The organism is Pseudomonas chlororaphis subsp. chlororaphis (assembly GCF_003945765.1).
In the GTDB taxonomy this organism is placed as follows: domain Bacteria; phylum Pseudomonadota; class Gammaproteobacteria; order Pseudomonadales; family Pseudomonadaceae; genus Aquipseudomonas; species Aquipseudomonas chlororaphis.
The window spans coordinates 2,055,287-2,283,219 of sequence record NZ_CP027712.1; the positions used below are offsets into that span (position 1 = coordinate 2,055,287).

Genomic DNA, 227,933 nt, shown 5'->3' on the forward strand with positions numbered 1-227,933 from the left:
TGCGTGGCCCGCCTGCAAGCCGAGCAGGAATCGATTGCCGGGGTGATCGTCACTTCGGCGAAAAAGACCTTCTTCGCCGGCGGTGACCTCAATGAATTGATCAAGGTCGGCAAGCCCGAAGCCCAGGCCTTCTATGACATGGTGCTGACTCTCAAGGGCCAGCTGCGGGCCCTGGAGACCCTGGGCAAGCCCGTGGTAGCGGCGATCAACGGCGCGGCCCTGGGCGGTGGCTGGGAGATCTGCCTGGCCTGCCATCACCGAGTGGCGCTGGACGATTCGTCGCTGCAGGTCGGCCTGCCGGAAGTGACCCTCGGCCTGCTGCCGGGCGGTGGCGGGGTGGTGCGCATGGTGCGTTTGCTGGGGCTGGAAAAAGCCCTGCCGTATCTGCTGGAGGGCAAGAAGGTCCGACCGCAGCAGGCGCTGAAAGCCGGCCTGATCGACCAACTGGCCAGCGACCGCGACGACCTGCTGGCCAAGGCCAGGGCGTGGATTGTCGCCAACCCGGCGGCCAAACAGCGCTGGGACGTGGCTGGCTACCAGATCCCCGGGGGCACGCCGTCGCACCCGAAAGTCGCGCAGATGCTGGCCATCGCGCCGTCGATCCTGCGCAGCAAGACCCAGGGCTGCCTGCCGGCGCCGGAGAAAATTCTCTGTGCGGCAGTGGAGGGCGCCCAGGTCGATTTCGATACCGCGCAGTTGATCGAAGCCCGCTATTTCACCGAGCTGACCACCGGCCAGGTGGCGAAAAACATGATCGGCACGTTCTGGTTCCAGCTCAATGAGATCAATGCCGGTGGCTCCCGGCCCCAAGGCTACGCGCCCTATGTGACCAGGAAGGTCGGGGTGCTGGGTGCCGGGATGATGGGCGCCGGGATCGCCTATGTCAGTGCGGTGGCCGGCATCGAGGTGGTGCTCAAGGACATCAGCCTGGCGGCGGCCGAGAAGGGCAAGGCCCATTCGGCAGCGCTGCTGGAGAAGAAGGTCGCCCGTGGCCAATTGAGCGCCGAACAGCGTGACGCCACGCTGGCGCGGATCCGCACCACCGAGCAGGACGCCGACCTGGCCGGGTGCGACCTGATCATCGAGGCGGTGTTCGAGGATCGCGAGCTCAAGGCCAGGGTCTCGGCGGCGGCGCAGCAGGTGGTGGGGGCACAGGCGGTGATTGCGTCCAACACCTCGACCTTGCCGATCAGCGGCCTCGCCAGGGCCGTACCGGATCAAGGCAAGTTCATCGGCCTGCATTTCTTCAGCCCGGTGGAAAAAATGCCCCTGGTGGAAATCATCAAGGGCGAGCAGACCAGCGACGAAACCCTGGCGCGCGGTTTCGACTTCGTCCAGCAGATCAAGAAGACCCCGATCGTGGTCAACGACAGCCGCGGCTTTTTCACTTCGCGGGTGTTCGGTACCTTCACCAACGAAGGCATTGCCATGCTCGGTGAGGGTGTGGCCGCGCCGATGATCGAGACCGAGGCGCGCAAGGCGGGCATGCCGATCGGCCCGCTGGCGATCTGCGACGAGGTTTCCCTGAGCCTGCTGAGCCATATCCGCCAACAGACTGCCAAGGACCTGCAGGCCGAAGGCAAGCCGTTGCCGGAGCATCCGGCCTTCGCCGTGATCGACCTGCTGCTCAATGAGTACAGGCGCCCAGGCAAGGCGGCGGGCGGTGGTTTCTACGATTACCCGGCCGGGGGGCAGAAGCATTTGTGGCCGCAACTGAAAACCCGCTTCGAGAAAGCCGACGGGCAGATTTCGCCGCAGGACGTGCGCGACCGGTTGTTGTTCGTGCAGGCCATCGAAACCGTGCGTTGTGTGGAGGAGGGCGTGCTGCGCTCGACGGCCGATGCCAATATCGGTTCGATTTTCGGTATCGGCTTCGCAGCCTGGACCGGCGGGGCCTTGCAGTTCATCAACCAGTACGGCCTGAAGGACTTTATCGCCCGGGCCCAGTACCTGGCCGAGCAATATGGCGAGCGTTTCGCGCCGCCGGCGCTGCTGCTGGAGAAGGCCGCCAAGGGCCAGTTGTTCTGAGGCTGAAGGGATTGAAGTGATGCATCGCGGGGCTTGCCTTGATCGGGCGTTTCAAGGCAGGCTCTGGGGTGTTCATTATTCCCATCACGTGTCAGGTATTTTTTATGTCGCTACGCATCTGCATTCTGGAAACCGACATCCTGCGTCCAGAATTGGTCGATCAATATCAGGGTTACGGGCAGATGTTTCAGCGCCTGTTTTCACAGCAGCCCATCGCTGCCGAATTTACCGTCTACAACGTGATGCAGGGCCACTACCCGAGCGACGACCAAAGCTTCGACGCTTACCTGGTCACGGGTAGCAAGGCCGACTCCTTTGGTACCGACCCTTGGATTCAAACTCTCAAGACCTACCTGCTGGAGCGTTATAAGCGCGGCGACAAACTGCTGGGCATCTGCTTTGGCCATCAGTTGCTGGCGTTGCTGCTGGGCGGCAAGAGCGAACGTGCGACCCAGGGCTGGGGCGTGGGTACCCACAACTACAAGCTGGCGGCCAGGGCGCCGTGGATGAGCCCGGTGGTGGAAGAGCTGACGCTGTTGATCAGCCATCAGGACCAGGTGACTGCCTTGCCGGAAAACGCCACGGTCATCGCTTCCAGCGATTTCTGCCCGTTCGCGGCCTATCACATCAATGATCAGGTGCTGTGCTTCCAGGGCCACCCGGAGTTTATCCACGACTATTCGCGGGCCTTGCTGGACCTGCGCCAGCAGCACCTGGGCGAACAGATCTATCAAAAGGGCATCGCCAGCCTGGACCGGGATCATCACGGCAGCACCGTTGCCGAGTGGATGATGCGTTTTGTGGCGCACAAGCCGCAGACCGGATCGGTTTGAATCTTTAAGCGCATCGCGAGCAGCTCGCTTCTACAAAGACTTCAAAGCCCTTGTAGGCGAGCAGCTGCATTGCGTTCTGCGGAGGTGTTTTCAATCTTGGGGGGTGAGGTCTCGCAGACCTGCTAAAACCTCCGAGGTACTGCGCATGATCTCCCTCAGGGCCTCCACCAGGGCGGAAGCGGCCGGGGATAATCCGACGCCGGAAAGTCGAGAGACGCCAATCTGCTCCAATACCAGTGGTTCGAAAGCGGGCAGACGAACAATCTCAGTGCGGTATGCCGGATCAAATGCCACCGACTGCGGCAAAATGCCCAGAAGATCCGTCTGCCTGAGTAACCAAAGAATATTGAACATGGACACCGTTTCGATGGTGGCATGGGGCGGATCGATATTTTCCCGATAAAAAATATTATCGAATTGCTTGCGCAAGGTTGTTTCCGTATGTGGGAGCAGCCACGCCTCGCGAGCGAGTTGTTCAAGTTTGACGTCGGGTTGCTGGGCAAATGGGTGATCCCGTCTCGCAACAATAATGGCGTTTTCGCTGAATAGAGCCTCCTGAGCCACAACCGCGCTGGTATTAACGTCGGACAGCCTTCCAATCAGGAAATCAAGTTCGCCTGATATGAGCCGAGGGGTGAGTTCAGTACTCACCCCATCGACAATTTTGATCCGGATGTCAGGACGGGATGACCTGAGTCGTGCGATCGCCGCGGGTACGAGGTAACTCGATCCTGTGAGCACACAACCTATCGCGACCCGCCCGGCATAGCCTCTGCCCAGCGCGTCGATTGCGTGCGAAACATGGTCGATCTGGGTGAGGACCATCCGGCTGCGATCGACAAAGGCTTGCCCAAGCTCCGTAGGCATCACGCCTCGGCGGCCCCGGATAAAGAGCGGGGCGCCCACCGCTTCCTCCAGATCCTGCAACAGCTTGGTAGCCGTGGGCTGCGAAAGATGAAGTGCGCGCGCCGCATGCAAGATGCTGCCGTACTCAACCAGTGCAATCGCTAAGCGGAAATGCCTTACCGTCGCCCATCGTTCAAGCCTGTCGAGTTTCATTTGGTATTCCATTTTCTGATATCACACTAAATATAATGTGAATTTACGGATAGCAAAACCCTCCCTAGAATGAATTCGGACATGATCGTTCTGCCTTGGTCGACACTTTGATACGACGTTGTACGCGTGATTTATATATTGATCGCAAGTACTTCTCGGCACTTTGCTCAACCAGGGAATATTTAGGCTTTTAACCGTGAGAGGAGTTTGCCCAGTGAGCGCCAAAAAACTGGAAGTCGTAAAAAAGTATTTTCAATATTGCGTAGATGGCAAAGATGCTGAACGAGTACTTGAGTACTTCGATGCCGATGTCATTGTGCATAGGCCCGACTGCGACGCTCCCATTCGTGGTGTTAGCAACTTCAAGCGGGCCTTGCGTGAACATGTGCTGGAACGATATGAATCAATAACCACCACATTCAGCAAAGAGGTTGTTACTGATGATGTGGTCGTTGTTCATTTGACCCATCACGCTCGTGGGTCGAACACATGGCACGGTTTTGATGTGCGGGGTAAGGATGTAACCTGGACGGCATTGACTTATTTCCGTTTCAACGATTCAGGCAAGATCGTTGAAGAGATAGTAGAACGAAACGAATTGTTCATGGCCAGGCAACTTGGAATTGTTGAATACACTTAAGAAATGCATGCAGCCATGCAATTCAAAACTGACGGTATGGTGTTGGCTCGTCCTGCAAAAAAGATAACCCGGTTCATCTTAGCCTGATGGTGGGCGTGAGCCGAGCCGGGTTGTTGCGCCCAGCTCCAGCTTGTCGCTCTACGGTCGCTGCCCAAGGCGACTCTTGATTCACAGCCACCCCGAGCGCTTGAAGCTCGCCCACAACCCCGTACAGCCCAGCACCAGAAACGCCAGCACACCGAAGTAGCCGTAGTGCATCTTCAGCTCGGGCATGTTGTCGAAGTTCATTCCGTAGATCCCCGCCACTGCGGTCGGGAACGCCAGGATCGCCGCCCAGGCGGCGAACTTGCGTTGCACCACGCTTTGTCGCGACGCCTCCAGCAGGACGCCGATCTCGATGGTCTGGCTGGCGATGTCACGCAAGGTCGCCAGGTCTTCCATCTGCCGGGTGACATGGATCTGCACGTCGCGAAAGTACGGGCGCATGTTCTTGTCGATAAAGGGGAAGCTGAGCTTCTGCAGCTCTTCGCTGATCTCCACCATTGGCGCTACATAGCGGCGCAGGCGCAGCACATCGCGGCGCAGGCTGTGGAGGTGCTGGATATCCCGCTCGTTGAGCGAACTGCACAGCACGCTGTGCTCCAGTTCGTCGATCTCGGCATGGATCGCTTCGCTGACCGGCTGGTAGTTCTCGGTGACGAAATCCAGTAGCGCGTAGAGCACGAAGTCTTCGCCGTGCTCCAGCAGCAGCGGTCGTGCCTCGCAGCGCTGGCGCACGAAGCCATAGGATTTGGAGTGGCCATTGCGGGCAGTGATGATGTAGCCGTTGCCGGCAAAGATATGGGTTTCGATGAACTCCAGCTTGCCGGCTTCGCGCACTGGGGAGTAGGTGACGATAAACAGCGCGTCGCCGAAAGTTTCGAGTTTCGGCCGGCTGTGTTTTTCCAGGGCGTCCTCGATGGCCAGTTCGTGCAGGTTGAACTGGCGTTGCAGATTGGCCAGTTCCTGGGCGTTGGGTTCTTCGAGGCCGATCCAGACGAAGTGCCCGGGTTTGGCGGCCCAGGCCGCCCCTTCGTCGAGGGTGATGTCCGTGACTCTTTTACCCGCGCTGTAGACTGCGGCGGCAACAACTCTACCCATGGTTCCTGTTCGCTTCTTCTTATCGAAATGAGGAATGAGACTTCGTGCAGCTTAGCCCCATGACTGATCAGAGTCAGCCTGTTGGGTGGAGTTCGCCGGCAATAAACAAGCCCGCACGCGGCGGGCTGTTTTCAGACGGCCTGTAGCTGGCGGTCCATCGACTCGATGCATTCGCGCATCTGTTCGCGACACTGCTCGATCAGCCTCGGCATGTCGTCCAGGCTCAGCCCGGCGGTGGGGATCGCCGGCAGCGAGCGGATCAGGATCCTGCCACTGCGCCAGCGGTTGAGGCGCATATGGCGGATGTAGCTGCTGGCGCACACCGGGACGATCGGCACGCCGGCGGCGATGGCCATCTGGAAGGCGCCTTTCTTGAACGGCAGCAGGTCCTCGCCGAGGTTGCGGGTGCCTTCCGGGAAGACCCAGATCGAGGTGTCCTTGTGTTGCAGGGTGTGGGTGGTGGTCAACATCGAGCGGCGCGCCTTGTGCGCGTTGCCACGGTCGATCAACACATTGCCCGCCAGCCAGAACAACTGGCCGAACAGCGGCACCCATTTCAGGCTCTTTTTACCGATGCACACGGTGCGCCGGGGCACCACGTTGCCGAACACGAACAGGTCGTAGTTGGACTGGTGGTTGGCGATGATCACGCAGCTCTTGGGCTTGTCCATCAGCGGCCCGACTTCGGCCTTGACCCGCAGGCGCAGAATGCACATGGCCGGCAAGGCATACAGGCGCGCGCACAGGCGGCTGTTATCCGGGTTGAACGGGCGGCACAGCCCCAGCACCACGCCGAGAATCCCCGCTGCAACAAAATGCAGGCCCATCAATAACATACGAAACAGATACAGCATCTACAGGCCCACCGGGGACAAAAGGTGGCGCAGTGTACGGATGTGCACTGTTTTCGGCAATTACCTGTATAGAAGGAGAAGATGGCCGATGTTTAAGCGCATGTTTCCGACTCTTTGCTCAGCGGCGAACTAGAGCGTCGCACAGTCTTTCTCGTGGTGCGGGCATAAAAAAGCCCGACGCGCAGGTCGGGCTGGTGGGCGGCGGGCCCAGGCTTCAGCCCAGGTGTTCCTGATCGAGGATGATCGCGTTGTCCAGGGCTTCCAGTAGCGCCTTGCGCACTTTCAGCTTGGTGTTCTTGTGGGCGGTCATGTTGATCTTCTTCAACTGACGCGCGGCGGCCAGGGCGGCGCCTTGCAGTTCCTCGACGCTCACCACCTTATCGAGGAAGCCGGCATCCACCGCGCCTTGTGGGTCGAACATCTCGCCATTGATCACCGAGCGGTGCAGTGCGGATTTGCGCAGGCGGTCACGGGCCAGCTCGATGCCGGCGTGGTGCATGGTCATGCCGATCTGCACTTCGTTCAGGCCGATACTGAACGGGCCTTCGACGCCGATGCGGTAATCCGCGGACAGCAGCAGGAACGCGCCCTTGGCCACGGCGTGCCCAGAGCAGGCGACGATGACGGGGAAGGGGTGTGACAGCAGGCGGCGGGCCAGGGTCGATCCCGAGGTCACCAGGCTCACGGCTTCTTTAGGGCCGGCGGTCATCACTTTCAGGTCGTAGCCACCCGACAGAATGCCGGGCTGCCCGGTGATGATCACCACCGCGCGATCGGTGACGGCCTGGTCCAGCGCGGCATTGAAGGCGGCAATCACGTCCGGGGAAATGGCATTGACCTTGCCATTGCTCAAGGTCAGGGTCGCGATACCGTCTTCGAGGTGGTAAGAAATCAACTCACTCATGACGCAATTCCTTGTATTGAAGTGGGGCAGACGTTACCCACGGTCACAGGTCAGGTAAAGCGCTGTGACTGACTGGTGAGTCAGCCCTTTCTGGCCTGACAAGCGTAGCCGGCCACTTGGGGCGCGGATCGACCCTCCTATATAGCTGCCAGCCAGGCCAGAGATTGGCCGGTTTGCCATGGCGCTGATGCCAGCGCAGTACCGGAATCCGAAGAAATGTCTTAAGCGCATGAAAATTCTCAAAAAAACCTTTGCCATCAGAAAAGCTTTCGACTACATTAGCGCGCCTCGACAGACTGAATCGGTTTGACGAGACACGGTTGGGTGTCCGAGTGGCTTAAGGAGCACGCCTGGAAAGTGTGTATACAGGAAACTGTATCGAGGGTTCGAATCCCTCCTCAACCGCCATATTCGATCTACGCAAAACCCCTGGTTTCCTCGAGAAACCAGGGGTTTTGTGCTTTCTGGGGCTGCTTAATCGCGGCAGTGGGCGAGCGGCTTCTTTGCTGAACGCCGTTTCCCCGCGATGGTCAAAACCATTACGAGTTCGCAACAGCCAAGGTTGCTCCAGCAAGGTATCCGATCACGCTGGATACTTGAGTGGTCTTTGGCTTTGTTACCCCTGCGAAGCCTGGCGGTCAGGTCACCTTGAAGGTGAGGTTTTCCGCCGATATCAGACGGGCATCAGCGTGCGGTTTTCTGTGCCCCGTACTGGCTACGAGGAGACGCGCAATGGTCATTCACTTCAAGGTCGCCGGGCATCTGGCCTGCGGCCACAAGGGTTCCAATCTCATATCCAGCACCGAGCCGGCGCGGGTCAAATGCCGCAGTTGCCGCAATACCGAGGTGTTCAAGGAAGCCCGCAAGAATCAGCGCAATGCGGCACGTCGAGCGGCGCGCAAAGCCAAGGCAGAACACGCGGCAAGCGACTGGCGTGCAGCCTGGACCCAGCGGCTGACGGCCATGGCCGGGTTGCAGCGTCTGCCTCGGGGGTTTGGCGGGCAACCTTACGTTTAGCGTTTGTCGCAGGCGATCCACGCTTTCAGGTCTAGAATGGTCATGCGCATCGAGTGGGGCGATGCTGGTTGTCTGCGGGCGCGGGGTGATATTGCCGGCGTCGGCAGGCTTTGCAGCTACTCAATCGAGAACACCATCATGTCCACGCACGAACAGGTCACCGAGCATAAATCCTTCTCCGAACCGGATGAGACCCGCGAGTTTTCCAATGGCAAGGCAGAGATCCTGAAGATCGGTCAGTGTGAAGTGGGACGCTTCACGTTCAAGCCGGGCTGGCGCTGGTCGAACGACATTAAACCGCTGGCGCAGACACCGAGTTGCCAGGCACCGCATTTTCAGTATCACGTGGCCGGCAGGCTGGCGATCCTGATGGATGACGGCACCGAAATCATCGCCGGGCCGGGTGATATCACCTCCCTGCCTAAGGGACATGACGCCTGGGTGGTGGGGGATGAAACCGTGGTGGTGGTCGACTGGTTCGGGGCCAGCAACTACGCTCGTAAGGTCTAGGCGAAACACAGTCGCAAAGGAGCTGATGCACACCATCAGCTCCTTTTTCAACGACGATCCACACCCTTGGACGAAGAACTCCAGCTTGGGCCATTCGTCGGTCTTTTCTCTTTGTGAACTACAGGTCCTTAAATGACCGTCTAGTCTGAAACGCCGTGACGGTCGATATTTTCTAGGCAGTCAGGTGCTTGCCGGTATCGACCGGTTGTTGGAGGGAGCAGGGAGATGAGCGATCCTTATATCGAGGACAACGGGGATGAGTTCCCAATCAACAACCTGGTGCGCTGCGGTCAGGCAGCGTTTGACAGCGAGCCACCGGCCAAGGCGTCGGTTGGCAAGACCAGGGCCAGTGCATTACCCAGGGTGACCCAGACAAAGTTTTTCCCGAAAGCGGCGCTTCCTAAGAGAAGGTAGCCTTCATACCGAACGACCCCGCTTCCGGGCGGGGTTTTTGTTACCTGAACAATGGGCCGCCGCGATTGATTTGAATGAAGTTGGACCTTTCGTCTTATCCGTTGCACAGGGGAGCGGGGTTTTCACAATTTATTCACAAACGACTGCGTAGGCTCGACTCATCCGTTAAAGCAAATCCTATTAGCCCGTCTCCCCAGCGGGCTTTTTTTTGCCTGGATGAAAACTCTTTGCGCAAAAACGGTCCAACACTGTGACTAAAAGGATCACAGCGTTCTGCTGTCGCCGCTCAGCTTTAGTCAGACACCGCTATAGAATGACTCTCCAGCATCTTTTTCGAGGTTTACATCATGCGTTTAACACTGCCTGCTCTGGTTTTGGGGCTTCTGGCTGCTCAAGGTGCGATGGCCGCCGGTGATGGCACTGCTGCGGTCGGCGGCGGTTTGGGTGGCGCGCTGGGCAATGTGGTGGGACAACAGATTGGCGGCAGCACGGGCGCCGCGGTGGGTGCGGGCCTTGGCGGCGCTGCCGGCAGTGCAGTCGGTGCCCGTAAAGGCAGTCGGACCGAAGCGGCCATCGGTGGCGGCCTGGGTTCGGCCGGCGGTTCGGTGATCGGCAACAAGCTGGGCGGCAAAACCGGCTCGACCATCGGCGCAGGCCTGGGTGGCGCGGCCGGCGGTGCTTTGGGCAGCAGCATGGGTGACGATGACCATCACTCCGGCGGCAGAAAGCACAAGAATAAACACAAGCACGATTGATTCTGCAGCAGTGCGTAAAAAAGCCCGGCCTCGTGCCGGGCTTTTTTATGGGAACGAATAGCGCTCCAGCCCCTCGAATTCAATGACGGACACATTGTGTCGACGAGGTTTGCCATGACTCCGGAAACTGCTGGCAAGAAAGAAGACGACTCCTCGGGCGTGCCCCTGGTCAACGATCCGGGCAATGAAGACCCAGGCTCGCTGATGGATGACGCCCTGGTCCCGCTGAGCGATGACGATGAGGCAGACGAGTCGGAGGAAAAGGGCTCGTGAAGTCTGCTTCCAGCACGCCGGCATGACCGGTGTGAGGTGCCTATGAAGCATGATCCGAAACCTATCGACCGGGATGACACGCCCGAATATCCGCTGCCTTCCCCCACGGATGCGCTGACTCCCGAGCAGATCCTCCCGGATGCCAACGCCGAACAGGAGCTGTCTCGATCCGAGCCGCAGCGCAAGGCGGCCAGGGGCAAACGGCGCACCGCTCCGGGAGGCGCGTCGTGAGCCGCACAAAACTGCTGAGCCTGGTGCTGGTCGCCCTGGTGTCGATTTTCTGTTTCTCCAGCCTGGCAGAATCCGCTGACGGACGGGCCCCGGCCAATCCTTCGCTGCGGTCGTTCGAGGGCGGTTCCGGCAACGGTCTCATGCTGCGACCAGGAGCCCTGGGCGGGAATGGTGTAGGTGTCACGGACAGCCGTTCACGGGCCGACAAGTCGCGCGGCTCTTCCGGTCAGGGCGGCGGCATGGGCTCCACTGGCGTCAATGGTTCCATCATGGGCGGTGGCGGTGGCGGTGGCGGTGGCGGTGGCGGTGCCGGTGGTGGAACCGGCAGCGCGGGCGGTGGCACCGGCGGTCCCGGAGGCGGCAGCGGACGGGCAGGACGCTAGCGTGCTTTGTTCACTCATGATGTCGAGACCAGCGAGCCCGGCCTGTCCGGGCTTTTGTCTGCCTGCGCGCTGGCCTGAGGTTGCTCCCCGTCATCCGCCGCGGCTATGCTGCTGAACCCTTTAATCGGGCAAAAAACTGGCCGTACCTGAGCCGCTCCCCGGGATGTTTTTTGTTAACGGATCAGATGCGATGAATGCACAGTTGAATGATGTGGGCCCGATCAAGGCCGTGATTTTCGATATGGACGGTTTGCTGCTGGACACCGAAGGCATCTACACCGAGGTGACGCAGATCATCGCCGATCGTTATGGCCGCACCTTCGATTGGACGATCAAGCAGAACATCATTGGCCGTGGCGCCGCGGACCTGGCCCGCTATGTGGTGCAAGCCCTGGACCTGCCGATCACGCCCGAGGAGTTCCTGGTGATTCGCGAGCCGCTTATGCGCGAACGCTTTCCCCGGGCGCTGGCGATGCCGGGCGCGCAGGAACTGGTGCAGCACCTCAAGGCCAATAATGTGCCGATTGCCGTGGGCACCAGTTCTTCGCGCCAGTCTTTCGCCCAGAAAACCACCTTGCACGGCGACTGGTTCGCGCTGTTCGACACCATAGTCACCGCCGACGACCCGGAAGTGGGCGCGGCCAAGCCGGCGCCGGACATCTTCCTGACCGCCGCACGGCGCCTGGGCGTTGCCCCCGAGGATTGCCTGGTGTTCGAGGATTCGCCCTTTGGTGTCACCGCGGCGAAGGCGGCGGGGATGACCGCGATTGCCATTCCCGATCCGGCGATGGCAGACGCCAAGTACGCCCATGCCGATGCCATTCTGCGTTCGCTGAAGGGGTTCCAGCCGGCGGCCTGTGGTTTGCCTCAGTTGGCGTGGTCCTGAACCTGTAGCCGCTGCCGCAGGCTGCGATAAGCCCGGCAGGGCTTCAGCGCTCTCAAGTGCGGCGCCTTCTGTGGAGTCGATCGCAGCCTGCGGCAGCGGCTACAAAAACGCCGGGCCACCTGATGAGGGTGGCCCGGCGTTTTTCATGGGCGCAGGAATCAGGCGCTGAAGCCGCCGTCGATCGTCAGACTGGCGCCGGTGATGTAACCCGCTTCCGGGCCTGCCAGGTAAGCCACGAAGCTGGCGATTTCTTCCGCGTGACCATAGCGCCCGATGGCCATCAGCGGGATCAGGCTTTCGGCGAAGTCGCCGTGGGCCGGGTTCATGTCGGTGTCGACCGGGCCGGGTTGCACATTGTTGATGGTGATGCCTCGTGGGCCGAGGTCGCGGGACAGGCCTTTGGTCAGGCCGACCAGGGCTGACTTGCTCATGGCATAGGTACCGCCACCGGCAAAGGGCATGCGCTCGGCGTTGGTGCTGCCGATGTTGATGATGCGCGAGCCTTCGCCCATATGCCGGGCCGCTTCCTGGGTGGCGACGAACACGCTGCGGATGTTGATGGCCAGGGTCCGGTCGAAGTCTTCCAGCTTGAAGTCTTCCAGCGGGCCGATAGCCAGGACGCCGGCGTTGTTGACCAGGATGTCCAGGCGACCAAAGGTTTCGACCGTGCTCTCGACCGCCTGGCGGATGGCCGCGGCATCGGCGCTGTCGGCGAGGATCGCCAGGGCCTTGCCGCCAGCGGCGGTGATGCTGTCCTGCAAGGCTTCGGCCTTGCTGGTAGAGCTGACATAGGTGAAGGCGACGGCGGCGCCTTCGGCCGCCAGGCGTTGCACGATGGCCGCGCCGATGCCGCGGGAACCGCCTTGAACCAGGGCTACTTTGCCGCTGAGGGATTGAGTGGTCATGTCGTTCTCCAAAAAAGTCCAAGGCGGGCTGCCTTGTGGTTGGAGTCGAGTATCGACTTCGGATTAGGTGCTGTGTAGATAGGAATTGCTCTAGTCTGTGTAAACCAGAAGTTTATAGTGAGGCACCATGGAAACCTTCAGCAGCATCGAATGCTTTGTGCGCAGCGCCGAAGTCGGCAGTTTTGCCGAAGCCGCGCGACGCTTGAGCCTGACCCCTGCCGCGGTGGGTAAAAGCGTGGCCAAGCTCGAGGCCCGGCTCGGGGTCCGGCTGTTTCAGCGCAGCACCCGCAGCCTAACCCTGACCGAGGCCGGCAAGCTGTTTCTTGGCGAGGTCAGCGCCAGCCTGTATACCATCCAGAACGCGGTGGCCAACCTGGCCAGCGCCGAAGGGCGCCCGGCGGGCACCCTGAAAGTCAGCATGGGCACGGTGTTCGGACGCCTGTACATCGTGCCCATGCTCGGCGAATTCCTGCGGCGTTTCCCAGAGATCAGCCCGGACTGGCATTTCGATAATCGCCAGGTGGACCTGATCGGCCAGGGTTTCGACGCGGCGATCGGCGGCGGCTTTGAGCTGCCCCAGGGGGTGGTGGCGCGACGGCTGACCCCGGCCCACCGCATCCTGGTGGCCTCGCCGGACTATCTGGCGCGCTGCACGGCGGTCGAGCAGCCCGAGGATTTGCAATATTGCGAAGGCATCCTGATCCGCTCGCCACAGACCGGGCGGGTGCGCTCCTGGGCCCTGACCAGCCGCACCCGGCAGCAAAGCCCGTTGAGCCTGAAGGCGCGGATGACCATGAGCGATTCGGAAGCGGCCTGCGCCGCTGCCGCCCAGGGCCTGGGGGTGGCCCTGGTGAGCATGCCGTTCGCCGTCGGTTACTTGAACGCCGGCACCCTGGTGCGGGTATTGCCGGACTGGTACGTCGACGACGGCAACATCTCGATCTATTACGCCGAGCACAAACTGTTGCCGGGCAAGACCCGGGCCTTCGTCGACTTCGTGATCGAGCAGTTCGCCGAGCAGGGCCTGGAGCAACGCTTCAGCGCGGTTTGAAGAGGCGCGCAAACCCGCTTCCCTAATAGAGGCGGGCTTGCTCGCGACAGGCGAAGGCTCAGCGCCCGAAGCGCCCGGGCCAGCCGATGATGGTTTTTGGCCGTGGCGTGGCGTAGGTGCGTACCTTGGAGGTGGACAGCCCCAGGCGCACCAGGGATTCGGCGATGGTCACCGCCGCGGTCACGCCGTCCACCACCGGCACGCCGGTGCGCTGGCGTATCTGTTCGTCCAGGCCGGCCATGCCGCCACAGCCCAGGCAGATCACCTCGGCCTTGTCTTCGCTGACCGCCAGTTCGGCCTGGCGCACGATGGCTTCCACGGCACGCGTCGGGTCTTCTTCCAGCTCCAGCACCGCCAGCCCGCTGGCTCGAACCGAGGCGCAGCGGTCGTACAGGCCGGAGAGTTTCAGGCGGTCCTCGATCAGCGGTACGGTGCGATCCAGGGTCGTCACCACCGAATAGGCGTGGCCGAGGAACATCGCGGTGCTGGCGCCGGCGTCAGTGATGTCCACCACCGGCACGTTGAGCAGCTCCTGCAGGCCTTCGCGGCCGTGCTCGCCATAACCGGCCTGGATCACCGCGTCGTAGGGCTGGTCGTAGGACAACACGCGGTCCATGACGGCGATGGCGGCCAGGTAGCTTTCGAAGTTGCCTTCGATGGAGTCGGCGCCGAAGTGTGGGGTCAGGCCGATGATTTCGGTGCCGGGCGCGGCCACGGCCTGGGCCTGGCGGGCGATGGCCTGGGTGATGGAGTCGGTGGTGTTGACGTTGACCACGAGAATTCGCATGGGTTGTCCTTATCGTTGAGGCATTCGGGGCCCGCCGCAGACGGGCCGTTCAAGGTTAGTGGCTGACGTTATCGACGGCGATGGATTCACCGCTGACATCCGCATAGTAGGGCTGGCGTTTGGCGACGATCAGGTACAGCAGGCCGGCAATGCCGGCGCCGATCAGCCAGGAGAAGGGCGAGACGCTGGCAAACCCCGGCACCAGGGCCAGGACGATGGCGATCAGCGCCGACGGAATGAACGCCGCCACCGCCCGCAGGTTGACCCCATGGCTGTAGAAATACGCGCCTTGCGGGTGCTCGCTGTACAGCTCGGGCACGTTGATCCGGCCTTTGCGCAGCAGCCAATAGTCGACCATGATCACCCCGTACAGCGGCCCCAGCAGGGCACCGAGCCCGGACAGGAAGTACACGATCACCAGCGGGCTGTTGTAGAGGTTCCACGGCAGGATCAGCACCGCGAGGGTCGCGCTGATCAGCCCGGCGCGGCGGAAGGTCAGGTATTTCGGCGCCAGGTTGCTGAGCACGAAGGCCGGGGCGACGAAGTTGGCCATGATGTTCACCGCCACGGTGACGATCAGGAATGCCAGGCAACCGAGCACCAGAAAGAAGGTGTTGGGGATCGAGGCGATGATTTCGGTCGGGCTTTCGATGATCTTGCCGTTGATCTGGAACTGTGCACCGCAGAGCAACACGGTGATGGCCGCAAACACCAGGATGTTCACCGGCAGGCCCCAGAAGTTGCCGACCTTGATGGTCCGGCGGCAGGGCGAAGAGCGGGCGAAGTCGCAGAAATTGAGGATCAGCGTGCCGTAGATCGCCAGCCACAGCGCGCCGCCGGCGAAGATCTGGCGCCACATCTCGCCACCGCTCAGCGGCTCATGGATCGACCAGGCGATGCTGGCGTTGGCTTGGGTGTACATCCAGGCGGCGAGGGCGGCAACGGTCACCAGGATCACCGGGCCGGCAAAGGCCTCATAGCGCCGGACCATCTCCATGCCGTAGGCGAGGATCGCCAGCTGCACCAGCCAGATCGCCACGAAACACACCCAGCCCAGGCTCGACAGGCCGAGGATCGAGTTGTGGTCGTAGTCGGCGAAGCCGGGGTGGATGGCCGTGAGCAATACCCGGAACACCACCGAGGCCAGGTAGGTCTGGATACCGAACCAGGCGATGGCGATCACCGCGCGGATCAGCGCCGGAATCTGCGCGCCATGGATGCCGAAGCTGATACGGCTGATCACCGGGAAGGGCACGCCGGTCTTCTGGCCCATGTAGCCGGACAGGTTCATGAAGAAGTACACCAGCGCCGCGCCGATACCCAGGGACAGGAGGATCTGCCAGCCGCCCAGGCCCAGGGCGTACAGGCCGATGGCGAAGGAGTAATTGGCGATGTTGTGCACGTCATTGGTCCACAGGGCAAAGATGCTGTAGCCACCCCAGCGCCGGCCTTCGACCTTGGTCGGCGCCAGGTCGCGGTTGTGCAGGCGCGGGCTGAGGTCGACCGGCGAAGCGGTGCCTTGGGCGATGCTGGGGTCGAGGTTGGCGTGGGTATGGGAGGAGGGCAAATCCAGTGCGATGTTATTGGAAGGACTGGTACGCATTCCGGCAGGCTCCTGATCGCGGACCCGCGCTGACTGTGCTTGAGCGCAAGGCTCGGCAGTCTTCGGCGCAGTCCGGGAATCACTGGGTTCTGGGCATCTGCAGGCGGATTCGGGAACCCGGCTTGCGGATATAAAGTGTATGTATTTTTTATTTAAGTTGTATACAAGATGCGAATCGACCTAAGCCACTTCCGTGCCAGATCCCAATCTAAGCAAGCGACCGATAATTTCGGTTTGTTCTTAAGATTTTCTAAGTGACTGAAACTACGAAACTATAAATTGACCGATTGAACAGGTATTTATTTTTCGAGGGGGCAGGGTGTGAGCGCGGTGGAGAATGGCCCAGGGAGGAGGGTGTAACTTTTTGGGGCGTAGAGGCATAAAGTGCACACAAAAATGGCACCTGTGGTGACACTTGTGTGTACAAGATTTTTACCGGGAGGAGGGGCTTCTGCAGGAGCGAAGCTTGCTCGCGAAGCGGTGTGTCAGATACACCGTCTCGCGAGCAAGCTTCGTTCCTACAGAAGAAAGAGGAATTGGGGCTTTAGCCCTTGCTGATGATATTGCCGGCGTGCAGGCCACATTCCTTCTGCGTGGCTTCTTCCCACCACCAGCGGCCTTCGCGCTCATGCTGGTTCGGCAGCACAGGGCGGGTGCAAGGCTCGCAGCCGATGCTGATGAAGCCGCGTTCGTGCAGGCTGTTGTACGGCAGCTCGAGCATGCGGATGTACCCCCAGATCTCTTCGCTGGTCATCTGCGCCAGCGGGTTGAACTTGTACAGGGTGCGTTCCGGGGTGGAGAAGGCGCTGTCGATCTCCAGTACCGCCACCTGGCTGCGGGTACCCGGGCTCTGGTCGCGGCGCTGGCCGGTGGCCCAGGCGCTGACGGTGGACAGCTTGCGGCGCAGCGGTTCGATCTTGCGGATGCCGCAGCACTCGCCGTGGCCGTCCTTGTAGAAGCTGAACAGGCCTTTCTCCTTGACGAAGGGCTCGAGCTTGGCGTGGTCCGGCGAAACCACGTCGATGTCGATCTTGTAGTGCTCGCGTACCTGCTCGATGAAGCGGTAGGTTTCCGGGTGCAGGCGCCCGGTGTCGAGGCTGAACACCTTGACGTTCTTGTTCAGCTTCCAGGCCATGTCCACCAGCACCACATCCTCGGCACCACTGAAAGAGATCCACAGGTCATCGCCAAACTCGGCAAAGGCCAGTTTGAGAATGTCCTGGGCGGATTTTTGGGCATAGGTCGCGGCGAGTTCAGCGACATTGAACGATGGGCTCATCAGGGCGGTTTCCTACAGGTCGGTGGCGCTGAGCGCTCTAGATACTGGCGATGGTAACAAAATCCGCCCCCGGCTGGCGCGCTCCTCGCGTTGCGTGGGCCAGGTCGAATCGCTAGAGTTCGGCAGTCCTTTTGCTCGCTCGAATAACCAATACAAATGGGAGTGTCCTGTGGAAATTGCCTGTCTCGACCTGGAAGGTGTACTGGTCCCGGAAATCTGGATCGCCTTTGCCGAAAAAACCGGGATTGAATCCCTCAAGGCGACCACCCGGGATATCCCCGATTACGACGTGCTGATGAAGCAGCGCCTGCGGATTCTCGACGAGCACGGCCTGAAGCTGTCGGACATTCAGGAGGTGATCGCCACCCTCAAGCCGCTGGACGGTGCCATCGAGTTCGTCGACTGGCTGCGCGAGCGTTTCCAGGTGGTGATTCTGTCCGACACCTTCTATGAGTTTTCCCAGCCGCTGATGCGCCAGCTGGGCTTTCCCACGCTGCTGTGCCACCGCCTGGTCACCGACGACAGCGGCCGGGTGACCGGTTACCAGCTGCGCCAGAAAGACCCCAAGCGCCAGTCGGTGCTGGCCTTCAAGAGCCTGTATTACCGGGTGATCGCGGCGGGGGATTCGTACAACGACACCAGCATGCTCGGCGAGGCCGATGCCGGCATTCTGTTCCATGCCCCGGACAACGTGATTCGCGAGTTCCCGCAGTTCCCGGCGGTGCACAGCTTTGCCGAGCTGAAGCAGGAATTCCTCAAGGCGTCGAAGCGCGAATTGAGCTTGTAACGCTGTACCTGTAGCCGCTGCCGAAGGCTGCAATCGGCCGGTACGGCCGCGGCGTCTTCCCCAACGCTGAAGGGCCTGCGGCCCTATCGCAGCCTTCGGCAGCGGCTACAGGGGCATGATCAGAGGTTCTGCAAGGTCTCCAGCAGGACCTTCACCTTGGTGATGGACTCCTGGTACTCGGCCTGCCAGTCCGAGTCCGCGACAATCCCGCCACCGCCCCAGCAGCAGATTTGCCCATCCTTGACCAGCAGGCTGCGGATGGCGATCGAGCTGTCCATCTCGCCACGCACGTCCAGGTACAGCAACGAACCGCAATACAGCCCGCGCCGGGTCGGTTCCAGCTCGTCGATGATCTGCATCGCGCGGATCTTCGGCGCGCCGGTGATCGAGCCGCCGGGGAAGCTGCCGGCGATCAGGTCCAGGGCGTCCTTGTCGTCCGCCAGTTCGCCGGTGACGCTACTCACCAGGTGGTGCACGTTGGGGTAACTCTCCAGGCTGAACAGCTCCGGTACCCGCACCGAGCCGATGCGGCAGGTACGGCCCAGGTCGTTGCGCAGCAGGTCGACGATCATCAGGTTTTCCGCGCGGTCCTTGGGGCTGGCCAGCAGCTCGGCGGCGTTCGCCGCGTCTTCGGCGGCATCCTGGCCGCGCGGACGGGTGCCCTTGATCGGCCGGGTTTCCACCTGTCGCTCACTGATCCGCACGAAGCGCTCCGGCGACAGGCTCAGCACCGTGCCACCTTCCGGCAGGCTCTGGAACCCGGAAAAAGGCGTCGGGCAGGCCGCCCGCAGCGCGCAGTAGGCAACCCACGGATCGCCAGCGCAGGGCGCGCGAAAGCGCTGGGCGAAGTTGACCTGATAGCAGTCGCCGGCCTGGATGTACGCCTGGATGCGCTCGAACGCCTGTTGGTACTGCGCAGCGCTGAGGTCAGGCAGCATCGGCCCGCTGAGCTTGAAGCTGTCGTGGGTGCTGGCCGGCGCCTGGCCGAACAGGGCGATCAGGCGCTGGCGTTCGCTGGCGGCAAGCGCGGGGTGGAACACCAGTTGGCTGGTGCTCTGCTGATGGTCGCTGATCAGCGCCCAGTCGTAGAGGCCGAAGCGTGCATCGGGCAGTTGCAGGTCATCCAGGGCCTGGCTGGGCAGGCGTTCCAGATGGCGTCCGAAGTCGTAGCTGAGGTAGCCGATCAGTCCGCCGGCGAAAGGCAACTGGTAAGGCGCCGGGATCGCCGCCTGGCCCAATTGGTCCAGGTTGAGCCGCAGGCGTTGCAGGAAATCTTCGCCGCTTTCGTCCTTGAGGACGGCCAACTGCGTCCGTGGCCAGGCGCTGAGCAGGTCATAGCGGCCGCGCTCGGCACTGGGCCGGCCGCTGTCGAGCAGGACGGCGCCAGGGGCATGGCGGATCGCCGCGAAATACTCGGCGGGGTTGGTGCGATAGGGCAGCGGATGTACGGAACAGGTCGACATGCGGGGCGGATCAGCCATCGGAGGAGCGCGGCTGGCGATTGTAGTCCCCCCAGGGATTTGCTCCTAGTGGGGATGTCGGGGATTGCCCGGTTTACGACGCATTGCCCGCCTCGCCGCATACCCTGTAGCCGCTGCCGAAGGCTGCGAAAGGACCGAGGGCCCTCAGCGATGCCGAAAGCGGCGCCCGCTTCGCGGTCGGGCGCAGCCTGCGGCAGCGGCTACAGGGTTTTCCGTTGCTGTGGTTCAGCCTTCCACCGCCGGGATATGGCCGAACAGGTCCTGGGCAAACTGCACGCGCTGCTCGACGGTTTCGCTGATGCCGCGGGCTTTCAGTTCTGCCAGGTGGGCTTCGACCGCGTGGGTGCGCTGGGTCAGGCCGCAGTCGTTGGCGATCTGGATGTTCAGGCCGGGGCGGGCGTTGAGCTCGAGGATCAACGGGCCCTTTTCCTGGTCCAGCACCATGTCCACCCCGATGTAGCCCAGGCCGCACAGCTCGTAGCAGCCGGCCGCCAGCTTCATGAAACCGTCCCAGTAGGGCAGTTGCACGCCGTCCACCGCATTGGTGGTGTCCGGGTGCTTGGCGATGATGTTGTTCAGCCAGGTGCCGCGCAGGGTCAAGCCGGTAGCCAGGTCGACACCGACGCCGATGGCGCCCTGGTGCAGGTTGGCCTTGCCGCCGGACTGGCGGGTCGGCAGGCGCAGCATGGCCATCACCGGGTAGCCCATGAGCACGATGATGCGGATGTCCGGCACGCCTTCGTAGCTGATGCTCTTGAAGATCTGGTCCGGGGTCACCCGGTATTCGATCAGCGCCCGGTCACGGTGGCCGCCCAGGGAATAGAGGCCGGTGAGGATGCTGGAGATGTGGTGCTCGATTTCTTCATGACTGATGATCTTGCCCGATACCGTGCGGTAGCGACCCTCGAAACGGTCGGCGATCACGATGATGCCGTCGCCGCCGGCGCCTTGCGCCGGCTTGATCACGAAGTCGTTGCGCCCGCCGATGATCTCGTCGAGCTTGTCGATTTCCTTCTCGGTGGAGATCACGCCGTACAGTTCCGGCACATGGATGCCGGCCTTGATCGCGCGTTCCTTGGTGATGATCTTGTCGTCGACGATCGGGTACAGGCTGCGCTTGTTGTACTTGAGCACGTAGTCCGCGTTACGCCGATTGATCCCCATGATGCCCCGGGCTTCCAGGGCCTTCCAGGTCTTCCACAGGCCGAACATTACGAATCAGCCTTGACGAAGGCTTTGAAACGGATCAGCTCGGTCAGGCGGTAGCCGCGGTAGCGACCCATCGCCAGCATGAAGCCCACCAGGATCAGCAGCATCGCCGGGAAGGTGAAGACGAAGTAGACCAGCTCCGGCACGCTCATGATCAGGTGCGCCAGGGAGGCGGCGAACAGCGTGCCGATGGCGACTTTCATCGCATGGCCGGCGCCCCGTTCTTCCCAGGTGATCGATAGGCGTTCGATGGTCATGGTCAGGATCACCATCGGGAACAGGGCCACCGACAGGCCGCGTTCCAGGCCGAGCTTGTGGCTGAACAGGCTGATGGCGGCGATCAGCACCACGACGAAGGTCAGCACCACCGACAGCCGCGGCAGCATCTGCAGCTTCAGGTGTTCCAGGTAGGACCTGAGCGACAGCCCGAGCGCGGTGATCACCGTGAACAGCACGATGCCGAAGCCCAGCTGGGTTTCGCGGAAGGCCAGGGCGATCAGCACCGGGGTGAAGGTACCCAGGGTCTGCAGGCCGATCAGGTTGCGCAGCACCAGGATCACCAGCACGCCGATCGGGATCATCACCATGATCATGAAGGTCTGCTGGGTCTGCAGCGGCAGGCCGTACAGCGAGTATTCGAGGAAGTTGGCGTCGGTGTTCTCGTCGGTCAGCTTGGCCAGGCGAATGGCGTTCATTTCGCTGTTGTTCAGGCTGAAGGTGACGGTGGCTTTCTTGCCGCCATCGACGGTGATCAGGCTGTCGTCACCGATCCACCACAACAGGCGGTCGCTGGGCAGGCCTTGTTCGCCGGTTTCCGGGTTGAAGTACAGCCAGTCGGTACCGTTGAAGCTGCGCAGCCACAGTTCCGGGGCCTGCGGCTGGTCGGCCACCAGGCGAATGGTGTGGACCTTTTCCATCGGCACGTGGGCGATGGACAGCAGCAGGTCGACGATCTTGGCTTTGTTCGCCGGCGACGGATCGCCCGCCAGGAGCATCTTGGCGTTGTCGTCGCTGCTGTTGTTGACCCGCTTGATGGCTTCGCTGATGAAGGTCTCGACGTCGGCCGAGTGCTGGCGGATCGGCGCGAGCAGGGCTTCGGCGGCGATCTTTTCCGGGCCTTCGACGGCGATGCTGTCGCGGAAGGTCGGGCCCTTGATCTTGGCTTTTTCCGCGGTGTAGCGCTTGGTCAGCACCAGGCGGTAGTAGAGGGTCTGGTTGCCCTTGGCGCGGCGGGCCGACCAAGTCACCTTGCGGTTGCCGTCGACGCGGTTCACCGCCACCCCGTAATTATTGGAGATGAAGCTCTCGTTCAGGCTGACATAGTCGCGGCTCAGCGGCGGCACGAACATCTGGATCTTGATCGGGTCCTTGGCGTTGGCGACGAACTCGACCTTGGCGTCGATATTCCACAGGTCGTCGGTGGCGTCTTCGGTCACCGGGATGCCGAGCACGAAAATCTGATAGGCCGTGATCGAAATGCCCAGCACCACCAGGATGGCGATCAGGATTTTCAGATGGAGGGTAAGAGAGCGCATTGGAATTACTCTGCGGTATGAGCGTCGGTGGCGCAGGCAGGTTTGCCAGCAGCGTATTTAAGACTGGGGTCGACCAGTGCATCGAAGCGCTTGAGCGCTTCGGAACCGATCAAGAGCGGGTATTGGAATGCACTGCGGTCGGTCAAGTTCACTTCTATGCTGCGCAGGGCACCGCCCATGCAGATATCCAGCTCGATGACCGGGCGCGCGGTGTACTTCTTGTTGTTTTCCTCATCGGGGTCATAGTCGCCGGCGCGGCGCTTGATCTTGCTGACGCGGGCCAGCGGACGTTCGATGGGGTGGGAATGGGCGGCGTCGATGGCCAGGTAAAAGCGTACCCAGGACTCACCATTGCGCTTGAAGCGCTTGATATCGCGGGCGCTGAGGGAGGCGGTCTTGGCGCCGGTGTCGAGCTTGGCGGCGACTTCCAGGTCGATCCCGGACAGTCTGGCGTATTCATTCAGACCGTAAACGGTCTTGCCGGCGGCGGCACTCAGGCCCGGCAGGCCGAGCAGGCAGAACAGTATGGAGAAGGCCTTGAGTCTCATAGATCCTGGTGCGTTGCATGGGTTCTTCAGTTCAAGGCGACTGGCATTGCTGCGCAAGCTCCCTCGTGTGCTGCCTTATTAATGTGACAGGCAAATGCGGGCGGCATTCTAGCATGCTGGTTTTATGGCGCCAGCGGCGGGGCGGGGGCTTTTGTGCCGGTTTGGTGCAAAGGGTTATTAGACGATTGTCGACAATATCTATTTTTCCTTTGACTGTATCGGTTGTATTGGCTAGTTTTTGTCGCATTGATTTTCAAGGTGTCGACAATATGTTGGATCAGCTCGATCCCCCCGCCGTGACGCAGGACGATTCGGAAACCTTGTCCGAAAACGTCTTCAGACGCATTCAGGCGGCCATCGTCAAGGGCGAGATCGCCCCGGGCAGCAAGATTTCCGAGCCGGAACTGGCGCGCACCTACGGCATCAGCCGTGGCCCCTTGCGCGAGGCGATCCACCGTCTGGAAGGCCAGCGCCTGCTGGTGCGGGTGCCCCATGTCGGGGCGCGGGTGGTATCCCTGAGCCACGCCGAGCTGATCGAGCTCTATGAAATCCGCGAATCCCTGGAAGGCATGGCCTGCCGCCTGGCCGCCGAGCGCATGACCAACGAGGAAATCGACGAGCTGCGCCGGGTCCTCGATACCCACGAGCGCGACGCGGCGTTCCAGGCCGGGGTCGGCTACTACCAGCAGGAAGGCGATTTCGACTTCCATTACCGGATCATCCAGGGCGCGGGCAACCGCACCCTCACGCAGATGCTCTGCGGCGAGCTGTACCAACTGGTGCGCATGTACCGCATCCAGTTTTCCGCCACGCCCAATCGCCCGCACCAGGCGTTCGCCGAGCACCACCGGATTCTCGATGCCATTGCCGATCGCGACGGCGAACTGGCCGAGTTGTTGATGCGCCGTCACATCGGTGCTTCCAAACGCAACATTGCCCGTCACTTTCCAGAGTGCGCGCCCTAGAGAGGTGAGTCATGAGTTCCAACAACAAGAGCACTCCAGGCCAGCGCTTTCGCGATGCGGTCGCCAGCGAACGACCGTTGCAGGTGGTCGGCGCCATCAATGCCAACCATGCGCTGCTGGCCAAGCGCGCCGGGTTCAAGGCGATCTACCTGTCCGGTGGCGGGGTGGCGGCCGGCTCCCTCGGCGTGCCGGACCTGGGCATCACCGGGCTGGACGACGTGCTGACCGACGTGCGCCGCATCACCGACGTCTGCGACCTGCCGTTGCTGGTGGACGTGGACACCGGTTTCGGTTCGTCGGCGTTCAACGTGGCGCGCACCGTCAAGTCGATGATCAAGTTCGGCGCGGCGGCGATTCACATCGAGGACCAGGTCGGCGCCAAGCGCTGCGGCCACCGTCCGAACAAGGAGATCGTTTCCCAGCAGGAAATGGTCGACCGCATCAAGGCCGCGGTGGATGCCCGCACCGACGACAGCTTCGTGATCATGGCCCGCACCGACGCCCTGGCGGTGGAGGGGCTGGAGTCGGCCCTGGATCGCGCCGCCGCCTGCATCGAAGCCGGCGCCGACATGGTGTTCCCGGAAGCCATCACTGAGCTGGAGATGTACAAGATCTTCGCCAGCCGGGTGAAAGCGCCGATCCTGGCCAACATCACCGAGTTCGGCGCCACGCCGCTGTACACCACCGAGCAACTGAAATCCGTGGATGTTTCCCTGGTGCTGTACCCGCTGTCGGCGTTCCGCGCCATGAACAAGGCGGCGGAGAACGTCTACACCGCGATCCGTCGCGATGGCACCCAGCAGAACGTGATCGACACCATGCAGACCCGCATGGAACTGTACGACCGCATCGACTACCACACCTTCGAGCAGAAGCTCGATGCGCTGTTCGCCCAGAAGAAGGGTTGATGCCGAGCACGGCTCGACTACTGATGCAAAACCTGTAGCCGCTGCCGCAGGCTGCGATCGGCAGGCACGCCGCGGCGCTCTTCTCGACGCAGGAGGACCTTCGGTCCTGTCGCAGCCTGCGGCAGCGGCTACATAAAGCAGTATTGGTTTTGACGATTTGCCGATTCCCTAACAAATTCAAGATTGGAGAGAGCAATGGCCGAAGCAAAAGTATTGAGTGGCGCTGGCCTGCGTGGCCAGGTGGCCGGACAGACTGCCTTGTCGACCGTGGGCCAGGCCGGTGCCGGGCTGACCTACCGGGGTTACGACGTACGCGAACTGGCGGCCGACGCGCAGTTCGAGGAAGTGGCCTACCTGCTGCTGTACGGCGAGCTGCCGACCCAGGCGCAACTGGACGCCTACACCCGGAAGCTGAGCAAGCTGCGCGACCTGCCGCAGGCGCTGAAAGAAGTGCTGGAACGCATCCCGGCCGACGCCCATCCGATGGATGTGATGCGCACCGGTTGTTCGTTCCTCGGCAATATCGAGCCGGAACAGGACTTCTCCCGGCAACGTGACGTCACCGACCGCCTGCTGGCCGCGTTCCCGGCGATCATGTGTTACTGGTACCGCTTCAGCCACGACGGCAAACGCATCGATTGCGTGACCGACGAGCCGTGCATCGGCAGCCACTTCCTGCACTTGCTGCACGGCAAGAAGCCGAGCGAGCTGCACACCAAGGTGATGAACGTGTCGCTGATCCTCTACGCCGAGCACGAATTCAACGCCTCGACCTTCACTGCCCGGGTCTGTGCCTCGACCCTGTCGGACTTGTACTCCTGTGTCACCGCGGCCATTGGTTCCCTGCGTGGCCCGCTGCACGGCGGCGCCAACGAGGCGGCGATGGAGATGATCGAGCGCTTTGCTTCGCCGGAAGAGGCGATCAAGGGCACCCTCGGCATGCTCGAGCGTAAGGACAAGATCATGGGCTTCGGCCACGCGATCTACAAAGACAACGACCCGCGCAACGAGGTGATCAAGGGCTGGTCGAAAAAGCTCGCCATTGAGGTGGGCGACAAGGTGTTGTTCCCGGTTTCCGAAGCCATCGACAAGACCATGTGGGAGCAGAAGAAGCTGTTCCCCAACGCCGACTTCTACCATGCCTCGGCGTACCACTTCATGGGCATCCCGACCAAGCTGTTCACCCCGATCTTCGTCTGCTCGCGCCTGACCGGCTGGGCCGCCCACGTGTTCGAACAGCGCGCCAACAACCGCATCATCCGTCCAAGCGCCGAGTACGTCGGCGTTGAACAGCGCAAGTTCGTGCCAATCGAACGTCGCTGACCGGTGGCTGCCGTCACTGGCTGAACCCGAAGCCCCGCAGGAGGGCGGTTCAGTGCCGGTGCCAGCCCCACCTTTTGCAATCACCGTGACCGAGTCCTGACGATGAACACTGAATTTCGTAAACCGTTACCCGGTACCCGACTGGACTACTTCGACACCCGCACGGCTGTCGAGGCGATCCAGCCCGGCGCCTACGACAGCCTGCCGTACACCTCGCGCGTGCTCGCGGAAAACCTGGTGCGGCGCTGCGATCCGGCGACCCTGAGCGCTTCCCTGAAGCAACTGATCGAGCGCAAGCGCGACCTCGACTTCCCGTGGTTTCCGGCCCGCGTGGTGTGCCACGACATACTTGGCCAGACCGCCCTGGTGGACCTGGCCGGCCTGCGCGATGCCATCGCCGACCAGGGCGGCGACCCGGCCCAGGTCAACCCGGTGGTGCCGACCCAGTTGATCGTCGACCACTCGCTGGCGGTGGAGTGCGGCGGCTTCGACCCGGATGCGTTCGCCAAGAACCGCGCGGTGGAAGACCGGCGCAACGAAGACCGTTTCCACTTCATCAACTGGACCAAGAAGGCCTTCAAGAACGTCGACGTGATCCCGCCGGGCAACGGCATCATGCACCAGATCAACCTGGAGAAAATGTCCCCGGTGATCCAGGCGCGCGATGGCGTGGCCTTTCCCGATACCTGCGTCGGCACCGACAGCCACACCCCGCACGTGGATGCCCTGGGCGTGATCGCCATCGGCGTCGGCGGCCTGGAAGCCGAAAGCGTGATGCTCGGTCGGGCGTCCTGGATGCGCCTGCCGGAAATCGTCGGCGTCGAGCTGACCGGCAAGCTGCAACCGGGCATCACCGCCACCGATATGGTGCTGGCGCTGACCGAATTCCTGCGCAAGCAGAAGGTAGTGGGCGCCTACCTGGAGTTCTTCGGCGAGGGCGCCGCGGCGCTGACCCTGGGCGACCGCGCGACCATCTCCAACATGGCCCCGGAATACGGCGCCACCGCGGCGATGTTCTACATCGACCAGCAGACCATCGACTACCTCAAGCTCACTGGTCGTGAAGACGAGCAAGTACAACTGGTCGAGACCTATGCCAAACAGGCCGGCCTGTGGGCCGACAGCCTGAAGAACGCGCAGTACGAGCGCGGCTTGCAGTTCGACCTGTCCTCGGTGGTGCGCAACATGGCGGGCCCGAGCAACCCCCACGCCCGGGTGGCGACCAGCGACCTGGCGGCCAAGGGCATCGCCGGCCAGTGGGAAGAAGTGCCGGGGCAAATGCCCGATGGCGCGGTGATCATCGCGGCCATCACCAGTTGCACCAATACCAGCAACCCGCGCAACGTGATCGCCGCCGGCCTGCTGGCGCGCAACGCCAACAGGCTCGGCCTGACCCGCAAACCCTGGGTCAAGTCGTCGCTGGCGCCGGGTTCCAAGACCGTGGCCATGTACCTGGACGAAGCGGGCCTGACCAGTGAGCTGGAGCAATTGGGCTTTGGCGTCGTAGCCTTCGCCTGCACCACCTGTAACGGCATGTCCGGCGCGCTGGACCCGGTGATCCAGAAAGAGATCATCGACCGCGACCTGTATGCCACCGCGGTGCTTTCGGGCAACCGCAACTTCGACGGGCGCATCCATCCCTACGCCAAGCAGGCGTTCCTCGCATCGCCGCCGCTGGTGGTGGCCTATGCGATTGCCGGGACCATCCGTTTCGACATCGAGAAGGACGTGCTGGGCCTGGACGCCAACGGCAAGGAAATCCGCCTCAAGGACATCTGGCCGAGCGACGAAGAGATCGATGCGGTGGTCAAGGCTTCGGTGAAACCCGAGCAGTTCCGCAAGGTGTACATCCCGATGTTCGCCATTCACGAAGACACCGGGCCCAAGGTCGAGCCGTTGTACGACTGGCGTGAGATGAGCACTTACATCCGCCGTCCGCCGTACTGGGAAGGCGCCCTGGCCGGGGCGCGCAGCCTGACCGGGATGCGCCCGCTGGCGGTGCTGCCGGACAACATCACCACCGATCACCTGTCGCCGTCCAACGCCATCATGCTCGACAGCGCGGCCGGCGAGTACCTGGCGAAAATGGGCCTGCCGGAAGAGGACTTCAACTCTTACGCGACCCACCGGGGCGACCACCTGACCGCGCAACGCGCGACCTTCGCCAACCCGAAACTGTTCAACGAAATGGTCCAGGAAGGCGGCAAGGTCAAGCAGGGTTCGCTGGCGCGGATCGAGCCGGAAGGCCAGGTCACCCGGATGTGGGAAGCCATCGAGACCTATATGCAGCGCAAGCAGCCGCTGATCATCATCGCCGGCGCCGACTACGGCCAGGGTTCGTCCCGTGACTGGGCGGCCAAGGGCGTGCGCCTGGCCGGGGTGGAAGCCATCGCCGCCGAAGGCTTCGAGCGCATCCACCGCACCAACCTGGTGGGCATGGGCGTGCTGCCGCTGGAGTTCAAGCCGGGCACCGACCGCAAGACCCTGGGCATCGACGGCACCGAAACCTTCGACGTGGTGGGCGAGCGCAAGCCGCGCGCGACATTGACCCTGGTGATCCAGCGCAAGAACGGCGAGCGCATCGAGGTGCCGGTGACCTGCCGGCTCGACACCGCCGAAGAGGTGTCGATCTACGAAGCGGGCGGCGTGTTGCAGCGCTTTGCCCAGGACTTCCTCGAATCGGCTGTCGCCAGTTAAGTGACGTACCGGGGGCGGGCCGCAAGGCGCCGCCCTCGGTCTTTATCAGGACCGAGAACTCATGGCTTTCGTAGCGCAAATCAAGATTCCCGCCACCTACATGCGGGGTGGCACCAGCAAGGGTGTGTTCTTCAGCCTGCAGGACCTGCCCGAGGCGGCGCAGCTGCCGGGCGCGGCCCGCGATGCGTTGCTGTTGCGGGTGATCGGCAGCCCCGACCCGTACGACAAGCAGATCGACGGCATGGGCGGCGCCACGTCCAGCACCAGCAAGACGGTGATCCTGTCGAAAAGCATCAAGCCCGGCCACGACGTGGATTACCTGTTCGGCCAGGTGTCCATCGACAAACCTTTCGTCGACTGGAGCGGCAACTGCGGCAACCTGTCGGCGGCGGTCGGTTCCTTCGCCATCAGCAGCGGCCTGGTGGATGCCGAGCGCATTGCGCAGAACGGCGTGGCCGTGGTGCGCATCTGGCAGGCCAATATCGGCAAGACCATCATCGCCCATGTGCCGATGACCAACGGCGCGGTCCAGGAAACCGGCGATTTCGAGCTGGACGGGGTGACTTTCCCGGCGGCCGAAGTGCAGTTGGAGTTCCTTGACCCGGCGGCCGAGGAAGAGGGCGCCGGCGGTTCGATGTTCCCCACCGGCAACCTGGTGGACGACCTGGAGGTGCCGGGTGTCGGGACTTTCCAGGCCACCATGATCAATGCCGGGATCCCGACGATTTTCATCAACGCCCGCGACATCGGCTACAGCGGTACCGAGCTGCAGGGCGATATCAACGGCGATCCCAAGGCGCTGGCGATGTTCGAGACCATCCGCGCCCACGGCGCGCTGCGCATGGGGCTGATCCAGAATCTGGATGAAGCGGCCAAGCGTCAGCACACGCCCAAGGTCGCCTTTGTCGCGCCGCCCGCGGGCTACCAGGCTTCCAGTGGCAAGGCGGTGCAGGCCGCGGATGTCGATCTGCTGGTACGCGCGCTGTCCATGGGCAAGCTGCACCACGCGATGATGGGCACCGCCGCGGTGGCGATTGGCACGGCGGCGGCGATCCCCGGGACCCTGGTCAACCTGGCGGCCGGCGGCGGAGAGCGCAGCGCGGTGCGCTTCGGCCACCCGTCGGGAACCCTGCGCGTCGGTGCCGAAGCCGTGCAGGACAACGGCGAATGGAGCGTGACCAAGGCCATCATGAGTCGTAGCGCGCGGGTCTTGATGGAAGGCTGGGTACGTGTGCCCGGCGACGCGTTCTAAATCATAAACGGCCCCTGTAGGAGCGAGCTTGCTCGCGATAGCGATACCACGGTCGACATCGATGCCGACAGTCCATCCGTCATCGCGAGCAAGCTCGCTCCTACAATGGGGTGAATAAAAAAATAACCCGATCAGCCTGACCTTGAGGATGCAACCCAACCCTTGATGGAGTGAACTGCCCATGAGCGCCAACGTTGATCTGAACGAACGCCCCGATTACGACCAGGTCCTGCAGGACATCGCCGACTACGTTCTGAACTATCGGATCGAGTCCCGCGAGGCTCTGGATACCGCCCGCAACTGCCTGATGGACACCCTCGGCTGTGGCTTGCTGGCCCTGCGCTTTCCCGAGTGCACCAAGCACCTGGGGCCGATAGTGGAGGGCACGGTCGTGCCGTTTGGCGCGCGGGTGCCGGGCACCCGCTTGCGCCTGGACCCGGTCAAGGCGGCCTGGGATATCGGCTGCATTGTCCGTTGGCTGGATTACAACGACACCTGGCTCGCCGCCGAGTGGGGCCATCCTTCCGACAACCTCGGTGGCATCCTCGCCGTGGCCGATCACCTGTCGCAAAAGCGTGTGGCCAATGGCGAAGCGCCGCTGACCATGCGCGCGGTGCTCGAGGCCGTGATCATGGCCCATGAGATCCAGGGGGTGATTGCCCTGGAAAACTCCTTCAACCGGGTCGGCCTCGACCATGTGCTGCTGGTGAAAGTCGCCTCGACCGCGGTCACCGCCAAGTTGATGGGGGCCAACCGCGAGCAGTTGCTGGCGGCGCTGTCCCATGCCTTTGTCGATGGCCAGGCGCTGCGTACCTATCGCCATGCGCCGAACGCCGGTTCGCGCAAATCCTGGGCGGCGGGGGATGCCACCAGCCGTGGCGTGCGCCTGGCGGATATCGCCCTGCGTGGCGAGATGGGCATCCCGGGAGTGCTGAGCGCGCCGCAGTGGGGCTTCTACGACGTGCTGTTCAGCCACACCAACAAGGACCTGGCGCTCAAGCCCGAAGACCAGCGCCGTTTCAGCCTGTCGCAGCAGTACGGCAGCTATGTGATGGAAAACGTTCTGTTCAAGATCAGCTTCCCGGCCGAGTTCCATGCGCAGACCGCCTGCGAGGCGGCGGTGACCCTGCACCCGCTGGTGCGCAATCGCCTGCACGAGATCGACAGGATCGTCATCACCACCCACGAATCGGCGATCCGCATCATTTCCAAGGTGGGCCCACTGGCCAACGCCGCCGACCGCGACCACTGCATCCAGTACATGACCGCCGTGCCGCTGGCGTTCGGCAACCTGGTGGCCGAGCACTATGAAGACAGCTTCCATGCCGCCCACCCGATCATCGATCAGTTGCGCGAGAAGATGCAGATAGTCGAAGAACCGCGCTACACCCGCGAGTACCTGGAGGCCGACAAGCGCTCCATCGCCAATGCGCTACAAGTGTTTTTCAAGGATGGCTCGAGCACCGAGCAGGTGGTAGTGGAATACCCGATTGGCCATCGCCGGCGTCGCGCCGAAGGCATTGCGCTGCTGGAAGACAAGTTCAAGGCCAACCTGGCCACCCGCTTCACCGCCCAGCGTTCGGCGCAGATCTTTGCCCTGTGCAAGGACCAGGCACAGCTGGAAGCCACGGCGGTGCACCGGTTCGTGGACCTGTTGGTGATTTGAGAGCAGGGCGGACCGTTGGTCCGATCGCGAGCAAGCTCGCTCCTACAAGATCTTGTAAGCCATGTAGGAGCGGCCGGTCGACGCTCGATTGCTCGCGATAGCCTTCTATTGGTCAGATAACGCTACTTGAAGCGCCGCTCGACGCCTTTTTCCACGAGGATCTTCGCCGAGATCTCTTCCACCGAGAAATGGGTGGAATTGATGTGCGGAATGTTCTCGCGGCGGAACAGGTTTTCCACCTCGCGCACTTCGAACTCGCACTGGGCGTAGCTCGAATAACGGCTGTTGGGCTTGCGCTCGTTGCGGATGGCGGTAAGCCGGTCGGGGTCGATGGTCAGGCCGAACAGCTTGTGCTGGTGCGCGCGCAGGGCCGTCGGCAGCTGCAGGCGTTCCATGTCGTCTTCGGTCAGCGGGTAGTTGGCGGCGCGGATCCCGAACTGCATGGCCATGTACAGGCAGGTCGGGGTCTTGCCGCAGCGCGACACGCCGACCAGGATCAGGTCGGCCTTGTCGTAGTAGTGGGTGCGGGCGCCGTCGTCGTTGTCGAGGGCGAAGTTCACCGCCTCGATCCGCTCCATATAGTTGGAGTTGCCGCCAATGGAGTGGGACTTGCCGACCGAATACGACGAGTGCTCGCTCAACTCCAGCTCCAGGGGGGCGAGGAAGGTCGAGAAGATGTCGATCATGAAACCATTGGACGTCGCGAGGATCTCACGGATGTCCTGATTGACGATGGTGTCGAAGATAATCGGGCGAAATCCGTCCTTTTCGGCGGCGATGTTGATTTGTTGTACCATGGCCCGCGCTTTATCTACGCTGTCGATATACGGCCGCGTGATTTTGCTGAAGGTAATGTTTTCGAACTGCGCCAGGAGGCTCTGGCCGAGGGTTTCAGCGGTGATGCCGGTACCGTCGGAGATAAAGAAAGCAGATCGTTTCATTTGCACCTTGGGCCTTAAGCTAGTGACGAATCTTGGATATGATAGGCGCGATTTGCCGGCCTCCAATGGCCCGCATTCTCACTTATTTTCCAGGTCCAGGCCATACAGCTGGCAAGCGCTCCCCCGAGCAGCCGGCTTCTGAGCTTTTCCAACACAGTTAGTGGAGAGATCACCTTGGTAGAGTACGTAGTTTCCCTCGATAAGCTCGGCGTCCATGATGTAGAGCATGTGGGGGGCAAGAACGCATCCCTGGGCGAGATGATCAGTAACCTTGCAGGCGCCGGTGTATCCGTCCCTGGAGGCTTTGCCACGACGGCCCAGGCCTATCGTGATTTTCTCGAATTGAGCGGTCTTAACGACCAGATCCACGCCGCGCTCGACGCCCTGGACGTCGATGACGTGAATGCCCTGGCCAAGACCGGCGCGCAGATCCGTCAATGGATCATGGACGCCGAGTTCCCCGAGCAACTGAATAGCGAAATCCGCACCGCGTTCGCCAAGCTGTCCGCGGGCAACCCTGACATGGCCGTGGCCGTGCGCTCCTCGGCCACCGCCGAAGACCTGCCGGACGCTTCCTTCGCCGGCCAGCAGGAAACCTTCCTCAATATCCGTGGCGTCGAGAACGTCATTCGCGCTGCCAAGGAAGTCTTCGCTTCCCTGTTCAACGACCGCGCCATTTCCTACCGCGTACACCAGGGCTTCGACCACAAGCTGGTCGCCCTGTCTGCCGGCGTGCAGCGCATGGTGCGTTCGGAAACCGGTACCGCCGGCGTGATGTTCACCCTAGACACCGAGTCGGGCTTCCGTGACGTGGTGTTCATCACCGGCGCCTACGGCCTGGGTGAAACCGTCGTTCAAGGTGCGGTGAACCCGGACGAGTTCTACGTCCACAAGGGCACCCTGCAAGCCGGTCGCCCAGCCATCCTGCGCCGCAACCTGGGCAGCAAGGCGATCAAGATGATCTACGGCGACGAAGCCAAGGCCGGTCGCTCGGTCAAGACCGTCGACGTCGACAAGGCCGATCGCGCCCGTTTCTGCCTGACCGACGCCGAAGTCAGCGAGCTGGCCAAGCAGGCGATGATCATCGAGAAGCACTACAAGTGCCCGATGGACATCGAATGGGCCAAAGACGGCGACGACGGCAAGCTGTACATCGTCCAGGCCCGTCCGGAAACCGTGAAGAGCCGCACCCAGGCCAACGTCATGGAACGTTACCTGTTGAAGGAAACCGGCACCGTGCTGGTGGAAGGTCGCGCCATCGGCCAGCGCATCGGCGCCGGCAAGGTGCGGATCATCAAGGACGTGTCGGAGATGGATAAGGTCCAGGCCGGCGACGTGCTGGTATCCGACATGACCGACCCGGACTGGGAACCGGTGATGAAGCGCGCCAGCGCCATCGTCACCAACCGTGGCGGCCGTACCTGCCACGCCGCGATCATTGCGCGCGAGCTGGGGATTCCAGCGGTTGTCGGTTGCGGCAATGCCACCGAACTGTTGAAGGACGGCCAGGGCGTGACCGTGTCCTGCGCTGAAGGCGACACCGGTTTCATCTTCGAAGGCGAGCTGGGCTTCGACGTGAAGAAAAACTCCGTCGACGCCATGCCGGAGCTGCCGTTCAAGATCATGATGAACGTCGGCAACCCGGACCGCGCCTTCGACTTCGCCCAGTTGCCGAACGCCGGTGTGGGCCTGGCCCGCCTGGAGTTCATCATCAACCGCATGATCGGCGTGCACCCCAAGGCGCTGCTGAACTACGCCGGCCTGCCCCATGAAATCAAGGACAGCGTCGACAAGCGCATCGCTGGCTATAACGATCCGGTCGGTTTTTACGTCGACAAGCTGGTTGAAGGCATCAGCACCCTGGCTGCGGCGTTCTGGCCGAAAAAGGTCATCGTGCGCCTGTCGGACTTCAAGTCCAACGAATACGCCAACCTGATCGGCGGCAAGCTCTACGAGCCGGAAGAAGAAAACCCGATGCTGGGCTTCCGCGGTGCTTCGCGTTACATCAGCGAAGCCTTCCGTGACTGCTTCGAGCTCGAATGCCGCGCCCTCAAGCGCGTGCGTAACGACATGGGCCTGACCAACGTCGAGATCATGGTGCCGTTCGTCCGCACCCTGGGCGAAGCCAGCCAGGTGGTGGATCTGCTGGCTGAAAACGGCCTCAAGCGCGGTGAAAACGGCCTGCGCGTGATCATGATGTGCGAGCTACCTTCCAACGCGATCCTGGCCGAAGAGTTCCTCGAGTTCTTCGACGGCTTCTCCATCGGCTCCAATGACCTGACCCAGCTGACCCTGGGCCTAGACCGCGATTCGGGCATCATCGCGCACCTGTTCGACGAGCGTAATCCGGCGGTCAAGAAACTGCTGGCCAACGCCATCGCCGCCTGCAACAAGGCCGGCAAATACATCGGTATTTGCGGGCAGGGCCCGTCCGACCATCCGGACCTGGCCAAGTGGCTGATGGAACAGGGCATCGAGAGTGTCTCGCTGAACCCGGATTCCGTACTGGAAACCTGGTTCTTCCTGGCCGAGGGGCAGGGTGCGGTCTAAGCGGAATGAAGCCCCGGCCAGCCTTCGGGTTGGCCGGGGCTTTGAGATTCAAGTAGGGCGGGCTCCATCTGGAAGCCGCCCTTTTTTGTGCAAGAGTATTATGCAAAGCAGCAGCAACCTGTTTCCCGTCGCCTTGATCAGTGCCGAACGTCGAGGCGACCTGAGTGAAGACGTCTACCGCCTGAAGCCCGGCAACAGCCCGGACGCCACGGTCGAACTGGCTGTCACCCGCCTGGGGATGGCGGACGAGCCCGAATCCCGCGGTGTCCCGGTGATCCTGCTGCACGGCAGCTTCTCCAATCGGCGTTTCTGGTATTCGCCCAAGGGCATCGGCCTGGGCGCGTATCTGGCGCGCATGGGCTTCGATGTATGGATCCCCGAGATGCGCGGTCACGGCCTGTCGCGACGCAATGCCGACTACCGCAAGAATCGCGTCGCCGACTATGCGCAATACGATCTGCCCGCCATCGGCGCCTTCGTGCGGGAACAAAGCGGCCAGGTTCCGCACTGGATTGGGCATTCCCTGGGCGGCATTACCCTGGCGGCGGCCCTGGGCGGCCAGTACCTGGGAGAGCCGGCAGTGGCGTCGGCGGCGCTGTTCGGCTGTCAGGTCAGTCGCACCTATTGGCCATTGAAAATCCCGGCGGTGGAGTGGGGCGGTCGATTCATTCTCAAGCGTTTTGCCCAGTTGTCCGGCTCGCGACTCAAGCGCGGTCCCGAGGACGAGCCCATTGGCCTGGCCCTGGAAGGCATGCGCTGGTACGGGCTGTTCGGGCGTTTCGGCGATGGGCAGAAGGACTGGTGGGCCGGCTTGTCCGACGTTTCGCTGCCGGTATTGGCGGTGAGCGCGGCCGGGGATCATCAGGATCCGACCTGGGCTTGTCGCAAGCTGTTTGACCAGTTGAGTTCCGAGCATAAGCAGTTTGTCTGCCTGGGGCGCGAACAAGGGTTCAGCGGCAATTTCGGCCATGTGGAGATGCTGGTGAGCAAAGCGGCCCAGGCTGAAGTCTGGCCTTTGGTCGCGCGTTGGTTGAAGGATCAGCAGAGCCCGTTGTTGGCGTCGGGCACCGAACTGGCTGCCGCCAGCTGAGTTCAGAAGGCTCTGGCAAGAGCATTTCGTTTCGATGCGCTTGCGGCTAAGATATGACGCGTTGAGCGGTTCCGGTCACATTCGGTCGCCGGTCAAGCATTCTGTTCGTGCCGCCGAGCCTGCTGAAATTGGCGTATGGTGAGGGCTAGCTGAAATGTTAAACATTCTCCGTCTGCCCTCGTATCACTCAGCATGAACCCTGCGAATTCCGACACCGCGACGTGTTCTTTCCATTACAGGAGTTTCTCGATGAATCATTACCTCACTCCCGACCTGTGCGACGCCTACCCGGATCTGGTACAGGTGGTTGAACCGATGTTCAGCAATTTCGGTGGCCGCGACTCCTTTGGCGGCGAAATCGTGACCATCAAATGCTTCGAAGACAACTCGCTGGTCAAGGAACAGGTCGAGCTCAAGGGCCACGGCAAGGTGCTGGTGGTCGACGGTGGCGGCTCCCTGCGCCGTGCGCTGCTGGGCGATATGCTGGCCGAGAAGGCGGCGAAGAACGGTTGGGAAGGGCTGGTGATCTACGGTTGCATCCGTGATGTCGATGTCATCGCGCAAACCGACCTGGGCGTTCAGGCGCTGGCCAGTCACCCGATGAAAACCGACAAGCGCGGCATTGGCGATCTCAACGTGGTGGTGACTTTTGCCGGGGTGACTTTCCGTCCGGGCGAATATGTCTATGCCGACAACAATGGCGTGATCGTTTCGCCAAGCCCGCTGAAAATGCCCGAATAAGCAGTCGACCAGGCAAGGGATGAGGATGTTCGAGGAAGACAACGCGCAATGGGGGCTGGTTCATGCCCTGGTGCTGGACGGTAAAGGTGGTGCGCGTGCGATTGCCCGAACTGAACTGGACGACTTGCAGCTGCAAGCCCATGAGAGCCTCTGGCTGCATTGGGATCGCAGCCATCCGCAAACCCAGACCTGGCTGCGTAAATCCAGCGGTCTGAGTGAGTTCAGCTGTGACCTTTTACTCGAAGAAAATACCCGGCCGCGCCTGTTGGCGCTGCCGGATTCCGAGTTCTTGCTGTTTTTACGCGGCATCAACCTCAACCCCGGCGCCGAGCCGGAGGACATGGTTTCGGTACGCATCTTCGGTTCGGCCCAGCGAGTGATCTCCCTGCGCCTGCGGCCATTGCGCGCGACCGATGAGCTGCTGGTGCAGCTGGGCGAAGGCAAGGGACCGAAAACCGCCTCCGAACTCATCCTTTATATGGCTGAGTACCTGACCCATAAAGTGCAGGACCTGGTCAGCGACCTGTCGGAAGTGGTCGATGCTGAGGAGGAAAAACTGGATGCCGACGAACGGTATACCCCCGAGCACAGCAACATTCTGCAGATTCGTCGACGGGCTGCCGGACTCAAGCGTTTCCTCGCTCCGCAGCGGGATATTTTCGGTCAGCTCAGCCGCATCAGGCTGCCTTGGTTCGCCGATGACGATGGCGATTACTGGAACGAATTGAACAACAGCCTGACCCGCTACCTGGAAGAGCTCGAATTGACCCGAGAGCGCGTGGGGCTTGTGCTGGAGGCCGAAGACCGGCGCCTGAGCGTGCGCATGAACCGCATCATGTTTCGTTTCGGGATCATCACCGGGATCTTTCTGCCGATGAGTTTTCTGGCCGGCTTGCTGGGGATCAACGTCGGAGGCATTCCGCTTTCCAACAGCCCCTATGGGTTTCTGGTGGCCTGCCTGTTGATGGCGCTGGTCGCGCTGGGACAGTGGTGGCTATTCCGACGTTTGCGCTGGGTCTGATCATGAACTATGTGACCCAGGGAATTTTGATCGCGTCTTTCACTGACATATCGAGAGGTGCGTATGCACGATCCGTTTGAACAGTCGTTGCGTGACATGCTCAAGGCCACACCGTCCACCCGGGACGACGATGCGTGCCTGGGCCGCGTACTGAAAACCGCCAACCGGCAGGTGGGGGCGGGCGATCTGTTCAGCCTGCTCGGCCGCTGGTTGCCGGCGCTGATGATTGCTTTGAATAACGGATCGGCCCATATCTCGCCGGTTTCCCGTCGTAAACCTACTGCTCGCACTGCTGATAAGGCTGATTGAATATGGAACTTGATCTCTGGACTCAGAGCCTCGTCACTGCGATGACTGCGTTGTGGACCAAGGTAGCGAACTTCATTCCCAATCTGTTTGGCGCGCTGGTCGTGCTGCTGCTGGGTTTTGTGGTTGCCAAACTGCTTGATACCCTGCTTTCCAAATTGCTCGCCAAACTGGGCCTGGACCGTTTGATGGGCGGTACCGGTTTGACCAAACTGCTGTCCCGCGCGGGCTTGCAGGTACCGATTTCTACCTTGATCGGTAAAATCGTGTATTGGTTCGTATTACTGATTTTTCTGGTTTCTGCTGCAGAATCCCTTGGCCTGGAGCGGGTTTCGGCTACGCTCGACATGCTGGCGTTGTATTTACCGAAGGTTTTCGGGGCCGCGCTGGTGCTGTTGGTGGGGGTATTGCTGGCGCAATTGGCCAATGGGCTGGTGCGCGGAGCGGCCGAAGGGGTCGGTCTGGATTACGCCAGTGGCCTGGGACGAATCGCCCAGGGCCTGGTGATCATCATCAGTATTTCCGTTGCGATCAGTCAGTTGGAGGTCAAAACCGACCTGCTCAACCATGTGATCGTGATCGTTTTGATTACCGTTGGTCTGGCTGTTGCCTTGGCCATGGGGTTGGGAAGCCGGGATATTGCCGGTCAGATTCTTGCGGGAATCTATGTGCGTGAGTTGTATCAGGTTGGGCAACAAGTGCGAGTTGGCGAGGTCGAAGGGCAGATCGAGGAGATCGGCACGGTTAAGACTACACTGCTGACCGATGAGGGCGAGCTGGTCTCGCTCTCCAATCGGATCCTGCTGGAGCAGCATGTAAGTAGCCGCTAACCCGGCAAACCCTGCTAATGTATGCCGCCGCAAAATGCCCGTGTCTGGGCTGCGGTGGACATTGACCTGACTGTCGGCCCGACTCGTTTTGAATAAAGCCCAATCGCTATCCACGCGCTATGACCCCCGTGAGCTCTCTGACGAGGAGCTGGTTGCGCGCTCGCACACGGAGCTGTTTCACGTAACGCGTGCGTATGAAGAGTTGATGCGACGCTATCAGCGAACCCTCTTCAACGTTTGTGCTCGTTATTTAGGGAACGATCGTGATGCTGACGATGTCTGTCAGGAGGTGATGTTGAAGGTGCTGTATGGCCTCAAGAACTTCGAGGGGAAATCGAAGTTCAAGACATGGCTCTATAGCATCACGTACAACGAATGCATCACGCAGTATCGGAAAGAACGGCGGAAACGTCGCTTGATGGATGCGTTAAGTCTTGATCCCCTCGAGGAAGCGTCTGAAGATAAGGCGCCGAAACCTGAGGAAAAGGGCGGACTTGACCGCTGGTTGGTGCATGTGAACCCGATCGATCGGGAGATTCTGGTGCTACGATTCGTCGCAGAACTGGAGTTCCAGGAGATTGCAGACATCATGCACATGGGGTTGAGTGCTACGAAAATGCGGTACAAGCGTGCGCTTGATAAATTGCGTGAGAAATTTGCAGGCATTGCTGAAACTTAGTTCGGCGCAAATATCTCTTACGTCTAGGTAAGTTCTGATAGACTTACCGCCGAGTTGTCCCCCGGTATGTGGGACTGCTTTACAATCACCAGATGGGGATTTAACGGATGAAACTGAAAAACACCTTGGGCATTGCCATTGGTTCTATTGTTGCCGTGACTTCGTTCGGCGTTCTGGCGCAAGGCCAAGGCGCGGTCGAGGGTGAACTGTTTTACAAAAAACAGTACAACGACAGCGTTAAGCACATCGAAGACGGCTTCAACCCAGGCGCTCGTATCGGCTACTTCCTGACCGATGACCTGTCGTTGGACCTGAACTACGACAAAACCAACCACACCCGTTCGAACGACGGCACTGGCAACCAGAAGATCAAAGGTGACACCGGCAGCCTGCTGGCTACCTACCACTTCGGTCAAGCTGGCGTGGACTCCCTGCGTCCATACGTTTCCGGTGGTTTCGGTCACCAGAGCCGTACCAACGTCCTGGCTGACGGCCACAGCGGTCGCGACCAGTCGACCCTGGCTATCATCGGTACCGGTGTTAAGTACTACTTCACCGACAACCTGTTCGCTCGTGCCGGCGTTGAAGCCGACTACGCAATGGACAACGGCAAGTGGGACTACTCCGCTCTGGTTGGTCTGGGTGTGAACTTCGGCGGCAACGCTGGCAAGGTTGCTCCAGCTCCTGCTCCAGTTCCAGAGCCAACTCCAGAACCAGAAGCTCCGGTTGCTGAAGTTGTTCGTGTTGAGCTGGACGTGAAGTTCGACTTCGACAAGTCGGTCGTTAAGCCTAACAGCTACGCTGACATCAAGAACCTCGCTGACTTCATGAAGCAGTACCCACAAACCACCACCGTTGTTGAAGGTCACACTGACTCCGTCGGTCCTGACGCTTACAACCAGAAACTGTCTGAGCGTCGTGCAAACGCCGTTAAGCAAGTTCTGACCAGCCAGTACGGTGTTGAGTCGAGCCGCGTTCAATCCGTTGGTTACGGTGAGTCCCGCCCAGTTGCTGACAACGCAACTGAAGCTGGCCGCGCTGTAAACCGTCGCGTAGAAGCGCAGGTTGAAGCACAAGCTCAACAAGCTCAGTAATCTGTAGCTTGCAGCTTTGAAAAACCCGGCCTAGGCCGGGTTTTTCTTTGTCCGCGATTTGATGAAAGCGCCTGGAGTCAGGCCGAGAATGCCGCCGCCAGGGCCGCTTCGGAAAGGGCGGGCAGTTGTGCACCGCAAGCGGCCACTTCGCCGACGACCAGGATGGCCGGGCTTTTCAGCTGGAAGGCATGGGCATCGTCCGGCATGGCGTGCAGATCGCTCCGACACAGCCGTTGCTCGGGTAGGGATGCGTTTTCAATCATGGCCACCGGGGTATGCGGTGCCAGGCCGCCAGCGATCAGCTGTTCACGGATCTCGCCCAGTTTTGCCACCCCCATATAGATCACCAGCGTCGTACCGCTTTGCGCCAGGGCTTGCCAGTTCAGGCTGCTGTCGTCCTGGGTATGGGCCGTCAGCAGGGTGACGCCACGGGCGACACCGCGCAGGGTCAGCGGGATACCGCACTGGGTAGCGCCCGCCAGGCCGGCCGTGATGCCGTTCACCAGTTCCACCTCGACGCCACGTTCCTGCAGCCACTGCGCTTCTTCACCGCCACGGCCGAAGATGCACGGATCGCCGCCCTTGAGGCGTACCACGCACTTGCCATGCCGGGCGTAGCGCAGCATCAGCCGATGAATGAACGCCTGGGGCGTCGAACGACAGCCTCCGCGTTTACCCACGGCAATAACCCGTGCCCGGGGGCAGTGCTCCAGCACCGCCGGATTCACCAGATCGTCGATCAGCACCACATCCGCCTCGCCCAGGGCACGCGCGGCCTTGAGGGTCAGCAGTTCAGGATCGCCAGGGCCCGCACCCACCAGCCAGACTTTTGCGCTCATGTTTGTTTCCTCACAGGGGGATTGCGACGGGCTGTGCCGAGCTGGCCAGCAGACGTTTGATTTCGGGGACGCAGGAGCCGCATTGAGTGCCGCAGCCCAGCTCCTGTTTCAGGCCATCGAGGTCCAGGCCGCGGGAGATCCCGGCACAGACTGCGCTTTGGCTGACGTTCTTGCAGTTGCACAAGGTCTTGCCGTTCGACGTAATCAACCCGGCAGCCCCTGGCGGTGCGCTCATCGGCGCCAGCAGCCAGCGGCGCAGTTGCTCATCGGCCTTGCCTTCCAGCCACAGGTTCTGCAGCCAGTGCCGGGCCAGGGTTTCACCGGCCAGGCGAATGGCGGTGATCCGCCCCTGTTCGATGCGTACCCGCTTGCCGATGGAGCGCCGAGGATCGTCATAGGCCAGCACCGGGCCTTCGTTGAGCCCCAGCAACTGGTCGATGTCCTTGAGCAGTTGCGGCGCCGGCGCCTCGGCGTTGGCCACCCGCAGCAACAGGGCCGGGCGTTCGCGGCCGGCCAGGCTCAGGCTGACGTAGGCGAAACTTTCACAGAGCGGGCGCAGGGCTTCGAAATGCCGCTGCACGTCGCCTTCGATCAGGGCGAACAATTGCCACGGCAGTTGGACCGGCTCCAGGCGTACACCGCTGTGCTTGAGTTCCGGCTGTTTGGACAGTGGATCGAACGCCGGTTGAGTCACGGCGTTGACGCCGCCCTTGAGAAACCGATCGCCCCAGTGCATCGGCAGGAAAGCCTGGCCCGGGCGCACGCTGTCGTCATCCGCTACTGCGACTGTCACGCTGCCGCGACGGCTTTTCAGCGAGACCAGGTCACCCGCTTGCAGGTTCTGCCGGCGTAGTTCGTCCGGGTGCAGGCTGAGGACGGCCTCGCTGACGTGCCCGAACAGCTGGGCCGCGGTGCCGGTGCGGCTCATGCCGTGCCATTGATCCCGCAGGCGGCCGGTGATCAGGGTCAGGGGGAAGCGCGCATCCCGCTGTTCCTTGGCCGCGCGATACGGGTCGCTGACGAAGTGCGCCCGCCCGCTGGCGGTGGGGAAGCGGCCGTCGACGTACAGCCGCGGCGTCCCCTGTTCGGCGCCAGCGGGGAAGGGCCATTGCTGCGGGCCGATACGGTCGATCAGCGCGTGACTGATGCCGGAAAGGTCCAGGTCGCGGCCGCGGGTCAGCAGTTTGTACTCATCGAACAGCTGGGCAGGCGTATCCAGGGCGAACAGGCTGGGCTGTTGCGGACGCAGGCGCTGTTCCAGGCGCCGGGCGAAGTCCAGAGTGATGGCCCAATCCGGGCGTGCTTCGCCCGGCGCGGCCACGGCGCGGCGCACATGGGAGATGCGCCGTTCCGAGTTGGTCACGCTGCCTTCCTTCTCGCCCCAGCTGGCGGCGGGCAGCAGCAGGTCGGCAAAGGCCGCGGTCTCGGTGGTGCGAAAGGCTTCCTGCAGGACCACGAACGGGCAGGCCAGCAAGGCTTCTCGCACCGCGTTCTGGTCGGGCAGCGATTGCGCCGGGTTGGTGCAGGCGATCCACAGCGCCTTGATCTTGCCGCCGCGCAGCTGTTCGAACAGCTCGATCGCGGTCAGGCCGGGGTTGGCCGGCAATTGCTCGACGCCCCAGTAGGCCGCGACTTCAGCCCGGTGCTCCGGGTTGGCGGCGTCCCGGTGCCCCGGCAGCAGGTTCGACAGGCTGCCGGTTTCCCGGCCGCCCATGGCATTCGGCTGGCCGGTGAGGGAGAAAGGGCCGGCCCCGGGGCGCCCGATCTGCCCGGTGGCCAGGTGCAGGTTGATCAGTGCGCTGTTTTTCGCGCTGCCGGCAGTGGACTGGTTCAGCCCCATGCACCACAGCGACAGAAAGCTCGGCGAGGTGCCGACCCATTCGGCGCACTGGCGCAGTTGCTCGACGCTGATGCCGCACAGCTGCGCGACCATATGCGGGGTGTAGTCGTGGACCAGGTTCTTCAGCTCGGCCAGGCCTTCGGTATGCGCCTGGATGAAGTCGCGATCGATCCAGTCCTGCCACAGCAGCAGGTGCAGGATGCCGTGGAACAGCGCGACATCGGTGCCGGGCAGGATCGCCAGGTGCAAATCGGCCAGGTCGCAGGTGTCGGTGCGTCGCGGGTCGATGACGATCACTTTCATCTGCGGCCGCAGGCGCTTGGCCTGCTCCAGGCGGCGGAACAGCACCGGATGGGCGTAGGCCATGTTGCTGCCGACGATCATCACGCAATCGCTCAGTTCGAGGTCTTCGTAGCTGCAGGGCGGGGCGTCGGCGCCCAGGCTGCGTTTGTAGCCGACCACCGCCGAGGACATGCACAGCCGCGAATTGCTGTCGATGTTGTTGGTGCCCACCAGGGCCCGGGCCAGCTTGTTGAAGGCGTAGTAATCCTCGGTAAGCAATTGCCCGGAGATATAGAAGGCCACGCTGTCCGGGCCGTGTTCGGCGATGGTTTCGGCAAACAGGTTGGCCGCGTGTTCCAGTGCGCTGTCCCAGTCGGTGCGGCTGCGCGCCAGGGCCTTGCCCAGGCGCAATTCCGGATACAGGGCGCGGGCCGCGAGGTCGCCGGTCAGGTGCAGGGTGGAGCCTTTGCTGCACAGTTTGCCGTGGTTGGCCGGGTGGCTCGGGTCGCCACTGACGCCGAGGATGCGTTCGCCGTCGTGCTCGATCAGCACGCCACAGCCAACGCCGCAGTAACAGCAGGTCGAGGCGGTCGTCTGGCGGTTCATCAGCCGGCATCCCGCAGGGCCAGCAGCACGCGGCCGTTTTCCACCCGCGCCAGATGGTGATGGGCGCAGCCGATATCCGGTGCCTGTGCTTCGCCGGACTCCAGGTCGATCTGCCAGTTGTGCAACGGGCAGGCGACCGTCTTGCCGTAGATCAGCCCCTGGGACAGCGGCCCGCCCTTGTGCGGGCAACGGTCGTCGAGGGCGAAGACTTCGTCGTCGCTGGTGCGAAAGATCGCGATATCGCCCTTGGGGCCGTTGACGATGCGCGAGCCCAGGGCGTTGATCTCGTCCAGGGCGCAGATATCCAGCCAGTTCATGGCAGCACCTCCAGTTGCTTGACGCGGATCGGCTCGAACTCTTTTTTCAGCTGCGGTTGTTCCAGGCGTTCCTTCCACGGGTCCTGTTCGAAGGACAGGGAGAATTGCAGGCGCTCGTTGAGGGCCTTGCGCCGTTGCGGGTCTTCGATGATGGCCTGCTTGATGTGCGCCATGCCGACCCGCTGCAGGTAGTGCACGGTGCGCTCCAGGTAGAAGGCTTCCTCGCGGTACAGCTGCAGGAAAGCGCCGTTGTATTCGCGCACTTCGTCGGCGGTTTTCAGCTTGACGAAGAACTCCGCGACCTCGGTCTTGATCCCGCCGTTACCACCGATATACATCTCCCAGCCCGAGTCGACGCCGATGATGCCGACGTCCTTGATCCCGGCCTCGGCGCAGTTGCGTGGGCAGCCGGAGACCGCCAGCTTGACCTTGTGCGGCGACCACATGTTGAACAGGTCATGCTCCAGCTCGATGCCCAGCTGGGTGGAGTTCTGCGTGCCGAAGCGGCAGAACTCGCTGCCGACGCAGGTTTTCACGGTGCGGATGGACTTGCCGTAGGCGTGGCCGGAGGGCATGTCCAGGTCTTTCCAGACCCCGGGCAAATCCTGCTTCTTGATACCCAAAAGGTCGATGCGCTGGCCGCCGGTGACCTTGACCATCGGCACCTGGTATTTGTCCGCCACGTCGGCGATACGCCGCAGTTCGGAGGGGGTGGTGACGCCGCCCCACATCCGCGGCACCACCGAATAGGTGCCGTCTTTCTGGATATTGGCGTGGGCCCGTTCGTTGATCAGGCGCGATTGCGGGTCGTCCCTGGCCTCGCCCGGCCAGGTGGCAATCAGGTAGTAGTTCAGCGCCGGGCGGCAGGTGGCGCAGCCATTGGGCGTACGCCAGTTCAGGTAGCTCATGGTGCCGGCGATGGTCAGCAGGTGCTGTTCGCGGATCGCCTGGCGGATCTGTCCGTGGTTGAGGTCGCTGCAGCCGCAAATGGCTTTCTCGCTTTTCGGCTTGACGTCGGCCGCGCCGCCCACGGTGTTGATCAGGATCTGTTCCACCAGGCCGGCACAGGAGCCGCAGGAGCTGGCGGCCTTGGTGTGCTTCTTGACCTCGTCGACGCTGAACAGGCCGTGCTCCTGGATCGCCTTGACGATGGTGCCCTTGCACACGCCGTTGCAGCCGCAGACTTCGGCGCTGTCGGCCATGCTCATGGCCTTGTCCTGGCCCTGGTGGCCGACGTCGCCCAAAGCGTTCTCGCCGAACATCAGGTGGTCGCGGATCTCGCCGATGGCGTGGTTCTCGCGGATCTGCCGGAAGTACCAGCCGCCGTCGGCGGTGTCGCCATACAGGCAGGCGCCGACCAGGATGTCGTCCTTGATCACCAGCTTCTTGTACACGCCGCCGATGGGGTCGGAGAGGGTGATGGTCTCGGTGCCTTCGCCGCCCATGAAGTCGCCGGCGGAGAACAGGTCGATGCCGGTGACTTTCAGCTTGGTCGAGGTCACCGAGCCCTTGTAAGTGGCGAAGCCCAGTTGAGCGAGGTGGTTGGCGCAGACCTTGGCCTGTTCGAACAGCGGCGCCACCAGGCCGTAGGCGATGCCGCGATGGCTGGCGCATTCGCCGATGGCGTAGATGCGTGGGTCGTAGGTCTGCAGGGTGTCGTTGACCAGGATCCCGCGGCTGCACGGCAGCCCGGCTTTTTCCGCCAGCTCGGTATTGGGCCGGATGCCGGCGGCCATCACCACCAGGTCGGCGGGGATGATGTCGCCGTTCTTGAACTGCACCGAGCCGACCCGGCCATTGCCCGCGTCGTGCAGGGCCTGGGTCTGTTCGCTCAGGCGGAATTTCAGGCCGCGGCTTTCCAGGGCGCTTTGCAGCAGTTGGCCGCTGGTCTTGTCCAGCTGGCGCTCCAGCAGCCATTCGCCGATGTGCACCACGGTCACGTCCATGCCGCGCAGCATCAGGCCGTTGGCGGCTTCCAGGCCGAGCAGGCCGCCGCCGATGACCACTGCGTGCTTGTGGGTCTTGGCGGTGTCGATCATCGCCTGGGTGTCGGCGATGTCGCGGTAGCCGATCACACCCTGCAGGTCGTTGCCGGGAATCGGCAGGATGAACGGGGTCGAGCCGGTGGCGATCAGCAGGCGGTCGTACTCGGCTTCGCTGCCGTCTTCGGCGATCACCCGGCGCTTGACCCGGTCGATCTGCACCACCTTGCGGTTGAGCAGCAGCTTGATGTGGTTGTCCAGGTACCAGCTCAGGTCGTTGAGCACGATCTCTTCGAAGGTCTGTTCGCCGGCCAGTACCGGGGAGAGCAGGATGCGGTTGTAGTTGGTGTGGGGTTCCGCGCCGAAGACCGTGATGTCGTAGAGCTCATTGCTCAGCTTGAGCAGCTCTTCCAGGGTGCGTACCCCGGCCATGCCGTTGCCGATCATCACCAGCTTGAGTTTGTTCATTTCGCTCTCCGCGTAGACAGGCCGTCGGGCGTGCCGGGCCTGGCTCGATAAACGTTGCGCAAACAAAAAAGGCGCCCCGCCAGTTGCCTGGCAGGACGCCTTTGTCCGGTCCCGTTCTCTCGGGAAAACCCATCCTTCGTCGTTGAAGGCCGGGTCGTATGTGCTGTTGGGAGAATTAATGCAGCGGTTGTGCCAAGTCCCGCCAATGGCGGTTTCAGTAGGCCTGGAAACCTGTCTCAGGCCGGTAAGGTGGGTTTTCTGCACCGATTCAAAGCGTCTTGCCCACTTCTGGCGCACGCTGCGCGATCCCTGTAGCCGCTGCCGCAGGCTGCGATCGACGGCGTAGCCGGCGTAAGGCGGCATTCCCTACCTGCGGGTAAAACCGCGTCGTCAGGTTCTGCGGCCCCTGCGGTGCCGGTCGCAGCCTGCGGCAGCGGCTACAGGAAAACAGTGAGGTCAGTGATGCAGGAACAGGTACAGCAACAGCAGGTTGAGCAACAGCGAGACCAGCGCCAGGGTGCGCCAGACTTTCAAGGGCTCGCGTTCCAGCAGCGGTCTGGGGCGCACGCTGAGGCTGCGGCGCTCGCCCTGTTCCAGCACCAGCAACCACTCTTCGGCGGTTTCATAGCGCTGGGCCGGATCGGCCTGTACCGCGCGTTCCAGGCTCTGTTCGAGCCAGTCCGGCAGGTCCGGCCGATAGCGGCTGGCGCTGACCGGGGTGGTGAAGCGCGGGCGCTGGAAGGCTTCGATTTCGCCGTAGGGAAAATGCCCGGTCAGCAAGTGGTAGAGGGTCACGCCTACCGCGTACAGGTCCTGCCGCGGTGTCGGCGCCACGCCGTTGAAAGCTTCGGGGGCGATATAGCTCGGAGTGCCGGGCAGCAGGTGCGCCTGGTCCTCGGACAGGCCGGGGCAATAGGCCAGGCCGAAATCCAGCAGGCGCAGTTCGCCGTCGTCCCCGAGCAGCAGGTTTTCCGGCTTGATGTCGCGGTGCAGGATCTGCCGGCGGTGCAGCAGGCCCACGGCCCGCAGCAGGCGCTCGGCCAGGTCCTGCCACTGTGCCAGCGGCAAGGGGCCATGTTGTTGCAGATGCTCGGCCAGGGTCTGCCCCGGGTATTCGCGCATCACGTAATACAGATGCTGGCGGCTGGTCGCGGCATGCACTTCGGGAAAGTGCCGGCCGGCCACCCGGCGCAGGAACCACTCCTCTGACAGCAGCGATTGCCCGGCCTGATGATCGTCGTGCAGATGACCGGGCAGGGTTTTCAGCAGCCAGGGTTGTTGTTGCGCATCGAGCACGCGGTACAGCAGCGATTGCTGGCTGTGCCCGAGCACCTCGACGACCTGCCAGCCTTCGAAGTGCTGGTCCGGTTTGAGAGGCGGCGGCAGTGGCCATTGCTGCAAGTGAATCAGGGCGTCGCCGATGGAGCTTTCGCCCAGGGCTTCGACCCGCACCAGCAGGGCGCTGGCATTGTCCTGGCTACCGGCCAGGTGCGCGGCGCTGACCAGGGTCTGCACCGCGCTGTCGAGGTCGGGCTGGTCGCGCAGGATCGCGGCGATGGCGGTGTCGCCCAGGGTCGCCCAGACGCCATCGCTGAGCATCAGGAAACTTTCGTTTTCCCGCAGCTCGCCGTCGAGGAAGTCCACCACCAGGTGCTGGTCCAGGCCCAGGGCACGCTTGAGCACATGCTGCATGCCGGGTTGGTCCCAGACATGATCGTCGCTGATGCGTTGCAACTGATCGGCATGCCAGCGATAGACCCGGCAATCGCCGACATGGGCCAGGGTAAAGCGCCGGCCGCGCAGCACCAGGGCGCTGACGGTGGTCAGCAGCGGCTGGCCGCCGCCGTTGGCCTGCAACCAGCGATTCTGCGCCAGCAGCAGGCGTTCCAGGGCCTGGGCCACGGCCCAGGTTTCCGGGGTGGCGTAGTAGTCCAGCGCCAGCGCCTGCAAGGTCGAGCGCGCGGCCAGGCCGCCGTCGGCGCATTGGCTGACACCGTCGGCGATGGCGAACAGCAGGCCCTTGCTGGCGGCCAGGGTCGGCGCCGGGGTGACCAGGCGCAAGGCGTCCTGGTTCTCCGCGCGCGGACCGATGGCGCTGGCCTGGGCGTGGCTCAGTCGCAGGCTCATGGACGGCTCAGACCCGCGCCGCCGTGACGGCGGCGGAGCCCCAGGTGGTCCGCCAGCGGCGTTTCACCCCGTGCAGGCCGAACCAGGCCAGCACACCCAGGCTGGCGAACAGCCACAGGGCCAGTTGATAGCTGCCGGTGCTTTGCTTGATCGCGCCCATGCCCGCGGCCAGGGCGAAACCGCCGATGCCGCCGGCCATGCCGATCAGCCCGGTCATCACCCCGATCTCGCGGCGGAAACGTTGTGGCACCAACTGGAAGACCGCGCCGTTACCCGCACCCAGGCCGAGCATGGTGCACACGAACAGGGCCAGGGCCGCGTAGGAGCTGGGCAGGTTGAAACCGACCGCGGCGATGCACACCGCCGCGAAGCTGTACATCACCAGCAGGGTGCGAATGCCGCCGAAACGATCGGCCAGCGCGCCGCCCAGCGGGCGCATCAGGCTGCCGCCGAACACGCAGGCGGCGGTATAGTAGCCGGCGGTGACCGGGCTCAGGCCGTACTGGTCGTTGAAGTAGCCGGGCAGGGCGCTGGCCAGGCCGATGAAGCCGCCGAAGGTCACGCTGTAGAAGAACATGAACCACCAGCTGTCGCGGTCGCCGAGGGCCTTGAAGTAGTCGGCCATGGATTTGGCCTTGGGCCGTTCCGGAGCGTTCCTGGCCAGCCAGGCGAACAGCACCAGGGTCAGGATCAGAGGGATCAGGGCGAAGCCGAACACGTTGCTCCAGCCGAAGGCACCGGCCAGCAACGGCGCGAACAGCGCCGCGAATACCGTGCCGGAGTTGCCGGCCCCGGCGATGCCCATCGCCTTGCCCTGGTGCTGTGGTGGATACCATTGCGAGGCCAGCGGCAGGGCCACGGCGAACGAAGCGCCGGCCATGCCCAGGAACAGCCCCAGCAGCAGGGCCTGTTCATAGCTGTGGATGCCCAGCTTCCAGGCGCAGAACAGCGCGCCGATGACAATCACCTGGCCGATCAGCCCGGCGGTCTTGGGGGACAGGCGATCGGCCAGCAGGCCCATGGCGAACCGCAGCACGGCGCCGGCCAGGATCGGCGTGGCCACCATCAGCCCGCGCTGCTGGGTGGTCAGTTGCAGGTCGGCGGCGATCTGCACGGCCAGCGGGCCGAGCAGATACCAGACCATGAAGCTCAGGTCGAAGTAGAGGAAGGCCGCGAACAATGTCGGGGTGTGGCCGGATTTCCAGAAGCTTGAATTCATCGCGCACCTCAGCTGTTAAGAGTCTCGAAAGGAGTCATGAGCTTTTGCGTGGGGCGCCATTACGGCCGCTCCACCGGCCCCGGGCTGTGGGGCCAAAACGAAAAAACGCCGCAACCCGTTTCGCCTGGGGCGAGAAGGGTGTGCGACGTCTTTGTCGTAGGTGGGGCAACCGCCGTTGGTTACCTGTATCGATTACATAGCCAGATTTGTGCCAAGAGTTGCAGTCCTGGTGTTCCGGATCGCGGGCAAGCCTCGCGCCTACAGAAACTCACGGTTTTCTCCGTAGGAGCGAGGCTTGCCCGCGATGGGGCCCGCACCGGTACCGCAAGCTTTCAGCCCAGCAACTCGCTCATGGCGATGATCTGCTCGGCCACCTGGATTAGCTTCTGCTGGCGGCTCATGGCCTGGCGGCGCATCAGGGTGTAGGCCTGTTCTTCGTTGCAGTCTTTCATCTTCATCAACAGGCCCTTGGCCAGCTCGATGCGCTTGCGCTCGGCCAGTTGCTGGTCGCGGGCCTGCAGCTGCGCACGCAAGGCCTGGTCGCTCTCGAAGCGGGCCATGGCCACGTCGAGAATGGGCTGCAGGCGCTGGGCCTGGATGCCTTCGACTATGTAGGCACTGACCCCGGACTTGATGGCGTGGCGCATCACGTCGGGGTCGTGCTCGTCGGTGAACATCACGATCGGCCGTGGCTGGTCGCGGCTGACCAGCACCACTTGCTCCATCACATCGCGGCTCGGTGATTCGGTATCGATCAGGATCACGTCCGGACGCACCGTTTCGACGCGCGTCGGCAGGTCGATGGTCAGGCCCGACTCGTCGATCACCTCGAAACCGGCTTCCATCAGGGCCGCCTTGAGCCGACCGACCTTCTTGGCGGTGTCGTTGATCAGCAGGATACGCAACATGGTCTCGGGCTCCTGTCAGCGGCTGGCGAGAAGAGGGGAGCTGTCGCTCATGGCGTGCAGCTGGAAGCTGCGGGCATAGGCGGCCGGGTCCGAACCGTCCCATAGCTTGCCGTCGATCAACTGGCTGCTGCGCATGTCCTGGCCCCAGGACGCGACGCCGACGGCGGTGGCGGCTTCACGATAGAGCTCGAGTTGCTGCACCTGGCGCGCGATGCCCAGGTAATCCGGGTCTTCGCGCAGCAGGCCCCAGCGGCGGAACTGGGTCATGAACCACATGCCGTCGGACAGATACGGCAGGTTGACCGCGCCTTCATTATGAAAGCGTAGCGCGTGCAGGTCCTGCCAGCGGTGGCCGAGGCCGTCGGCATATTCGCCGAGCAGGCGCGGCTCGATGCAGTCCAGCGGCGCATCGAGGTACTCGCGGGCGCTCAGCAGTTGCGCGGTGCTCTGGCGGTTCTCGCGGCTCTGCTCGATGAAGCGGCTGGCCTCGAGGATCGCCATGACCAGGGCCCGCGCGGTGTTCGGGTACTGCTCGACGAAGGCGCGGGTACAGCCGAGGACTTTTTCCGGGTGGTCGGGCCAGATCGCCTGGCTGGTGGCCAGGGTGAAGCCCAGGTTCTGGCTCACCGCGCTGGCGCTCCAGGGTTCGCCTACACAGAAACCGTCGATGCGCCCGGCCTGCAGGTGCGCGACCATTTGCGGCGGCGGCACCACCACGCTATCGACGTCCTGCAACGGGTGGATGCCCTGGGCGGCCAGCCAGTAATACAGCCACATGGCGTGGGTGCCGGTGGGGAAGGTCTGGGCGAAGGTCAGCCTTGCCCGGCTTTGGTGCACGTGCCGGTGAAGCGCTTCAGGAGTGGTCACGTTCAGGGCTTGCAGCTCTCGCGAGAGGTTGATGCTCTGGCCGTTCTGGTTCAGGCCCATCAGCACCGCCATGTCGCTGGCGTTGACCCCGCCGATGCCCAGGTGCACGGCGTAGATCAGGCCGTACAGGCTGTGGGCGGCATCCAGCTCGCCGCTCACCAGTTTGTCCCGCAGGTTGGCCCAGGATGCCTGGCGCTTGAGGTTCAGGGTCAGGCCGTAAGGCTGGGCGAAGCCCTGGGTGGCGGCGACCACCACCGAGGCGCAGTCGCTCAAGGCCATGAAGCCGAGGTTGATCGCGGTCTTTTCCGGGGCATCGCTGCCGTTGACCCAGGCCAGCGGGCTGACGGGGAGTTCGTTCATGGGGTGGAGCCCTCCATAAAAAAGCGTCCATAAAAAAACGTCGCACCCGCGCGCCAGGCAGAGCCGGCGGGGTAACGACGCCTTTGTCTTTCGACCCACGCCGCCATTGGCCTGGGTGCTGATGCAGGTTGTGGTGCAAGGCATATGCCATTCACCGCTGATTTCGCCGCGTGCCTCGCCTGCGGCCCCCATGCCCGGCTATAATCGCCGCCTCATTTCGCCGCCACCGAGTCAAGCCCGCCCATGTATACCCTGGCCCGCCAGCTGTTGTTCAAACTCTCCCCGGAAACCTCCCACGATCTGTCCCTGGACCTGATCGGCGCGGGCGGGCGTTTGGGCCTCAATGGCTTGCTGTGCAAGGCGCCGGCGCAGATGCCGGTGAAGGTCATGGGCCTGGACTTCCCGAACCCGGTCGGCCTCGCGGCCGGCCTGGACAAGAACGGCGCGGCCATCGACGGCTTCGCCCAATTGGGTTTCGGCTTCGTCGAAATCGGCACCATCACTCCGCGTCCGCAGCCGGGCAACCCCAAGCCGCGGATCTTCCGCCTGCCGGAAGCCGAAGCGATCATCAACCGCATGGGCTTCAACAACCTGGGCGTCGATTACCTGCTGGCCCGGGTGGCAGCGGCCAAGTACAAGGGCGTGCTGGGGATCAACATTGGCAAGAACTTCGATACTCCGGTCGAGCGCGCGGTGGATGACTACCTGATCTGCCTGGACAAGGTGTATGCCCACGCCAGCTACGTGACGGTCAACGTCAGTTCGCCCAACACCCCGGGCCTGCGCAGCCTGCAGTTCGGCGAGTCGCTCAAGCAGCTGCTCGGCGCCCTCAGCCAGCGTCAGCAGGAGTTGGCGGTGCAGCATGGCAAGCGGGTACCGCTGGCGATCAAGATCGCCCCGGACATGACCGACGAAGAAACCGCCGAAGTGGCGCAAGCGCTGATCGAGACCGGGATGGACGCGGTCATCGCCACCAACACCACCCTGAGCCGCGTCGGCGTCGAAGGCATGGAGCATGGCGACGAGGCGGGCGGCCTGTCCGGTGCGCCGGTGCGCGACAAGAGCACCCACACCGTGAAGGTGCTGGCGGGCGAGCTGGCCGGGCGTTTGCCGATCATTGCGGTGGGCGGTATCACCGAAGGCAAGCATGCGGCGGAAAAGATCGCTGCCGGCGCCAGCCTGGTGCAGTTGTATTCGGGCTTCATCTACAAGGGCCCGGCGCTGATTCGCGAGTCGGTGGACGCGATCGCCGCGTTGCGCTGAGGACAGCGGCTTTTGCGCGGCCAATAAAAAGGGCTCCTTAAAGGAGCCCCTGGGCCGCAGCCCGCCGTCCGGATGGGACGTGCGTGGTTAAGTCGTTACGTATTCAGATTTTGGTGTCGGAATGTGTGCCCTGTTTTAGCCGACGGCGTGAAGTTCGTTGAGTCTGTGGATTCCCGCAGTGCCGGTCATACCGTCCCAGTTGTCGCCGCGTCCTTCGCGCCAGCCATTGATCCAGGCTTGGCGTACCGACGGTAGAGTAAAGGGGCAAAGCTCACGGGACTTGCCATGAACGCCATACTGATATCCGCGCAAAAATGCTCTTTCCAACGGATCACGCTTAAGTCTTCTCATAGGGTGTTTCCCTCACTTGTTGACTGTCTTATGTCCCGTCGGCCTCGTTTGAGGCCGGGCAGAATGCTTCTGCCGTTGGTGCTCGCTGCCGGCGTCGCGAGCGTGGCGTTGGCGTCATTGCGGCGCCAACCTGAGTTGATTTCTAACCAATGCGTCACAACGATGGAATGATCGTTTTGTCATAAGGACGTAACGATAATGATGTTGAAGCCATAAGAACGGCCGGCTTTACATCGGGTTGATCAGGCAAACCTCGCTCTGATCAGCCTCTTACTGGATGATGGGCTTAATGCTTTAGTGAGAATTCCATTCCGTTGCACTCAGGTATTATTCGATGAAAGGTCGAGTTATGACCTTTTGTTTCGCTGACTTTATTATCTGCCCCGGCATCTAAGCTCTTTTGACCCCAGTGGTCACCGCTAGCGGCGAGCTGAACAGCAGGGGCGGGACGGCACAGATTCGTGCCACGCGAGCGCTCTTCAAGAAAAGCGCTTGATTGAAAACCGGGCGGACGATGCGTTGTCCGTTCACTTATTGCTAAAGGCCCTGAACTCCCATGTCGGATCGCTACGAACTCTTCCTCACCTGTCCCAAAGGCCTTGAAGGCCTGCTCATCGAGGAAGCCGCCGGGCTTGGCCTTGAAGACGCGCGCGAACATACCTCGGCCGTGCGCGGCATGGCCGATATGGAGACCGCCTACCGCCTGTGCCTCTGGTCGCGCCTGGCCAACCGGGTACTGCTGGTGCTCAAGCGCTTCCCGATGAAGGACGCCGAAGACCTCTATCACGGCGTGCATGACGTCGACTGGCAGGACCACATGCTGGCGGACGGCACCCTGGCGGTGGAGTTCAGCGGCCACGGCTCGGGCATCGACAACACTCACTTCGGCGCCTTGAAGGTCAAGGACGCCATCGTCGACAGGCTGCGCACGCCGACCGGCGAGCGTCCCTCCATCGACAAGCTCAACCCGGACCTGCGCATTCACCTGCGCCTGGATCGCGGCGAAGCCATCCTCTCCCTCGACCTGTCCGGCCACAGCCTGCACCAGCGCGGCTATCGCCTGCAGCAGGGCGCGGCACCGCTGAAGGAAAACCTCGCGGCGGCGATCCTGATCCGTTCCGGCTGGCCGCGTATCGCGGCCAATGGTGGCGCCCTGGCCGACCCGATGTGCGGCGTGGGGACCTTCCTGGTGGAAGCAGCGATGATCGCCGCCGACATCGCCCCCAACCTCAAGCGCGAGCAATGGGGTTTCACTGCCTGGCTCGGTCACGTCCCGGCCCTGTGGCGCAAGCTGCATGAAGAGGCCCAGGCGCGGGCCCAGGCCGGCCTGGCCAAGCCGCCGCTGTGGATTCGCGGTTACGAAGCCGACCCGCGGCTGATCCAGCCAGGGCGCAACAACGTCGAGCGCGCCGGCCTCAGTGAGTGGATCAAGATCTACCAGGGCGAAGTGGCGACCTTCGAGCCGCGCCCGGACCAGAACCAGAAAGGCCTGGTGATCAGCAACCCGCCCTACGGCGAGCGCCTGGGTGACGAAGCCAGCCTGCTGTATCTCTACCAGAACCTCGGCGAGCGCCTGCGTCAGGCCTGCCTGGGCTGGGAAGCGGCGGTATTCACCGGCGCGCCGGACCTGGGCAAGCGCATGGGCATCCGCAGCCACAAGCAGTATTCGTTCTGGAACGGCGCCTTGCCGTGCAAGCTGCTGTTGATCAAGGTGCAGCCAGACCAGTTCGTCACTGGCGAGCGGCGTACCCCGGAACAACGGCAGATCGAACGCGAACAGGCCGAGGCCGACAAGGCGCCGCTGGTTCCGCAGGAGCGCCAGTACAACAAGAACGGCAACCCGATCAAACCGGCGCCGGCGCCAGCCCCCGTGGTCGAGCAGGCGCGCCTGAGCGAGGGCGGGCAGATGTTCGCCAACCGCCTGCAGAAGAACCTCAAGTTGCTGGGCAAGTGGGCCAAGCGTGAAGGCGTCGAGTGCTATCGCGTCTACGATGCCGACATGCCGGAATACTCCCTGGCCATCGACCTGTACCACGACTGGGTGCACGTGCAGGAATACGCCGCACCGAAATCCATCGACCCGGAAAAGGCCCAGGCCCGTCTGTTCGATGCCCTGGCGGCCATTCCGCAAGCGTTGAACGTCGACAAGAGCCGGGTGGTGATCAAGCGCCGCGAACGCCAGAGCGGCACCAAGCAGTACGAACGCCAGAGCGCCCAGGGCAAGTTCACCGAGGTCAGCGAAGGTGGCGTGAAGCTGCTGGTCAACCTCACCGACTATCTCGACACCGGGCTGTTCCTCGACCACCGGCCGATGCGCCTGCGGATCCAGAAAGAAGCTGCCGGCAAGCGATTCCTCAACCTGTTCTGCTACACCGCCACCGCCAGTGTGCACGCGGCCAAGGGCGGCGCGCGCAGCACCACCAGCGTCGACCTGTCGAAAACCTACCTGGACTGGGCGCGCCGCAACCTGTCGCTCAACGGTTTCTCCGACAAGAACCGTCTGGAGCAGGGCGATGTCATGGCCTGGCTGGAGACTTGCCGCGATGAGTTCGACCTGATCTTCATCGACCCGCCGACCTTCTCCAACTCCAAGCGCATGGAAGGGGTGTTCGACGTGCAGCGTGACCACGTGCAACTGCTCGACCTGGCCATGGCCCGGTTGGCCAGCGGTGGCGTGCTGTATTTCTCCAACAACTTCCGCAAGTTCCAGCTCGAGGAAAACCTGGCGGCACGTTATGCCGTCGAGGAGATCACCGCCAAGACCATCGACCCGGATTTCGCCCGTAACGGCAAGATCCACCGGGCCTGGAAAATCACCGCCCGCTGAGGTTGATTGGATCCACAGAGCCTTGATTTTCAAGGCTCTTTGCTCTAGCCAAATTAGTGGCGAATAGCTATAACTCAATGCAAGCCCATGTGACGCTCATGTTCGCTGGCGTTATGAGTTTTGCTTATGTCGTTGCACTCGGTACGCCCGAAAATCCTGGGCTTCATCAGCGAAGACGTGTCGGCCTGGCTGGTCGCGTTAGTGGTATTGCTGTTTGGCTGTGTATTGACCGGGCTGCTGGCCTGGTCGACCCTCAATCTGTATCAGCAGCAGTTGCGCCAACGCTTCCAGCTGCTGGCCAGCGAACGTTATAGCCGCATCGAAGAGCGCTTCGAAGATCAGGAGCAGCGCCTGGATGGTCTCAAGCGCTTCTTCATCAATTCCGGCGCGGTCTCGCGCCAGGATTTCGACGGCTACACCCAACCGCTCTTGCATCGCACCCAGGCCTACGCCTGGGCGCCGCGCGTCAGGGGTGCCGAGCGTGCGCTGTTCGAGCGCATGGCGCAGGAACAGGGGGCGCCGGATTATTTCATTGCCGACCTGAATGCCGAAGGCAAGCTGCAGCGAGCCGCCGAGCGCGATGAGTACATACCGGTGCTCTACAGCCAGACCCAAAGCCCGCTGGGCTCGCCCCTGGGGTTCGACCTGCTGGCCCAGCCAATGCGTCGCGACACTCTCGAGCGGGCGCGGCGGCGTGGCGGCGTGGCGGTTTCGCAGCCGGTGCGCTTGGTCGGAGTCGAGCCTTCCTACGCGCGCGGCATCATCCTGGCGACTCCCGTCAGCCTGCGCGCCGATGTGGCCATGTCGTCCCCCGAGCCTTACGGTTATGTGATCGCGGTGATCAGCATGCGCCAGTTGGTGGTCGATGGTCTGCCCGAGCAGCGTCAGGACAACCTGTTCGTGCAGATCATCGACCTGTCGACCGCCGAGTCGTACGGCAAACTCTATGAATCGAGCAACGGCCCGGGGGACAGCCCGCTGGCGGTGAGCCGGGTGCTGAGCCTGGCCGATCATGATTACCAGGTGAACATCCGCCCCAGCGCGGTGTTCCTCCAGGCCAACCATTCTTCGGTGTCCAGCCAGGTGGTCCTGGGCACGCTGCTGAGCCTGCTGCTCAGTGCCCTGCTGTATGTCCTGGTCAGCCAGCGGCAGCGCGCGCTGCGGTTGGTGGAGCAGCGCACCGGGGAGCTGCGGGTCAGGGAGCAGGAATTGCGCGGCACCCACGGGCAGCTGCGCAGCGTGCTCAATGCGGCGACCCAGGTGGCGATCATCGCCACCGACCTGCGGGGTGTGATCAGCACCTTCAATGCCGGCGCCGAACATATGCTCGGCTACAGCAGCGCCGAGGTGGTGGGCCACCTGACCCTGGAAAGCCTGCACCTGCCCGCGGAGCTGAATGAGCGCGCGCAAGCCCTGAGCCAGCGTTACGGCCGGCAGATCCCGATGTGCCAGGCGATGCTGGTGGACGGTTCCGAAGAGCGTGGCGAGGCAACCCGCGAGTGGACCCTGATGCGCCGCGATGGCAGTCATCTGGTGGTGAACATGCTGGCCACCCCGGTCCTGGACGATCATGGCTTATGGGTCGGGCACCTGGCGATTTGTATCGACATCACCGAACGCAAGCGGGTCCACGAGGCGCTAGCGGCCCGCGATCGCCTGCTGAAGAAACTCAGCGCCCATGTGCCGGGCGCTATCTACCAGTTTCAGGTGGATGCCGAAGGCCATTCCAGCTTCAGCTACGTCAGTGACGGCATCCGCGACATCTACGAGATCGATCCACAGCAGTTGCAGCGCGATGCCAACCCGGTGTTCGAGCGTATTCACCCGGACGATGTGGCCCGGGTGCGCGGCTCGATCTGGACCTCGGCGAAGAAACTCAGCCCCTGGCGCGAGGAATATCGGGTGCAGTTGCCACAGCGCGGCCTGCGCTGGATACGCGGCGAAGCGACCCCGGAAAAGCTGGCGGGGGGCGGGGTGCTGTGGCATGGCTATCTGTCGGACATCTCCGACCTCAAGCGGGTCGAGGAAGAGTTGCGGGCCCTGTCGGTCACCGACTCGCTGACCGGTATCCACAACCGCCGCTATTTCCAGGAGCGCCTGCAGACGGAAATGGCGCGGGTCGAGCGCGGGGTGGGCAGCCTGGCGGTGATCATGCTGGATATCGACCACTTCAAGCGGATCAACGACCAGTACGGGCATGCCATCGGCGACATGGTGCTGCGCGGTGTCTGTGAGCGCATCGGCCTTCGTCTGCGGCGCACGGATGTGTTTTGCCGGCTGGGCGGCGAAGAGTTCATGGTGCTGTGCCCGGACACCGATGGCCAGCAGGCCTATGTCCTGGCCGAGGAGCTGTGGCGCGGGCTGCGCAGCTCGCCAATCGATGGCGTGGGCATTGTCACGGCCAGTTTCGGCATCGCCAGCTGGCGGGAGCACGAAGGGGCCGACGGGCTGTTGCTGCGGGCGGATTCCGGGGTCTATGCGGCCAAGCAGGCTGGGCGCGACCGGGTCGAGGCCGAGATGGGGTAGGCAGGGGGCGCAGAAGTGGGGTGACGCGAGGTTGTCCTCGCGCCACCTGAGTGACGGCTTACAGGGTCGAAGCGGTGTCTGCCAGTTTCGGCTGGCGGTACAGATCCAGCAGCACCTGGTCGAGCACCGAGGACGCGCCCCAGGGCTTCGGATCGTTGAGAATCGCTACCACGGCCCAGGTGTTGCCGTTGCTGTCGCGGCTGTAGCCGGCGATGGCGCGGACGGTGTTCAGGGTCCCGGTCTTCACGTGGGCTTCACCGGACATCGCGGTGCGCTTCAGGCGCTTGCGCATGGTGCCGTCCATGCCGGCGATCGGCATCGAACTGATGAACTCCGCCGAGTACGGGCTTCTCCAGGCCGCTTGCAGCATGGCGGCCATTTCGCGGGCGCTGACCCGTTCGGCACGGGACAGGCCCGAACCGTTCTCCATCACCAGGTGCGGCGCGGTGATGCCTTTCTTCGCCAGCCACTGGCGCACCACCCGTTGCGCCGCCTTGGCATCGTCGCCATCGGCTTCGGTGCGGTATTGCGCGCCGAGGCTGAGGAACAGTTGCTGGGCCATGGTGTTGTTACTGTATTTGTTGATGTCGCGGATGATTTCCGCCAGGTCCGGCGAGAAGGCCCGGGCCAGCACCTTGGCGCTGGATGGCACGGCGGCCAGGCGGTCCTTGCCCTGGATGCTGCCGCCCAGTTCCTTCCAGATGGCGCGTACGGCGCCGGCGGTGTAGGTCGCGTGGTCGAGCAGCGACAGGTAGGTCTGCGAACTGCAACCGTCGCCCAGCTGGCCGTTGACGGTCACGGTGACGCTGCCGTCCGCCTGTGGGACCGGGTTGTAGCGCACGTTGCCGGTGCACTGTTTGCCGCCGATGGCCTTGACCTGGTTGTCGATGCGAATGCTGGCAATCGGCGGCTCGACGGAAATCAGCACCTTGCCCGAATCGTTGCGCGCCACGAAGCGCAGGGCCTTGAGGTTGACCAGCAGGGCATCGGGCTTGACCAGGAACGGCTTGTTCTCGTCGTTACCGTCATCGTTGAACTGCGGCAGCTGCGGCTGCACGAAGAAGTTGCGGTCCAGCACCAGGTCGCCGGTCACTTGCTGCACGCCGTTGGCCCGCAGGTCGCGCATCAGCAACCAGAGTTTTTCCATGTTCAGCTTGGGATCGCCGCCGCCCTTGAGGTACAGGTTGCCATTGAGGATGCCGCCGCTCAGGGTGCCGTCGGTGTAGAACTCGGTTTTCCACTGGTGGGTCGGGCCGAGCATTTCCAGGGCGGCGTAGGTGGTAACCAGTTTCATGGTCGAGGCCGGGTTGACCGACACGTCGGCGTTGTAAACGGTGGCCGTGCCCGGGCCGCTGAGCGGGATCATCACCAGCGACAGGGCGTTGTCTTGCAGTTTGCTGGCCTTGAGGGCCTGTTGGACCTTGGGCGAAAGGGTGGTGTTGACGGGGGCGGCGGAAACGGAAATGGCCAGGGGCAGAAGAAGACCGGCAAGAAAAAGTGGACGCAAAGATTTGATCATGTGAAGTAAAACCCTACAGCCGAGGGGAGAAAAGACGAGGGCATGACGATAAATTCCCTCAGTGGTCACGAAAGTGTCGGCATTATGCCCCAAGGTATAGCGGCTTGTGCCGTGCCGCGGCGGGCTAATCCGCTATTTTTTTCCCAATGGCAGGCCAAGGCCCTCATAGAGTCAGGCAATCGGTTGCTTAAACTGGTAAAGTGCCGCCCGTTATTACTTATGAGGATTGTTCCATGGCCACTAACCGTTCCCGCCGTCTGCGCAAAAAACTGTGCGTAGATGAATTTCAGGAGCTGGGTTTTGAGCTGAACCTGGATTTCAAAGAAGATCTGGCCGAAGAGGCTATTGACGCTTTCCTCGACGCGTTCCTCAAAGAAGCGATGGAAGCCAACGGCCTCGGCTATGTTGGTGGCGATGACTTCGGCCTGGTTTGCCTGAGCAAACGCGGTTCGGTCAGCGAAGAGCAACGTGCCAAGGTCGAAGCCTGGCTCAAGGCCCGCACCGAGCTGACCAGCGTTGAAGTCAGCCCGCTGCTGGACGTCTGGTACCCGGAAAACTCGATCAATCCGGTAGCCTGATGTGCTGAGTCGGTGGCCCGTCCGGGCCGCCGACTCACGGCTGTCGCGGTACAGCCTTCTCGATTTATTCCCCCCGCAGAACCTTTATATGCCTCGGGCCTGTTTCCCAGGATTTCGCGTGGGCGGGTTGTAGCCGCTGCCGTAGGCTGCGATCGCGACCGAAGGACGCGTAAGGTCTTGAGATCGCTGAAGCCTTCGGGCTTATCGCAGCCTGCGGCAGCGGCTACAGGCTTATTCGTTGTTCCAGTTCAGGATCGCCAGGGTCAGCACGCCGGCCACGATTCCCCAGAACGCCGAGCCGACGGAGAACAGGGTCAGGCCTGAGGCGGTCACCATAAAGGTGATCAGCGCCGCCTCGCGCTCCTTCACCTGGCTCATGGCGATACTCAGGCCGTTGATGATCGAGCCGAACAGCGCCAGCGCGGCGATCGACAGCACCAGCTCCTTGGGCAGGGCCGCGAACAGCGCCGCCAGCGTGGCGCCGAAGACCCCGGCGATGCCGTAGAAAATCCCGCACCAGACCGCCGCGGTGTAGCGCTTGTTGCGGTCCTCGTGGGCATGGGGGCCGGTGCAGATCGCCGCGCTGATGGCCGCCAGGTTGATGCCGTGGGAGCCGAACGGCGCCAGCAGCAGGGAGGCGATACCGGTGGTGGTGACCAGCGGCGAGGCCGGGACGTTGTAGCCGTCGGCGCGCAGCACGGCGACCCCGGGCATGTTCTGCGAGGTCATGGCCACCACGAACAGCGGGATGCCGATGCTGATGGTCGCCGCCAGGGAAAAGTGCGGGGTGGTCCACACCGGCGTGGCGACTTCCAGGTGGAATTGGCTGAAATCCAGCAGGCCCATCACCCCGGCCAATGCAGTGCCGATCAGCAGCGCGGCGAGCACCGCATAGCGTGGCGACAGGCGCTTGACCAGCAGGTAGCTGAAGAACATGCCCAGCACCAGGGCGGTGCGGTGCTGCGCGGCGACGAAGATCTCGCTGCCGATCTTGAACAGGATGCCCGCCAGCAGTGCCGCGGCGAGGGAGGCCGGGATGCGCTTGACCAGGCGTTCGAAGCTGCCGGTCAGGCCGCAGATGGTTACCAGCACCGCGCAGGTGATATAGGCACCGATGGCTTCGCCGTAGCTCACCCCGGACAGGCTGGTGATCAGCAGCGCGGCGCCGGGGGTCGACCAGGCGACGGTGATCGGGGTGCGGTAGCGCAAGGACAGGCTGATGCTGCAGAGGGCCATGCCGATGGAGATGGCCCAGATCCACGAGGAAATCTGCCCGCTGGTCAGCCCGGCGGCCTGTCCGGCCTGGAACATCAGCACCAGGGAGCTGGTGTAGCCGGTCATCATGGCGATGAAGCCGGCGACTACGGCCGAGGGCGAAGTATCGGCCAGGGGGCGTAATGGCGCGAGGGAGGCGTCGGACATGGAGCGCTGTTCCTTGTTCTGATAAAGATATCTGTCGCCCGAAAGCCCGGTGCAGGGGCGTTGGGTGACGAAAGCAGGGGCCAAGCCTAAACGTAAAAGTAACCATTCATTGCAATACAGCCAGGGCGGCAAATGGCCGTACAGTCGTTGCGACAGCCCGTGGACCATACAGTTATTGCGAATGGACCCCATGGGTTGTGTACAATGTGCCATTGTTTTTACGCGATACTTGTCAGCGACCCACTGTGCCGTATTACAGTCACGGTCAATTCGCCGCAGTTCTCCCGACTCGAGTGCCCATGAACGAACAGTTGCAACCCCTCAAGAAACAACCGCGAGCAGGCAAGGCCGGTCGCAGCGGGACCCAGGACGATATTGTCTACGCGCATATCTTCGAGGCCATCCTCGAACAGCGCCTGGCGCCCGGCACCAAGTTGAGCGAAGAGGCGCTGGGGGAAATTTTCGGGGTCAGCCGTACCATCATTCGTCGTGCGCTGTCGCGCCTGGCCCATGAAGGCGTGGTGCTGCTGCGGCCCAATCGCGGCGCGGTCGTGGCCAGCCCGAGTGTCGAGGAGGCCCGCCAGGTGTTCATGGCGCGCCGGCTGGTGGAGCGGGCGATCACCGAGCTGGCGGTGCAGCACGCCACGGCCGAACAGCTTGCCGAGCTGCGGCAGATGGTCAACGACGAGCGCGACAGCTTTTCCCGTGGCGATCGCGGCGCCGGTATCCGCTTGTCGGGCGAGTTCCACCTCAAACTTGCCGAGGCGGCGAAGAATGCTCCGCTGATCAGCTTCCAGCGCAGCCTGGTGTCGCAGACCTCGCTGATCATCGCCCAGTACGAAAGCGGCAACCGTTCGCACTGTTCCTACGATGAGCACACCCAGTTGATCGACGCCATCGAGGCCCGCGATGCGGAGCTGGCAGTGACCCTGATGATGCATCACATGGATCACATCGACAGCAAGCTCAACCTCGACGAAGAAAGCGCCTCGGACGACCTGCATGCGGTGTTCTCGCACCTGCTGCAAACCAAGAAGCCGGGCCGCTCTCCCGCCAAGCTCTGAGACATTGCCGCGGGCCCTTCGCGGGCAAGCCTCGCGCCTACGGATTGCGACGTTCGCGTAGGAGCGAGGCTTGCCCGCGATGACGGCCTGAAAGGCACAAAAAATCCCCCGGAATCCAGCGATCACGGGGGATTTTTTATGCCTGGAACAACTTAGCGCTGGTGCACCAGATTGCCCGCGGCATAGGTCTGCGCCACGGTGCGGTCATCGCCCAGGGTCATCAGCACGAACAGCGTCTCGGCGATGCTCTTGGATTGTTTCAGGCGATAGCTCAGCAGTGGCGTGGCGTTGTAGTCGAGCACCAGGAAGTCGGCGTCGGTGCCTGGCTGCAGGGTGCCGATCCGCTCTTCCAGGCGCAGTGCGCGTGCGCCGCCGAGGGTGGCCAGGTACAGCGACTTGAACGGACTCAGGCGCGCGCCCTGCAACTGCATGACCTTGTAGGCTTCGTTCAGGGTCTGCAGCAGCGAGAAGCTGGTGCCGCCGCCGACGTCGGTGCCCAGGCCGACATTCAGCTTGTGCTTCTCGGCCATCGGCAGGTTGAACAGGCCGCTGCCGAGAAACAGGTTCGAGGTCGGGCAGAAGGCCACGGCCGAACCGGTCTGCGCCAGGCGCGCGCATTCGTCGTCGCACAGGTGCACGCCGTGGGCGAACACCGAGCGCTCGCCCAGCAACTGGTAGTGGTCGTACACGTCCAGGTAGCCCTTGCGCTCGGGGAACAGTTCCTTGACCCATTCGACTTCCTGCAGGTTCTCGCTGATGTGGGTCTGCATGTACAGGTCGGGGTATTCGCCGAGCAATTGCCCGGCCAGGGTCAGTTGTTCCGGGGTGCTGGTCGGGGCGAAACGCGGTGTCACCGCGTAGTGCAGGCGGCCCTTGCCATGCCAGCGCTCGATCAGCGCCTTGCTTTCCAGGTAGCTGGATTCGGCAGTGTCGGTCAGGTAGTCGGGGGCGTTGCGGTCCATCATCACCTTGCCGGCGATCATCCGCAGGTCGAGCTTCTCGGCCGCTTCGAAAAAGGCATTCACCGATTGCGGATGCACGCTGCCGAAGACCAGGGCGGTGGTGGTGCCGTTGCGCAGCAGCTCCTTGATGAAAATCTCTGCCACTTCCTCGGCATGGGCCTGGTCGGCGAACTGGCTTTCGCAGGGGAAGGTATAGGTGTTGAGCCAGTCCAGCAATTGCTCGCCATAGGCACCGACCATGCCGGTCTGCGGCAGGTGGATATGGGTGTCGATGAAGCCTGGGGTGATCAGCGCATCCTGATAGTGAATGATCTCCATATCGGCGGGCAGGCTGGCGAGCAATTCGCTGGCGTGGCCGAGGGCGCTGATCTGGCCGTTGTCGACCACCAGCAGGCCATCCTCGAAATACTCGTAGGAGGCTTCGATGCCGACCTCGGCGGGGTCGGCGATGCTGTGCAGGATGGCGGCACGGTAGGCTTTGCGAGTCAGAGGCATGAGGCAGTCTCGGTTCGTGGCTTTTTAATGAGTGGCGTGGCTGCGGCGCGAGGCCGGCAGCAGTTTGGCAATGGGTTCGGCGCGGGCACTGTGCTGGCCGAAATTGGCGTTATAGGTGGCGATGATTTCGCCGGCGATGGAGATGGCGATTTCCACAGGCAACTTGCCTTTGACTTCGCCGAGCCCCATCGGGCAGCGCATGCGTTGCAGCACGCCGCTGTCGAAGCCGCGCTCGCGTAGGCGGTGTTCGAACTTCACCCGTTTGGTATTCGAGCCGATCAGGCCGAAGTAGGCAAAGTCGTTGCGCTTGAGGATCGCGGCGGTGAGCTCCAGGTCGAGCTGGTGATTGTGGGTCATGACGATGCAATAGCTGCCAGTGGGCAGGTCATCGATTTCATCGACGGGCTCTTCGCTGACGATCTTGCGCACGCCCTGGGGGATCTGCTCGGGGAATTCCTGTTCCCGCGAGTCGATCCAGCGCACCTTGCACGGCAGGCTGGCCAGCAGCGGCACCAGGGCGCGGCCGACATGGCCGGCGCCGAAGACCGCGATCTGCGCCTGGACCTGGCCCATGGGTTCGAACAGCAACACCGTCACCCCGCCGCAGCACTGGCCGAGGCTGGCGCCCAGGCTGAAGCGCTCCAGATGGGTGTCCTGCTTGCCGCTGGCGAGCATCTCGCGGGCGATCTGCATGGCCTTGTATTCCAGGTGGCCGCCGCCGATGGTGTCGAAGCTCTGGGTGGCGCTGATGACCATTTTCGAGCCGGCATTGCGTGGCGTCGAACCCAGCTCTTCGATGATGGTCACCAGCACGCAGGGTTCGCCGCGGGTTTGCAGGTCGGCGAGGGCGCTGATCCAGTTGTACATGTTTCACCTCAGCATTCGCTGTTGTCTGTTCGGCCCTCATCGCGGGCAAGCCTCGCTCCTACAGACCCGTGCAGATCGGTAGGCGCGAGGCTTGCCCGCGATAGGCGCACCTCGTTCTAGAGCGGAACCAGTTCAGACTCGGCCTCGACGGCCTTCGTCACCTTCAGCTGGCGCATCTGCTCGCAGCCCCACAACACCCGCTCCGGCGTGGCCGGCGCGTCGATCTTCGGCTGGTGCCGGTAATCGCCGAGGCTGGCCACGGCATCCTTGATAGCGCACCAGGCGGCGATGCCGAGCATGAACGGCGGCTCACCCACGGCCTTGGAGTGGAACACCGTGTCTTCCGGGTTCTTGCGGTTTTCCACCAGCTTCACGCGCAAATCCAAAGGCATGTCGGCAACGGCTGGAATCTTGTAACTGGCGGGGCCGCAGGTCTCTAGCTTGCCCTTGGCGTTCCACACCAATTCTTCCATGGTCAGCCAGCCCATGCCCTGGATAAAGCCACCTTCCACCTGGCCGATGTCGATGGCCGGGTTCAGCGAGGCACCGACGTCATGCAGGATATCGGTGCGCAGCATCTTGTACTCGCCGGTCAGGGTGTCGACTATCACCTCGGCGCAGGCGGCGCCGTAGGCGAAGTAGTAGAACGGCCGGCCACGGGCCTGGGCACGGTCGTAGTAGATTTTCGGGGTCTTGTAGAAGCCGGTGCTGGACAGCGAGACCTGGGCGAAATAAGCCTGCTGGATCAGTTCCTCGAAACTCAGGATCTGGTCGCGGACCCGTACGTGGCCGTTGTGGAATTCCACATCTTCCTCGCTGACCTTGTACTGCCGGGCGGCAAACTCCACCAGGCGTTTCTTGATGGTTTCCGCTGCGTTCTGCGCCGCCTTGCCATTCAGGTCGGCACCGCTGGAGGCGGCGGTCGGCGAGGTGTTGGGCACCTTGTCGGTGTTGGTCGCGGTGATCTGCACCCGGTCGATCTCCACCTGGAACACCTCGGCCACCACCTGCGCCACCTTGGTGTTCAGGCCCTGGCCCATTTCCGTGCCGCCGTGGTTGAGGTGGATGCTGCCGTCGGTATAGACGTGCACCAGCGCGCCGGCCTGGTTGAGGAAGCTGGCGGTGAAGGAAATGCCGAATTTCACCGGGGTCAGTGCCAGACCCTTTTTCAGGATCGGGCTGCCGGCGTTGTAGCGGCGGATCGCTTCGCGGCGCTCGGCGTACTGGCTGCTGGCTTCCAGTTCTGCGGTCATTTCTTCGAGCATGTTGTGCTCGACGGTCTGGTAGTAGTGGGTGACGTTGCGTTCGGTCTTGCCGTAGTAGTTGGCCTTGCGCACGGCCAGCGGGTCGAGGGCGAGATGGCGGGCGATGGCGTCCATCACTTCCTCGATGGCGACCATGCCTTGCGGGCCGCCGAAACCACGGTAGGCGGTGTTCGACGCGGTGTTGGTCTTGCAGCGATGGCCGTTGATGGTGGCGTCGCCCAGGTAGTACGAGTTGTCGGCGTGGAACATCGCCCGGTCGACGATCGAGGCCGACAGGTCCGGCGAGCAACCGCAGTTGCCGGCCAGCTCCAGCTGGATGCCATGCAGGCGCCCGGTGCTGTCGAAGCCGACGTCGTACTCGATATAGAAGGGGTGGCGCTTGCCGGTCATCAGCATGTCTTCGACCCGCGGCAGGCGCATCTTGGTTGGCTGGCCGGTGAGGTGCGCGATCACCGCGCACAGGCATGCCGGGCTGGCGGCCTGGGTTTCCTTGCCGCCGAAACCACCGCCCATGCGGCGCATGTCGACCACGATCTTGTTCATCGACACGTCCAGCACCTCGGCCACCAGTTTCTGCACCTCGGTGGGGTTCTGGGTCGAGCAGTAGACGATCATGCCGCCGTCTTCGGTGGGCATCACCGAGGAAATCTGGGTCTCCAGGTAGAAGTGTTCCTGGCCGCCGATGTGCAGCGTGCCCTGCAGGCGATGCTCGGCGCTGGCCAGGGCCTTGGCCGAGTCGCCGCGCTGGTGGGTGTGGCTGTCGAGGACGAAGTGGCGTTTGCGCAGGGCTTCGACCACGTCCAGGACTGGCTCCAGGTCCTCGTATTCGATGACCGCGGCCATGGCCGCTTGGCGCGCGGTTTCCAGGTCGCGGGCGGCCACGGCCAGCACCGGCTGACCGACGAACTGCACGTCGTCGATGGCCAGCAGCGGGTCGCCGGGCAGCAGCGGGCCGATGTCTTTCAGCCCCGGAATGTCCTTGTGGGTGATGACGATACGCACGCCGTCGAAGGCATGGCAGGGCGCGGTGTCGATGCTGAGGATCTTGGCGTGGGCACGGTCCGAGAGGCGCGCATACACATGCAGCTGGTTGGGGAATTCCAGCCGGTCATCGATGTACACCGCTTCGCCGGATACATGTTTGGCGGCACTGTCGTGCTTGACGCTGCGCCCGACGCCGGTGGCCAGGTCCTGTTGAAACAGGGCGCTCAGTTCGGCTTGAGTCTTCTCGACTTTGTGATGATTAGACATAAGCGGTCACCCGGGTTTCGATGTGCGGTGTTTGCAGTTCGATAAAGTATTTGCGCAGCAGGTTCTGGGCGCTGAGCAGGCGGTATTCCTTGCTGGCGCGGAAGTCCGAAAGCGGGGTGAAGTCTTCGCCCAGGGCGGCGCAGGCACGTTCGACGGTGGTCTCGCTCCACGGGGCGCCGAGCAGCGCGGCCTCGCAGTGCTTGGCGCGTTTCGGGGTGGCGGCCATGCCACCGAAGGCCACGCGAGCGTCGGCGATCACGCCGTTCTCGATACGCAGATTGAAGGCCGCGCAGACCGCGGAAATATCGTCGTCCAGGCGCTTGGACACCTTGTAGGCGCGGAACAGCTGCTGGGCGCTGGCCCGTGGCACGATGATCTTCTCGATGAACTCGCTTTCCTGGCGCGCGGTGACGCGGTAGTCGATGAAATAGTCTTCCAGGGCCAGGGTGCGGCGGGTGTTGCCCTTGCACAGGACGATCTGCGCGCCCAGGGCGATCAGCAAGGGCGGTGAGTCGCCGATGGGCGAAGCGTTGCCAATGTTGCCGCCCAGGGTGCCCTGGTTGCGGATCTGCAACGAGGCGAAGCGTTGCAGCAGCTCACCGAAGTCCGGGTACTCGGCCTTGAGGGCGTCGTAGCAATCGGAGAGGGCGGTGGCGGCGCCGATTTCCAGGCGGTCGTCGAAGCGTTCGATGCGTTTCATTTCGGCGACGTTGCCGACATAGATCATCACCGGCAGCGGGCGGTGGAACTGTGTGACCTCCAGCGCCAGGTCGGTGCCGCCGGCCAGCAGCCGGGCTTGCGGGTAGGCGTCATACAGGTCGGCCAGATCGGATACGGTCAGCGGTACCAGGCAACGTTTGTCGCCACTGTTCAGTTCGCCGGTGTCGCTGGGGGCGATGGCTTTCAGGCGGGCGATGGTCTCGGCTTCGCGGGCGTCGAACTGGTCCGGCTGCTTGCCGCAGCAGGCCTGCTCGGCGGCGGCGAGGATCGGGCGGTAGCCGGTGCAGCGGCACAGGTTGCCGGCCAGGGCTTCATGGGCCTTGTGCGAGTCGGGTTGCTCGGAGTTCTTCTGCAGGGCGAACAGTGACATGACGAAGCCCGGCGTACAGAAGCCGCACTGCGAGCCGTGGCATTCGACCATGGCTTTCTGCACGCTGTGCAACTGGCCCTGGTGCTTGAGGTCTTCGACGCTGATCAGCTGTTTGCCGTGCAGCGACGAGACGAAGGTCAGGCACGAGTTGAGGCTGCGATAACGGATGTGCTCCGCGCCCGTGTCGTCGGTCTGCAATTCGCCGACCACCACGGTGCAGGCGCCGCAGTCGCCACTGGCGCAGCCTTCCTTGGTGCCGGGCTTGCCCAGATGCTCGCGCAGATAATTGAGCACCGTCAGATTCGGGTCCAGGGTGTGCTCGCTACGGAGTTCCTGGTTGAGTAAAAACTGGATCACGGAAGGCCTCGCAGACTCATTATTGTTGGTAACCGACGTGGGCCGAATTTAGTCATGTCTGACTTTTCGGTCAATGATTTTCTGACTTAAAGGTCAGGAAATCGTTTTTTGCCGATCAACACGCGCTTTCAAACAGTATTGACCCTCCCGGGCCGCAGTGCCTTTTGCTTATTCCGTGCCAAATTCAGGCCCTTGGGCACTCCGCCATGAGGTAGCAATTGCGCTACACTGCGCCGCTTGTACCGATCTAAGAGTTTGAAGGAAAACCATGACGTTCAAGGCGCCGGACAGCCTCGCCGAGCAAATCGCTCACCACCTCGCCGAACGCATCATTCGCGGCGAGCTCAAGCCTGGGGAGCGCATTCAGGAACAGAAGGTCACGCTGGCCCTCAACGTCAGCCGCGGCTCGGTCCGCGAGGCCCTGCTGATCCTCGAACGCCGTCACCTGATCGCCATCCTGCCGCGTCGTGGCGCCCATGTGACCGAACTCACCCCGCACAAGGTGCAGAGCCTGTGCACCCTGATGAGCGAGCTGTACATCCTGCTGGGCAACTCGGTGGCCAACGGCTGGGAACTGCAGGCCGACATGGCGCCGTTCCTGCAGATCCAACAACGATTGATCGCCGCCTACGAGCGCCAGGACATCCGCAGTTTCGTCGAAGACAGCTTCAACGTGATGCGCGCCGCCTACCCGTTCGCCGACAACCCGTACCTGCAGGAAACCGTCGAGAACCTGCAGCCGGCGATGAGCCGTGCCTATTTCCTGGCCCTGGAGCAGCGCAAGGCGGAAATGAGCGAATTCCTCGACCTGTTCGAGCAACTGCTGGCCGCCGTGCTGGCCCGTGACCTGCCGACGATCCGCCTGGTGCTGACGGCCTATGCCCGGCGCAGTTGCGACCTGGTAGTCGCCGCCTTGACGGTTGCCTGAGCGTGCGGCTCAAGTGCATCAAGCTGGCGGGGTTCAAGTCCTTCGTCGACCCGACCACGGTGAACTTCCCCAGTAACATGGCGGCGGTGGTCGGGCCCAATGGTTGCGGCAAGTCGAACATCATCGACGCCGTGCGCTGGGTCATGGGCGAGAGCTCGGCCAAGAACCTGCGCGGCGAGTCGATGACCGACGTCATCTTCAACGGTTCCACCAGCCGCAAGCCGGTGAGCCAGGCCAGCATCGAGCTGGTCTTCGACAACTCCGACGGCACCCTGGTCGGCGAGTACGCGGCCTACGCGGAGATCTCCATCCGCCGCAAGGTCACCCGCGACAGTCAGAACAGCTATTTCCTCAACGGCGCCAAGTGCCGCCGTCGCGACATTACCGACATTTTCCTCGGCACCGGCCTGGGGCCACGCAGCTACTCGATCATCGAGCAGGGCATGATCTCCAAGCTGATCGAAGCCAAGCCGGAAGACCTGCGCAACTTCATCGAAGAAGCCGCCGGGATTTCCAAGTACAAGGAGCGCCGCCGGGAAACCGAAAACCGCATCCGCCGTACCCACGAAAACCTGGCGCGCCTGACCGACCTGCGCGAGGAGCTGGAACGCCAGCTCGAACGCCTGCACCGCCAGGCCCAGGCGGCCGAGAAGTACCAGGAATACAAGGGCGAGGAGCGTCAGCTCAAGGCCCAACTGTCGGCACTGCGCTGGCAGGAGCTTAACGAGCAGGTCGGCCAGCGCGAATCGATCATCGGCAACCAGGAAGTCGGCTTTGAAGCCCTGGTGGCGGAGCAACGCAATGCCGACGCCGCCATCGAGCGCCTGCGTGACGGTCACCATGAGCTGTCCGAGCGCTTCAATCTGGTGCAGGGGCGCTTCTATTCGGTCGGTGGCGATATCGCCCGGGTCGAGCAGAGCATCCAGCACGGCCAGCAGCGTTTGCGCCAGTTGCAGGACGACTTGCGCGAAGCCGAGCGTGCACGCCAGGAGACCGAATCCCACCTGGGCCACGACCGCACCTTGCTCGCCACCCTCGGTGAAGAGCTGGAAATGCTCGAGCCCGAGCAGGAAGTCACCAGCGCCGCCGCCGAAGAGGCCGCTGCGGCCCTGGAAGAAGCCGAAACCACCATGCACGGCTGGCAGGAGCAGTGGGACGGTTTCAACCTCAAATCCGCCGAGCCGCGACGCCAGGCCGAGGTGCAGCAGTCGCGTATCCAGCAGCTCGAAGGCAGCATGGAACGCCTGGGCGAGCGCCAGCGGCGCCTGGTGGAGGAGCGCGCGTTGCTCGCTGCCGACCCGGAAGACGCGGCGATCCTCGAACTCAATGAACAACTCGCGGCCAGCGAGGCGACCCTGGAAGATTTGCAGGCCAGCGAAGACGCTCAAGTCGAGCGCCTGGAGCAACTGCGCCAGGAGCTGCATCAGGCGACCCAGGCCCAACAGCAGGCCCAGGGCGAACTACAGCGCCTCAATGGGCGCCTGGCCTCGCTGGAGGCTTTGCAGCAGGCGGCGCTCAATCCGGGGACCGGCGCGGCGCAGTGGCTGCAGGAGCAACAGTTGGCCGAGCGTCCGCGGCTGGCCGAAGGCTTGAAGGTCGAGGCCGGTTGGGAGCTCGCGGTGGAAACCGTGCTCGGCGCCGACCTGCAAGCGGTACTGGTCGACGATTTTGCCGGCTTCGACCTGGCCGGCTTCGAGCAGGGCGACCTGCGCCTGCTCCAGCTGGCGGGCGAGGGTGCGCGGATGCCGGGCAGCCTGCTGGACAAGGTCGATGCCCAGGTCGATCTGGCGCCCTGGCTGGGCCAGGTCAAGCCGGTGGAAAGCCTTGAACAGGCCTTGGCCCTGCGTGGCCAACTGGCGGCCGGTGAGAGCCTGATCAGCCGTGACGGGTTCTGGGTCGGCCGGCATTTTCTGCGGGTGCGCCGCGCCAGCGAAGCGGAAAGCGGCATGCTCGCGCGCAACCAGGAAATCGAGCAGTTGAGTCTGGAACGCGACGAGCGCGAAGCCAGCGTGGAAGACCTGGAAACCCGGTTGCAGAACCTGCGTGCGCAACAGCGCCAGCAAGAGAACGGTCGCGAACACCTGCGCCGTCTGTTGCAGGACGAAGCCCGACAGCAGGGTGAATTGAAAGCCAGGCTTTCTGCCGGCAAGGCCAAGGCCGAGCAGTTGGCCCTGCGCCGTACCCGCCTGGATGAAGAAGTGGCGGAGCTGGGCGAGCAGCGCGCGGTGGAACACGAACAAGTGGGCGAAGCCCGTCTGCAGTTGCAGGAAGCCCTCGACAGCATGGCCCTGGACACCGAGCAGCGCGAATTGCTGCTGGCCCAGCGCGACAGTTTGCGCGAACGCCTGGACCGGGTGCGCCAGGAGGCGCGCCAGCACAAGGATCACGCTCATCAGTTGGCGGTGCGCCTGGGGTCGCTCAAGGCCCAGCACGATTCCACCCGCCAGGCCCTGGAGCGCCTGGAGCTGCAATCGGAGCGTCTGACGGAGAAGCGTGAACAGCTCAGCCTGAACCTGGAGGAGGGCGCCGCGCCGCTGGAAGAGCTGCGCCTGAAACTCGAGGAATTGCTGGAAAAACGCATGACCGTCGACGTCGAGCTCAAGAGCGCGCAGATCGCCATGGAAGATGCCGACCGCGAATTGCGCGACGCGGAAAAACGTCGGACCCAGGCCGAGCAGCAATCGCAGTTGATCCGTGGCCAGCTCGAACAGCAGCGCATGGAATGGCAGGCCCTGAGCGTGCGTCGCAAGACCTTGCAGGACCAGTTGCTGGAAGACGGCTACGACTTGCAGGGCGTGCTCGCCACGTTGACCGAGCAGGCCAGCGAGAAAGAGGCCGAGGAAGAACTCGAGCGGATTGCCGCGCGTATCCAGCGCCTGGGGGCGATCAACCTCGCGGCCATCGATGAGTACCAGCAGCAGTCCGAACGCAAACGTTATCTGGACGCCCAGGACGCCGATCTGGTGGAAGCCCTGGAAACCCTGGAAAACGTGATTCGCAAGATCGACAAGGAAACCCGTAATCGTTTCAAGGATACCTTTGATCAGATTAACGGCGGTTTACAGGCGCTCTTTCCAAAAGTTTTCGGTGGCGGCAGCGCTTATTTGGAACTGACGGGCGAAGATCTACTCGATACAGGGGTAACGATCATGGCGCGTCCGCCAGGGAAGAAGAACAGCACCATTCATTTGTTGTCCGGTGGTGAGAAAGCATTGACGGCCCTGGCGCTGGTATTTGCCATCTTCAAGTTGAACCCGGCGCCGTTCTGCATGCTCGACGAAGTTGACGCCCCGCTGGATGACGCTAACGTTGGACGCTACGCAAGGCTGGTTAAAGAGATGTCGCAGACGGTGCAGTTCATCTATATCACCCACAACAAGATCGCCATGGAAATGGCCGATCAATTGATGGGCGTGACGATGCACGAACCCGGCTGTTCGCGCCTGGTAGCAGTGGATGTCGAGGAGGCGATGGCGATGGTGGACGCCTGATATCCGGGCGACCAAAGCCGGTATGTAAGTGACAAGTAAGAGGTTTTTACCTGTGCCGAGTACTGGCTGATCGACATATTGAATGAAGCCGTTGCGACAGACGGTGTAAAGTTGTCTTTGGTCGTGCTAGTTTAATGTCAATTTTTCCTATACGTGGGCAAAAGGCCAGTCAGAACATAGAGTTGGCGCCACGTTTTAAAGCGGTTTGCAGTTTGCTAAACCTCTTATTTTTCAGCATTTTTCATAGAGGCACGGGATTACATGGAAATCGGTCTGCGCGAGTGGCTGATCGTCATCGGCATCATTGTCATTGCCGGTATTCTTTTTGATGGCTGGCGCCGTATGCGCGGCGGCAAAGGAAAGTTGAAATTCCGCCTGGATCGTAGCCTGTCCAACCTGCCGGACGACGACAGCAGTGCCGAACTGCTGGGTCCGCCCCGCGTGCTGGATACCCATAAGGAACCGCAACTCGACGAGCACGACCTGCCGTCGATGAGCGCGCCGGCGCGCGAACCGCGCGAATCCGGCTCCAAGCGTGGCAAGCGTGCCAGCGAGCCACAGCAGGGCGACCTGAACCTCAACCTGGATCTGGACGGCGGCCCGAGCTTCAGCAGCCGTGACGACGACTTCCCGGATGAAACCAAGGCTTCCGGTTACGCCGACAAGGACCAGCCGCAAGCCGAAGAAGTGTTGGTGATCAGCGTGATCTGCCGTGATGCCGGCGGCTTCAAGGGCCCGGCGCTGTTGCAGAACATCCTGGAAAGCGGCCTGCGTTTTGGCGAGATGGATATTTTCCACCGTCACGAAAGCATGGCTGGCAATGGCGAAGTGCTGTTCTCCATGGCCAATGCGGTCAAGCCGGGCGTATTCGACCTGGACGACATCGACCACTTCAGCACCCCGGCGGTGAGCTTCTTCCTCGGCCTGCCAGGCCCGCGTCATCCGAAGCAGGCTTTCGACGTGATGGTGGCCGCGGCGCGCAAGCTGTCCCAGGAACTCAATGGCGAGCTGAAGGATGACCAGCGCAGTGTGCTGACCGCCCAGACCATCGAGCACTACCGTCAGCGCATCGTCGAATTCGAACGTCGCGCCCTGACCCAGAAGCGCTGAGCGCTTCGCGAGCCAGCCGCTCCGGATAACCCTTGGCCTGCCGGAGCGGGCTCGCGACAGGGTCGCAAGACCCTCCAGACAAATATTGAGCAGCCTAGGCTGCTCTTTTGCTTTTTGAGAGAACATCATGACCGCCGTCGAAACCCGCATTCTTGAGCTGCGCGCTGAGCTGGATCAGCACAACTATCGCTACCACGTACTCGACGAACCGAGCATCCCCGACGCTGAATACGATCGCCTGTTCCATGAGCTCAAGGCACTGGAAGCCGAACACCCGGAACTGGTCAGCAGCGACTCGCCCACCCAGCGCGTCGGCAGCGCGGCGCTCTCGGCCTTCACTCAGGTGCGCCACGAAATCCCCATGCTCAGCCTGGGCAACGCCTTCGAAGAAACCGACATGCGCGAGTTCGATCGCCGGGTGACCGAGGGTCTCGACTTGCCGGTGGGCGATCTGTTCGGTGGCGGTGCGGCGGTGGAATACAGCTGCGAGCCGAAGCTCGATGGCCTGGCGGTCAGCTTGCTGTATCTGGACGGCGTGCTGGTGCGCGGCGCGACTCGCGGCGACGGCACCACTGGCGAAGACATCAGCGTCAATGTGCGCACCGTGCGCAACATCCCCCTCAAGCTGCACGGCAGCGGCTGGCCGGCGACCCTGGAGGTGCGCGGCGAGGTGTACATGTCCAAGGCCGGTTTCGAGCGGCTCAATGCCGCGCAGCTGGAAGTTGGCGGCAAGACCTTCGCCAACCCACGGAACGCCGCGGCCGGCAGCTTGCGCCAGCTGGACTCGAAGATCACCGCCAGTCGCCCGCTGGAATTCTGCTGCTACGGGATCGGTCAGGTCACTGCGGATATCGCCGACACCCATATCGGCAATCTGGAGCAGCTCAAGCACTGGGGTATGCCCGTCAGTCGCGAGCTGAAACTGGCCAAGGGGATCGACGAATGCCTGGATTACTACCGCGATATCGGCGAGCGCCGTAACGGCTTGCCTTATGAAATCGACGGCGTGGTGTTCAAGGTCAACAGCATTGCCTCGCAGCGCGAGCTGGGCTTCCGGGCTCGCGAGCCGCGCTGGGCGATCGCTCATAAATTCCCGGCGATGGAAGAGCTGACCGAGCTGCTGGACGTGGAATTCCAGGTTGGCCGCACCGGTGCGGTGACCCCAGTGGCCCGTCTGAAACCGGTCAAGGTGGCAGGTGTCACCGTCTCCAACGCGACCCTGCACAACATGGACGAAGTGGCGCGCCTGGGCCTGATGATCGGCGACACCGTGATCATCCGCCGTGCGGGCGATGTGATTCCGCAAGTGGTGCAGGTGGTCGTCGAGCGTCGTCCGGAAAATGCGCGCAAGGTGCATATCCCGCAGACCTGCCCGGTGTGCGGCTCCCATGTCGAGCGCACACAGTTGATCAAGCGCAGCAAGGGCAAGGAAACCATCAGCGAAGGCGCGGTGTACCGCTGTGTCGGTCGCCTGGCCTGTGGCGCGCAGCTCAAGCAGGCGATCATCCACTTCGTTTCCCGTCGGGCGATGGATATCGAAGGGTTGGGCGACAAGACCATCGAACAGCTGGTGGACGAAAAGCTCATTGGTTCGCCGGCCGACCTCTACAAGCTCAAGTACGAGCAGATCATCGATCTGGAAGGCTTCGCCGAGGTCTCCAGCAACAAGCTGCTCAAGGCCATCGAAGACAGCAAGAAGCCGGGCCTGGCGCGTTTCATCTACGCCCTGGGCATTCCCGATGTGGGCGAGGAGACGGCCAAGGTCCTGGCGCGCTCCCTGGCCTCTCTGGAGCGCGTGCAGCAGGCCTTGCCGGAAGTACTGACCTACCTGCCGGATATCGGCCTGGAAGTGGCTCACGAGATTCACAGCTTCTTCGAGGACAGCCATAACCAGCAGGTGATCGGTGCCCTGCTCGATCCGCAGCAGTGCGGGCTGCAGTTGCAGGATCAGGGTGATCTCGGCGCCGAGTTCGCTGCCAGCACCACCCTGGGCGGCATGCTCGACAAGCTGAACATTCCATCGGTGGGGCCGGGTGCGGCGCAGAAGCTGGCGGACAAGTTCGTCACCCTCGACGGTGTGGTCAAGGCGGACTGGCTGGACATGCGCCAGACCCTGCCGGAGAAGCAGGCCAAGGCCGTGCGTGAGTTCTTCGACATCGCGGAAAACGCCGAGCGGGCGCTGGCCATCGAGGCGCAGCTGCAAGCCTTCGGCATGCACTGGCAGAGCGAGAAGAAAGTGGTGGAAGGGCTGCCGCTGGCCGGCCAGACCTGGGTGCTCACCGGCTCGCTGGAGCTGATGAGCCGCGACGTGGCCAAGGACAAGCTGGAAAGCCTGGGCGCCAAGGTTGCTGGCTCGGTTTCGGCCAAGACCCACTGCGTGGTGGCCGGTCCCGGTGCCGGCTCCAAGCTGGCCAAGGCCAACGAGCTGGGCCTCAAGGTGCTGGACGAAGAAACCTTCGTGAGCTTCCTCGGCCAGCACGGCATAGCGGTCTGATCCCATAGCGGCTGCCGAAGGCTGCGATCGACTGCGCAGCGGGCGTTGCTCTGTCGGGCGCCAGAAGGTCCTGCGGACCTTGTCGCAGCCTGCGGCAGCGGCTACATGGAATGGCGTTCCCCCGGCAGGAACGCCCTGAAGGCGATGGAACGATCATCTCGTCCATATGATCTAGTCTTGGCACGCCCAGGGAGAGATCGCCATGTACCGCTTCTTCGAACAGCTCAGTTCCCGTATCGCCGCACCCTTTGTCCGCGAGGGCAGCCGCAACAGCAAGGTCTGGCCGTGTCGTTGCGGACAGTCGCTGTTCTTTCGTAACAGTCAGTGCCTGGCCTGTTCGGCGGCCTTGGGTTATCAGCCTGAGCAGAGTCGCTTGTCGTCGCTGCAGCCAGGGCCGGAGGCCGATACCTGGCGGCTGGACGTCGATCCGCAAGCGGGACTGTTCCGGCGCTGTGCCAACCTCGATACCCCGGCGGCCTGCAACTGGCTGCTGCCTGCGAATGGTGCCGGCACCTTGTGTGTGGCGTGCAGGTTGAACCGGACCATTCCCGATCTTGGCGTACCGGAAAACCCCGAGCGCTGGCGCATGGTGGAAATCGCCAAGCGCCGCCTGGTGGCGCAATTGGTGAGCCTGGGCTTGCCGCTGATCGCCAAGGCCGAGGATGAAGAGGCCGGCCTGGCTTTTGATTTTGTCGGCATCGATCTGCAGGGCAGGGTGCCGATGACCGGCCACGCCAACGGCCTGATCACCCTCGACATCAAGGAGGCCGACGATGCGTATCGCGAGCAGGTGCGGGTGCAGATGCGCGAACCCTATCGCACCTTGCTCGGTCACTTCCGGCATGAGGTGGGGCATTACTACTGGGATCGCCTGATCGCAGGCAGCCATTGGCTGGAACCCTGTCGCGCGCTGTTCGGCGACGAACGCGCGAGCTACGCCGAAGCCCTGGAGCGGCATTACCAACAGGGCGCGCCGAACGATTGGTCGCAGACCTGCGTCAGCGCCTACGCCACCATGCATCCCTGGGAAGACTGGGCGGAAACCTGGGCCCACTACCTGCACATGATGGACGCGGTCGACACTGCGCTGGGCTTCGGCATGAGCGCCCGGGAAATGGACTTCGACTACCAGCCGTTCCCACTCGATACCCTGTATGACCCGCATCACCCTGGCGGCCCGGCGTTCCTCTCTTTTGTTAACGCCTGGATCGAACTGGCGGGCATGCTCAACGAACTGTCACGCAGCATGGGCCAGCCGGATTTCTATCCCTTCATCCTGCTGCCGGCGGTGATTGCCAAGCTGCACTTCATCCACCTGGTGATCCAGCAAGCCGGCGGCAAGGCCGACGCAGCACTCGAACAAGCCTGACACTGCCGACTGCTTCTATGGGAGCGAAGCTTGCTCGCGATGGCATCCCCACGGTCTGCTTCCGGACCGCGTCGCCTGCATCGCAAGCAAGCCCCTGGATCGCGATCAGCGGCTGGTGCGCACGCCATCGAGCAAGGCATCGACCACCGCGCGAGCCATCTCCACGGAATGCACCATGGACCAGATCAGCCCGCGTTCGATGCCGCTGCCCTGTTCGGTGATTTCATCCGAGACTTCTTCGGCGCATTTGAGCAGCAGCGAGACATGCATCAAGGCTTCTTCGGCATTCACCCCGGCCTGCACCGCGAACAGCGGGTGTTGCTGGGCGTCGCGCAGGCCGAACGGCTGGCTGCGGGTTTCTTGCAGTTGTGCCAGCAGCGGTTGTTTCTGGTCATGGAGCGACAGGAGCAGGGAGGCATTCGCTGCATCCAGTTCTGGATCGCGTAGTCGGCGCGGGGCAGTGAAGGGTGGGTCGGGGACGAGCTTTTTCATGTGTGCGATTCCTTTAGCATTTAAGGAACTGCCAAATCTCACTTCCACATGAGGGGTGGCAGCCGTGCGTAGGTGTGGAAGACCGGAGCTAAAGGAATCCGGCGCACCCGAAGGTGCCCCACGCACAGCCGCCATAGAACAAGTTCACCAGTGCCATGAGGCGCCCGTGCTTGTTGATAGGGTTGTACGTCCTTAGCTCCAGACTTCCACATCCGGGTCGTTGAAACTGCAACGACCCCCGCAGACTGCCCGATCAAATTCAGGGGTACAACCCGCCCAAAGGCGTTCCAGAGTTTCTAGGAAACCCCTTACAAAACAAAGCGAAAAATCGACTGCCGGCTCGTCGCAAAACTGCCATCTCGCTCTTGCGCGGTCCCTGTAGCCGCTGCCGCAGGCTGCGATCGGTCGCGCAGCGGCCGCAATGGCGGACAACAGGGTATTTCGTTGCTGCTCGACACATGGTTGGCAACTGCTTCGCAGTCGAGCGCAGCCTGCGGCAGCGGCTACAGGAATCGGCAAACGAGCGGGGTAACGATCCAAGTACTTGAAGCCGCTCAGATTTTTTAATCACTACACAGCGGTTGTAACTTCGCCGCAGATAGGTACAATGGCGCGGCTCGCCGTCAGGTGAGCGTCGTTATGGTGACCCCATTGGTCCCCTCGCAACGATCAGCCGTGAACCCGGTCAGGCCTGGAAGGGAGCAGCCGCAGCGGTGACATTGTGTGCCGGGGTGTGGCTGGTGGGGTTGCCTCCATAACGCCTTCTGTCGGTCCTCGACGAATATTCTGAATTCTCCCCTCTGTTTTATCCTGATCTGGCCTCTCGCCGGTCGCTCGTTTCATTTCCCCAATCGTTCCTGCAACAACTGCGCAAACGCGTCCCGTGCGGTGTGGCGTTGTATTTCCTTGTTCCAGACAAAGCGAATGTCGATCGGCTGCAGGTCGGCGAAGCGGTAGCGTGCCAGCCCCGTGGACAGGGTGTAGCGGTCGAGCACGCCTTCCGGGGCCAGGGTCATGCCGGCGCCAGCACTGACGCAGTCGATGATGGTGCCCCAGCTGGCATAGCCGATGAGGGTCGCGGTCACGTCATGGGCGTTCAGCCAGTGCTCCAGGGCGCGGCGGTAAGGGCAGCCGCCGGGCCACATGAACAGGGTCTGGTCTTGCAGGTCTCGCGGGTTCAGCACGGGCGCGGCGTCTGCGCTGGTAACCAGCACCAGTGGCTCGTTGTAGAGGGCGGTGCGCTCCAGTTTCGGGGGGAGGGTGTCGACCGCGACCAGTGCGCCATCGATCCGGTGATGTTGCAGTTCCTCGAACAGCTGCGACCAGGTGCCGGTTACCAGCTCCAGAGTGACCTGTGGAAAGCGCTGATGGAATTCCGCCAGCAGGGGCGGCAAGCGCCCGCCGGCGCAGGATTCGATGGCGCCGATGCGCAGAATGCCGCTGGGTTCGGCCTTGCGGTCGACCGCCCGTTTGGCCTCATCCACCAGGGCCAGGATGCGCTCGCTGTAGCCGAGAAAAATTTCCCCGTCCGGACTGATTTTCAGCCCGCGGCCGGCACGGATAAACAGGCGGGTGCCCAGCTCGCCTTCCAGTTGCTTGAGGCGGTTGGTGATGTTGGAGGGCACGCAATGCAGTTGTTCGGCCGCTCGGGCAATGCTGCCGGTGCGGGCGACCGCTTTCACCATTTTCAGTTGGCTCAGTTCCATTGCTCATTTCCAGTGAGGTCTGGTCTCAGTATCCGTTAATTGTGGTGAGTTGTGGCGGGCGGGAGACTGAAGGCCTTTCTTGTGCTGCCGAGTGCCTGTGTCTTGAACATCTCTCCTGCGTTGAAGCTGGTCCTGGCGACCGCCGCGGTCATTCTGTGTTGGGCCTACTCCCCGGTGGGTATCCACATTGGGCTGGAAGGCTACGAGCCTGGCCATCTGGCGTTACTGCGCTTTCTGATTGCCTCGCTGTTCATGGGGGCAATCGCCCTGGTGAAAAGAATCTCCCTACCGCACTGGCGCGATCTGCCCTGGTTGCTGGTGCTGGGCTTTTTCGCCATCGCCCTGCATCACGTCAGCCTCAACTATGGCCAGCAGGGTTTGAGCGCGGGGGCATCCAGTGTGCTGGCGCAGTCGGCACCGATCTTCAGCACCCTGATTGCGTTTTTCTGGTTGAGAGAGCCGGTCAGCGGCTGGCGCTGGGGGTGTGTTGGGCTGGGGTTGCTGGGGGCGGTCGTGGTGGTCTGGGGCGACCAGGGCGTGGCGTCGATCGAGCCCCGCGGATTGCTGGTGCTGCTGGCGGCCTTCTCCTGGGGGCTGTACTTCGTTTTGCAGCGGCGCTATTCGGGGCGTTACGACCCGCTGACCACCGTGTGCTACATGGTCTGGGCCGGCACCTTGCTGTTGAGCCTGTATTGGCCGGGGCTGGCGGTCGCGGTGGTCCAGGCGCCGTGGCGGGTGAACCTGGCGGTATTGCTGCTGGGGCTGTTTCCCAGTGCGTTGGCTTACCTGGCGTGGGCCTATGTGCTGGCGCGGGTCGAAGTCAGCCGCGCATCCATCGCCATGTACCTGATACCGCCGATCGCCATGCTGCTGGCGGCGCTGGTCCTGCATGAACGGGTGCATGGCGCGGTGATCGTGGGGGCGGCGATCGTCCTCGGCAGCGTAATGGCGATGCAGCTGGAGGGGCGCTGGGCGCGGCGCCGCTCCGTACTGCCGGGCACTATCGGCATGGCTCCTGTTCACTCCGGGGTGAGGCAAAACACCCTGAGCCGATGCTCGTCCGGGTCCAGGGCGACGAAGGTGTAGCCGAAGTCCAGGGTGGTCGGGGCCTGGGCAATGTTCACGCCGGATTCGGCCCATTGGCCGTGCAGCAGGTCGACGGTCTGCTTATCGGCCACGGCCAGGGCCAGTTCGCCGCCACCACCGGTGACTTGGGTGGCTGGCTCGACATCCTGTCTGGACCAGAGGCCGAGCTTAAGCCCCGAATCAAGAATGAACAGGGCAAAGGTCGGCGACAGCTCGACCGGTGGCCTGTCCAGCAGGCGGCTGTAAAAGTTGGCGCTGGTGGCGGGGCTGTCGACGTAAAGCAGAAGGTAAGTGCCGGTAGCGATCATCTGGACTCCTGGAGAGGTTGGGCTGCGCACGCCAGCTTAAGGGGCGCCGCTGTCAGTTCCTGTCAGGAGTCATCTGGGGGAAATAAAGAGGAGGCAGGCTATCGGCTTCGATAGATCTGCCTCCTCTGCGTGTTGCTCGGCTCTAAGGCTTGGACAAGGCCAGGTCTACCGCTGCTATCAGCTTTCCCAGGTCCTTCGGGGTGGCTTTGTGAATGACACCGAACAGATACGCCCGCTGTTCGTCTTCGTCGCCCAGATCTGCGAAAAAGGCTTTCAGCTTCACCCCGAGTACATCGGCCAGCAGGAACAGGGCTTCCACACTGGGGGTGTAGGTGCCGGTTTCGAAGCGGCTGATGGTTTTAGGGTCAAAACCGGTTTTTTCGCCTAGTTCAGCCTGAGTAAGCCCCGCTACCTTGCGGTAACGCCTGATGGCTGGACCCAAACTTGAAATTTGCATCGCTCAATTCCCATTTAGAATCAAGAACTTAACGATAAATCTTTGCATTAGGCAACGCCATGATTCATCACCTTGCCTTGCAAAATGTGATGCAATTCGTAGAATCGACGCTTCGGACAGGCATTTGGTGATCTAGTTTCAGAAGATGAACTGATGAAACAAGAACTCATTGCATTTTCCTTGTTCACCAGAATCGAGGGTATGGCGCAGGCGCGAACGTCTCGCTGATGATTGCCAGTGTCCCACCCGCCAAATTCGGCTGATCCCTGACTGATTTTAGTTGATCTTCGTCGATTCGAAGGTCAATGACGGTGCCGATCGCTGTACGGTTGCAATTGCGTCAGGTGGGGCGAGACGGTGCGCCATTTTCCTCGGTCGGCCTCTTGCCGGCTTGTCTGGGCTGGCATTGTCGAATGCTGTCTATGGAGTTTTAACGTGCGTCTGAATGTGCCGGTCACCTCTGTTCAGCAGATACCTTCGGACCAGCAGCCTAAGCCTGCCTGGGTTTGCGAAGTGAGTGAGGATGAACGCCCAAACATCTCTTCCGGGCCTCGTGCCTTGGTCGAGCGGTTCAACCGCTAGCGACAGTGAGCCAGACTCATGGATGAGAAATACCGCAGGGCCGTGGACGCAGCCGCCATTTTTTCCGAGACCGACCTGACCGGCCGGATCACTTACGTCAACGACCAGTTCTGTTCGATTTCCGGCTACAGCCGTGAAGAGCTGCTGGGCGCCAATCACCGGATCCTCGGCTCCGGCCTGCACCCTCCCGAATTTTTCAGCAGCATGTGGCGCACCATTGCCCTGGGCCAGGTCTGGAAGGGCGAGATCTGCAACCGGGCCAAGGATGGGACCTTGTATTGGGTCGACAGCACTGTCGTGCCCTTGCTCGATGAGGCCACTGGTCGGGTCCAGCGTTATGTGGCGATCCGTTTCGATATCAGCGAAAAACGGCGCTTGTTGCACTCGCTGCAATGGCGGGTCGGGCACGATGTGCTGACCGGTTTGCCCAACCGTTCCTTTCTATCCGACCTGCTCAACCAGGCGCTGGACTACTCGCGTAAGGAGAACATTGCGCTGGCGGTGTGCATGCTCGATCTCGACGGCTTCAAGGCGGTCAACGATGGCTACGGGCATGCCAGTGGCGATCTGTTATTGGTGGAGGTAGCGGCACGCCTGCGCTCGATCATTCGCGGCGAAGATGTGGTGGCGCGGCTGGCCGGGGACGAGTTCGTGCTGATCCTGCGTCATGTGCGTGACATTCGCGAGTTGCGGGCGGCGCTGCACCGGGTGCTGGGGGTGATCGCCACGCCTTATCTGATCCAGGACAAGGAGATCAATGTCTGCGCCAGCATCGGCGTCACGCTGTTTCCCGCCGATAACGATGATGCCGACACCTTGCTGCGGCATGCCGACCAGGCGATGTACGTGGCCAAGCAGAGCGGGCGCAATCGCTTCCACTTGTTCGATGTGTCGCGGGACCGCGAGGTCAAGGCCACCCACCAGACAGTGGAGCGAGTCCGGCAGGCGCTGGCGGCCGGCGAGCTGTGCCTGCACTTTCAGCCCAAGGTCAACATGCGCAGCGGCGAGGTGGTGGGTTTCGAGGCGTTGCTGCGTTGGCAGCATCCGCAGCGGGGCATGGTTGCGCCTCGGGAGTTCCTGCCGCTGGTGGAGGAGACCGACCTGATCGTCGATATCGGCGAGTGGGTGATGGAGCAGGTCATGGCCCAGTTGCGGCAATGGCAGTTGGCCGGACAGCGTTGGCCGATCAGTGTCAATATCGCCGCGCGGCATTTCCAGCGGGGGGATTTCGTCGACCGGCTCAAGGCGGTGCTCGAGCGCCATCCGCAGATTGCCCCGCAGTTGCTGGACCTGGAAATCGTCGAGGCGGTGGCGGTGGAGAATCTCCAGCACGTCAGCGCTTGCCTCGAGGCCTGCCAGGCGCTGGGCGTGCAATTCTCCCTGGGGGATTTCGGCACCGGGCATTCGTCGCTGAGCTACCTCAAGCGCTTGCGCACCCAGACCATCAAGATCGACCGCATGTTCGTGCGCGACATGCTGCACGACAAGGGCGATCTGGCGCTGACCCAGGCCCTGATCGGCCTGGCCCGGGCGTTTGACCGGCAGGTAGTGGCCGAAGGCCTGGAAACCATGGAGCACGGCGAGTTGCTGATGTCGCTGGGCTGCGACGTGGCGCAAGGTTATTTCATCGCCCCGCCCATGCCGGCCAGCGAGGTGCCGGGCTGGGTGGCGACCTTCCTGCCGCCGCTGGAGTGGTGTCCGCAGGACGAAGCCGGCTGACAGCTACGGCGCCCCATAGCTTTGCGGGACGCTCTCGGTCGGCCTGCGGCCGGTGTACAGGCCGATGATGTCGTCGATTTCTCCTGACATCTTCATGCGCAACAAGGTGCGTAGCACTCGTTGCACCGGTAGCGCCGGATCGTTGCGGATGACGCAGCCGACCGCTTGTTCCTGGAGGATGGCCACGCCGTGCAACTGCTGGTCGGGTGGCAGGGTCTGATTGAACCAGTCCAGCGTCCATTGGTTGCTCACCGCGTAGCGGTAGCGGCCGGCCCAGAGTTTTTGCAGCACCTGTTCCTGGTTGCGCGCGTCGTCGCGGATCAACTGGCGGCTGTCGAACAAGGGTTGCAGGGAAGGGTAGGTGTAGCTGAGGACGGTGCCGATGGGCTGCGCCGGCAGGTCCCTGGGAATGACCGGGAGCGGGGGCTGCTCGCGGCTGATCAGCAGGTCGCGCTGGACGAACAGCGGGATGCTCCAGATGTAATCGCCGGACGGGTTGGACAGCCAGGACTGGGCGGCATAGCAGCGGATATCGATTTCCCCATGATCCATGGCTGCTTGTACGCGGGCCCGGGCCAGAACATGGAATTCGGCCGGGTTGCCAACCTGGGTGGCGAGGCTGGCCATCAGGTCGTGGAGAATGCCCTGGGTGGGCCGGCCACGTTCGATCTGTACCACGGGCATGGCCCAGCTGTCGGGGATCGAGAAGCGCAGGGCCGGTTCTGCGGCAAAACCATTCATGGCAACCAGCAGAAAGGCGCCCAAGGCTAAACGCATAGAGTCTCCACGCAGGAAAAGGTCACTGACGAGCCCGACAAAGAGCAGCTTAGCCAGATTAGACGAGCGCACCGGATGCAATTTCGCCCTTGCTCCGCTAGCATTACGGGCTTCCGCTTCCCAGTTGCGACGGTTTTCGATGAGTTATCAGGTTCTTGCACGTAAATGGCGTCCGCGCTCGTTCCGCGAAATGGTCGGCCAGACCCATGTGCTCAAGGCTCTGATCAATGCCTTGGACAGCCAGCGGCTGCACCATGCCTATCTGTTTACCGGCACCCGCGGGGTGGGCAAGACCACCATCGCGCGGATCATTGCCAAATGCCTGAACTGTGAAACAGGCATTACTTCCACGCCCTGCGGCACCTGTTCGGTATGCCGCGAGATCGACGAAGGGCGTTTCGTCGACCTGATCGAGATCGACGCCGCGAGCCGGACCAAGGTCGAGGACACGCGCGAGCTGCTGGACAACGTGCAATATGCCCCGAGCCGCGGGCGCTTCAAGGTCTACCTGATCGACGAAGTGCACATGCTGTCCAGCCACTCGTTCAACGCCTTGTTGAAGACCCTGGAAGAGCCGCCGCCCTACGTCAAATTCATTCTGGCGACCACCGACCCGCAGAAACTTCCGGCAACGATTCTTTCGCGCTGCCTGCAGTTCTCCCTGAAGAACATGACCCCGGAGCGAGTGGTCGAGCACCTGACTCACGTGCTGGGCGTCGAGAACGTGCCGTTCGAAGACGACGCGCTGTGGCTGTTGGGCCGCGCCGCCGACGGTTCGATGCGCGATGCCATGAGCCTCACCGACCAGGCCATCGCCTTCGGCGAAGGCAAGGTCATGGCCGCCGATGTGCGGGCGATGCTCGGCACCCTCGATCACGGTCAGGTCTACGATGTCCTGCATGCGCTGATCGACGGCGATGCCAAGGCCTTGCTGGAGGCCGTGCGCCACCTGGCTGAACAGGGCCCGGACTGGAACGGCGTGCTGTCGGAGATTCTCAATGTCCTGCACCGTGTGGCCATTGCCCAGGCCTTGCCGGACGGTGTCGACAACGGTCATGGCGACCGCGATCGGGTGCTGGCTTTGGCCCAGGCGTTGCCGGCCGAAGATGTGCAGTTCTATTACCAGATGGGCCTGATCGGCCGGCGCGACTTGCCGCTGGCGCCGGACCCGCGCGGTGGTTTCGAGATGGTCCTGCTGCGGATGCTGGCCTTCCGGCCAGCGGACTCGGCAGACGCGCCGAGACAGCCGCTAAAGCCAGTGGGGATCAGCCAGGCCACAGTTGATTCCGCCCAATCCGTGGCTGGCGCAGCCGTTGCTGCGCCGGTAGTTGCCGCCGCCGCGCCGGTTGTGGCGCCGGTGGTCGAGGCCACTCCCGTGGCCGTACCTGCCACAGCCCCGGTCGCAACGCCTGCACCTGTTTCTGCGGCGCCGGTGGCGCCTGCACCGCAACCTGTGGTCGAGACGCCGCCAGAGGCAGCGCCTGTCGTCGCCGAAGAGGTGGTCGACCTGCCGTGGAACGACCCGGTCGAACCGGTCGTCGCGCAGCAACCGGCCGTCGAGCCCGTGCTGGAGACCGCCGCGCAGCAGCCTGAGCTGACTCCGATGCCGACCCCGACCCCGGACAGCGTGGTGCCGGATGCGCCGGAATGGGTCAGCGCCCCGGTGCCGGAGCCCAGCGTTGCCGAGGTCGATGCCGCGACACCGGGGATAGACCTGGACGACGAGCCGCCGCTGGACGAAGACTACATCGAGCCGGACATGGATTCGGCCTACAGCTACCTGGACGAACTGGCCAGCGAGCACGCCGCCGATCCCGAGCCGGAACCCGAGCCGTTGCCAGCCGCCCAGCCGGCCACCGGCCTGGCGCTGGAGTGGCTGGAGCTGTTCCCGAAGCTGCCGATTTCCGGGATGACGGCGAGCATTGCCGCCAACTGCACCTTGATCGCCGCCGAGGGCGACAACTGGTTGCTGCACCTGGACCCGGCCCACAGCGCCCTGTTCAACGCCACCCAGCAGCGGCGCCTGAACGACGCCCTGAACCAGTACCACCAGCGCACGCTGACGGTGAGCATCGAGCTGATCAAGCCCGAGCAGGAGACCCCGGCCCAGGCCGCGTCGCGCCGCCGGGCCAATCGCCAGCGCGAGGCCGAGGAGTCGATCCACGGCGATCCGTTCATCCAGCAGATGGTGCGGGAGTTCGGCGCGGTGGTCCGTCACGATACTATTGAACCTGTCGAGGCCCTGGTCAGCCAGGGTTAATAACTGAAGGGCGCCGGGCCTTGAGGCCGGGCGCTGTTTTTATCCAAGTACTTTGAGGTGATTCCCATGATGAAAGGTGGCATGGCCGGCCTGATGAAGCAGGCGCAGCAGATGCAGGAAAAGATGGCCAAGATGCAGGAAGAGCTGGCCAACGCCGAAGTCACCGGCAAGGCGGGTGGCGATATGGTCACCGTGGTCATGACCGGTCGTCACGATATCAAGCGCGTGAGCATCGACCCAAGCCTGCTGGAAGGCGTCAGCGAAGATGACCGCGAAGTGCTGGAAGATCTGTTCGCCGCCGCCGTCAACGACGCCGTGCGCAAGATCGAAGCCAACAGCCAGGACAAGATGTCCGGCGTGACCGCTGGCATGCAACTGCCACCAGGTATGAAGCTGCCGTTCTGATTCGCACCCGCGCATCGGTTGGACTTGAAAATGCCAGGCATCGCGCCTGGCATTTTTGTTTGTGGCGCCTGTAGCCGCTGCCGCAGGTGAGGGTAGGAGAAACATCGAACGCCGATCGCAGTACGATGGTCTGCACTCTGTATGGCCCGATTCAATTCTCGATAAGGAGTTGCTCTGATGTCGCAAGCATTGACCCTCAACCAGCGCATTGTTCTGGCCTCCCGGCCCCAGGGCGCGCCCGTGCCGGAAAACTTCCGCCTGGAGCGGGTGGCGCTGCCGGACCTGGCGGATGGCCAGGTGCTGCTCAAGACCCTTTACCTGTCGCTGGACCCTTATATGCGCGGACGCATGAGTGATGCGCCGTCCTACGCCGCCCCGGTGCAAATCAACGAAGTGATGACCGGCGGCGCGGTGAGCCGGGTCGAGCGCTCGCTGAATCCGAAATTCCAGGAGGGCGACCTGGTGGTGGGCGCCACCGGATGGCAGAGCCACAGCATTTGCGACGGGCGTAACCTGATACCGATGCCGGCGGGTTTGCCCAGCCCTTCGATGGCCCTGGGCGTGCTGGGTATGCCGGGCATGACCGCCTACATGGGCCTGATGGACATCGGCCAGCCCAAGGCCGGGGAAACCCTGGTGGTGGCCGCGGCGTCGGGCGCCGTGGGCTCGGTGGTGGGGCAGGTGGCCAAGATCAAGGGGCTGCGGGCGGTCGGTGTGGCGGGCGGTGCCGACAAGTGCCGCTATGTGGTCGAGGAGCTGGGGTTCGATGCCTGTATCGACCACCACAGCCCGAATTTTGCCGACCAGCTGGCGCAGGCCTGCTCCGAGGGCGTGGACATCTACTTTGAAAACGTCGGCGGCAAAGTGTTCGATGCGGTGCTGCCGTTGCTCAACCCCAAGGCGCGGATTCCGCTGTGCGGGCTGATCGCCCAGTACAACGCTCAGGAGTTGCCGCCAGGACCTGATCGCTTGCCACTGTTGCAGCGTCAGCTGTTGACCAAGCGCGTGCGCATCCAGGGGTTTATCGTGTTCGACGACTACGGCGATCGGCAGCCGGAGTTTGTCAGCGCCATGGCGCCCTGGGTGCTGCAGGGCAAGGTCAAGTTCAAGGAGGATGTGGTAGACGGCCTGGAGCACGCGCCGCAAGCCTTCATCGGGCTGCTGGAAGGGCGCAACTTCGGCAAGCTGGTGGTGCGGGTCGCCCCGGACTGAGCATTTGACGCTAATCGGAGGCGCGGGTATAAACCGCGTCTCGTCGTTTTGTCGGACCTTTACCCATGAGCTTCAGCCCCCTGATTCGCCAACTGATCGATGCCCTGCGCACTTTGCCGGGCGTGGGTCAGAAAACCGCCCAGCGCATGGCCTTGCAGCTGCTGGAGCGCGACCGCAGCGGCGGTACGCGATTGGCCCAGGCGCTGAGTCAGGCCATGGAGGGCGTCGGCCACTGCCGCCTGTGCCGCACCCTGACCGAGGACGACCTGTGCCCGCAATGCGCCGATCCACGGCGCGACGACACGCTGTTGTGCGTGGTCGAAGGGCCGATGGATGTCTACGCGGTGGAGCAGACCGGTTATCGCGGTCGCTATTTCGTGCTCAAAGGCCACCTGTCGCCTCTCGACGGCCTGGGCCCGGAAGCCATCGGCATTCCCCAGCTGCTGGCGCGGATCGAAGAGCAAGGCAGTTTCACCGAGGTGATCCTGGCCACCAACCCGACGGTGGAAGGCGAGGCGACCGCCCATTACATTGCCCAGCTATTGACCAACAAAGGCCTGATCACCTCGCGTATCGCCCATGGCGTGCCCCTGGGTGGCGAGCTGGAACTGGTGGACGGCGGCACCCTGGCGCACTCGTTTGCCGGGCGCAAGCCGATCGCGCTGTAAGTGTTTCGGCTGTGAGCAAAAAACTACTGTAGGAGCGAGCTTGCTCGCGATGGCCGCCCGACCTGGCGCGCCGCGTCGCCTGCATCGCCAGCAAGCTGGCTCCTGCAGGGCGTTTCGTGCGGTCCTTCTTGAAAACCAAGCAAGCGCTAGGTAAGTTTCCTCAACCTTCAGAGGAGCTTGCCGATGTCTGCCTGCCAGGAATACTTCGACCCTAGCCATCAGTTGGTCCGCGACAGCGTTCGACGTTTCGTCGAGCGGGAAATCCTCCCGGACATCGATCAGTGGGAGGAGGCGCAAGGCTTCCCCCGCGAGCTGTACCTCAAGGCTGGCGCAGCCGGCATCCTCGGTATCGGCTATCCCGAGGCCCTGGGGGTAGTCACGAGGGCGACCTGTTCGCCAAGATCGCCGCCAGCGAGGAGCTGATGCGCTGTGGCTCCGGCGGCCTGGTGGCGGGCCTGGGTTCGCTGGACATCGGTTTGCCGCCGATCGTCAAATGGGCGCGGCCTGAGGTTCGCGAGCGGGTGGTGCCACAGGTACTGGCGGGGGAGAAGATCAGCGCCCTGGCGGTCACCGAGCCCGGCGGCGGTTCGGACGTGGCCAATCTGCAGACCCGGGCGCTGCGTGACGGCGACTTCTACCGTGTCAGCGGCAGCAAGACCTTTATCACCAGTGGCGTGCGCGCCGATTTCTACACCGTGGCGGTGCGTACCGGCGAGCCCGGTTTCGGCGGCATCAGCCTGCTGCTGATCGACAAGGGCACACCGGGATTCACCGTCGGCCGGCAACTGAAGAAGATGGGCTGGTGGGCGTCGGATACCGCCGAGCTGTTTTTCGACGATTGCCGAGTGCCGGCCAGTCATTTGATCGGGGTCGAGAACATGGGCTTCGCCTGCATCATGGGCAACTTCCAGAGCGAGCGCCTGGCGCTGGCGCTAATGGCCAACATGACCGCTCAGCTGGCGCTGGAAGAGAGCCTGAAGTGGGCCCGGGAGCGTGAGGCCTTCGGCAAGCCCATCGGCAAGTTCCAGGTGATCAAGCATCGCCTGGCGGAGATGGCGACCGCGCTGGAAGTGTCCCGCGAATTCACTTATCGCCAGGCGGCGAAGATGGCGGCGGGCCAGAGTGTGATTAAGGAGATTTCCATGGCCAAGAACTTCGCCACCGATACCGCCGACCGCATCACCCACGATGCCGTGCAGATTCTCGGCGGGCTGGGTTACATGCGCGAAAGCCTGGTGGAGCGGCTGTATCGCGACAACCGCATCCTGTCCATCGGCGGCGGCACCCGGGAAGTGATGAACGAAATCATCAGCAAGCAGATGGGGTTGTAGGCCAGCGGAAGGCGTGGGGCGCCATCTCTGTAGGAGCGAAGCTTGCTCGCGATAGCGCCGGCCCTGACAACCCAAGTGGCGGCGATTTAACGCTCGCTCAACGAGAACTGCGTCAGGCAGAAGGTTGGAATGTCCATGTCTCGCAGGCGTTGCGAGCCGCCCAGCTCAGGCAGGTCGATGATGGCGGCGGCCTCGTAGACTGTTGCCCCCATGCGGCGCACCAGGTTGGCTGCGGCTATCAAGGTACCGCCGGTGGCGATCAGGTCATCGAACATCAGCACTGAATCGCCTTCGCACAGGCTGTCGGCATGCACTTCCAGGAAGGCTTCGCCGTATTCGGTCTGGTATCCCTCGGCAAGCACATCGGCCGGCAGCTTGCCTTGCTTGCGGAACAGGATCAGCGGTTTGTTCAGCTGGTAGGCGATGATCGAGCCGATCAGGAAGCCGCGGGCATCCATGGCACCGACGTGAGTGAAGTCTTCTTCGACATAACGCTGGGCAAAGGTGTCGGCGACCAGGCGCAAGGCCTTGGGCGATTGGAACAGGGGAGTGATGTCACGGAAGATCACGCCCGGCTTGGGGAAGTCGATGACTGGGCGGATCAGGGATTTGATGTCGAAGGAGTCGAAGGCCATCGTGGCGGTGTCCTGGCGGGCATGAAGTGGAGCGCGCCAGTATAGCCCCGCCCGAGCCGCTTGGCTCGGGCGAGGGGCTCTGCCTCAGCCCTCCAGGGAACCGCCGGCGAGGGCGCACAGCTGGATAGGGTCGAGAATGTGCACCTCTTTGCCTTCGGCGGCGATCAGCGCGTTCTGCTGGAAGCGGGTGAACACCCGGGACACGGTTTCCACCGCCAGGCCCAGATAGTTGCCGATCTCGTTACGCGACATGCTCAAGCGGAACTGGTTGGCCGAGAAGCCACGGGCGCGGAAGCGTGCCGACAGGTTGACCAGGAAGGTGGCGATGCGCTCGTCGGCGGTCTTTTTCGACAGCAACAGCATCATCTGCTGGTCGTCGCGGATCTCGCGGCTCATCACCCGCATCAGCTGGCGGCGCAGTTGGGGCAACTGCAGGGCCAGTTCGTCGAGGCGTTCGAAGGGGATTTCACAGACCGACGTGGTTTCCAGGGCCTGGGCGGAAACCGGGTGGATCTCGGTGTCCATGCCGGACAGGCCGACCAGTTCGCTGGGCAGGTGGAAACCGGTGATCTGTTCTTCGCCGCCGTCGCTGAGGCTGAAGGTCTTCAGGGCACCGGAGCGCACTGCATAGACTGAGTCGAAGGCGTCGCCCTGGCGAAACAGGAACTCGCCTTTTTTCAGGGGGCGGCCGCGTTTAACGATTTCGTCCAGCGCATCCATGTCTTCCAGATTCAGAGAAAGTGGCAGGCAGAGGGGGGCCAGGCTGCAATCCTTGCAATGGGCCTGGTTATGAGCGCGCAGTTTTACTGGCTCGGACATTCAATAGAATCCTTGTGGGAAAACACACATAAGCCGTAAGGGTAACTCACGGGAGGAGGTTCCGGCCAGTCCGTGCCGTATTGGCGCTTAGTCGTAAAGCTGTCCGTTTGTAGCTTCCAGGCCACTGCGGGAAAATGCGCTCGTGCAGTCCATTCAGGGTATTTCCAGCGCTGACCGTCACTTGCAGCCGCCGATTATCCCAGCGTCAAGTATCAGGCTTGTTTGCGCCTTGTCTGTCCCGACAGTTTTTGCCCGCAGCCTGCGACAAGTTGCCGCACCGAGCGGTCAGCTCGCGGCTCATGACGCCCTAGATGACCCGGGAAAAACGCTGTCGATTCTGTTGCTCCAGATACGTGTCGAACACCATGCACACCGAACGCACCAGCAGGCGCCCGGCAGGCAGCACTTCAATGCCTTCGTTGCTCAGCTTGATCAGGCCGTCTTCGGCCATGGCTTGCAGTTGCGGCCAGAGGTCGCCGAAGTAACCGCGAAAGTCGATGTTGAACTGCTGCTCGATGGCCTCGAAGTCGAGGCTGAAATTGCAGATCAACTGCTGGATCACCGCGCGCCTGACGCGGTCGTCCTGATTGCACACCAGGCCGCGGCTGGTGGCCAGTTGCGCGCCACCCAGCAAATTCTGGTACTGGGTCAGGTCACTGCTGTTCTGGCAGTACAGGTCGCCGATCTGGCTGATGGCCGAGACGCCCAGGCCGATCAGGTCGCAGTGGCCATGGGTGGTGTAGCCCTGGAAATTGCGTTGCAGGGTCGACTCTTCCTGGGCGATCGCCAGTTCGTCGTCGGGCAGGGCGAAATGGTCCATGCCGATGTAGCGGTAGCCCGCAGCCGTCAGCTGTTCGATGGTGCGCTGCAGCATCTGCAGTTTTTCCGCCGGTTCCGGCAGCTCGTGGCTGTTGATCCGCCGTTGCGGCATGAAGCGCTCCGGCAGGTGGGCATAGTTGAACACCGACAGCCGGTCCGGCTGCAGGTTGATGACTTCCTCGACGGTGCGGGCGAAGTTGTCCGGTGTCTGTTTTGGCAGGCCGTAGATCAGGTCGATGTTGATCGAGCGAAATTGCAGGGTGCGCGCCGCTTCGATCACCGCCCGGGTTTCTTCCAGGCTCTGCAGGCGATTGACCGCGCGCTGTACCGCCGGGTCGAGGTCCTGCAGGCCGATGCTGACCCGGTTGAAGCCCAGCTCGCGCAGCAGGCCCATGGTCGACCAGTCGGCTTCGCGGGGGTCGATCTCGATGCCGTAGTCGCCCGAATCGTCGTCCAGCAGGTTGAAGTGCTGGCGCAGGTGGCTCATCAGTTGCCGCAGTTCGTCGTGGCTGAGAAAGGTCGGGGTGCCGCCGCCGAAGTGCAGTTGCTCGACCTTCTGCCCTGGGTCGAGATGGCAGGCGATCAGCTGGATTTCCTGTTCCAGGCGCTGCAGGTAGGGCAGGGCGCGCCCGCGATCCTTGGTGATGACCTTGTTGCAGGCGCAGTAGTAGCAGATGTTCGCGCAGAACGGCACGTGCACGTACAGCGACAGCGGGCGTAGCGCCTTGCGGCTCTCGCGCAGGGCGTGGAGCAGGTCGAAGGTGCCCACCTGGCTGTGGAATTGCACAGCGGTGGGGTAGGAGGTGTAGCGCGGTCCCGCCAGGTCGTAACGGCGGATCAGATCGGTGTCCCAACGAATGGCGTCGAGCATGCGGGAATTCCCCCGGTAGGCAGGCAGTGTTCGCGAGTCTAGGGGGTTAGCGCCCGGGCCATCTTGATTTGCATCAAGGCTGGCGGGGCGCGGAGCCTGTCATACGAGTCTTGTGTCGGCGCTGCCGAAGGGCGGAGGCAGCGGGAAGGGTTGCCTCAGTGCCCCATCAACCAATGCTGATGCGGACCGGGCAAGGTCCAGATGCCGAACAGGATCACCAGCAGGCCACCGGCCATGCGCACGCTGCGCCGACGCAGCAGCGCGGTGACCCGTTCCGCTGCGAGCCCGGTCGCCAGCAGCACCGGCCAGGTACCCAGGCCGAAGGCCAGCATCAGCAAGGCGCTGTCGAGGGCATTGCCCTGGCTGGCGGACCACAGCAGGGTGCTGTAGACCAGGCCGCACGGCAGCCAGCCCCAGAGCGCGCCCAGCAGCAAGGCGCGTGGCAGGCTCGACACCGGCAGCAGGCGGTTGGCCACCGGCTGTATATGGCGCCACAGGCCGCGTCCGAGGCTTTCGATGCGGGTCAGGCCGCTCCACCAGCCGGCCAGGTACAGGCCCATGGCAATCAGCAGCAGGCCGGCCAGCACGCGCATGGCCATGGCCGCCGGGCTGCTGGCCACGGCCCAGCCGGCCAGGCCGATCAGCAGGCCCGCGGTGGCATAGCTGAGGATGCGTCCCAGGTTGTAGGCCAGCAGCAGGCGAAAACGCCGGCTGCGCTGCTCCGGGGGAATGGCCAGGGTCAGGGCGCCCATCAGGCCGCCGCACATGCCCAGGCAGTGACCGCCGCCGAGCAGGCCGAGAATCACCGCGGAAACCAGCAGCGGTGCCAGCTCAAGCATGGGGCGGCGCCTGGTCTTTGTGTGGTGGCTGCTCGGCCGTCGGTGAGCCCTTGACCTCGTCGACCGCGGCGGTGTGCTTGGGGTCCTGGTCGTCGAACAGAATGCTGTGGGCGGGGCCGTCGAGGTCGTCGTACTGACCGCTGTCGACCGCCCAGAAGAAGATGTAGATGGCGATGGCCACGATCAGCAGCGCCGCCGGGATCATCACGTAGAGAGCTGGCATGGGTAGGCTCCATGCCCGCGCGGCTCAGGCCGGCAGCGGGCGGGTTTGGGTCGTGGCCTCGGCCTGGGGCTGGCCCGGCAGGCGAGTCAGGCGCAGGGCATTGAGCACCACGGTCAACGAACTGATGGACATGCCGATGGCGGCCCATACCGGAGTGATCCAGCCGAGGGCGGCGAACGGCAGCATGAGGCCATTGTACAGCCCGGCCCACAGCAGGTTCTCGATGATTATCCGACGCGTGCGGCGGGCCAGGCCGAAGGCCTGCACCAGCGCATCCAGGCGGTTGGACAGCAGCACCGCATCGGCGCTGGTCTTGGCCAGGTCGGTGGCCGAGCCCATGGCCACGCTGATATCGGCGGCGGCCAGCACCGGCACATCGTTGACCCCGTCGCCGAGCATCAGCACTTTGCGGCCCTGGCGATGCAGTTGTTGCAGCACCTGCAGCTTGTCGTCGGGACGCAGGCCGCCGCGGGCTTCGTCGATGCCCAGTTCGGCGGCGACGCTGGCGACCATCGGCGAGCTGTCGCCCGAGAGCAGCAGGGTGTTCCAGCCGCGCGCCTTGCAGGCGGCCAGCAGTGCCGGAGCATCGCTGCGCAGGCGATCGTCGAGGACCAGCCAGGCCAGCGGCCCTCGGCTATCGCCCAGCAGCAGCCATTGGCCGGCTTCGTCCGGCATCGCCGGGACCGCACAGGCGCTGAGCTCGCAGACGAAGGCGGGCTGGCCAATGCGCAGACGCTGTTCGCCCACCAGCCCTTCCAGGCCCAGCCCGGGCATGCTCAGCACTTCTTCCGCGGCCAGCGGCGCACGGCCGAAGGCCCGGGCAATCGGGTGTTCGGAGCGGTTTTCCAGGGCGGCGGCCAGGCCCAGGCACTGCTGGCTGTCGAGGTCGCCCACAGGAAGAATCGAGCGCAAGGCCAGGCGCCCCTCGGTGAGGGTGCCGGTCTTGTCGAAAATCACCGTGTCGATCTGGTTCAGGCCTTCGAGTACATGGCCGCGGGTCAGCAGCAGGCCGAGTTTGTGCAGGGTGCCGGTGGCGGCAGTGAGCGCGGTCGGGGTGGCCAGGGACAGCGCACAGGGGCAGGTGGCGACCAGCATGGCCAGGACGATCCAGAAGGCTCGGGAGGCGTCCAGCTGCCACCAGAGCAGGCCGATGGCGCCCGCGGCGATCAGGGAGAACAGCAGGAACCATTGGGCGGCGCGGTCGGCGATCTCCGCCAGGCGCGGTTTTTCCGCCTGGGCCCGGTCCAGCAGGCGGACGATGGCCGACAGGCGCGTGTCCTGCCCCAGGGCCAGGACCTCCACGGTCAGCGCGCCCTCGACGTTGAGGGTACCGGCGGTGACCGCATCGCCGATATTGCGCGGTTGCGGCAGGTATTCACCGGTGAGCAGGGATTCGTCGATGCTCGACTGGCCATCGAGGATCTTGCCGTCGGCCGGCAGGATGGCGCCGGGATGCACCAGCACCTGGTCGCCCAGGTGCAGTTCGCTGAGCAGGATGCGTTCGCTCTGGCCGTCGGCGCCCAGGCGCAGGCACGAGGCCGGCAGCAGGTTCACCAGTTGCGCGGTAGCGGCGGCGGTGCGTTCGCGGGCACGGCGTTCCAGGTAGCGCCCGGCCAACAGGAACAGGGCGAACATGCCCACGGCATCGAAGTACAGCTCGCCGACGCCAGTGATCGAGGTCCAGATCCCGGCGATGTAGGCGGCGCCAATCGCCAGCGATACGGAAACGTCCATGGTCAGGTGGCGGGTGCGCAGGTCGCGCAGGGCGCCCTTGAAAAACGGCGCGCAGCTGTAGAACACGATCGGCGTGGTGAGAAACAACGCGATCCAGCGCAGGATGGTGTGCAGCTCGGGGCTCAGGTCGATATTGAATTCCGGCCAGGTGGCCATGGTCGCCATCATCGCCTGGAACCACAGCAGCCCGGCCACGCCCAGCTGGCGCAGGGCCAGGCGGTTTTCACTGGCCAGTTGCTCGGAAGCACGGTCGGCCTGATAGGGGTGCGCGGCGTAGCCGATCAGGCGCAGCTCGCTGAGCACCTGGCTCAGTGGCAACTGGCTGTCGGCCCAGCGCACATGCAGGCGATGGTTGGACAGGTTCAGCCGCGCCTCGGCCACCGCCGGCAGGCTGCGCAGGTGTTTCTCGATCAGCCAGCCACAGGCGGCGCAGCTGATGCCTTCCATCAGCAGGGTGGTTTCGGCCAGCTCGCCCTCATGCCGGACGAAGGGTTGCTGCACGTCCGCCCGGTCGTACAGCGCCAGTTCGTCCACCAGTTGCACCGGCAGCGCCTCCGGGTTGGCCGAGGCTTCGCTGCGATGGCTGTAATAGCTCTCCAGGCCGCCGGCGACTATGGCTTCGGCCACCGCCTGGCAGCCCGGGCAGCAGAACTCGCGGGGAGCGCCGAGCACGACGGCGGTGAAGCGGCTGCCGGCGGGAACGGGCAGGGCGCAGTGGTAGCAGGGCAGTGGCGTGGTCATCGCGGGTCTTTGTTCCAGGGGCGGACCTCATCGCCGGCAGGCCGCTGCCTGGGAAGCAGCAGCCTGCCGGCGATGTTCGGAGGGCGCTTACTTGTCCAGGTGTTCCGCGCCTTGCAGCGGTTCGTCACCCAGCAGCAGGTCCTTGTCGTGGCTGACCTGTTCCTCTTCGAACATGCGCCAGGTCTTGTCGCCCTCGACACCCAGCAGTTCGACAAACCGGCGGCCATCGACCTTGTCGTTCAACTGGCCAATGTAGCGGCCTTGTTCGGTTTCGCTGCGGGCGAGGGTGATCTTGCGGTCTTTTTCCGGCTGGGTCGGCGAGATCAGGTTCAGCTCCAGGGTGGTGGGCGCGCTGTTGCCGCTCAGGCGCAGGTTGACTTCGCCGGTGAGGTCATCCAAGTGCACGCTGGCGCGCAGTTGCAGGGTCTGGGCCAGCAGCTCGCGGTCCAGGGAGCGGTTGATGCCTTTGCCGGCCTCGTAGTAGTTGTCGTTGACCAGGTTGTCCGGGTTGTTCACCGCGATGGTCACCATGGACAGGGTCAAGGTCACCGAGCAGGCCAGGATACCGATGATGATCCAGGGCCAGAGGTGCTTGTACCAGGGGCTTGTGGCGGTCGCTGCGGGCATGATGACTTCTCTTAACGAATTTGTGGGCCGATGAACCGGCTCTTGGCTTCAACGTGGACGCTTTCGTCGTCGGCGTCCTTGAGGATGAACTTCACCTCGTTGGTGCTCGACGGCAGTTGTTCCGGCGAGCTCGACAGCTCGACCGGCATGCTGACGATATCGCCGGCCGCCACCTTGATCTCGCGCCGGCCTTGCAGCTTGAGGTCCGGCAGGCCGGCGGCGTCCAGTACGTAGGTATGGTCGCGCTGGTCCTTGTTCATGATCTTCAGGCTGTAGACGTTCTCGATCCGGCCTTCGGCGTTCTCGCGATAGAGCACGCGGTCCTTGCTGACATCGAAGCCCACCAGCGAGCGCATGAAGAAGGCCGTGACCAGCAGGCTGATCATCGCCAGCAGCACCAGCGCATAACCGATCAGGCGTGGACGCAGTTTATGGGTTTTCTGTCCGGACAGGTTGTGTTCGGTGGTGTAGCTGATCAGGCCGCGCGGGTAGTCCATCTTGTCCATGATGTTGTCGCAGGCATCGATACAGGCGGCGCAGCCGATGCATTCGATCTGCAGGCCGTCACGGATGTCGATACCGGTCGGGCAGACCTGCACGCACATGGTGCAGTCGATGCAATCGCCCAGGCCCATGGCCTTGTAGTCGGCGCCTTTCTTGCGCGGGCCGCGACCTTCGCCGCGACGTGGGTCGTAGGAGACGATCAGGGTGTCTTTATCGAACATCACGCTCTGGAAGCGTGCGTAGGGGCACATGTAGATGCACACCTGTTCGCGCAGCCAGCCGGCGTTGCCATAGGTGGCGAGGGTGAAGAAGCCGACCCAGAAATACGACCAGCCATCGGCCTGGCCGGTGAAGAAGTCGATGACCAGCTCGCGGATCGGCGAGAAGTAACCGACGAAGGTCATGCCGGTAACGAAGCCGATCAGCAGCCAAAGGCTGTGTTTGCTGAACTTGCGCAGGAACTTGTTGGCGCTCATCGGCGCCTTGTCGAGCTTGATGCGCTGGTTGCGGTCGCCTTCGGTGACCTTCTCGCACCACATGAAGATCCAGGTCCAGACGCTTTGCGGGCAGGTATAGCCGCACCAGACGCGCCCGGCGTACACGGTGATGAAAAACAGGCCGAAGGCGGCGATGATCAAAAGCCCCGACAGCAGGATGAAATCCTGGGGCCAGAAGGTGGCACCGAAGATGAAGAACTTGCGTTCCGGCAGGTTCCACCAGACGGCCTGGTGGCCGCCCCAGTTGAGCCACACCGTACCGAAATACAGCAGGAACAGGGCCGCACCGCCAACCATCCGCAAGTTGCGGAAGAGGCCAGTGAAAGCGCGTGTGTAGATTTTTTCCCGAGAGGCGTAGAGATCTACGCTGTTGTTCGAATTCTTGGCAGGAGGGGTGACGTCATGTACCGGAATCTGGTTGCTCATCATTGCATCCCACGGCAGTGGAGAAATGCCCCGGTCAGTACGTGCCGACCGCGATCAAATAGGGTGTTGCAGTGGCGCAATGATACGCCTGTCGCTCTAGCTCAAGGGTGCGACCTTTGGTCGCGTTGGGGGAATTCAATTGATGGTGTAATGACTTGAATCAATTGACTTATGAATTATGGACGCTTTTCGCCGTGGCCGCGCCCCATTGCGTAGCGCGATGCGGGGGAAGGGGCGAAACAAAAAGGTCCCGCCAATTTCCATTGGCGGGGCCTTTTTTTGTTACCCGAAGGTGTCTGCCTTACTCGGCGTCCGCCGGCTTGTCACTGTGGGACAGGCTGTAGACGTAAGCGGCCAGCAGGTGAACCTTGTCGTTGCCTTGCAGCTGTTCCTGGGCAGGCATCTGGCCCTGACGGCCGTAACGGATGGTCTGCTGCAGTTGGGCGAAGCTCGAGCCGTAGATGAACGCGCCCGGGTGGGTCAGGTCAGGCGCGCCCATGGCTGGGGTGCCTTTACCGGCCGGACCGTGGCACGCCACGCAGTTGGCGGCGAAGATCTTCTGGCCGTTGGCCGGGTCGGCCTTGGCGCTTTCCGGCAGCTTGCGGCCATCGAGGTTGGTCAGCACGTAGGCGGCCACATCGCTGACGCCTTGTTCGCCGATGACTTCGGCCCAGGCCGGCATTACCGCGTGACGACCGCCCATGATGGTGGTCTTGATGGTCTCCGGCTCGCCGCCCCAGCGCCAGTCGGCGTCGGTCAGGTTCGGGAAGCCATAGGCGCCCTTGGCGTCGGAGCCGTGGCAGACCGAGCAGTTGGAGGCGAACAGGCGGCCACCCATCTTCAGGGCTTGCGGGTCCTTGGCGACTTCTTCGATCGGCATGGAGGCGAACTTGGCGAAGATCGGACCGAACTTGGCGTCCGACTTGGCCATTTCCTTTTCCCACTCATGCACGCCGGTCCAGCCGGTCTGGCCGTTGGCGAAGGGGGTCTGCTTTTCGGTGTCCAGGTAGTTGTAGCCTGGCAGCAGGCCTTTCCAGTTACCCAGGCCCGGGTAGAGCACCAGGTAACCCAGGGCGAAGACGATGGTGCCGACGAACAACATGAACCACCATTTCGGCAGCGGGTTGTCGTACTCCTCGATCCCGTCGAAGGAGTGGCCGACCGTCTCGTCGGTCTGCTCGGCGCGCTGGCCCTTGCGGGTCGACAGCAGCAGCCAGGTCAGGGCGAAAATGGTACCCAGACTGAGGACTGTGACGTACAGACTCCAGAACGTAGTCATTCTTTGTTACTCCTAGAAGCTTGCTCGACGTGCTTGATGGCTTCGGGATCATCCGCGAACGGCAGCAAGGTCGCGTCTTCGAACTCGGACTTGCGCTTGGGGCTGAATACCCACAGCGCCAGGCCGATGAAGGCCACCATCACCACTACGGTGCCCAGGCCACGAATCATCCCGATATCCATCTAAATCACCGTTTGCTTTTGATGATGGTGCCAAGGCCTTGCAGATAGGCCACCAGCGCGTCCATTTCGGTTTTGCCCTTCACGGCATCCTTGGCACCGGCGATGTCTTCGTCGGTGTAAGGGACGCCGAGGGTGCGCAAGACTTCCATTTTTTTCGCGGTGTCTTTGCCGTCGAGCTTGTTTTCTACGAGGAACGGGTAAGCCGGCATTTTCGACTCGGGTACAACGTTGCGCGGGTTGTACAAGTGCGCACGCTGCCAGTCATCGGAGTAACGACCACCGACGCGGGCCAGGTCCGGACCGGTACGCTTGGAACCCCACAGGAACGGGTGGTCCCAGACGCTTTCACCGGCGACCGAGTAGTGGCCGTAACGTTCGGTTTCAGCACGGAACGGACGGATCATCTGCGAGTGGCAGCCGACACAGCCGTTGGCGATATAGACGTCGCGGCCTTCCAGTTCCAGGGCGGTGCGCGGCTTCATGCCTTCCACCGGCTTGTTGGTGACGTCCTGGAAGAACAGCGGGACGATCTGGGTCAGGCCGCCGATGCTGACGGCGATGACCATGAAGAAGGCCAGCAGGCCGATATTCTTCTCTACTGCTTCATGCTTCATCAGTGAGCTCCAACTACAGAGATCTGAGCGGCGGCTTCAGCTTCAGCCGGGTTCGAGGCGCGAACGGTGCGGAACACGTTGTACGCCATGAACAGCATGCCGGCGGCAAAGAACGCACCGCCCAGGGCGCGCACGATGAAACCAGGGTGGCTGGCCTGCAAGGCTTCGACGAAGGAGTAGGTGAGGGTGCCGTCATCGTTGATTGCACGCCACATCAGGCCCTGGGTGATGCCGTTGACCCACATCGAGGCGATGTACAGCACGGTACCGATGGTTGCCAGCCAGAAGTGGGTGTTGATCAGGCCGATGCTGTGCATCTGCTGGCGACCGAAGACTTTCGGGATCATGTGGTACAGGGCGCCGATGGAGATCATTGCTACCCAGCCCAGAGCGCCGGCGTGGACGTGGCCGATGGTCCAGTCGGTGTAGTGCGACAGCGAGTTGACGGTCTTGATCGCCATCATCGGACCTTCGAAGGTCGACATGCCGTAGAACGCCAGGGACACCACCAGGAACCGCAGGATCGGGTCGGTGCGCAGCTTATGCCAGGCGCCCGAGAGGGTCATCATGCCGTTGATCATGCCGCCCCAGCTTGGCGCCAGCAGGATGATCGACATGGCCATGCCCAGGGATTGTGCCCAGTCCGGCAGCGCGGTGTAGTGCAGGTGGTGCGGACCGGCCCAGATGTACAGGGTGATCAGCGCCCAGAAGTGCACGATGGACAGGCGATAGGAGTAGATCGGACGCTCGGCCTGTTTCGGCACGAAGTAGTACATCATCCCCAGGAAGCCGGTGGTCAGGAAGAAGCCCACGGCGTTGTGGCCGTACCACCACTGGATCATGGCGTCGGTTGCGCCCGAGTAGGCCGAGTAGGACTTGAAGAAGCTGACCGGCAGGGAAGCGTGGTTGACGATATGCAGCATCGCGGTGACCACGATGAAGGCACCGTAGAACCAGTTACCCACATAGATGTGCTTGGTCTTGCGCTTGACGATGGTGCCGAAGAACACCAGACCGTAGGTGACCCAGACGATGGCCAGCAGGATAGCCAGGGGCCATTCCAGTTCCGCGTATTCCTTGGTGGTGGTGTAACCCAGCGGCAAGGTAACGATCGCGCCGACGATCACGGCTTGCCAACCCCAGAAGGTGAAGGCCGCCAGGCTGTCGGAAATCAGTCGCGTTTGGCAGGTTCGCTGCACGACGTAGTAAGAAGTGGCAAACAACGCACATCCACCGAAGGCGAAAATCACCAGGTTGGTGTGCAGCGGGCGCAGGCGTCCAAAGGTCGTCCATGGCAGACCGAAGTTCAACTCCGGCCAGACCAGTTGCGAGGCGATGAAGACACCGAGCCCCATGCCAAGGATCCCCCAGACCACCGTCATGATGGCGAACTGGCGGACTACCTTATAGTTATAAGCAGTCGGACTGATTGCTGTGCTCATTCTAAGGTTCCACGGTTTGGGTGTTTTATTAGGAGTAAAAATCGGCCGCAAGTATGGAGAAAGCAGGGGGTCATTGCAACGCGCCATGACCTGGGTCAATGCTTTCAAAAGCTGATTCTGCGGCCTTTCCATGCGCGGAGTAAGGACAAAATCGGCCCAGGACAAAATGTCGCAGCGGATGAAAAAGGCGAGGGGGTACAGGTCAGTTGTAACCGGGTGTGTGGAAAGCCATTGAGCGAGCGACAGACGGTAAGTGGCACGACAGCCGGTATACACCAGCCTTTGCGGCCTGTCCTCGAACGACGGCTTCGAATGGAGCGGCTACTTCTGGTCTGTGACCGGCCATTGCCAGTCCACTGCGAAGCAGCTTAGACCTGAATCCGGAGAGTGGAAAGGCAGAGGGTAGAGAGGGTGCGACACTTGGTCGCGCAGAGGCAGGGAACTGCCGCATCGAGCGATGCGGCAGTGGGTGGAGCGGTTATTGCTCGCTTGGGGTCTCGGTCTGCGGCTGGCTGGCCGCGTTGTGGGACAGGCTGTAGACGTAGGCCGCGAGCAGCTGCACCTTGTCGTTGCCCAGCAGTTCGCTCTGCGCCGGCATGTGGCCCTGGCGACCATGGCGAATGGTCTGTTGCAACTGGGTCAGGCTGGTGCCGTAGATGAAGCCCGCCGGTTGCGTCAGGTTCGGCGCGCCCATGATTTCCGTGCCCTGGCCGTTGGCGCCGTGACAGGCGACGCAGGTGGTGCTGAACGCCTGTTTGCCGGCGACCAGGTCGGCACTGCTGTCGGCGGGCAACGGCAGGCCGGCGAGTTCGTGACGCACATAGGCCGCGACGTTCTTCACCCCGTCCTCGCCCAGCACTTCACCCCAGGCCGGCATGGCCGCCATGCGACCGCCCATGATGGTGGCCTTGATGGTGTCGGCGTTGCCGCCCCAGCGCCAGTTGTTGTCGGCCAGGTTAGGGAAGCCGAAGGCGCCCTTGGCATCCGAGCCGTGGCACACCGAGCAGTTGGAAGCGAACAGGCGTCCGCCCATTTTCAGCGCCCGCGGATCCTTGGCCACTTCTTCCACGGGCATGGCGGCGAACTTGGCGAAGATCGGGCCGAACTTGGCGTCTGCCTTGTCCATTTCCTTTTCCCACTCGTGCACGCCGGTCCAGCCATTTTCATAGCCGGGCAGGATGCCTTTCCAGTTGCCCAGACCCGGGTAGAGGATCAGGTAGCCGACGGAAAACACCAGGGTGCCGGCGAACAGCATGAACCACCACTGCGGCAGCGGGTTGTCGTACTCCTCGATGCCGTCGAAGCTGTGGCCCATGGTCTGGTCGACGCTGCCCTTGGTCTCGCCCTTGCGCGTGCCGATCAACAGCCAGGTCAGGCCGATCAGGCTGCCGATGGTCAGTACGCAGATGTACGTACTCCAGAAGGTGGTCATGGCCGAATGCTCCTTGTCGCGTGCTCTTCGGATTGAGCGTCATCAGATGGATTGCCGTGCACTTGCGGCGAAGGTTCGTCGGCGAAGGGCAGCAGGCGCGCCTGGGCGAACTCCGGGTTGCGCTTGGCGTTGAAGACCCAGATCGACAGGCCGATGAAGGCAATCATCACCACCAGCGTGCCGAGCCCGCGGATCATGCCGCTATCGAGTTCAAGAACCATGGCTCACCTCTTGCTCTTGATCGCAGTGCCAAGCACTTGCAGGTAGGCGACCAGGGCATCCATCTCGGTCTTGCCCTTGAGGGAGGCGACGGCACCGGCGATATCGTCGTCGTTGTACGGCACGCCGAGGGTGCGCATGGCGCGCAGCTTGGTCTCGGTGTGGCTGCTGTCGACCTGTTGGGTGACCAGCCATGGGTAGGCCGGCATCTTCGACTCGGGCACCACGTTGCGCGGGTTGTACAGGTGCGCGCGGTGCCAGTCGTCGGAGTAGCGGGCGCCGACCCGGGCCAGGTCCGGACCGGTACGCTTGGAACCCCACAGGAACGGGTGGTCCCAGACGCTTTCACCGGCGACCGAGTAGTGGCCGTAGCGTTCGGTCTCGGCGCGGAACGGGCGGATCATCTGCGAGTGGCAACCGACGCAGCCTTCGCGGATGTAGATATCGCGGCCTTCCAGCTGCAGGGCGGTGTAGGGCTTCATGCCTTCCACCGGCTTGTTGGTGACGTCCTGGAAGAACAGCGGGACGATCTGGGTCAGACCGCCGATGCTCACGGCAAATACCATCAGCAGCATCAGCAGGCCGACGTTTTTCTCGATGACTTCGTGTTTCATGGCGGACTCCTCAGGCCATCTGCGCAGCGGCGGTGATTTCGGCAGGCTGGGCCGCGCGCACGGTGCGCCAGGTGTTGTAGGCCATCAGCAACATGCCGAAGAGGAAGATCGCGCCACCGACCAGCCGCACGATGAAGCCTGGGTGGCTGGCCACCAGGGTTTCGACGAAGGAGTAGGTCAGCGTCCCGTCTTCATTGACGGCGCGCCACATCAGGCCCTGGGCGATGCCGTTGACCCACATCGAGGCGATGTAGAGCACGGTGCCGATGGTGGCGAGCCAGAAGTGCGCGTTGATCAGGCCGATGCTGTGCATCTGCTGGCGACCGAAGACTTTCGGGATCATGTGATACAGCGCGCCGATGGAAATCATCGCCACCCAGCCCAGGGCGCCGGCGTGGACGTGGCCGATGGTCCAGTCGGTGTAGTGGGAGAGGGCGTTGACGGTCTTGATCGCCATCATCGGACCTTCGAAGGTCGACATGCCGTAGAACGCCAGGGACACCACCAGGAACCGCAGGATCGGGTCGCTGCGCAACTTATGCCAGGCACCCGACAGAGTCATCATGCCGTTGATCATGCCGCCCCAGCTCGGTGCCAGGAGGATCAGCGACATCACCATGCCCAGGGACTGCGCCCAGTCCGGCAGCGCGGTGTAATGCAGGTGGTGCGGGCCGGCCCAGATGTACAGGGTGATCAGCGCCCAGAAGTGCACGATGGACAGGCGATAGGAATACACCGGACGCTCGGCCTGCTTGGGTACGAAGTAGTACATCATCCCCAGGAAACCCGCGGTCAGGAAGAAGCCCACCGCGTTGTGGCCGTACCACCATTGCACCATGGCGTCGGTCGCACCGGCATACACCGAGTAGGACTTGGTCAGGCTGACGGGCAGTTCCAGGTTGTTGACGATGTGCAGGATGGCCACGGTGATGATGAAACCGCCGAAGAACCAGTTGCCGACGTAGATGTGCTTGGTGTTGCGCTTCATCACCGTGCCGAAGAACACGATGGCGTACGCCACCCAGACGATGGTGATGAGGATGTCGATCGGCCATTCCAGCTCGGCGTATTCCTTGGAGCTGGTGTAGCCCAGCGGCAGGCTGATGGCCGCCAGGAGGATTACCAGCTGCCAGCCCCAGAAGCAGAACGCGGCGATTCTCGGCGCGAACAGCTGGGTCTGGCAGGTGCGTTGCACCGAGTAGAAGGAGCTGGCGAACAAGGCGCAGCCGCCAAAGGCGAAGATCACCGCGTTGGTGTGCAACGGGCGCAGGCGACCGAAACTGGTCCAGGGCAGGTTGAAGTTGAGTTCGGGCCAGACCAACTGGGCAGCGAGAAAAACCCCGAGCCCCATGCCGACGATGCCCCACACCACCGTCATAATGGCGAATTGGCGGACCACCTTGTAGTTGTAGGCGGTACTGATAGAAGTGTTCATGGTTCCCCATCCACGGTTCAGCTGAAGTGAAAGCGACTGCGCACGGCAAGGCGCGCTCACTTCTTCTGGAGTTATAGGCAGACTAAAAGCGAGGTAAGCATGGGCAAACGGCAAGGGGCTGTTATTGACGGGGATCAATGGGCGCAGTGCGTGCGGGAACGGGGCTGGCTCTGGGATGTCGCGCAGCCGTCGCCGGCCGGCGAACCGCTGACCCTGATCCTGGCCCATGGCGCTGGCGCGCCGATGGACAGCGCTTTCATGAACGATATGGCCACACGCCTTGCGGCGCATGGGGTCAACGTCCTGCGCTTCGAGTTTCCCTATATGGCCCAGCGTCGCCTCGATGGTGGCAAACGGCCGCCTAATCCGGCGCCGAAGCTGCTGGAGTGCTGGCGCGAGGTCTATGCCCAGGTGCGACCTCATGTCGCTGGGCAGTTGGCCATCGGCGGCAAGTCCATGGGCGGGCGCATGGCCAGTTTGCTCGCCGACGAGCTGGGCGCCGATGCGCTGGTGTGCCTGGGGTATCCGTTTTATGCCGCCGGCAAGCCGGAGAAACCGCGGGTCGCCCACCTGGCCGAATTGCGCACCACGACCCTGATCGTCCAGGGCGAGCGCGACGCCCTCGGCAACCGGGCGGCGGTCGAAGCCTATGCGCTGGCGCCGGCTATCGAGCTGTTCTGGCTGGCGGCGGCCGACCATGACCTGAAACCGCTCAAGGCCTCAGGCTTCACCCATGAGCAGCACCTGGAAGCGGCGGCGCGGAAGGTCGCCGAGGTCTTGCGCCAGTTGAATGGCTGAACGCTTTTTGACTGTAGGAGCGAAGCTTGCTCGCGATTGTTTTTCAAGGCGACAACGGTGGCGGCTGCCAAGCTCCATCGCAAGCAAGCTTCGCTCCTACAGATACAGAAGACGCGCGTGGTGCTGGAAAACAGGCAATAAAAAACCCGGAAGGCGAACCTTCCGGGTTTTTTGTCTGGCTTCGGTTTAGCGGTTGAAGCGTTCGACCAACGAGTACTGCGTGTTGGCGGTGCGGGTCAGCTCTTCGCTGAGTTGTGCCGAATGCTGCGCCTGCTCCGAGGTCTGGTCGGCCAGTTGGGCGATGGTGCTGATGTTGCGGCTGATCTCCTCGGCCACGGCGCTTTGCTCTTCGGTGGCGGCGGCGATCTGGGTGGTCATGTCGGTGATGTTGGCCACCGCTTCGCTGATGCCCACCAGCGCCTGGTCGGCTTCCAGCACCCGGGCCACGCCTTCCTCGGCCTGACGGTGTCCGGCGTCCATGGTCTGCACCGCCGTGCTGGCGGTTTGCTGGAGCTTGGCGATCAGGGTGTGGATCTGCCCGGTGGATTCGCTGGTGCGTTGCGCCAGTTGGCGAACCTCATCGGCCACCACCGCGAAGCCGCGGCCCATTTCCCCGGCGCGAGCCGCTTCGATGGCCGCGTTCAGCGCCAGCAGGTTGGTCTGGTCGGCGATGCCCTTGATCACATCGACCACGCCACCGATTTCGTCGCTGTCCTTGGCCAGTTGGGTCACGGTCAGGCCGGTTTCGCCCACCACCACCGACAGGCGCTGGATCGCTTCGCGGGTTTCCCCGGCGATGTCGCGACCGCGTCCGGTGAGGCGGTTGGCTTCCTGGGTGGCATCGGCGGTGCGCTGCACGTGGCTGGCCACTTCCTGGGTGGTGGCGGCCATCTGGTTGACCGCGGTGGCCACCTGTTCGGTTTCCACGCGCTGGCGTTCCAGGCCGCTGGAGCTGTTGTGCGCCAGGGTGTCGGACTGCCGCGCCTGCTCGTTGAGGTGCTCGGCGGTATCCTGCAGGCGGGTAAGGCAGGTTTTCAGGCGGGCTTCCTGGCTGAGGATCGACATCTCCAGGCGCGCCTGGGCGCCACGGCTGTCGGTGTACATCTGGGCGATCAGCGGGTCGGAGGTGGTCTGCTCGGCCAGGCGCAGCAAACGCTTGAGGCCGCGCTGTTGCCAGCTCAGCCCGAGCAGGCCGAGCGGCACGCAAAGGCCGGCGGCGAGGGCAAAGCCCCAGGAAGAGTTGAGCCAGGCGCCAATCAGGAAGCTCAGCTGGCTGATCAGGATGAATGGCAGCCAGTCCTGAAGTATCGGCAGCCATTTGTCGCGTTTCGGAATGGCCGACTTGCCCTGGTTGATGCGTTGGTAAAGCGCTTCGGCGCGGCGGATCTGCTCGGCGGTGGGCTTGACCCGCACCGACTCGTAGCCGACCACTTGCTGGCCTTCGAAGACCGGTGTCACGTAGGCGTTGACCCAGTAATGGTCACCGGTCTTGCAGCGATTCTTGACAATGCCCATCCATGGCAAGCCTTGTTTCAGGGTGGCCCACATGTGCGCGAACACCGCGGCCGGGACGTCGGGGTGACGGACCAGATTGTGCGGTGCGCGGACCAGTTCCTCACGAGAAAACCCGCTGATTTCAACGAAGGCATCGTTGCAGTAGGTGATCACGCCTTTGGCATCGGTGGTGGAGATCAACCGTTGCTGAGTCGGAAAGGTACGTTCGCGCTGGGTGACGGGCTGGTTGTTACGCATGGTTTTTCTATCCGCAAGGCTTTGATAGGTTGTCGGCGGCCTTCGCCAATTATTGAGGTTTTTTTCAGTAATTTGAGAAGTGCCTCATTGACAGGGGCCTTATTTTGCAAGCAGGGGCGAGGGGGCGCGGCGAAGCCGAGGCCCGTCCAGGGAGCCCCGGCCTGGCCAGGGTCACCCCGCGAGCATCGGGTAGGTGAACAGCCCGAAGTGCAGCAGGTTCAAGCCGAAATGGGTGGCCACCGCGGCGCCCAGGCCGCCAAAGCGGTAGGCCAGGCCGTAGCCGACCCCGGCGATGCTCGCCAGCAGCCACCATTGCCAGCCGGCGCCCACATGCACCAGGCCGAACAGCAGGGCCGCGCACATCAGTGCCAGGTTTTCACCATAGGGCAGGTGCTTGAGGCGACGGCTCAGGCCGCCCTGGATGTAGCCACGGAACAGCGCTTCTTCCACCAGGGTGACCAGCAGCAGGTTGTTCAGCACCCACAGCCAGGCCTGGTCCGGCCATTTCGGCGCCCAACTGATGATGCCCAGCAACACCGCTCCGCCCAGGGCCGCCAGGGCGGTCAGGGTCAAGGCCAGGGCAGTGGTATAGAGGGACAGGCGCAGCGAGCGGCGCCCGATGATCCAGGGGCAGACCAGCAACAGCCAGAAGCCGATCAGCGGCTTGTCCTGGTTCAGGTACATGGAAAACGGCACGGCATCGGCGGTGAAGCGTTGCGGGCCGATCGCCCGGCCATTGTAGAAACCGGGGAGCCAGTGCATGGCCAGCGCCAGGGCCAGTACCACGAACAGGCCGTGTCCCAGGTAGCGCGCGTAAGGGCTTTTCTGCTGGCGCACGGCAAAGCCCGCGCACAGCAGCAAGGCGACGGAAACCGCCGCCAGCAGGCCCAGTTGGCCGTAGCTCAGGGCCAGGGCGTAACCAATGGAGAGAAGTGCCAGGTACATCCATGGCAGAACAGTCATGTGGAATCCTTGTTGCGAAAAGAATGGAATCAGCCGCTCGCGCAACCTGCGTCGGCGGTTACTGGATAGAACGAGCGGGCGGCCAGTATAACGAGGCGCGGGCGATGAATAAGTGAAACAAAAACACCGCCCGTAGGCGGTGTTGGTGTTGCAGCATGGCGTTACGCGGCGATCAGTTGCCGCAGGACGTAGTGCAGGATCCCGCCGGACTTGAAGTATTCCACTTCGTTCAGGGTGTCGATGCGGCACAGCACCTCGACCTTTTCCTGGCTGCCATCCTCGTGGGTGATCACCAGGGTCAGGTTCATCCGCGGTGTCAGCTCGATACCGGTCAGGCCCTGGATATCCAGGGTTTCCTTGCCAGTGAGGTTCAGGCTCTTGCGGTTCTGATCGAGCTTGAACTGCAGCGGCAGCACGCCCATGCCCACCAGGTTGGAGCGGTGGATGCGCTCGAAGCTCTCGGCGATCACCGCCTTGACCCCCAGCAGGTTGGTGCCCTTGGCGGCCCAGTCGCGGCTGGAGCCGGTGCCGTATTCCTGGCCGGCAATCACCACCAGCGGTGTAGCCGATTGCTGGTACAGCATGGCCGCGTCATAGATCGCCAGTTTCTCGCCGGTGGGGATGTAGATCGTGTTGCCGCCTTCTTCGCCGCCGAGCATTTCGTTGCGGATGCGGATGTTGGCGAAGGTGCCGCGCATCATCACCTGGTGGTTACCGCGACGCGAGCCGTAGGAGTTGAAGTCCCGCGGTTCCACGCCCTGCTCGCGCAGGTAGCGGCCGGCCGGGCTGTCGGCCTTGATGTTGCCGGCCGGGGAAATGTGGTCGGTGGTCACCGAGTCGCCCAGCAGCGCCAGGACCCGCGCGCCCTCGATATCCTTGATCACCGGCAGCGGGCCGGCGATGTCGTCGAAGAAGGGTGGATGCTGGATATAGGTGGAATCCGCCTGCCACACGTAGGTCGCGGCTTGCGGTACTTCGATGGCTTGCCACTGGGCGTCGCCGGCGAACACCTCGGCGTATTCCTTGTGGAACATCCGGGTGTTGACCTGGGTGACGGCCTCGGCGATTTCCTGGCTGCTCGGCCAGATGTCGCGCAGGTAGACCGGCTTGCCGTCCTTGCCTTCGCCCAGCGGCTCGCTGCTGATATCGATGCGCACGCTGCCGGCCAGGGCATAGGCCACCACCAGCGGCGGCGAGGCCAGCCAGTTGGTTTTCACCAGCGGGTGCACCCGGCCTTCGAAGTTGCGGTTGCCGGACAGCACCGAGGCGACGGTCAGGTCGGCTTTCTGGATGGCTTTCTCGATCGGTTCCGGCAAGGGGCCGGAGTTGCCGATGCAGGTGGTGCAGCCATAACCCACCAGGTCGAAGCCCAGGGCGTCGAGGTATTGGGTCAACCCGGCGGCCTTGTAGTAGTCGGTGACCACTTTCGAACCCGGGGCCAGCGAACTCTTCACCCAGGGCTTGCGCTTGAGACCCTTTTCCACAGCCTTTTTCGCCACCAGGCCGGCGGCCATCATCACGCTGGGGTTGGAGGTGTTGGTACAGGAGGTAATGGCGGCGATCACCACCGCACCGTTTTTCAGGCGGTAGGTCTGACCATTGTGGGCGTAATCGACTTCGCCTATCAGGTCGGCACTGCCCACGGCCACGCCGCCACCGCCTTCGCTTTCCAGGCGGCCTTCTTCCTTGCTGGTGGGCTTGAACTGCAGATCGAGAAAGTCGGTGAAGGCCTGGCCGACGTTGGGCAGGGAGACCCGGTCCTGCGGCCGCTTCGGCCCGGCCAGGCTGGCTTCCACCGTGCCCATGTCCAGCGCCAGGCTGTCGGTGAATACCGGCTCCTTGCCTGGCAGGCGCCACAGGCCCTGGATCTTGCTGTAGGCCTCCACCAGTTTCACCACAGCGTCCGGGCGGCCGGACAGGCGCAGGTATTCCAGGGTGACGTCATCCACTGGGAAGAAGCCGCAGGTGGCGCCGTATTCCGGGGCCATGTTGGCGATGGTGGCGCGGTCGGCCAGCGGCAAGTCGGCCAGGCCGTCGCCATAGAACTCGACGAATTTGCCGACCACGCCTTTCTTGCGCAGCATCTGGGTGACGGTCAGCACCAGGTCGGTGGCGGTGATGCCTTCCTTGAGCTTGCCGGTCAGTTTGAAACCTATGACTTCCGGGATCAGCATCGACACCGGCTGGCCGAGCATCGCCGCCTCGGCCTCGATGCCGCCGACGCCCCAGCCGAGTACGCCGAGGCCGTTGATCATGGTGGTGTGGGAGTCGGTGCCGACCAGGGTGTCGGGGAAGGCATAGGTGCGGCCGTCTTCGTCCTTGGTCCAGACCGTGCGGCCCAGGTATTCCAGGTTGACCTGGTGACAGATCCCGGTGCCCGGTGGCACCACGCTGAAGTTGTCGAAGGCGCTCTGGCCCCAGCGCAGGAAGGCATAACGCTCGCCGTTGCGCTGCATTTCAATGTCGACGTTCTGTTCGAAGGCGGTGTTGCTGCCGAACTTGTCGACCATCACCGAGTGGTCGATTACCAGGTCCACCGGTGACAGCGGGTTGATGCGTTGCGGGTCGCCGCCGGCCTTGGCCATGGCCGCGCGCATGGCCGCCAGGTCGACCACCGCCGGCACGCCGGTGAAGTCTTGCATCAGCACCCGCGCCGGGCGGTACTGGATCTCGCGATCCGAGCGGCGCTCCTTGAGCCAGGCGGCGAGGGCCTTGAGGTCGGCGCCGGTGACGGTCTTTTCGTCTTCCCAGCGCAGCAGGTTTTCCAGCAGGACTTTCAACGACATCGGCAGTTTGTCGAGATCGCCAAGGCGCTTGGCGGCTTCCGGCAGGCTGAAGTAGTGGTAGGTCTTGTCGTCGATTTTTAATGTTTTAAGGGTTTTCAGGCTATCGAGGGACGGCATTGAATCACTCCTTTTGGTCCGCACGGCTACGGACCTGACGGGACGGGCAGAGCTCTTAACCTAGCCCTGTTTTCAGTAGCTGGCTAATAACTGGACTCTATGGACAAGTCCAAGGTTCCGAACTCGGCTATCATGCGCCGGTTTTCGTGACAGGCTTTGCGCGCACTTCGGGCAGGTTTGCGCATGATTCATTGCCCATTGCCCAGGAGATTCGATGAACACCCTCTTTATGCACTGCCGGCCGGGCTTCGAAGGCGAAGTCTGTTCCGAGATCGCCGACCATGCCGCGCGCCTGAACGTGGCCGGGTACGCCAAGGCCAAGCCGAGCACCGCCTGTGCCGAGTTTGTGTGCAGCGAAGAAGACGGCGCCGAGCGCCTGATGCGCGAGCTGCGTTTCGCCGAGCTGATCTTCCCGCGGCAATGGGCGCGGGGCGTCTTCGTCGATCTGCCGGAAACCGACCGCATCAGCGTGATCCTGGCCCACCTGGCGAGCTTCCCGACCTGCGGCAGCCTGTGGCTGGAAGTGCTGGATACCAATGACGGCAAGGAGCTGTCGAACTTCTGCAAGAAATTCGAAGCACCGCTGCGCAAGGCCCTGACGGCGGCCGGCAAGCTGGTGGACGATGCCGGCAAGCCGCGCTTGCTGTTGACCTTCAAAAGCGGCCGCGAGGTATTTGTCGGCCTGGCGGCCGCAGGCAATTCGGCCATGTGGCCGATGGGCATTCCGCGCCTGAAGTTCCCCCGTGAGGCGCCTAGCCGCTCGACCCTGAAGTTGGAGGAGGCCTGGCACCATTTCATTCCTCGCGATCAGTGGGACGAGCGTCTGCACGGCGACATGACTGGCGTCGACCTGGGCGCGGCCCCGGGTGGCTGGACCTGGCAACTGGTCAACCGCGGCATGCTGGTCACTGCTGTCGATAACGGGCCAATGGCCGAAAGCCTTATGGACACTGGCCTGGTGCAGCACCTGATGGCCGATGGTTTCACCTTCAAGCCCAAGCAGCCGGTGGACTGGATGGTCTGCGACATCGTCGAAAAGCCGGCGCGCAACGCCGCCTTGCTGGAAACCTGGATCGGCGAGGGGCACTGCCGCGAAGCGGTGGTCAACCTGAAGCTGCCGATGAAGCAGCGTTACGCGGAAGTGAAGCGTTTGCTCGAGCGGATCGAGGACGGCTTCAAGGCCCGCGGCATTCGCGTGGCCATTGGCTGCAAGCAGCTGTACCACGACCGCGAAGAAGTGACCTGCCACCTGCGCCGGCTGGATGAAAAGAAGCCCAAGGCCCGTTGATCGTGGTTGCGGCGCAATGTCACAGATAGCGTCGATGCCGGCATTGCGCGACAATGCCGGCCAGTTTCAGGAGTGAGTTATGAGTCAAATCATCGATACGCCGGTCGACGGCACGCTGGATGCCACCGGGCTCAATTGCCCGGAGCCGGTCATGATGCTGCACCAGCATATTCGTGACCTGCAGCCCGGCGGCCTGCTCAAGGTGATCGCCACTGATCCCTCGACCCGCCGCGACATCCCCAAGTTCTGCGTGTTCCTCGACCATGAGCTGGTCGCCCAGCAGGAAGAGGCCGGCACCTATCTGTACTGGATTCGCAAGAAGTCCGGTTAAGCCACCGCCCGGCTGATGCGGATCCGCTTGCGCGCGCTGCGCGCCAGGCGGATCGACAGCATCAGCGCCGCGCAACTCAGGCCGGCGATCAAGCCTTCCCACAGCCCGCTCGGGCCGCTGGCAGGGCCGAACCAGTCGGTCAGCCCCAGCACATACCCCACCGGCAAACCGATGCCCCAATAGGCGAGCAGCGTCAGGACCATGGTCACCCGGGTGTCCTGGTAGCCACGCAGCGCGCCGGCGCAGATCACCTGGATCGCGTCGGAGAACTGGTAGAGCGCGGCATACACGATCAGCATCGCCGCCACCTGGATCACCGCGGTGTCCGGGGTGTAGATCGAGGCGATGGACTCACGCAGCAGCAGGATCAGGCTCGCGGAGAACAGGGCGAAGGCCAGCGCCGCACCCAGGCCGACGCCGGCGGCGAAGCGTGCCTGATGCGGGTTGCCTGCGCCCAGGGCCTGGCCGACCCGCACCGTGACCGCCATGCCCAGGGAATACGGAATCATGAACAGCAGGGAGCTGATGTTGAGGGCGATCTGGTGCCCGGCCACGACTGTGGCGCCGAGGCTGCCGATCAGCAGGGCGATCACCGCGAAGATGCTCGATTCGGCAAACACCGCGATGCCGATCGGCAGGCCGACGCTCAGCAAACGCTTGATCACCGCCCATTGCGGCCAGTCGAAACGCTTGAACAGCTGGCTGCTCTGGTAGGCCGGGGCCCAGCGGGTCCAGCCCGCCATGGCCAGCATCATCGCCCACATCACGATGGCCGTGGCCCAGCCGCAACCGACGCCGCCCATGGCCGGCACGCCGAGGTGGCCATAAATGAACACGTAGTTGATGGGGATGTTCAGGGCCAGGCCGAACAGGCCGATGACCATGCTTGGCCGGGTGCGGCCCAGGGCATCGCTGCAGCAACGCAGCACGTAATACAGCGCCACCGCCGGCAGGCCGCTGGCGATGCCGTGCAGGTATTCCATGCAGGGGCTGATCAGTGTCGGGTCGACCTTCATCAGGTGCAGCACCGGCTCGGCATTGACCAGAATCAGGCTGGCGCTCAGGCCGACCGCCAGAGCCAGCCACAGCGCCTGGCGCACGATCGGGCCGATCTCGCCATAGGTGCCGGCGCCGACCCGCTGGGCCACCTTGGGCGTGGTGGCCAGCAGGGTGCCAGTCATCAACAGGAACACCGGGATCCAGATCGAGTTGCCCAGCGCCACGGCCGCCAGGTCCCGTGGGCTGACCCGTCCGGCCATCACCGCATCGACGAAGCCCATGGCCGTGGTCGCCAGCTGCGCGATCATGATCGGCAAGGCCAGGGCCAGCAGGCTGCGCAGTTCAAGGCGCACCCGGGCCGGGCGGTTGAGGAAAGTGGCGGGAGTATTGGTCACGGAATTCACAGGCGAAGCGTCCACAGGGTTGATGCGCAGGGCGGCGTATTCTACGCATTGACGGATGAGTCAGGAAAAAACCTCTGTTGTCGATTTGTAAGTGCTGGCGGCGGTTGACGGAGTGGATTGCTCGCTGGCCGAAAATGGCCTTCTACGCCTAAACTGCGGCTCCGCGAAAGGAGCCTGCCATGCTGATTGTTGCCGACGAAAATATTCCCCTGCTCGATGCCTTTTTTGCCGGCTTCGGCGAGATCCGCCGTTTCCCGGGGCGGGCCATCGACCGCGCCGCCATCGAGGGCGCCGATGTGCTGCTGGTGCGTTCGGTGACCCAGGTCAGCCGCGCCTTGCTCGAAGGTAGCCAGGTGCGGTTTGTCGGTACCTGCACCATTGGCACCGACCATTTGGACCTCGAGTATTTCCGGGAGGCGGGCATTCGCTGGTCCAGCGCGCCAGGCTGTAATGCGCGCGGGGTGGTCGACTATGTGCTGGGCAGCCTGCTGACCCTGGCGGAAATCGAAGGCGCCGACCTGACGCAACGCACTTACGGCGTGGTGGGCGCGGGCGAGGTCGGTGGACGGCTGATCGAGGTGCTGCGCGGCCTGGGCTGGAAGGTCCTGGTCTGCGACCCGCCACGGCAGGTGGCGGAAGGTGGCGACTACGTCAGCCTGGAACAGATCCTCGCCCAGTGCGATGTCATCAGCCTGCACACCCCCTTGACCAAGGCCGGCGAGCTGCCGACCTGGCACCTGCTGGACAAGCAGCGCCTGCGGCAACTGCGCCCCGGTGCCTGGCTGATCAACGCCAGCCGTGGCGCGGTGGTGGATAACACTGCCCTGCGTGAAGTGCTGCTCGAGCGTGAAGACCTGCAGGCGGTGCTGGATGTCTGGGAGGGCGAGCCCCAGGTCGACGTGGCCCTGGCCGACCTGTGCGTACTGGCCACGCCGCACATCGCCGGTTACAGCCTCGATGGCCGGCAGCGTGGGACGGCGCAGATCTATCAGGCGCTGTGCGATTACCTTGGGCAGCCGCAAGCGATTCATTTGCGCGACCTGCTGCCCCGGCCATGGTTGTCGGAGGTGAGCCTCGATGCCCATAGCGACCCGGCCTGGTCCCTGGCGATGATCTGCCGAGCGGTCTACGACCCGCGGCGCGACGATGCGGATTTCCGCCGTAGCCTGGTGGGCAGCATGGCCGAGCAGCGCGCGGCCTTCGATGCGTTGCGCAAGGGTTATCCGCCGCGCCGTGAAATCGATGGGTTGGCCGTGCGCATCCAGGGCGAAGCGCCAGGCTTGCAGCAGATCGTCTCGGCCTTGGGCGCGGTGTCGGTTCGTTGATGGTTCGGGCCCGGTCGTTTGTGACGGGGCGACAAGGGTTCCGGCGGGCATAAAAAACCCGGCTTCAGGGCCGGGTCAAGAGGACGTGAGGCTATGTGTCAATCTTGCTGCGCAGGCTTGACCAGTCGCTTTTCCAGTTCGCGGCAGGCGTTCTGGATCATGTCTTCGGTGATCGGTACTTCGCGACCCTGAGCGTCGATGATGGCGCATCCCAGAGACTGGTCGGGGTGGGTACGAATCACTTCAATCTTGTCATTGCTGCTGTTTTGCAAGGACATGGCCTGTCTCCTCATCAGGTTGTGCGCTTACTTTAAAACCGCCAGGTGACCAAGCTGTGACAAGTCCCTGCAAGGTCCCACTACGGCGTTTTCTATCCGGGGAGTCCTCAGTCCAACAGAAATGTCTGTGGACTTCCACTCGGACCTTAGACCAATAGCATCTAGGCTCTAGTGTTGGCGGACATAATTAACCTGACTCATTTTGATTTACCCAAGTTCCAGGAAATGCAGGTTCCAAGAAACAGTTTCCAGGAAAATCGGTTCCGACAAACAGGGCTCAACCTCATCGCCTTGCTGGATCACGCGGCGGTGAATGGGGCGGGGCCGTTCCCAGGTGTGCTCCCGGATGAACTTCATGCTTTCTTCGCGTCAACGCCGGGCGATTCGCCTGGCCAGTCGTTTCATCGCGCCTTATCGCTGGCAGGCCCTGGGGGCGTTGCTGGCGCTGGTGGTGACCGCTGGCATCACCCTGTCCATGGGGCAGGGCATCCGCCTGTTGGTGGACCGGGGCTTCATGACCGGGTCGCCGGATTTGCTCAACCAGTCCATCGGTCTGTTTCTGTTATTGGTGCTGGGGCTGGCGGTGGGGACGTTCGTGCGTTTCTACCTCGTGTCGTGGATTGGCGAGCGTTGCGTGGCGGATATCCGTCGGCAAGTGTTCAATCATCTGATCTACCTGCACCCGGGCTTCTATGAGAACAATCGCAGCTCGGAGATCCAGTCGCGGCTGACCGCCGATACCACCTTGCTGCAATCGGTGATCGGCTCGTCGCTCTCGCTGTTTTTGCGTAATGCGCTGATGGTCATCGGCGGCATCGTGCTGCTGTTTGTCACCAATCCCAAGCTTACCAGCATCGTAGTGATCGCCTTGCCCCTGGTGCTGGCGCCGATCCTGATTTTCGGCCGCCGGGTGCGCAGCCTGTCGCGCTTGAGCCAGGACCGTATCGCCGATGTCGGCAGCTACGTGGCGGAAACCCTGGGCCAGATCAAGACCGTCCAGGCCTATAACCACCAGCCCCAGGATGAGCAACGCTTTGCCCAGACGGTGGAAGAGGCGTTCAACACCGCGCGCCGGCGTATTGTCCAGCGCGCCTGGCTGATCACCCTGGTGATCGTGCTGGTGCTGGGGGCGGTCGGGGTGATGCTCTGGGTCGGCGGCATGGATGTGATCGCCGGGCGTATTTCCAGTGGCGAGCTGGCGGCCTTTGTCTTCTACAGCCTGATCGTCGGCAGTGCCTTCGGCACCCTGAGCGAGGTGATCGGCGAGCTGCAACGGGCCGCCGGCGCAGCGGAGCGGATTGCCGAGTTGCTGCGTTCGGAAAACCTGATCCAGCCGCCGAGCGACGGCCCGGCCAGCTTGCCCGAGCGGGTGCGGGGCGAACTGGTGCTGGAGAACTTGCGCTTCTCTTATCCGTCGCGTCCGGACAGTTACGCCGTCGATGGCTTGAGCCTGACTATCCACGAGGGAGAAACCCTGGCGCTGGTCGGGCCGTCGGGGGCGGGCAAGTCGACCCTCTACGATCTGCTGCTGCGCTTCTACGACCCGGAGCAGGGGCGCATCCTGCTCGATGGCGTACCCCTGACCCAGCTCGACCCGCAGGATGTGCGTCGCTGTTTTGCCTTGGTGTCGCAAAGCCCGGCGCTGTTCTTCGGCAGCATCGAGGAGAACATTCGTTATGGCAAACCCTCGGCCACCCCGGAACAGGTCAGGGAGGCGGCAAGGATCGCCTACGCCCATGACTTCATCGAGAACATGCCCGAGGGTTACCGGACCCATCTCGGCGATGCGGGGCTGGGACTGTCCGGCGGCCAGCGCCAGCGCCTGGCGATTGCCCGGGCGCTGCTGGTGGATGCGCCGATCCTGTTGCTGGATGAAGCCACCAGCGCCCTGGATGCCCAGAGCGAGCATTTGATCCAGCAAGCCTTGCCGAGCCTGATGAAGAATCGCACCACCCTGGTGATCGCCCATCGCCTGGCCACGGTGAAAAACGCCGACCGCATCGCGGTGATGGATCAGGGCCGGTTGGTGGCGGTGGGCACCCATCAGGAGCTGATCGCCAGCAATCCACTGTATGCGCGCCTGGCGGCCTTGCAGTTCAGCGATGGCCAGTCTGTGTCCTGAACTTGCGCTGGAAACGAAAATGCCCGCATCGCTGCGGGCATTTTTTATGAGGCGTTATCGCTTACTGATCGTCGAAATACCGCTCATGCCAATCCACCAGTGGCTGTGGCGAATTGAGCTTCTGGCCGTAGATCACCGAATAGGACAGCACGTTCTGCACGTACTGGCGGGTTTCGTCGAACGGAATACTTTCCACCCAGACGTCGAAGCTCAGGTGGTCGGCGCCACGGAGCCATTGGCGCACGCGTCCGGGGCCGGCGTTGTAGGCGGCGGAGGCGAGCACTCGGTTGCCATTGAACTGGCTGTGCACCTGGCTCAGGTAGGCGGCGCCGAGCTGGATGTTTTTGTCCGGGTTCAGTACTTGCTGCGGCGAGGCCAGCGGGATGCTGAACTTGCGCGCGGTTTCCTTCGCGGTGCCGGGCATCAGTTGCATCAGGCCGGCCGCACCGACGCCCGAACGAGCGTCGTCCATGAACGCGCTTTCCTGGCGGGTGATCGCGAAGACCCAGCTCGAGTGCAGGCCACGGACCTTGGCTTCGCGCACCAGGGTGTCGCGATGGGCCATCGGGAAGCGGATGTCCAGGTCGTCCCAGTACTTCGCCTGGCTGATGGTGCGAATGGCTGGGAAGTACCATTTCAGGTCATAGGCCAGCTTGGCCTGGGCGACCATTTCGTCACGGTTGAAATGACGGCTGACGTGGTACCACTCACGCCGGCCATCGACGATCTGGCCACGGGCATGAAACTCCAGGGCGCGCCGCACGCCGGGCGTATTGCGCACCTTGTTGATCACTTGCTGGCTGAGCACCAGCGGTTTGTTGTTCAGCTGATAAGGCAGCTGGGTACGGTCGGCCGCGAGGAAACCATAGAAATCGCGCTCGTTGGCCAAGCCTTTGTAGAGGGTCTGGGCCTGGGGGTTCTGCGGTTCGGCCAGTTCCAGGCTGCGCGCTTGCCAGTAGCGCCAGCGGTTGGTAGTCGCCAGGTCCTGGGGCAGCTTGCGGGTCAGCTGGTAGGCGTCTTCCCAGCGAGCCAGACGCAACAGCAGGCGCAGGCGCCATTCGGAAACCGTGTTGTCGCGCAGCTCGGGATCGTATTTGGTCATCACTTCAAGGCCGCGGCTGTCGAAGCGCCGCGCCAGGGTCAGGCCGATTTCCCGGGCGATCGCCACTTTTTCGTCACGGGAGAAGTGCATGCTGCTGGCATAACCGTCGAGCAGGGCCATGGCCCTGTCCGGATCCTGGCGGGCCAGGCGGCGCAGACCCAGGCCGACCACGTCGGACATGGCTTCGCTGGCCGGAGTGAAGCGCGACGGCTGGCTGAGCAGTTCGGGCTTCTGGGCAACGTCTACTAGCAGCCGGCCCTGAGGGGCGAGGGTGGTCATGCTGTTGACCAGGCTATTGGCCAGCGGATAGTTGCGGGCCTCGGCGGCCAGCTTGGCGCGCTGCCAGCGCTTCTGTTCGGTCAACTGGCCTTCGGCGGCCCACTGGGCGAACAGCGCATCGCAGGTGGCCGGCAGGGATTTGCCGCTGAGCCAGAGCTTGTCGGTGGCGGCGTAACCTTCGGCCTTGAGGTTGTGGCCCAACTGGTATTGCGCATTCAGGCAGTCCAGCTCGGTGAAGTTGAGCTTGGGGTCGTAATACTTGACGAAGGTGGCCCAGTCGCCGCGTTCGGCCAGCCAGCGCAACCAGCGCAGTTTCATCCAGTTGGCCTGGGGCAGGTCGCCGTGTTCACGGAGAAACTTTTCGATCTCGGCGTTGCTGGCGGTCTTCAGCCGGGCGGTCAGTTCGTCATAGGCCAGATAGGGCTCGAGCGGGTAGTCGGCCAGGACCTGGCTGTAGCGGAAATACGGACCGGAGTCACCCTTGGCCAGGGCGCGCTTGGCTTCATCGTAATATTGACGCTGGAGTGAGAGGTCTGCGGCCTGAGCGGTGTGCACGGCAGAGGCAGAAAGAAGCAGGCAGGATAAAAGGCTGAAAAGGCGACTGCGCATGAGACATCCGGGCAGAGAAATCATGACAAGTGCCGACAATGCCAACACTGATTATTCCCTAGCTTAGCCTTTTGCCAGCAGCGGGTGAAAGCTTTGCCGGCCTCTTGTCGCCAGTTCGCTGCAAATGTTGTTCAGGGTGCTTCAGGAGTGAAAATGCCGGCCTTCTGAGGCCTCAACTCAGGTAGAATGCGCGCCCGGTTTTTGGAGAAGCTCATGACCCTGCTCAAATTCAGCGATGTGTCCCTTGCGTTCGGCGCTATGCCGTTGTTGGACAAGGTGTCCTGGCAGATCGCCCGTGGTGAGCGGGTGTGCATCATCGGCCGCAACGGCACTGGCAAATCCAGCATGCTGAAGCTGGTCAAGGGCGATCAGAAGCCCGACGACGGTTCCGTATGGCGCGCGCCCGGTCTGAAAATCGGCGAATTGCCGCAGGAATTGCCAGTGGCCGACGAGCGGACGGTGTTCGACGTCGTCGCCCAGGGCCTCGATGGCGTTGGCGAATTGCTGGCGCAGTATCACCACCTGAGCCAGAACATCGTCACCGATGCCGATCTGGAAAAGCTCATGCACGTCCAGCATGACCTCGAAGCCCGTGACGGCTGGCGCTTGCAGACCCTGGTGGACAGCACCCTGAGCCGCCTGCAGCTGCCGGCCGACAAGACCCTCGCCGAGTTGTCCGGTGGCTGGCGTCGTCGCGTCCTGCTGGCCCAGGCCCTGGTATCCGAACCGGACCTGCTGCTGCTCGACGAACCGACCAACCACCTGGATATCGGCGCCATCGCCTGGCTGGAAGAAGCCCTGAAGGACTTCCAGGGCGCCGTCCTCTTTATTACCCACGACCGTTCCTTCCTGCAGAACCTGGCGACCCGGATTCTCGAGCTGGACCGTGGTGGGCTGATCGACTGGAACGGCGACTACGCCAGCTTCCTGGTACACAAGGAGGCCGTGCTGGCGGCTGAAGAGACGGCCAACGCGCTGTTCGACAAGCGCCTGGCCCAGGAAGAAGTCTGGATTCGCCAGGGCATCAAGGCCCGCCGTACCCGTAACGAAGGCCGTGTGCGTGCCCTCAAGGCCCTGCGTGTCGAGCGCAGCGAGCGTCGCGAGCGTACCGGCAAGGCCAATATCCAGCTGGAAACCGCCGACAAGTCCGGCAAGCAGGTCATGGTGCTTGAAGACGTGAGCTTCGCTCATCCGGGCGGTCCATTCCTGGTCAAGAATTTCTCCATGGTCCTGCAGCGCGGCGACCGTATCGGCCTGCTCGGCGCCAACGGTACCGGCAAGACCACGCTGCTCAAACTGATGCTGGGCGGCCTGGTGCCGAGCAGCGGCAAGGTGGAGGAGGGTACACGTATCGACGTGGCCTACTTCGACCAACTGCGTCACCAGCTGGACCTGGAAAAGACCGTGATCGACAACGTCGCCGAAGGTCGCGACTTTATCGATATCGATGGCCAGAGCCGCCACGTGCTCAGCTACCTGGGGGATTTCCTGTTCAGCCCGCAGCGTGCCCGCACGCCGGTCAAGGCGCTGTCCGGTGGCGAGCGTGCTCGCTTGTTGCTGGCCAAGCTGTTCAGCAAACCGGCCAACCTGCTGGTGCTCGACGAACCGACCAACGACCTGGACGTGGAAACCCTCGAGCTGCTGGAAGAAGTGCTGCTGACCTTCCAGGGCACCGTGCTGATGGTCAGCCACGACCGGGCATTCCTCGATAACGTGGTCACCAGCACCCTGGTGTTCGAAGGTGAAGGCAAGGTTCGCGAATACGTCGGCGGTTATCAGGATTGGTTGCGTCAAGGCGGTTCGCCACGCCTGCTGGGCGTGACCGAGAACAAGTCGGGCAAGGCCGAGCTGAACTCGGCGGTGGTTGCGCCTGTGGCGGCGGCACCTGCCGCGGCACAGGAAGCGCCTGCGGCCAAGAAGAAGCTCAGCTACAAGTTGCAGCGCGAGCTCGAGGCGTTGCCTGGCCAGATCGAAGCCATGGAGCAGCAGATCGCCAGCGTGGAAGCGGAAATGGCCGACGCTGGCTTCTATCAGCGTCCTGCGGCCGAGACTACGGCGGTCATCGCCCAGTTGGAACAGCTCAATGCTGAACTGGATGTGATGGTCGAGCGTTGGGCCGAGCTGGATGCCTGAGTGACCTGGAGGCAATAAAAAAGCCCGACATTCATGTCGGGCTTTTTGCAGGGCCAGTGCGGGCGGAGAATTCCGCCAGCGGGCTCAGCGTTTGACCAGGTGCACGGCCAGCACGTCGCAAGGGGCGCCGTGCAGCACGTCGTTGGCGGTCGAGCCCAGCAGCAGCGCCAGGCCGTGCCGGCCATGGCTGCCGACCACGATCAGGTCGCATTCCTGTTCCTTGGCCAGATGATGGATTTCCTGGCGTGGCTGGCCATAGGTCAGGTGGCTGTATTCCTTGGACAGCTCAGGGTATTTGGTGATGAGGCGATCGAGACGTTCCTTGGCCTGGTCGAACTGCTGCTGTTGCAATTGGGACAGGTCCATCGGTACGTCGCCGCCGAACGCCATGGCCATCGGCTCGACGATATGCACCAGGGACAATTTGGCGCTGTTGCTGACCGACAGCTCGCGAGCCCGGTGGATAACAGGATCGCACTCTTCGGTTAGATCTACGGCGACCAGAATATGGTGGTAGGGCATGAGGTGCTCCTCCTGAGGATTGCAATAGCTTCAAGTATGGCTGGTTTCAAGCGGATTGGTTCCGACCTGGATCAATCGGCTCATCAAGAATCGGGAGTACAGATATGACGGTCTGGATAGTGGTGTCAATCCTCGCGGTGGTGTTGAGCCCGCTGGCATGGCTGCGCCCGTCGCGCCGCCAGAGCGGGCAGATCGCCCTGCGCATGGAGGCGCGCCGCATGGGCCTGGGCATGCAACTGGCGCCTCAGGAGTGGCCGCACTGGATGGATCCGCAGCCTCCAAGCCCCTGTGCGCAATACCATCGGCCGCGGCGCGGCACACAACTGGCCTGCTGGGCCTACTGGCAAAGTGCGCCGGGCGTGTGGGTCAACCAATGGCGGGAAGCCTGTGCGGACCCGGCCTTGCTCGAGCACTTTCGCACGCTGCCGGCCAACGTGTTCAAGGTCGAGGCCGACCGGCAGATGATCGTCTTGTATTGGGGCGAACGTGGCGAAGCCAGTGTTTTGCAAGACATTGCCGCAGTGCTCAAGGCGCTGGCGTGAAGCATGGCCTGCGCCGCAATGGCACGGGTTATTGAAAGGCAGGCAATAAAAAGCCCGACAAGGTCGGGCTGGGTTGGCCAGGCAGGCCGGTAAATCCTTTCTGATCCCCTGGTTCTGAGCGGCGGGGGATGAGGGTTGTCGCTGATCTTACGCCTGGTTTTCGGCCAGGCATCCATATTTTTGCTCCAGGATTGTGCCAGCGTAGCCGCGAATCGGTTATGGGGGCGACGTATTAGGGCGACTTTTCTAAAGATTGATTCTATGAATGTCCTGAGATGAGCAGGCTTGTTGATGGTGCGTGCCCGTCTGGAATGACTAAGAAGTCGCGTTTCAAACAACCTTTTGGGCGATTGACAATTGTCGGATTTTGCCTGAATGTGGCGTACCCAAATCAAACGGGCGTATGAATTGAGCGTTTGTATTACCAGACGGCTCTTCCAGAATCCCGACTATCGCGTTGGCGGGTGTGCCTGGCGGATTGGCGTAGCATCGATGGAAACGTCGCTGCCGAGTCAGAAGTTAGCGTCCGACGTGTACTGTTCAGCTTCCATATCGTGGAGATCAGTTGATGATTTACGAAGGTAAAGCCATCACGGTTAAGGCTCTTGAAAGTGGCATCGTCGAATTGAATTTCGACCTCAAGGGTGAGTCCGTCAACAAGTTCAACCGTCTTACCCTGAACGAATTGCGTTCGGCCGTGGACGCCATCAAGGCAGATGCGTCGGTCAAGGGTGTGATCGTCAGCAGTGGCAAGGACGTCTTCATCGTCGGCGCCGACATCACCGAATTTGTCGACAACTTCAAGCTGCCGGATGCAGAGCTTGTCGCAGGCAACCTCGAAGCCAACAAGATTTTCAGCGATTTCGAAGACCTCAACGTTCCGACCGTTGCCGCGATCAATGGCATCGCGCTGGGCGGCGGTCTGGAAATGTGCCTGGCAGCTGACTATCGCGTCATGTCCTCCAGCGCCAAGATCGGCCTGCCGGAAGTCAAGCTGGGCATCTACCCGGGCTTCGGCGGTACCGTTCGCCTGCCACGCATCATCGGTGCCGACAACGCCATCGAATGGATTGCCGCCGGCAAGGAAAACCGTGCTGAAGACGCACTGAAAGTCGGTGCGGTCGACGCTGTCGTCGCTCCGGAAAAACTGCATGAAGCGGCCCTGGCCACCGTCAAGCGCGCCATCTCCGGCGAGTTCGACTACAAGGCCAAGCGTCAGCCGAAGCTGGAAAAGCTCAAGCTCAACGCCATCGAACAGATGATGTCCTTCGAAACCGCCAAGGGTTTTGTCGCCGGCCAGGCTGGCCCGAACTACCCGGCGCCGGTCGAAGCCATCAAGACCATCCAGAAAGCCGCCAACTTCGGTCGTGACAAGGCGCTGGAAGTCGAGGCAACAGGCTTCGTCAAACTGGCCAAGACCTCTGCTGCGCAGAGCCTGATCGGCCTGTTCCTGAATGACCAGGAACTGAAGAAAAAGGCCAAGGCCTACGACGAAATCGCCCAGGACGTGAAGCAGGCCGCCGTACTCGGCGCCGGCATCATGGGTGGCGGTATCGCCTACCAGTCGGCGTCCAAGGGCACGCCGATCCTGATGAAAGACATCAACGAGCACGGTATCGAGCAAGGCCTGGCGGAAGCCGCCAAGCTGCTGGTCGGCCGTGTCGATAAAGGTCGCATGACCGCGGCGAAGATGGCCGAAGTGCTCAACGGCATTCGTCCAACGCTGTCCTACGGTGACTTCGGCCACGTCGACCTGGTGGTCGAAGCGGTCGTCGAGAACCCTAAGGTCAAGCAAGCGGTTCTGGCCGAAGTCGAAGACCAGGTCAAGGAGGACACCATCCTCGCTTCGAACACCTCGACCATTTCCATCAGCCTGCTGGCCAAGGCCCTCAAGCGTCCGGAAAACTTCGTCGGCATGCACTTCTTCAACCCGGTGCACATGATGCCGCTGGTCGAAGTCATCCGTGGCGAGAAGTCCAGCGAGCTGGCCGTGGCAACCACCGTTGCCTACGCCAAGAAAATGGGCAAGAACCCGATCGTGGTCAACGACTGCCCGGGCTTCCTGGTCAACCGCGTGCTGTTCCCGTACTTCGGCGGTTTCGCCAAGCTGGTCAGCGCCGGCGTGGACTTCGTGCGCATCGACAAGGTCATGGAAAAATTCGGCTGGCCGATGGGCCCGGCCTACCTGATGGACGTGGTCGGTATCGACACTGGCCACCACGGTCGTGACGTGATGGCCGAAGGTTTCCCGGATCGCATGAAAGACGATCGCCGTTCGGCTATCGATGTGCTCTACGAAGCCAAGCGCCTGGGCCAGAAGAACGGCAAGGGTTTCTACGCCTACGAGGCGGACAAGAAAGGCAAGCAGAAGAAAGTGGCCGACCCGTCGGTGCTGGAAGTGCTCAAGCCTATCGTGTACGAGCAGCGTGAAGTCACTGACGAGGATATCGTCAACTGGATGATGATCCCGCTGTGCCTGGAAACCGTTCGTTGCCTGGAAGACTGTATCGTCGAAACCGCGGCCGAAGCCGACATGGGCCTGGTGTACGGTATTGGTTTCCCTCCATTCCGTGGCGGTGCGCTGCGCTACATCGACTCGATCGGTGTTGCCCAGTTCGTTGCCCTGGCCGACCAGTACGCCGATCTGGGCGCGCTGTACCACCCGACCGCGAAGCTGCGTGAGATGGCCAAGAACGGCCAGAGCTTCTTCGGTTAAGCGCCCCCTACTAGAGCGAGAGTGAATATATGAGCTTGAATCCTAGAGACGTCGTGATTGTCGACTTCGGTCGTACTCCGATGGGCCGCTCCAAGGGCGGCATGCACCGCAATACCCGCGCCGAAGACATGTCGGCGCACCTGATCAGCAAATTGCTGGAACGCAACGCCAAGGTCGATCCGGCGGAAGTCGAAGACGTGATCTGGGGCTGTGTGAACCAGACCCTGGAGCAGGGCTGGAACATCGCGCGCATGGCGTCGCTGATGACCCAGATCCCGCACACCTCGGCTGGCCAGACCGTCAGCCGTCTGTGTGGCTCGTCGATGAGCGCGCTGCACACCGCCGCCCAGGCGATCATGACCGGCAACGGTGACGTATTCGTGGTTGGCGGCGTCGAGCATATGGGCCACGTGAGCATGATGCACGGCGTCGACCCGAACCCGCACATGTCCCTGTACGCGGCGAAAGCCTCGGGCATGATGGGCCTGACAGCCGAGATGCTCGGCAAGATGCACGGCATTACCCGTGAGCAACAGGATGCCTTCGGCCTGCGCTCCCACCAACTCGCCCACAAGGCGACGGTGGAAGGCAAGTTCAAGGACGAAATCATCCCGATGCAGGGTTACGACGAGAACGGTTTCCTGAAACTGTTCGACTACGACGAGACCATTCGTCCCGAGACCACCCTGGAAAGCCTGGCGGCCCTCAAGCCGGCCTTCAATCCAAAGGGCGGCACCGTGACGGCCGGTACTTCGTCGCAGATCACCGACGGTGCTTCGTGCATGATCGTGATGTCGGCGCAGCGTGCCCAGGACTTGGGTATCCAGCCGCTGGCGGTGATCCGCTCGATGGCGGTGGCGGGTGTGGATCCGGCGATCATGGGCTATGGTCCAGTACCGGCCACGCAGAAAGCACTGAAGCGCGCGGGCCTGGGAATCACCGATATCGACTTCTTCGAGCTCAACGAAGCTTTCGCGGCGCAGGCTCTGCCGGTGCTGAAAGATTTGAAAGTGCTCGACAAGATGAACGAGAAGGTTAACCTGCACGGCGGCGCGATCGCCCTGGGTCACCCATTCGGTTGTTCCGGTGCGCGTATCTCCGGCACCTTGCTCAATGTCATGAAGCAGAATGGCGGCACCTTTGGCGTGTCCACCATGTGCATTGGCCTTGGCCAGGGCATTGCCACTGTCTTCGAACGCGTTTAAGCGTTGCGTTGATGGAAGCCGGGGCCCAGTGCCCCGGTTTTTGTTTTTCTGAAGATTTATATTTTTTATTTTGCACGAGGGCCAGAACATGCAATTACAACCCGGGCTCTATCAGCATTACAAGGGACCGCAGTACCGCGTTTTCAGCGTGGCGCGGCATTCCGAGACGGAAGAGGAAGTAGTGTTCTATCAAGCCCTGTATGGCGATTACGGCTTTTGGGTGCGCCCCTTGAGCATGTTCCTGGAGTCGGTCGAGGTTGACGGCGAGCAGGTGCCACGCTTTGCTTTGGTGCAGGCCGAACCCAGTCTTTTTTCGCAGCCTTAAGCTGAGGTCGCGCAGAACCCTGCGCTTGACCTCACCTTGTTGCCACTATATATAGCGGTGCCGCGTCAGGCGCCAACCGCCTCTCACTTCTCGAATTCAGGAATTTTCCGATCCATGGGCAAATCGCTGGTCATTGTGGAATCCCCGGCTAAGGCCAAGACCATCAACAAGTACTTGGGTAACCAATACGTGGTGAAGTCGAGTATCGGCCATATCCGAGACCTGCCCACCAGTGGTTCGGCGAGCGCCGCCAAAGAGCCTGCCGCCAAGCGTGGCAAGGCGGCTGCTGGTGAAGCACCGGCGCTGTCGGCCAAGGAGAAGGCGCGCAAGCAGCTGGTCTCGCGCATGGGAGTCGATCCGGACCACGGCTGGAAAGCCAAGTACGAGATCCTTCCAGGCAAGGAAAAAGTCATCGAAGAGCTGCGCCGGCTCGCCAAGGATGCTGACACCATCTATCTCGCAACGGACTTGGACCGCGAAGGGGAGGCCATTGCCTGGCACCTGCGGGAAGCCATTGGTGGGGATGACAGCCGCTACAAGCGCGTGGTGTTCAACGAAATCACCAAGAAGGCGATCCAGGAAGCCTTCTCCCAGCCGGGCGAGCTGGATATCGATCGGGTCAACGCTCAGCAGGCGCGTCGTTTCCTCGACCGCGTGGTGGGTTACATGGTTTCGCCGTTGCTGTGGGCGAAAATCGCCCGTGGCCTGTCTGCCGGTCGCGTGCAATCGGTGGCGGTGAAGCTGGTGGTGGAGCGTGAGCGCGAAATTCGTGCCTTCATCCCTGAAGAGTACTGGGAAGTTCATGCCGACCTCGGCACCGCCAAGGGCGCCAATGTGCGCTTCGAAGTGGCCCGGGAAAACGGCGAGGCCTTCAAGCCGCTGAACGAAGCCCAGGCCATGGCGGCGCTGGAGAAGCTCAAGGCGTCGACCTACACCATCGCCAAGCGTGAAGACAAACCGACCAGCAGCAAACCGTCGGCCCCCTTCATTACTTCCACCCTGCAACAGGCCGCGAGCAACCGCCTGGGCTTCGGGGTGAAGAAAACCATGATGATGGCCCAGCGTCTGTATGAAGCCGGCTACATCACCTATATGCGTACCGACTCGACCAACCTCTCGGCTGATGCCCTGACGATGGCGCGGACCTATATCGAAGAAGAGTTCGGCAACAAATACCTGCCGTCCTCGCCGAACTTCTACAGCAGCAAGGAAGGGGCCCAGGAGGCGCACGAAGCGATTCGTCCGTCCGACGTGAACACCCATCCAAGCAAGCTGTCGGGCATGGAGCGTGACGCCGAGCGCCTCTACGAGCTGATCTGGCGCCAGTTCGTGGCCTGCCAGATGCTGCCGGCGCAATACCTGTCGACCACCGTCAGCGTCGCCGCTGGCGGCTTCGAGCTGCGTGCCAAGGGCCGCATCCTCAAGTTCGACGGTTACACCCGGGTCATGCCGCAGATGAGCAAGCCGGGCGACGACGATGTCCTGCCGGACATGGCGCAGGGCGATGTGCTGAAACTGATCAAGCTCGATCCGAGCCAGCACTTCACCAAGCCGCCGGCGCGTTACTCCGAAGCCAGCCTGGTCAAGGAAATGGAAAAACGTGGCATCGGTCGTCCTTCGACCTACGCGGCGATCATTTCCACCATCCAGGATCGCGGCTACGTGGCGTTGCACAATCGTCGTTTCTATTCGGAAAAGATGGGCGACATCGTCACCGAGCGTCTGTCCGAGAGCTTCTCCAACCTGATGGACTACGGCTTCACCGCCGGTATGGAAGAGCACCTCGATGACGTGGCCCAGGGCGAGCGCGACTGGAAAAACGTCCTCGACGAGTTCTACGGTGACTTCAAGAAGAAGCTCGAAGTGGCCGAAGGCAGCGACAGCGGCATGCGCGCCAACCAGCCGGTGATGACCGATATCCCGTGCCTCACCTGTGGTCGTCCGATGCAGATTCGTACCGCGTCCACCGGTGTATTCCTCGGTTGTTCGGGTTACAGCCTGCCGCCGAAAGAACGCTGCAAGGCTACCGTCAACCTGGTGCCGGGCGACGAGATCGCCGCGGACGACGAGGGTGAATCCGAGTCGCTGGTACTGCGCGGCAAGCACCGTTGCCCGATCTGCAGCACGGCGATGGACGCTTATCTGCTGGACGAGAAACGCAAGCTGCACATCTGCGGTAACAACCCGGATTGCGCGGGCTACGAGATCGAAGAGGGCAGCTATCGCATCAAGGGCTACGAAGGTCCGAGCCTGGAATGCGACAAGTGCGGCAGCGAGATGCAGCTCAAGACCGGACGTTTCGGCAAGTTCTTCGGGTGCACCAACCCGACCTGCAAGAACACCCGCAAGCTGCTCAAGAGCGGTGACGCGGCGCCACCGAAGATGGATCCGGTGAAGATGCCTGAGCTGAAATGCGAGAAGGTCAACGACACCTACATCCTGCGCGATGGGGCATCGGGTCTGTTCCTGGCGGCCAGCCAGTTCCCGAAAAACCGTGAAACCCGCGCACCGCTGGTGCTCGAGCTGATCCCGCACAAGGACGAGATCGATCCGAAGTATCACTTCCTCTGCGAAGCGCCGAAGAAGGACCCGGACGGTCGCCCGGCGGTGATCCGCTATAGCCGCAAGACCAAGGAGCAGTACGTGCAGACCGAAGTCGACGGCAAGCCGACTGGTTGGCGCGCGTTCTACGACGGTGGTAGCTGGAAGGTCGAAGACAAGCGTTAAGGTCCGCATCGGACGCTTCTGAAAAGGCCGCGTAAACCTCTCAAGGGTACGCGGCCTTTCTTTTGGGCTTGCGGTGGGCTGGAGTGTTCCATGACACTGTAAGGCCAGCCTGCTGTATCTATTCGTTGTGGAGATTGCCGTCATGGCCCACGAACTCTATACCCGTACCAACCAGAAAATTTATTTCGCCGGCCTGTCGCTGGAAGCCTTGGCGCGAGCCGAAGCGGGCGGGGCAATGAATGCTCAGGCGCTGGTGCAGGCGGGACGAGAGTCGGTGTTGTTTCACCTGTACGGTGCGCTGCTTGGCTTGTGCCATGAAATCGCCGGCTTCTATCGCCTCCCACAGGCCAATGCGCCCCGCGCGGAGCTGCTGTTGACCCGTGAGGTGCTGGAAAGCATCGCCATCCCCGAGCTGGCCGAGCTGGTGGAACTGGCCCATAACCCGGAGACCTGGCTGGCGAAGCTGCTGGCCGCCCATTCGGCGATGTTCCAGCCACCGCGGGTGCCGCATAAACCCAAGGGCGATGTCACCCAGCCGTTGATTGTCGCAGTGAACCTCGATGAAGAAGAGCAGGCACCGCAGCTGAGCCGGGAAGAGCTGGAGCAATGGCGTCAGAACCTCAAGGCTTTGGCGATTCGCTTCCGTGACGGCCTGAATGAGTGTTGAGCCGCCGCTAGCGGATATCTTCGAGTACGACCAATCATTCAAGGATGAGTAATGGCTTCAGCTACAGAGACGAATGCACTGCCTGCGCTGTTCGATCGTGTCGATCGTCTGGCGGACGCGGCCGCTTCGTCCCGGGATCTGCTCAAGGCGGTGGAGCAGATTCGCGATTTTCCCGAACCTATTGTCCTTAGTCGTTCAGATCCCAACTCAAAAAAACTGGCCTGGTGCCTGTGCATTGCCGGAATACTGGTCTGGCCGTTGCTGATTCCCGGGATCTACCTGATGCGCCGGCGCGGCGCCAACCACTTCATTCATCCGGATGTGGTGAAGGCGCTATCGCAGAAGATCATTCGCAAAGCGGCTCTGCTCAGCGCTGGCGTAGATGATGCGTCGGCTTCGGGGGGGGTCACTCTGGCTGTGATGATGAATGAGTTTGCGCACTATCGTCGGGGTAACTATTCCCGTGAGCTCAAGAACACGCTGCTGGGCGTTTATAACGGTGCGGTGCACGATCTGCCTTACGCTTTCCACCATCTGCATTACGTCGATATGGAAACCTACGAAGTATCGGTTTCCGATGGCAAGGGCGGTTCTCGAAGGGAAACCAGAACCCGCTATGTTGGATATGACCGCTATAGCCTGGTGTTCGACTTTCCCTGGGCGGCCGAGGTTGCCGTTCGTGGTGACAAGCATCGAGCCATGGATCGCGAGCATCTCTACAAGACCACGACCCGGGAATTCAATTCTGCCTTCACCCTGACTGGCGCGACGGAGATGGCCTGCGCGACTTTCGCCACGCCGGTCACCGTACTCAAGCTGCTGCAGATCGCCAAGGAGCTGAAAGACGTCAGTTTCGAGTTTTCCTCCCAGAGCCGCCTATGCGTGAGCTTCAACAATGATGATGTGGTCGGCATCGCTACCTCGGCGGTAAGCCTTGCGGAGCCGGTCGCCTTTCATGCCGGCTTGATGCAGGGGGCGACGATGCCGCGCCTGAGACTGGTGCTGGAGCTGTTGCACCAGTTTGCCGAGTTGCATGACGACAATTTCAATCTACCGAAGAAAAGAACGCAGGACATGGAGCAGTAAATGATCATCCTTCTTACAGCGATACTGGTGGCCTGGCTCCTCTGGTATTACTACAACAAGATTGTCGGCGCAGGGAACCGCGCTCAGCGCGCATGGGCCGATGTGCTTGTGTATGAGCGGCAGAAGATCAAGGTGCTGGATGCCCTGGAGGAACAGGCTTCCAGCTTCAAGATCTATGAAAGCAACGTGCTGGAGAAAGTGGTGGGCCTGCGTTCGGCCCTCGGAAGGTTGCCTGAGGCGGCCAGTGGGGAGGCGCTGAAGTCGACGCAGATGGCCACTAGGGAACTGGTGGGGGGGCTGAACATGGCCTTTGAGGCCTATCCGGAACTCAAGGCGGCGGGAATCGTCAGTGGGTTGATGAAGGAAATCGTCGAACAGCAGGCGAACATTGCAGCCGCCGTTACGGTCTTCAACCGGACCGTCGAGGAGTTCAATAACTGCATCCAGATGTTCCCCAGTTCGATGGTCAACGCGGTCATCAACAAGAAGCAGGCTATTACGCCGTTTTCCGATAAGGAAGCCGCCGCGAGTTTTGATTACAAGCCGAATTTCTGATGGCAAATGCCTGTTTGTAACGCCAGGCCAATAAAGAAAACCGTTTGGGCCCGCGCGAGGTCGGGGTGATGACTGATATAATCCCGGCCTTTCGTGGAGAACAGACCTTTATGCCAACGTCCTTTCTAGAAATTGTCGAATTGCCAGACGGTCGTATCGAGCTGCGCAGGGCCGAGGACGAGGGTTCTCTGGTCACTCTGGACTTTTCAGAGGATGCCAAAGCCTTCTTGCAAGGCCAGCATGTCGAGGTGGCCAAGGCCATGTTGAGCGTGGGTGTGCAGATGGCGGGTCGCCTGGTTGAAGGCGAATTGGAGAAAGAAGAGGGGCCACGGATTCTTCACTGAGTCCGTTTGTCGGTTTTTTTGCTGTCGTTCGTCGCCTCCTTCCGGCTTCTCAATCCTGGAGAAGCCTTGTGTCATTCAAGCGTGTCCATCGACGCTTCTAGCGGTCAGCCCAGACGAATATTCAGGCTTTGTGCGTCGCCCGTGCGGGCTGCGCTGATGAGCTGTTGACGGGCGCTGCTGTTCAACGGGTTGAGCCAGCTGACAACGGTGTGGCTGCGTCCCAGGCGCAGCGCCTCGCAAGCCAGTTGTTGCGCGCTTTGGGCGCCGCGCGGGTGCAGCAGCAGAATTCGTTCGCGGTTCAGGCCGGCATCGCGCAACCAGGCCTGGGTCAGGCTGGCCGGTGGGGCAATCAATGTCAGCCAGCGCGCATCCTGGTCCTGGCTCAGTTCCCTGAGGATGGGCGCCAGCAGGCTCAGGCAATTCCCGGCGGCACCGCGTAACGACAGTTCACTGAAGGCTTCCGGTTCGTTGCTCCAGGGCGATTCGACGACCTCTTTGAGGATAGGCGCCAGGGGTTGGGCCATGAACGCTTCGAACAGTGGCAGTTGTGCATGCTGTGGTGTGTGAGGGAACTGCATACAGCCTCCTTTAGCGGCGAATGACGCCGACACTCAAGCCTTCGATCACCAGGTCCTGATCTTTCAGGTTGACTTCGATAGGGGCGAACTCAGGGTTTTCGGCAATCAGCCAGACTTTGCTGCCTTCGCGCTTGAAGCGTTTCACGGTGACTTCGTCGCCAATGCGGGCGACGACGACCTGGCCGTTGCGGGCCTCGCGAGTGGTATGCACGGCCAGCAGGTCGCCGTCGAAGATGCCGATGTCCTTCATGCTCATGCCGTGAACTCGCAGCAGGTAGTCGGCACGTGGATGGAAGAAGGCCGGATTGATGTTGCAGGACTCTTCGATGTGCTGCTCGGCGAGAATTGGAGCACCGGCGGCAACCCGGCCGATGATGGGCAGGCTGGAGTCGTCGGGCTTGGCTTCGAACCCCGGGATGCGAATGCCGCGGGAGGCGCCTGGAGTCATTTCGATCGCGCCCTTGCGGGCCAGCGCCTTGAGGTGTTCTTCAGCGGCGTTGGGCGACTTGAAACCCAGTTCCTGGGCGATTTCCGCGCGGGTCGGTGGGTAGCCGTTGTCTTCGAGGCAACGTTTGATAAAAGCCAGAATCTCAGCTTGGCGTGGCGTCAGTTTTAGCATGTCGATCGCTCTGTCTTTTTATACAGTGACTGGAATTATATACAGTGAATGCCGCTTGGCAATCCTCCTTTTTCCAATCGCCGCTGGACGGTCGGGTCGCCGCTGCGCATGCCTGGTGTCGCGTGGCTGGCTACAGGAGGCGGCAGGTATGATTAAATAGCTGACTGACCGGCCGCAAAACGGACAGGCAGGCTTGACAAGGCTGGGGCTGAAACGTATGTTTCAAACAAGTGTTTGTCAGGCGGAGTAGCCATGGCCCAGTCGGAAACCGTTGAACGCATTCTCGATGCTGCCGAGCAGTTGTTCGCGGAAAAAGGTTTTGCCGAAACCTCATTGCGGCTGATCACCAGCAAGGCCGGGGTCAACCTGGCGGCGGTGAATTATCATTTCGGTTCCAAAAAGGCCCTGATCCAGGCGGTGTTCTCGCGCTTCCTCGGGCCGTTCTGCGTTAGCCTCGACCGTGAGCTGGAGCGGCGTTCGGCCAAGCCGGACAGCAAGCCAAGCCTCGAAGAGCTGCTGGAAATCCTCGTCGAGCAGGCCCTGGTGGTTCAGCCTCGCAGCGGCAACGACCTGTCCATTTTCATGCGCCTTCTGGGCCTGGCCTTCAGCCAGAGCCAGGGGCACCTGCGACGTTATCTGGAAGACATGTACGGCAAGGTGTTCCGCCGCTACATGCTGCTGGTCAATGAAGCCGCTCCACGTATTCCACCGATCGAACTGTTCTGGCGTGTGCACTTCATGCTGGGGGCGGCGGCGTTCAGCATGTCGGGGATCAAGGCCTTGCGTGCGATTGCCGAGACCGACTTCGGGGTCAATACCTCGATCGAGCAGGTAATGCGCCTGATGGTGCCATTCCTTGCGGCCGGCATGCGCGCCGAAACCGGTGTCACCGACGATGCCATGGCCACGGCGCAGCTCAAGCCGCGCAGCAAATCGACTCCGGCGGTCGCCAAGGCCTGACCGTCCGGGTGGGCGCGGCAGCTTACATCCGCTAAGCTAGCCGCCCATGCCAACTCTCGTTTCCTACCTCTCTTTACACCTTTCGCCGATCGTCGCTTGCCGGGCCTTGCCGCCGGCAATGGATTCGTGCGTCCGCGCCACGCCAGCACCCTTTGCGGTGCCGTGCGCGCACTTCGTTACTAAGGAATTGCTATGACCACAGGCCTGCAAGGCTCCTTGATGGTGGATGTCGCCGGTACCTGGCTGACGGCTGAAGATCGCCAACTCCTGCGCCAGCCCGAAGTGGGTGGGCTGATCATCTTTGCCCGCAATATCGAGCATCCGCGGCAGGTGCGTGAGTTGAGCGCGTCCATCCGGGCGATTCGCCCGGACCTGCTGCTGGCGGTGGACCAGGAGGGCGGTCGCGTGCAACGCCTGCGCCAGGGCTTCGCGCGGCTGCCGGCCATGCGCGCCATCGCCGACAATCCGAATGCCGAGTACCTGGCCGAGCAGTGCGGCTGGATCATGGCCACCGAAGTGCTGGCCGTCGGCCTGGACCTGAGCTTCGCGCCGGTGCTGGACCTCGATCATCAGCGCAGCGCCGTGGTGGGCACCCGTTCCTTCGAGGGCGACCCCGAGCGCGCCGCCTTGCTGGCAGGCGCCTTTATCCGTGGCATGAACAGCGCCGGCATGGCGGCCACGGGCAAGCATTTTCCCGGGCACGGCTGGGCCGAGGCGGACTCCCACGTGGCGATCCCCAATGACGAGCGCAGCCTCGACGAGATTCGCGCCAAGGACCTGGTGCCTTTCGCGCGCCTGAGCAAGCAGCTGGCGGCGGTGATGCCGGCCCACGTCATCTATCCTCAGGTCGATGCCCAGCCAGCCGGGTTCTCCCGCCGTTGGTTGCAGGAGATCCTGCGTGGTGAATTGCAGTTCGACGGTGTCATCTTCAGTGACGATCTGTCGATGGCCGGTGCCCATGTGGTGGGCGATGCCGCGAGCCGGATCGAAGCGGCGCTGTCGGCCGGTTGCGACATGGGCCTGGTGTGCAACGACCGGGCGGCGGCCGAGCTGGCCCTGAGCGCGGCCCAGCGTCTGAAAGTGACGCCGTCGGCGCGTATTGCGCGGATGCGTGGCCAGGCGTTTGCCTGCACCGACTATCGTCAGGATCCGCGTTGGCTGACGGCGCTCGGCGCGCTCAAAGATGCCCAACTGATCGATTAAGGGCTTTTGCGATGACGGTTTACGCGATTATCGGCGGTACCGGCCTGACCCGGCTCGAAGGCTTGAGCATTCACCAATCCTTGCCCCTGGATACGCCCTATGGCGCTCCGTCGGCGGATATCCAGAAGGGTGAATACGCCGGTCGCGAGGTGCTGTTTCTGGCGCGTCACGGTCATCCCCATCGCTTCCCGCCGCATCAGGTGAACTATCGGGCCAATCTCTGGGCGCTGAAGCAGGCTGGCGCCGAGGCGATTCTGGCGGTCAACGCGGTGGGTGGCATTCATCCGGCGATGGGCTCCGGGCATTTCTGCGTGCCGCATCAGCTGATCGACTACACCAGCGGTCGTGAGCACACCTATTTTGCCGACGACCTGGAGCAGGTCACCCACATCGACTTCAGCTATCCCTACAGCGAGTCGCTGCGCCAGCAATTGATTGCCGCGCTGGCCGCCGAAGGCTGCGAATTCAGCAGTCAGGGCGTGTACGCCTGCACCCAGGGGCCACGCCTGGAAACCGTGGCGGAGATCGCCCGCCTGGAGCGTGACGGCTGCGACATCGTCGGCATGACCGGCATGCCGGAAGCGGCGCTGGCCCGGGAGTTGGAGTTGGATTACGCCTGCCTGGCGCTGGTGGTGAACCCGGCGGCAGGCAAGTCCGCGACGGTGATTACCATGGCTGAGATCGAACAGGCATTGGAGGACGGCATGGGCAAGGTGCAGGCGACGCTGGCGCGGGTCCTCACGGCAAACCTGTAGCCGCTGCCGAAGGCTGCGGCCGAGTGCGTAGCGCTCGCAAAACCTGAATCCACGGTATTTACGTCTGCTGCACAGCCGATCGCAGGCTGCACCAGCGGCTCCAGATCAGCGTCCGCCTTTCTTGTCGGGCAGCGGGGCGAAGAGGGCTTCGATGTCTTCGCTCTGCAGCTTCCAATCCCCGGCCTTGCGCCCATCCAGCACGCCCGCGGCCAGGTCGGACTTCTCCTGCTGCAGGTGCTGGATTTTCTCTTCCACCGTGCCGCGGGCAATCAGCTTGTAGACGAACACCGGCTTCTCCTGGCCGATCCGATAGGCGCGGTCGGTGGCCTGGTTTTCCGTGGCCGGGTTCCACCAGGGGTCGTAATGGATCACGGTGTCGGCTTCGGTCAGGTTGAGGCCGACGCCGCCGGCTTTCAGGCTGATCAGGAAGATCTGCAACTTGCCGCCCTGGAAGTCCCTGACCGGCGTGCGGCGATCGCGAGTCTGTCCGGTCAGCAGGGCGTAGGCGACATTGCGGCGCTTCAGTTCGGCTTCGATCAGGCTCAGCATCGAGGTGAATTGCGAGAACAGCAGGATGCGCCGACCCTCGTCGAACAGTTCCTCGAGCATCTCCATCAGGCTGTCGAGCTTGCCGGAGGAACTGCCTCGCGCCGGCACCGCGTCTTCGTTGACCAGGCGCAGGTCGCAGCACACCTGGCGCAGTTTCAGCAACGCTTCAAGAATGATGATCTGGCTGCGGGCCACGCCCTTGCGGGTGATCTCGTCGCGGACTTTCTTGTCCATGGCCAGGCGCATGGTTTCGTACACATCGCGCTGGGCTTCATTGAGCTCCACCCAATGGATGATCTCGGTCTTGGGCGGCAGTTCGGTGGCCACCTGTTCCTTGGTGCGGCGCAGCAGGAAGGGCTTGATCCGCCCATTGAGGTGCTGCAGGCGCACTTCGCTGGCGTGCTTTTCAATCGGCACGCGGTAGTCGCGATTGAAGCTCTTCACGTCCCCCAGCCAGCCGGGCAACAGGAAATGGAACAGCGACCACAGCTCGCCCAGGTGATTCTCCAGCGGCGTGCCGCTCAGGCACAGGCGCTGCCGGGCATTGAGCGCACGCGCGGCCTGGGCCGCCTTGCTCGACGGGTTCTTGATGTATTGCGCCTCATCCAGCACCAGGACATGCAGGGGCAGGGCGGCGAGTTGCTCGACATCCTTGGGCAGCAACGCGTAGGTGGTCAGGATCAGGTCGTAGTCGTTCAGCCGGGCGAAGTGCTTATGGCGGCCGGCGCCATACAGGGCCAGGACCTTGAGTTGCGGCGTGAAGTGCGCCGCCTCGTCGAGCCAGTTGGGGATCAGGCTGGTGGGCATCACCACCATGCACGGCCGATCCAGGCGCCCGGCGTTCTTTTCGCTGAGCACATGGGCCAGGGTCTGCAGGGTTTTGCCCAGGCCCATGTCGTCGGCCAGGATGCCACCGACTTCCAGCTGGCGCAGGGACTGCATCCAGCTCAGGCCTTCGAGCTGATAGGGGCGCAGCGTGGCGTTCAGGCCCGCCGGCGCGGGGGCCGAGTAGTCCTTGATGTCGCGCAGCCGCTGGGCGAAGGAGCGGATGTGTTCGCCGCCTTCCCAGAGCAGGGGCAGGTCTTCCAGCGGATTGAGGCGGGTCGCGTCGGCACTGCTCAGGCGCAGTGTGGTTTCGCCGGGTTCCTGCAGATAGAACTCGCCCAGGGTGGCCAGCACCGGCTTCAGCCGGCCATAGGGCAGGGCCACTTGCAGGGGGCCGTTGGGCGAGTTGGGGCGCCCGGGAATGTTCACCAGGATCAGCTCGTCGTCGCGGCGTCTGGCCAGGCGCTCCGGGTTGAGGATCTCGGTGTGGGAGCGCATCAGGTTGAGCAGGATCGGCAACAGGCTCAGGCGCTCGCCGTTGACGATGATGCCCAGCTCCAGGTCGAACCAGTCGCGCCCCGGCGCTTCGTCCACCGTGGCGTACCAGTCGTCCACGGCGGTCAGGTCGAAGCCGAAGTCGTCGTCGATCTGCAGCTCCCAGCCCTGGGTGCGCAGCTTGGGCAGTTCGTTGAGGGTGAAGGTCAGCCAGGCGCTGTCATTGACCATTTCATACAGCTCGCCGGCGCTTTCCGGCAGGGCTTTGCTTTGCCGGGTGGCAATCTTGAAACCCAGCGCTCGCAGCTGTTCGCGATAGCGTTGTTCGACTTCCGGCTGGCGCTTGATGCGCAGGGTCTGGTGTTCCTGGCGAATCACCACGTCGGCGTTTTTCTGCCCGCTGACGTATTCCTCCAGGTAGCTGAACGACAGCGCGGCACGGTGCTGGATGTAGCGCTGCATCTTGCCGTTGCGCGGTTCGAAGGCGCTGAACTCGATACTGGCCAGCCACAACCGGGGCACCGGTTGCACATTGTCGACGATCTGTTGCGGCAGCGGGGCGGGGCTGCGGTTTTCCAGGACGGCCTGGAGTTTTTCCAGCAGCTCGGCGTCTTTCGCCGCCGCCGGGTAGGCCAGGGTCTCCTCGATTTTCAGCAGCACCGCGGCAATGTGTTTGCAATTACTGCGCACCGGGCAGGTGCAGGAGGCTTCGACCATCAGCAAGGTGTTCTTGGCCGACTCGCGCAGGCTGATGGTCTGTCGATAGACGTTGCCCCCCGAACCCTCGCAACTGGCGGTGATGACGCTGTCGCCGGCCTGGACGATCCTGACGCGGTTCTCCAGGGCGTAGCGGCGGCCACGCTCCAGGGCTTGTTCCTTGAATCGGCTGACCCAGGAAGGTGCCAGGGGTTTGGTCAGGGTCGGGGGCATAGGGACTTCTGTCAGTCCACGATTTCAGGCGGCGCCTCGCGCGGCGTGGGGGCCGACAGCGAGGTGATCTTGATCAGCAGGGCCAGGTGGCCGTTGTCGAGGTAGTTGAGCTGGCCGTTCTTGGTGTGGCTTTCCTGTTTCAGGCGTTCGCTGGCGGTCACCAGGCCGTTGCTGTCGATCCGGTTGACCCAGAACTGCGCATCCACATCGGTGAAGCGCCCGAGCTTGAGGGTCAGGGTGCCCTCGATCGGGAACTGGCCGAACTGTTCCTGGCCCTCGCTGACCGCGACTTTCACCGGGTTTTCGTCCAGCGCCTGTTGCCAGGCCTTGTGCATCAGCACGCTGTAGTCACCGCTGGCGGCGAGTTTCTCGACCACGCCACCCAGCGCCGGGGTGCGCTGGCTGTCGGCGCCCGGGCGTTGGGCGCCGGCGGCCCAGTCTTCGGGGGCGGCGCGGCTGACGATGGCGGGAACCGCGTTCTGCCGGACCAGAATCATTTCGACCTGATACATGTCGGCAAACGCCGAGGGAGCGACCAGGGTCAGAAGCAAGGTCAGTGAGCGAAACAGGCGCATGGGGCGTCCTTCAAGCAGTTTTCGGGGTGAGGCGCTCGAACAGCGCCTCCAATGTGTTGAAGCGTTCTTCCGGACGTTCCATCGGCACCATGAATTTGAACAGCGTGGCGCCTTCAAATTTGTAGCGATTGGGTTGGCCCTGGATGAGTTTGATCAGCGCCAGCGGGTCCACCGGGGTATCGGCGGCGAACTCGAGACGACCGCCCTGCGGGCCGCCGTCGACCTTCTTGATGCCCAGTTGCTCGGCCTGCAGTTTCAGCAGGGTCAGGCGTACCAGGTTCTTGGTCGGTTCTGGCAGCAGGCCGAAGCGGTCGATCATCTCCACCTGCAGGTCCTTCAGGCCGTCCTCGTCGGTGGCCGAGGCGATGCGCTTGTAGAGGATCAGTCGCGCGTGCACATCCGGCAGGTAGTCTTCGGGAATCAGCGCCGGCAGGCGCAGGTTGATTTCCGGACCACCACCCAGCGGCTGGTCGAGGTTCGGCTGCTCGCCCTTGCGGATGGCTTTCACCGCGCGCTCGAGCATTTCCATATAAAGGGTGAAGCCCACCGCCTGGATCTGCCCGCTTTGGCCATCCCCCAGCAGTTCGCCGGCGCCGCGGATCTCCAGGTCGTTGGTGGCGAGCACGAAGCCGGCGCCGAGGTCCTGGGTGTTGGCGATCGCCTCCAGGCGCTTTTCCGCGTCCGGGGTGATCTGCTGGCGCGGTGGCGTCAGCAGGTAGGCGTAGGCCTGGTGGTGACTGCGACCGACCCGGCCGCGCAACTGGTGCAGCTGGGCCAGGCCGAACTTGTCGGCGCGCTCGATGATGATGGTGTTGGCGCTCGGCACGTCGATGCCGGTCTCGATGATGGTCGAGGCGATCAGCACGTTGAAGCGCTTGTGGTAGAAGTCGCTCATCACCTGTTCGAGTTCGCGTTCGCGCATCTGCCCGTGGCCGATGCCGATGCGCGCTTCCGGCACCAGTTCGGCGAGGTCGGCGGCGCATTTCTCGATGGTCTTCACGTCGTTGTGCAGGTAGTAGACCTGGCCGCCACGCAGCAGCTCGCGCAGCAGGGCCTCTTTGACCGTGCTTTTGTTCTGCTCCATGACGAAGGTGCGCACCGACAGGCGTCGGGCCGGTGGCGTGGCGATGATCGACAGGTCGCGCATGCCCGACACCGCCATGTTCAGCGTGCGCGGAATCGGCGTGGCGGTCAGGGTCAGGATGTCGACTTCGCTGCGCAGGGCCTTGAGCTGTTCTTTCTGGCGCACGCCGAAGCGGTGCTCTTCGTCGATGATCACCAGTCCGAGGTTCTTGATCTTCACATCGTCCTGCAGCAGCTTGTGGGTGCCAATGACGATGTCGATCTTGCCTTCGGCCAGGTCGGCCACCGCGGCATTCACTTCCTTGGCGGACTTGAAGCGACTCATCACTTCCACGCTCACCGGCCAGTCGGCGAAGCGGTCGCGGAAGCTGTTGTAGTGCTGCTGGGCGAGCAGGGTGGTGGGCACCAGGATCGCCACTTGCTTGCCGCCGTGCACGGCGATGAAAGCGGCGCGCATCGCCACTTCGGTCTTGCCGAAGCCGACGTCGCCGCAGACCAGGCGGTCCATCGGCTTGGCCGCGAGCATGTCCTCGCGCACCGCTTCGATGGTGGTTTGCTGGTCGGGGGTTTCTTCGAACGGGAAGCCGGCGCTGAAGGTGGCGTAGTCGGCTTTCGGGTCGGCGAAGGCATAACCTTCGCGGGCCGCGCGGCGGGCGTAGATGTCCAGCAGTTCGGCGGCGACATCGCGCACCTGTTCGGCGGCCTTGCGCTTGGCTTTCTGCCAGGTTTCCGAACCCAGGCGGTGCAACGGCGCCAGGGCGTCGTCGCTACCGGTGTAGCGGGCGATCAGGTGCAGGTTGGCCACCGGCACATAGAGCTTGGCGCCCTCGGCGTATTCGAGGGTGAGGAATTCGGCGGCCTGGTTGTCGATTTCCAGGGTGGCCAGGCCCAGGTAGCGGCCCACGCCATGATCGATATGCACCACCGGCGCGCCTTCGCGCAGCTCGGTGAGGTTCTTGATCACTGCATCGTTGTTGGCGTCGGCGCGTTTCTCCCGGCGCCGGCGCTGCATCACGCGCTGACCGAACAGCGGGCTTTCGGCCACCAGCGCCAGGGCCGGATCGTCCAGCAGCAAGCCTTCGTCCAGCGGTGCGATGGTGATCGCCAGGCGATCCTTGCCCGCGACGAAGTCCGGCCAGCTGTCGACAGTCTTCGGCCGCAGCTTCAGGCGCTCCAGCAATTCCAGCAGCACCTCGCGGCGCCCGGCGGATTCGGCGGTGAACAGCACGCGTCCAGAGAATTCATTGAGGAAATTGGCCAGGGCCGCCAGCGGCTGGTTGGCCTTGGCTTCAATGGCGAGGTTGGGCAGGGGCTGCGCCGGGAAGCGCTCGCGGCCGCCACCGGCCTCGATGTCCTGCTGGCTGGCGACCACCCGCGGCCAGCTTTTCAGGCGGGCGAAGCAGTCTTCCACCGGCAGGAACAACTCGGCGGGCGGCAATAAAGGACGGGACGGATCGACGCGGCGTTCTTCGTAACGGTTGCGCACGTCGTTCCAGAAGTTTTCGGCCGCTTGCTCGATGCCCGGCAGGGAAAACACCTGGGTGTCCTGGGGTAGGTAGTCGAACAGGGTCGAAGTGTCTTCGAAGAACAGCGGCAGGTAATACTCGATACCGGCCGGAGTGATCCCGCTGCTCAGGTCCTGGAAGATCGGGCAGCGGCGGAAATCGACGTCGAAGCGTTCGCGGAAACGGGCCTTGAAGCGGGTGACGGCTTCTTTTTGCAGCGGGAATTCTTTCGCCGGCAGCAGGCGCACCGAATCGACCTTGTCGATGGAGCGCTGGTTTTCCGGATCGAAGGTGCGCAGGGTCTCGATTTCATCGTCGAACAGGTCGATGCGATAAGGCAGTTTGCTGCCCATCGGGAACAGGTCGATCAGGGCGCCGCGCACCGCGAACTCGCCGTGCTCGTAGACCGTGTCGACACAGCGATAGCCGCTGGCTTCCAGGCGAGTGCGCATCTGTTCGACATCCAGCTTCTGACCGATGTCCAGCACCAGGCTGCTGCCCAGCAGGAACTTGGTCGGCGCCAGGCGATGCAGGGCCGTGGTGATCGGCACCACCAGCACGCCATGCTCCAGCTCCGGCAGCCGGTACAGGCTGGCGATCCGCTGGGAGATGATGTCCTGGTGCGGCGAGAACAGGTCGTAGGGCAGGGTTTCCCAGTCCGGGAAATGCAGCACGGGCAAATCCGGGGCGAAGAAACTCAGCTCCTGCTCCAGCCGTTCGGCACTTTGGCTGTCGGCGGTCAGCAGCAGGGTGAAGCGCTTTGCGGCGCTGGCAGCCTCGGCAATGGCGAGGCTGAGGGCGGCACCGGGCAGATTGCCCCAGTGCTGTTTGCCGGCGGCGGCAGGGAGTTGCGGTAGACGCAGAACGGGCACGGAAGGTTGAGCTCCAGCGTTGCGACAAAGTCGGTAATTGTAGCGGTCCGGCGTACCGGCTGTCAGTTGCTGATGTGTCTATTACGCGGTTGCGGAAAATGTAGTGGTTATGACAAAAAAACGCGTTTCTTGGCGGGAAATGTAGTGCCGAATCGGGGCGGTGTTACGGAGGGTTACAGACAACGCTGGGATACCGCGCAAAATGAGGCCTTTCTGGAACCCGCGTATTTACTGGGCTGGAGCGGGGTGTGTTTTTTCCGGATGGGTTTTTGTTACGTTCCGCGCGACAGGCGCGCATTGCTACGCAGGGGACTCGGCTGCATAATGTAGCCCCTTTTTTCAGCCCCTACATGTGGAAGGTTCCCGTGACTCAGAAGCCCGACCAGTGTCTTGGTGAATGGATCGACCGTGAAGCGCTCGCAGAAGCGATGATTCCGCTTATCGGTCAGCTCTACCGCAATAACAATGTGGTGAGTTCGATCTATGGCCGCAGCCTGATCAACCAGTCTGTCATCGCGATTCTCAAAGCTCACCGCTTTGCTCGCCATCGCTCTTCCGACGATAGCGAACTCTCCGTCCACGAAACATTCCCACTGCTCAAGGCCATGAGCGAGCTCAAGCTCGGCGCGGCTTCGGTGGACCTGGGCAAGTTGGCGTTCAAATTCCGTAACGAAGGCAATGGCCGCACCGCCGAGCAATTCGTTCGCGAAGAACTGGCTGACGTGGTTGGCCAGCAAAACGCTTCGCCCCGCAAAGGCACCGACGTGGTCCTGTACGGCTTCGGTCGTATCGGCCGTCTGCTGGCGCGCATCCTGATCGAAAAAACCGGTGGCGGCGACGGCCTGCGCCTGCGTGCCATCGTGGTGCGCAAAGGCGCCGAAAACGACCTGACCAAGCGCGCCAGCCTGCTGCGTCGCGATTCGGTGCACGGTTCGTTCAACGGCACCATCACCATCGACGAAGCCAACAACACCATCACCGCCAACGGCAACCTGATCCAGGTTATCTACGCGAAGAACCCGACCGAGGTGGACTACACCCAGTACGGCATCAAAGACGCGCTGCTGGTGGACAACACCGGTGTATGGCGTGACGCCGACGGCCTGGGTCAGCACCTGGCCTGCCCGGGTATCGACCGCGTCGTTCTGACCGCGCCTGGCAAAGGCAAGCTGAAGAACATCGTTCACGGTATCAACCACGCCGAAATCACCGCTGACGACAAGATCGTTTCCGCCGCTTCCTGCACCACCAACGCCATCGTGCCGGTGCTCAAGGCTGTGAACGACAAGTTCGGCATCGTCAACGGTCACGTCGAAACCGTTCACTCGTACACCAACGACCAGAACCTGATCGACAACTTCCACAAGGGCGATCGTCGTGGCCGTAGTGCCGCGCTGAACATGGTAATCACCGAGACCGGTGCTGCCACCGCTGCCGCCAAGGCCCTGCCTGAGCTGGCCGGCAAGCTGACCGGTAACGCGATCCGCGTTCCGACGCCAAACGTGTCGATGGCCATTCTCAACCTGAACCTTGAGAAAGCCGCTACCCGTGAAGAGATGAACGAGTACCTGCGTTACATGGCGCTGCACTCCGATCTGCACAAGCAGATCGACTTCGTCAATTCCCAGGAAGTGGTTTCCACCGACTTCGTGGGCTCGCGCCACGCCGGTGTGGTGGACGCTGAAGCGACCATCACCCAGGATAACCGCGTTGTTCTGTACGTCTGGTACGACAACGAATTCGGTTACAGCTGCCAGGTGGTTCGCGTGATGGAAGACATGGCTGGTGTGAACCCGCCTGCGTTCCCGCGCTAAGCCTTAGCCGCACATGAAAACGCCCCGACTTGTCGGGGCGTTTTTGTTTGTGGCGTTTGACGGCTGGAGGAATGAGTTGATTGGACGGGCCTTTTCGCAGGCAAGCCTCGCTCCTACGGGGCGTATGCGATTTCAGAACTGACGCATAACCTGCAGGAGCGAGGCTTGTCCGCGAAGACGGTCGATCAGGCGCCACCCACTACTGCTGACTGCGCAGTGCGCAGTTCATGCTTGTTGCCGCGGAACAACACCAGGGTCGCGATCAAGCCCAGCACCGCCGCGCCGCTGAGCCAGATCCCCGGCGCCGCCTTGTTGTCCAGCGCATGGATCAGGTAGGTGCAGGCCGCCGGCGTGAAGCCGCCAAAGGTGGCGGTGGCCAGGCTGTAGGCCAGGGAGAAGCCGGTGGTGCGCACTTCAACCGGCATGATTTCGGTGAGAGCCACCACCATGGCGCCGTTGTACGAGCCATAGAGGAAGGACAGCCACAGCTCGACGATCAGCAGGTGGCTGAAACTCGGGTTGGCCACCAGCCAGGACAGGGCCGGGTAAGCCGTGAGGATCGCCAGGACGGTCGCCGCCAGCAGCAGCGGCTTGCGCCCGACCTTGTCCGATACGGCGCCCATCACCGGCAGCCAGAAGAAGTTCGACAGGCCGATGCACACGGTGACCAGCAGAGCGTCCAGGTCCGACAGTTGCAATTCGGCCTTGCCGAAGGTCGGGGTGTAGGCGGTGATCAGGTAGAAGGACACAGTGGTCATCACCACCAGTGCCATGCCGGCCAGGACGATGCCGAAGTTCTGGCCGATGGAACGGATGATTTCCTGCAGGGTAGGGCGGTGCTTGCGTGCCTGGAACTCCGGGGTTTCTTCCAGCGAACGACGGATCATGAAGATCGCCGGCACTATCATGCAGCCCACCAGGAACGGCATGCGCCAGCCCCAGTCGCCCATTTGTTCCGGGCTCAGCCAGTGGTTCAGGCCAACGCCCAGCAGGCCGGCGAAGACCACGGCGGCCTGTTGACTCGCCGATTGCCAGCTGACGAAGAAGCCCTTGCGGCCCGGGGTGGAGATTTCCGCCAGGTAAACCGAGACGCCACCCAGTTCCACACCGGCAGAGAATCCCTGCAGCAAGCGGCCGAGCAGCACCAGCAACGGCGCGGCGACGCCGAGGGTGGCATAACCCGGGACGCAGGCGATCAGCACGGTGCCCGCGGCCATGAGCAGCAGGGTGATGATCAGGCCCCGGCGCCGGCCATGACGGTCGATATAAGCGCCAAGAAAGATCGCGCCCAGCGGGCGCATCAGGAAGCCGGCGCCGAAGGTCGCCAGCGACAGCATCAATGACGCGAAAGCACTGTCGGCAGGGAAGAAGGTCTTGGCAATGGCCGTGGCGTAAAAGCCGTAGACCATGAAGTCGAACATCTCCAGAAAGTTGCCGCTGACAACGCGAAAGATCGCCTTGCCTTTGCCCGTGGTCGTGGACATTTTATTCACTCACTTTGGCTATTTTGTTAGCGATCCCTGGTCGTTATCCGTCCTGGCTGCACGGTCTGGGGCGGCTAAGCCGCAGGCCAGACAGTTTGTAACAATATGTGTATGAGTCTGCCGAGGCAACAAAAACTCTTAGCTTGCTTGCTAAGTAGATGGACGGCTTGGGATTTATTGCCAGCCAGTTCGCGGAATAAACCCGCAGGAGCGAGCTCGCGATGAGCCGGGTTCGGCCTGCATCAAATCCGCGCTGTCTGCCGCATAATGGCCCGCCCTGGTCGGACGAAGCCGAGAGGGAAATCGATTGTCGGGAGGCGAAGTCTTGCTGGGTGGATCTTGGGTGCGAGGGTGGCTTCCTGTCGTTCTGGCAATGGCCCTGGCCGGATGCGGCCGGGGCGATTCGCTGGAAAGCTTTGGCGGCCCGACCATGGGCAGCACCTACTCGGTCAAGTACGTGAGGCGGGCAGGGCTGGCTGCGCCGAGTGAGGTGCAGGCCCAGGTCGAGCGGATACTTGCGCAGGTCGACCGGCAGATGTCGACCTATCGCAGCGACTCGGACATCGAACGCTTCAACGACCTGCCGGCCAATAGCTGCCAGGCGATGCCGGCGGCGGTCCTGCGATTGATCGAGATTGGTCAGCAGCTGTCGCGGGACAGCCAGGGCTCCTTTGATCTGACGGTCGAGCCGTTGCTCAACCTCTGGGGCTTCGGTCCGCAGGGGCGCGGGGAGGTGGTGCCCAGCGACGAGGCGCTGGCGCAGGTGCGGCAGCGAGTCGGCTATACCCATCTGCGTATCGAGGGCGACCAGCTGTGCAAGGACGCCGCAGTCGAGGTGGATTTCAACAGCATCGCCGCCGGTCATGCAGTGGACCGGATTGCCGCCAGGCTCGCGGAAATGGGCATCGACAGTTACCTGGTCGAAGCCACCGGCGAACTCAAGGCGGTCGGCAGGAAACCCGACGGTTCGGCGTGGCGCATTGCCCTGGAGGAGCCGCGGGACGATCGACAGCTGGCCGAGCGGGTCATCGCCGTCGATGGTTATGGGGTTTCGACTTCCGGCGACTACCGCAATTATTTCCAGCGCGACGGACAGCGTTATTCCCACACCTTCGACGCCCGCACCGGCAGGCCTGTCGAGCATGGGCTGGCTTCGGTCACGGTGATTCATCCCGCTGCCGTGATGGCCGATGGTCTGTCGACCCTGCTGCTGATCCTCGGTCCCGAGCGCGGTTGGGATTACGCGGAAAAACACGATATCGCCGCATTTTTTGTGATTCGTGCCGATACAGGCTTCGTCACACGCAGCAACCGCGCGTTTGATCGCCTGTTTGCCGGACAAAAGCAGTAATCTTGCGCGGTGCCGCGGCGCGATGTCGCAGGCAAAAGTAGCCGGCGACGCGACCAAGGGTTAATGTGCGCGGCGTTGACGCTTCTATAGACTGTGCCCGGGTTCGTAACCGAGCCAAATTGATCCTTCATGCCGCTGGCCGCGACATGATTTAGCCGCAGGCACCATATCGGGTGCCGCGGCCTGTTCTGAGGAGTACGCATGGCTGTCTACAACTACGACGTAGTGGTGCTGGGTTCAGGCCCCGCTGGAGAAGGTGCGGCGATGAACGCCGCGAAAGCAGGGCGCAAAGTAGCGATGGTCGATAGCCGTCGCCAGGTCGGCGGTAACTGCACCCACCTGGGCACCATCCCGTCCAAGGCCTTGCGTCACTCGGTCCGGCAGATCATGCAGTTCAACACCAACCCGATGTTCCGGGCCATTGGCGAGCCGCGCTGGTTCTCCTTCCCTGATGTGTTGAAAAGCGCCGAGAAGGTCATCTCCAAACAGGTGGCCTCGCGCACCGGCTACTACGCGCGTAACCGGGTCGACGTGTTCTTCGGTACCGGCAGCTTCGCCGACGAGCAGACCATCGAAGTGGTCTGCGCCAACGGCGTGGTCGAGAAGCTGGTGGCCAAGCACATCATCATCGCCACCGGCTCGCGTCCCTATCGTCCGGCCGATATCGATTTCCACCACCCGCGTATCTACGATAGCGACACCATCCTCAGCCTCGGCCACACCCCGCGCAAACTCATCGTTTACGGCGCTGGCGTGATCGGTTGTGAATACGCCTCGATCTTCAGTGGCCTGGGGGTACTGGTCGAGCTGGTGGATAACCGCGGCCAGTTGCTGAGCTTCCTGGACTCCGAGATCTCCCAGGCGCTGAGCTACCACTTCAGCAACAACAACATCACCGTGCGCCACAACGAGGAATACGACCGCGTCGAAGGCCTCGACAATGGCGTGATCCTGCACCTCAAGTCGGGCAAGAAGATCAAGGCCGACGCCTTGCTCTGGTGCAATGGCCGGACCGGTAATACCGACCGGCTGGGCATGGAAAACATCGGGGTCAAGGTCAACAGCCGTGGCCAGATCGAGGTGGACGAGAACTACCGCACCTGCGTGCCGAACATCTACGGCGCCGGCGACGTGATCGGCTGGCCGAGCCTGGCCAGTGCCGCCCATGACCAGGGTCGTTCGGCCGCCGGCAGCATCGTCGACAACGGCAGCTGGCGCTTCGTCAACGACGTGCCGACCGGGATCTACACCATTCCGGAGATCAGTTCGATCGGCAAGAACGAGCAGGAACTGACCCAGGCCAAGGTACCGTACGAAGTGGGCAAGGCCTTCTTCAAGAGCATGGCCCGCGCGCAGATCGCCGGTGAGCCGCAAGGCATGCTGAAGATCCTGTTCCACCGCGAAACCCTGGAAGTCCTGGGCGTGCACTGCTTCGGTTACCAGGCTTCGGAGATCGTGCACATCGGCCAGGCGATCATGAACCAGCCGGGCGAACTCAATACCCTGAAGTACTTCGTCAACACCACGTTCAACTACCCGACCATGGCCGAAGCCTATCGGGTAGCCGCTTACGACGGCCTCAACCGGCTTTTTTGAGCGACTCCGGCCGGTGGCCTGAGCCGGCCGGGGAGACCGATTTCAGTAACTCTCGAGCGTGGCGCTGGCCAAACCGGGAAAGTCTGTAATCAGGCTGTCTACGCCGAAGTCGGCGAGTCTGCGCATCAGCGCAGGCTCGTTGACTGTCCACACCGATACATGCAAGCCCTGACGCTGCGCCCGTTGCAGCCGCTCCGGGGTGCAGAGTGTCCAGTTCAGCGCCAGAATCTCGCAGCCGTAGCTTTGCGCGACCTTCAACGGGTCGAGCCAGGCGTATTCGGCGACCAGCCCGCGCGACAGATCCGGGGTCAGCTCGACAGCCGCCTTGAGCACTTCCCGTGAGCTGGAGGTGACGGTGACCTTGTCCAGCAGGCCGAAACGCTGCGCCATCTCGCGAATCGCCAACACCGTGGTGGCGGCACGGGTGCGCGAAGCGCTCTTGACCTCCAGCTGCCAGTGCTCGAAGTCGCATTTTTCGAACAGTTCTTCCAGGCGCGGGATCGGGCAGGGTGTGACCCAGCCCGGGCCGCCCTTGCGAGCGTCATAGGACACCAGTTCTTCGGCGCTGTGTTCGACCACCTTGCCGCGGCGGTCGGTGGTGCGCTTGAGGGTCGGGTCGTGGATCACCATCAACTCGCCGTCCATGGACAGGTGCAGGTCCAGTTCGCAGCGGCGCACGCCATGCTTGAGGCACTGCTGGAAGCTGGTCAGGGTGTTTTCCGGTGCTTCGCCTTTAGCGCCGCGGTGGCCATAAATCAGGGTCACGATTGCTCCTTCACGGAAATTTTTCCATTAGATGGTCAGTGCTGCGCGGTGGGGCCGCAGATCAATCGGCTGCCGGGTCGTTCTGCTCTCGGGCCTGGCGACGTTCCTGGGCTTGCTTCTGCAGGATATAGCGCGCCAGCAACTGGCGTTGGGCGTCGGTCAATGCTTCGAACTCGGTACCGATTTCGAACGTGCCGAAACTGCGGGTTTCGCAATGGGTGACCTTGGCCCGCAACAACAGGCCCAAGGCCTGGGGCATCAGCAGCAGCTTGACCGCCAGGTGGGTGCCGGCCGGGTAGGACAGGTGATGTTCGAACTCGATGCCACCCTCGGAGAGAATCACCCGCTGCGGCTCGCCGAACTTGCCGAGCACGGTCTGCGCCACCACCTGGCTGAGCAGGTCGATGCGCTTGTTCATGGACTTGAGGTAGTTGGCCAGGGTCCGGTCGCGCTCGCTGACCTGGCGCAGCAGGTGCTGCGATTCGAATTCGCTCAGATGCAGCTCGCTGAGCAGGTTGAACAGCGGCGACGCATCCTGCAACACTTCCTTGCTCGCCGCTTCGTGGGCGGACAAGGGGCTAATTTCCAGTGCGATCGTGTCCTCGATACGGTAGTATTCGCGGCGATCTTCTTCATCTAATGTCGACATGGCGAACCCATGGTAGCGGCGGTGGTCTGAGTGTAAAGCTGCTTACCAGGACCCGCCACAAGGACGTCTTCTTTTCCTCCGAACAAGCCCCGACATGTTCAGACCTCTCTTCGTATTTATTGGCACGCGTTATACCCGTGCAAAGCGCCGCAATCATTTCGTGTCATTCATTTCCCTGACCTCGATGATCGGACTCGCCCTTGGCGTGGTCGTGATGATCGTCGTGCTGTCGGTGATGAACGGCTTCGACCATGAGATGCGCACCCGCGTGCTGGGCATGGTGCCCCACGCGACCATCGAATCCGGTGAGCCGATCAGCGACTGGCAGGGCCTGGCCGACAAGGTCAAGCAGAACCCCAAGGTGCTGGCGGTTGCGCCGTTCACCCAGATGCAGGGGTTGCTGACCAATAACGGCCAGGTGCAGAAAGTCCTGCTCAACGCCATCGATCCGGCCAAGGAACGCCAGGTCTCGATCATCGATAACTTCATGAAGCAGGGCAAGCTGGACGACCTGGCCCCCGGCAGCTTCGGCATCGTGATCGGCGACAAGGCCGCGACCAAGCTGGGGGTTGGCCTGGGCGACAAGCTGACCTTCGTCGCGCCCGAGGTCACGGTGACCCCGGCCGGGATGTTCCCGCGCATGAAGCGTTTTACCGTGGTCGGCATCTTCCATGTCGGCGCCGGCGAGCTGGACGGCTATCTGGGCCTGACCAACCTCGACGACCTGGGCCGCCTGCACCGCTGGAAACCGGACCAGGTGCAGGGCCTGCGCCTGAAGTTCGACGACCTGTTCCAGGCGCCACGCACCGCCTGGGAAATTGCCGAGCAGCTGGGCGAGAACCAGTACTACGCCCGTGACTGGACCCGTACCCACGGCAACCTGTACCAGGCCATCCGCATGGAAAAAGCCATGATCGGCCTGCTGTTGCTGCTGATCGTCGCCGTGGCTGCGTTCAACATCATCTCCACCCTGGTGATGGTGGTGAACGACAAGAAGGGCGATATCGCGATCCTCCGTACCCTGGGTGCGACGCCGGCCAGCATCATGGCGACTTTCATGGTCCAGGGCACGGTGATCGGCGTGATCGGTACCTTGATTGGCGCCGTGGTCGGGATGTTCGCGGCGTTGAACGTGAGCGCGGCGATCTCCGCCCTCGAAGGCTTGATCGGGCACAAATTCCTCAATGCCGACGTGTACTTCATCGACTACCTGCCATCGCAACTGATGGCCGAGGATGTGTTGATGGTCTGCGGCGCGGCACTGGTCCTGAGTTTCCTCGCCACCCTGTATCCAGCCTGGCGTGCCGCGCGCACCCAGCCGGCGGAGGCGCTACGTTATGAGTGAGTTGGGCATGAGTGAAAAAGCAATTCTGAGCTGCCGCGACCTGGGCAAGTCCTATGAGGAAGGTCCGGAATCGGTGGTGGTGTTGTCCGGCCTGCAACTGGAGTTGCACCCGGGCGAGCGGGTGGCGATCGTCGGTACCTCAGGTTCGGGCAAAAGTACCTTGCTCAACCTGCTGGGTGGCCTCGACACGCCGACCAAGGGCAGCGTCTGGCTCGACGGCGAGGAGCTTTCGGCGCTGAGCGAGAAGGGCCGCGGCCTGCTGCGCAACCGCGCCCTCGGCTTCGTCTACCAGTTCCACCACTTGCTGCCGGAATTCACCGCCCTGGAAAACGTCTGCATGCCGCTGCTGATCGGCAAGACCGCGATCCCGGAAGCCCGTCAGCGGGCCACCGCCTTGCTGGAGCGGGTAGGGCTGGCCCATCGCCTGGAGCACAAGCCGGCCGAACTGTCCGGTGGTGAGCGCCAGCGCGTGGCCATCGCCCGTGCCTTGGTCAACAAGCCAGGGCTGGTAATGCTCGACGAGCCGACCGGCAACCTCGACTCCCACACCGCGCAAGGCATCCAGGACTTGATGCTGGAACTCAGCACCTCGATGCGTACCGCGTTCCTGGTGGTGACCCACGACATGAATCTGGCTCGCCAGATGGACCGCGTCCTGCACCTGCAGGAAGGTTTCCTGACGCCCATCTGATTGGTCGCAGCCCGGCGCCTGAAACAGGCGCCGGGTCTTTAATTTCCATACGGTGCCCCAGCGAATGTTCAGACCGTTATCGATCTTTATCGGCACGCGCTATACCCGCGCCAAGCGCCGCAATCGCTTTGTTTCCTTCATCTCCATGACCTCGATGATCGGCCTCGCCCTGGGCGTGCTGGCGATGATCGTGGTGTTGTCGGTGATGAACGGTTTCCAGCGCGAAATGAGCTCGCGCATCCTCGGCATGGTGCCCCACGCCACCATCGTCGGCGTCAAACCGATCGACGACTGGCAGCCGGTGGCCGCCGCGGCGATGAAAAATCCCGAGGTGACGGCCGCGGTGCCGTTCACCGAGATGGAAGGCATGCTCTCCTACAAGGGCTCGATGCAGCCGATCCAGATCAGCGGCATCGACCCGGCCCAGGAAGGCAAGGTCTCCATCGTTGCCCAGCACATCGTGCAGGGCCGTCTGGATGCCTTGAAGCCGGGCGAGTTCGGGGTGGTGATCGGTGAGATCACGGCACGGCGCTTCCGCCTGAATGTCGGCGACAAGCTGACCCTGATCGTGCCGGAAATCAGCTCCGCGCCGGGCGGCATCACCCCGCGCATGCAGCGCTTGAACGTAGTCGGGGTATTCAAGGTCGGGGCCGAGCTCGACGGTTCCATGGGCCTGATCCATGTGGCCGATGCCGCCGAGATGCAGCACTGGCAGCCGAACCAGGTGCAGAGCGTGCGCCTGGCGGTCAAGGACCTGTACGCCGCGCCCAAGGTTTCCGGCGATATCGCGGCCAGCCTGGGCGCTGGCTTCAAGGCCGATGACTGGACCCACACCCAGGGCAGCCTGTTCAGTGCGATGAAGATGGAAAAGACCATGATCGGCCTGTTGCTGTTGATGATCGTGGCCGTGGCCGCGTTCAACATCATCGCCACGCTGATCATGGTGGTGAACGACAAAGGTGCGGACATCGCGATCCTGCGCACCATCGGCGCCACGCCACGGCAGATCATGGCGATTTTCATGGTCCAGGGGACGGTGATTGGTATCGTCGGTACCTTGATCGGTGGCGTGCTGGGGGTGATCGCGGCGTTGAACGTCAGTGCACTGGTGGGGTGGCTGGAGCGGGTCAGCGGCCAGCACATCTTCAGTTCCGACGTGTACTTCGTCAGCAACCTGCCTTCCGAGCTGCAGGGCGGCGATGTGGCCCTGATCTGTACCGCGGGTTTCGTTCTGAGCTTCCTGGCGACCCTGTATCCAGCCTGGCGCGCGGCGAAGGTCGAGCCGGCGACTGCATTGCGTTATTCGTAATCTCGCTATCGCGAGCAAGCTCACTCCTCCGGGGAGCTTGCTCGCAACCCCTGCGCTAGTCCTGCCTCGGCAACTCAATCACAAAGCTCGTCCGGCCCTGCGCCGATTCGCAACGAATCTGCCCGCCATGGGCGCGGATGATCGATTGAGTGATGGCCAGCCCCAAGCCTGCATGTTCACTGCTGCCTTCATGGCGCGCCGGGTCGGCGCGGTAGAAGCGGTCGAACAGCCGTGGCAAGCGTTCGGGCGCAATGCCTTCGCCGGTGTTTTCCACCCGCAGGTATGAACCCTTGGCGGTCTCGCCAAGTCGCACCCGCACTTCGCCGCCGGCCGGGGTGAAGCACAGGGCGTTGTCCAGCAGGTTGGCAAGGGCGCGGCGCAACATGCTGCGGTCGCCCTGGATCTTCGCGCTGCCTTCGCGCCCGAGGGCGATACCGGCGTCTTCGGCCAGCGGCGTATAGAACTCTAGCAGCATGTCGGTTTCCTCACCCAGCTCCAGGGCTTCGCGCTTTGGCGTCAGCAGGCCGTGGTCGGCCTTGGCCAGGTAGAGCATGTCGTTGACCAGTTGGGCCATCCATTGCAGCTCTTCGAGGTTGCTGTGCAGGGCTTCGCGATAGTCTTCCAGCGCCCGTGGGCGGGTGAGGGTGACCTGGGTGTGGGTCAGCAGGTTCGACAGCGGGGTGCGCAGCTCATGGGCGATGTCCGCCGAGAACGCGGAGAGGCGCTGGAAGGAGTCGTCCAGGCGCCCGAGCATGGCATTGAAGGCCTGGGCCAGTTCGGCCAGTTCGCCGGGCATCTGCTGCTCCGGCAGGCGCTGGGTCAGGGAGCTGGCGGACACGCCCGCGGCGACCTCGCTCATCCGCCGCAGCGGACGCAAGCCGCTGCGCGCGGCCCAGGCCCCGAGCAGCGCGGTGGCCAGCGCCGAGAGGCCGACGGTCAGCCAGATCAGGTGCTGCATACGCTGCAGAAAGTGCTGGTGGTGGGTGATGTCGAGCATCAGGGTCAGCTCTGGCGAGCCGGCCTGGCCAGGTTCCAGGGCCGCACTGTAGATGCGGTAGGCGGTACCGTCGTGTTGCAGGCTGTGCAGCCCGGTCGGCTGGGCCGGAGCGGCCGGCAACCCCTTGGCGCTGTCAAACCAGAGGGCGCCATCCGCGCCTGTGACCCGCAGCGTCAGGTCCGGTTGATGGCTGAGTTCATCCTGCAGCTGCGCCTTGCGTTCGGCAAAGCGTTGCGGGGTGTCGGCGCCCTGCAGCGCACTGCGCATGGCGATGAGCTTGCCTTCCAGCAGTTGCTGGTCGAGCTCAATGAAGTGCGCCTCGCTGGCGCGGCTGAACAGCACCCCGGCCAGCAGCGAAACCACCGCGGTGCAGCCGGCGAACAATAGGGCCAGGCGGCCACTCAGGGTCAAGCGGCGCATCAGGCCTGGCGCTCTTCGAGCACGTAGCCCATACCGCGCACGGTGTGGATCAGCTTGTTCGGGTAATCGTCATCGATCTTCAGGCGCAGGCGGCGGATCGCCACCTCGATGACGTTGGTATCGCTGTCGAAGTTCATGTCCCAGACCTGAGAGGCGATCAGCGTCTTGGGCAGCACTTCGCCCTGGCGCCGCAGGAGCATTTCCAGCAGCGAGAACTCCTTGGCGGTGAGGTCGATGCGCTGGCCGTTGCGTTCGACCCGTCGGCGAATCAGGTCCAGGCGCAGGTCCGCCAGTTGCAGGGTGGTTTCCTGGGGCGTGGAGCTGCCGCGGCGCAGCAGGCTGCGGACCCGGGCCAGCAATTCGGAGAAGGCGAAAGGCTTGACCAGGTAATCGTCGGCGCCCAGTTCCAGGCCGTGGACCCGGTCTTCCACCGCATCGCGCGCGGTCAGGAACAGCACCGGGATCTCCAGCCCGGCGCCGCGCACGGCTTGCAGGATCTGCCAGCCATCGCGGCCCGGCAGCATCACGTCGAGAATCAACAGGGAATAGTCGCCGGTCAACGCCAGGTGTTGCCCTGTGGTGCCATCGGCCACCAGCTCGGCGTTGAAGCCTGCCTCGCTCAGGCCCTGGCGCAGGTAGTGGCCGGTTTTCGGTTGGTCTTCGACGATCAGCAGTTTCATGGGCGGCTCATGGCAAATGGAACGCGGGCTTTATACCCTGGGTGACGGCCGCAGGACACAAGCTGACAAAGTTGTAATCTAGCAGTCAGCCAGCTGGCAGCGCTGCGGCCTTAGAGTTTCACACAAGCTGAACCTCATCTTATTGGAGTGCGATTATGTTTTTGCCCAAGGGTGTTTTACCTCGTTCGTTGACGCTGGCCGCGTGTTTGCTGGCATTGGGTGCGCCGGCCTGGGCATCGCCGACGCAGACCTACGATTTCGGTCAGGCGGCCCCGGCGGCCAAGGCCACGCGTACGGTGGAAGTGGTCATGAACGACATGTCCTACACCCCCAAGAGCCTGGACATCAAGGCTGGCGAAACCGTGCGTTTTGTCTTGATCAACAAGGGCCAGTTGCTGCATGAGCTCAATCTCGGTACCGCGACCATGCATGCCGAGCACCAGCAGGAAATGCTGAAGATGCAGCAGAGCGGCATGCTCACGCCCACCGCGATGAAGAACATGCCCGCCGGGGCCATGGATCACGCCGCCATGGGCCATGGCGCGATGCCCGGCATGACGCACGACGACCCGAACAGCGTGCTGGTAGAGCCAGGCAAGACCGCTGAGCTGACCTGGACCTTCAGCAAGGCCGGCAGCCTGGAGTTCGCCTGCAATATCCCGGGGCACTATCAGGCAGGCATGGTCGGCAAGCTGACGGTCAGCCAGTAAGCGCCTGGGACTCAAAGGCGGAGGCAAAGACTGATAGAATCGCCTGATTCTTCAGTCAGGTTTCCGCCATGCATCCCGCAGCCGAACATTCGCCGCTGGGCAAGTCCAGTGAATACGTCTCCACCTACACGCCATCCTTGCTGTTCCCAATCCCGCGGGCGGCAAAATGGGCCGAGCTGGGTCTGAGCGCCGACACCCTGCCTTATAAAGGCGTGGACTTCTGGAACTGCTTCGAGCTGTCCTGGCTGTTGCCCTCCGGCAAGCCGGTGGTGGCCATCGCTGAGTTCAGCATTCCGGCTGACTCACCGAACATCATCGAGTCGAAGTCGTTCAAGCTGTACCTCAACTCGCTGAACCAGACTCCTTTCGCGGATCGCCAGAGCCTGGAGGAAACCTTGCGTGCCGACCTCTCTGCGGCGGCCGGCAAGCCGGTGGGCGTGCGCATCCGCAGCCTGGGCGAAGTGGAGGCGGAAGGTGTGGTGGCCTTGCCGGGTGCCTGCATCGACGAGCTGGATATCAGCGTCAGCAGCTATGAACACCCGCGTCCGGAGTTGCTGCAGTGCGACAGGTCGCGGATCGTCGAGGAGAGCGTGCACAGCCATCTGCTCAAATCCAATTGCCCGGTCACCAGCCAGCCGGACTGGGGCAGCGTGGTGGTGGAGTACCGTGGTCCGGCGCTGGACCACGCCAGCCTGCTGGCCTACCTGGTGAGCTTCCGCCAGCACTCGGATTTCCATGAGCAATGCGTGGAGCGGATCTTCCTCGACCTGCAGCGTTTGCTGCAGCCGGAGAAGCTGACGGTGTACGCGCGTTATGTGCGTCGTGGTGGACTGGACATCAACCCGTATCGCAGCACCGAAACCGCGAGTTTCGCCAACTTTCGACTGGTTCGCCAGTAATGAAAAGCCCCGCTCTGGTAGCGGGGCTTTTTTGTCTGTAAGGGGTTAAATCCCCATGTTGCCGAGAGTTTGCACGATGTTGCGCAAGGTGCCGGCAATGGCGGGGTGTTCAAGCTCGAAGCGTTCGACGGCGAGGTTGACCCCGTCGGCCAGGCTGGTGTCCTGGGTGGCGTTTTCCAGTTTGAGCTCGAGCTCGATCTGTTGCATCAACTCCTGCAGATTGGCGCGTTCTGCTTCCGAAAGCGGTGGGTTCTGCTCCAATTGCTCGCGCAGGGTATTGAGCTGTTCTTGCAGTTCGCGGGCAGGCATGGCGTTCTCCCTTCATTGATAGGCACAGCCATGGACCGCGCCGATTCGCTAAAGGTCCATGTCTGAGGCTTAGCGTAATCCACTCGCGGGCAATGTGCATGATCTTGATCAAGTCAGGGTTTTTCACCTTTCTGGCGACGCTGGCCGATATCGGCCAGGCAGGTTGGCAGCTCGCCCAGATGGTCGATCACCGAGTGCACGCCGAGGCTGAATAGATGCAGGGTGACCTTGCCACGCTTGAGCTCGCGCTCCTGCTGGCTCAGTGCCTGCCATTGCGTCGGACTCATGCCGCAGAGCGAACCGCAGGATGCCAGGCCGATGGTCCACAGGCCGGCGTTGAGGCCAGATTGCAGCAGGCGCGGTTCGCCGCTAACCAGCACGCAGCCGTCCAGGCGGCTGACATTCAGGGCCATCAGAGCCTGCCAGCAGGCATCGGGAGCCGGCCAGCGGGAGCCTGTGTTGGGGGAGGGGGTGACCCAGTCGGGTAGTGAACTTGCCAGGTGCTGGCTGAGGGGGGCGGGCAACTCGTCGAGCCAGGCGCAGGGCACGCCCTGGTGCTGCAGGCTGTGCAGAATGTCCAGGGCGCCGTGAGTGGCATGGGCCTGTTCCAGAGGGTGGTCGGCGCTATGCAGGCGCATCCGCGCACCGAAATCCACCAGGCAACCGCTGAGGCCAAAGAGCACGGCGGTCAAGGTGGGGGCGGATACAGGCAAGGCTTCGGCGTGAGGCATCGTGACGTCCCTGAAATACCTCGCAAGAGTATCGACGACAGATGACCGTTGGATGACATCCCTGTGAACAGGCCATGCAAACGAGGGGGAGAGGGCGAAGCACTGCACCAGTGCTGCATAAATGGATATATCCGACTTATACTAGCGCGCTTACCGCCAGGGCATAGCGCCCGCGACAGTACAATCCAAGGAGTTTCTGCTATGCGCTGGAGCAATCGTCTCGCTCAGCTTATGTGTGCCGGCATGCTGCTGGTGCCGGTTATGACCCACGCTGCGGAAGACGATCCGTGGGAAAGCATCAACCGCCCGATCTTCACGTTCAACGACACCATCGACACCTATGCGCTGAAACCTCTGGCGCAAGGTTATCAGGCAGTAACGCCGCAGTTTCTCGAAGACGGCATTCACAACTTCTTCCGTAATATCGGTGATGTCGGCAACCTGGCCAACGATATCCTGCAAGCCAAGCCCCATGCCGCTGCCGTCGACACCGCGCGGCTGTTGATGAACACCACCATCGGTGTGGCGGGTTTCTTCGATGTGGGCACCAAGATGGGCTTGCAACGTAACGATGAAGACTTCGGCCAGACCCTGGGTTACTGGGGCGTCGGCAGTGGTCCTTACGTGATGCTGCCGTTCTTCGGTCCGAGCACCCTGCGCGATGCGCCGGCCAAGTATGTGGACAGCTTCACCGACGGTTACCGTTATGTGAACGACGTGCCGGTGCGTAACAGCGTGTTTGCCCTGGAGGTCGTCGACACCCGCGCGAGCCTGCTGTCGAGCGAGAAGCTGATCAGTGGCGACAAGTACACCTTCATTCGCAATGCGTACCTGCAGAACCGCGAATTCAAGGTCAAGGACGGCAAGGTCGAAGACGATTTTTAAGCGACCTGTCCATGAAAAAGGCGGCCCTTGGGGCCGCCTTTTTTGTTGATCTTAGAATCAGTTCATCTTCAGGATTGTAAGGCCAAGTTTCTGGCCGTTACCTTCCAGCTCGGTGATCCAGACCACTTCGGTGTCCGCTTCCAGTCCCCTGAGGGCGGCGTGCTCGGAATCGATACGCACGCTGAGCTGATCGCCGACCTTGAATGAGCGCGGAGCCTGAACCTGCATGCCACCGCTGGAAAGGTCGATGCAGACGGCCGCAATCACCTGGCCCTGGTGGATTAGCGTGACCTCTGCATCCACTCGCATGCGGATGTAATCGCGCTTTTCACTGTAGTCACGATCGTTTGGGCTCATAGGCTCCAACCTGCGTTTAAGTTGCGGATTTGCCTGTTCTTATAACTCCCGGTGATTTGAGGTGTAAAGACGTCCGGCGACCATCGGCATGAGCTTGAAACGCCCCGCGGATGGGAGTACCGTCTGCGCCTTAGAAGGGCACCTCTGATGGTCGAGCGTGCAGGGCTACGGGCCCTGACTCCATTTCCAGAGTGGCTAGAAAGCGAATCCAGTAGTGTGTGTCCAGGCCTCGTGCCCAGCCACCTACGCCAACCTAATTCTGGCGCCGTTTGCCCACATGCCAAAAACCAGTGCCACGCTGCTGATAATCGATGACGACGAAGTAGTGCGCGCGAGCCTCGCGGCCTATTTGGAAGACAGTGGCTTCAGCGTCCTGCAGGCCAGTAACGGTCAGCAGGGACTTCAGGTGTTCGAGCAGGAAAAGCCCGACTTGGTGATCTGCGATCTGCGCATGCCGCAGATGGGTGGCCTCGAACTTATCCGTCAGGTAACCGACATCGAACCGCAAACCCCGGTCATCGTGGTTTCCGGTGCCGGTGTGATGAACGATGCCGTCGAGGCCTTGCGCCTGGGCGCGGCGGACTACCTGATCAAGCCGCTGGAAGACCTCGCGGTGCTGGAGCACTCGGTGCGCCGGGCCCTGGATCGCGCGCGCCTGCTGCTGGAAAACCAGCGCTACCGGGAGAAGCTGGAAGCCGCCAACCGCGAGCTCGAAGCCAGCCTGAGCCTGCTGCAGGAAGATCAGAACGCCGGGCGCCAGGTGCAGATGAACATGCTGCCGGTGAGCCCATGGACCATTGATGAGTTCAAGTTCGCGCACCAGATCATTCCGTCGTTGTACCTGTCCGGCGATTTCGTCGACTACTTTCGTGTCGACGAGCGCCGCGTAGCCTTTTACCTGGCGGATGTTTCCGGGCATGGTGCGTCTTCGGCCTTTGTCACGGTGCTGCTCAAGTTCATGACCACGCGCTTGCTGTTCGAGTCCAAGCGCAACGGCACTTTGCCGGAATTCAAGCCGTCGGAAGTCCTGGGCCATATCAACCGTGGCCTGATCAGCTGTAAGCTGGGCAAACACGTGACAATGGTCGGTGGCGTCATCGACGAGGAGACGGGCTTGTTGACCTATAGCATTGGCGGACACCTGCCATTGCCTGTGTTGTACACGCCAGACAGTGTGCGTTACCTGGAAGGGCGGGGTCTGCCGGTAGGCTTGTTCAATGAAGCCACCTATGAAGACCACATTCTGGAACTGCCTCCGAGCTTCAGCTTGACGCTGATGTCTGATGGCATTCTGGACCTTTTGCCGGAACCCACACTCAAAGAGAAAGAGGCCGCCTTACCTGATCGGGTGAGAACGGCCAGCGGCAGCCTGGATGGTCTGCGGCAGGTTTTTGGATTGGCCACGCTAGGGGAGATGCCGGATGATATCGCCCTGTTGGTGTTGAGCAGGAATCTTTAATGAGTACCGGTAGAATCCAGTTCGCCGAGCAGGACGGCACCTTTGTCCTGAAGTTTATCGGTGAAGTGCGCCTGACCCTGTGTTCGGCGCTGGATGCGACTATTGAGCGAATCTTCACGGCGCTGAACTTCTCGGCGATCGTGATCGACCTGACCGAAACCCGCAGCATTGACAGCACCACCCTGGGCCTGCTGGCCAAGCTGTCGATCCTGTCGCGGCAGAAGGTCGGCCTGTTGCCGACCGTCGTCACCACCCACGAAGACATCACTCGACTACTGCAGTCCATGGGCTTCGATCAGGTGTTCAACATCGTTGATCGTCCGATCCCATGCCCGGAATGCCTGACCGACCTGCCATCCCAGGACCAGTCGGAAGAGGTGGTGCGGCTCAAGGTGCTGGAAGCGCACAAGATCCTCATGGGCTTGAACGACTCCAACCGCGAGGCTTTCCACGATCTGGTGAATGCCCTGGAACGCAACTGATCCTATAAAGCGGCAGCACATAAAAAAGGGCGAACCCGTGAAGGTCCGCCCTTTTTGCGTTGGCGCTCGCTCGATCAGAGCTTGGCGGCCAGCAGTGCCTCGAGTTTTTCCTGGTCGCGGGCGAACTGACGGATGCCTTCGGCCAGTTTTTCGGTGGCCATGGCGTCTTCGTTGGAGGCCCAGCGGAACTGCGCTTCGTTCAGGCTCTGGCGAGCTTCGCCAGCGTGGCCGGGCGCCAGTTTGCGCTCCAGCTTGCCGGTGTCGGCGGCCAGTTTCTCGATCAGGTCCGGGCTGATGGTCAGACGGTCGCAGCCGGCCAGTTGCTCGATCTGGTTCAGGTTGCGGAAGCTGGCACCCATGACCACAGTCTTGTAGTCATTGGCCTTGTAGTAGTTGTAGATGCGGGTTACCGACTGCACGCCCGGATCGTCGGCGCCGGTGTAGTCGTTGCCGCTGGCCTTCTTGTACCAGTCGTAGATACGCCCCACGAACGGCGAGATCAGGAACACCCCGGCCTCGGCGCAGGCGATCGCCTGGGCGAAGGAAAACAGCAGGGTGAGGTTGGTCTGGATGCCTTCGCGTTCCAGCTGCTCGGCGGCACGGATGCCTTCCCAGGTGGAGGCGATCTTGATCAGTACACGCTCGCGGCCGATGCCGGCCTTGTCGTACAGCTCGATCAGGCGATGGGCGCGCTTGAGCATGGCATCGGTGTCGAACGACAGGCGGGCATCCACTTCGGTGGAAATGCGGCCGGGGATCACTTTCAGGATTTCTTTGCCCACTGCGACGCCAAAACGGTCGCTGGCCAGGCCGACATCGCCCTTGACGTCACTGACGCAGGCGTTCAGCAGCTCGGCGTAACCCGGAATGGCCGCGGCCTTGAGCAACAGGGAAGGATTAGTGGTGGCGTCTACCGGTTTGACCCGGGCGATAGCGTCGAAGTCGCCGGTGTCGGCAACCACGGTGGTGAACTGCTTGAGTTGTTCCAGCTTGGAAGTCATGAGAGTGCTCTGTCCTGTGGGTCTGTTGACATTACCCGAGCGCTGACAGCCGCTCAAGGGTGCGAATGCGTAACCGGATGCCTAAACGAGCCCCAAGGGCGACAACCTGAAAAACAGGTGTTTGAATGCTGGGGCGCTATCCGTTTACTACGATGCCAAAACACCCATCAGGTTCAACCCGAGCGACTGTTAGCGACCTTCGAGCAACTGCCCGGCCTGATCCAGCAGCGCCAGCGGATCCTTGGCCTTGTGAATGTCCACCGAGAGCAACTGGCGGAACTTGCGCGCTCCCGGAAAACCGGTCCCCAGCCCCAACGCATGGCGAGTGATGTGGTGCATGGCGCCGCCCGTGGCCAGGTGCCTGGCGATATAAGGTCGCAACTGCGCCAGCGCCTCGGCCCGGGAAATCACCGGTGCGGTGCTGCCGAACAACTGCTGATCCACCTCCGCCAGCAGGTAAGGGTTGTGATAGGCCTCGCGGCCCAGCATCACCCCGTCGAAAGTCTGTAGATGCTCATGGCAGGCCTCCAGGGTCTTGATGCCGCCGTTGAGGACGATCTCCAGCTCGGGAAAATCCGCTTTCAAGCGTGCTGCCACGTCATAACGCAGGGGAGGAATGTCACGGTTTTCCTTCGGCGACAGCCCCTCAAGAATCGCGATCCGCGCATGCACGGTAAAGCTGGTGCACCCAGCCTCGCGCACCTGGCCGACGAAATCGCACAGTTGTTCATAACTGTCGCGGCCATTGATGCCGATCCGATGCTTGACCGTCACCGGAATGCTCACCGCATCGCGCATCGCCTTCACGCAATCGGCCACCAGGCCCGGATGCCCCATCAGGCAGGCGCCGATCATATTGTTCTGCACCCGATCGCTCGGGCAGCCAACGTTGAGGTTCACCTCGTCGTAACCATGCTCCTGCGCCATCCGCGCGCAAGCCGCCAGATCCGCCGGCGTACTGCCACCCAACTGCAACGCCAGGGGATGCTCGGACTCGTCGTGACGCAGAAAACGCTCATGGTCGCCATTGAGCAACGCACCGGTGGTGACCATCTCGGTGTAGAGCAGGGCCTGCTTGGACAGCAGGCGCAGGAAGAAGCGGCAGTGCCTGTCAGTCCAGTCCATCATCGGCGCCACGGAAAAGCGGCGGGAGAGGGCTGGCGAGGCAGTTGGAGCAGGAGATAAGAGCATTGGGCAATCTGGATGGGTGAGGCGAAGGAGGGGAAGTTTATCAGGAATGGAGTTCCGGGGTTGGAAGGGCGCGCATACCAGGAGGATGAATGGTCTTCGGTTCCTATATTCCGATCGGTTGCATGAACAACGGCAGGCTAATAAAAAGCGGGCGATCTTAAGGTCGCCCGCTTTTTTGTGTGATTCGATAGCCGCATGGCTAGGCGAATGTTCGCTGCATTTGAATCACTTGAAGCTGTCCGCCAGCTCCCTGGCCCGATTCCCGGCCTCTCGCCGCGCCACCTGATCCACCTCATGCCCCAGGATGGTCTTTTCCACGATCAGTGCATGCACCTGGGTGACGCCGACGAACTTCAACCAGGCTTCGACGTAGGGCTTCTGGAAGTCAAAGCGTTCCGCAGGCGTGTCGGATCGCGGCGAGAAGTCGAGGCCGCGGGCGTAGGCGACGACCGCAGTTTTGTTGTGCAGCAGGCCGCGCAGGCCGTGTTCGGCGGTGAAGCTGAAGAGGATGTCTTTCTGCGTGACCAGGTCGATGAAGTGCTTGAGCTTGTAGGGGATGCTGTAGTTCCACAGGGGTACGGAAAGTACCAGCAGATCGGCGTGGTGCAGGTGGGCGGCGAGAGTTTCGAGGGTGTTCCAGGCGTCTTGCTGGTCGGGGGACAGGGCCATGCCTTGCAGGCCAGCGTACTTGGCGTCCATGGCGTGCTGGTCGAATTCCGGCAGGTCCAGGCTCCACAGGTCCAGGGTGCTGACTTCGGTGTGTGGATGGTGGGTCTGATAGCGATCGATAAAACCTCGGGCGATTTGTTGCGAGGCGGAGCGCTCTTTGCGGGGGGAGCATTGGATATGCAGCAGGCGGGTCATGACGGCATCTCGGATGAGGAATGCCGACATTGCAACATAGCGCTTTACGGAATATAAATTGTAAATAAATGGCTGATTGATCACGTATCTTTATATGTTCGATGTTCTGTTGCTCAAGACCTTTGTAACGGTGGTGGACGAGGAAGGCTTCAGCCGTGCCGCTGAACGGCTGCACCTGACGCAGTCGGCGGTCAGCGGGCATCTGCGACGCCTGGAAGAGCAGGTCGGCAAGCCGCTGTTGACCCGTACCACGCGTTCCCAGCACTTGACTGCCGATGGCGAGCGCCTGATGGCCTATGCGCGAGCCATCCTCGCCTTGAACCGCGATGCCTGGGCTGAGCTGACGCGTTCGCCGTTTCACGGCCGGGTGCGGATCGGCATGTCCGAGGACTTTGTCGAGCCCCGCCTGCTGCGCCTTTTGCAGGAGTTCGCGGCGCAGTATCCGGGCATGGAAATCGATATACAGGTGAATATTCCCGGCACGCTGCTGGAGCGCATGCAGCAGGGCGGCCTTGAGGTGGTCATAGGTTCGCTGTGTGAAACCCGTGAGCCGGGCCTGCTGTTGTGGCAGGAGTCGCTGGTATGGGCCAGTTCCGCGTATCTGGTGGGTCGCTTGCCGACTCCGCTGCCACTGGCGCTGTTTCCCGAGCCATGCCCTTATCGGGCGGTAGCCCTGCAGCGTCTGGCACAAGCAGGAATCGCCCAGCGCACGGCAATGCTTTGCCCGAGCACCGCGGCGTTGCGCACGGCGGCCCTCTCCGGGTTCGCGGTGGCGCCGATAGCCACCAGCCAGCTGGGGCAAGGGCTTGCGGTATTGGGGGCTGAGCATGGCTTGCCGGTGCTGCCTGACGCGGAGTTTCGGCTGTTCACGGCCAAGGATGCCGATCAGGGCATAGTGGCTGCGTTGTCCCAGGTGATAGTGGCGTATTGTGCGGCGCGGCGGCTCTAGCCGTCGGCTTCAGCGGCGCGACTGCCCGAGGGGCAGTCGCTTGAGCGGGGTTCAGAGGTCCAGGCCTTCCTGGATCACGGACAACAAGGTGTCTTCGTTGAGTTCGAGCGGGTCCGGCCTGGATTTACCGGAGCCGGGAACCGTCTGGATCAGCCAGTGCCCCTCTCCATGTTCGCTGCCGTTGCGCAGCAGGTAGCGTTCAGGGCCTTTGCCGTGGATTTCGACACGCCCGGCGCCACCCGTGGTGAAGCGGGCGATAGGGTCGAGGAGGATGCTCTGGTGGTTGCCCTCGATCAGCAGTTGATCGATGGCATAGTTGAAGGTCGCACCAGAGGGGTGGCTCTCGAACACGCGAGTGGGGACGCGCCGGATATTCAGGCCGACCTCTGAAAGTGGAGTCAGCCAGGTCTCGACCTGGTGGTACATCTCATAGACCTGTGCAGGCCACAGCTCGATGGCCTTGTCTGCCGAGATGTCTTCCTTGGCCCAGCTGTCCTGTTTTTGTTTCAGCCTTGCGGCGAGTTCATCGACCTTACTCATTCCGACTTCCTATCGTGATGTGAGGGTAAGTGTAGTCTCGGAAGGTACTTTACCTTGGCGGAGGGTGGCCAGCGATTCATGACCCTCTGCTGGATGCCGATGTTTGTATTGTGACAGGGTGTTTTTTATATATCCCTGATGAGCATCAGAAAAATGCTCTACATTTTCAGACGTCGCCACCCTGAACTGTCCGCTATTACCTCTTAGGATTGGCCGGCCCGGCTGCATTGGATGCCTTACCCTGCCAGGATGATGCTTTGCCTATCCCGATTCACGATCCTCACCATGCCTCCGATCGAACCTTGAAACGGCTTCTGCTGCTCAAGGCCGCGGTGGTATTCATTTCGATGGTTTGCCTGTGCCTGTGCGGCCTGCTTTATCTGCAACTGGCGCAGTCCTATCACTACGATATGGCGCGGGCGCAGGTCGCCTCGTCGAACCTGACCCGGGCCATGGCGCAACAGGCCGAGGACACCTTCATCGAGGCCGACCTGGTGCTGGCCAGCCTGGCCGACTGGATTCAGAAGGATGGTTATGGCCCTGAGCAGAAGCCTTTCCTGCAGAAGATCTTTGCGCAGAGGGCGCAAGCGCTCAAACAGCTGCATGGCCTGTTCCTGTTCGACCGGGCGGGGCATTGGGTGGTCACCTCGTTCGAGCGCTTGCCACGCAGCGCAGGCGTGGCCCATCGCGACTACTTCCGCTTTCATCAGCAGAACGCTTCCTTGCTGGCCCACGTCGGGCCCGCGATCCGCAGTCGGGAAAACGGCGAGTGGATCATTCCGCTGACGCGGCGCCTGAACGACAAGCAGGGCAATTTCGAAGGCGTGCTGCTGGCCGGTATCCGGCTGGCCTATTTCGACCAGTTCTTCAAAAGCTTCGACATCGATGACAACGGCAGCATGTTCCTCGCCCTGTCCGATGGCACCCTGCTGGCGCGGCGTCCGCTGGAGGAGCGGCAGATCGGCGCATCCCTGGCGCGCGGGGAAATTTTCAGCAAGTACTTGCCTGAGTCTTCTTCGGGCACTGCGATGATTCGTTCGCTGGTCGACAGAAAGATGCGGCTCTACGGCTATCGGCAACTGGACGCCTACCCGCTGGTGGTGAGCGCGGCAAGTTCGAAGGATGCGGTCCTCAAGGACTGGTACGCCAGCGCCTACCAGTCCAGCGCCATTGTCGCCCTGGTGGTATTGGGGATCGGCTTGTTCGGCTGGGTCTTCGTGCACCAGGTACGCAACGGCGAGCGTATCGAGGCCGACCTGCGGACCGCACAGGCAGCGCTGGAGGTGATCGCGACCCATGACAGCCTGACCGGCCTGGCCAATCGCCGGCTGCTTGAGCGGGCGCTGGAAACCGAGTTCGGGCGCGGCGGGCGGCAGGCGAGCCCGCTGAGCCTGATCATGCTCGATATCGATTTCTTCAAGCGCTACAACGACACCTATGGCCATGTCGCCGGGGATCAGTGCCTGGCCGAGGTGGCGCAGGTGCTGAGGGATTGCTGTCAGCGCAAGGCCGACCTGGCGGTGCGGTATGGCGGGGAGGAATTCGTGATCCTGTTGCCCGATACCGAGATGCACGGGGCGCTGGCCATGGCCGAGCAGATTCGCTGCGGCGTCATGGAGAAAAACATCCCGCATACCGGCTCGCCCTTTGCACGAGTCACCCTCAGCCTGGGTTGCTACTGCTTCGTGCCGAACGGGCACGACAGCATCGAAGCGTTCCTCGAGCACGCCGATGCCGCGCTGTACCAGGCCAAGAAATCCGGACGCAATCAGGTGGCGATCGAGAGCGTCAGCCAACCGTTGGCCCGCTCGGATCGCTGATTGCTCGTTGCCTGTGCCTTTGGGCGCTCAGTCCTGATCCAGGTAGCCCAGCTTGTGTTCGAGATGTTGCCTCACGCCAGGCCATTCATCGTCGATGATGCTGAAACGCACCGAGTTGCGCTTGCGGCCATCGGGCATGATCCGTTCATGGCGCACGATGCCTTCCTGTTTTGCTCCCAGGCGCAGAATGGCGTTACGCGACTTTTCATTGATTTCGTCGGTGGTGAACTGCACCCGCACACAGTCGAGCCTCTCGAAGGCGTGGCGCAGCATCAGGTACTTGGCTTCGGTGTTGACGAAGGTTTTCTGCCAGCGCGTGGCGATCCAGGTGCTGCCGATTTCCAGCTTGCGGTTCTTGCGGTCGATCTTCCAGAAGCGGGTGCAGCCGATTACCTCGTTGCTGGCCTTAAGGACCGTGGCGAAGGGCAGGACAGTACCGGCGTCGCGACCGCTGAGGGCGATCTGCAGATAGTCGTCCACCGTCGCGCTGGACGGCACCACGGTGAACGGCAGGTTCCACAACTGGCCATCCTCGGCGGCCTTGACCAGGGCGTCGGCGTCGGAGAGTTGCAGCGGTCGCAGGAGGATTCGCGGGCCTTCCAGTATGTTCATGGCAGGTTTTTTCCAGCAGTGAAGGAGTGGGCTTCGGCCGTCTATTACAGGCAGACACCTAAGCCTTGGCAAGGTCCATTCATGGGCTGTTTCGAGCAGGGATATTGTCCAAATCAATTGTCGGTTCGGGGCTTTTATGGCTTATACATAGCGCCGATACGCGACACCTCATGCATAAGGACAACTCCATGAGTCAGCCCCACCTGATGAACTTCGCGCTTTACCTGCAACGGCTCGGCTACGACAGCGCGCCGCCGCCGAGCCTGGCGACCTTGCGCGAGTTGCAGTTGCGCCACACCAGCACCTTCGCTTTTGAAAGCCTGTCGACCCTGTTGCGCGTGCCGGTGCCGATCGACCTGGCTTCGGTGGAGCACAAGGTCCTGCATGAAGGCCGTGGCGGCTACTGCTACGAACTCAACCAGATGTACCAGGTGCTGTTGCAGCACCTGGGCTATGAGACGCGGGGCATTACCGGGCGAGTGGTGATGGGCGGGCCGGAAGATGCCTGGTCCGCGCGCGCTCACCGCCTGGTACTGCTGACCCTGGACGGCGTGCGTTATGTCTCGGATGTCGGCTTTGGCGGCATGGTGCCCACCGCGCCGCTGCTGCTCGATACCGAGGACGAGCAGGCCACGCCCCACGAGCCCTATCGCATCACCCAGCGTGATGGCAGTTACACCCTGCGCGCCAAGGTCGCCGGCGAGTGGCGGGCGATGTATGTATTTGACCTGCAGCGGCAGGAAACCGTGGATTACGAAATGGGTAACTGGTTCGTCTCGACCCACAAGAACTCGCCGTTTCTCGGTCAGCTGAAAGTCGCGCTGATGGGCGAAGGCCTGCGCCGGACCCTGAATAACGGCAGCTACGCCGTGCATCGCCTGGGCCAGGACAGCGAGCGCCGGCAGATCACCGACCCCGACGAGTTGATTGCCTTGTTGCAGAATGAGTTCGCCATTCGGGTGCCGCAGCACCCGCGGCTGCGAGAGGTCCTTGGCGAATTGCTCGCGCTGCCGCAACCGGCCTGATCGGTCCGGGCTTCAGGGTTCCTCGGTGTCGAGGTCGATAGTCAGATAGAAATAGTCGATATCCCCCCAGGCTTCGCGGCGATCGACGAAGGTTTCCGCCGACCCCATGAACAGGCTGTAGCCCAACTGGCTGCGCGGGTCACGGTAGAAGCCAGGCGGCGCATCCCAGACACAACAGGAGCGCCGCAGGGGCGGCATCCGGAACTGCTCGCCCAGGTAGCGTTCGGCAGCCTGGGCATCACGCCCCGCCAGGCGATAGGTGGCGCGCAGCGGCTTGGTCTGCAACTCGGGTTCGGAGTGACATTCGAGGAACTCGATAAAGGCGGGCTTGTTGCCGATCTGAGCCAGGAAGTCGCTGCAGACCGGCGCGGCCTGGGCGCCGGACGCCAGCATCAATAACGCAGGGCTGATCAGGATCGAGAGGCATCTGTTCGCGTGGCGATTCCTTCCAGGCTGAGCACTCTTTTGTTGAGCAAAGCCCCCAGGCAGCTCAGGGTCAGCGCCATAAAGGCGTCCGCTCATAACCATCCTTCAGATGGCGGCGATACGTCCAGTGAGTCAGCAGCGCAATCAACGCACTGTCCAGCAGCCAGAGCGGCATCAGCAGGCGCAAGGCCGGGTGAAGGCAAAGTACACCGGCGATCGACAGCCCCAGCAGCAGGCTGCTGAACCAATTGGCCAGGCCTTTGGCGCAGAGCAGGGCGTACAGCGGGGTAAACACCAGCGCCATGGGCAGAAAGCCAAACAGCAGGCCACCGCTGATGAACAAGGCGAATGCCCCAAGGGCAAACCAGAACCCTTGCCACAGGCTATCGGCGAAACACGCACTGAATACTGCAACTGCGAAGCCCTGTAGCACTATGACTGTGCGGAAGCTGCCATAGGCGAGGATAAAGGTTTGCCATAGATGATTCATTCAAGCGCTTCCATGCGTAGACGAAGGGCGGTGCCTGGGTAGGCGCCCTTTGGAGGCGGGGGATTCTATCAGGGTGTCTGGCGCAGTGTTCGGCAGGTGAAAGGCGGGGGCGGGTTATCGGGTATCGCGGTTTTATGAGGTTGGGCTGTGTCGAATAAAGTGTATACAACTCTATAGACATTTGTCCCGACTGTTGAATACAGTGTGCCCCATAACAAAAATCAGGGAACCCCCCAACCATGAAAACGCCCTCTGTTTCACCGCAACGGCCTGAAGATGAAAACCTGGGTCTTGGCGCGAATATGGCTTACGGCCTGCAACATGTCCTGACCATGTACGGCGGTATCGTTGCGGTGCCTTTGATCGTTGGCCAGGCCGCCGGCCTGGCGCCGGCGGACATCGGTCTGCTGATCGCGGCGTCGTTGTTCGCCGGCGGTCTGGCAACTCTCCTGCAAACCCTCGGCCTGCCGTTTTTCGGCTGTCAGCTGCCGCTGGTCCAGGGCGTGTCCTTCTCGGGCGTGGCGACCATGGTGGCGATTGTCAGCAGCGGTGGCGAAGGGGGCTTCCAGTCGATTCTCGGGGCGGTGATCGCCGCCTCGTTGATCGGTCTGCTGATCACTCCGGTGTTTTCACGCATCACCAAGTTCTTTCCACCGCTGGTCACGGGCATCGTGATCACCACCATCGGCCTGACCCTGATGCCAGTGGCGGCGCGCTGGGCCATGGGTGGCAACAGCCATGCGGAAAACTTCGGCAGCATGGCCAATATCGGCCTGGCGGCGATCACCCTGGTGTTGGTGTTGCTGCTGAGCAAGATCGGTAGCGCGACCATCTCCCGGCTGTCGATCCTGCTGGCCATGGTGGTGGGCACGATCATCGCGGTGTTCCTGGGCATGGCCGATTTCTCCATGGTCACCCAGGGGCCGATGTTCGGCTTCCCGACGCCGTTTCATTTCGGCATGCCGACTTTCCATTTCGCCGCCATCTTGTCGATGTGCATCGTGGTCATGGTGACCCTGGTGGAAACCTCGGCCGACATCCTCGCGGTGGGTGAGATCATCGACACCAAGGTCGACTCCAAGCGTCTGGGCAATGGCCTGCGCGCCGACATGCTGTCGAGCATGATCGCGCCGATCTTCGGTTCCTTCACCCAGAGCGCCTTCGCCCAGAACGTCGGGCTGGTGGCGGTGACCGGGATCAAGAGCCGTTATGTGGTGGCTACCGGCGGGGTGTTCCTGGTGATCCTCGGCCTGCTGCCGTTCATGGGGCGGGTGATTGCCGCCGTACCGACTTCGGTGCTCGGCGGGGCCGGTATCGTGCTGTTCGGCACCGTGGCGGCCAGCGGTATCCGGACCCTGTCCAAGGTCGACTACCGTAACAACGTCAACCTGATCATCGTTGCCACCTCGATCGGCTTCGGCATGATTCCCATCGCCGCGCCGAACTTCTACGACCATTTCCCAAGCTGGTTCGCCACCATCTTCCATTCCGGCATCAGCTCCTCGGCGATCATGGCCATTGTGCTGAACCTCACCTTCAACCACTTCACCCTGGGCAACTCGGACCAGCAATCGGTGTTTGCCGTGGCGTCCGAGCGTACCCTGCGCTACCAGGACCTGGCAGCGTTGCGTGAGGGCGATTATTTCAGCGGCGGCAAGCTGCACGATGCCGAGGGCAACGAGATTCCGGTGGTGGATACGTCCCATGGCGAGCATGCTCCGGCTGCTCATCAGGCGTCGTCCCATGCCTCGAGCGCGGTCGAAACCAGCAAGGTCTAGGGCCGGCTGAATCGCCAGGCTGGACGCAATCAGTCCAGTCCTGGCCGGCTAGCTACTCCGCGACCCGCTCCGGCAGCCCTTGCCGGACCAGCGCCAAGGCGAACAGCACCACCACGGCGGCTGCCGCCGACAGCGTCAAGGGCAGGCCGTGGGCGCCACCGCTCATGGCTGCACCGCTGAGCAGCGGCCCCAGCAGGCTGCCGATCCCCCACAACAAGCCCGCGCTGGCGTTGGCCGTGACCAGGTCGGGGCCGCTGAACTCCTGGCCGATCAGGATGATCGCCAGGGTGTACACCCCGCCGGCCGCCGCGCCGAGTATCACCAGGCTCGGCCAGAGCAGCGCCGGGTAGTTCATCAACAGTGGCAGCCCCAGGCCGATCACCAACGACACCACGCCGCAGCCCAGGTAGATGGCGGCGCGTCCGGCCTTGTCCGACAGCCAGCCCAGAGGAAACTGGAACGCCGCATCCCCCAGCAGAATGATGCTGACCATCAGCGCCGCGAGCTTGATGGCGTAGCCGTGGGTCGCGGCGTAGACCGGAAACAGCGAGAGAATCACCGTATCGAAGAAGGCGAAGAACAGGATGCCCACGCACAGTGCCGGCGCCACCCGGATAAAGCCCAGCACCGAGAAGCTTTTGTTTGTGGCGTGTCCGGCAACGGGGCGCTGGCGTGGCAGGGTCAGCCAGATCACCGCAATGGCCAGCAGGTAACCGGTGCTGACCGTGGCGATCACCGCCGGCCCCTCGGTGCCGAGCAGGGCCACCAGGCCGGGGCCGATCATCTGGAACACGGTGAAACAGGTGGTGTAGACCGCGATCACTCGGCCGCGCACGGCGTCCGCGGCCATCTCGTTGACCCAGGTTTCTCCCAGGATGATGATCAGCCCGGCGCCGAAGCCCATGACGATCCGCGACAGCCCCAGGCCGGTCAGGCTGATCCCGGGGAGCTCCAGGGCGCCGATGCTGAGGGCGCACAGGCTGAAACACAGCAGGTAGATCTGCCGGCGGCTGAGTCTCTGGCATAGCCCGTTCACCAGGAACGCCGACAGCATCATGCCGGCGGCGGGAAGGGCCGACATGATGCCGATCTGGGTGTTCGAGGCGCCGGCCTGATATAGGCGCAAGGCAATGACCGGTACGGTGGAGCCGATGCTCAGGCCGACAATCGAGATGCCGAGGATCAGCGCGGCCAACAGGGTTTTATTCATGGAATACACCTGCACCCGATGGGGCGGGTGCTTAAAAACGGTTTGTTGTGGCGCGGCGCTTTTGCTCGGGCAGGGTTGCGGTTCGGCATACGCGGGCGTAGGTCGGGCCGGGGTTCTGCGGTGCAAAGCGGCGGATGGGGCGGTGCGCGGCGAGCGAGAGCCGCAGCTGTATCAGGTCCGCGCCGGCTTCAGGCGCAACGGTGGGGTTCAGGCGTGAGGGGAGAAAGTGAAGGCGAACAGCACGCTGCGGCGGCGTCGATTGATCGCGCAGTCGGATTGCGACACCGCGAAGGTCTGCGATGGGCTCATCGAGAGAAAGCTGTGATGGGGCTGTGCGGGGAAAAACATGAGTCGTGACGGCTGGCGTGAGAAGGGGCACAGCCTACTTCAGGCGCTGGCGCCAGGCAATCGGAGACAGGCTGGAATCGGCTGCAGCGCAAACGTGTATCCGCATGCCGGTCTGGCATGCGCTGAATCGATCTTGGGGAGGGTGACGCTGAACTGATTCGCCGCAGGAGCAGGGCGCTCCTTGAAGTGTTGCTGGCCAATCAGTGTAGGAAGATGGCTCCACGACCTGGACTCGAACCAGGGACCCAGTGATTAACAGTCACTTGCTCTACCAACTGAGCTATCGCGGAATGCGGCGTATCTTACTGATTAAGAAGGAGAAGTCAAGTATCCCCAAATAATTTTTCGCTTGAGTGAGCCTGGTCGACCCTGGCCATTGTGCCAATCCGCGGCTATTTGGCCGTTGGCGGTTACCGGAATCGCGGCACAGGTCTACCATGGCGCCCCGGCAGTGGTTTCACGCGCTCCCGGCTTCCAGCCGAAAAGGTAACGCTCATGACCCTGTTCAAGTTTTTACCCGCCACGCTGCTTGCCCTGTCGCCTCTGCTTGAGGAGGTTTTATGAGCATCGAGCAGATCAGCCTGCCCAAAGGCGTCGGTCCCCAGGCCATGAAACTGTGGGATGCCATTACCCAGGCCGGATCGGCCGCTGAATTGAACCGCGCGGGTGGCAAGGCCGAAGGTTTTGTCCTCGGGCTGGAAAGCGCCAAGGCCATCAAGAGCCAGGTCGCCGAGTCGCTGTACGTGGCCTTCGATGATGCCGCCAGCCAGCGCAGCGCTGAACTGGCCGGTTGAGCGTTCTCAACCGCCGAAAGTGAAGGTGCCCAGCATGAATTTCGCGGCCAGCGATGTGGCCGCCAGTTGCACCAGCCACAGCGCCAGGCCACCGAGAAATACCCCCAGGGCAATTTGCAGGACCAGGTTCCTTTCGCGTTTCTGCGGGCGGGGGAAGTGGTCCAGTTCGTCGCGGTCGGCTCGCAGGTCGTCGTGTCTCATGGGGCGTTCTCGATAGGGAAGCGATAGGGAAGAAGGCAAGCTGAATTCAGTCTAGTGGGCATCGGGTCGGCGAGGGCGGCCCACAAAAAAGGGGGAAGCCCAAAGGCTTCCCCCTTTCACTCACCGCGGGTGGCTCAGATCACCTGGATGATGGCCTTGGTCACGACGTCGATGTTGTTCTGGTTCAGCGCGGCCACGCAGATGCGGCCGGTGTCCAGGGCGTAGATGCCGAACTCGTTGCGCAGGCGCGTCACTTGTTCGACGGTCAGGCCGGAGTAGGAGAACATGCCGCGCTGGCGGGCCACGAAGCTGAAGTCGCGCTGTGGCGCGCCCTTGGCCAGCAGGTCGACCATCTGCAGGCGCATGCCGCGGATCCGCAGGCGCATTTCGGCCAGTTCGGCTTCCCACTGGGCGCGCAGTTCCGGGCTGTTGAGCACGGCGGCGACGATGCTTGCACCGTGGGTCGGCGGGTTGGAGTAGTTGGTGCGGATCACGCGCTTGACCTGCGACAGCACGCGCGCGCTTTCTTCTTTCGATTCGCTGACGATCGACAGGGCGCCAACGCGCTCGCCGTACAGCGAGAACGACTTGGAGAACGAGCTGGAGACGAAGAAGGTCAGGCCCGACTCGGCGAACAGGCGCACGGCGGCGGCGTCTTCGGCGATGCCGTCACCGAAGCCCTGGTAGGCCATGTCGAGGAACGGCACCAGGTTTTTCGCCTTGATCACCTGCAGCACGTTTTTCCAGTCTTCCGGGCTCAGGTCGACGCCGGTCGGGTTGTGGCAGCAGGCGTGCAGGACCACGATCGACTGGGCTGGCAGGGCATTCAGGTCTTCCAGCAGGCCGACGCGGTTCACGTCGTGGGTGGCGGCGTCGTAGTAGCGGTAGTTCTGCACCGGGAAACCGGCGGTTTCGAACAGCGCGCGGTGGTTCTCCCAGCTTGGGTCGCTGATGGCCACGACCGCGTCAGGCAGCAGCTGCTTGAGGAAGTCGGCGCCGATCTTCAGCGCGCCGGTACCGCCGACGGCCTGGGTGGTGACCACGCGACCGGCGGCCAGCAGCGGCGAGTCGTTGCCGAACAGCAGCTTCTGCACGGCCTGGTCGTAGGCGGCGATACCGTCGATTGGCAGGTAGCCACGGGAGGCATGTTGAGCGGCGCGGATCGTCTCGGCTTCGACAACGGCGCGCAGGAGTGGAATTCGCCCCTCCTCGTTGCAGTAAACACCGACCCCCAGGTTGACCTTGTTGGTACGGGTATCGGCGTTGAATGCTTCGTTGAGGCCCAGGATAGGATCGCGTGGTGCCATTTCGACAGCGGAGAACAGGCTCATTATTACGGCGGCTCTGAATGGAGTGTGGAGGGACGTGTCGCGCTCCAGCCGAATGCACTAGAGCGGTGCACAAACGGGGAGCTAGTATAGAGGCACATCACTGCGCGCGGCGACAGCTGAAAGGGCTTTTCCGGCAAGTTTTTCGGTTTATTTTTCGACCGTTAGTCTTATTGCAACGTCAAAGTCGTACAGGGGCTTAGGAGCTTTACCTTGAAAGCTGTGGAATTTGCCTCCACATCCAGCACAATCCAGTATTTTCCCGGCGACACTCGTCGTTTGTGGTCTTTCTCGTTCCTGTGCGGCGGCGTCGTGCTGGAGTGAACCCAGAGGTACGTTATGTCTGAATTCCAGCTAGTCACCCGCTTCCAGCCCGCCGGCGACCAGCCGGAGGCCATCCGGCTGATGGTCGAGGGCATCGAGGCCGGGCTGGCGCACCAGACGCTGCTCGGTGTGACCGGCTCGGGCAAGACCTTCAGCATCGCCAACGTGATCGCCCAGGTACAGCGTCCGACCCTGGTGCTGGCGCCGAACAAGACCCTGGCCGCGCAGTTGTACGGCGAGTTCAAGGCGTTCTTCCCGAACAACGCGGTGGAGTACTTCGTTTCCTACTACGACTACTACCAGCCGGAAGCCTATGTACCTTCGTCCGACACCTTTATCGAGAAAGATGCCTCGATCAACGACCATATCGAGCAGATGCGCCTGTCGGCGACCAAGGCGCTGCTGGAGCGCAAGGACGCCATCATCGTCACCACGGTGTCGTGCATCTACGGCCTGGGCAGCCCGGAAACCTATCTGAAGATGGTGTTGCACGTCGATCGCGGCGACAAGCTCGACCAGCGCGCCTTGCTGCGCCGCCTGGCCGACCTGCAGTACACCCGTAATGACATGGATTTTGCCCGCGCCACCTTCCGGGTGCGCGGCGATGTGATCGATATCTACCCGGCGGAATCCGACCTGGAAGCAATCCGCATCGAGCTGTTCGATGACGAGGTGGAAAGCATCTCCGCTTTCGACCCGCTGACCGGCGAAGTGATCCGCAAGCTGCCGCGTTTCACCTTCTATCCCAAGAGCCACTACGTGACGCCGCGGGAAACCCTGCTGGATGCCATCGAGGGGATCAAGGTCGAGTTGCAGGAACGCCTGGAGTACCTGCGCAGCAACAACAAGTTGGTGGAAGCCCAGCGCCTGGAGCAGCGCACCCGTTTCGACCTGGAGATGATCCTCGAGCTGGGTTACTGCAACGGCATCGAAAACTACTCGCGCTACCTGTCCGGGCGGCCTGCCGGGGCGGCGCCGCCGACCCTGTATGACTATTTGCCGGCGGACGCCTTGCTGGTGATCGACGAGTCCCACGTCAGCGTGCCGCAGGTCGGCGCCATGTACAAAGGCGACCGCTCCCGCAAGGAAACCCTGGTGGAGTACGGTTTCCGCCTGCCCTCGGCATTGGACAACCGGCCGATGCGCTTCGACGAGTGGGAAGGGGTCAGCCCGCAGACCATCTTCGTCTCGGCCACGCCGGGCAACTATGAAGCCGAGCATGCCGGCCGGGTGGTCGAGCAGGTGGTGCGCCCGACCGGCCTGGTCGACCCGCAGGTGGAAGTACGTCCGGCGCTGACCCAGGTCGATGACCTGCTGTCGGAAATCACCAAGCGCGTGGCCGTGGAAGAGCGGGTCCTGGTGACCACCCTGACCAAGCGCATGGCTGAGGACCTGACCGATTACCTCGCCGATCACGGTGTGCGGGTGCGTTATCTGCACTCGGACATCGACACCGTGGAGCGGGTCGAGATCATCCGCGATCTGCGCCTGGGCACTTTCGATGTGCTGGTGGGGATCAACCTGCTGCGCGAAGGCCTGGACATGCCGGAAGTGTCGCTGGTGGCGATTCTCGATGCGGACAAGGAAGGTTTCCTGCGCTCCGAGCGCTCGCTGATCCAGACCATCGGCCGTGCCGCGCGTAACCTCAACGGCCGGGCGATTCTCTACGCCGACCGCATCACCGGCTCCATGGAGCGGGCGATCGGCGAGACCGAGCGCCGTCGCGACAAGCAGATCGCCTTCAACCTGGCCAATGGCATCACCCCCAAAGGCGTGTTCAAGGACGTCGCCGACATCATGGAAGGCGCCACCGTGCCCGGTTCGCGCAGCAAGAAGCGCAAAGGCATGGCCAAGGCCGCCGAGGAAAACGCCCGCTACGAAAACGAACTGCGCTCGCCCAGCGAGATCACCAAGCGCATTCGCCAGCTCGAAGAGAAGATGTACCAGTTGGCCCGCGATCTGGAGTTCGAAGCTGCGGCGCAGATGCGCGACGAAATCGGCAAGCTGCGCGAGCGTTTGCTGACGGTTTGAGCCTCACCTGTAGTCGCTGCCGCAGGCTGCGATCGGCCGGTACGGCCGTGGCGGTATCACTACCGCTGAAGGTCCTTCGGACCTATCGCAGCCTGCGGCAGCGGCTACAGCGGTTACCCTGGCAAGTCAGTGTGCTTCCCCGGCCTTGATCCCGGCCGGCAACGCCTTGGTCAGCAGAATCGCCAGCATGCTGACGCCCAGGGCGATCCCGACAAAATGGAAGGCGTCGTTGTAGGCCATGATCAGCGCCTGCTGGTGGGTGATTTCGCTGAGTTTGCCGAGGGCGGCGGTATCGCTGCCGAACTTCTCGGCCAGGGTCGCCAGGCGTTCGGCCACTTGCGGGTTGCTCGGCGCTATGGATTCGCGCAGGTAGTCGAAGTAAGTCTTGGTCCGCGCATCCAGCAGGGTCGCGAGCAGGGCGATGCCGATCGCGCCGCCTAAGTTGCGCAGGATGTTGAACAGGCTGGAGGCCGAACCGGCGTCCTGCGGCAGGATGTAAGCGGTGGCGATCAAAGAAATGGTGACCATGATCAACGGCTGCCCCAGGGCGCGGATGATCTGGATCTGGTTGAACTGCGGCCCGGCGAAGTCCGGGTTGAGCACCCCCGAAGAAAAACTCGCCAGGCCGAACAGGCCAAAGCCCAGGGTGCACAGCCATTTGGGCGAGATGAACTGCATCAGCTTCGGCACCAGCGGAATCAGGAACAGCTGCGGCACCCCCATCCACATGATCACTTCGCCGATCTGCAAGGCGTTGTAGTTCTGGATCTGCGCCAGGTACAGCGGCAACAGATAGATGGAACCGTACAGCCCGACGCCCATGCCCAGGCTGGAAATGCTCGACAGGCCGAAGTTGCGGTTGCGCAGGATGCCCAGGTTGATCAGCGGGTTGGGTTTGGACACCTGGACGATGACAAAGGTGATCAGGCTCAGCAGGGCGATGCTGCCCAGGTTGACGATCAGGTTCGATTCCAGCCAATCCTTGCGGTGACCTTCCTCGAGAAACACCTGCAGGCAACCGAGCCCGACACCCAGGGTGAGAATGCCGGCGTAGTCGGTGCTTTTCAGCAGCTCCCAATGGGCTTCCTTCTTCTCCAGGCCATAGAGCAGGCCGGCGATCATGATCAGGCCGGGCGGGATGTTGATATAGAAGATGTATTCCCAGCCCCAGTGCTCCGTGAGCCAGCCACCCAGGGTCGGGCCGATGGACGGGGCGAAGGTGGCGGTCATGGCGAACATGGCCATGCCCTTGGCGCGATGGTGCTCGGGGAGCTTGATCAGGGTCAGGGTGAACGCCAGCGGGATCAGCGCGCCGCCGGTAAAGCCCTGCAGGGCGCGGAACACGATCATGCTTTCCAGGCTCCAGGCCATGGAGCAGAGCAGGGAGGCGATCAGGAATCCCGCCGAGACCCAGACCGCCAGGCGCCGCGCCGACAGCAGCTGCACCAGCCAGGCGGTGAGGGGAATCATGATGATCTCCGCCACCAGGTAGGAAGTGGAGATCCACGAGCCTTCTTCGAGGGTCGCCGACAGCGCGCCCTGGATGTCCTTGAGCGAGGCGTTGGTGATCTGGATGTCCAGCACCGCCATGAAGGCGCCGAGCATCACGCTCATCACCGCGATCCAGTCGCGTCGGGTCGGTTCGCCGACCGGGCGCAACAGTTGGTCACCGGCCATCGTTCGAGGGGGCTGGGTTCAGGGGCTGGATATTCACTTTGACAGTGACTGACATGCCCGGGCGGATCTTGCCGTGCAGCGGGTTGTCGGCGGCAAAGGTCAGTTTCACCGGAATGCGCTGCACCACCTTGGTGAAGTTGCCGGTGGCGTTGTCCGGCGGCAGCAGGCTGAACTGCGCACCCGAGGCGGCGAACAGGCTGTCGACACGGGCTTCGATCGGCGTGTCGCCGTAGGCGTCGAACAGCAGCTCGGCCTTTTGCCCCGGTTGCATATGGCCGATCTGGGTTTCCTTGAAGTTGGCCTGAACCCAGATGTCCTGGTCCGGCACGATCGACAGCAGATAGGCGCCAGCCTGCACGTACTGGCCGTTACGCGCCGCGCGCTGGCCGATCAGGCCGCTGATGGGGGCGTGGATGTCGCTGCGGGTCAAGTTCAGCTCGGCCTGGGCCAGGTCGGTGCGGGCATTGGCGATCTGCGCGTCGAGGCGCTTGATCTCGGCACTCAGGGCATTGACCTGCTGGCGCTGGCCTTGCAGGTCGGCCTGGGCCTTGGCCACTTGCGAGCGGGCGATATGGTTGTCGGCGGACAGGGTGGTGACCCGCTCTTCGGAGACATAACCCGGCTTGCGCAGGGTTTGCGCGCGGGACAGGTCGATCTGCGAGCGCCCGAGGCTGGCCTGGCTGGAAGCCACCTGGGCTTCGCCGGCGGCGATCAGGCTGGCCTGTTGCGTGAGTCTGCTCTGGGCTTGCAGGCGTTCGGCCTCGCGGGTGGCCAGGGTGGCGTTGGCGCGATCCACGGCGAGGTGGAAATCATCGCCTTCGAGCCTGATCAGCAGCTGGCCTTTTTCGACGTGCTGGTTGTCCTGCACCAGCACCTCGTCGATACGCGCGCCAAGCTGGCTGGAAACGCGGGTGATTTCACCCTGGACATAGGCGTTATCGGTGCTTTCATAAAAGCGTCCATGGAAAAACCACTGCGCCAGAAAGCCCAGGGCAATCAGCAGGACCAGGAACAGGAAAATAAACAGGCGACGCTTGAGTTGAACTGGCATGGGGCGGCAGGCTGCGGTCAGGTAAATGTAAGGAAATTTGTCAGAGGGCGAATCTGGCATACGGCCGACCAGTGGTAAATGCCACGGGCGGACAATCGATGGTTCGGCGGCCCGGGCGACTCGAGTAGCCTCAACCTTGGCTTAAATGCCCTGCTCACTGGAGCGGGGCCGGCATCGCCTGTTACCATTCGCCTCTTGTTTGATCTTCGCTTTTCATATTCTTTCCGAGACATGCCATGACCACCGTCCGCACGCGCATCGCGCCATCGCCTACCGGGGATCCCCACGTAGGTACCGCTTACATCGCCTTGTTCAACTACTGCTTCGCCAAGCAGCATGGCGGTGAGTTCATCCTGCGCATCGAAGACACCGATCAACTGCGTTCGACCCGCGAGTCCGAGCAGCAGATTTTCGACGCCTTGCGCTGGTTGGGCATCAACTGGAGCGAAGGCCCGGACGTGGGTGGCCCGCACGGCCCTTACCGGCAGAGCGAACGTAGCGAGATCTACCAGAAGTACACCCAGCAGTTGGTCGACATGGGCCATGCCTTCCCGTGCTTCTGCACCGCCGAAGAACTGGACCAGATGCGCGCCGAGCAGATGGCCCGTGGCGAGACGCCGCGCTACGACGGCCGCGCGCTGCTGCTGTCCAAGGAAGAGGTCGCGCGTCGCCTGGCCGCTGGTGAACCGCATGTGATCCGCATGAAGGTGCCGAGCGAAGGCGTCTGCGTGGTGCCGGACATGCTGCGTGGCGATGTCGAGATCCCGTGGGATCGCATGGACATGCAGGTGCTGATGAAGACCGATGGCCTGCCGACCTACTTCCTGGCCAACGTGGTCGACGACCACCTGATGGGCATCACCCACGTATTGCGTGGCGAAGAATGGCTGCCTTCGGCGCCGAAACTGATTCTGCTCTACGAGTATTTCGGCTGGGAGCAGCCGCAGCTGTGCTACATGCCGCTGCTGCGTAACCCGGACAAGAGCAAGCTGTCCAAGCGCAAGAACCCGACCTCCGTGACCTTCTACGAGCGCATGGGCTTCATGCCGGAAGCCATGCTTAATTACCTGGGCCGCATGGGCTGGTCGATGCCGGACGAGCGCGAGAAGTTCTCGCTGCAGGAAATGGTCGACAACTTCGACCTGTCGCGGGTCTCCCTGGGTGGACCGATCTTCGATATCGAGAAGCTGTCCTGGCTCAATGGCCAGTGGTTGCGCGACCTGCCGGTGGAAGAGTTCGCCAGCCGCGTGCAGACCTGGGCGCTGAACCCCGAATACCTGATGAAGATCGCGCCGCACGTGCAAGGCCGGGTGGAAACCTTCAGCCAGATCGCGCCGTTGGCCGGGTTCTTCTTCGCCGGTGGCGTGACCCCGGATGCCAAGCTGTTCGAGTCGAAGAAGCTTTCGGGCGATCAGGTGCGGCAGTTGATGCAACTGATCCTGTGGAAGCTGGAAAGCCTGCGCCAGTGGGAAAAGGACAGCATCACCGCGACCATCCAGGCCGTGGTCGAATCCCTGGAGCTGAAGCTGCGTGATGCCATGCCGCTGATGTTCGCCGCGATCACCGGTCAGGCCAGCTCGGTCTCGGTGCTCGATGCCATGGAAATTCTGGGCCCGGACCTGACCCGTTTCCGCCTGCGCCAGGCCATCGACCTGCTGGGTGGCGTGTCGAAGAAAGAAAACAAAGAGTGGGAAAAGCTGCTGGGCGCGATCGCCTGATTCAGCCTGCTGATTCGCGGGAGCCGGCATGCTGGCTCCCGCGGACCTGCGCAAGAAGTGAGATCGCGACCGTTGCTGGAGGGCACAACAGTCGGAAAAAGCCCCGGATTTACGGGGGAGGGCGGTAAGTGATTGTTATGCCGGCAAATTTTTTTAAAAAAAGCTGAAAAAAAATTTGACAGCCTTCCGATACGCCCTTAAGATTCGCCCCGTCCTCACCGACGAGGGGCTATAGCTCAGCTGGGAGAGCGCTTGCATGGCATGCAAGAGGTCGACGGTTCGATCCCGTCTAGCTCCACCAATTTACATTCAAGGTCTGGCCACACCGGCCTTGAATCGATCAGTTCTCAGCGCTGATCAGTTGTTAGAAGGGTTTGCGTCCCCTTCGTCTAGTGGCCTAGGACACCGCCCTTTCACGGCGGTAACAGGGGTTCGAGTCCCCTAGGGGACGCCAGTTTTACAGAAGCGATGTTGCAAGATGTCGCTCCGCCGCGAGGCGAAAAATCTGGGGCTATAGCTCAGCTGGGAGAGCGCTTGCATGGCATGCAAGAGGTCGACGGTTCGATCCCGTCTAGCTCCACCAATTTTACAGTTCAAGGTCTGGCCACACCGGCCTTGAATCGATCAGCTCTCAGCACTGATCAGTTGTATAGAAGGGTTTGTGTCCCCTTCGTCTAGTGGCCTAGGACACCGCCCTTTCACGGCGGTAACAGGGGTTCGAGTCCCCTAGGGGACGCCACGTTTACCCGCTCTGCGGGATTTATAAGGGTCATTCAATTATTGAATGGCCCTTTTGTTTGTCTGGCGTTTGGCCAATTCTCCCTTTCTCCCCACACTGTTCTCCTGACCGACGGTCACACTAACGACTTGCGAAAATTTATTATGAGAATAATATTTTTATCGTAATATTCGGAGGCAACGATGAACGATAAAAAAGCTCAAACCCGCGAGCGCATTCTCCAGGCCGCCAGCACCGCGCTGGTGCAGCGTGGCCCGGCCGAGCCGAGCGTGGGCGAAGTGATGGGTGCTGCGGGCCTGACGGTCGGTGGCTTCTACGCGCATTTCGAAAGCAAGGACGCCCTGATGCTGGAAGCGTTCAGTCAATTGCTGGCCCAGCGCCGGGGCCTGATCGCCGATATGGACGCATCGTTGACCGGCGAGGAGCGGCGAGCGCTGGTGGCAGCGTTCTATCTGTCGCGCAAGCACCGCGATTCCACCGAGCAGGCCTGCCCGATCCCCGCGTCGGTCGGTGAAATGGGGCGCCTGCCGGACGATTTCCGCAAAGTCCTGAATGAACACATCGAGCTGATGCTGGCTCAGTTGGCGACCACCCCCGAAGACACCGACAAGGCCCTGGCCGATCTGGCCCTGATGGTGGGCGGCTTGTCCCTGGCCCGGGCGCTGGGAGCCGGTGAGCTGTCGGACCGTTTACTACGCGCTGCCAAGTCGGCGGTGCTATGACCTGAGGCGCTGGCCTGAGGAGAGAAGCGATGAGCACGTTAAGTTGGGTTCGTGGCGTTAACGGCACCTTGGGCTGGGTTGCACCGAAGCTGGTCGCCAGCAAGATGCGGCTGGCCTTCATGACGCCGCGCGAGCGGCTGCCGCGTGACTGGGAGCTGCCGCTGCTGGCGCGTTCGGAGCGCATCACCCTGCGCTTCGGGCTCTCGGCATTGCGCTGGGGCCAGGGGCCGGCGGTGCTGTTGATGCACGGTTGGGAAGGCCGCCCCACGCAATTTGCCAGCCTGATCGATGCGCTGGTGGGCGCCGGCTACAGCGTCGTGGCTCTGGACGGTCCCGCCCACGGGCGTTCTCCCGGTCGCGAGGCCAATGTGATGCTGTTTGCCCGGGCGATGCTCGAAGCCGCCGCGGAGTTACCGCCGCTGCGCGCGGTCATCGGCCATTCCATGGGGGGCGCCAGCGCCATGCTGGCGGTGCAGCTGGGCTTGCGTACCGAGACCCTGGTCAGCATCGCCGCCCCGGCGCGGATACTCGGCGTCCTGCGCGGCTTCGCCCGTTATGTGCGCCTGCCGCCCAAGGCGCGCTCGGCCTTTATCCGCCAGGTGGAGCAGGATGTCGGCATGCGCGCCGCGGCCCTGGATGTCGCGCACTACCAGCTGGATATGCCCGGGCTGATCGTGCATGCCGAAGACGATTGCTTTGTCCCGGTCAAGGAGTCCGAATTGATCCACGACGCCTGGTTCGACAGTCGCTTGTTGCGCCTGAAGGAGGGCGGGCATCAGCGCGTATTGGCCGATCCGCGGCTGATCGAGGGTGTGCTGACGCTGTTGGCCGGCCGCAGCCTGCAAGCGCGCCAATCCGCCTGAGCAATCCGTTACACTGCCCCGGTCGAATAATCTGACCGGGAGTGGGGCATGGGCTGGGATCTGGCAACGCCGTTTATCATCGATCTGCAGGTAGGTGCCGAAGACATCGACGGCTTGGGGCATGCCAACAACGCGGTGTACGTCACTTGGCTGGAGCGTTGCGCCTGGCGTCACTCCCAGCGCCTGGGCCTGGACCTGAGCGAATACCGCCGCCTGGATCGGGCCATGGCGGTGGTACGCCACGAGATCGACTACCTGGCGGCGGCCTATGAAGGCGACGAGCTGCAGCTGGCGACCTGGATCGTCGACTGGGACCAGCGCCTGAAGATGTCGCGACGCTTCCAACTGGTGCGTCCGAGCGATGGCACCACCTTGCTGCGGGCCCAGACCACCTTTGTCTGCATCGAGCTGTCCAGCGGCAAGCCCAAGCGCATGCCGGCGGAGTTTCTCGAGGGTTATGGGCCGGCGTTGCAAGGGGCGAGCTGAGACCAACCCGCAACCATCCACCCGTTGAAATACCTGCTTCCCAGCGAAACCCAGTAAACTGGCGCACGTTTTTTTACCGCGTTTTACGTTGAGTGTGATTCATGCAAATTGCTTTGGCGCCCATGGAAGGGTTGGTCGATGACATCCTGCGGGATGTGCTGACCCGGGTCGGTGGTATCGACTGGTGCGTGACCGAGTTCATCCGGGTCAACGATCAGTTGCTCACGCCGGCCTATTTCCACAAGTTCGGCCCCGAGTTGTTGAACGGCGCCCGGACCGCGTCCGGCGTGCCGCTGCGGGTGCAGCTGCTGGGTTCCGATCCGGTGTGCCTGGCGGAAAACGCCGCGCTGGCCTGTGAGCTCGGTTCCGAAGTCATCGACCTGAACTTCGGCTGCCCGGCCAAGACCGTCAACAAATCCCGTGGCGGTGCGGTGCTGCTCAAGGAGCCGGAGCTGCTCAACCAGATCGTCGAGCAGGTGCGGCGTGCTGTGCCTGCGCACATCCCGGTGACCGCCAAGATGCGCCTCGGCTTCGATAGCCCGGATGGCTCGCTGGTGTGCGCCACGGCGCTGGCCGAAGGCGGCGCGGAACATATCGTGGTGCATGCGCGGACCAAGGTCGACGGCTACAAGCCGCCGGCGCACTGGGAGTGGATTCCGCGGGTGCAGGACGTGGTCAAGGTGCCGGTGTTCGCCAACGGCGATATCTGGAGTGTCGAAGACTGGCGCCGCTGCCGCGAAATCAGCGGGGTGGAAGACATCATGCTCGGTCGTGGCCTGGTGTCGCGTCCGGACCTGGCCCGGCAAATCGCCGCCGCGCGGGCCGGGGAAGAGGTGGTCGAGATGACCTGGGCCGAGCTGATGCCGCTGATCCAGGACTTCTGGCTGCAAGCCAAGGCGCAGATGACGGCTCGCCAATCGCCGGGTCGCCTGAAGCAGTGGCTGGCGATGCTGACCCGCAATTATCCCGAGGCGGTGGAGCTGTTCACCGTCCTGCGTCGCGAAACCGAGCCGGATCAAGTCTCGCGTTTGCTGGGCTTGCCGGTGGCCGAGGCGGCCTGAAAAAATCTGCGAAAAGTCTCTTGAAATGCAATCGGCGGTCCCTATCTAAGGGTTACGCGATGCCGAATTCGGGTCGCGGAGACAAAAAAACTTGCTGATTGTTTTCAGGAGATTTGAACCATGAGTACTGCATTTTCCCTCGCACCACTGTTCCGTTCCTCGGTGGGTTTCGACCGTTTCAACGACCTGTTCGAAACCGCCCTGCGCAATGAGCCAGGCAGCACCTATCCGCCCTACAACGTCGAAAAGCACGGTGACGACCAGTACCGCATCGTCGTGGCCGCCGCCGGGTTCCAGGAAGAAGACCTGGAACTGCAAGTCGAGAAGGGCGTGCTGACCATCAGTGGCGGCAAACGTGACGCGAACGAAGGCGTCACCTTCCTGCACCAGGGCATCGCCCAGCGTGCGTTCAAGCTGTCCTTCCGCCTGGCCGATCACATCGAGATCAAGGCCGCCGGCCTGAGCAATGGTCTGTTGAGCATCGACCTGTTGCGGGTGATCCCGGAAGAGGCGAAAGCCAAACGCATCCCAATCAACGGGACGCAGCAAGCGGCTCTGCAGCATTGATCCATGCGCAGCAATGCAGGCGCTTGATCGAGCGCTGAGTCGCCAAATGAAGGCCCCGACTTGTCGGGGCCTTTTTTATGCCCGGCAGAATCATCGTTCACCTTTGCTGCCTGCGATGGTTTCTCTACAATCCGCCGCAGTTTTGCCGACCCCCCATTCCTCACTGGTCGGCTTGGAGCCTTTTTCATGGACGAGATACACCAGCGCTGGCTGTGGAGCCTCTCTGCGCCGATGGTTGCGCTCAACCCTCGCGCCGGATACGACAACCCCGCGTTCTACCCCGGCCCGGAATCCATCGACCTGCAAGGCAGTTGGGGCATCGGTGACCGACGGCAGTTGTTGGACATGCTGGAAAAGATGACTGACCACGGTCACGCCGCCCGCCTCGACGACGCCTATCGCGCCTGGCAGCGCTGCCTGCCGAGCGAGTGGCAGGCCCTGCTCGAGACCCTCGAGCCCCGTGAACGCATCCTGCATGAGTTCGCCAGCCGTACCTTTGGTGCTTGCGGCCCGGGCGGGATCCTGGCCTGGGATTACGGGCGCATGGGGTTTCTCTTGCGTTGTGGCGTGCGCAACCAGTGGATCGATCTGGCCGAGAGCCTGTGGCTGCACGGCCGGCTGGCGGTCAGGGCGCAATACCACTACGGCAGCTGGTTCGCCTATTTCAATGGTTTCCTGGTTGGCCGCGCGTTCTGGGGTTGCCTGGGCAATAGCGACGACGAACTGGCTTACGAGCTGGATCGACAGGGGGAGAACCCCAACAGCCTGATGATCGCCCAGGGGCTTGCGCAAAACATGGCGGACTGCCTGGCGGACCTGCCTTGGCATCTGGAACTGGATTTGCCGCAACGTCCGGCGTCGCTTGAGGAGTTCGACTGGTCATGAGTTGCTGGATAAAGCTGGGTATCGACCCTACCACCGATGAAACGCTGATTCGCAATGCCTATCGTGCCCGTCTGCCGGAGCATCACCCGGAGACCGATCCCGAAGGGTTCCAAGCACTGCGCCAGGCCTATGAGAGTGCCCTGCGGCTGGTGCGTGACAAGGCGCAGGAACTTGAAGCGGCGCAGGAGAGCGAGCCTGCGCCTGCGCAGGCCATCCTCGATTTTGATGCGCTGCTGAGTGATCCGGCGCGACGCTTCAATCCTGAGGCCTGGCAGGCCTTTATCAAGACACTGGATCAACTGCCGCTCGGCATGCTCGATGACCTGCGCTGGGAGTTGTTCGGGCGGACGGCCAACGCCGGGCCGCTGTCCCATCGTTGCGCGGGCCTGCTGGCCCAGCGCATGGGCTGGGAGCATCAGTTGCTGGAGCTGGGGTTCGATCAGGCCCGTCATGTCGAGGACTATCTGAACCGGATCAAGACCCCGGACCCTTTCGACACGGTGCTGATGGGGAATTGGTCGGAACCGGCGCAGACCGAAAGCCTGTGGTACGCGCGCAGTCTCGACTTCATCTTCGACCGGCGACCGCTCCACGAATACGAAGGCTTCGCCAGCCAACACACCTGCCTGCCGTTGCCGAATGATGCGCTCTTCATCAAGCGCTTGCTGGTGCAATTCACCCAGGCCGGCATCGGTGGCCAGGGGTTGCTGCAGTTGTGCATCGAGCAGCAGCGCGAAGCCCCGGATGATGTGGACTGGCTTTACCTGCTGGCGTGCCAGAACAGCCTGCTGGGGCTGGACGATCAGGCGTTGCCTTGCTGGGTCCGGCTTTGGCAGGAGCATCGTCATCCCAAGGCCGAGAGCCAATTGCTGGCGTTGTGCGCCAAACGTCAGCCGGACTTTTTGCCGCTGCTGATCCAGGCGTTTGATCGTCTGGAGAATTTCAGCGGCTGGTCCACCGATCTCGCCCATGTCACCCAGGAATACGGCAGCCCTTCACAACGCCCCGAGACGCTGATCCGCTGGCTCGGCGTTGGCCGGCTCGAGCTGCAGGGGTTGGCGCAGGCCTTTATCGACTGGCGGATGACCGGCGACGAGTTGCCCTTGCTGGCACAGTTGCTGGGCCAGAACACCGACACCCGGTTGTTGCGCCTGTACCGGCATGCCTGGGCCTTGCACCGTGGCGCAGCAGACCTGTTGCAACAGGTGCTGGACGAGCCGCAGCCGCTGGATGCCCTCGAAGGCCTGGTGCTGAGCGGGTTCAAGGACCAGGCCGGGCAGCACCTGCGCTGGTTGAACCAGGCACCGATTCCGTTGGCGATGAAGGCCTTCATCGATGAAGGGGCTGCTTCGGTGCAACTGGCCGCTGCGCTGACAACCGGTGAGCCGCATAAGATCTGCCGTGTGTGGCTGCGCCGATTGCGTCCTTACGGTCACGCTGCCCTGGAGCGTATCGCCGAGTTTTTCGAATTGAGCGATACGGATGCCGCTAGCGATTTGTCGGAACTGAACCTGCTGCTGCAACTGAGCCAGCATGGCGTAGTGTTGCCGCCGCCAGGGACGGGAGAGGCGGTCTGGCACTGGTACGCCCATACGCTGTTCCTGATGGCGTTGCTGGAGCAGCCGGAACGCTGGTGGCAATTGATCGACTCGCGGTGCCTGGAGCGCCTGGCGCTCAATCCGTCCCATCCGCTCAGCCGGCTGCAGCCGCAGCTTGCCCAGTTACAGCGCGAACAGGGCGACCTGAGCGCTTTGCTCGGCTGGCTGCAATTGGACGATCCGCTGCATGCCTTGCTCGACCGGCAATTGCTTGGCGTCCAGGAAGCGCTCGACAGTGCGCGGTTGTTGAGCGATGAGCGCTTGTTCGCATGTCTGCGCAGCGACCTGCACGCCTTCGCGGACGATTTGCTCGGGCGCATGCTCTTGAGTGGTGTGCTGTATCACGACCCGGTGATCGATGCGCAGCAGCGTCGATACCTGCTCGATCGGATTACCGAAATCACCAATCCCCAGGACTGGTTCGACGGCTTCCGCCACGGCTTGATCAAGGGCGAGCCGCCACGGCCGCCGCAGCAGATGCTGGTCGAAGACGAAGGGATCGACAGCGAGGCCTTTTACCTGGCCCTCGATGTGCTCAAGGGGCTGGTGCGTTACGGCGGTGCCGGTGTGCCTCGGCAGAAAGTGCTGCTGCGCATGCAGCGGGCCAAGGACAATCCGGAACACGGGCTCGGCCTGCGGTTTGCCTTCAGTGCGCTGCTGTCCTGGAGCGAGCGTCTGCTGCTGGCTAAGGGCGACAGCCGTCCGACGCCCGCCACGGCGTTCTGGCGCCTGGGCACACGGCTGGGACGCGGGGCGTTTTTCTGGCAGGTGCTGGGCGCTGTGCTGGTCACCCCGCTGGCCGCGTTGTTCAGCGGCACGTCGCTGTCCGCGATCGTTGTGTCATTGCTGGGCAGCCTGTTTTTACTCGGGGCGATTCTGCGCCGCCTGCATGACATGGGGCGTGGTATCCCGACCTTGCTGGTGCTGGGCGGTCTGTCGGTGTTCTTTCCATTTCTGTCGCTGATCCTGTTCGCCTTTCCCGGCGACAAGCTGCCCAACCGCTATGGCGTACCGCCCGACAGCGCGGGTGAAGACGCGCTGCCCGGTGGTTTGCAGGCCAGCTTGCGGCGGCTCAACGGCTAGAGACGCAGTTGATCCAGCGCCTTGTTCAGTTGGGTCCGATGGCTGGCAATCTCCGTCGGTTGCTGGCCACCGAGCACGGCGGTGAAGGTGCCCAGCCAGTCGGCGATGCGCTCGCGCTCGTCGCCCAGGCTTTGCGCCCACGCCCGTTCCAGGCGTGCCAGCAGGGTGCGGTTGGGCAGGGCGTCGCGAGGATGGATTTTCAGCGCGGTCAGCCGCTCATGGCTGGCCTGCCGGGATTGCGCATCGAGCCCGGTGGGGCTGCGGTCGATGCTGTGGCTATGGCGTTCGCCGCTGGCCAGCAGGGTGACGTCGACTTCGAGCAGGCCATTGATGTCATAGCTGAAGCGCACGTCCAGGGACTGGATCTGTTCGCTGGGCGTTAGGGGCACGTCGAAGGCGTCGATGAAAATATTGTCCCGTACCCAGGGCCGCTCGCCTTGGTACACCTCGATGCGGATAAACGCCTGATGCGGATGTGTGGTGTAGAACTGCTGCACCCGTGAGGTCGGGATTACCGTGTTGCGTTCGATGATTGGCGAAAAGGCCCCGCTGACCTGTTCGCCGCGACGGGTGGAAATCCCCAGGGTGTAGGGGCAGACGTCAGTCAGGATCAATTCTTCGATGGCCCCGTCCCGGGCCTTGCAGGCGGCCTGGGTGGCGGCGCCCAGCGCGACGATCGTATCCGGGTCGAGATGGCGGTAAGGCAGGCGGCCGAACAGGGTGGCGACCATCTGCTGCACCGCCGGCATCCGGGTGGCGCCGCCTACCAGCACCAGGCTGTCGAGGTCGCGAGGCTTGAGGCGGGCATCGCGCAGGGCCTGTTCGATGGGCGCCCGCAACCGGGCCAGCAGCGGTTCCCAGATCTTCAGTGCCAGCGCTTCGTCCAGCGTCCATTCATATGACGTGTCCCCATGGCGCCAGCTCAGTGACTGAGTGCCTTCGGCGAGTGCGCACTTGAGCTGCTCCAGGGCGTCGCCCAGGCTGGCCATGCCCTGGGCGTCGATCTGCGCCGGGGTGAGTTGCCAGTCCTTGAGGCAGGCCTGCAACAAGGCCTCGGTAAAGTCCTCGCCGCCCAGGAAGTTGTCGCCGGTGGAGGCATGCACCTCAATCAGCGGCAGTGCGTATTCCAGCACCGTGACGTCGAAGGTGCCGCCGCCCAGGTCGAAGATCAGCGTGCGTTCGAACTTCTGTTCGTGCAGCCCGTAGGCCATGGCGGCCGCGGTCGGCTCGTTGATCAGCCGCGACACCGTCAGGCCCGCCAGTTCGGCGGCGAACAGCGTGCGCTTGCGTTGTTCGTCGCTGAAGTAGGCGGGCACCGAAATCACCGCTTCCTGCACCGGATGGCCGAGAAAGGCTTCGGCATCCTGTTTGAGCGAACCGATCACCAGCGCCGAGAGTTCTTCCGGGCTGAACGGCCGGCCGCCCAGTTCGAGGCGCTTGTCGCTGCCCATGAAGCGCTTGAAGGCCGCGGCCGTGCGTTCCGGGTGGGTTGTCAGGCGGGCCCGCGCGGCCTTGCCCACCAGGATGCTGTCGTCTTCATCGAGGCTGACCACCGACGGGGTCAGGACATCGCCGAGGGCGTTGGGGATCAACTGGGCGCGGCCGTCCTGCCAGACGGCGATCAGGCTGTTGGTGGTGCCAAGGTCAATGCCCAGAAGGGCCGGGCGGGGGAGGGTTGCATCCTGCATGATCGATCTCGTGGGCGTCACAAAAAACGCGACCCTACAGGTTGTGCCAAACACTGGCAATTGCTGCCCCGTTGATCTGTCAGGCCGGCGATTGCATGTCGTCCGCTCAGACCAGCAGGGCTTTCAACCCCTCCAGCGGCAGCGGTCGGCTGTGCAGGTAACCCTGATACAAATGGCAGCCCAGGCCTTGCAGGAACTCGAGCTGCTCCGCGGTTTCCACGCCTTCGGCGATCACCTTCAGGTCCAGGCTGCGGGCCATGGCGACGATGGCGCGCACGATCTCCGCGTCGTTGGGGTCGTGGGTCGCATCGCGGACGAAGGACTGATCGATCTTCAGCGCATCCACCGGCAAGCGCTTGAGGTAGGTCAGCGACGAATAACCGGTGCCGAAGTCGTCCATGGCGAAACTCACGCCAAGTTTTTTCAGGCGCCGCATCTTGCCGATGGTGTCTTCCAGGTTCTGGATCACGATGCCTTCGGTGATCTCCAGCTTCAGCAGCGAAGGCGGCAGCTGGTAATGGCTCAGGCTGTGCTCTATACGCTCGACGAAGTCGTTCTGGCGGAACTGTCGCGGGCTGATGTTCACGCACAGGCTGAAGTCGAGCGGGTCCACCAGACCTTCGGCGATCAGCTGGCTGAAGGCCTGGCAGGCTTCGTCGAGAATCCAGGTGCCGACCTCGAGGATCAGGCCGCTGTCTTCCAGGACCTTGATGAACTCGGTGGGCGATTGCGCCCCCAGTTCGGGGTGGTGCCAGCGCACCAGGGCCTCGGCGCCGACGATGCGGTTGTCGCGGGCATCGACCTGGGGCTGGAAATGCAGGCTGAATTCGCCCCGGGACAGCGCCAGACGCAGGTCGGTCTCCATGCGCATGCGCTCGCTGGCAGCTTTCTGCATGGTGTTGTGGAACATCTGGGTGGTGTTGCGCCCGGAGTCCTTGGCCCGGTACAGCGCGATGTCGGCGCGCTTGAGCAGGTCGGTGGGGGTCGAGCCGTGATCGGGAATCAGCGCCACGCCGATGCTCGGGGTCACCTGCAGGCGCTGGCCGTCAAGGAACATCGGTTCGGACAGCAGCTCGCGCAGGGTATCGGCCAGTTCACGCACCTGCTCGCTGACTTCGCTGCGGCTGCCTTCCAGGCCGCTGAGCAGGACCACGAACTCATCGCCGCCCAGGCGTGCCACGGTGTCTTCCATGCGCACGCTGGCTTCGAGCCGCGCGGTGACGATCTTCAGCACGGTGTCGCCCACCGGATGGCCGAGGGAATCGTTGATGTGCTTGAAATGGTCCAGGTCGAGGAACAGCAGGGCGCCGCGCAGGTTGTGGCGCTTGAGCAGGGCGATCTGCTGGCTCAGGCGGTCCATCAACAGCGCGCGGTTGGGCAGGTTGGTCAGCGGGTCGTGGTAGGCCAGGTGGCGAATCTGTGCCTGGGCATTTTTCAGCAGGCTGACGTCCCGCGCGGTGAGCAGCAGGCAGGGGGTTTCATTGAGGGTAATGGGTTCGATCGAGACCTCGACTGTCAGGATATCGCCACGCTTGTTGCGGCCGAGCATTTCCAGGTGATTGACCCGACCTTTGAGCTGCAGCTCGGCGAGCAGGATCGAGCGCTGTTTTTCCTCGGCCCAGATACCGACCTGATACACGGTACGGCCGATCACTTCTTCGGCGCGGTAGCCGGTCAGCCGGCAGAAGCCGTCGTTGACCTCCAGGTAACGCCCGGTGTCGCGCTCGGTGATGGTGATAGCGTCGGGGCTGGAGTGGAATGCCTTGGCGAACTTCTCTTCGCTGGCCTTGAGCGCGGCCTCGGAGCGTTGTTGCTGGGTGATGTCGCGCAGCGTGGTGACAATGCACGGCTGTTTGTCGACGGTGATCTGCCGGCTGGAAATGATGCAGGCCAGGGGGTGCCCGTCCTTGTGCCGGACCACCACCGCGACGTTGTTCAGCGCCTGTTCGCGGATTACCTGCTCGACCCGTTGCAGGCGCTGGGCGGAGTCGTCCCAGAGACCGATTTCGTCGGCGCTGCGGTTGAGCACTTCGTCGGCGGTCCAGCCGAAGGTCTGGGTGAAGCTGGAGTTGATCTCGATGAGCTGCCCGGTTTCCTGGAGCGTGACGCAGATCGGGTCCGGGCTGACCTGGAACAGGCTGGCGAACTTTTCCTCGGACGTCACCAGGCGCTGCTCGCGCTCGACCTGTTCGGTAATGTCCAGCAAGGTCCCGGCCATGCGCAGCGGATGGCCCTGCTCATCGCGGTAGAGGCGGGCGCGGCTTTCCAGAAAGCGTGACGAGCCATCGGCCAGTTGCACGCGGTAGGTCAGTTGATAATTGCCGGCCGGGCCTTCGCGCAGGCTGCGGTAGGCATCGCGCATGCTGTTGCGCTCTTCGTCGGGCACGCCCTCGAAAAATGCATCGAAGGACTCATGGAACGGCATCGGCTCCAGGCCATGCAGCTGCGCGGCGCGGGCCGAGCCGTAGAGCATGCCGCTGGGAATGTGCCAGTCCCAGGTGCCGAGCTGGGCCGAGTCCAGCGCCAGGTCGAGGCGCTCCTGGCTGTCCTTGAGGGCCTGTTCGGCGAGCTTGCGTTCGCTGGTGTCGAGAAAGGTGCTGAGCAGGTAGGCCTGGCCTTCCAGCTCGACTTTCTGGGCACTGAGAATACCGTCGTGAATCTGCCCGTTGCTGGCGCGCAGTTGCACCTCGAGGGTGGCGGCCTGGCCGCGCTTTTGTACCGCCTTGACCATTTGCGCGCGTTGTTCCGGGTCGACCCACAGGCCCAGTTCGAGGGTGGTGCGGCCGATGACATGCTGCACCGGCCAGCCGAAGAGGCTTTCGAAGTACTGGTTGGCTTCGCTGATCAGGCCGTCTTCCAGGCGGGTCAGCAGCACCATGTTCGGGCACAGGTGAAACAGCGTGGCAAAACGTTTTTCCGAACTGCTGAGGGCTTGTTCCCGCTGGCGTTGGTGGGTGATTTCGCGAATCACCCCGATCATTCGGGGCTTGCCATGTTTGTCCGGCAGCACGCTGCCGTTGATTTCCAGCCAGTGCAGGCTGCCGTCGGGCCAGCGGATGCGGTGATGCATCGCCTGTTCCAGCGGCGCGCCGGCCAGCACCGAATGGAAGGCGCGAATGGTTTTGGCGCGGTCTTCCTCAGGCAGCAGGTCGAGGTATTCCAGGTCTTTGGGCAGCGGCTGGCGCGGATCGAAGCCAAACAGCGCCTGGGTGCCCCGCGACCAGCTGATTTGCCCGCTTTCGATGTCCCAGTACCAGGCGCCCAGCCGTGCGCCATTGAGTGCGGCAAGCAACTGCGGGGCGCTCTCCCAGCTTTGCTCCGACTGTTTCGGGTCGAGCGCGTGAACGCGCGGCATGGGCGGTAGACGGTCAGCGGGTTTTGGCATGAGCAGCGGGCCTTGGGCTGAAAAGAGCGTTAGGCGCAGGTTCAGGCAAGCAAAGAGGTGGCATAAGTCATGCCGGGACGCTTACGCCTTGGTCCCTGGCCAATCGACTTGTGCATCCAGTAAGGCCATGAAAGCCCGCGCAGCATTCGACAGCGTCCGTTCGGTATGCAGGATATAGCCTAGCTGGCGAGTGAGCTGTATGCCCGGTAAAGGAATGCGCGCCACCTGATCGTCGAGCATGGTGCGCGGCAAGACGCTCCAGGCCAGGCCGATGGACACCATCATCTTGATGGTTTCCAGATAGTTAGTGCTCATGGCGATGTTCGGCGTCAGGCCCTGGGCCTCGAACAGGCGCTGGACAATATGGTGAGTGAAGGTGTTGCCGCCGGGAAATACCGCCGGATGCAGGGCGATATCGGCCAGGCTGACCGTGCCGTTGCTCACTAGCGGATGCTCGGGGGCGGCGACGAAGTCCAGCGGGTCGTTCCACACCGGAGTGGCCTTGACCAGTGTATGGGGTTCGGGGGCCAGGGTGATCACCGCCAGCTCGGCGCGACCATGGAGGATCTCTTCATAGGCCACTTCCGAGTCGAGAAACTGGATGTCCAGGGCCACTTCCGGGTATCGGCGGGTAAAGGCGCGCAGCAGGGGCGGCAGGCGGTGCAGACCGATATGGTGGCTGGTCGCCAGGGTCAGGCGGCCGCTGACTTCGCCGGTCAGGTTGGTCAGCGCCCGGCGGGTGTCGTCCAGCACGTTGAGGATCTGATAAGCCCGCGGCAGCAGGGCGCGTCCGGCCTCGGTCAGGCCCACTTCGCGGCCCAGGCGATCGAACAGCCGGACATTGAGCTGTTGCTCAAGGCCGGCGATGCGCTTGCTGATGGCCGGCTGGGTCAGGTGCAGGCGCTCGCCGGCTCCGGAGAAGCTGCCGGTTTCGGCAATCGCGATAAAGGCATTGAGGTTGGCCAGGTCCATGGTCGTATTCCAGTCGGTTATCCAAAGTATAAAAAATATGAATTTGAGTTATTTAATGTAACGCCATAGCATCAGCCTCACAAGCCAAGGGGTTATTGACCGGTGTCAGAGACCCGCGGCATAGAAAATGATGAGGAACCGTCTGATGGCCGGCAAAACGCTCTACGACAAGCTCTGGGATTCGCATTTGGTCAAGCAGCGCGACGATGGCTCGGCGCTGATCTATATCGATCGTCACATCATCCACGAAGTGACCTCGCCGCAAGCCTTCGAAGGCCTGCGTCTGGCCGGGCGCAAGCCTTGGCGCATCGATGCCAACATCGCGACCCCGGACCACAACGTACCGACCACGCCGGAGCGCAAGGGCGGCATCAGCGCTATCGCCGACCAGGTCTCGCGTTTGCAGGTTCAGACCCTCGACGACAACTGTGACGAATACGGCATCGTCGAATTCAAGATGAACGACGTGCGTCAGGGCATCGTTCACGTCATCGGCCCGGAGCAGGGCGCCACCTTGCCCGGCATGACCGTGGTCTGCGGCGACTCCCACACCTCGACCCACGGTGCCTTTGGCGCCCTGGCGCACGGCATCGGCACCTCCGAGGTCGAGCACGTGCTCGCCACCCAGTGCCTGGTCGCCAAGAAAATGAAAAACATGCTGGTGCGGGTCGAGGGCAAGTTGCCATTTGGCGTGACCGCCAAGGACATCGTCCTGGCTGTGATCGGCAAGATCGGCACCGCTGGCGGTAACGGCCATGCCATCGAGTTCGCCGGCAGCGCGATTCGCGACCTGTCCGTCGAAGGCCGCATGACCATCTGCAACATGTCCATCGAAGCCGGCGCCCGTGTGGGCCTGGTGGCGGCGGACGAAAAGACCGTGGAATACGTCAAGGGTCGTCCATTCGCCCCCAAGGGCGCGGAATGGGACCTCGCCGTTGAAGCCTGGAAGGACCTGGTGTCCGACGCCGATGCCAAGTTCGACACCGTGGTGGAGCTGGATGCCGCGCAGATCAAGCCGCAAGTCAGCTGGGGCACTTCGCCCGAGATGGTGTTGGCGGTCGATCAGAACGTGCCGGACCCGGCCAAGGAAATGGACCTGGTCAAGCGCGACTCCATCGTCCGTGCCTTGAAATACATGGGTTTGACCGCCAACCAGGCGATCACCGACATCCAGCTGGACCGGGTATTCATCGGTTCCTGCACCAACTCGCGGATCGAAGACCTGCGCGCCGCGGCGGTTATCGCCAAGGGCCGCAAGGTGGCTTCGACCATCAAGCAGGCGATCGTGGTCCCGGGTTCGGGCCTGGTGAAGGCCCAGGCGGAGTCGGAAGGCCTGGATAAGATCTTCCTCGAAGCGGGCTTCGAATGGCGCGAGCCGGGCTGCTCGATGTGCCTGGCGATGAACCCGGACCGTTTGGAGTCCGGCGAGCATTGCGCTTCGACCTCGAACCGCAACTTCGAAGGTCGCCAGGGCGCCGGTGGCCGTACTCACCTGGTCAGCCCGGCCATGGCCGCGGCCGCCGCCGTCAACGGTCGTTTCGTCGACGTCCGTGAATTGATCTAAGGAGCGCAGCATGAAAGCTTTCACCCAGCACACCGGTCTTGTCGCGCCTTTGGATCGTGCCAACGTCGACACCGATCAGATCATTCCCAAGCAGTTCCTCAAGTCGATCAAGCGCACCGGCTTCGGCCCGAACCTGTTCGACGAGTGGCGCTACCTGGATGTCGGCCAGCCGTACCAGGACAACTCCAAGCGTCCGTTGAACAAGGATTTCGTGCTCAACGCCGAGCGCTACCAGGGCGCCAGTGTATTGCTGGCCCGGGAAAACTTCGGCTGCGGCTCCAGCCGTGAGCACGCGCCTTGGGCGTTGGAAGAATATGGTTTTCGCAGCATCATTGCCCCGAGCTACGCTGACATCTTCTTCAACAACAGCTTCAAGAACGGCTTGCTGCCGATCATCCTCAGCGATGCTGAAGTCGATGAATTGTTCCAGCAGGTCGAGGCCAATCCGGGCTACCAGTTGCAGATCGACCTGCAGGCCCAGACCGTGACCCGTCCCGATGGCAAGGTGTTGAAGTTCGAGATCGATGCGTTCCGCAAGCATTGCCTGCTCAACGGCCTGGACGATATCGGCCTGACCTTGCAGGACGGCGACGCGATTGCCGCCTTCGAGGCCAAGCATCGGGCCAGCCAGCCGTGGTTGTTTCGCGACGCCTGATCGGCGTTAAAGTGATGCATTGATGGCGAGCCAGCTCGCTCCGGCAGGAGAGGACACACAACCTGTAGGAGCGAGCTTTTTGCTCGCTGCAACCGCCCAAAAAAGCCATGACGGCTTGATATTCGGGCCAGCGCTTCGTTCTCTACGAGTGAGCGGACGCCGCAGGCCAGGCAACAGCATTTTTCCGGGCGTGCCAACCAGCACACCGACAGAGCAAATGAGGAAAACATGAGCAAGCAGATTCTGATTCTCCCAGGCGACGGTATCGGCCCGGAAATCATGGCCGAGGCGGTCAAGGTGCTGGAGCTGGCCAACGCCAAGTACAGCCTGGGCTTCGAGCTGAGCCATGACGTGATCGGTGGCGCGGCCATCGACAAGCATGGCGTGCCGCTGGCCGACGAGACCCTGGACCGTGCGCGGGCTGCCGACGCGGTCCTGCTGGGCGCCGTGGGCGGCCCGAAATGGGACAAGATCGAGCGTGATATCCGCCCTGAGCGCGGCCTGCTGAAAATTCGCGCGCAGTTGGGCCTGTTCGGCAACCTGCGTCCGGCGATCCTTTATCCGCAACTGGCCGATGCTTCCAGCCTCAAGCCGGAAATCGTGTCCGGCCTGGACATCCTCATCGTTCGCGAGCTGACCGGCGGCATCTACTTCGGCGCGCCACGTGGCACCCGCGAGCTGGAAAACGGCGAGCGTCAGTCCTACGACACCCTGCCGTACAGCGAGAGTGAAATCCGCCGCATCGCCCGGGTCGGCTTCGACATGGCCCGTGTGCGCGGCAAGAAGCTCTGCTCGGTGGACAAGGCCAACGTCCTGGCGTCCAGCCAGCTGTGGCGCGAAGTGGTCGAGCAGGTGGCCAAGGATTACCCGGATGTCGAACTGAGCCACATGTACGTCGACAACGCCGCCATGCAGTTGGTGCGTGCGCCGAAGCAGTTCGACGTGATGGTCACCGACAACATGTTTGGCGACATCCTTTCCGACGAAGCGTCGATGCTCACCGGTTCCATCGGCATGCTGCCGTCGGCGTCGCTGGATGCCAACAACAAGGGCATGTACGAGCCATGCCACGGTTCGGCGCCGGACATCGCCGGGCAGGGCATCGCCAACCCGCTGGCGACCATTCTGTCGGTGTCGATGATGCTGCGTTACAGCTTCAACCTGAACGACGCGGCGGATGCCATCGAGCAGGCCGTGAGCCTGGTACTGGACCAGGGATTGCGCACCGGCGACATCTGGTCGGCCGGTTGCACCAAGGTGGGTACGCAGGAAATGGGCGATGCAGTAGTCGCCGCGCTGCGGAATCTGTAATCTTTCGGGCCCACCGCTCAGACGGTGGCCCACTTTTGTATAGGTGTAGTTGCGATGAAACGTGTAGGTCTGATCGGTTGGCGCGGTATGGTCGGTTCCGTGCTCATGCAGCGGATGCTGGAAGAGCAAGACTTCGATCTTATCGAGCCGGTGTTTTTCACCACTTCCAATGTCGGTGGCCAAGGCCCGTCCGTGGGCAAGGACATTGCTCCGCTCAAGGACGCTTACAGCATTGAAGAGCTGAAGACCCTCGACGTGATTCTGACCTGCCAGGGTGGCGACTACACCAGCGAAGTCTTCCCCAAGCTGCGCGAAGCCGGCTGGCAGGGCTACTGGATCGATGCCGCTTCCAGCCTGCGCATGCAGGATGACGCGGTGATCATCCTCGACCCGGTGAACCGCAAGGTCATCGACCAGCAGCTGGACTCCGGCACCAAGAACTACATCGGCGGCAACTGCACCGTCAGCCTGATGCTGATGGGCCTGGGCGGCCTGTTCGAAGCCGGTCTGGTGGAGTGGATGAGCGCCATGACCTATCAGGCGGCCTCCGGTGCCGGCGCGCAGAACATGCGCGAACTGATCAAGCAGATGGGCGCGACCCACGCCGCCGTGGCGGATGACCTGGCCAATCCGGCCAGCGCCATTCTCGACATCGACCGCAAGGTCGCCGAAGCCATGCGCAGCGATGCCTACCCGACCGAGAACTTCGGTGTGCCGCTGGCCGGCAGCCTGATCCCGTGGATCGACAAGGAACTGCCAAACGGCCAGAGCCGCGAAGAGTGGAAGGCCCAGGCCGAGACCAACAAGATTCTCGGCCGCTTCAAGAGCCCGATCCCGGTCGACGGCATCTGCGTGCGGATCGGTGCCATGCGCTGCCACAGCCAGGCGCTGACCATCAAGCTGAACAAGGACGTGCCGATCGCCGATATCGAAGGGTTGATCAGCCAGCACAACCCTTGGGTCAAGCTGGTACCGAACCAGCGTGACATCAGCATGCAGGAGCTGAGCCCGACCAAGGTCACCGGCACCCTGAACATCCCGGTGGGCCGTCTGCGCAAGCTGAACATGGGCTCGCAGTTCCTCGGCGCGTTCACCGTCGGCGACCAGTTGCTGTGGGGTGCCGCCGAACCGCTGCGCCGCATGCTGCGGATCCTGCTCGAGCGTTGATGCTCTGATGCGTTGAAAGAGCCCGCGCCTTGCAAGAGGCGCGGGCTTTTTTCATATCGGAGCAGCTCTGATTGCTGGCTATGAGCATGTTTGCGAAAAGTCTGATGTGCCAGATCTGATAAATTGCCTCGCCCCCAAGCGCCGGGTAAAGTGCCGCTCCCCCCGTTTCGCCAGAGGTAGCACCATGAACCAGTCCTTCGATATCGCCGTGATCGGTGCCACCGGTACTGTCGGCGAAACCCTCGTCCAGATTCTCGAAGAGCGCGATTTTCCGATCGCCAACCTGCACCTGTTGGCCAGCAGCGAGTCGGCGGGGCACTCGGTGCCGTTTCGTGGAAAAAATGTGCGCGTGCGTGAGGTCGACGAGTTCGATTTCAGCAAGGTGCAGCTGGCGTTTTTCGCTGCCGGCCCGGCGGTGACCCTGAGCTTCGCCCCTCGGGCGACGGCGGCCAATTGCGCGGTGATCGACCTGTCGGGCGCATTGCCTTCGGCCCAGGCACCGAATCTGGTGCCGGAAGCCAACGAGCGGGTGCTGAGCGGCCTGGAAAAGCCCGTTCAACTGAGCAGCCCCAGCGCCGCAGCCACGTCGCTGGCGGTGGTCCTGGCGCCGTTGCAGGCCTTGTTCGAGATCCAGCGGGTCAACCTGACCGCCAGCCTCGCGGTGTCCACCCAGGGCCGTGAAGCGGTAACCGAGCTGGCGCGGCAGACCGCCGAACTGCTCAATGCGCGCCCGTTGGAGCCGCGATTCTTCGACCGGCAGATGGCATTCAACCTGTTGGCACAGGTCGGCACGCCCGATGAGCAAGGTCACACCTTGTTGGAAAAACGCCTGGTCCGGGAGTTGCGCGAGGTGCTGGCGCAGCCTTTATTAAAGATTTCTGTCACTTGTGTTCAAGCCCCGGTGTTTTTTGGCGATAGCTATAGCGTGACTCTGCAGTCAGCCACGGCGATCGACCTGGATGCGGTCAATACCGCGCTCGAAGCGGCGCCCGGCATCGAGTTGGTGGAGGCGGGCGACTACCCGACCGCGGTGGGCGATGCGGTGGGGCAGGATGTGGTCTACGTTGGTCGGGTGCGCGCGGGGATCGACGACCCGGCGGAACTTAATCTCTGGCTGACGTCAGATAACGTACGCAAAGGGGCTGCGCTCAACGCCGTGCAGCTGGCTGAGTTGTTGATAAAAGACCTTCTGTAAAAGATACTTGGCAACAATTTGCAGAATGATTCTAGCTGGGCGCTATGCTTGGCTGGTTGCTGGAGGTGAGCTGCTGTCGCGGGCTTCCAAGGCATGCAGACATATATCGCGCGAAGCGGCCCTTCAGGCCGCACGCAATGCCTTACGGCAGCGCTACAACACCTTCTCGCTGGCCGAGGAATGTTCAAACAAAGGATGAGGCTATGGTTCAAGTTCGCAAACTGGTGTTAGCAATAGCGGCCGCGTCGGCGCTGTCCTCCGGTATGGCGCAGGCGCTTGGGCTCGGGGAGCTGACCCTGAAGTCGACTCTGAACCAGCCACTGGTTGCAGAAATCGAGTTGCTGGACGTCAAGGATCTCACCGCCGCCGAGGTGGTGCCGAGCCTGGCCTCGCCTGAAGATTTCGCCAAGGCGGGCGTCGATCGCCAGGCCTTTCTCAATGACCTGAGCTTTACGCCGGTGCTCAATGCCAGCGGCAAGAGCGTGCTGCGGGTCACGTCGAGCCAGCCGCTCTCCGAGCCGATGGTCAAGTTCCTGGTGCAGGTGATGTGGCCCAATGGCCGTCTGCTGCGCGACTACAGCGTCCTGCTCGACCCTTCCAAGTTTTCCCCGCAAACCGCTGAAGCGGCCGTGCAATCCGCGGCACAAACTCCAGCGGTTGCCGCGCCGGTCACCGGTGCCGGCAAGCCTGCTCAATACACCACCTCGGCCCGCGATACCCTCTGGGAGATTGCGGCCAAGGCCCGCAATGGCGGTTCGGTCCAGCAAACCATGCTGGCCATCCAGGCGCTGAATCCGGATGCCTTTATCGACGGCAACATCAACCGGCTGAAGACCGGGCAGGTATTGCGCCTGCCCGATGCCGTGCAGAGCACCAGCCTGCCGCAGCCGCAAGCGATCGCCGAGGTCGCCGCGCAGAATACGGCGTGGCGTCAGGGGCGCCGCCTGGCGCCGCGTGGCGCTCAGCAGCAACTGGATGGCACCCGGCGCGCGGGCGCGGACAAGGCGCCTGCGCAAGGCGCGGCCAAGGATAATCTGAGCCTGGTGTCTGCCGAGTCGGGCAAGGCGCGAGGCAAGGGGGCGGCTGGCGACAGCCAGGCGCTGAGCAACAAGCTGGCGGTGACTCAGGAAAGCCTCGATACGGCCCGGCGTGACAACGCCGAGCTGAAAAGCCGTCTGACGGACCTGCAAAGCCAGCTGGACAAGCTGCAACGCCTTATCGAATTGAAGAACGACCAGTTGGCCAAATTGCAGGCGCAAGGGGCGGGTGCCGTGGCACCAGCACAACCGACCGCGGCCATGCCGGCACAACTGGCTGAGCAGCCTGCGACCCCGGCGGCGCCAGTGACCGATCCTGCGGCAACGTCGGGCGAGGCCTCGGCTGAAGCGGCACCGGCCCAGGCGCAAGCACCGGCGTCCGATGAGGACACATTCAACGACCTGCTGACCAATCCGATCCTCCTGGGGCTGGCGGGCGGCGGGGCAGTGCTGGTGCTGTTGCTGCTGCTGTTGCTGGCTCGCCGTCGCAAGGCTCAGCAGGAGGCAGAAAAGCATCTGCGCATGGCTCGCGCCCTGTCCGAAGAGTCTGATCTGTCCAAGGATCTGGATTTGCCGGAAAGCAGCTTCGAAGGCCTTGAAGTTCCACCGCCGAGCGTCAAGCTCGCTCCAGCTCCAGCTCCAGCTCCAGCTCCAGCTCCAGCTCCAGTCCCGGTCGTGGCGCCTGTGGTGGACGCGGCGCCGGTGGCTGCCGCAGTCGAGCACCCGGCCGATGTGCTGGATCAGGCCCAGTCCCATATCGATGGCGGTCGCCTGAACCAGGCGGCGGCGATCCTGGAGGAGGCCGTCAAGCTGGAGCCGCAGCGTAGCGAGGTGCGCTTGAAGCTGATGGAAGTCTACGGTCATCAGGGCGATCGCAGCGCCTTTGTGGCCCAGGAGCGTCAGTTGGTGGCCAATGGCAAGAATCACGCTGAAGTCGAACAGCTGAAAAGTCGCTTCCCGGCAATGGCTGCTGTGGCGGCCGCGGGTCTCGGCGCTGCGGCCGTGGCGGCGGCGCTGGATGCTCAATACGTCAAGGAGCTGTTGCTCGACGAGCCGCAGGAGCCAGCGCCGGCACCGGTTGTCGACGACCTGGATACCGACTTCGATCTGAGCCTGGACGATCTGGAGGCCGCCTCTTCGGCGTCGCCGGTTGCTCCGGCTGTTCCTGCTCAAGTTGAGCCCGAGCTGGACGACTTCCCGCTGGATGACGACCTGAGCTTCGAGTCGGTACTGCAGCAGCAAACCGAAGCCAAGGAAAGCCTGGACGATCTGTCGGATTTCGACCTGGATCTGGGTGAGGATCTTCCTGCCGCGGCGCAAGCCGATGAGGAATTCCTGCTCAGCCTGGATGACGACCTGAAGGATCTACCGGCTGCCGAAGTGCCTACGGTGACCGAAGCTGCGCTCGACGATCTTGAGCTGCCAGCGGACTTCGACTTGTCCCTGGCTGACGAGATGGATGCGCAGCCCGCTGCCAAGGATGCTTTCGCTTCCGAGCTGGACGATGTCAATGCCGAGCTGGATCGCTTGTCGCAAAGTCTCGAGCAGCCGGACCTGGCCGAGCCGACCTTTACCGCGGAAGATGCCGCGGGCAGTGCCGACGAAGGGGATTTCGATTTCCTTTCCGGCGCCGATGAAGTGGCGACCAAGCTCGATCTGGCCCAGGCCTACATCGACATGGGCGATAACGATGGCGCTCGGGATATTCTCGGCGAAGTCATCAGCGAAGGTAACGACGGTCAGAAAAGCGAAGCCAAGGAAATGCTCGCGCGTCTGGCCTGAGTCGACGCTAGCAGCAAAAAAACGGCAGCCATCGAGGCTGCCGTTTTTGTTTCTGGGCCCATGGCGGCGCTTGCGCGGTTAGGCCAGCAGGTCTTCGTAGAAGGCGCCGAACGGCCGGGTAGGATGGGCGATCTGGATTTCCAGAATCCACAGGCCAACGTTGGGGCATGCCTCGAAGTTGCCCAGGTCGCCCGCTCGATAAATGGCATGGGGGAAGTCGCTGACCCGGTGCCCCTTGATCTCCAGGTTCAGCATCCAGCCCATGGCGCTCGCCTGTTCTTCGGCATAGCGATACAGGGCGGGGCCGGCGACCTTGTGCTCGCTCCAGTGATCACGAACCCGTTCGAACAGGGTTTGGGCCGCCGTGGCACAGGCTTGCATCTCGGGATCGTTGCCGGTGACGAAGGTGGCGCCGCAATCGCCTTCGTGGCGGTCCCAGACCACCCCCAGGTCGATAAAGAAGATGTCGTTGTCGCCCAATATCGGATCGCCTTCGGAGCGTTGCTTGAAGGTCTTCAGGGTGTTTTCGCCAAAGCGCACCAGCGCCGGGTGCCAGATCCGGTCCATGCCCAATTCCGCAAGCACCTCTAGCCCCAAGGCGCGAGCCTGGGATTCGAGCATGCCTGGCTGGATACGCGCGGCTATCTGCGCGATGGCTTCCCAGGTCTTGCGTTTGGCGTGGAGCATGCCTTGCAGGCTGTAGGCGAGGCCCACGGCCTCCTTGTTGATGGCGGTCATTGGTCTCAGGTCCCGGTCGAGTGGATTTATGGTTTTCGCTATATATTCATCTATATAGCGTTTGTCCTGGTTTTCACGCAATCCTGTTTACGCTCGCTGGCGCTTAATGGGCAAACATCAACTAAAAGCGGGTCGCGCATGGCGTCTGCTTGCGCGCGCCTTATAATGGCTGCCTTTGCGCATATCAGCAGGCTGTAAGTTCTTGGCAAATATAGATAACGCGGCCGCCGAAATGGCGGCCGCAGGCTTTTTCAGAATTGCGTTGGGTGTCGAATACAAGGGCTCTCGTTATCGCGGCTGGCAGCGTCAGGCTTCCGGTGTCCCGAGTGTCCAGGAAACCCTCGAGAAGGCGTTGTCCCGGGTGGCGGACTCGCCGGTGCTGCTGTCTTGCGCCGGGCGTACCGACGCCGGCGTGCACGCCTGCGGGCAGGTGGTGCACTTCGATACCCAGGCCGAGCGGTCGATGAAGGCGTGGGTGATGGGGGCCAATATCAACCTGCCCCACGACATCAGCGTGAGCTGGGCCAAGGTCATGCCGGCGCATTTTCATGCGCGGTTCAAGGCGATTGCCCGCCGCTATCGCTACGTGATCTACAACGACCAGATCCGTCCGGCGCACTTGAACGAGGAGATCACCTGGAATCATCGCCCGCTGGATGTCGAGCGGATGGCCGAGGCTGCCCAGCATCTGGTGGGTACCCATGATTTCAGTGCATTCCGTGCAGGGCAGTGCCAGGCCAAGTCACCGATCAAGGAAATCCACCATCTGCGGGTCACCCGGCACGGCAAGATGATTGTCCTGGATATCCGCGCCAGCGCGTTCCTGCATCACATGGTGCGCAATATCGCCGGAGTGCTGATGACCATCGGCGCGGGCGAGCGTCCGGTCGAGTGGGCCAGGGAAGTGCTGGAGAGCCGGATTCGCCGCACGGGCGGGGTGACGGCGCATCCTTTCGGACTGTATCTGGTGCAGGTTGAGTATCACGATGAATTCGAGCTGCCCGAGCGATACATTGGGCCACATTTCCTCACCGGCTTCTCGGAACTTGACGGCTGACGCCCGGAAAAGCATTTGCTACCATCCGGGACTTTCCCCGGATTTGCCCTGAGGTTTAAACGACATGTCAGCCGTTCGCAGCAAAATTTGTGGGATTACCCGCATTGAGGATGCGTTGGCGGCGGTCGAGGCCGGGGCCGATGCCATCGGGCTGGTGTTCTACGCCAAGAGTCCGCGGGCGGTGAACGTCCAGCAGGCGCGGGCGATCGTTGCCGCGCTGCCGCCGTTCGTGACCACCGTGGGCCTGTTCGTCAATGCCAGCCGCTGCGAGCTGGGCGAGATCCTCGACGCGGTGCCGCTGGACCTGTTGCAGTTTCACGGCGATGAAACACCGGCGGACTGCGAGGGCTATCACCGGCCCTACATCAAGGCGCTGCGGGTAAAGGCCGGCGACGATATTGCCAGCCGTTGCGCGGTTTATGCGCGGGCCAGCGGCATCCTGCTCGATACCTACGTCGAGGGCGTGCCGGGTGGAACCGGCGAAGCCTTCGATTGGTCACTGGTACCGCAAGGCTTGAGCAAGCCGATTATCCTGGCCGGTGGCTTGACTGCCGAGAATGTCGGCCAGGCGATAGCGCAGGTTCGCCCGTACGCCGTGGATGTCAGCGGCGGGGTGGAGCAGAGCAAGGGCATCAAGGATCACGCAAAGATTCGCGCATTTATGCAGGCCGTTCGCGGCAGCTGTTAGTCGATGTGACGGCTGGCAGTCTGCCGCCGTCCATAACACCACTGTACAAAACAGGCCGGCACCGTCGCTGGGCGGGCCGTAAATCGAAGTGGCAGCCGCTCTATCCGGGGGTTGTCGGGATGGCTGAGGAGCCGTTCGGTACAGGCAGGTCAAGCTCGCGCTGACCGCGGTAGCGAACAGATCATCGCCGCACACATGAATTTAGCTCAAGGGCATACGCGGGGCCGCGAACCAGAGCGTTCGGGCCGCCGGTACTGGAGAAAGAAAGCATGAGCAACTGGTTAGTAGACAAACTGATCCCTTCGATCATGCGTTCCGAGGTGAAGAAAAGCTCGGTGCCTGAAGGTCTGTGGCACAAGTGCCCGTCCTGCGAGGCGGTGCTGTATCGTCCAGAGCTGGAAAAGACCCTGGACGTCTGCCCCAAATGCAACCACCACATGCGTATCGGCGCTCGCGCCCGTATCGACATTTTCCTCGACGCTGAAGGCCGTGCCGAGCTGGGCGCCGACCTGGAGCCGGTAGACCGTCTGAAATTCCGCGACGGCAAGAAGTACAAGGATCGCCTGACCGCGGCCCAGAAGCAGACCGGTGAAAAGGACGCGCTGATTTCCATGAGCGGTACCTTGCTGGGGATGCCGGTGGTGGTATCGGCGTTCGAGTTCTCCTTCATGGGCGGCTCCATGGGCGCCATCGTTGGCGAGCGTTTTGTACGTGCTGCCAACTACGCGCTGGAAAAGCGTTGCCCGATGGTCTGCTTCTCCGCTTCCGGCGGTGCGCGGATGCAGGAAGCGCTGATCTCCCTGATGCAGATGGCCAAGACTTCCGCAGTGCTGGCGCGCCTGCGTGAAGAAGGGCTGCCATTCATTTCCGTGTTGACCGACCCGGTCTACGGTGGCGTTTCCGCCAGCCTGGCGATGCTGGGTGACGTGATTGTCGCCGAACCCAAGGCCCTGGTCGGTTTCGCCGGTCCTCGCGTGATCGAGCAGACCGTGCGTGAAAAACTGCCGGAAGGTTTCCAGCGCAGCGAGTTCCTGCTGGAGCATGGCGCTATCGACATGATTATCCCGCGCCAGGAGCTGCGTCCGCGCCTGGGTAACCTGCTGGCTCAACTGATGGGCTTGCCGACGCCTGAGTTCGTGGCCGCGCCTGTCGAGGCGATCGTGGTGCCACCGGTGCCTGCAAACATATGACCGAGCGTACCCTTGGCGACTGGCTTGCCTACCTTGAGCAGTTGCATCCGTCAGCCATCGACATGGGGCTGGAGCGCTCGCAAGAAGTAGCGTCCCGCATGGGATTGGGCAGGCTGGCGCCTCGGGTCGTCACGGTGACCGGTACCAATGGCAAGGGTTCTACCTGTGCGTTCGTGGCGTCCTTGCTGCGGGCCCAGGGGCTGAAGGTCGGTGTCTACAATTCCCCCCATCTGTTGCGCTACAACGAGCGCGTGCAGATCGATGGCGTCGAAGCCAGCGATGCCGAGCTGTGCGAGGCCTTTGTCGCGGTCGAAGCCGGGCGCGGTGAAATTTCCCTGACCTATTTCGAGATGGGTACCCTGGCGGCCTTCTGGCTGTTCCAGCGTGCCGGTCTCGATGCCGTGGTGCTGGAAGTCGGCCTGGGTGGGCGCCTGGATGCGGTCAACCTGGTGGATGCGGATCTGGCGCTGGTCACCAGTATCGGCGTCGACCATGCCGATTACCTGGGTGACACCCGTGAGTCCGTGGCCTTCGAGAAGGCCGGGATTTTCCGTCAGGGCGCGCCTGCGCTCTGCGGTGACCTGAATCCCCCTCAGCCCCTGCTGGATAAGGCGCGTGAATTGAACTGCCCGTTCTTCCTGCGCGGTCGTGATTTCGACCTGGGGATCACCGAGGCGAACTGGCAGTGGCGGGGGCTCGATGCGCGGGGCATTGCTGTCGAGCTGCGGGACTTGCCGCTGCTCGATCTGCCCATGGAGAATGCCGCGCTGGCCTTGCAGGCCTATTTGTTGCTGGGGCTGCCTTGGCAGCCCGAACGCATCGCCGAAGCCTTGCAGCAGACGCGAGTGGTCGGGCGCCTGGATCGCCGTCAATTCGAATGGCAGGGCAAGCACCTGAATCTGTTGCTGGATGTCGGACACAACCCCCATGCCGCGGAGTATCTGGCCGAGCGCCTGATGCGCCGACCAGTGGCGGGCAAGCGCCTGGCGGTATTCGGCCTGTTGGCGGACAAGGATCTGGAGGGCGTGGTTGCCCGCCTGGATGCCTGTGTCGAGCATTGGGCGGTGGCGCCGCTGGATTCTGCCCGTGCGCGTCCCGTTGCGGACTTGCAGGCAGCACTGCAGAACCTTGGGGCTTCGGTAGCGTCTTATGAAAGTGTCGCCGCAGCCTTGGAAGGGCAGTGTGCGCAGGCTACGGCCGAAGACGAGATTCTGCTGTTCGGATCTTTTTATTGTGTTGCCGAGGCGCTCGAGTGGCTCGCTCGGCGCTCCACGGAGGAAGCTGCACATGGCTATGCTGGATAACGTCTACAAGCAGCGAATGGTTGGGGCCTTGGTTCTGGTGGCGTTGGCGGTGATTTTCCTGCCGATGCTGTTTTCCCGTGAAGATGAGCAGCGGCATATCAATGTCGAGGTACCAGCAGTGCCTCAGGCGCCTGCTGTAACCCAGGTGCAAGTCGAGCCTGTGGTGGTGCCAGAGCCGCAGGCGCTGCCACAGGAACCGGTACCCACCAATGAAGAAGTGGCCCAGCAGGCCGCGCCTTCGATGCCGATTGCGCCAAGCGCTCCGGTTGCTCCGGCTCCAGTCCCGGTGGCACCGCCAGTTGCCGCGAGCAAGCCCGTGGCTCCACCTCCGGCGCCAGCCCCCAAGCCGGCTCCGGCCCAGCCGATTGCCGCAGCGCCAGCCAAGCCCGATGCGACCTCAAGCCGTGTCGATGCAAACGGCCTGTCGGTCAGTTGGTCGGTGCAACTGGCCAGCCTGTCCAGTCGGGAAAGCGCCGAGAACCTGCAGAAAACCCTGCGCAGCCAGGGGTACAACGCTTATATCCGTTCCGCCGATGGCAAGAACCGGGTATTCGTCGGTCCATTGATCGAGCGGGCCGAGGCAGACCGCCTGCGCGATTTGCTGAGCCGTCAGCAGAACCTCAAGGGTTTTGTCGTGCGCTTCCAGCCTGAGCGCGGTTAAGGCTATCGCCTTGATTTGCAAAGCACAGTGAATCGCAGCTTACCGACGGCCATGCGCTCTGTTAAAATGCGCCGCCTTATCCGTCTGTAGGCTGCACTGTGCCATTTACCTGGGTTGACTGGGCGATCGTTGCAATCATCGCCATCTCCGCTTTGATCAGTTTGAGTCGCGGCTTCGTCAAAGAAGCGCTGTCGCTGCTTACCTGGATCGTCGCAGGAGTCGTTGCCTGGATGTTTGGTGGCTCTCTGTCCGAATACCTCAGCGGATACATCGAGACTCCCTCGGCTCGCGTGATCGCGGGCTGTGCCATCATGTTTGTCGCCACTTTAATCGTGGGCGCAATGATCAATTATCTTATCGGCGAATTGGTTCGCGTCACCGGGCTATCCGGGACCGATCGATTCCTCGGCATGGCCTTCGGCGCGGCGCGTGGCGCGTTGCTGGTGGTCGTGGCGGTCGGGCTGTTGAGCCTGGGGCCGGTACAACAGGATTCCTGGTGGCAGCAGTCGCGACTGGTGCCACAATTTCTATTGGTTGCAGACTGGTCAAAAAACCTCATATTGGGGTGGAGCAGTCAGTGGCTGGCCAGCGGTATCAGCGTACCCGCTGAAATACCGTTCAAGGAACAACTCTTACCGGCCAAAACGCCTCAGTAAGATGTGTTCAGTTCAGTTTCATTAAGTAGGGGTTGCGTCGCATGTGTGGCATCGTCGGTATCGTCGGTAAGTCGAACGTCAATCAGGCGCTGTATGACGCGCTAACCGTCCTCCAGCACCGCGGCCAGGACGCTGCCGGTATCGTGACCAGCCATGATGGCCGGTTATTCCTGCGCAAGGACAACGGCCTGGTCCGTGACGTTTTCCATCAACGGCACATGCAGCGCCTGGTCGGTCACATGGGTATCGGCCATGTGCGGTATCCGACCGCTGGCAGCTCGACTTCGGCCGAAGCTCAACCGTTTTACGTCAACTCGCCTTACGGCATCACCCTGGCGCATAACGGTAACCTGACCAATGTTGAACAACTGGCCAAGGAGATCTACGAATCTGACTTGCGCCACGTCAACACCAATTCCGATTCGGAAGTCCTGCTCAACGTCTTCGCTCACGAGCTGGCCCAGCGCGGCAAGCTGCAACCGACCGAAGAAGACGTGTTCGCCGCCGTGACCGACGTGCACAACCGTTGCGTTGGCGGTTATGCGGTAGTCGCCATGGTCACCGGTTATGGCATCGTTGGCTTCCGCGACCCTCACGGTATTCGCCCGATCGTTTTCGGTCAGCGTCACACCGACGAAGGCGTGGAATACATGATCGCCTCCGAAAGCGTGTCCCTGGATGTGCTGGGCTTCACCCTGATTCGCGACCTGGCGCCGGGCGAAGCGGTCTACATCACTGAAGACGGCAAGCTGCACACCCGTCAGTGCGCGACCAATCCGAAGCTGACTCCGTGCATTTTCGAACACGTCTACCTGGCGCGTCCGGACTCGATCATCGACGGCGTGTCGGTGTACAAGGCGCGCCTGCGCATGGGCGAGAAGCTCGCCGAGAAGATCCTGCGCGAGCGTCCGGATCACGATATCGATGTGGTCATCCCGATTCCGGATACCAGCCGTACCGCGGCGCTGGAGCTGGCGAACCACTTGGGTGTCAAGTTCCGCGAAGGTTTCGTGAAGAACCGCTACATCGGCCGGACCTTCATCATGCCGGGCCAGGCTGCGCGGAAAAAATCCGTGCGCCAGAAACTCAATGCCATCGAGCTGGAGTTCCGCGGCAAGAACGTGATGCTGGTAGATGACTCGATCGTTCGTGGCACCACTTGCAAGCAGATCATCCAGATGGCCCGTGAAGCCGGCGCGAAGAACGTCTACTTCTGCTCCGCGGCGCCTGCCGTGCGTTTCCCGAACGTGTACGGCATCGACATGCCGAGCGCTCACGAACTGATCGCGCACAATCGTTCGACTCAGGATGTGGCCGATCTGATTGGCGCCGACTGGCTGATCTACCAGGATCTGCCTGATCTGATCGAGGCGGTCGGTGGCGGCAAGATCAAGATCGAGAACTTCGACTGCGCGGTGTTCGACGGCAAATATGTCACTGGCGACGTCGACGAGGCCTACCTGAACAAGATCGAAAACGCACGTAACGATGCCTCCAAGGCCAAGACCCAGGCGGTCAGTGCGATCATCGATCTGTACAACAACTGATCTAGAGCATTAGAAGACATAAGGAGTAGGCGGCATGAGTCAGGATTGGGATGCCGGTCGGCTGGACAGCGACCTTGATGGCGTAGCTTTCGACACCCTGGCCGTGCGCGCCGGCCAACACCGTACCCCGGAAGGGGAGCACGGTGATCCGATGTTCTTCACCTCCAGCTACGTGTTCCGCACGGCCGCCGATGCGGCCGCGCGGTTCGCCGGCGAGGTGCCGGGCAATGTCTATTCCCGCTACACCAACCCGACCGTGCGGGCGTTCGAAGAGCGCATCGCCGCCCTGGAAGGCGCCGAGCAGGCGGTGGCCACGGCCACTGGCATGGCGGCGATTCTCTCGGTGGTCATGAGTTTGTGCAGCGCGGGCGACCATGTATTGGTTTCGCGCAGTGTGTTTGGCTCGACCATCAGCCTGTTCGAAAAGTATTTCAAGCGCTTCGGTATCGAGGTCGATTACGTGCCCCTGGCGGACCTGTCCGGTTGGGATGCGGCGATCAAGGCCAATACCAAGCTGCTGTTCGTTGAATCACCGTCCAACCCGCTCGCCGAACTGGTGGATATCGCCGCGTTGTCCGAAATCGCTCACGCCAAGGGCGCGATGCTGGTGGTCGACAACTGTTTCTGTACTCCGGCGTTGCAGCAGCCGCTGAAGCTGGGCGCGGACGTGGTGGTGCACTCGGCGACCAAGTTCATCGATGGCCAGGGGCGTTGCATGGGCGGTGTGGTGGCTGGCCGCAGCGAACAGATGAAAGAAGTGGTGGGTTTCCTGCGTACCGCGGGACCGACCCTGAGTCCGTTCAACGCCTGGATCTTCCTCAAGGGCCTCGAAACCCTCAACCTGCGGATGCGCGCCCATTGTGCCAATGCCCAGGCCCTGGCCGAATGGCTGGAGCAGCAGGACGGCATCGAGAAGGTGCACTACGCCGGTCTGCCAAGCCATCCGCAATACGAACTGGCCAAGCGTCAGCAACGTGGTTTCGGCGCGGTGGTGAGCTTTGAGGTCAAGGGCGGCAAGGACGGGGCCTGGCGTTTTATCGACGCCACTCGCCTGATTTCCATTACCGCTAACCTGGGCGATAGCAAGACCACCATCACTCATCCGAGCACCACCTCTCACGGCCGTCTGGCGCCGCAAGAGCGTGAAGCGGCGGGCATTCGTGACAGCCTGATTCGCATCGCTGTCGGCCTTGAGGATGTGGTGGACCTGCAAACCGACCTGGCGCGCGGGTTGGCAGCCTTGTGATCGAGTTGTCCGAACAGCAGAGCATTGCCAACGGCCGCGTCGCGCTGGTGACTGGCGCGGCACGCGGTATCGGCCTGGGCATCGCTGCCTGGCTGATCAGCGAAGGCTGGCAGGTGGTGCTGACCGATCTGGATCGGGTACGCGGCTCCCAGGTGGCCAAGGTCCTGGGTGACAGTGCCTGGTTCATTGGCATGGATGTGGCGGATGAAGCGCAGGTCGCCCTGGGTGTCGCCGAAGTGCTGGGGCAGTTCGGGCGCCTCGATGCGCTGGTGTGTAACGCAGCAGTCGCCGATCCGCGCAACATCACCCTGGAGAGCCTCGACCTGGCTTACTGGAATCGGGTGCTGGCGGTGAACCTCAGCGGTCCGATGCTCCTGGCCAAGCACTGTGCGCCGTATTTGCGTGCTCATGGCGGAGCCATCGTCAACCTGGCATCTACCCGTGCCCGGCAATCGGAACCGGACACTGAAGCCTATGCGGCGAGCAAGGGCGGTTTGCTGGCCTTGACTCATGCATTGGCCATGAGCCTGGGGCCGGAGATCCGGGTCAATGCGGTCAGCCCCGGCTGGATCGACGCTCGGGACCCGGCGGCGCGTCGGGCCGAGCCCCTGAGCGATGCCGATCATGCTCAGCATCCGGCGGGCAGGGTAGGGACGGTCGAGGATGTGGCGGCGATGGTGGCGTGGCTGTTGTCGAAGAACTCCGGTTTTGTCACTGGTCAGGAGTTCGTGGTCGACGGCGGTATGAGCAAAAAAATGATTTATCGCGACTGATGGCGTGTGGAGGGCGCAACGAGCACGGCTTTAGGTCGTCGGTGTTGTTGATCCCTTCTGCAGGCATTGTCGTGATTTTGTCTTTTTCAGAAAAACTTCAAGCAGGGTATTGACTTAGCATCGGTATCTGCGTAAATTTCGCGGCCTCAACGAAGCAAAGGGTGATTAGCTCAGCCGGGAGAGCATCTGCCTTACAAGCAGAGGGTCGGCGGTTCGATCCCGTCATCACCCACCACTTCTTGAGTGTCTTTCGAAAGAAAGGCGGAGGCTTCCACGGAAGCATCCAACCGACGCGCAGCGGTAGTTCAGTCGGTTAGAATACCGGCCTGTCACGCCGGGGGTCGCGGGTTCGAGTCCCGTCCGCTGCGCCATATTTTCCAGATCAGGGATTCCTGCTCTGAGATTGAAAAGCCTCGAAGCTCTCCAGTCAGACGATTTAAACGGTTCACATGGACGTAAGTCCAAGCGATACGCAGCGGTAGTTCAGTCGGTTAGAATACCGGCCTGTCACGCCGGGGGTCGCGGGTTCGAGTCCCGTCCGCTGCGCCATATCTACTTGAAGGAACACTGAACGCCTTCAAGTGACGAAGAAGCCGCAAGCTCTTCGGATCGATAGCAAAGACCCTGGTCGAAAGACCGGGGTTTTTTGTTTTCGGAATCCGGCTTTTTTGATGCTGCTCAGGCAGTCGATATTGCCTCTCTGCAAATAAAAAACCGCCTTATGGGCGGTTTTTTATTTGCAGAGAGGCAGGGTTATCAGAACCCCAGCTTGTCCCGCAGGCTGTAATACCAGGCGCCCATTGCGGTAAATGGGGTGCGCAACAGCTGGCCGCCAGGGAAGGGGTAGTGCGGCAGCTCGGCAAAGGCGTCAAAACGTTCTGCCTGGCCGCGCAGGGCCTCTGCCAGTACCTTGCCCGCCAGATGGGTGTAGGTGACGCCATGGCCGCTGCAGCCCTGGGAGTAGTAGATGTTGTCGCCCAGGCGTCCGACTTGCGGCAGACGCGACAGGGTCAGCAGGAAGTTGCCGGTCCAGGCGTAGTCGATCTTCACATCCTTGAGTTGCGGGAAGGCCTTGAGCATCTTCGGTCGGATGATGGCTTCGATATTTGCCGGGTCGCGAGCGCCGTAGACTACGCCGCCGCCAAATATAAGGCGCTTGTCGGCGGAAAGACGGTAGTAATCCAGCAGATAGTTGCAGTCCTCGACGCAGTAGTCCTGGGGAAGCAGACTTTTTGCTAGCTCATCGCTCAATGGTTCAGTGGTGATGACCTGGGTGCCGCATGGCATCGATTTGGCGGCCAGTTCCGGCACCAGATTGCCCAGGTAGGCGTTGCCCGCGACTATGACGAACTTGGCCCTGACCTTGCCTTGAGGGGTATGTATCACCGGATTGGCACTGCGTTCGATGCGTACCGCCGGGGACTGCTCGTAGATAACGCCACCCAGGGATTCCACGGCTGCCGCTTCACCCAGTGCCAGATTGAGTGGGTGGATATGCCCGCCGCTCATGTCGAGCATGCCGCCCTGGTACAGGTCACAAGCGACGACTTCGCGAATGCGGCGCTGATCCAGCAATTCCAGCTGGGTGTGGCCGTAGCGCTCCCACAGGCGCTTCTGCGACTCCAGGTGACCCATCTGCTTGCTGGTGATGGCGGCGAACACTCCGCCATCCTTCAGGTCGCACTGGATTTGATACTTGGCGACCCGCTCACGGATGATCCTGCCGCCTTCGAAGGCCATCTGGCCAAGCAGTTGAGCTTGCTTGGGGCCGACACTGCGTTCAATCACATCAATGTCGCGGCTATAGCTATTGACGATCTGTCCACCGTTGCGCCCGGAAGCGCCGAAGCCTACCTTGGCCGCTTCCAGGACAGTGACTTTAAAACCACTCTCAAGCAGGAACAGGGCGCTGGAGAGGCCGGTATAGCCGGCACCGATCACGCAGACATCGGTTTCCACATCATCTTGCAGCAGCGGGCGGGCTGGAGCAGCGTTGGCTGACGCCGCGTAATACGACTGTGGGTAAGGTGTGTTCGCCATCCTGCAACCTCTGTTTAATATTCTTGACAATTGCGTGGATCCTACCTGAGTTGAAAAACGCCTACCAGCCATCGAAAACTCTTCTTGGCAGGCTCAAAAAATAAAAATTCGCATATTCAGAGGGTTAGCTGCAAAAAAGGTGTTGACACCCCTCCGGAATTCCGTAGAATGCCGCCTCACAGCAGGCACGTAGCTCAGTTGGTTAGAGCACCACCTTGACATGGTGGGGGTCGTTGGTTCGAGTCCAATCGCGCCTACCAAACAAAATCCGCTCTGCTGGGCGGTCTAGAAGGGCTCACCGAAAGGTGGGCCCTTTTTTGTTGTCCGCGGTTTTCAAAACCTTTGCAAAGCCGCCACTCAAAAGGCCAAGTCGGCACCTGCCTCCAGGTACACGATCTCCTTTTGCGGCGTGCCCTTCCTGATAGTGTTCTTTCAAGGTCCACCGATGACTTCAAGCTGGCGATCTTCGCGGCGTTGGAGGCTGGCCTGGTCCAGGTGGATAGCACGCTTTAGTCAGGGGCGTCGTTGTGACTGCACTTTGCAACTGACCACCAAGAGCGGGCGCTTCGATGTAGAGACTGCTGGTCTTAAGAGAAAAATCTAATATTTTAGGAATCGTCCTACATTCTAAAGTTGTTCTAGTTGATAGAACCTTCCTTCTGATATTTACGAAGGAATGGAACGTGTCTAGATTGTTGGGTTGGGTGTTGCTGTGTTCGCAGCTATTTACATTCGTGTATGCCGCGCCTGCTAGTAATTACCTCAATATCCCTGATTGGCCGGGTGATCAGGAATCATGTCCTTCGCCGCGAGATATCAAGGGCATGATGGGCATTTTTAGCGCGCCAGCTAAAAGTGAGGGTGCTGAATGGGTAGGTGTGCTGGTTGACGGTGCCATGGAAGCTGTTACCAACTTCGAGAAAAGCTATTTTGTATTGACTCACCAAGGTGGCGATAAAGTTGGTTTTATAAATAGCTGTATCTATGTAACCTCCGGTGGCCGATATTTGAATATGCATCTTGATCTCGGCGGTCATTACAAACAGGTCATGTGGGTTGGAAGCTCGTTGTCATGGAAAGAGTCTCGAGACTTCTCCTCATCAACAATCCTGGAATGCACGGATACCTATAGAGATGCATGCAGTTTTTATTTGAAGTGAATGTCTACGTCTGTATGGGTGGGTTTTGTTCCAGGCTATGCCGTTGTCTTTTTGGCATCCTTAATGCTTATGTATTTCATGACATTTTTGTGACACTTTTAAGTCAGTTTTCGGTCTGTATGCACGTTCCCTGCGCAATACGGGCAGGATGTGGTCGGGTAGGGTGCAGGTATGAAGAGTAGAGCGACGGTAATTTGTGCGCACGGAGGGCAAATTCTTTTTGTCCGCAAGGATCGCGCAAAATGGTCTTTACCGGGCGGCAAGGTCGAGCCTGGGGAGTCTCCCGCTGCCGCCGCGATACGTGAGTTGCGGGAAGAGACAGGGCTGGATGCCAGTGAGCCTCTTTACATCCTGGAGTTCGACGCCGGCAATGTACGGCATCACGTATTCGAGGTTGCCGTGGCCAATGCCGAGGAGGCCCGGCCCTTGAATGAAATTGCGGCCATTGCTTGGCATGCCTATGGGGCTGCCCGTGAGCTGGATGCAACGGCTGCCACCAAGAGTATTGTGAGCTCGTTTTTACGCCGCCTTTAACCGAGGTGTTATCGATTCATGAAGAAGCCCGCCTTGCGCGGGTTTTTGTTTTTCCGGCCAGTGAGCGAAATGGTCTGCGAGTGGTTTTCTCGCAGCCGAGTGCCAATGGCTTGTCATGTGAGTGATACAGTCGCGTTTTTACGGCGAGGTAGCGTGATGCGGGTGTTGATGGCGGTAATGGTCGTGGCGTTGCTGGCGGGGTGTGCCGGCTCGGCGATGAATGAGGCGCGTTCGAAGAGCCCCTACAAGGTGCTCTCGTCGGCCAAGGCGGAGCAAATCGTGGCGCAGTGTGTGCAGTTTGCCTGGCAGGACGAAGCTGTGTTCGGTGTGGATGCGTCGGCCTATCTGGAATCTGCCAAGGTGGGTGGATACACGGTCTATACCCGTTCGGCGGAGTCCTTTGCCGATATTCGGGGGCAGGCTTCGGGTACCACCGTCAATTATTACGCGGTCCAGGACAACTGGGTCGCCAAGCGTAGACTGGCCGCATTGGCGACTTGCCTGTAATTCCTTTTTGAACGCTATCCAGTAAACGGATCATGAACCCGGCTCTTGCCGGGTTTATGGTTTATTGAAGATCTCCATTGTTTTTCCTGAAGGGTTGATTAACAAGAGGCTAGTTGAATATTCATTTATTGGCTTGTGTAAGTTATTTGCCTTTCTCTCTGTAGGTTTGTGCTGTAATTATTTGTTGATGTCCCGGCTTTGTTGAGGTGCAACAATTTGCTCGGCATTTTGTATGCGGGGATCAGTAGACAAAACACTGATTTGGACTAGTTTAAAAGTTCTCCTCAAGAAGGAGATTCATTTAATCAAAGGAGTGAAAGATAATGAATAAGCCATTAGTTCAACCGAAACACGGGCGTGTCGTATCCCCCTCCAGCCGTGGTGCTGTCGCCGTCGAGCTGGGGCTGCTCGGCACCTGGCAGGTCAATGAGATGGAAGGCGGTAAAAATTTCCCGGCCCTGGTGGGCGGACCTTTTCAGAAACCATACGAGAGCGACGTCGCCAGCGTTGTGCCACCGGCTGATGGGTATATCCTCAGCGGCGGCAAGACCGACGAGCGTGACTGCCTCAACTTCACCAATGAAGAAATGTCGAAGAAGCTTGGGCGTTCGTTCTCCTGGCCGTTGCTCAACGTCGATCCGGGGCAGGTGTTCCAGGTCAAGTGGGAGTACACCGCTCCTCATGTGACCCGCGGTTACAGCTGGTTCATCACCAAAGATGGCTGGGACCCGAAACAGCGTATCAGTCGTGCGCAACTGGAGCCGCAGGCTTTCTTCAAGGACTTCTACACACAAGTTCCGTATGACCAGCACGGCGATGAAATGAAGGCCAAGGTCGAACATCAGGTGACACTGCCCAAGAACAAGAAAGGCCATCACGTGATTGTGCTGGCGTGGATTGTCGCCGACACCGGCAATGCGTTCTATCAGGCGTTCGACGTCGACTTCAAATAGTCGACTTCGAATAACAGCAGAAGTTGTCATTCTCTTTAAATGGTTCTGAAGGATTAGAACGTGAACAAGATCGACTTTGCAGCGGTAAAGACTCAGGCGAATGATTCGGCATCGTTGATGCCGTCGATCGCAGGCAAGAAGATTCTCATGGGCTTCTGGCACAACTGGCCGGCTGGCCCCAGTGACGGCTACCAGCAGGGGCAGTTCGCCAACCTCGACCTGGTCGATGTACCCAAGGAATACAACGTGGTGGCGGTAGCCTTCATGAAGGGCAACGGCATTCCCACCTTCAAACCCTACAACCTGTCGGACGAGGAGTTCCGGCGCCAGGTTGGCGTGCTCAACAGCCAGGGGCGGGCGGTGTTGATTTCCCTTGGCGGTGCGGACGCTCATATCGAGTTGCACAAGGGCAACGAGCAAGCGCTGGCCCACGAAATCATCCGTCTGGTGGAAACCTATGGTTTCGACGGGCTGGACATCGACCTCGAGCAAAGCGCCATCGATTTTGCCGACAACAAGATCGTGCTGCCGGCGGCGCTCAAGCTGGTGAAGGATCACTACGCAGGCGAGGGCAAGCATTTCATCATCAGCATGGCGCCGGAGTTTCCCTACCTCGCCACCGGCGGCAAATACGTCGGTTATATCCAGGCGCTGGATGGCTACTACGATTTCATCGCGCCGCAATACTACAACCAGGGCGGCGACGGTCTGTGGGTCCAGGAAGCCAACGGCGGGCAGGGTGCCTGGATTGCCCAGAACAATGACGCGCTGAAGGAAGACTTTCTGTTTTATCTGACCGAGAGCCTGGTCACCGGTACGCGTGGCTATATCGCCATCCCTGCCGACAAGTTCGTGATCGGTCTGCCGGCCAACGTCGACGCGGCAGCGACCGGGTATGTCATCGACCCTGCGGCGGTGAGCAATGCCTTCAAGCGTCTGGATCATGTCGGATTGTCGATCAAGGGCCTGATGACCTGGTCGGTCAATTGGGATGACGGCCTCAACAAGTACGGCGTCCGTTACAACTGGGAGTTCCGTGATCGTTATGCGCCGCTGATCCATGGCGGCAGCGGCGAGGAGCGACCTTCGGCGCCGGGCAACCTGTTTTCCCCCGCGCAGACAGAGAACAGCGTGACCTTGAGCTGGAGTGCTGCCCACGGTGTTCGCCCGATCGAGTTCTACACCCTGTTTCGCGATGGCAAGCCGGTGGCCCAGACGGCCTCGCTGACCTTGAAGGACGAGGGGCTGAAAACCGATACGCTGTACAGCTACTTTGTCAGCGCTACGGACGCCCAGGGCAATCAGTCGCTGCCCAGTACCAGCCTGAACATCAAGACCGCTGGCGGGGTGCCTGACCCGCAATACCCGGAATGGCAGTTGAATCATCACTATCGCAAAGATGATGGTGTGACTTATCAGGGCAATCTGTATCTGTGCTTTCAAGAGCACACCTCGAATGCCGGCTGGACTCCGGATGTCGCCTTCACCCTTTGGGCCAAGGTGGCGGTTCAGCGTCGTGCGTGAGCGCGGCTAGGAGCAGTGCAGAGGCGCCCTGATGACGGGCGCCTTTTTTATTGGGTATCGGGCAAGGCAAAGCTGCGGGTTATGGGCTAATACTCACAGGCCGTTTTTTGTCATCCGTCAATGGAGAGTGGAGCGATGCTCATGCACTGGTTTCTCGCGGCCGTACACCTGTTGGCCTTTGCTGTC

194 protein-coding genes, 10 tRNA genes, 1 other RNA gene and 1 pseudogene (2 of these 206 running past the window's edge) are annotated in these 227,933 nt (G+C 62.4%); 119 read left to right on the forward strand and 87 right to left on the reverse strand.

The window, feature by feature from the left end:
- Positions 1–2,028 carry the 3' portion of a 3-hydroxyacyl-CoA dehydrogenase NAD-binding domain-containing protein gene (locus C4K27_RS09400; RefSeq protein ID WP_053260235.1) on the forward strand. It extends 117 nt beyond the left edge of the window, so only the last 2,028 of its 2,145 coding nucleotides appear in the window; the start codon falls outside the window, past its left edge; the stop codon is at positions 2,026–2,028.
- 104 nt (positions 2,029–2,132) lie between these two features.
- Complete coding sequence (locus tag C4K27_RS09405) at positions 2,133–2,861, forward strand: amidotransferase (RefSeq protein ID WP_053260236.1); 729 nt, start codon at positions 2,133–2,135, stop codon at positions 2,859–2,861.
- A 90-nt stretch (positions 2,862–2,951) separates the two neighbouring features.
- On the opposite strand, the gene C4K27_RS09410 is transcribed toward C4K27_RS09405, so the two are convergent.
- On the reverse strand, positions 2,952–3,920 hold the full coding sequence (locus tag C4K27_RS09410; RefSeq protein ID WP_053260237.1) for a LysR substrate-binding domain-containing protein: 969 nt from the start codon (positions 3,918–3,920) through the stop codon (positions 2,952–2,954).
- 214 nt (positions 3,921–4,134) lie between these two features.
- On the opposite strand from C4K27_RS09410, the gene C4K27_RS09415 reads away from it, so the two are divergent.
- Positions 4,135–4,560: an ester cyclase gene (locus C4K27_RS09415; protein WP_081002238.1), complete on the forward strand. Its 426-nt coding sequence runs from the start codon at positions 4,135–4,137 to the stop codon at positions 4,558–4,560.
- A 168-nt stretch (positions 4,561–4,728) separates the two neighbouring features.
- On the opposite strand, the gene C4K27_RS09420 is transcribed toward C4K27_RS09415, so the two are convergent.
- The 3 genes from C4K27_RS09420 to C4K27_RS09430 form a co-directional block, all read right to left on the reverse strand.
- A complete protein-coding gene (locus C4K27_RS09420; protein WP_053260239.1) occupies positions 4,729–5,700 on the reverse strand; it encodes a magnesium and cobalt transport protein CorA in 972 nt (323 codons plus the stop codon).
- Between the two features lie 131 nt (positions 5,701–5,831).
- The gene (locus C4K27_RS09425) at positions 5,832–6,554 is read right to left on the reverse strand and encodes a lysophospholipid acyltransferase family protein (RefSeq protein ID WP_053260240.1); all 723 of its coding nucleotides are present in this window, start codon (positions 6,552–6,554) and stop codon (positions 5,832–5,834) included.
- A 214-nt stretch (positions 6,555–6,768) separates the two neighbouring features.
- Positions 6,769–7,458: a crotonase/enoyl-CoA hydratase family protein gene (locus C4K27_RS09430; protein WP_053260241.1), complete on the reverse strand. Its 690-nt coding sequence runs from the start codon at positions 7,456–7,458 to the stop codon at positions 6,769–6,771.
- Between the two features lie 318 nt (positions 7,459–7,776).
- Here C4K27_RS09430 and C4K27_RS09435 point away from each other — a divergent pair.
- From C4K27_RS09435 to C4K27_RS09470, 9 genes are all read left to right on the forward strand, one after another.
- A tRNA-Ser gene (locus tag C4K27_RS09435) sits at positions 7,777–7,866 on the forward strand.
- A 324-nt stretch (positions 7,867–8,190) separates the two neighbouring features.
- Positions 8,191–8,475, forward strand: coding sequence for a hypothetical protein (locus tag C4K27_RS09440; RefSeq protein ID WP_053260242.1), 285 nt, complete (start codon positions 8,191–8,193; stop codon positions 8,473–8,475).
- Between the two features lie 42 nt (positions 8,476–8,517).
- Positions 8,518–8,985, forward strand: coding sequence for a cupin domain-containing protein (locus C4K27_RS09445; protein ID WP_223815873.1), 468 nt, complete (start codon positions 8,518–8,520; stop codon positions 8,983–8,985).
- 225 nt (positions 8,986–9,210) lie between these two features.
- Complete coding sequence (locus C4K27_RS09450) at positions 9,211–9,399, forward strand: hypothetical protein (protein WP_007922997.1); 189 nt, start codon at positions 9,211–9,213, stop codon at positions 9,397–9,399.
- Between the two features lie 347 nt (positions 9,400–9,746).
- Entirely contained in the window at positions 9,747–10,154 is a 408-nt protein-coding gene (locus tag C4K27_RS09455) for a hypothetical protein (protein ID WP_053260243.1), read from the forward strand.
- 114 nt (positions 10,155–10,268) lie between these two features.
- Positions 10,269–10,427 (forward strand): hypothetical protein, encoded by a 159-nt coding sequence (locus C4K27_RS31180; protein WP_164523761.1) that lies wholly within the window; start codon positions 10,269–10,271, stop codon positions 10,425–10,427.
- A 42-nt stretch (positions 10,428–10,469) separates the two neighbouring features.
- Positions 10,470–10,658 (forward strand): hypothetical protein, encoded by a 189-nt coding sequence (locus tag C4K27_RS09460; RefSeq protein WP_053260244.1) that lies wholly within the window; start codon positions 10,470–10,472, stop codon positions 10,656–10,658.
- Positions 10,655–11,041: a hypothetical protein gene (locus tag C4K27_RS09465; protein ID WP_053260245.1), complete on the forward strand. Its 387-nt coding sequence runs from the start codon at positions 10,655–10,657 to the stop codon at positions 11,039–11,041. The genes C4K27_RS09460 and C4K27_RS09465 overlap by 4 nt, the downstream gene beginning before the upstream one ends.
- 190 nt (positions 11,042–11,231) lie before the next feature.
- Positions 11,232–11,927: an HAD-IA family hydrolase gene (locus C4K27_RS09470; RefSeq protein WP_053260246.1), complete on the forward strand. Its 696-nt coding sequence runs from the start codon at positions 11,232–11,234 to the stop codon at positions 11,925–11,927.
- Between the two features lie 158 nt (positions 11,928–12,085).
- On the opposite strand, the gene C4K27_RS09475 is transcribed toward C4K27_RS09470, so the two are convergent.
- On the reverse strand, positions 12,086–12,832 hold the full coding sequence (locus tag C4K27_RS09475) for a 3-oxoacyl-ACP reductase family protein (protein ID WP_053260247.1): 747 nt from the start codon (positions 12,830–12,832) through the stop codon (positions 12,086–12,088).
- A gap of 127 nt (positions 12,833–12,959) precedes the next feature.
- Between C4K27_RS09475 and C4K27_RS09480 the strand changes: the two genes are divergently transcribed.
- Positions 12,960–13,883: a LysR family transcriptional regulator gene (locus C4K27_RS09480; RefSeq protein WP_053260248.1), complete on the forward strand. Its 924-nt coding sequence runs from the start codon at positions 12,960–12,962 to the stop codon at positions 13,881–13,883.
- 58 nt (positions 13,884–13,941) lie between these two features.
- Here C4K27_RS09480 and C4K27_RS09485 read toward each other — a convergent pair whose 3' ends face one another.
- The 3 genes from C4K27_RS09485 to C4K27_RS09495 all read right to left on the reverse strand — a co-directional run bounded on the left by C4K27_RS09485 (position 13,942) and on the right by C4K27_RS09495 (position 17,552).
- Positions 13,942–14,670, reverse strand: a complete 729-nt coding sequence (locus tag C4K27_RS09485; protein ID WP_053260249.1) for an aspartate/glutamate racemase family protein — start codon at positions 14,668–14,670, stop codon at positions 13,942–13,944.
- 55 nt (positions 14,671–14,725) lie between these two features.
- Positions 14,726–16,273: an NCS1 family nucleobase:cation symporter-1 gene (locus C4K27_RS09490; RefSeq protein WP_053260250.1), complete on the reverse strand. Its 1,548-nt coding sequence runs from the start codon at positions 16,271–16,273 to the stop codon at positions 14,726–14,728.
- Between the two features lie 544 nt (positions 16,274–16,817).
- On the reverse strand, positions 16,818–17,552 hold the full coding sequence (locus C4K27_RS09495) for a phosphoadenylyl-sulfate reductase (protein ID WP_053260251.1): 735 nt from the start codon (positions 17,550–17,552) through the stop codon (positions 16,818–16,820).
- Between the two features lie 169 nt (positions 17,553–17,721).
- Between C4K27_RS09495 and thrH the strand changes: the two genes are divergently transcribed.
- On the forward strand, positions 17,722–18,339 hold the full coding sequence (gene thrH / locus C4K27_RS09500; RefSeq protein WP_053260252.1) for a bifunctional phosphoserine phosphatase/homoserine phosphotransferase ThrH: 618 nt from the start codon (positions 17,722–17,724) through the stop codon (positions 18,337–18,339).
- Between the two features lie 119 nt (positions 18,340–18,458).
- On the opposite strand, the gene pabB is transcribed toward thrH, so the two are convergent.
- The 4 genes from pabB to rloA form a co-directional block, all read right to left on the reverse strand.
- The gene (gene pabB / locus C4K27_RS09505) at positions 18,459–19,802 is read right to left on the reverse strand and encodes an aminodeoxychorismate synthase component I (RefSeq protein WP_053260253.1); all 1,344 of its coding nucleotides are present in this window, start codon (positions 19,800–19,802) and stop codon (positions 18,459–18,461) included.
- Between the two features lie 243 nt (positions 19,803–20,045).
- Positions 20,046–21,032, reverse strand: coding sequence for an alpha-L-glutamate ligase-like protein (locus C4K27_RS09510; protein ID WP_007930638.1), 987 nt, complete (start codon positions 21,030–21,032; stop codon positions 20,046–20,048).
- Complete coding sequence (gene rloB, locus C4K27_RS09515; protein WP_007930639.1) at positions 21,032–22,564, reverse strand: osmotic stress tolerance membrane protein RloB; 1,533 nt, start codon at positions 22,562–22,564, stop codon at positions 21,032–21,034. Before rloB ends, C4K27_RS09510 begins: the two co-directional genes overlap by 1 nt.
- A gap of 5 nt (positions 22,565–22,569) precedes the next feature.
- Complete coding sequence (gene rloA / locus C4K27_RS09520; protein WP_007930640.1) at positions 22,570–23,112, reverse strand: retropepsin-like aspartic peptidase RloA; 543 nt, start codon at positions 23,110–23,112, stop codon at positions 22,570–22,572.
- A gap of 269 nt (positions 23,113–23,381) precedes the next feature.
- On the opposite strand from rloA, the gene C4K27_RS09525 reads away from it, so the two are divergent.
- From C4K27_RS09525 to prpD, 6 genes are all read left to right on the forward strand, one after another.
- Entirely contained in the window at positions 23,382–24,077 is a 696-nt protein-coding gene (locus C4K27_RS09525; protein ID WP_053260254.1) for a GntR family transcriptional regulator, read from the forward strand.
- Between the two features lie 11 nt (positions 24,078–24,088).
- On the forward strand, positions 24,089–24,985 hold the full coding sequence (gene prpB / locus C4K27_RS09530; RefSeq protein ID WP_009042912.1) for a methylisocitrate lyase: 897 nt from the start codon (positions 24,089–24,091) through the stop codon (positions 24,983–24,985).
- A 195-nt stretch (positions 24,986–25,180) separates the two neighbouring features.
- Positions 25,181–26,308, forward strand: coding sequence for a bifunctional 2-methylcitrate synthase/citrate synthase (gene prpC / locus C4K27_RS09535; RefSeq protein ID WP_053260255.1), 1,128 nt, complete (start codon positions 25,181–25,183; stop codon positions 26,306–26,308).
- 102 nt (positions 26,309–26,410) lie between these two features.
- Positions 26,411–29,005, forward strand: coding sequence for a Fe/S-dependent 2-methylisocitrate dehydratase AcnD (gene acnD, locus C4K27_RS09540; RefSeq protein WP_053260256.1), 2,595 nt, complete (start codon positions 26,411–26,413; stop codon positions 29,003–29,005).
- A gap of 61 nt (positions 29,006–29,066) precedes the next feature.
- The gene (gene prpF, locus C4K27_RS09545; RefSeq protein WP_053260257.1) at positions 29,067–30,257 is read left to right on the forward strand and encodes a 2-methylaconitate cis-trans isomerase PrpF; all 1,191 of its coding nucleotides are present in this window, start codon (positions 29,067–29,069) and stop codon (positions 30,255–30,257) included.
- Positions 30,258–30,438: 181 nt separating this feature from the next.
- Complete coding sequence (prpD, locus tag C4K27_RS09550; RefSeq protein ID WP_053260258.1) at positions 30,439–31,923, forward strand: 2-methylcitrate dehydratase; 1,485 nt, start codon at positions 30,439–30,441, stop codon at positions 31,921–31,923.
- Positions 31,924–32,045: 122 nt separating this feature from the next.
- On the opposite strand, the gene ppsR is transcribed toward prpD, so the two are convergent.
- Positions 32,046–32,864 (reverse strand): posphoenolpyruvate synthetase regulatory kinase/phosphorylase PpsR, encoded by an 819-nt coding sequence (gene ppsR, locus C4K27_RS09555; protein WP_007927505.1) that lies wholly within the window; start codon positions 32,862–32,864, stop codon positions 32,046–32,048.
- Between the two features lie 174 nt (positions 32,865–33,038).
- Here ppsR and ppsA point away from each other — a divergent pair, with 174 nt between their 5' ends.
- From ppsA to C4K27_RS09595, 8 genes are all read left to right on the forward strand, one after another.
- Complete coding sequence (ppsA, locus tag C4K27_RS09560) at positions 33,039–35,414, forward strand: phosphoenolpyruvate synthase (RefSeq protein ID WP_053260259.1); 2,376 nt, start codon at positions 33,039–33,041, stop codon at positions 35,412–35,414.
- A gap of 100 nt (positions 35,415–35,514) precedes the next feature.
- Positions 35,515–36,504, forward strand: coding sequence for an alpha/beta fold hydrolase (locus tag C4K27_RS09565; RefSeq protein ID WP_007927509.1), 990 nt, complete (start codon positions 35,515–35,517; stop codon positions 36,502–36,504).
- A gap of 249 nt (positions 36,505–36,753) precedes the next feature.
- Positions 36,754–37,245, forward strand: a complete 492-nt coding sequence (gene rraA / locus C4K27_RS09570; protein WP_007927511.1) for a ribonuclease E activity regulator RraA — start codon at positions 36,754–36,756, stop codon at positions 37,243–37,245.
- Positions 37,246–37,270: 25 nt separating this feature from the next.
- A complete protein-coding gene (locus C4K27_RS09575; RefSeq protein ID WP_009042920.1) occupies positions 37,271–38,266 on the forward strand; it encodes a divalent cation transporter CmaX in 996 nt (331 codons plus the stop codon).
- Between the two features lie 63 nt (positions 38,267–38,329).
- On the forward strand, positions 38,330–38,575 hold the full coding sequence (locus tag C4K27_RS09580) for a hypothetical protein (RefSeq protein ID WP_007927518.1): 246 nt from the start codon (positions 38,330–38,332) through the stop codon (positions 38,573–38,575).
- 2 nt (positions 38,576–38,577) lie between these two features.
- Positions 38,578–39,402: a mechanosensitive ion channel family protein gene (locus tag C4K27_RS09585; RefSeq protein ID WP_053260260.1), complete on the forward strand. Its 825-nt coding sequence runs from the start codon at positions 38,578–38,580 to the stop codon at positions 39,400–39,402.
- An 88-nt stretch (positions 39,403–39,490) separates the two neighbouring features.
- Positions 39,491–40,081: an RNA polymerase sigma factor SigX gene (gene sigX, locus C4K27_RS09590; RefSeq protein ID WP_009042922.1), complete on the forward strand. Its 591-nt coding sequence runs from the start codon at positions 39,491–39,493 to the stop codon at positions 40,079–40,081.
- A 107-nt stretch (positions 40,082–40,188) separates the two neighbouring features.
- Entirely contained in the window at positions 40,189–41,175 is a 987-nt protein-coding gene (locus C4K27_RS09595; protein ID WP_007927525.1) for an OmpA family protein, read from the forward strand.
- A 77-nt stretch (positions 41,176–41,252) separates the two neighbouring features.
- Here C4K27_RS09595 and cobA read toward each other — a convergent pair whose 3' ends face one another.
- The 8 genes from cobA to C4K27_RS09640 all read right to left on the reverse strand — a co-directional run bounded on the left by cobA (position 41,253) and on the right by C4K27_RS09640 (position 52,990).
- Positions 41,253–42,014: a uroporphyrinogen-III C-methyltransferase gene (gene cobA / locus C4K27_RS09600; RefSeq protein WP_053260261.1), complete on the reverse strand. Its 762-nt coding sequence runs from the start codon at positions 42,012–42,014 to the stop codon at positions 41,253–41,255.
- Between the two features lie 10 nt (positions 42,015–42,024).
- Positions 42,025–44,742: a nitrate reductase gene (locus C4K27_RS09605; protein WP_053260262.1), complete on the reverse strand. Its 2,718-nt coding sequence runs from the start codon at positions 44,740–44,742 to the stop codon at positions 42,025–42,027.
- Positions 44,742–45,059: a nitrite reductase small subunit NirD gene (nirD, locus tag C4K27_RS09610; RefSeq protein WP_009042925.1), complete on the reverse strand. Its 318-nt coding sequence runs from the start codon at positions 45,057–45,059 to the stop codon at positions 44,742–44,744. The genes C4K27_RS09605 and nirD overlap by 1 nt, the downstream gene beginning before the upstream one ends.
- The gene (gene nirB / locus C4K27_RS09615) at positions 45,056–47,509 is read right to left on the reverse strand and encodes a nitrite reductase large subunit NirB (RefSeq protein WP_053260263.1); all 2,454 of its coding nucleotides are present in this window, start codon (positions 47,507–47,509) and stop codon (positions 45,056–45,058) included. Before nirB ends, nirD begins: the two co-directional genes overlap by 4 nt.
- 456 nt (positions 47,510–47,965) lie before the next feature.
- Positions 47,966–49,636 carry a bifunctional protein-serine/threonine kinase/phosphatase gene (locus C4K27_RS09620; RefSeq protein WP_053260264.1) on the reverse strand — a complete coding sequence of 557 codons (1,671 nt, stop codon included), beginning with the start codon at positions 49,634–49,636 and terminating at the stop codon, positions 47,966–47,968.
- A 7-nt stretch (positions 49,637–49,643) separates the two neighbouring features.
- A complete protein-coding gene (locus tag C4K27_RS09625) occupies positions 49,644–50,855 on the reverse strand; it encodes a nitrate/nitrite transporter (protein ID WP_053260265.1) in 1,212 nt (403 codons plus the stop codon).
- A 332-nt stretch (positions 50,856–51,187) separates the two neighbouring features.
- A complete protein-coding gene (locus tag C4K27_RS09635; protein ID WP_007932173.1) occupies positions 51,188–51,763 on the reverse strand; it encodes an ANTAR domain-containing response regulator in 576 nt (191 codons plus the stop codon).
- Between the two features lie 15 nt (positions 51,764–51,778).
- Positions 51,779–52,990: a CmpA/NrtA family ABC transporter substrate-binding protein gene (locus C4K27_RS09640; protein WP_053260266.1), complete on the reverse strand. Its 1,212-nt coding sequence runs from the start codon at positions 52,988–52,990 to the stop codon at positions 51,779–51,781.
- Positions 52,991–53,233: 243 nt separating this feature from the next.
- Here C4K27_RS09640 and C4K27_RS09645 point away from each other — a divergent pair, with 243 nt between their 5' ends.
- Positions 53,234–54,253, forward strand: coding sequence for a quinone-dependent dihydroorotate dehydrogenase (locus C4K27_RS09645; protein WP_053260267.1), 1,020 nt, complete (start codon positions 53,234–53,236; stop codon positions 54,251–54,253).
- A 135-nt stretch (positions 54,254–54,388) separates the two neighbouring features.
- Here C4K27_RS09645 and rmf read toward each other — a convergent pair whose 3' ends face one another.
- On the reverse strand, positions 54,389–54,604 hold the full coding sequence (gene rmf / locus C4K27_RS09650) for a ribosome modulation factor (protein ID WP_002553055.1): 216 nt from the start codon (positions 54,602–54,604) through the stop codon (positions 54,389–54,391).
- Positions 54,605–55,160: 556 nt separating this feature from the next.
- On the opposite strand from rmf, the gene rlmKL reads away from it, so the two are divergent.
- Together rlmKL and C4K27_RS09660 are read left to right on the forward strand one after the other, a co-directional pair.
- Positions 55,161–57,431, forward strand: coding sequence for a bifunctional 23S rRNA (guanine(2069)-N(7))-methyltransferase RlmK/23S rRNA (guanine(2445)-N(2))-methyltransferase RlmL (gene rlmKL, locus C4K27_RS09655; RefSeq protein ID WP_007932188.1), 2,271 nt, complete (start codon positions 55,161–55,163; stop codon positions 57,429–57,431).
- Between the two features lie 126 nt (positions 57,432–57,557).
- Entirely contained in the window at positions 57,558–59,957 is a 2,400-nt protein-coding gene (locus tag C4K27_RS09660; protein WP_053260268.1) for a sensor domain-containing diguanylate cyclase, read from the forward strand.
- 58 nt (positions 59,958–60,015) lie between these two features.
- Here C4K27_RS09660 and dacB read toward each other — a convergent pair whose 3' ends face one another.
- A complete protein-coding gene (gene dacB / locus C4K27_RS09665; RefSeq protein ID WP_053260269.1) occupies positions 60,016–61,476 on the reverse strand; it encodes a D-alanyl-D-alanine carboxypeptidase/D-alanyl-D-alanine endopeptidase in 1,461 nt (486 codons plus the stop codon).
- Between the two features lie 233 nt (positions 61,477–61,709).
- Between dacB and C4K27_RS09670 the strand changes: the two genes are divergently transcribed.
- Positions 61,710–62,054 (forward strand): YggL family protein, encoded by a 345-nt coding sequence (locus tag C4K27_RS09670; RefSeq protein ID WP_007932191.1) that lies wholly within the window; start codon positions 61,710–61,712, stop codon positions 62,052–62,054.
- Between the two features lie 231 nt (positions 62,055–62,285).
- Here the strand turns inward: C4K27_RS09670 and C4K27_RS09675 are convergent, their stop codons facing one another.
- Complete coding sequence (locus C4K27_RS09675; RefSeq protein WP_053260270.1) at positions 62,286–63,476, reverse strand: benzoate/H(+) symporter BenE family transporter; 1,191 nt, start codon at positions 63,474–63,476, stop codon at positions 62,286–62,288.
- A 299-nt stretch (positions 63,477–63,775) separates the two neighbouring features.
- Between C4K27_RS09675 and C4K27_RS09680 the strand changes: the two genes are divergently transcribed.
- A complete protein-coding gene (locus C4K27_RS09680; protein WP_007932193.1) occupies positions 63,776–64,540 on the forward strand; it encodes a GntR family transcriptional regulator in 765 nt (254 codons plus the stop codon).
- 152 nt (positions 64,541–64,692) lie between these two features.
- Here the strand turns inward: C4K27_RS09680 and guaD are convergent, their stop codons facing one another.
- The 4 genes from guaD to xdhA all read right to left on the reverse strand — a co-directional run bounded on the left by guaD (position 64,693) and on the right by xdhA (position 70,827).
- Positions 64,693–65,997: a guanine deaminase gene (gene guaD / locus C4K27_RS09685; protein WP_053260271.1), complete on the reverse strand. Its 1,305-nt coding sequence runs from the start codon at positions 65,995–65,997 to the stop codon at positions 64,693–64,695.
- Positions 65,998–66,021: 24 nt separating this feature from the next.
- Positions 66,022–66,864, reverse strand: a complete 843-nt coding sequence (gene xdhC, locus C4K27_RS09690) for a xanthine dehydrogenase accessory protein XdhC (RefSeq protein WP_053260272.1) — start codon at positions 66,862–66,864, stop codon at positions 66,022–66,024.
- 116 nt (positions 66,865–66,980) lie between these two features.
- Positions 66,981–69,380: a xanthine dehydrogenase molybdopterin binding subunit gene (gene xdhB / locus C4K27_RS09695; RefSeq protein WP_053260273.1), complete on the reverse strand. Its 2,400-nt coding sequence runs from the start codon at positions 69,378–69,380 to the stop codon at positions 66,981–66,983.
- Positions 69,373–70,827: a xanthine dehydrogenase small subunit gene (gene xdhA / locus C4K27_RS09700; protein ID WP_053260274.1), complete on the reverse strand. Its 1,455-nt coding sequence runs from the start codon at positions 70,825–70,827 to the stop codon at positions 69,373–69,375. Before xdhA ends, xdhB begins: the two co-directional genes overlap by 8 nt.
- A gap of 268 nt (positions 70,828–71,095) precedes the next feature.
- Between xdhA and C4K27_RS09705 the strand changes: the two genes are divergently transcribed.
- The 5 genes from C4K27_RS09705 to C4K27_RS09725 all read left to right on the forward strand — a co-directional run bounded on the left by C4K27_RS09705 (position 71,096) and on the right by C4K27_RS09725 (position 80,219).
- The gene (locus C4K27_RS09705) at positions 71,096–71,755 is read left to right on the forward strand and encodes a GntR family transcriptional regulator (RefSeq protein ID WP_009042939.1); all 660 of its coding nucleotides are present in this window, start codon (positions 71,096–71,098) and stop codon (positions 71,753–71,755) included.
- Positions 71,756–71,757: 2 nt separating this feature from the next.
- The gene (gene smc / locus C4K27_RS09710) at positions 71,758–75,246 is read left to right on the forward strand and encodes a chromosome segregation protein SMC (protein WP_053260275.1); all 3,489 of its coding nucleotides are present in this window, start codon (positions 71,758–71,760) and stop codon (positions 75,244–75,246) included.
- 261 nt (positions 75,247–75,507) lie between these two features.
- Entirely contained in the window at positions 75,508–76,356 is an 849-nt protein-coding gene (gene zipA / locus C4K27_RS09715) for a cell division protein ZipA (RefSeq protein WP_007922364.1), read from the forward strand.
- A 127-nt stretch (positions 76,357–76,483) separates the two neighbouring features.
- Positions 76,484–78,850 carry an NAD-dependent DNA ligase LigA gene (ligA, locus tag C4K27_RS09720; RefSeq protein WP_053260276.1) on the forward strand — a complete coding sequence of 789 codons (2,367 nt, stop codon included), beginning with the start codon at positions 76,484–76,486 and terminating at the stop codon, positions 78,848–78,850.
- Positions 78,851–79,052: 202 nt separating this feature from the next.
- The gene (locus C4K27_RS09725) at positions 79,053–80,219 is read left to right on the forward strand and encodes a zinc-binding metallopeptidase family protein (protein WP_053260277.1); all 1,167 of its coding nucleotides are present in this window, start codon (positions 79,053–79,055) and stop codon (positions 80,217–80,219) included.
- Positions 80,220–80,324: 105 nt separating this feature from the next.
- Here the strand turns inward: C4K27_RS09725 and C4K27_RS09730 are convergent, their stop codons facing one another.
- Positions 80,325–80,711: a DUF6124 family protein gene (locus tag C4K27_RS09730; RefSeq protein ID WP_053260278.1), complete on the reverse strand. Its 387-nt coding sequence runs from the start codon at positions 80,709–80,711 to the stop codon at positions 80,325–80,327.
- Positions 80,712–81,360: 649 nt separating this feature from the next.
- On the opposite strand from C4K27_RS09730, the gene ffs reads away from it, so the two are divergent.
- An RNA gene (ffs, locus tag C4K27_RS09735) (signal recognition particle sRNA small type) lies at positions 81,361–81,457 on the forward strand.
- Between the two features lie 93 nt (positions 81,458–81,550).
- Here ffs and C4K27_RS09740 read toward each other — a convergent pair.
- Positions 81,551–82,417, reverse strand: a complete 867-nt coding sequence (locus C4K27_RS09740; protein ID WP_053260279.1) for a LysR family transcriptional regulator — start codon at positions 82,415–82,417, stop codon at positions 81,551–81,553.
- A 102-nt stretch (positions 82,418–82,519) separates the two neighbouring features.
- On the opposite strand from C4K27_RS09740, the gene C4K27_RS09745 reads away from it, so the two are divergent.
- On the forward strand, positions 82,520–83,503 hold the full coding sequence (locus tag C4K27_RS09745) for a DMT family transporter (protein WP_053260603.1): 984 nt from the start codon (positions 82,520–82,522) through the stop codon (positions 83,501–83,503).
- On the opposite strand, the gene C4K27_RS09750 is transcribed toward C4K27_RS09745, so the two are convergent.
- Complete coding sequence (locus tag C4K27_RS09750; protein ID WP_053260280.1) at positions 83,437–83,811, reverse strand: VOC family protein; 375 nt, start codon at positions 83,809–83,811, stop codon at positions 83,437–83,439. The two genes, C4K27_RS09745 and C4K27_RS09750, sit on opposite strands and share 67 nt — an antisense overlap.
- Before the next feature lie 142 nt (positions 83,812–83,953).
- Positions 83,954–84,268 carry a helix-turn-helix domain-containing protein gene (locus tag C4K27_RS09755; protein WP_007922376.1) on the reverse strand — a complete coding sequence of 105 codons (315 nt, stop codon included), beginning with the start codon at positions 84,266–84,268 and terminating at the stop codon, positions 83,954–83,956.
- A gap of 600 nt (positions 84,269–84,868) precedes the next feature.
- On the opposite strand from C4K27_RS09755, the gene C4K27_RS09760 reads away from it, so the two are divergent.
- Positions 84,869–86,569: a putative bifunctional diguanylate cyclase/phosphodiesterase gene (locus tag C4K27_RS09760; protein WP_053260281.1), complete on the forward strand. Its 1,701-nt coding sequence runs from the start codon at positions 84,869–84,871 to the stop codon at positions 86,567–86,569.
- Between the two features lie 3 nt (positions 86,570–86,572).
- On the opposite strand, the gene C4K27_RS09765 is transcribed toward C4K27_RS09760, so the two are convergent.
- Positions 86,573–87,346, reverse strand: coding sequence for a substrate-binding periplasmic protein (locus tag C4K27_RS09765; RefSeq protein ID WP_053260282.1), 774 nt, complete (start codon positions 87,344–87,346; stop codon positions 86,573–86,575).
- A gap of 139 nt (positions 87,347–87,485) precedes the next feature.
- Between C4K27_RS09765 and dnaX the strand changes: the two genes are divergently transcribed.
- The 5 genes and pseudogenes from dnaX (at position 87,486) to C4K27_RS09790 (ending at position 93,222) form a co-directional block, all read left to right on the forward strand.
- On the forward strand, positions 87,486–89,606 hold the full coding sequence (gene dnaX, locus C4K27_RS09770; protein ID WP_053260283.1) for a DNA polymerase III subunit gamma/tau: 2,121 nt from the start codon (positions 87,486–87,488) through the stop codon (positions 89,604–89,606).
- 66 nt (positions 89,607–89,672) lie between these two features.
- The gene (locus C4K27_RS09775) at positions 89,673–90,011 is read left to right on the forward strand and encodes a YbaB/EbfC family nucleoid-associated protein (RefSeq protein WP_007922383.1); all 339 of its coding nucleotides are present in this window, start codon (positions 89,673–89,675) and stop codon (positions 90,009–90,011) included.
- A 177-nt stretch (positions 90,012–90,188) separates the two neighbouring features.
- The gene (locus C4K27_RS09780) at positions 90,189–91,223 is read left to right on the forward strand and encodes an NADPH-dependent curcumin/dihydrocurcumin reductase (protein ID WP_053260284.1); all 1,035 of its coding nucleotides are present in this window, start codon (positions 90,189–90,191) and stop codon (positions 91,221–91,223) included.
- Between the two features lie 65 nt (positions 91,224–91,288).
- On the forward strand, positions 91,289–91,891 hold the full coding sequence (gene recR / locus C4K27_RS09785) for a recombination mediator RecR (protein WP_007922386.1): 603 nt from the start codon (positions 91,289–91,291) through the stop codon (positions 91,889–91,891).
- 183 nt (positions 91,892–92,074) lie between these two features.
- Positions 92,075–93,222: pseudogene (locus tag C4K27_RS09790) on the forward strand (acyl-CoA dehydrogenase family protein).
- An 86-nt stretch (positions 93,223–93,308) separates the two neighbouring features.
- Here C4K27_RS09790 and C4K27_RS09795 read toward each other — a convergent pair.
- The 16 genes from C4K27_RS09795 to ccoN (C4K27_RS09870) form a co-directional block, all read right to left on the reverse strand.
- The gene (locus tag C4K27_RS09795) at positions 93,309–93,857 is read right to left on the reverse strand and encodes an adenine phosphoribosyltransferase (RefSeq protein ID WP_053260285.1); all 549 of its coding nucleotides are present in this window, start codon (positions 93,855–93,857) and stop codon (positions 93,309–93,311) included.
- 84 nt (positions 93,858–93,941) lie between these two features.
- Positions 93,942–94,676, reverse strand: coding sequence for a fumarate/nitrate reduction transcriptional regulator Fnr (gene fnr, locus C4K27_RS09800; protein WP_009042954.1), 735 nt, complete (start codon positions 94,674–94,676; stop codon positions 93,942–93,944).
- Between the two features lie 307 nt (positions 94,677–94,983).
- Positions 94,984–96,366 carry an oxygen-independent coproporphyrinogen III oxidase gene (gene hemN / locus C4K27_RS09805; RefSeq protein WP_053260286.1) on the reverse strand — a complete coding sequence of 461 codons (1,383 nt, stop codon included), beginning with the start codon at positions 96,364–96,366 and terminating at the stop codon, positions 94,984–94,986.
- Positions 96,367–96,521: 155 nt separating this feature from the next.
- The gene (locus C4K27_RS09810; protein ID WP_007922394.1) at positions 96,522–97,205 is read right to left on the reverse strand and encodes a sulfite exporter TauE/SafE family protein; all 684 of its coding nucleotides are present in this window, start codon (positions 97,203–97,205) and stop codon (positions 96,522–96,524) included.
- Complete coding sequence (gene ccoS, locus C4K27_RS09815; RefSeq protein ID WP_053260287.1) at positions 97,198–97,428, reverse strand: cbb3-type cytochrome oxidase assembly protein CcoS; 231 nt, start codon at positions 97,426–97,428, stop codon at positions 97,198–97,200. Before ccoS ends, C4K27_RS09810 begins: the two co-directional genes overlap by 8 nt.
- Positions 97,429–97,452: 24 nt before the next feature.
- Entirely contained in the window at positions 97,453–99,903 is a 2,451-nt protein-coding gene (locus C4K27_RS09820; RefSeq protein WP_053260288.1) for a heavy metal translocating P-type ATPase, read from the reverse strand.
- An 87-nt stretch (positions 99,904–99,990) separates the two neighbouring features.
- Positions 99,991–100,530, reverse strand: coding sequence for a FixH family protein (locus C4K27_RS09825; RefSeq protein WP_053260289.1), 540 nt, complete (start codon positions 100,528–100,530; stop codon positions 99,991–99,993).
- Positions 100,531–100,541: 11 nt separating this feature from the next.
- Positions 100,542–101,957 carry a cytochrome c oxidase accessory protein CcoG gene (gene ccoG / locus C4K27_RS09830; RefSeq protein WP_053260290.1) on the reverse strand — a complete coding sequence of 472 codons (1,416 nt, stop codon included), beginning with the start codon at positions 101,955–101,957 and terminating at the stop codon, positions 100,542–100,544.
- Between the two features lie 301 nt (positions 101,958–102,258).
- Complete coding sequence (gene ccoP / locus C4K27_RS09835; protein WP_007922407.1) at positions 102,259–103,236, reverse strand: cytochrome-c oxidase, cbb3-type subunit III; 978 nt, start codon at positions 103,234–103,236, stop codon at positions 102,259–102,261.
- On the reverse strand, positions 103,233–103,418 hold the full coding sequence (locus C4K27_RS09840; RefSeq protein WP_003175465.1) for a CcoQ/FixQ family Cbb3-type cytochrome c oxidase assembly chaperone: 186 nt from the start codon (positions 103,416–103,418) through the stop codon (positions 103,233–103,235). Before C4K27_RS09840 ends, ccoP (C4K27_RS09835) begins: the two co-directional genes overlap by 4 nt.
- Positions 103,419–103,423: 5 nt before the next feature.
- Complete coding sequence (gene ccoO / locus C4K27_RS09845; RefSeq protein WP_009042961.1) at positions 103,424–104,032, reverse strand: cytochrome-c oxidase, cbb3-type subunit II; 609 nt, start codon at positions 104,030–104,032, stop codon at positions 103,424–103,426.
- Entirely contained in the window at positions 104,032–105,474 is a 1,443-nt protein-coding gene (ccoN, locus tag C4K27_RS09850; RefSeq protein WP_007921354.1) for a cytochrome-c oxidase, cbb3-type subunit I, read from the reverse strand. Before ccoN (C4K27_RS09850) ends, ccoO (C4K27_RS09845) begins: the two co-directional genes overlap by 1 nt.
- A 478-nt stretch (positions 105,475–105,952) precedes the next feature.
- Positions 105,953–106,906, reverse strand: a complete 954-nt coding sequence (gene ccoP, locus C4K27_RS09855; RefSeq protein ID WP_053260291.1) for a cytochrome-c oxidase, cbb3-type subunit III — start codon at positions 106,904–106,906, stop codon at positions 105,953–105,955.
- Positions 106,903–107,127 (reverse strand): cbb3-type cytochrome oxidase subunit 3, encoded by a 225-nt coding sequence (locus C4K27_RS09860; protein WP_007921351.1) that lies wholly within the window; start codon positions 107,125–107,127, stop codon positions 106,903–106,905. The genes ccoP (C4K27_RS09855) and C4K27_RS09860 overlap by 4 nt, the downstream gene beginning before the upstream one ends.
- A gap of 3 nt (positions 107,128–107,130) precedes the next feature.
- On the reverse strand, positions 107,131–107,739 hold the full coding sequence (gene ccoO / locus C4K27_RS09865) for a cytochrome-c oxidase, cbb3-type subunit II (RefSeq protein ID WP_007921349.1): 609 nt from the start codon (positions 107,737–107,739) through the stop codon (positions 107,131–107,133).
- Between the two features lie 10 nt (positions 107,740–107,749).
- Positions 107,750–109,174 carry a cytochrome-c oxidase, cbb3-type subunit I gene (gene ccoN / locus C4K27_RS09870; RefSeq protein WP_053260292.1) on the reverse strand — a complete coding sequence of 475 codons (1,425 nt, stop codon included), beginning with the start codon at positions 109,172–109,174 and terminating at the stop codon, positions 107,750–107,752.
- A 99-nt stretch (positions 109,175–109,273) separates the two neighbouring features.
- Between ccoN (C4K27_RS09870) and C4K27_RS09875 the strand changes: the two genes are divergently transcribed.
- Together C4K27_RS09875 and C4K27_RS31185 are read left to right on the forward strand one after the other, a co-directional pair.
- Positions 109,274–109,972, forward strand: coding sequence for an alpha/beta family hydrolase (locus C4K27_RS09875; RefSeq protein WP_053260293.1), 699 nt, complete (start codon positions 109,274–109,276; stop codon positions 109,970–109,972).
- 26 nt (positions 109,973–109,998) lie between these two features.
- Complete coding sequence (locus C4K27_RS31185; RefSeq protein ID WP_155500332.1) at positions 109,999–110,169, forward strand: hypothetical protein; 171 nt, start codon at positions 109,999–110,001, stop codon at positions 110,167–110,169.
- On the opposite strand, the gene C4K27_RS09880 is transcribed toward C4K27_RS31185, so the two are convergent.
- The 3 genes from C4K27_RS09880 to acnA all read right to left on the reverse strand — a co-directional run bounded on the left by C4K27_RS09880 (position 110,159) and on the right by acnA (position 115,590).
- Entirely contained in the window at positions 110,159–111,724 is a 1,566-nt protein-coding gene (locus C4K27_RS09880; RefSeq protein WP_007921342.1) for a methyl-accepting chemotaxis protein, read from the reverse strand. The two genes, C4K27_RS31185 and C4K27_RS09880, sit on opposite strands and share 11 nt — an antisense overlap.
- Before the next feature lie 171 nt (positions 111,725–111,895).
- Positions 111,896–112,687 (reverse strand): CPBP family intramembrane glutamic endopeptidase, encoded by a 792-nt coding sequence (locus C4K27_RS09885; RefSeq protein ID WP_053260294.1) that lies wholly within the window; start codon positions 112,685–112,687, stop codon positions 111,896–111,898.
- Positions 112,688–112,848: 161 nt separating this feature from the next.
- Complete coding sequence (acnA, locus tag C4K27_RS09890) at positions 112,849–115,590, reverse strand: aconitate hydratase AcnA (RefSeq protein ID WP_053260295.1); 2,742 nt, start codon at positions 115,588–115,590, stop codon at positions 112,849–112,851.
- A 214-nt stretch (positions 115,591–115,804) separates the two neighbouring features.
- On the opposite strand from acnA, the gene rlmM reads away from it, so the two are divergent.
- Both rlmM and tusA read left to right on the forward strand, forming a co-directional pair.
- A complete protein-coding gene (gene rlmM / locus C4K27_RS09895; RefSeq protein ID WP_053260296.1) occupies positions 115,805–116,878 on the forward strand; it encodes a 23S rRNA (cytidine(2498)-2'-O)-methyltransferase RlmM in 1,074 nt (357 codons plus the stop codon).
- A gap of 79 nt (positions 116,879–116,957) precedes the next feature.
- Positions 116,958–117,209 (forward strand): sulfurtransferase TusA, encoded by a 252-nt coding sequence (tusA, locus tag C4K27_RS09900; RefSeq protein WP_007921329.1) that lies wholly within the window; start codon positions 116,958–116,960, stop codon positions 117,207–117,209.
- On the opposite strand, the gene C4K27_RS09905 is transcribed toward tusA, so the two are convergent.
- Positions 117,206–118,612, reverse strand: coding sequence for an MATE family efflux transporter (locus C4K27_RS09905; RefSeq protein WP_053260297.1), 1,407 nt, complete (start codon positions 118,610–118,612; stop codon positions 117,206–117,208). The genes tusA and C4K27_RS09905 overlap by 4 nt on opposite strands.
- Positions 118,613–118,791: 179 nt before the next feature.
- On the opposite strand from C4K27_RS09905, the gene pdxB reads away from it, so the two are divergent.
- Positions 118,792–119,937 (forward strand): 4-phosphoerythronate dehydrogenase PdxB, encoded by a 1,146-nt coding sequence (pdxB, locus tag C4K27_RS09910; protein WP_053260298.1) that lies wholly within the window; start codon positions 118,792–118,794, stop codon positions 119,935–119,937.
- 98 nt (positions 119,938–120,035) lie between these two features.
- On the opposite strand, the gene C4K27_RS09915 is transcribed toward pdxB, so the two are convergent.
- Positions 120,036–120,215, reverse strand: a complete 180-nt coding sequence (locus C4K27_RS09915) for a PA1571 family protein (protein ID WP_007921326.1) — start codon at positions 120,213–120,215, stop codon at positions 120,036–120,038.
- A gap of 346 nt (positions 120,216–120,561) precedes the next feature.
- Between C4K27_RS09915 and C4K27_RS09920 the strand changes: the two genes are divergently transcribed.
- Positions 120,562–122,337 (forward strand): ABC transporter transmembrane domain-containing protein, encoded by a 1,776-nt coding sequence (locus C4K27_RS09920; protein WP_162136160.1) that lies wholly within the window; start codon positions 120,562–120,564, stop codon positions 122,335–122,337.
- A gap of 61 nt (positions 122,338–122,398) precedes the next feature.
- Here the strand turns inward: C4K27_RS09920 and C4K27_RS09925 are convergent, their stop codons facing one another.
- Complete coding sequence (locus tag C4K27_RS09925; protein ID WP_053260299.1) at positions 122,399–124,327, reverse strand: transglycosylase SLT domain-containing protein; 1,929 nt, start codon at positions 124,325–124,327, stop codon at positions 122,399–122,401.
- Positions 124,328–124,540: 213 nt separating this feature from the next.
- On the opposite strand from C4K27_RS09925, the gene C4K27_RS09930 reads away from it, so the two are divergent.
- Positions 124,541–126,460 carry an ATP-binding cassette domain-containing protein gene (locus C4K27_RS09930; protein ID WP_016704948.1) on the forward strand — a complete coding sequence of 640 codons (1,920 nt, stop codon included), beginning with the start codon at positions 124,541–124,543 and terminating at the stop codon, positions 126,458–126,460.
- An 84-nt stretch (positions 126,461–126,544) separates the two neighbouring features.
- Here C4K27_RS09930 and C4K27_RS09935 read toward each other — a convergent pair whose 3' ends face one another.
- On the reverse strand, positions 126,545–126,982 hold the full coding sequence (locus C4K27_RS09935) for a universal stress protein (protein WP_007921319.1): 438 nt from the start codon (positions 126,980–126,982) through the stop codon (positions 126,545–126,547).
- Between the two features lie 104 nt (positions 126,983–127,086).
- On the opposite strand from C4K27_RS09935, the gene C4K27_RS09940 reads away from it, so the two are divergent.
- The 9 genes from C4K27_RS09940 to C4K27_RS09985 all read left to right on the forward strand — a co-directional run bounded on the left by C4K27_RS09940 (position 127,087) and on the right by C4K27_RS09985 (position 137,149).
- Positions 127,087–127,524: a hypothetical protein gene (locus C4K27_RS09940; RefSeq protein ID WP_053260300.1), complete on the forward strand. Its 438-nt coding sequence runs from the start codon at positions 127,087–127,089 to the stop codon at positions 127,522–127,524.
- Between the two features lie 568 nt (positions 127,525–128,092).
- Positions 128,093–130,240, forward strand: a complete 2,148-nt coding sequence (gene fadB, locus C4K27_RS09950; RefSeq protein WP_053260301.1) for a fatty acid oxidation complex subunit alpha FadB — start codon at positions 128,093–128,095, stop codon at positions 130,238–130,240.
- A gap of 29 nt (positions 130,241–130,269) precedes the next feature.
- Positions 130,270–131,445 carry an acetyl-CoA C-acyltransferase FadA gene (gene fadA / locus C4K27_RS09955; protein ID WP_053260302.1) on the forward strand — a complete coding sequence of 392 codons (1,176 nt, stop codon included), beginning with the start codon at positions 130,270–130,272 and terminating at the stop codon, positions 131,443–131,445.
- 88 nt (positions 131,446–131,533) lie between these two features.
- Complete coding sequence (locus C4K27_RS09960; protein ID WP_007921312.1) at positions 131,534–131,770, forward strand: DUF1653 domain-containing protein; 237 nt, start codon at positions 131,534–131,536, stop codon at positions 131,768–131,770.
- A gap of 114 nt (positions 131,771–131,884) precedes the next feature.
- Positions 131,885–134,497: a type I DNA topoisomerase gene (gene topA / locus C4K27_RS09965; RefSeq protein WP_007921310.1), complete on the forward strand. Its 2,613-nt coding sequence runs from the start codon at positions 131,885–131,887 to the stop codon at positions 134,495–134,497.
- Between the two features lie 142 nt (positions 134,498–134,639).
- On the forward strand, positions 134,640–135,164 hold the full coding sequence (locus C4K27_RS09970) for a DUF6586 family protein (RefSeq protein WP_007921306.1): 525 nt from the start codon (positions 134,640–134,642) through the stop codon (positions 135,162–135,164).
- Between the two features lie 51 nt (positions 135,165–135,215).
- The gene (locus C4K27_RS09975) at positions 135,216–136,250 is read left to right on the forward strand and encodes a hypothetical protein (RefSeq protein WP_053260303.1); all 1,035 of its coding nucleotides are present in this window, start codon (positions 135,216–135,218) and stop codon (positions 136,248–136,250) included.
- Entirely contained in the window at positions 136,251–136,805 is a 555-nt protein-coding gene (locus tag C4K27_RS09980) for a LemA family protein (RefSeq protein WP_007921304.1), read from the forward strand.
- Between the two features lie 110 nt (positions 136,806–136,915).
- Positions 136,916–137,149 (forward strand): hypothetical protein, encoded by a 234-nt coding sequence (locus C4K27_RS09985; protein WP_009042980.1) that lies wholly within the window; start codon positions 136,916–136,918, stop codon positions 137,147–137,149.
- A 104-nt stretch (positions 137,150–137,253) separates the two neighbouring features.
- On the opposite strand, the gene sulA is transcribed toward C4K27_RS09985, so the two are convergent.
- Positions 137,254–137,727 (reverse strand): SOS-induced cell division inhibitor SulA, encoded by a 474-nt coding sequence (gene sulA, locus C4K27_RS09990; protein ID WP_007921302.1) that lies wholly within the window; start codon positions 137,725–137,727, stop codon positions 137,254–137,256.
- Positions 137,728–137,737: 10 nt separating this feature from the next.
- Positions 137,738–138,346: a transcriptional repressor LexA gene (gene lexA, locus C4K27_RS09995; RefSeq protein WP_007921301.1), complete on the reverse strand. Its 609-nt coding sequence runs from the start codon at positions 138,344–138,346 to the stop codon at positions 137,738–137,740.
- Positions 138,347–138,598: 252 nt separating this feature from the next.
- On the opposite strand from lexA, the gene C4K27_RS10000 reads away from it, so the two are divergent.
- The 3 genes from C4K27_RS10000 to C4K27_RS10010 all read left to right on the forward strand — a co-directional run bounded on the left by C4K27_RS10000 (position 138,599) and on the right by C4K27_RS10010 (position 141,264).
- Complete coding sequence (locus tag C4K27_RS10000; RefSeq protein WP_007921300.1) at positions 138,599–139,306, forward strand: TetR/AcrR family transcriptional regulator; 708 nt, start codon at positions 138,599–138,601, stop codon at positions 139,304–139,306.
- A gap of 204 nt (positions 139,307–139,510) precedes the next feature.
- Positions 139,511–140,509, forward strand: a complete 999-nt coding sequence (gene nagZ, locus C4K27_RS10005; RefSeq protein ID WP_173613340.1) for a beta-N-acetylhexosaminidase — start codon at positions 139,511–139,513, stop codon at positions 140,507–140,509.
- A gap of 11 nt (positions 140,510–140,520) precedes the next feature.
- Positions 140,521–141,264, forward strand: coding sequence for an S-methyl-5'-thioinosine phosphorylase (locus C4K27_RS10010; RefSeq protein ID WP_053260305.1), 744 nt, complete (start codon positions 140,521–140,523; stop codon positions 141,262–141,264).
- 105 nt (positions 141,265–141,369) lie between these two features.
- On the opposite strand, the gene C4K27_RS10015 is transcribed toward C4K27_RS10010, so the two are convergent.
- Genes C4K27_RS10015 through mfd form a run of 3 tightly spaced genes read right to left on the reverse strand, consistent with a single transcriptional unit; the run spans position 141,370 to position 148,098 of the window.
- Positions 141,370–144,063 carry a DEAD/DEAH box helicase gene (locus tag C4K27_RS10015; protein ID WP_053260306.1) on the reverse strand — a complete coding sequence of 898 codons (2,694 nt, stop codon included), beginning with the start codon at positions 144,061–144,063 and terminating at the stop codon, positions 141,370–141,372.
- 11 nt (positions 144,064–144,074) lie between these two features.
- Complete coding sequence (locus C4K27_RS10020; protein WP_053260307.1) at positions 144,075–144,638, reverse strand: CsiV family protein; 564 nt, start codon at positions 144,636–144,638, stop codon at positions 144,075–144,077.
- A 10-nt stretch (positions 144,639–144,648) separates the two neighbouring features.
- Entirely contained in the window at positions 144,649–148,098 is a 3,450-nt protein-coding gene (mfd, locus tag C4K27_RS10025; protein ID WP_053260308.1) for a transcription-repair coupling factor, read from the reverse strand.
- Between the two features lie 350 nt (positions 148,099–148,448).
- Here mfd and C4K27_RS10030 point away from each other — a divergent pair, with 350 nt between their 5' ends.
- Positions 148,449–149,912 (forward strand): glyceraldehyde-3-phosphate dehydrogenase, encoded by a 1,464-nt coding sequence (locus C4K27_RS10030; protein WP_007921292.1) that lies wholly within the window; start codon positions 148,449–148,451, stop codon positions 149,910–149,912.
- Between the two features lie 185 nt (positions 149,913–150,097).
- On the opposite strand, the gene tcuC is transcribed toward C4K27_RS10030, so the two are convergent.
- On the reverse strand, positions 150,098–151,396 hold the full coding sequence (gene tcuC / locus C4K27_RS10035) for an MFS transporter (RefSeq protein WP_053260309.1): 1,299 nt from the start codon (positions 151,394–151,396) through the stop codon (positions 150,098–150,100).
- A 373-nt stretch (positions 151,397–151,769) separates the two neighbouring features.
- On the opposite strand from tcuC, the gene C4K27_RS10040 reads away from it, so the two are divergent.
- Together C4K27_RS10040 and sthA are read left to right on the forward strand one after the other, a co-directional pair.
- Positions 151,770–152,747, forward strand: coding sequence for an FAD:protein FMN transferase (locus tag C4K27_RS10040; protein ID WP_053260310.1), 978 nt, complete (start codon positions 151,770–151,772; stop codon positions 152,745–152,747).
- A gap of 201 nt (positions 152,748–152,948) precedes the next feature.
- Positions 152,949–154,343, forward strand: coding sequence for a Si-specific NAD(P)(+) transhydrogenase (sthA, locus tag C4K27_RS10045; RefSeq protein ID WP_007926939.1), 1,395 nt, complete (start codon positions 152,949–152,951; stop codon positions 154,341–154,343).
- 42 nt (positions 154,344–154,385) lie between these two features.
- On the opposite strand, the gene C4K27_RS10050 is transcribed toward sthA, so the two are convergent.
- Together C4K27_RS10050 and C4K27_RS10055 are read right to left on the reverse strand one after the other, a co-directional pair.
- Positions 154,386–155,108, reverse strand: coding sequence for a glycerophosphodiester phosphodiesterase (locus tag C4K27_RS10050; RefSeq protein ID WP_007926940.1), 723 nt, complete (start codon positions 155,106–155,108; stop codon positions 154,386–154,388).
- A gap of 61 nt (positions 155,109–155,169) precedes the next feature.
- Positions 155,170–155,757: a PilZ domain-containing protein gene (locus C4K27_RS10055; protein ID WP_053260311.1), complete on the reverse strand. Its 588-nt coding sequence runs from the start codon at positions 155,755–155,757 to the stop codon at positions 155,170–155,172.
- Positions 155,758–155,851: 94 nt separating this feature from the next.
- Here C4K27_RS10055 and C4K27_RS10060 point away from each other — a divergent pair, with 94 nt between their 5' ends.
- From C4K27_RS10060 to C4K27_RS10070, 3 genes are all read left to right on the forward strand, one after another.
- Positions 155,852–157,102 carry a lipoprotein-releasing ABC transporter permease subunit gene (locus tag C4K27_RS10060; protein WP_007926943.1) on the forward strand — a complete coding sequence of 417 codons (1,251 nt, stop codon included), beginning with the start codon at positions 155,852–155,854 and terminating at the stop codon, positions 157,100–157,102.
- 7 nt (positions 157,103–157,109) lie between these two features.
- Positions 157,110–157,793 (forward strand): lipoprotein-releasing ABC transporter ATP-binding protein LolD, encoded by a 684-nt coding sequence (lolD, locus tag C4K27_RS10065; protein ID WP_164523762.1) that lies wholly within the window; start codon positions 157,110–157,112, stop codon positions 157,791–157,793.
- Positions 157,794–157,857: 64 nt separating this feature from the next.
- Complete coding sequence (locus C4K27_RS10070) at positions 157,858–159,102, forward strand: lipoprotein-releasing ABC transporter permease subunit (RefSeq protein WP_053260313.1); 1,245 nt, start codon at positions 157,858–157,860, stop codon at positions 159,100–159,102.
- Positions 159,103–159,157: 55 nt separating this feature from the next.
- Here C4K27_RS10070 and C4K27_RS10075 read toward each other — a convergent pair whose 3' ends face one another.
- Positions 159,158–160,519 carry a heavy metal sensor histidine kinase gene (locus C4K27_RS10075; protein ID WP_053260314.1) on the reverse strand — a complete coding sequence of 454 codons (1,362 nt, stop codon included), beginning with the start codon at positions 160,517–160,519 and terminating at the stop codon, positions 159,158–159,160.
- Positions 160,519–161,199, reverse strand: coding sequence for a heavy metal response regulator transcription factor (locus C4K27_RS10080; protein WP_007926961.1), 681 nt, complete (start codon positions 161,197–161,199; stop codon positions 160,519–160,521). Before C4K27_RS10080 ends, C4K27_RS10075 begins: the two co-directional genes overlap by 1 nt.
- Before the next feature lie 155 nt (positions 161,200–161,354).
- On the opposite strand from C4K27_RS10080, the gene copI reads away from it, so the two are divergent.
- Together copI and queF are read left to right on the forward strand one after the other, a co-directional pair.
- Complete coding sequence (gene copI, locus C4K27_RS10085) at positions 161,355–161,909, forward strand: copper-resistant cuproprotein CopI (protein ID WP_053260315.1); 555 nt, start codon at positions 161,355–161,357, stop codon at positions 161,907–161,909.
- A gap of 68 nt (positions 161,910–161,977) precedes the next feature.
- Positions 161,978–162,808, forward strand: coding sequence for an NADPH-dependent 7-cyano-7-deazaguanine reductase QueF (queF, locus tag C4K27_RS10090; RefSeq protein ID WP_007926963.1), 831 nt, complete (start codon positions 161,978–161,980; stop codon positions 162,806–162,808).
- 45 nt (positions 162,809–162,853) lie between these two features.
- Here queF and C4K27_RS10095 read toward each other — a convergent pair whose 3' ends face one another.
- A complete protein-coding gene (locus tag C4K27_RS10095) occupies positions 162,854–163,117 on the reverse strand; it encodes a DUF4404 family protein (protein WP_007926964.1) in 264 nt (87 codons plus the stop codon).
- A gap of 113 nt (positions 163,118–163,230) precedes the next feature.
- A complete protein-coding gene (locus C4K27_RS10100; protein WP_053260316.1) occupies positions 163,231–163,848 on the reverse strand; it encodes an HAD superfamily inactivated hydrolase PcrP in 618 nt (205 codons plus the stop codon).
- Between the two features lie 201 nt (positions 163,849–164,049).
- On the opposite strand from C4K27_RS10100, the gene C4K27_RS10105 reads away from it, so the two are divergent.
- On the forward strand, positions 164,050–164,733 hold the full coding sequence (locus C4K27_RS10105; RefSeq protein WP_053260317.1) for an MlaA family lipoprotein: 684 nt from the start codon (positions 164,050–164,052) through the stop codon (positions 164,731–164,733).
- Between the two features lie 57 nt (positions 164,734–164,790).
- On the opposite strand, the gene C4K27_RS10110 is transcribed toward C4K27_RS10105, so the two are convergent.
- Positions 164,791–165,090 carry a PilZ domain-containing protein gene (locus C4K27_RS10110; protein ID WP_053260318.1) on the reverse strand — a complete coding sequence of 100 codons (300 nt, stop codon included), beginning with the start codon at positions 165,088–165,090 and terminating at the stop codon, positions 164,791–164,793.
- Between the two features lie 277 nt (positions 165,091–165,367).
- Here C4K27_RS10110 and rssB point away from each other — a divergent pair, with 277 nt between their 5' ends.
- Both rssB and rssC read left to right on the forward strand, forming a co-directional pair.
- Positions 165,368–166,549, forward strand: coding sequence for a two-component system response regulator RssB (rssB, locus tag C4K27_RS10115; RefSeq protein WP_053260319.1), 1,182 nt, complete (start codon positions 165,368–165,370; stop codon positions 166,547–166,549).
- A complete protein-coding gene (gene rssC / locus C4K27_RS10120) occupies positions 166,549–167,031 on the forward strand; it encodes an anti-sigma factor antagonist RssC (RefSeq protein ID WP_007926970.1) in 483 nt (160 codons plus the stop codon). The genes rssB and rssC overlap by 1 nt, the downstream gene beginning before the upstream one ends.
- 74 nt (positions 167,032–167,105) lie before the next feature.
- On the opposite strand, the gene tal is transcribed toward rssC, so the two are convergent.
- The 3 genes from tal to C4K27_RS10135 form a co-directional block, all read right to left on the reverse strand.
- A complete protein-coding gene (tal, locus tag C4K27_RS10125) occupies positions 167,106–168,032 on the reverse strand; it encodes a transaldolase (protein ID WP_007926971.1) in 927 nt (308 codons plus the stop codon).
- 189 nt (positions 168,033–168,221) lie between these two features.
- Positions 168,222–169,223 carry a tRNA dihydrouridine(20/20a) synthase DusA gene (gene dusA / locus C4K27_RS10130; RefSeq protein WP_081002240.1) on the reverse strand — a complete coding sequence of 334 codons (1,002 nt, stop codon included), beginning with the start codon at positions 169,221–169,223 and terminating at the stop codon, positions 168,222–168,224.
- Between the two features lie 225 nt (positions 169,224–169,448).
- Positions 169,449–170,087 (reverse strand): FMN-dependent NADH-azoreductase, encoded by a 639-nt coding sequence (locus tag C4K27_RS10135; RefSeq protein ID WP_053260604.1) that lies wholly within the window; start codon positions 170,085–170,087, stop codon positions 169,449–169,451.
- Positions 170,088–170,181: 94 nt separating this feature from the next.
- Here C4K27_RS10135 and C4K27_RS10140 point away from each other — a divergent pair, with 94 nt between their 5' ends.
- Positions 170,182–171,036, forward strand: a complete 855-nt coding sequence (locus C4K27_RS10140) for a LysR family transcriptional regulator (protein ID WP_053260321.1) — start codon at positions 170,182–170,184, stop codon at positions 171,034–171,036.
- A 51-nt stretch (positions 171,037–171,087) separates the two neighbouring features.
- Here C4K27_RS10140 and C4K27_RS10145 read toward each other — a convergent pair whose 3' ends face one another.
- Positions 171,088–171,576 (reverse strand): hypothetical protein, encoded by a 489-nt coding sequence (locus tag C4K27_RS10145; RefSeq protein ID WP_009043006.1) that lies wholly within the window; start codon positions 171,574–171,576, stop codon positions 171,088–171,090.
- Positions 171,577–171,833: 257 nt separating this feature from the next.
- Here C4K27_RS10145 and C4K27_RS10150 point away from each other — a divergent pair, with 257 nt between their 5' ends.
- Positions 171,834–173,396, forward strand: a complete 1,563-nt coding sequence (locus C4K27_RS10150; protein ID WP_053260322.1) for a sensor domain-containing diguanylate cyclase — start codon at positions 171,834–171,836, stop codon at positions 173,394–173,396.
- A 27-nt stretch (positions 173,397–173,423) separates the two neighbouring features.
- On the opposite strand, the gene C4K27_RS10155 is transcribed toward C4K27_RS10150, so the two are convergent.
- On the reverse strand, positions 173,424–174,008 hold the full coding sequence (locus tag C4K27_RS10155; protein WP_053260323.1) for a GNAT family N-acetyltransferase: 585 nt from the start codon (positions 174,006–174,008) through the stop codon (positions 173,424–173,426).
- Between the two features lie 188 nt (positions 174,009–174,196).
- Here C4K27_RS10155 and C4K27_RS10160 point away from each other — a divergent pair, with 188 nt between their 5' ends.
- Complete coding sequence (locus tag C4K27_RS10160; protein WP_053260324.1) at positions 174,197–175,033, forward strand: arylamine N-acetyltransferase family protein; 837 nt, start codon at positions 174,197–174,199, stop codon at positions 175,031–175,033.
- 12 nt (positions 175,034–175,045) lie between these two features.
- On the opposite strand, the gene C4K27_RS10165 is transcribed toward C4K27_RS10160, so the two are convergent.
- Positions 175,046–175,426, reverse strand: a complete 381-nt coding sequence (locus C4K27_RS10165) for a DUF4952 domain-containing protein (RefSeq protein WP_053260325.1) — start codon at positions 175,424–175,426, stop codon at positions 175,046–175,048.
- A gap of 103 nt (positions 175,427–175,529) precedes the next feature.
- Entirely contained in the window at positions 175,530–175,949 is a 420-nt protein-coding gene (locus tag C4K27_RS10170) for a hypothetical protein (protein WP_053260326.1), read from the reverse strand.
- Positions 175,950–176,188: 239 nt separating this feature from the next.
- Here C4K27_RS10170 and C4K27_RS10175 point away from each other — a divergent pair, with 239 nt between their 5' ends.
- The gene (locus C4K27_RS10175; RefSeq protein ID WP_053260327.1) at positions 176,189–177,727 is read left to right on the forward strand and encodes a nucleobase:cation symporter-2 family protein; all 1,539 of its coding nucleotides are present in this window, start codon (positions 176,189–176,191) and stop codon (positions 177,725–177,727) included.
- 52 nt (positions 177,728–177,779) lie between these two features.
- On the opposite strand, the gene C4K27_RS10180 is transcribed toward C4K27_RS10175, so the two are convergent.
- Together C4K27_RS10180 and C4K27_RS10185 are read right to left on the reverse strand one after the other, a co-directional pair.
- The gene (locus C4K27_RS10180) at positions 177,780–178,937 is read right to left on the reverse strand and encodes an MFS transporter (RefSeq protein ID WP_053260328.1); all 1,158 of its coding nucleotides are present in this window, start codon (positions 178,935–178,937) and stop codon (positions 177,780–177,782) included.
- A 562-nt stretch (positions 178,938–179,499) separates the two neighbouring features.
- A tRNA-Asn gene (locus tag C4K27_RS10185) sits at positions 179,500–179,575 on the reverse strand.
- Between the two features lie 270 nt (positions 179,576–179,845).
- Between C4K27_RS10185 and C4K27_RS10190 the strand changes: the two genes are divergently transcribed.
- A complete protein-coding gene (locus C4K27_RS10190; RefSeq protein WP_007923734.1) occupies positions 179,846–180,079 on the forward strand; it encodes a hypothetical protein in 234 nt (77 codons plus the stop codon).
- Positions 180,080–180,085: 6 nt separating this feature from the next.
- On the opposite strand, the gene C4K27_RS10195 is transcribed toward C4K27_RS10190, so the two are convergent.
- Both C4K27_RS10195 and C4K27_RS10200 read right to left on the reverse strand, forming a co-directional pair.
- A complete protein-coding gene (locus tag C4K27_RS10195; RefSeq protein ID WP_007923732.1) occupies positions 180,086–180,280 on the reverse strand; it encodes a hypothetical protein in 195 nt (64 codons plus the stop codon).
- 134 nt (positions 180,281–180,414) lie between these two features.
- On the reverse strand, positions 180,415–181,611 hold the full coding sequence (locus C4K27_RS10200; RefSeq protein ID WP_007923727.1) for an amino acid aminotransferase: 1,197 nt from the start codon (positions 181,609–181,611) through the stop codon (positions 180,415–180,417).
- A 336-nt stretch (positions 181,612–181,947) separates the two neighbouring features.
- Here C4K27_RS10200 and uvrB point away from each other — a divergent pair, with 336 nt between their 5' ends.
- The gene (gene uvrB / locus C4K27_RS10205) at positions 181,948–183,963 is read left to right on the forward strand and encodes an excinuclease ABC subunit UvrB (RefSeq protein ID WP_007923725.1); all 2,016 of its coding nucleotides are present in this window, start codon (positions 181,948–181,950) and stop codon (positions 183,961–183,963) included.
- Between the two features lie 126 nt (positions 183,964–184,089).
- Here the strand turns inward: uvrB and C4K27_RS10210 are convergent, their stop codons facing one another.
- Positions 184,090–185,580 (reverse strand): MDR family MFS transporter, encoded by a 1,491-nt coding sequence (locus C4K27_RS10210; RefSeq protein ID WP_173613341.1) that lies wholly within the window; start codon positions 185,578–185,580, stop codon positions 184,090–184,092.
- Between the two features lie 49 nt (positions 185,581–185,629).
- Positions 185,630–186,691, reverse strand: a complete 1,062-nt coding sequence (locus C4K27_RS10215; RefSeq protein ID WP_053260330.1) for an HlyD family secretion protein — start codon at positions 186,689–186,691, stop codon at positions 185,630–185,632.
- Between the two features lie 236 nt (positions 186,692–186,927).
- On the opposite strand from C4K27_RS10215, the gene gltX reads away from it, so the two are divergent.
- The 12 genes from gltX to C4K27_RS10275 all read left to right on the forward strand — a co-directional run bounded on the left by gltX (position 186,928) and on the right by C4K27_RS10275 (position 196,413).
- Positions 186,928–188,409 carry a glutamate--tRNA ligase gene (gene gltX / locus C4K27_RS10220; protein WP_007922014.1) on the forward strand — a complete coding sequence of 494 codons (1,482 nt, stop codon included), beginning with the start codon at positions 186,928–186,930 and terminating at the stop codon, positions 188,407–188,409.
- Positions 188,410–188,634: 225 nt separating this feature from the next.
- Positions 188,635–188,710, forward strand: a tRNA-Ala gene (locus C4K27_RS10225).
- Between the two features lie 77 nt (positions 188,711–188,787).
- Positions 188,788–188,863, forward strand: a tRNA-Glu gene (locus C4K27_RS10230).
- Positions 188,864–188,916: 53 nt separating this feature from the next.
- Positions 188,917–188,992: transfer RNA gene (locus C4K27_RS10235), tRNA-Ala, on the forward strand.
- A gap of 80 nt (positions 188,993–189,072) precedes the next feature.
- Positions 189,073–189,148 (forward strand) — tRNA-Glu (locus C4K27_RS10240).
- Between the two features lie 182 nt (positions 189,149–189,330).
- Entirely contained in the window at positions 189,331–189,870 is a 540-nt protein-coding gene (locus tag C4K27_RS10245; RefSeq protein WP_007922012.1) for a TetR/AcrR family transcriptional regulator, read from the forward strand.
- A 29-nt stretch (positions 189,871–189,899) separates the two neighbouring features.
- Positions 189,900–190,733 carry an alpha/beta fold hydrolase gene (locus C4K27_RS10250; protein ID WP_053260331.1) on the forward strand — a complete coding sequence of 278 codons (834 nt, stop codon included), beginning with the start codon at positions 189,900–189,902 and terminating at the stop codon, positions 190,731–190,733.
- A 48-nt stretch (positions 190,734–190,781) separates the two neighbouring features.
- On the forward strand, positions 190,782–191,219 hold the full coding sequence (locus C4K27_RS10255; protein WP_009048091.1) for an acyl-CoA thioesterase: 438 nt from the start codon (positions 190,782–190,784) through the stop codon (positions 191,217–191,219).
- Between the two features lie 101 nt (positions 191,220–191,320).
- Positions 191,321–192,280: a tRNA dihydrouridine synthase gene (locus C4K27_RS10260; protein ID WP_053260332.1), complete on the forward strand. Its 960-nt coding sequence runs from the start codon at positions 191,321–191,323 to the stop codon at positions 192,278–192,280.
- A 120-nt stretch (positions 192,281–192,400) separates the two neighbouring features.
- Positions 192,401–192,847 carry an Hsp20 family protein gene (locus C4K27_RS10265; protein WP_009043021.1) on the forward strand — a complete coding sequence of 149 codons (447 nt, stop codon included), beginning with the start codon at positions 192,401–192,403 and terminating at the stop codon, positions 192,845–192,847.
- A gap of 186 nt (positions 192,848–193,033) precedes the next feature.
- Positions 193,034–193,732 (forward strand): DUF1266 domain-containing protein, encoded by a 699-nt coding sequence (locus C4K27_RS10270; RefSeq protein ID WP_053260333.1) that lies wholly within the window; start codon positions 193,034–193,036, stop codon positions 193,730–193,732.
- Positions 193,729–196,413, forward strand: coding sequence for a DUF805 domain-containing protein (locus C4K27_RS10275; protein ID WP_053260334.1), 2,685 nt, complete (start codon positions 193,729–193,731; stop codon positions 196,411–196,413). Before C4K27_RS10270 ends, C4K27_RS10275 begins: the two co-directional genes overlap by 4 nt.
- Here the strand turns inward: C4K27_RS10275 and C4K27_RS10280 are convergent.
- The 3 genes from C4K27_RS10280 to C4K27_RS10290 all read right to left on the reverse strand — a co-directional run bounded on the left by C4K27_RS10280 (position 196,410) and on the right by C4K27_RS10290 (position 202,458).
- Complete coding sequence (locus tag C4K27_RS10280; RefSeq protein ID WP_053260335.1) at positions 196,410–198,101, reverse strand: molecular chaperone HscC; 1,692 nt, start codon at positions 198,099–198,101, stop codon at positions 196,410–196,412. The genes C4K27_RS10275 and C4K27_RS10280 overlap by 4 nt on opposite strands.
- 106 nt (positions 198,102–198,207) lie before the next feature.
- Positions 198,208–201,486, reverse strand: a complete 3,279-nt coding sequence (locus C4K27_RS10285) for a sensor domain-containing protein (RefSeq protein WP_053260336.1) — start codon at positions 201,484–201,486, stop codon at positions 198,208–198,210.
- Between the two features lie 81 nt (positions 201,487–201,567).
- Positions 201,568–202,458, reverse strand: coding sequence for a LysR family transcriptional regulator (locus C4K27_RS10290; protein WP_053260337.1), 891 nt, complete (start codon positions 202,456–202,458; stop codon positions 201,568–201,570).
- Between the two features lie 145 nt (positions 202,459–202,603).
- On the opposite strand from C4K27_RS10290, the gene leuC reads away from it, so the two are divergent.
- From leuC to C4K27_RS10320, 6 genes are all read left to right on the forward strand, one after another.
- Positions 202,604–204,022 carry a 3-isopropylmalate dehydratase large subunit gene (leuC, locus tag C4K27_RS10295; protein WP_009043027.1) on the forward strand — a complete coding sequence of 473 codons (1,419 nt, stop codon included), beginning with the start codon at positions 202,604–202,606 and terminating at the stop codon, positions 204,020–204,022.
- Between the two features lie 10 nt (positions 204,023–204,032).
- Positions 204,033–204,677 carry a 3-isopropylmalate dehydratase small subunit gene (gene leuD / locus C4K27_RS10300; RefSeq protein WP_007921993.1) on the forward strand — a complete coding sequence of 215 codons (645 nt, stop codon included), beginning with the start codon at positions 204,033–204,035 and terminating at the stop codon, positions 204,675–204,677.
- Between the two features lie 228 nt (positions 204,678–204,905).
- Positions 204,906–205,988: a 3-isopropylmalate dehydrogenase gene (leuB, locus tag C4K27_RS10305; RefSeq protein WP_053260338.1), complete on the forward strand. Its 1,083-nt coding sequence runs from the start codon at positions 204,906–204,908 to the stop codon at positions 205,986–205,988.
- A gap of 54 nt (positions 205,989–206,042) precedes the next feature.
- Positions 206,043–207,155 carry an aspartate-semialdehyde dehydrogenase gene (gene asd / locus C4K27_RS10310; protein WP_007921989.1) on the forward strand — a complete coding sequence of 371 codons (1,113 nt, stop codon included), beginning with the start codon at positions 206,043–206,045 and terminating at the stop codon, positions 207,153–207,155.
- A 184-nt stretch (positions 207,156–207,339) separates the two neighbouring features.
- The gene (locus C4K27_RS10315; RefSeq protein WP_053260339.1) at positions 207,340–208,350 is read left to right on the forward strand and encodes an aspartate-semialdehyde dehydrogenase; all 1,011 of its coding nucleotides are present in this window, start codon (positions 207,340–207,342) and stop codon (positions 208,348–208,350) included.
- A gap of 203 nt (positions 208,351–208,553) precedes the next feature.
- Positions 208,554–211,169, forward strand: a complete 2,616-nt coding sequence (locus C4K27_RS10320) for a motility hub landmark protein FimV (protein ID WP_053260340.1) — start codon at positions 208,554–208,556, stop codon at positions 211,167–211,169.
- Positions 211,170–211,247: 78 nt separating this feature from the next.
- Here C4K27_RS10320 and C4K27_RS10325 read toward each other — a convergent pair whose 3' ends face one another.
- Positions 211,248–211,907 (reverse strand): M24 family metallopeptidase, encoded by a 660-nt coding sequence (locus C4K27_RS10325; protein ID WP_053260341.1) that lies wholly within the window; start codon positions 211,905–211,907, stop codon positions 211,248–211,250.
- A 232-nt stretch (positions 211,908–212,139) separates the two neighbouring features.
- Here C4K27_RS10325 and truA point away from each other — a divergent pair, with 232 nt between their 5' ends.
- The 12 genes from truA to C4K27_RS10385 all read left to right on the forward strand — a co-directional run bounded on the left by truA (position 212,140) and on the right by C4K27_RS10385 (position 221,578).
- Entirely contained in the window at positions 212,140–212,964 is an 825-nt protein-coding gene (truA, locus tag C4K27_RS10330) for a tRNA pseudouridine(38-40) synthase TruA (protein WP_016704910.1), read from the forward strand.
- A gap of 64 nt (positions 212,965–213,028) precedes the next feature.
- Positions 213,029–213,652, forward strand: a complete 624-nt coding sequence (locus C4K27_RS10335) for a phosphoribosylanthranilate isomerase (protein WP_053260342.1) — start codon at positions 213,029–213,031, stop codon at positions 213,650–213,652.
- A gap of 269 nt (positions 213,653–213,921) precedes the next feature.
- A complete protein-coding gene (accD, locus tag C4K27_RS10340) occupies positions 213,922–214,842 on the forward strand; it encodes an acetyl-CoA carboxylase, carboxyltransferase subunit beta (RefSeq protein WP_007921980.1) in 921 nt (306 codons plus the stop codon).
- Positions 214,839–216,146, forward strand: a complete 1,308-nt coding sequence (folC, locus tag C4K27_RS10345) for a bifunctional tetrahydrofolate synthase/dihydrofolate synthase (RefSeq protein ID WP_053260343.1) — start codon at positions 214,839–214,841, stop codon at positions 216,144–216,146. The genes accD and folC overlap by 4 nt, the downstream gene beginning before the upstream one ends.
- Entirely contained in the window at positions 216,130–216,807 is a 678-nt protein-coding gene (locus tag C4K27_RS10350) for an SPOR domain-containing protein (RefSeq protein ID WP_053260344.1), read from the forward strand. The genes folC and C4K27_RS10350 overlap by 17 nt, the downstream gene beginning before the upstream one ends.
- Before the next feature lie 98 nt (positions 216,808–216,905).
- Entirely contained in the window at positions 216,906–217,463 is a 558-nt protein-coding gene (locus C4K27_RS10355; protein ID WP_007921975.1) for a CvpA family protein, read from the forward strand.
- Between the two features lie 41 nt (positions 217,464–217,504).
- Positions 217,505–219,010, forward strand: a complete 1,506-nt coding sequence (gene purF, locus C4K27_RS10360; protein WP_007921973.1) for an amidophosphoribosyltransferase — start codon at positions 217,505–217,507, stop codon at positions 219,008–219,010.
- 34 nt (positions 219,011–219,044) lie between these two features.
- Positions 219,045–220,256 (forward strand): O-succinylhomoserine sulfhydrylase, encoded by a 1,212-nt coding sequence (locus C4K27_RS10365; RefSeq protein WP_009043036.1) that lies wholly within the window; start codon positions 219,045–219,047, stop codon positions 220,254–220,256.
- Between the two features lie 5 nt (positions 220,257–220,261).
- Positions 220,262–221,029, forward strand: coding sequence for an SDR family oxidoreductase (locus tag C4K27_RS10370; RefSeq protein ID WP_219733791.1), 768 nt, complete (start codon positions 220,262–220,264; stop codon positions 221,027–221,029).
- Positions 221,030–221,188: 159 nt separating this feature from the next.
- A tRNA-Val gene (locus C4K27_RS10375) sits at positions 221,189–221,264 on the forward strand.
- A 59-nt stretch (positions 221,265–221,323) separates the two neighbouring features.
- A tRNA-Asp gene (locus C4K27_RS10380) sits at positions 221,324–221,400 on the forward strand.
- Positions 221,401–221,501: 101 nt separating this feature from the next.
- Positions 221,502–221,578, forward strand: a tRNA-Asp gene (locus C4K27_RS10385).
- Between the two features lie 207 nt (positions 221,579–221,785).
- On the opposite strand, the gene C4K27_RS10390 is transcribed toward C4K27_RS10385, so the two are convergent.
- Positions 221,786–223,069, reverse strand: coding sequence for an NAD(P)/FAD-dependent oxidoreductase (locus C4K27_RS10390; protein WP_053260345.1), 1,284 nt, complete (start codon positions 223,067–223,069; stop codon positions 221,786–221,788).
- Between the two features lie 183 nt (positions 223,070–223,252).
- Between C4K27_RS10390 and C4K27_RS10395 the strand changes: the two genes are divergently transcribed.
- The 7 genes from C4K27_RS10395 to C4K27_RS10425 form a co-directional block, all read left to right on the forward strand.
- Positions 223,253–223,329: transfer RNA gene (locus C4K27_RS10395), tRNA-Val, on the forward strand.
- A 423-nt stretch (positions 223,330–223,752) separates the two neighbouring features.
- On the forward strand, positions 223,753–224,229 hold the full coding sequence (locus C4K27_RS10400) for a DUF3757 domain-containing protein (RefSeq protein ID WP_169834589.1): 477 nt from the start codon (positions 223,753–223,755) through the stop codon (positions 224,227–224,229).
- Positions 224,230–224,400: 171 nt separating this feature from the next.
- On the forward strand, positions 224,401–224,763 hold the full coding sequence (locus C4K27_RS10405) for an NUDIX hydrolase (RefSeq protein ID WP_053260347.1): 363 nt from the start codon (positions 224,401–224,403) through the stop codon (positions 224,761–224,763).
- A gap of 156 nt (positions 224,764–224,919) precedes the next feature.
- Positions 224,920–225,270 (forward strand): hypothetical protein, encoded by a 351-nt coding sequence (locus C4K27_RS10410; RefSeq protein ID WP_007920558.1) that lies wholly within the window; start codon positions 224,920–224,922, stop codon positions 225,268–225,270.
- Positions 225,271–225,593: 323 nt separating this feature from the next.
- Positions 225,594–226,223, forward strand: coding sequence for a lytic polysaccharide monooxygenase auxiliary activity family 9 protein (locus tag C4K27_RS10415; protein WP_053260348.1), 630 nt, complete (start codon positions 225,594–225,596; stop codon positions 226,221–226,223).
- Between the two features lie 60 nt (positions 226,224–226,283).
- Complete coding sequence (locus C4K27_RS10420) at positions 226,284–227,747, forward strand: carbohydrate-binding protein (RefSeq protein ID WP_053260349.1); 1,464 nt, start codon at positions 226,284–226,286, stop codon at positions 227,745–227,747.
- A gap of 135 nt (positions 227,748–227,882) precedes the next feature.
- Positions 227,883–227,933, forward strand: partial view of a DUF2214 family protein gene (locus C4K27_RS10425; protein WP_053260350.1) — the beginning only. It continues 411 nt past the right edge of the window; 51 of the gene's 462 nt are visible here — the first part of the coding sequence; it begins with the start codon at positions 227,883–227,885; the stop codon falls past the right edge of the window.

Excerpts from the sequence above, each read along its gene's own strand:
- C4K27_RS09405 (WP_053260236.1), top strand. The coding sequence starts at position 2,133 with ATGTCGCTACGCATCTGCATTCTGGAAACCGACATCCTGCGTCCAGAA.
- C4K27_RS09410 (WP_053260237.1), bottom strand. The coding sequence starts at position 3,920 with ATGAAACTCGACAGGCTTGAACGATGGGCGACGGTAAGGCATTTCCGC.
- C4K27_RS09420 (WP_053260239.1), bottom strand. The coding sequence starts at position 5,700 with ATGGGTAGAGTTGTTGCCGCCGCAGTCTACAGCGCGGGTAAAAGAGTC.
- C4K27_RS09425 (WP_053260240.1), bottom strand. The coding sequence starts at position 6,554 with ATGCTGTATCTGTTTCGTATGTTATTGATGGGCCTGCATTTTGTTGCA.
- C4K27_RS09430 (WP_053260241.1), bottom strand. The coding sequence starts at position 7,458 with ATGAGTGAGTTGATTTCTTACCACCTCGAAGACGGTATCGCGACCCTG.
- C4K27_RS09440 (WP_053260242.1), top strand. The coding sequence starts at position 8,191 with ATGGTCATTCACTTCAAGGTCGCCGGGCATCTGGCCTGCGGCCACAAG.
- C4K27_RS09445 (WP_223815873.1), top strand. The coding sequence starts at position 8,518 with ATGCGCATCGAGTGGGGCGATGCTGGTTGTCTGCGGGCGCGGGGTGAT.
- C4K27_RS09450 (WP_007922997.1), top strand. The coding sequence starts at position 9,211 with ATGAGCGATCCTTATATCGAGGACAACGGGGATGAGTTCCCAATCAAC.
- C4K27_RS09455 (WP_053260243.1), top strand. The coding sequence starts at position 9,747 with ATGCGTTTAACACTGCCTGCTCTGGTTTTGGGGCTTCTGGCTGCTCAA.
- C4K27_RS31180 (WP_164523761.1), top strand. The coding sequence starts at position 10,269 with ATGACTCCGGAAACTGCTGGCAAGAAAGAAGACGACTCCTCGGGCGTG.
- C4K27_RS09460 (WP_053260244.1), top strand. The coding sequence starts at position 10,470 with ATGAAGCATGATCCGAAACCTATCGACCGGGATGACACGCCCGAATAT.
- C4K27_RS09470 (WP_053260246.1), top strand. The coding sequence starts at position 11,232 with ATGAATGCACAGTTGAATGATGTGGGCCCGATCAAGGCCGTGATTTTC.
- C4K27_RS09475 (WP_053260247.1), bottom strand. The coding sequence starts at position 12,832 with ATGACCACTCAATCCCTCAGCGGCAAAGTAGCCCTGGTTCAAGGCGGT.
- C4K27_RS09480 (WP_053260248.1), top strand. The coding sequence starts at position 12,960 with ATGGAAACCTTCAGCAGCATCGAATGCTTTGTGCGCAGCGCCGAAGTC.
- C4K27_RS09485 (WP_053260249.1), bottom strand. The coding sequence starts at position 14,670 with ATGCGAATTCTCGTGGTCAACGTCAACACCACCGACTCCATCACCCAG.
- C4K27_RS09490 (WP_053260250.1), bottom strand. The coding sequence starts at position 16,273 with ATGCGTACCAGTCCTTCCAATAACATCGCACTGGATTTGCCCTCCTCC.
- C4K27_RS09495 (WP_053260251.1), bottom strand. The coding sequence starts at position 17,552 with ATGAGCCCATCGTTCAATGTCGCTGAACTCGCCGCGACCTATGCCCAA.
- pabB (WP_053260253.1), bottom strand. The coding sequence starts at position 19,802 with ATGTCGACCTGTTCCGTACATCCGCTGCCCTATCGCACCAACCCCGCC.
- C4K27_RS09510 (WP_007930638.1), bottom strand. The coding sequence starts at position 21,032 with ATGTTCGGCCTGTGGAAGACCTGGAAGGCCCTGGAAGCCCGGGGCATC.
- rloB (WP_007930639.1), bottom strand. The coding sequence starts at position 22,564 with ATGCGCTCTCTTACCCTCCATCTGAAAATCCTGATCGCCATCCTGGTG.
- rloA (WP_007930640.1), bottom strand. The coding sequence starts at position 23,112 with ATGAGACTCAAGGCCTTCTCCATACTGTTCTGCCTGCTCGGCCTGCCG.
- C4K27_RS09525 (WP_053260254.1), top strand. The coding sequence starts at position 23,382 with ATGTTGGATCAGCTCGATCCCCCCGCCGTGACGCAGGACGATTCGGAA.
- prpB (WP_009042912.1), top strand. The coding sequence starts at position 24,089 with ATGAGTTCCAACAACAAGAGCACTCCAGGCCAGCGCTTTCGCGATGCG.
- prpC (WP_053260255.1), top strand. The coding sequence starts at position 25,181 with ATGGCCGAAGCAAAAGTATTGAGTGGCGCTGGCCTGCGTGGCCAGGTG.
- acnD (WP_053260256.1), top strand. The coding sequence starts at position 26,411 with ATGAACACTGAATTTCGTAAACCGTTACCCGGTACCCGACTGGACTAC.
- prpF (WP_053260257.1), top strand. The coding sequence starts at position 29,067 with ATGGCTTTCGTAGCGCAAATCAAGATTCCCGCCACCTACATGCGGGGT.
- prpD (WP_053260258.1), top strand. The coding sequence starts at position 30,439 with ATGAGCGCCAACGTTGATCTGAACGAACGCCCCGATTACGACCAGGTC.
- ppsR (WP_007927505.1), bottom strand. The coding sequence starts at position 32,864 with ATGAAACGATCTGCTTTCTTTATCTCCGACGGTACCGGCATCACCGCT.
- C4K27_RS09565 (WP_007927509.1), top strand. The coding sequence starts at position 35,515 with ATGCAAAGCAGCAGCAACCTGTTTCCCGTCGCCTTGATCAGTGCCGAA.
- rraA (WP_007927511.1), top strand. The coding sequence starts at position 36,754 with ATGAATCATTACCTCACTCCCGACCTGTGCGACGCCTACCCGGATCTG.
- C4K27_RS09575 (WP_009042920.1), top strand. The coding sequence starts at position 37,271 with ATGTTCGAGGAAGACAACGCGCAATGGGGGCTGGTTCATGCCCTGGTG.
- C4K27_RS09580 (WP_007927518.1), top strand. The coding sequence starts at position 38,330 with ATGCACGATCCGTTTGAACAGTCGTTGCGTGACATGCTCAAGGCCACA.
- C4K27_RS09585 (WP_053260260.1), top strand. The coding sequence starts at position 38,578 with ATGGAACTTGATCTCTGGACTCAGAGCCTCGTCACTGCGATGACTGCG.
- C4K27_RS09595 (WP_007927525.1), top strand. The coding sequence starts at position 40,189 with ATGAAACTGAAAAACACCTTGGGCATTGCCATTGGTTCTATTGTTGCC.
- cobA (WP_053260261.1), bottom strand. The coding sequence starts at position 42,014 with ATGAGCGCAAAAGTCTGGCTGGTGGGTGCGGGCCCTGGCGATCCTGAA.
- C4K27_RS09605 (WP_053260262.1), bottom strand. The coding sequence starts at position 44,742 with ATGAACCGCCAGACGACCGCCTCGACCTGCTGTTACTGCGGCGTTGGC.
- nirD (WP_009042925.1), bottom strand. The coding sequence starts at position 45,059 with ATGAACTGGCTGGATATCTGCGCCCTGGACGAGATCAACGCCCTGGGC.
- nirB (WP_053260263.1), bottom strand. The coding sequence starts at position 47,509 with ATGAACAAACTCAAGCTGGTGATGATCGGCAACGGCATGGCCGGGGTA.
- C4K27_RS09620 (WP_053260264.1), bottom strand. The coding sequence starts at position 49,636 with ATGAGCCTGCGACTGAGCCACGCCCAGGCCAGCGCCATCGGTCCGCGC.
- C4K27_RS09625 (WP_053260265.1), bottom strand. The coding sequence starts at position 50,855 with ATGAATTCAAGCTTCTGGAAATCCGGCCACACCCCGACATTGTTCGCG.
- C4K27_RS09635 (WP_007932173.1), bottom strand. The coding sequence starts at position 51,763 with ATGTTGCGTATCCTGCTGATCAACGACACCGCCAAGAAGGTCGGTCGG.
- C4K27_RS09640 (WP_053260266.1), bottom strand. The coding sequence starts at position 52,990 with ATGAACGAACTCCCCGTCAGCCCGCTGGCCTGGGTCAACGGCAGCGAT.
- C4K27_RS09645 (WP_053260267.1), top strand. The coding sequence starts at position 53,234 with ATGTATACCCTGGCCCGCCAGCTGTTGTTCAAACTCTCCCCGGAAACC.
- rmf (WP_002553055.1), bottom strand. The coding sequence starts at position 54,604 with ATGAGAAGACTTAAGCGTGATCCGTTGGAAAGAGCATTTTTGCGCGGA.
- rlmKL (WP_007932188.1), top strand. The coding sequence starts at position 55,161 with ATGTCGGATCGCTACGAACTCTTCCTCACCTGTCCCAAAGGCCTTGAA.
- C4K27_RS09660 (WP_053260268.1), top strand. The coding sequence starts at position 57,558 with ATGTCGTTGCACTCGGTACGCCCGAAAATCCTGGGCTTCATCAGCGAA.
- dacB (WP_053260269.1), bottom strand. The coding sequence starts at position 61,476 with ATGATCAAATCTTTGCGTCCACTTTTTCTTGCCGGTCTTCTTCTGCCC.
- C4K27_RS09670 (WP_007932191.1), top strand. The coding sequence starts at position 61,710 with ATGGCCACTAACCGTTCCCGCCGTCTGCGCAAAAAACTGTGCGTAGAT.
- C4K27_RS09675 (WP_053260270.1), bottom strand. The coding sequence starts at position 63,476 with ATGTCCGACGCCTCCCTCGCGCCATTACGCCCCCTGGCCGATACTTCG.
- C4K27_RS09680 (WP_007932193.1), top strand. The coding sequence starts at position 63,776 with ATGAACGAACAGTTGCAACCCCTCAAGAAACAACCGCGAGCAGGCAAG.
- guaD (WP_053260271.1), bottom strand. The coding sequence starts at position 65,997 with ATGCCTCTGACTCGCAAAGCCTACCGTGCCGCCATCCTGCACAGCATC.
- xdhC (WP_053260272.1), bottom strand. The coding sequence starts at position 66,864 with ATGTACAACTGGATCAGCGCCCTCGCCGACCTGCAAACCCGCGGCGAA.
- xdhB (WP_053260273.1), bottom strand. The coding sequence starts at position 69,380 with ATGTCTAATCATCACAAAGTCGAGAAGACTCAAGCCGAACTGAGCGCC.
- C4K27_RS09705 (WP_009042939.1), top strand. The coding sequence starts at position 71,096 with ATGACGTTCAAGGCGCCGGACAGCCTCGCCGAGCAAATCGCTCACCAC.
- zipA (WP_007922364.1), top strand. The coding sequence starts at position 75,508 with ATGGAAATCGGTCTGCGCGAGTGGCTGATCGTCATCGGCATCATTGTC.
- ligA (WP_053260276.1), top strand. The coding sequence starts at position 76,484 with ATGACCGCCGTCGAAACCCGCATTCTTGAGCTGCGCGCTGAGCTGGAT.
- C4K27_RS09725 (WP_053260277.1), top strand. The coding sequence starts at position 79,053 with ATGTACCGCTTCTTCGAACAGCTCAGTTCCCGTATCGCCGCACCCTTT.
- C4K27_RS09730 (WP_053260278.1), bottom strand. The coding sequence starts at position 80,711 with ATGAAAAAGCTCGTCCCCGACCCACCCTTCACTGCCCCGCGCCGACTA.
- C4K27_RS09740 (WP_053260279.1), bottom strand. The coding sequence starts at position 82,417 with ATGGAACTGAGCCAACTGAAAATGGTGAAAGCGGTCGCCCGCACCGGC.
- C4K27_RS09750 (WP_053260280.1), bottom strand. The coding sequence starts at position 83,811 with ATGATCGCTACCGGCACTTACCTTCTGCTTTACGTCGACAGCCCCGCC.
- C4K27_RS09755 (WP_007922376.1), bottom strand. The coding sequence starts at position 84,268 with ATGCAAATTTCAAGTTTGGGTCCAGCCATCAGGCGTTACCGCAAGGTA.
- C4K27_RS09760 (WP_053260281.1), top strand. The coding sequence starts at position 84,869 with ATGGATGAGAAATACCGCAGGGCCGTGGACGCAGCCGCCATTTTTTCC.
- C4K27_RS09765 (WP_053260282.1), bottom strand. The coding sequence starts at position 87,346 with ATGCGTTTAGCCTTGGGCGCCTTTCTGCTGGTTGCCATGAATGGTTTT.
- dnaX (WP_053260283.1), top strand. The coding sequence starts at position 87,486 with ATGAGTTATCAGGTTCTTGCACGTAAATGGCGTCCGCGCTCGTTCCGC.
- C4K27_RS09775 (WP_007922383.1), top strand. The coding sequence starts at position 89,673 with ATGATGAAAGGTGGCATGGCCGGCCTGATGAAGCAGGCGCAGCAGATG.
- C4K27_RS09780 (WP_053260284.1), top strand. The coding sequence starts at position 90,189 with ATGTCGCAAGCATTGACCCTCAACCAGCGCATTGTTCTGGCCTCCCGG.
- recR (WP_007922386.1), top strand. The coding sequence starts at position 91,289 with ATGAGCTTCAGCCCCCTGATTCGCCAACTGATCGATGCCCTGCGCACT.
- C4K27_RS09795 (WP_053260285.1), bottom strand. The coding sequence starts at position 93,857 with ATGGCCTTCGACTCCTTCGACATCAAATCCCTGATCCGCCCAGTCATC.
- fnr (WP_009042954.1), bottom strand. The coding sequence starts at position 94,676 with ATGTCCGAGCCAGTAAAACTGCGCGCTCATAACCAGGCCCATTGCAAG.
- hemN (WP_053260286.1), bottom strand. The coding sequence starts at position 96,366 with ATGCTCGACGCCATTCGTTGGGACACCGATCTGATCCGCCGTTACGAC.
- C4K27_RS09810 (WP_007922394.1), bottom strand. The coding sequence starts at position 97,205 with ATGCTTGAGCTGGCACCGCTGCTGGTTTCCGCGGTGATTCTCGGCCTG.
- ccoS (WP_053260287.1), bottom strand. The coding sequence starts at position 97,428 with ATGCCAGCTCTCTACGTGATGATCCCGGCGGCGCTGCTGATCGTGGCC.
- C4K27_RS09820 (WP_053260288.1), bottom strand. The coding sequence starts at position 99,903 with ATGACCACGCCACTGCCCTGCTACCACTGCGCCCTGCCCGTTCCCGCC.
- C4K27_RS09825 (WP_053260289.1), bottom strand. The coding sequence starts at position 100,530 with ATGCCCGCAGCGACCGCCACAAGCCCCTGGTACAAGCACCTCTGGCCC.
- ccoG (WP_053260290.1), bottom strand. The coding sequence starts at position 101,957 with ATGAGCAACCAGATTCCGGTACATGACGTCACCCCTCCTGCCAAGAAT.
- ccoP (WP_007922407.1), bottom strand. The coding sequence starts at position 103,236 with ATGACTACGTTCTGGAGTCTGTACGTCACAGTCCTCAGTCTGGGTACC.
- C4K27_RS09840 (WP_003175465.1), bottom strand. The coding sequence starts at position 103,418 with ATGGATATCGGGATGATTCGTGGCCTGGGCACCGTAGTGGTGATGGTG.
- ccoO (WP_009042961.1), bottom strand. The coding sequence starts at position 104,032 with ATGAAGCATGAAGCAGTAGAGAAGAATATCGGCCTGCTGGCCTTCTTC.
- ccoN (WP_007921354.1), bottom strand. The coding sequence starts at position 105,474 with ATGAGCACAGCAATCAGTCCGACTGCTTATAACTATAAGGTAGTCCGC.
- ccoP (WP_053260291.1), bottom strand. The coding sequence starts at position 106,906 with ATGACCACCTTCTGGAGTACGTACATCTGCGTACTGACCATCGGCAGC.
- C4K27_RS09860 (WP_007921351.1), bottom strand. The coding sequence starts at position 107,127 with ATGGTTCTTGAACTCGATAGCGGCATGATCCGCGGGCTCGGCACGCTG.
- ccoO (WP_007921349.1), bottom strand. The coding sequence starts at position 107,739 with ATGAAACACGAAGTCATCGAGAAAAACGTCGGCCTGCTGATGCTGCTG.
- ccoN (WP_053260292.1), bottom strand. The coding sequence starts at position 109,174 with ATGAACACTTCTATCAGTACCGCCTACAACTACAAGGTGGTCCGCCAA.
- C4K27_RS09875 (WP_053260293.1), top strand. The coding sequence starts at position 109,274 with ATGGGCAAACGGCAAGGGGCTGTTATTGACGGGGATCAATGGGCGCAG.
- C4K27_RS09880 (WP_007921342.1), bottom strand. The coding sequence starts at position 111,724 with ATGCGTAACAACCAGCCCGTCACCCAGCGCGAACGTACCTTTCCGACT.
- C4K27_RS09885 (WP_053260294.1), bottom strand. The coding sequence starts at position 112,687 with ATGACTGTTCTGCCATGGATGTACCTGGCACTTCTCTCCATTGGTTAC.
- acnA (WP_053260295.1), bottom strand. The coding sequence starts at position 115,590 with ATGCCGTCCCTCGATAGCCTGAAAACCCTTAAAACATTAAAAATCGAC.
- rlmM (WP_053260296.1), top strand. The coding sequence starts at position 115,805 with ATGAACACCCTCTTTATGCACTGCCGGCCGGGCTTCGAAGGCGAAGTC.
- tusA (WP_007921329.1), top strand. The coding sequence starts at position 116,958 with ATGAGTCAAATCATCGATACGCCGGTCGACGGCACGCTGGATGCCACC.
- pdxB (WP_053260298.1), top strand. The coding sequence starts at position 118,792 with ATGCTGATTGTTGCCGACGAAAATATTCCCCTGCTCGATGCCTTTTTT.
- C4K27_RS09915 (WP_007921326.1), bottom strand. The coding sequence starts at position 120,215 with ATGTCCTTGCAAAACAGCAGCAATGACAAGATTGAAGTGATTCGTACC.
- C4K27_RS09920 (WP_162136160.1), top strand. The coding sequence starts at position 120,562 with ATGAACTTCATGCTTTCTTCGCGTCAACGCCGGGCGATTCGCCTGGCC.
- C4K27_RS09925 (WP_053260299.1), bottom strand. The coding sequence starts at position 124,327 with ATGCGCAGTCGCCTTTTCAGCCTTTTATCCTGCCTGCTTCTTTCTGCC.
- C4K27_RS09930 (WP_016704948.1), top strand. The coding sequence starts at position 124,541 with ATGACCCTGCTCAAATTCAGCGATGTGTCCCTTGCGTTCGGCGCTATG.
- C4K27_RS09935 (WP_007921319.1), bottom strand. The coding sequence starts at position 126,982 with ATGCCCTACCACCATATTCTGGTCGCCGTAGATCTAACCGAAGAGTGC.
- C4K27_RS09940 (WP_053260300.1), top strand. The coding sequence starts at position 127,087 with ATGACGGTCTGGATAGTGGTGTCAATCCTCGCGGTGGTGTTGAGCCCG.
- fadB (WP_053260301.1), top strand. The coding sequence starts at position 128,093 with ATGATTTACGAAGGTAAAGCCATCACGGTTAAGGCTCTTGAAAGTGGC.
- fadA (WP_053260302.1), top strand. The coding sequence starts at position 130,270 with ATGAGCTTGAATCCTAGAGACGTCGTGATTGTCGACTTCGGTCGTACT.
- C4K27_RS09960 (WP_007921312.1), top strand. The coding sequence starts at position 131,534 with ATGCAATTACAACCCGGGCTCTATCAGCATTACAAGGGACCGCAGTAC.
- topA (WP_007921310.1), top strand. The coding sequence starts at position 131,885 with ATGGGCAAATCGCTGGTCATTGTGGAATCCCCGGCTAAGGCCAAGACC.
- C4K27_RS09970 (WP_007921306.1), top strand. The coding sequence starts at position 134,640 with ATGGCCCACGAACTCTATACCCGTACCAACCAGAAAATTTATTTCGCC.
- C4K27_RS09975 (WP_053260303.1), top strand. The coding sequence starts at position 135,216 with ATGGCTTCAGCTACAGAGACGAATGCACTGCCTGCGCTGTTCGATCGT.
- C4K27_RS09980 (WP_007921304.1), top strand. The coding sequence starts at position 136,251 with ATGATCATCCTTCTTACAGCGATACTGGTGGCCTGGCTCCTCTGGTAT.
- C4K27_RS09985 (WP_009042980.1), top strand. The coding sequence starts at position 136,916 with ATGCCAACGTCCTTTCTAGAAATTGTCGAATTGCCAGACGGTCGTATC.
- sulA (WP_007921302.1), bottom strand. The coding sequence starts at position 137,727 with ATGCAGTTCCCTCACACACCACAGCATGCACAACTGCCACTGTTCGAA.
- lexA (WP_007921301.1), bottom strand. The coding sequence starts at position 138,346 with ATGCTAAAACTGACGCCACGCCAAGCTGAGATTCTGGCTTTTATCAAA.
- C4K27_RS10000 (WP_007921300.1), top strand. The coding sequence starts at position 138,599 with ATGGCCCAGTCGGAAACCGTTGAACGCATTCTCGATGCTGCCGAGCAG.
- C4K27_RS10010 (WP_053260305.1), top strand. The coding sequence starts at position 140,521 with ATGACGGTTTACGCGATTATCGGCGGTACCGGCCTGACCCGGCTCGAA.
- C4K27_RS10015 (WP_053260306.1), bottom strand. The coding sequence starts at position 144,063 with ATGCCCCCGACCCTGACCAAACCCCTGGCACCTTCCTGGGTCAGCCGA.
- C4K27_RS10020 (WP_053260307.1), bottom strand. The coding sequence starts at position 144,638 with ATGCGCCTGTTTCGCTCACTGACCTTGCTTCTGACCCTGGTCGCTCCC.
- C4K27_RS10030 (WP_007921292.1), top strand. The coding sequence starts at position 148,449 with ATGTGGAAGGTTCCCGTGACTCAGAAGCCCGACCAGTGTCTTGGTGAA.
- tcuC (WP_053260309.1), bottom strand. The coding sequence starts at position 151,396 with ATGTCCACGACCACGGGCAAAGGCAAGGCGATCTTTCGCGTTGTCAGC.
- C4K27_RS10040 (WP_053260310.1), top strand. The coding sequence starts at position 151,770 with ATGGCCCTGGCCGGATGCGGCCGGGGCGATTCGCTGGAAAGCTTTGGC.
- sthA (WP_007926939.1), top strand. The coding sequence starts at position 152,949 with ATGGCTGTCTACAACTACGACGTAGTGGTGCTGGGTTCAGGCCCCGCT.
- C4K27_RS10055 (WP_053260311.1), bottom strand. The coding sequence starts at position 155,757 with ATGTCGACATTAGATGAAGAAGATCGCCGCGAATACTACCGTATCGAG.
- C4K27_RS10060 (WP_007926943.1), top strand. The coding sequence starts at position 155,852 with ATGTTCAGACCTCTCTTCGTATTTATTGGCACGCGTTATACCCGTGCA.
- lolD (WP_164523762.1), top strand. The coding sequence starts at position 157,110 with ATGAGTGAAAAAGCAATTCTGAGCTGCCGCGACCTGGGCAAGTCCTAT.
- C4K27_RS10070 (WP_053260313.1), top strand. The coding sequence starts at position 157,858 with ATGTTCAGACCGTTATCGATCTTTATCGGCACGCGCTATACCCGCGCC.
- C4K27_RS10075 (WP_053260314.1), bottom strand. The coding sequence starts at position 160,519 with ATGCGCCGCTTGACCCTGAGTGGCCGCCTGGCCCTATTGTTCGCCGGC.
- C4K27_RS10080 (WP_007926961.1), bottom strand. The coding sequence starts at position 161,199 with ATGAAACTGCTGATCGTCGAAGACCAACCGAAAACCGGCCACTACCTG.
- copI (WP_053260315.1), top strand. The coding sequence starts at position 161,355 with ATGTTTTTGCCCAAGGGTGTTTTACCTCGTTCGTTGACGCTGGCCGCG.
- queF (WP_007926963.1), top strand. The coding sequence starts at position 161,978 with ATGCATCCCGCAGCCGAACATTCGCCGCTGGGCAAGTCCAGTGAATAC.
- C4K27_RS10095 (WP_007926964.1), bottom strand. The coding sequence starts at position 163,117 with ATGCCTGCCCGCGAACTGCAAGAACAGCTCAATACCCTGCGCGAGCAA.
- C4K27_RS10100 (WP_053260316.1), bottom strand. The coding sequence starts at position 163,848 with ATGCCTCACGCCGAAGCCTTGCCTGTATCCGCCCCCACCTTGACCGCC.
- C4K27_RS10105 (WP_053260317.1), top strand. The coding sequence starts at position 164,050 with ATGCGCTGGAGCAATCGTCTCGCTCAGCTTATGTGTGCCGGCATGCTG.
- C4K27_RS10110 (WP_053260318.1), bottom strand. The coding sequence starts at position 165,090 with ATGAGCCCAAACGATCGTGACTACAGTGAAAAGCGCGATTACATCCGC.
- rssB (WP_053260319.1), top strand. The coding sequence starts at position 165,368 with ATGCCAAAAACCAGTGCCACGCTGCTGATAATCGATGACGACGAAGTA.
- rssC (WP_007926970.1), top strand. The coding sequence starts at position 166,549 with ATGAGTACCGGTAGAATCCAGTTCGCCGAGCAGGACGGCACCTTTGTC.
- tal (WP_007926971.1), bottom strand. The coding sequence starts at position 168,032 with ATGACTTCCAAGCTGGAACAACTCAAGCAGTTCACCACCGTGGTTGCC.
- dusA (WP_081002240.1), bottom strand. The coding sequence starts at position 169,223 with ATGCTCTTATCTCCTGCTCCAACTGCCTCGCCAGCCCTCTCCCGCCGC.
- C4K27_RS10135 (WP_053260604.1), bottom strand. The coding sequence starts at position 170,087 with ATGACCCGCCTGCTGCATATCCAATGCTCCCCCCGCAAAGAGCGCTCC.
- C4K27_RS10140 (WP_053260321.1), top strand. The coding sequence starts at position 170,182 with ATGTTCGATGTTCTGTTGCTCAAGACCTTTGTAACGGTGGTGGACGAG.
- C4K27_RS10145 (WP_009043006.1), bottom strand. The coding sequence starts at position 171,576 with ATGAGTAAGGTCGATGAACTCGCCGCAAGGCTGAAACAAAAACAGGAC.
- C4K27_RS10155 (WP_053260323.1), bottom strand. The coding sequence starts at position 174,008 with ATGAACATACTGGAAGGCCCGCGAATCCTCCTGCGACCGCTGCAACTC.
- C4K27_RS10160 (WP_053260324.1), top strand. The coding sequence starts at position 174,197 with ATGAGTCAGCCCCACCTGATGAACTTCGCGCTTTACCTGCAACGGCTC.
- C4K27_RS10165 (WP_053260325.1), bottom strand. The coding sequence starts at position 175,426 with ATGCTGGCGTCCGGCGCCCAGGCCGCGCCGGTCTGCAGCGACTTCCTG.
- C4K27_RS10170 (WP_053260326.1), bottom strand. The coding sequence starts at position 175,949 with ATGAATCATCTATGGCAAACCTTTATCCTCGCCTATGGCAGCTTCCGC.
- C4K27_RS10175 (WP_053260327.1), top strand. The coding sequence starts at position 176,189 with ATGAAAACGCCCTCTGTTTCACCGCAACGGCCTGAAGATGAAAACCTG.
- C4K27_RS10180 (WP_053260328.1), bottom strand. The coding sequence starts at position 178,937 with ATGAATAAAACCCTGTTGGCCGCGCTGATCCTCGGCATCTCGATTGTC.
- C4K27_RS10190 (WP_007923734.1), top strand. The coding sequence starts at position 179,846 with ATGAGCATCGAGCAGATCAGCCTGCCCAAAGGCGTCGGTCCCCAGGCC.
- C4K27_RS10195 (WP_007923732.1), bottom strand. The coding sequence starts at position 180,280 with ATGAGACACGACGACCTGCGAGCCGACCGCGACGAACTGGACCACTTC.
- C4K27_RS10200 (WP_007923727.1), bottom strand. The coding sequence starts at position 181,611 with ATGAGCCTGTTCTCCGCTGTCGAAATGGCACCACGCGATCCTATCCTG.
- uvrB (WP_007923725.1), top strand. The coding sequence starts at position 181,948 with ATGTCTGAATTCCAGCTAGTCACCCGCTTCCAGCCCGCCGGCGACCAG.
- C4K27_RS10215 (WP_053260330.1), bottom strand. The coding sequence starts at position 186,691 with ATGCCAGTTCAACTCAAGCGTCGCCTGTTTATTTTCCTGTTCCTGGTC.
- gltX (WP_007922014.1), top strand. The coding sequence starts at position 186,928 with ATGACCACCGTCCGCACGCGCATCGCGCCATCGCCTACCGGGGATCCC.
- C4K27_RS10245 (WP_007922012.1), top strand. The coding sequence starts at position 189,331 with ATGAACGATAAAAAAGCTCAAACCCGCGAGCGCATTCTCCAGGCCGCC.
- C4K27_RS10250 (WP_053260331.1), top strand. The coding sequence starts at position 189,900 with ATGAGCACGTTAAGTTGGGTTCGTGGCGTTAACGGCACCTTGGGCTGG.
- C4K27_RS10255 (WP_009048091.1), top strand. The coding sequence starts at position 190,782 with ATGGGCTGGGATCTGGCAACGCCGTTTATCATCGATCTGCAGGTAGGT.
- C4K27_RS10260 (WP_053260332.1), top strand. The coding sequence starts at position 191,321 with ATGCAAATTGCTTTGGCGCCCATGGAAGGGTTGGTCGATGACATCCTG.
- C4K27_RS10265 (WP_009043021.1), top strand. The coding sequence starts at position 192,401 with ATGAGTACTGCATTTTCCCTCGCACCACTGTTCCGTTCCTCGGTGGGT.
- C4K27_RS10270 (WP_053260333.1), top strand. The coding sequence starts at position 193,034 with ATGGACGAGATACACCAGCGCTGGCTGTGGAGCCTCTCTGCGCCGATG.
- C4K27_RS10275 (WP_053260334.1), top strand. The coding sequence starts at position 193,729 with ATGAGTTGCTGGATAAAGCTGGGTATCGACCCTACCACCGATGAAACG.
- C4K27_RS10280 (WP_053260335.1), bottom strand. The coding sequence starts at position 198,101 with ATGCAGGATGCAACCCTCCCCCGCCCGGCCCTTCTGGGCATTGACCTT.
- C4K27_RS10285 (WP_053260336.1), bottom strand. The coding sequence starts at position 201,486 with ATGCCAAAACCCGCTGACCGTCTACCGCCCATGCCGCGCGTTCACGCG.
- C4K27_RS10290 (WP_053260337.1), bottom strand. The coding sequence starts at position 202,458 with ATGGACCTGGCCAACCTCAATGCCTTTATCGCGATTGCCGAAACCGGC.
- leuC (WP_009043027.1), top strand. The coding sequence starts at position 202,604 with ATGGCCGGCAAAACGCTCTACGACAAGCTCTGGGATTCGCATTTGGTC.
- leuD (WP_007921993.1), top strand. The coding sequence starts at position 204,033 with ATGAAAGCTTTCACCCAGCACACCGGTCTTGTCGCGCCTTTGGATCGT.
- leuB (WP_053260338.1), top strand. The coding sequence starts at position 204,906 with ATGAGCAAGCAGATTCTGATTCTCCCAGGCGACGGTATCGGCCCGGAA.
- asd (WP_007921989.1), top strand. The coding sequence starts at position 206,043 with ATGAAACGTGTAGGTCTGATCGGTTGGCGCGGTATGGTCGGTTCCGTG.
- C4K27_RS10315 (WP_053260339.1), top strand. The coding sequence starts at position 207,340 with ATGAACCAGTCCTTCGATATCGCCGTGATCGGTGCCACCGGTACTGTC.
- C4K27_RS10320 (WP_053260340.1), top strand. The coding sequence starts at position 208,554 with ATGGTTCAAGTTCGCAAACTGGTGTTAGCAATAGCGGCCGCGTCGGCG.
- C4K27_RS10325 (WP_053260341.1), bottom strand. The coding sequence starts at position 211,907 with ATGACCGCCATCAACAAGGAGGCCGTGGGCCTCGCCTACAGCCTGCAA.
- truA (WP_016704910.1), top strand. The coding sequence starts at position 212,140 with ATGGCGGCCGCAGGCTTTTTCAGAATTGCGTTGGGTGTCGAATACAAG.
- C4K27_RS10335 (WP_053260342.1), top strand. The coding sequence starts at position 213,029 with ATGTCAGCCGTTCGCAGCAAAATTTGTGGGATTACCCGCATTGAGGAT.
- accD (WP_007921980.1), top strand. The coding sequence starts at position 213,922 with ATGAGCAACTGGTTAGTAGACAAACTGATCCCTTCGATCATGCGTTCC.
- folC (WP_053260343.1), top strand. The coding sequence starts at position 214,839 with ATGACCGAGCGTACCCTTGGCGACTGGCTTGCCTACCTTGAGCAGTTG.
- C4K27_RS10350 (WP_053260344.1), top strand. The coding sequence starts at position 216,130 with ATGGCTATGCTGGATAACGTCTACAAGCAGCGAATGGTTGGGGCCTTG.
- purF (WP_007921973.1), top strand. The coding sequence starts at position 217,505 with ATGTGTGGCATCGTCGGTATCGTCGGTAAGTCGAACGTCAATCAGGCG.
- C4K27_RS10365 (WP_009043036.1), top strand. The coding sequence starts at position 219,045 with ATGAGTCAGGATTGGGATGCCGGTCGGCTGGACAGCGACCTTGATGGC.
- C4K27_RS10390 (WP_053260345.1), bottom strand. The coding sequence starts at position 223,069 with ATGGCGAACACACCTTACCCACAGTCGTATTACGCGGCGTCAGCCAAC.
- C4K27_RS10405 (WP_053260347.1), top strand. The coding sequence starts at position 224,401 with ATGAAGAGTAGAGCGACGGTAATTTGTGCGCACGGAGGGCAAATTCTT.
- C4K27_RS10410 (WP_007920558.1), top strand. The coding sequence starts at position 224,920 with ATGCGGGTGTTGATGGCGGTAATGGTCGTGGCGTTGCTGGCGGGGTGT.
- C4K27_RS10415 (WP_053260348.1), top strand. The coding sequence starts at position 225,594 with ATGAATAAGCCATTAGTTCAACCGAAACACGGGCGTGTCGTATCCCCC.